This is a genomic window from Umezawaea beigongshangensis, from assembly GCF_016464305.1.
In the GTDB taxonomy this organism is placed as follows: domain Bacteria; phylum Actinomycetota; class Actinomycetes; order Mycobacteriales; family Pseudonocardiaceae; genus Umezawaea_A; species Umezawaea_A beigongshangensis.
On sequence record NZ_JAEIOJ010000001.1, the window covers coordinates 732,304 to 962,989 of the forward strand.

214 protein-coding genes and 1 riboswitch (2 of these 215 running past the window's edge) are annotated in these 230,686 nt (G+C 73.0%); of the genes, 106 read left to right on the forward strand and 108 right to left on the reverse strand.

What is annotated here, in order from left to right:
* On the reverse strand, positions 1-724 hold the 5' portion of the coding sequence (locus IMZ35_RS03425; protein ID WP_199439349.1) for a helix-turn-helix domain-containing protein. 158 nt of this gene lie to the left of the window's left edge; 724 of the gene's 882 nt are visible here — the first part of the coding sequence; it begins with the start codon at positions 722-724; its stop codon lies beyond the left edge, outside the window.
* A 139-nt stretch (positions 725-863) separates the two neighbouring features.
* On the opposite strand from IMZ35_RS03425, the gene IMZ35_RS03430 reads away from it, so the two are divergent.
* Both IMZ35_RS03430 and IMZ35_RS03435 read left to right on the forward strand, forming a co-directional pair.
* Positions 864-1,550, forward strand: coding sequence for an SDR family NAD(P)-dependent oxidoreductase (locus IMZ35_RS03430; protein ID WP_199439350.1), 687 nt, complete (start codon positions 864-866; stop codon positions 1,548-1,550).
* Positions 1,547-1,951 (forward strand): ester cyclase, encoded by a 405-nt coding sequence (locus tag IMZ35_RS03435; RefSeq protein WP_199439351.1) that lies wholly within the window; start codon positions 1,547-1,549, stop codon positions 1,949-1,951. Before IMZ35_RS03430 ends, IMZ35_RS03435 begins: the two co-directional genes overlap by 4 nt.
* Before the next feature lie 111 nt (positions 1,952-2,062).
* Here IMZ35_RS03435 and IMZ35_RS03440 read toward each other — a convergent pair whose 3' ends face one another.
* The 11 genes from IMZ35_RS03440 to IMZ35_RS03490 form a co-directional block, all read right to left on the reverse strand.
* Positions 2,063-3,295: an SAM-dependent methyltransferase gene (locus tag IMZ35_RS03440; protein ID WP_199439352.1), complete on the reverse strand. Its 1,233-nt coding sequence runs from the start codon at positions 3,293-3,295 to the stop codon at positions 2,063-2,065.
* A gap of 13 nt (positions 3,296-3,308) precedes the next feature.
* Positions 3,309-4,670 (reverse strand): FAD-binding oxidoreductase, encoded by a 1,362-nt coding sequence (locus tag IMZ35_RS03445; RefSeq protein WP_307867709.1) that lies wholly within the window; start codon positions 4,668-4,670, stop codon positions 3,309-3,311.
* 354 nt (positions 4,671-5,024) lie between these two features.
* A complete protein-coding gene (locus tag IMZ35_RS03450; RefSeq protein WP_307867710.1) occupies positions 5,025-5,918 on the reverse strand; it encodes an ATP-binding cassette domain-containing protein in 894 nt (297 codons plus the stop codon).
* Positions 5,915-6,328, reverse strand: coding sequence for a GntR family transcriptional regulator (locus IMZ35_RS03455; RefSeq protein ID WP_229369280.1), 414 nt, complete (start codon positions 6,326-6,328; stop codon positions 5,915-5,917). The genes IMZ35_RS03450 and IMZ35_RS03455 overlap by 4 nt, the downstream gene beginning before the upstream one ends.
* Positions 6,329-6,361: 33 nt before the next feature.
* Entirely contained in the window at positions 6,362-7,357 is a 996-nt protein-coding gene (locus tag IMZ35_RS03460) for an ABC-2 membrane transporter-related protein (RefSeq protein WP_199439354.1), read from the reverse strand.
* Entirely contained in the window at positions 7,354-8,103 is a 750-nt protein-coding gene (locus IMZ35_RS03465; RefSeq protein ID WP_199439355.1) for an ABC transporter ATP-binding protein, read from the reverse strand. Before IMZ35_RS03465 ends, IMZ35_RS03460 begins: the two co-directional genes overlap by 4 nt.
* A gap of 131 nt (positions 8,104-8,234) precedes the next feature.
* A complete protein-coding gene (locus tag IMZ35_RS03470; protein ID WP_199439356.1) occupies positions 8,235-8,732 on the reverse strand; it encodes a hypothetical protein in 498 nt (165 codons plus the stop codon).
* A gap of 111 nt (positions 8,733-8,843) precedes the next feature.
* Positions 8,844-9,995 (reverse strand): acyl-CoA dehydrogenase family protein, encoded by a 1,152-nt coding sequence (locus IMZ35_RS03475; RefSeq protein WP_199439357.1) that lies wholly within the window; start codon positions 9,993-9,995, stop codon positions 8,844-8,846.
* Positions 9,996-9,998: 3 nt separating this feature from the next.
* Positions 9,999-11,966 carry an ATP-binding protein gene (locus IMZ35_RS03480; RefSeq protein WP_199439358.1) on the reverse strand — a complete coding sequence of 656 codons (1,968 nt, stop codon included), beginning with the start codon at positions 11,964-11,966 and terminating at the stop codon, positions 9,999-10,001.
* A gap of 5 nt (positions 11,967-11,971) precedes the next feature.
* Complete coding sequence (locus IMZ35_RS03485; protein ID WP_199439359.1) at positions 11,972-13,576, reverse strand: carboxyl transferase domain-containing protein; 1,605 nt, start codon at positions 13,574-13,576, stop codon at positions 11,972-11,974.
* Between the two features lie 130 nt (positions 13,577-13,706).
* A complete protein-coding gene (locus tag IMZ35_RS03490) occupies positions 13,707-14,501 on the reverse strand; it encodes an SGNH/GDSL hydrolase family protein (protein ID WP_199439360.1) in 795 nt (264 codons plus the stop codon).
* 214 nt (positions 14,502-14,715) lie between these two features.
* On the opposite strand from IMZ35_RS03490, the gene IMZ35_RS03495 reads away from it, so the two are divergent.
* The 3 genes from IMZ35_RS03495 (at position 14,716) to IMZ35_RS03505 (ending at position 18,197) form a co-directional block, all read left to right on the forward strand.
* Positions 14,716-15,327, forward strand: coding sequence for an SACE_7040 family transcriptional regulator (locus IMZ35_RS03495; RefSeq protein ID WP_307867713.1), 612 nt, complete (start codon positions 14,716-14,718; stop codon positions 15,325-15,327).
* A gap of 167 nt (positions 15,328-15,494) precedes the next feature.
* Positions 15,495-17,576 carry a phospholipase A2 gene (locus IMZ35_RS03500; protein ID WP_307867715.1) on the forward strand — a complete coding sequence of 694 codons (2,082 nt, stop codon included), beginning with the start codon at positions 15,495-15,497 and terminating at the stop codon, positions 17,574-17,576.
* Positions 17,577-17,696: 120 nt separating this feature from the next.
* A complete protein-coding gene (locus IMZ35_RS03505; protein ID WP_199439637.1) occupies positions 17,697-18,197 on the forward strand; it encodes a hypothetical protein in 501 nt (166 codons plus the stop codon).
* Here the strand turns inward: IMZ35_RS03505 and metX are convergent.
* Positions 18,124-19,242, reverse strand: a complete 1,119-nt coding sequence (metX, locus tag IMZ35_RS03510) for a homoserine O-acetyltransferase MetX (RefSeq protein ID WP_307867716.1) — start codon at positions 19,240-19,242, stop codon at positions 18,124-18,126. The two genes, IMZ35_RS03505 and metX, sit on opposite strands and share 74 nt — an antisense overlap.
* Before the next feature lie 68 nt (positions 19,243-19,310).
* On the reverse strand, positions 19,311-20,621 hold the full coding sequence (locus IMZ35_RS03515) for a bifunctional o-acetylhomoserine/o-acetylserine sulfhydrylase (RefSeq protein WP_199439364.1): 1,311 nt from the start codon (positions 20,619-20,621) through the stop codon (positions 19,311-19,313).
* Between the two features lie 217 nt (positions 20,622-20,838).
* Between IMZ35_RS03515 and IMZ35_RS03520 the strand changes: the two genes are divergently transcribed.
* Positions 20,839-21,888: a Gfo/Idh/MocA family protein gene (locus IMZ35_RS03520; protein WP_199439365.1), complete on the forward strand. Its 1,050-nt coding sequence runs from the start codon at positions 20,839-20,841 to the stop codon at positions 21,886-21,888.
* On the opposite strand, the gene IMZ35_RS03525 is transcribed toward IMZ35_RS03520, so the two are convergent.
* Positions 21,867-22,589 (reverse strand): NUDIX hydrolase, encoded by a 723-nt coding sequence (locus IMZ35_RS03525; protein ID WP_199439366.1) that lies wholly within the window; start codon positions 22,587-22,589, stop codon positions 21,867-21,869. The two genes, IMZ35_RS03520 and IMZ35_RS03525, sit on opposite strands and share 22 nt — an antisense overlap.
* Before the next feature lie 85 nt (positions 22,590-22,674).
* On the opposite strand from IMZ35_RS03525, the gene IMZ35_RS03530 reads away from it, so the two are divergent.
* Entirely contained in the window at positions 22,675-23,682 is a 1,008-nt protein-coding gene (locus tag IMZ35_RS03530) for an SPFH domain-containing protein (RefSeq protein ID WP_199439367.1), read from the forward strand.
* A complete protein-coding gene (locus IMZ35_RS03535) occupies positions 23,679-24,569 on the forward strand; it encodes an NAD(+)/NADH kinase (protein WP_199439368.1) in 891 nt (296 codons plus the stop codon). The genes IMZ35_RS03530 and IMZ35_RS03535 overlap by 4 nt, the downstream gene beginning before the upstream one ends.
* Before the next feature lie 253 nt (positions 24,570-24,822).
* Here IMZ35_RS03535 and IMZ35_RS03540 read toward each other — a convergent pair whose 3' ends face one another.
* Entirely contained in the window at positions 24,823-26,121 is a 1,299-nt protein-coding gene (locus tag IMZ35_RS03540; protein ID WP_199439369.1) for an MFS transporter, read from the reverse strand.
* A gap of 138 nt (positions 26,122-26,259) precedes the next feature.
* Between IMZ35_RS03540 and IMZ35_RS03545 the strand changes: the two genes are divergently transcribed.
* Both IMZ35_RS03545 and IMZ35_RS03550 read left to right on the forward strand, forming a co-directional pair.
* Positions 26,260-26,670: an SSI family serine proteinase inhibitor gene (locus tag IMZ35_RS03545; RefSeq protein WP_199439370.1), complete on the forward strand. Its 411-nt coding sequence runs from the start codon at positions 26,260-26,262 to the stop codon at positions 26,668-26,670.
* Between the two features lie 167 nt (positions 26,671-26,837).
* Positions 26,838-27,023 carry a hypothetical protein gene (locus IMZ35_RS03550; protein ID WP_199439371.1) on the forward strand — a complete coding sequence of 62 codons (186 nt, stop codon included), beginning with the start codon at positions 26,838-26,840 and terminating at the stop codon, positions 27,021-27,023.
* 52 nt (positions 27,024-27,075) lie between these two features.
* On the opposite strand, the gene IMZ35_RS03555 is transcribed toward IMZ35_RS03550, so the two are convergent.
* Both IMZ35_RS03555 and gcvH read right to left on the reverse strand, forming a co-directional pair.
* Positions 27,076-28,449, reverse strand: a complete 1,374-nt coding sequence (locus tag IMZ35_RS03555; protein ID WP_199439372.1) for an L-serine ammonia-lyase — start codon at positions 28,447-28,449, stop codon at positions 27,076-27,078.
* 7 nt (positions 28,450-28,456) lie between these two features.
* Positions 28,457-28,837 (reverse strand): glycine cleavage system protein GcvH, encoded by a 381-nt coding sequence (gene gcvH / locus IMZ35_RS03560; protein WP_199439373.1) that lies wholly within the window; start codon positions 28,835-28,837, stop codon positions 28,457-28,459.
* A gap of 141 nt (positions 28,838-28,978) precedes the next feature.
* A riboswitch (glycine riboswitch) is annotated at positions 28,979-29,071 on the reverse strand.
* A 251-nt stretch (positions 29,072-29,322) separates the two neighbouring features.
* Between gcvH and ald the strand changes: the two genes are divergently transcribed.
* Positions 29,323-30,435, forward strand: a complete 1,113-nt coding sequence (ald, locus tag IMZ35_RS03565; protein ID WP_199439374.1) for an alanine dehydrogenase — start codon at positions 29,323-29,325, stop codon at positions 30,433-30,435.
* Between the two features lie 2 nt (positions 30,436-30,437).
* Here ald and IMZ35_RS03570 read toward each other — a convergent pair whose 3' ends face one another.
* Complete coding sequence (locus IMZ35_RS03570; protein ID WP_199439375.1) at positions 30,438-31,184, reverse strand: TetR/AcrR family transcriptional regulator; 747 nt, start codon at positions 31,182-31,184, stop codon at positions 30,438-30,440.
* A 363-nt stretch (positions 31,185-31,547) separates the two neighbouring features.
* Here IMZ35_RS03570 and IMZ35_RS03575 point away from each other — a divergent pair, with 363 nt between their 5' ends.
* The 7 genes from IMZ35_RS03575 (at position 31,548) to IMZ35_RS03605 (ending at position 42,629) form a co-directional block, all read left to right on the forward strand.
* Entirely contained in the window at positions 31,548-31,757 is a 210-nt protein-coding gene (locus IMZ35_RS03575; RefSeq protein WP_199439376.1) for a hypothetical protein, read from the forward strand.
* Positions 31,754-32,323 carry a hypothetical protein gene (locus IMZ35_RS03580; RefSeq protein WP_199439377.1) on the forward strand — a complete coding sequence of 190 codons (570 nt, stop codon included), beginning with the start codon at positions 31,754-31,756 and terminating at the stop codon, positions 32,321-32,323. The genes IMZ35_RS03575 and IMZ35_RS03580 overlap by 4 nt, the downstream gene beginning before the upstream one ends.
* A gap of 128 nt (positions 32,324-32,451) precedes the next feature.
* Positions 32,452-33,741: an ABC transporter ATP-binding protein gene (locus IMZ35_RS03585; protein ID WP_199439378.1), complete on the forward strand. Its 1,290-nt coding sequence runs from the start codon at positions 32,452-32,454 to the stop codon at positions 33,739-33,741.
* The gene (locus IMZ35_RS03590; protein WP_199439379.1) at positions 33,738-34,613 is read left to right on the forward strand and encodes an ABC-2 transporter permease; all 876 of its coding nucleotides are present in this window, start codon (positions 33,738-33,740) and stop codon (positions 34,611-34,613) included. The genes IMZ35_RS03585 and IMZ35_RS03590 overlap by 4 nt, the downstream gene beginning before the upstream one ends.
* Before the next feature lie 117 nt (positions 34,614-34,730).
* Positions 34,731-38,480: an ABC transporter ATP-binding protein gene (locus IMZ35_RS03595; RefSeq protein ID WP_199439380.1), complete on the forward strand. Its 3,750-nt coding sequence runs from the start codon at positions 34,731-34,733 to the stop codon at positions 38,478-38,480.
* 184 nt (positions 38,481-38,664) lie between these two features.
* Complete coding sequence (locus tag IMZ35_RS03600) at positions 38,665-42,378, forward strand: multifunctional oxoglutarate decarboxylase/oxoglutarate dehydrogenase thiamine pyrophosphate-binding subunit/dihydrolipoyllysine-residue succinyltransferase subunit (protein ID WP_199439381.1); 3,714 nt, start codon at positions 38,665-38,667, stop codon at positions 42,376-42,378.
* Between the two features lie 74 nt (positions 42,379-42,452).
* A complete protein-coding gene (locus IMZ35_RS03605; protein WP_199439382.1) occupies positions 42,453-42,629 on the forward strand; it encodes a DUF6104 family protein in 177 nt (58 codons plus the stop codon).
* 31 nt (positions 42,630-42,660) lie between these two features.
* On the opposite strand, the gene IMZ35_RS03610 is transcribed toward IMZ35_RS03605, so the two are convergent.
* The 6 genes from IMZ35_RS03610 to hutH are packed head-to-tail and all read right to left on the reverse strand — an operon-like array spanning position 42,661 to position 50,499.
* Positions 42,661-43,653 (reverse strand): aldo/keto reductase, encoded by a 993-nt coding sequence (locus IMZ35_RS03610; RefSeq protein WP_199439383.1) that lies wholly within the window; start codon positions 43,651-43,653, stop codon positions 42,661-42,663.
* A 53-nt stretch (positions 43,654-43,706) separates the two neighbouring features.
* Positions 43,707-44,846, reverse strand: coding sequence for an imidazolonepropionase (hutI, locus tag IMZ35_RS03615; RefSeq protein ID WP_199439384.1), 1,140 nt, complete (start codon positions 44,844-44,846; stop codon positions 43,707-43,709).
* Entirely contained in the window at positions 44,843-46,120 is a 1,278-nt protein-coding gene (locus tag IMZ35_RS03620; protein ID WP_199439385.1) for a formimidoylglutamate deiminase, read from the reverse strand. Before IMZ35_RS03620 ends, hutI begins: the two co-directional genes overlap by 4 nt.
* Positions 46,117-47,298, reverse strand: a complete 1,182-nt coding sequence (locus IMZ35_RS03625; protein WP_199439386.1) for an allantoate amidohydrolase — start codon at positions 47,296-47,298, stop codon at positions 46,117-46,119. The genes IMZ35_RS03620 and IMZ35_RS03625 overlap by 4 nt, the downstream gene beginning before the upstream one ends.
* Positions 47,291-48,982, reverse strand: a complete 1,692-nt coding sequence (gene hutU, locus IMZ35_RS03630) for a urocanate hydratase (protein ID WP_199439387.1) — start codon at positions 48,980-48,982, stop codon at positions 47,291-47,293. Before hutU ends, IMZ35_RS03625 begins: the two co-directional genes overlap by 8 nt.
* Complete coding sequence (gene hutH / locus IMZ35_RS03635) at positions 48,979-50,499, reverse strand: histidine ammonia-lyase (protein ID WP_199439388.1); 1,521 nt, start codon at positions 50,497-50,499, stop codon at positions 48,979-48,981. The genes hutU and hutH overlap by 4 nt, the downstream gene beginning before the upstream one ends.
* Before the next feature lie 437 nt (positions 50,500-50,936).
* Here hutH and IMZ35_RS03640 point away from each other — a divergent pair, with 437 nt between their 5' ends.
* Genes IMZ35_RS03640 through IMZ35_RS03730 form a run of 19 tightly spaced genes read left to right on the forward strand, consistent with a single transcriptional unit; the run spans position 50,937 to position 78,954 of the window.
* Entirely contained in the window at positions 50,937-52,832 is a 1,896-nt protein-coding gene (locus tag IMZ35_RS03640; protein WP_229369289.1) for a phage tail sheath family protein, read from the forward strand.
* Between the two features lie 7 nt (positions 52,833-52,839).
* Positions 52,840-53,364 (forward strand): phage tail protein, encoded by a 525-nt coding sequence (locus IMZ35_RS03645; protein ID WP_199439389.1) that lies wholly within the window; start codon positions 52,840-52,842, stop codon positions 53,362-53,364.
* Between the two features lie 2 nt (positions 53,365-53,366).
* The gene (locus tag IMZ35_RS03650) at positions 53,367-54,092 is read left to right on the forward strand and encodes a hypothetical protein (RefSeq protein ID WP_199439639.1); all 726 of its coding nucleotides are present in this window, start codon (positions 53,367-53,369) and stop codon (positions 54,090-54,092) included.
* Complete coding sequence (locus IMZ35_RS03655) at positions 54,085-54,780, forward strand: hypothetical protein (RefSeq protein WP_199439390.1); 696 nt, start codon at positions 54,085-54,087, stop codon at positions 54,778-54,780. The genes IMZ35_RS03650 and IMZ35_RS03655 overlap by 8 nt, the downstream gene beginning before the upstream one ends.
* The gene (locus tag IMZ35_RS03660) at positions 54,777-56,003 is read left to right on the forward strand and encodes a Pvc16 family protein (protein WP_199439391.1); all 1,227 of its coding nucleotides are present in this window, start codon (positions 54,777-54,779) and stop codon (positions 56,001-56,003) included. Before IMZ35_RS03655 ends, IMZ35_RS03660 begins: the two co-directional genes overlap by 4 nt.
* Before the next feature lie 24 nt (positions 56,004-56,027).
* The gene (locus IMZ35_RS03665; protein ID WP_307867719.1) at positions 56,028-57,923 is read left to right on the forward strand and encodes an ATP-binding protein; all 1,896 of its coding nucleotides are present in this window, start codon (positions 56,028-56,030) and stop codon (positions 57,921-57,923) included.
* Entirely contained in the window at positions 57,914-58,171 is a 258-nt protein-coding gene (locus IMZ35_RS03670; RefSeq protein ID WP_199439392.1) for a hypothetical protein, read from the forward strand. The genes IMZ35_RS03665 and IMZ35_RS03670 overlap by 10 nt, the downstream gene beginning before the upstream one ends.
* On the forward strand, positions 58,168-64,287 hold the full coding sequence (locus IMZ35_RS03675; RefSeq protein ID WP_199439393.1) for an eCIS core domain-containing protein: 6,120 nt from the start codon (positions 58,168-58,170) through the stop codon (positions 64,285-64,287). Before IMZ35_RS03670 ends, IMZ35_RS03675 begins: the two co-directional genes overlap by 4 nt.
* Complete coding sequence (locus tag IMZ35_RS03680) at positions 64,257-64,901, forward strand: hypothetical protein (protein ID WP_199439394.1); 645 nt, start codon at positions 64,257-64,259, stop codon at positions 64,899-64,901. The genes IMZ35_RS03675 and IMZ35_RS03680 overlap by 31 nt, the downstream gene beginning before the upstream one ends.
* Positions 64,898-65,536 carry a hypothetical protein gene (locus IMZ35_RS03685; RefSeq protein WP_199439395.1) on the forward strand — a complete coding sequence of 213 codons (639 nt, stop codon included), beginning with the start codon at positions 64,898-64,900 and terminating at the stop codon, positions 65,534-65,536. The genes IMZ35_RS03680 and IMZ35_RS03685 overlap by 4 nt, the downstream gene beginning before the upstream one ends.
* Positions 65,537-65,550: 14 nt before the next feature.
* A complete protein-coding gene (locus IMZ35_RS03690) occupies positions 65,551-65,892 on the forward strand; it encodes a LysM domain-containing protein (RefSeq protein WP_229369291.1) in 342 nt (113 codons plus the stop codon).
* Between the two features lie 3 nt (positions 65,893-65,895).
* The gene (locus tag IMZ35_RS03695) at positions 65,896-67,026 is read left to right on the forward strand and encodes a phage late control D family protein (RefSeq protein ID WP_199439396.1); all 1,131 of its coding nucleotides are present in this window, start codon (positions 65,896-65,898) and stop codon (positions 67,024-67,026) included.
* 10 nt (positions 67,027-67,036) lie between these two features.
* Positions 67,037-67,549 carry a phage baseplate assembly protein V gene (locus IMZ35_RS03700; protein ID WP_199439397.1) on the forward strand — a complete coding sequence of 171 codons (513 nt, stop codon included), beginning with the start codon at positions 67,037-67,039 and terminating at the stop codon, positions 67,547-67,549.
* Positions 67,550-67,563: 14 nt separating this feature from the next.
* Positions 67,564-67,896 (forward strand): hypothetical protein, encoded by a 333-nt coding sequence (locus IMZ35_RS03705; RefSeq protein ID WP_199439398.1) that lies wholly within the window; start codon positions 67,564-67,566, stop codon positions 67,894-67,896.
* Complete coding sequence (locus IMZ35_RS03710; RefSeq protein ID WP_307867720.1) at positions 67,893-68,267, forward strand: GPW/gp25 family protein; 375 nt, start codon at positions 67,893-67,895, stop codon at positions 68,265-68,267. Before IMZ35_RS03705 ends, IMZ35_RS03710 begins: the two co-directional genes overlap by 4 nt.
* Positions 68,264-71,491 carry a putative baseplate assembly protein gene (locus tag IMZ35_RS03715; RefSeq protein WP_199439399.1) on the forward strand — a complete coding sequence of 1,076 codons (3,228 nt, stop codon included), beginning with the start codon at positions 68,264-68,266 and terminating at the stop codon, positions 71,489-71,491. Before IMZ35_RS03710 ends, IMZ35_RS03715 begins: the two co-directional genes overlap by 4 nt.
* Entirely contained in the window at positions 71,488-75,324 is a 3,837-nt protein-coding gene (locus IMZ35_RS03720; RefSeq protein WP_199439400.1) for a putative baseplate assembly protein, read from the forward strand. Before IMZ35_RS03715 ends, IMZ35_RS03720 begins: the two co-directional genes overlap by 4 nt.
* Positions 75,321-77,549: a hypothetical protein gene (locus tag IMZ35_RS03725; RefSeq protein WP_199439401.1), complete on the forward strand. Its 2,229-nt coding sequence runs from the start codon at positions 75,321-75,323 to the stop codon at positions 77,547-77,549. The genes IMZ35_RS03720 and IMZ35_RS03725 overlap by 4 nt, the downstream gene beginning before the upstream one ends.
* 13 nt (positions 77,550-77,562) lie before the next feature.
* Positions 77,563-78,954, forward strand: a complete 1,392-nt coding sequence (locus tag IMZ35_RS03730; protein ID WP_199439402.1) for a DUF6519 domain-containing protein — start codon at positions 77,563-77,565, stop codon at positions 78,952-78,954.
* Between the two features lie 136 nt (positions 78,955-79,090).
* Here the strand turns inward: IMZ35_RS03730 and IMZ35_RS03735 are convergent, their stop codons facing one another.
* The 5 genes from IMZ35_RS03735 to IMZ35_RS03755 all read right to left on the reverse strand — a co-directional run bounded on the left by IMZ35_RS03735 (position 79,091) and on the right by IMZ35_RS03755 (position 83,492).
* Entirely contained in the window at positions 79,091-79,918 is an 828-nt protein-coding gene (locus IMZ35_RS03735) for an IclR family transcriptional regulator (protein WP_229370435.1), read from the reverse strand.
* A 163-nt stretch (positions 79,919-80,081) separates the two neighbouring features.
* Complete coding sequence (locus tag IMZ35_RS03740) at positions 80,082-80,975, reverse strand: glycine betaine ABC transporter substrate-binding protein (RefSeq protein ID WP_199439403.1); 894 nt, start codon at positions 80,973-80,975, stop codon at positions 80,082-80,084.
* Positions 80,972-81,736 carry an ABC transporter permease gene (locus tag IMZ35_RS03745; RefSeq protein WP_438816820.1) on the reverse strand — a complete coding sequence of 255 codons (765 nt, stop codon included), beginning with the start codon at positions 81,734-81,736 and terminating at the stop codon, positions 80,972-80,974. Before IMZ35_RS03745 ends, IMZ35_RS03740 begins: the two co-directional genes overlap by 4 nt.
* Complete coding sequence (locus IMZ35_RS03750) at positions 81,736-82,407, reverse strand: ABC transporter permease (RefSeq protein ID WP_199439405.1); 672 nt, start codon at positions 82,405-82,407, stop codon at positions 81,736-81,738. The genes IMZ35_RS03745 and IMZ35_RS03750 overlap by 1 nt, the downstream gene beginning before the upstream one ends.
* Positions 82,407-83,492, reverse strand: coding sequence for an ABC transporter ATP-binding protein (locus tag IMZ35_RS03755; RefSeq protein ID WP_199439406.1), 1,086 nt, complete (start codon positions 83,490-83,492; stop codon positions 82,407-82,409). Before IMZ35_RS03755 ends, IMZ35_RS03750 begins: the two co-directional genes overlap by 1 nt.
* 193 nt (positions 83,493-83,685) lie before the next feature.
* Between IMZ35_RS03755 and IMZ35_RS03760 the strand changes: the two genes are divergently transcribed.
* Positions 83,686-85,212, forward strand: a complete 1,527-nt coding sequence (locus IMZ35_RS03760; RefSeq protein ID WP_307867723.1) for a bis-aminopropyl spermidine synthase family protein — start codon at positions 83,686-83,688, stop codon at positions 85,210-85,212.
* On the opposite strand, the gene IMZ35_RS03765 is transcribed toward IMZ35_RS03760, so the two are convergent.
* The 3 genes from IMZ35_RS03765 to IMZ35_RS03775 form a co-directional block, all read right to left on the reverse strand.
* Complete coding sequence (locus tag IMZ35_RS03765; protein ID WP_199439408.1) at positions 85,202-85,744, reverse strand: SAM-dependent methyltransferase; 543 nt, start codon at positions 85,742-85,744, stop codon at positions 85,202-85,204. The two genes, IMZ35_RS03760 and IMZ35_RS03765, sit on opposite strands and share 11 nt — an antisense overlap.
* Before the next feature lie 14 nt (positions 85,745-85,758).
* Positions 85,759-88,935, reverse strand: coding sequence for a bifunctional diguanylate cyclase/phosphodiesterase (locus IMZ35_RS03770; protein WP_199439409.1), 3,177 nt, complete (start codon positions 88,933-88,935; stop codon positions 85,759-85,761).
* Between the two features lie 254 nt (positions 88,936-89,189).
* Positions 89,190-90,362, reverse strand: coding sequence for an NAD(P)-dependent malic enzyme (locus tag IMZ35_RS03775; protein ID WP_199439644.1), 1,173 nt, complete (start codon positions 90,360-90,362; stop codon positions 89,190-89,192).
* 375 nt (positions 90,363-90,737) lie between these two features.
* Between IMZ35_RS03775 and IMZ35_RS03780 the strand changes: the two genes are divergently transcribed.
* Positions 90,738-91,340: a dTDP-4-dehydrorhamnose 3,5-epimerase family protein gene (locus IMZ35_RS03780; RefSeq protein ID WP_199439410.1), complete on the forward strand. Its 603-nt coding sequence runs from the start codon at positions 90,738-90,740 to the stop codon at positions 91,338-91,340.
* 55 nt (positions 91,341-91,395) lie between these two features.
* Here the strand turns inward: IMZ35_RS03780 and IMZ35_RS03785 are convergent, their stop codons facing one another.
* The gene (locus IMZ35_RS03785) at positions 91,396-91,710 is read right to left on the reverse strand and encodes a S26 family signal peptidase (RefSeq protein ID WP_267876997.1); all 315 of its coding nucleotides are present in this window, start codon (positions 91,708-91,710) and stop codon (positions 91,396-91,398) included.
* Between the two features lie 79 nt (positions 91,711-91,789).
* On the opposite strand from IMZ35_RS03785, the gene sodN reads away from it, so the two are divergent.
* The 3 genes from sodN (at position 91,790) to IMZ35_RS03800 (ending at position 94,975) form a co-directional block, all read left to right on the forward strand.
* Positions 91,790-92,206: a superoxide dismutase, Ni gene (gene sodN / locus IMZ35_RS03790; RefSeq protein ID WP_199439411.1), complete on the forward strand. Its 417-nt coding sequence runs from the start codon at positions 91,790-91,792 to the stop codon at positions 92,204-92,206.
* A 489-nt stretch (positions 92,207-92,695) separates the two neighbouring features.
* The gene (locus tag IMZ35_RS03795) at positions 92,696-93,895 is read left to right on the forward strand and encodes a DNA cytosine methyltransferase (RefSeq protein WP_307867724.1); all 1,200 of its coding nucleotides are present in this window, start codon (positions 92,696-92,698) and stop codon (positions 93,893-93,895) included.
* A gap of 60 nt (positions 93,896-93,955) precedes the next feature.
* Positions 93,956-94,975: a hypothetical protein gene (locus tag IMZ35_RS03800; RefSeq protein ID WP_199439413.1), complete on the forward strand. Its 1,020-nt coding sequence runs from the start codon at positions 93,956-93,958 to the stop codon at positions 94,973-94,975.
* Between the two features lie 401 nt (positions 94,976-95,376).
* Here the strand turns inward: IMZ35_RS03800 and IMZ35_RS03805 are convergent, their stop codons facing one another.
* Positions 95,377-95,970 carry a YdcF family protein gene (locus IMZ35_RS03805; protein ID WP_199439646.1) on the reverse strand — a complete coding sequence of 198 codons (594 nt, stop codon included), beginning with the start codon at positions 95,968-95,970 and terminating at the stop codon, positions 95,377-95,379.
* A gap of 89 nt (positions 95,971-96,059) precedes the next feature.
* Positions 96,060-96,827 (reverse strand): GntR family transcriptional regulator, encoded by a 768-nt coding sequence (locus IMZ35_RS03810; protein ID WP_199439414.1) that lies wholly within the window; start codon positions 96,825-96,827, stop codon positions 96,060-96,062.
* Between the two features lie 145 nt (positions 96,828-96,972).
* Here IMZ35_RS03810 and IMZ35_RS03815 point away from each other — a divergent pair, with 145 nt between their 5' ends.
* The 13 genes from IMZ35_RS03815 to IMZ35_RS03875 all read left to right on the forward strand — a co-directional run bounded on the left by IMZ35_RS03815 (position 96,973) and on the right by IMZ35_RS03875 (position 105,688).
* Positions 96,973-97,350, forward strand: a complete 378-nt coding sequence (locus IMZ35_RS03815; protein WP_199439415.1) for a hypothetical protein — start codon at positions 96,973-96,975, stop codon at positions 97,348-97,350.
* A gap of 309 nt (positions 97,351-97,659) precedes the next feature.
* Complete coding sequence (locus tag IMZ35_RS03820; protein WP_199439416.1) at positions 97,660-97,926, forward strand: hypothetical protein; 267 nt, start codon at positions 97,660-97,662, stop codon at positions 97,924-97,926.
* A 5-nt stretch (positions 97,927-97,931) separates the two neighbouring features.
* On the forward strand, positions 97,932-98,153 hold the full coding sequence (locus tag IMZ35_RS03825) for a hypothetical protein (RefSeq protein WP_199439417.1): 222 nt from the start codon (positions 97,932-97,934) through the stop codon (positions 98,151-98,153).
* Positions 98,154-98,235: 82 nt separating this feature from the next.
* On the forward strand, positions 98,236-99,600 hold the full coding sequence (locus IMZ35_RS03830; RefSeq protein ID WP_199439418.1) for a cell division protein FtsK: 1,365 nt from the start codon (positions 98,236-98,238) through the stop codon (positions 99,598-99,600).
* 92 nt (positions 99,601-99,692) lie between these two features.
* The gene (locus IMZ35_RS03835; RefSeq protein ID WP_229369294.1) at positions 99,693-100,103 is read left to right on the forward strand and encodes a hypothetical protein; all 411 of its coding nucleotides are present in this window, start codon (positions 99,693-99,695) and stop codon (positions 100,101-100,103) included.
* Positions 100,100-100,423: a WhiB family transcriptional regulator gene (locus tag IMZ35_RS03840; RefSeq protein ID WP_438816812.1), complete on the forward strand. Its 324-nt coding sequence runs from the start codon at positions 100,100-100,102 to the stop codon at positions 100,421-100,423. The genes IMZ35_RS03835 and IMZ35_RS03840 overlap by 4 nt, the downstream gene beginning before the upstream one ends.
* Positions 100,423-100,608 (forward strand): hypothetical protein, encoded by a 186-nt coding sequence (locus tag IMZ35_RS03845; RefSeq protein WP_199439420.1) that lies wholly within the window; start codon positions 100,423-100,425, stop codon positions 100,606-100,608. Before IMZ35_RS03840 ends, IMZ35_RS03845 begins: the two co-directional genes overlap by 1 nt.
* A 28-nt stretch (positions 100,609-100,636) precedes the next feature.
* Complete coding sequence (locus tag IMZ35_RS03850; protein WP_199439421.1) at positions 100,637-101,461, forward strand: hypothetical protein; 825 nt, start codon at positions 100,637-100,639, stop codon at positions 101,459-101,461.
* A 75-nt stretch (positions 101,462-101,536) separates the two neighbouring features.
* Positions 101,537-102,886 carry a replication initiator gene (locus tag IMZ35_RS03855; RefSeq protein ID WP_199439422.1) on the forward strand — a complete coding sequence of 450 codons (1,350 nt, stop codon included), beginning with the start codon at positions 101,537-101,539 and terminating at the stop codon, positions 102,884-102,886.
* Positions 102,883-103,062 carry a helix-turn-helix transcriptional regulator gene (locus IMZ35_RS03860; RefSeq protein WP_199439423.1) on the forward strand — a complete coding sequence of 60 codons (180 nt, stop codon included), beginning with the start codon at positions 102,883-102,885 and terminating at the stop codon, positions 103,060-103,062. The genes IMZ35_RS03855 and IMZ35_RS03860 overlap by 4 nt, the downstream gene beginning before the upstream one ends.
* On the forward strand, positions 103,062-104,318 hold the full coding sequence (locus IMZ35_RS03865) for a tyrosine-type recombinase/integrase (RefSeq protein WP_199439424.1): 1,257 nt from the start codon (positions 103,062-103,064) through the stop codon (positions 104,316-104,318). Before IMZ35_RS03860 ends, IMZ35_RS03865 begins: the two co-directional genes overlap by 1 nt.
* 262 nt (positions 104,319-104,580) lie before the next feature.
* Positions 104,581-105,192, forward strand: coding sequence for a histidine phosphatase family protein (locus IMZ35_RS03870; RefSeq protein ID WP_307867725.1), 612 nt, complete (start codon positions 104,581-104,583; stop codon positions 105,190-105,192).
* A gap of 10 nt (positions 105,193-105,202) precedes the next feature.
* The gene (locus tag IMZ35_RS03875) at positions 105,203-105,688 is read left to right on the forward strand and encodes a GNAT family N-acetyltransferase (protein WP_199439425.1); all 486 of its coding nucleotides are present in this window, start codon (positions 105,203-105,205) and stop codon (positions 105,686-105,688) included.
* Between the two features lie 28 nt (positions 105,689-105,716).
* Here IMZ35_RS03875 and IMZ35_RS03880 read toward each other — a convergent pair whose 3' ends face one another.
* The 3 genes from IMZ35_RS03880 to IMZ35_RS03890 form a co-directional block, all read right to left on the reverse strand.
* Complete coding sequence (locus IMZ35_RS03880; RefSeq protein ID WP_307867727.1) at positions 105,717-106,526, reverse strand: SAM-dependent methyltransferase; 810 nt, start codon at positions 106,524-106,526, stop codon at positions 105,717-105,719.
* A 191-nt stretch (positions 106,527-106,717) separates the two neighbouring features.
* A complete protein-coding gene (locus IMZ35_RS03885; protein WP_199439427.1) occupies positions 106,718-107,464 on the reverse strand; it encodes a S1 family peptidase in 747 nt (248 codons plus the stop codon).
* 115 nt (positions 107,465-107,579) lie between these two features.
* Positions 107,580-107,993, reverse strand: coding sequence for a hypothetical protein (locus IMZ35_RS03890; protein WP_307867728.1), 414 nt, complete (start codon positions 107,991-107,993; stop codon positions 107,580-107,582).
* A gap of 258 nt (positions 107,994-108,251) precedes the next feature.
* Between IMZ35_RS03890 and IMZ35_RS03895 the strand changes: the two genes are divergently transcribed.
* Together IMZ35_RS03895 and IMZ35_RS03900 are read left to right on the forward strand one after the other, a co-directional pair.
* Positions 108,252-109,214, forward strand: coding sequence for a diacylglycerol/lipid kinase family protein (locus IMZ35_RS03895; RefSeq protein WP_199439428.1), 963 nt, complete (start codon positions 108,252-108,254; stop codon positions 109,212-109,214).
* A gap of 240 nt (positions 109,215-109,454) precedes the next feature.
* Positions 109,455-109,709 carry a WhiB family transcriptional regulator gene (locus IMZ35_RS03900; protein WP_199439429.1) on the forward strand — a complete coding sequence of 85 codons (255 nt, stop codon included), beginning with the start codon at positions 109,455-109,457 and terminating at the stop codon, positions 109,707-109,709.
* 137 nt (positions 109,710-109,846) lie between these two features.
* Here IMZ35_RS03900 and IMZ35_RS03905 read toward each other — a convergent pair whose 3' ends face one another.
* Positions 109,847-111,325 (reverse strand): PAS domain-containing sensor histidine kinase, encoded by a 1,479-nt coding sequence (locus tag IMZ35_RS03905; protein ID WP_199439430.1) that lies wholly within the window; start codon positions 111,323-111,325, stop codon positions 109,847-109,849.
* Positions 111,326-111,431: 106 nt separating this feature from the next.
* On the opposite strand from IMZ35_RS03905, the gene IMZ35_RS32225 reads away from it, so the two are divergent.
* Positions 111,432-111,506: a 50S ribosomal protein bL37 gene (locus IMZ35_RS32225; RefSeq protein ID WP_096498094.1), complete on the forward strand. Its 75-nt coding sequence runs from the start codon at positions 111,432-111,434 to the stop codon at positions 111,504-111,506.
* Positions 111,507-111,574: 68 nt separating this feature from the next.
* On the opposite strand, the gene rsrA is transcribed toward IMZ35_RS32225, so the two are convergent.
* Together rsrA and IMZ35_RS03915 are read right to left on the reverse strand one after the other, a co-directional pair.
* Positions 111,575-111,898: a mycothiol system anti-sigma-R factor gene (rsrA, locus tag IMZ35_RS03910; protein ID WP_199439431.1), complete on the reverse strand. Its 324-nt coding sequence runs from the start codon at positions 111,896-111,898 to the stop codon at positions 111,575-111,577.
* A complete protein-coding gene (locus tag IMZ35_RS03915; protein WP_438816813.1) occupies positions 111,895-112,683 on the reverse strand; it encodes a sigma-70 family RNA polymerase sigma factor in 789 nt (262 codons plus the stop codon). Before IMZ35_RS03915 ends, rsrA begins: the two co-directional genes overlap by 4 nt.
* A gap of 71 nt (positions 112,684-112,754) precedes the next feature.
* Here IMZ35_RS03915 and ybaK point away from each other — a divergent pair, with 71 nt between their 5' ends.
* Positions 112,755-113,231: a Cys-tRNA(Pro) deacylase gene (gene ybaK, locus IMZ35_RS03920; protein ID WP_199439433.1), complete on the forward strand. Its 477-nt coding sequence runs from the start codon at positions 112,755-112,757 to the stop codon at positions 113,229-113,231.
* A 9-nt stretch (positions 113,232-113,240) separates the two neighbouring features.
* On the opposite strand, the gene IMZ35_RS03925 is transcribed toward ybaK, so the two are convergent.
* Both IMZ35_RS03925 and IMZ35_RS03930 read right to left on the reverse strand, forming a co-directional pair.
* The gene (locus tag IMZ35_RS03925) at positions 113,241-113,852 is read right to left on the reverse strand and encodes an alpha/beta hydrolase family protein (RefSeq protein WP_199439434.1); all 612 of its coding nucleotides are present in this window, start codon (positions 113,850-113,852) and stop codon (positions 113,241-113,243) included.
* Positions 113,849-114,613: an SOS response-associated peptidase gene (locus IMZ35_RS03930; protein WP_199439650.1), complete on the reverse strand. Its 765-nt coding sequence runs from the start codon at positions 114,611-114,613 to the stop codon at positions 113,849-113,851. Before IMZ35_RS03930 ends, IMZ35_RS03925 begins: the two co-directional genes overlap by 4 nt.
* Before the next feature lie 93 nt (positions 114,614-114,706).
* On the opposite strand from IMZ35_RS03930, the gene aroA reads away from it, so the two are divergent.
* The 3 genes from aroA (at position 114,707) to IMZ35_RS03945 (ending at position 117,534) form a co-directional block, all read left to right on the forward strand.
* Positions 114,707-115,972 (forward strand): 3-phosphoshikimate 1-carboxyvinyltransferase, encoded by a 1,266-nt coding sequence (gene aroA, locus IMZ35_RS03935; protein ID WP_199439435.1) that lies wholly within the window; start codon positions 114,707-114,709, stop codon positions 115,970-115,972.
* Position 115,973: 1 nt separating this feature from the next.
* Complete coding sequence (gene rsgA, locus IMZ35_RS03940; protein WP_199439436.1) at positions 115,974-116,987, forward strand: ribosome small subunit-dependent GTPase A; 1,014 nt, start codon at positions 115,974-115,976, stop codon at positions 116,985-116,987.
* Between the two features lie 160 nt (positions 116,988-117,147).
* On the forward strand, positions 117,148-117,534 hold the full coding sequence (locus IMZ35_RS03945; RefSeq protein ID WP_199439437.1) for a VOC family protein: 387 nt from the start codon (positions 117,148-117,150) through the stop codon (positions 117,532-117,534).
* 10 nt (positions 117,535-117,544) lie between these two features.
* Here the strand turns inward: IMZ35_RS03945 and IMZ35_RS03950 are convergent, their stop codons facing one another.
* The 3 genes from IMZ35_RS03950 to IMZ35_RS03960 all read right to left on the reverse strand — a co-directional run bounded on the left by IMZ35_RS03950 (position 117,545) and on the right by IMZ35_RS03960 (position 120,202).
* Positions 117,545-118,036 (reverse strand): DUF6912 family protein, encoded by a 492-nt coding sequence (locus tag IMZ35_RS03950; RefSeq protein ID WP_199439438.1) that lies wholly within the window; start codon positions 118,034-118,036, stop codon positions 117,545-117,547.
* Positions 118,033-119,421, reverse strand: coding sequence for a WS/DGAT/MGAT family O-acyltransferase (locus tag IMZ35_RS03955; RefSeq protein ID WP_199439439.1), 1,389 nt, complete (start codon positions 119,419-119,421; stop codon positions 118,033-118,035). The genes IMZ35_RS03950 and IMZ35_RS03955 overlap by 4 nt, the downstream gene beginning before the upstream one ends.
* A gap of 109 nt (positions 119,422-119,530) precedes the next feature.
* Complete coding sequence (locus IMZ35_RS03960; protein ID WP_199439440.1) at positions 119,531-120,202, reverse strand: phosphotransferase; 672 nt, start codon at positions 120,200-120,202, stop codon at positions 119,531-119,533.
* A 74-nt stretch (positions 120,203-120,276) separates the two neighbouring features.
* On the opposite strand from IMZ35_RS03960, the gene IMZ35_RS03965 reads away from it, so the two are divergent.
* A complete protein-coding gene (locus IMZ35_RS03965) occupies positions 120,277-121,032 on the forward strand; it encodes a TrmH family RNA methyltransferase (RefSeq protein WP_199439441.1) in 756 nt (251 codons plus the stop codon).
* 1 nt (position 121,033) lies between these two features.
* Here the strand turns inward: IMZ35_RS03965 and IMZ35_RS03970 are convergent, their stop codons facing one another.
* Entirely contained in the window at positions 121,034-121,444 is a 411-nt protein-coding gene (locus IMZ35_RS03970) for an HAD-IA family hydrolase (protein WP_199439442.1), read from the reverse strand.
* 73 nt (positions 121,445-121,517) lie between these two features.
* Between IMZ35_RS03970 and IMZ35_RS03975 the strand changes: the two genes are divergently transcribed.
* Positions 121,518-121,949 (forward strand): Rv3235 family protein, encoded by a 432-nt coding sequence (locus IMZ35_RS03975; protein ID WP_199439443.1) that lies wholly within the window; start codon positions 121,518-121,520, stop codon positions 121,947-121,949.
* Between the two features lie 116 nt (positions 121,950-122,065).
* Here IMZ35_RS03975 and secA read toward each other — a convergent pair whose 3' ends face one another.
* The 8 genes from secA to IMZ35_RS04015 form a co-directional block, all read right to left on the reverse strand.
* On the reverse strand, positions 122,066-125,023 hold the full coding sequence (secA, locus tag IMZ35_RS03980) for a preprotein translocase subunit SecA (RefSeq protein WP_199439444.1): 2,958 nt from the start codon (positions 125,021-125,023) through the stop codon (positions 122,066-122,068).
* A gap of 240 nt (positions 125,024-125,263) precedes the next feature.
* Positions 125,264-125,938 (reverse strand): ribosome hibernation-promoting factor, HPF/YfiA family, encoded by a 675-nt coding sequence (gene hpf / locus IMZ35_RS03985; protein ID WP_199439445.1) that lies wholly within the window; start codon positions 125,936-125,938, stop codon positions 125,264-125,266.
* A 752-nt stretch (positions 125,939-126,690) separates the two neighbouring features.
* Entirely contained in the window at positions 126,691-127,440 is a 750-nt protein-coding gene (locus IMZ35_RS03990) for a ComF family protein (RefSeq protein WP_307867730.1), read from the reverse strand.
* A 40-nt stretch (positions 127,441-127,480) separates the two neighbouring features.
* A complete protein-coding gene (locus IMZ35_RS03995; protein WP_199439446.1) occupies positions 127,481-129,229 on the reverse strand; it encodes an LpqB family beta-propeller domain-containing protein in 1,749 nt (582 codons plus the stop codon).
* Entirely contained in the window at positions 129,226-130,971 is a 1,746-nt protein-coding gene (mtrB, locus tag IMZ35_RS04000; RefSeq protein ID WP_199439447.1) for an MtrAB system histidine kinase MtrB, read from the reverse strand. Before mtrB ends, IMZ35_RS03995 begins: the two co-directional genes overlap by 4 nt.
* A gap of 10 nt (positions 130,972-130,981) precedes the next feature.
* The gene (mtrA, locus tag IMZ35_RS04005) at positions 130,982-131,659 is read right to left on the reverse strand and encodes an MtrAB system response regulator MtrA (RefSeq protein ID WP_199439448.1); all 678 of its coding nucleotides are present in this window, start codon (positions 131,657-131,659) and stop codon (positions 130,982-130,984) included.
* Positions 131,660-131,887: 228 nt separating this feature from the next.
* Positions 131,888-132,724 (reverse strand): class I SAM-dependent methyltransferase, encoded by an 837-nt coding sequence (locus tag IMZ35_RS04010; protein WP_199439449.1) that lies wholly within the window; start codon positions 132,722-132,724, stop codon positions 131,888-131,890.
* On the reverse strand, positions 132,724-133,365 hold the full coding sequence (locus IMZ35_RS04015; RefSeq protein ID WP_307867731.1) for a dTMP kinase: 642 nt from the start codon (positions 133,363-133,365) through the stop codon (positions 132,724-132,726). Before IMZ35_RS04015 ends, IMZ35_RS04010 begins: the two co-directional genes overlap by 1 nt.
* A 156-nt stretch (positions 133,366-133,521) precedes the next feature.
* On the opposite strand from IMZ35_RS04015, the gene IMZ35_RS04020 reads away from it, so the two are divergent.
* Positions 133,522-134,436: a hypothetical protein gene (locus tag IMZ35_RS04020; protein WP_307867763.1), complete on the forward strand. Its 915-nt coding sequence runs from the start codon at positions 133,522-133,524 to the stop codon at positions 134,434-134,436.
* Between the two features lie 52 nt (positions 134,437-134,488).
* Here the strand turns inward: IMZ35_RS04020 and ahcY are convergent, their stop codons facing one another.
* The gene (gene ahcY, locus IMZ35_RS04025; protein ID WP_199439450.1) at positions 134,489-135,952 is read right to left on the reverse strand and encodes an adenosylhomocysteinase; all 1,464 of its coding nucleotides are present in this window, start codon (positions 135,950-135,952) and stop codon (positions 134,489-134,491) included.
* 170 nt (positions 135,953-136,122) lie between these two features.
* Here ahcY and IMZ35_RS04030 point away from each other — a divergent pair, with 170 nt between their 5' ends.
* On the forward strand, positions 136,123-138,543 hold the full coding sequence (locus IMZ35_RS04030) for a hypothetical protein (RefSeq protein ID WP_438816821.1): 2,421 nt from the start codon (positions 136,123-136,125) through the stop codon (positions 138,541-138,543).
* Here the strand turns inward: IMZ35_RS04030 and IMZ35_RS04035 are convergent.
* Positions 138,540-139,817: a glutamate mutase L gene (locus IMZ35_RS04035; RefSeq protein WP_307867734.1), complete on the reverse strand. Its 1,278-nt coding sequence runs from the start codon at positions 139,815-139,817 to the stop codon at positions 138,540-138,542. The two genes, IMZ35_RS04030 and IMZ35_RS04035, sit on opposite strands and share 4 nt — an antisense overlap.
* 111 nt (positions 139,818-139,928) lie before the next feature.
* Positions 139,929-141,434 (reverse strand): amino acid permease, encoded by a 1,506-nt coding sequence (locus IMZ35_RS04040; RefSeq protein WP_199439453.1) that lies wholly within the window; start codon positions 141,432-141,434, stop codon positions 139,929-139,931.
* A 162-nt stretch (positions 141,435-141,596) separates the two neighbouring features.
* On the opposite strand from IMZ35_RS04040, the gene IMZ35_RS04045 reads away from it, so the two are divergent.
* Positions 141,597-142,754: a chymotrypsin family serine protease gene (locus IMZ35_RS04045; RefSeq protein WP_199439454.1), complete on the forward strand. Its 1,158-nt coding sequence runs from the start codon at positions 141,597-141,599 to the stop codon at positions 142,752-142,754.
* A gap of 59 nt (positions 142,755-142,813) precedes the next feature.
* Here the strand turns inward: IMZ35_RS04045 and IMZ35_RS04050 are convergent, their stop codons facing one another.
* The 6 genes from IMZ35_RS04050 to IMZ35_RS04075 form a co-directional block, all read right to left on the reverse strand.
* A complete protein-coding gene (locus IMZ35_RS04050; protein ID WP_199439455.1) occupies positions 142,814-143,731 on the reverse strand; it encodes a cation diffusion facilitator family transporter in 918 nt (305 codons plus the stop codon).
* Between the two features lie 42 nt (positions 143,732-143,773).
* Positions 143,774-145,009, reverse strand: a complete 1,236-nt coding sequence (manA, locus tag IMZ35_RS04055; protein WP_199439456.1) for a mannose-6-phosphate isomerase, class I — start codon at positions 145,007-145,009, stop codon at positions 143,774-143,776.
* A gap of 24 nt (positions 145,010-145,033) precedes the next feature.
* A complete protein-coding gene (locus IMZ35_RS04060; protein WP_307867736.1) occupies positions 145,034-146,113 on the reverse strand; it encodes an SIS domain-containing protein in 1,080 nt (359 codons plus the stop codon).
* 3 nt (positions 146,114-146,116) lie between these two features.
* A complete protein-coding gene (locus IMZ35_RS04065) occupies positions 146,117-146,323 on the reverse strand; it encodes a Trm112 family protein (protein WP_199439654.1) in 207 nt (68 codons plus the stop codon).
* A 38-nt stretch (positions 146,324-146,361) separates the two neighbouring features.
* Positions 146,362-147,714, reverse strand: a complete 1,353-nt coding sequence (locus IMZ35_RS04070; protein WP_199439457.1) for a phosphomannomutase/phosphoglucomutase — start codon at positions 147,712-147,714, stop codon at positions 146,362-146,364.
* Between the two features lie 94 nt (positions 147,715-147,808).
* Positions 147,809-148,165 carry a DUF3499 domain-containing protein gene (locus tag IMZ35_RS04075; protein ID WP_199439458.1) on the reverse strand — a complete coding sequence of 119 codons (357 nt, stop codon included), beginning with the start codon at positions 148,163-148,165 and terminating at the stop codon, positions 147,809-147,811.
* An 87-nt stretch (positions 148,166-148,252) separates the two neighbouring features.
* Here IMZ35_RS04075 and IMZ35_RS04080 point away from each other — a divergent pair, with 87 nt between their 5' ends.
* Entirely contained in the window at positions 148,253-148,708 is a 456-nt protein-coding gene (locus IMZ35_RS04080; protein ID WP_199439655.1) for a metallopeptidase family protein, read from the forward strand.
* Positions 148,709-148,806: 98 nt separating this feature from the next.
* Here the strand turns inward: IMZ35_RS04080 and IMZ35_RS04085 are convergent, their stop codons facing one another.
* Together IMZ35_RS04085 and IMZ35_RS04090 are read right to left on the reverse strand one after the other, a co-directional pair.
* Positions 148,807-152,172 carry a glycosyltransferase gene (locus IMZ35_RS04085; RefSeq protein ID WP_199439459.1) on the reverse strand — a complete coding sequence of 1,122 codons (3,366 nt, stop codon included), beginning with the start codon at positions 152,170-152,172 and terminating at the stop codon, positions 148,807-148,809.
* Between the two features lie 132 nt (positions 152,173-152,304).
* Positions 152,305-152,616, reverse strand: coding sequence for a WhiB family transcriptional regulator (locus tag IMZ35_RS04090; RefSeq protein ID WP_229369298.1), 312 nt, complete (start codon positions 152,614-152,616; stop codon positions 152,305-152,307).
* Positions 152,617-152,873: 257 nt separating this feature from the next.
* Between IMZ35_RS04090 and IMZ35_RS04095 the strand changes: the two genes are divergently transcribed.
* The 4 genes from IMZ35_RS04095 to IMZ35_RS04110 are packed head-to-tail and all read left to right on the forward strand — an operon-like array spanning position 152,874 to position 156,524.
* Positions 152,874-153,623 carry a site-2 protease family protein gene (locus tag IMZ35_RS04095; protein ID WP_199439461.1) on the forward strand — a complete coding sequence of 250 codons (750 nt, stop codon included), beginning with the start codon at positions 152,874-152,876 and terminating at the stop codon, positions 153,621-153,623.
* Positions 153,624-153,662: 39 nt separating this feature from the next.
* Complete coding sequence (cofD, locus tag IMZ35_RS04100) at positions 153,663-154,655, forward strand: 2-phospho-L-lactate transferase (RefSeq protein WP_199439462.1); 993 nt, start codon at positions 153,663-153,665, stop codon at positions 154,653-154,655.
* Complete coding sequence (locus IMZ35_RS04105; RefSeq protein ID WP_199439463.1) at positions 154,648-155,988, forward strand: coenzyme F420-0:L-glutamate ligase; 1,341 nt, start codon at positions 154,648-154,650, stop codon at positions 155,986-155,988. Before cofD ends, IMZ35_RS04105 begins: the two co-directional genes overlap by 8 nt.
* Positions 155,985-156,524 carry an NUDIX hydrolase gene (locus IMZ35_RS04110; RefSeq protein ID WP_199439464.1) on the forward strand — a complete coding sequence of 180 codons (540 nt, stop codon included), beginning with the start codon at positions 155,985-155,987 and terminating at the stop codon, positions 156,522-156,524. Before IMZ35_RS04105 ends, IMZ35_RS04110 begins: the two co-directional genes overlap by 4 nt.
* A gap of 9 nt (positions 156,525-156,533) precedes the next feature.
* On the opposite strand, the gene IMZ35_RS04115 is transcribed toward IMZ35_RS04110, so the two are convergent.
* Positions 156,534-157,457: a DNA-3-methyladenine glycosylase family protein gene (locus tag IMZ35_RS04115; RefSeq protein ID WP_199439465.1), complete on the reverse strand. Its 924-nt coding sequence runs from the start codon at positions 157,455-157,457 to the stop codon at positions 156,534-156,536.
* Between the two features lie 88 nt (positions 157,458-157,545).
* Here IMZ35_RS04115 and IMZ35_RS04120 point away from each other — a divergent pair, with 88 nt between their 5' ends.
* The gene (locus IMZ35_RS04120; RefSeq protein WP_267876998.1) at positions 157,546-158,655 is read left to right on the forward strand and encodes a mannose-1-phosphate guanylyltransferase; all 1,110 of its coding nucleotides are present in this window, start codon (positions 157,546-157,548) and stop codon (positions 158,653-158,655) included.
* Positions 158,656-159,098: 443 nt separating this feature from the next.
* Positions 159,099-159,599 carry a hypothetical protein gene (locus IMZ35_RS04125; RefSeq protein ID WP_199439467.1) on the forward strand — a complete coding sequence of 167 codons (501 nt, stop codon included), beginning with the start codon at positions 159,099-159,101 and terminating at the stop codon, positions 159,597-159,599.
* Here the strand turns inward: IMZ35_RS04125 and IMZ35_RS04130 are convergent.
* From IMZ35_RS04130 to IMZ35_RS04140, 3 genes are all read right to left on the reverse strand, one after another.
* Positions 159,583-160,449, reverse strand: a complete 867-nt coding sequence (locus IMZ35_RS04130) for a glycosyltransferase family 2 protein (protein ID WP_199439468.1) — start codon at positions 160,447-160,449, stop codon at positions 159,583-159,585. The genes IMZ35_RS04125 and IMZ35_RS04130 overlap by 17 nt on opposite strands.
* 70 nt (positions 160,450-160,519) lie before the next feature.
* On the reverse strand, positions 160,520-161,650 hold the full coding sequence (locus tag IMZ35_RS04135; protein ID WP_199439656.1) for a glycosyltransferase family 4 protein: 1,131 nt from the start codon (positions 161,648-161,650) through the stop codon (positions 160,520-160,522).
* A gap of 80 nt (positions 161,651-161,730) precedes the next feature.
* Positions 161,731-162,810, reverse strand: a complete 1,080-nt coding sequence (locus tag IMZ35_RS04140) for a glycosyltransferase family 4 protein (protein WP_199439469.1) — start codon at positions 162,808-162,810, stop codon at positions 161,731-161,733.
* A gap of 20 nt (positions 162,811-162,830) precedes the next feature.
* On the opposite strand from IMZ35_RS04140, the gene IMZ35_RS04145 reads away from it, so the two are divergent.
* From IMZ35_RS04145 to IMZ35_RS04160, 4 genes are all read left to right on the forward strand, one after another.
* A complete protein-coding gene (locus IMZ35_RS04145; protein WP_307867739.1) occupies positions 162,831-163,766 on the forward strand; it encodes a glycosyltransferase family 2 protein in 936 nt (311 codons plus the stop codon).
* A gap of 165 nt (positions 163,767-163,931) precedes the next feature.
* Entirely contained in the window at positions 163,932-166,454 is a 2,523-nt protein-coding gene (locus tag IMZ35_RS04150; RefSeq protein WP_307867740.1) for a glycosyltransferase, read from the forward strand.
* A complete protein-coding gene (locus tag IMZ35_RS04155) occupies positions 166,441-167,532 on the forward strand; it encodes a glycosyltransferase family 4 protein (RefSeq protein WP_199439470.1) in 1,092 nt (363 codons plus the stop codon). Before IMZ35_RS04150 ends, IMZ35_RS04155 begins: the two co-directional genes overlap by 14 nt.
* A 361-nt stretch (positions 167,533-167,893) precedes the next feature.
* Complete coding sequence (locus tag IMZ35_RS04160) at positions 167,894-168,490, forward strand: LURP-one-related/scramblase family protein (protein ID WP_199439471.1); 597 nt, start codon at positions 167,894-167,896, stop codon at positions 168,488-168,490.
* Here the strand turns inward: IMZ35_RS04160 and rfbD are convergent.
* A complete protein-coding gene (rfbD, locus tag IMZ35_RS04165) occupies positions 168,477-169,391 on the reverse strand; it encodes a dTDP-4-dehydrorhamnose reductase (protein ID WP_438816814.1) in 915 nt (304 codons plus the stop codon). The two genes, IMZ35_RS04160 and rfbD, sit on opposite strands and share 14 nt — an antisense overlap.
* Positions 169,392-169,396: 5 nt before the next feature.
* Positions 169,397-170,389 carry a dTDP-glucose 4,6-dehydratase gene (rfbB, locus tag IMZ35_RS04170; RefSeq protein WP_199439472.1) on the reverse strand — a complete coding sequence of 331 codons (993 nt, stop codon included), beginning with the start codon at positions 170,387-170,389 and terminating at the stop codon, positions 169,397-169,399.
* Positions 170,390-170,646: 257 nt separating this feature from the next.
* On the opposite strand from rfbB, the gene IMZ35_RS04175 reads away from it, so the two are divergent.
* The 3 genes from IMZ35_RS04175 to IMZ35_RS04185 all read left to right on the forward strand — a co-directional run bounded on the left by IMZ35_RS04175 (position 170,647) and on the right by IMZ35_RS04185 (position 174,142).
* On the forward strand, positions 170,647-172,131 hold the full coding sequence (locus tag IMZ35_RS04175) for an LCP family protein (protein WP_307867742.1): 1,485 nt from the start codon (positions 170,647-170,649) through the stop codon (positions 172,129-172,131).
* 90 nt (positions 172,132-172,221) lie between these two features.
* Positions 172,222-173,412: an LCP family protein gene (locus tag IMZ35_RS04180; RefSeq protein WP_307867744.1), complete on the forward strand. Its 1,191-nt coding sequence runs from the start codon at positions 172,222-172,224 to the stop codon at positions 173,410-173,412.
* A 13-nt stretch (positions 173,413-173,425) separates the two neighbouring features.
* Positions 173,426-174,142: a TIGR03089 family protein gene (locus IMZ35_RS04185; protein ID WP_199439473.1), complete on the forward strand. Its 717-nt coding sequence runs from the start codon at positions 173,426-173,428 to the stop codon at positions 174,140-174,142.
* Positions 174,143-174,148: 6 nt separating this feature from the next.
* On the opposite strand, the gene IMZ35_RS04190 is transcribed toward IMZ35_RS04185, so the two are convergent.
* From IMZ35_RS04190 to IMZ35_RS04225, 8 genes are all read right to left on the reverse strand, one after another.
* Positions 174,149-174,574 (reverse strand): DoxX family protein, encoded by a 426-nt coding sequence (locus IMZ35_RS04190; protein ID WP_199439474.1) that lies wholly within the window; start codon positions 174,572-174,574, stop codon positions 174,149-174,151.
* 243 nt (positions 174,575-174,817) lie between these two features.
* Positions 174,818-175,981: an acyl-CoA dehydrogenase gene (locus tag IMZ35_RS04195; RefSeq protein ID WP_199439475.1), complete on the reverse strand. Its 1,164-nt coding sequence runs from the start codon at positions 175,979-175,981 to the stop codon at positions 174,818-174,820.
* A gap of 150 nt (positions 175,982-176,131) precedes the next feature.
* Entirely contained in the window at positions 176,132-176,620 is a 489-nt protein-coding gene (gene purE, locus IMZ35_RS04200; protein ID WP_307867745.1) for a 5-(carboxyamino)imidazole ribonucleotide mutase, read from the reverse strand.
* Entirely contained in the window at positions 176,617-177,843 is a 1,227-nt protein-coding gene (locus tag IMZ35_RS04205; RefSeq protein WP_199439476.1) for a 5-(carboxyamino)imidazole ribonucleotide synthase, read from the reverse strand. The genes purE and IMZ35_RS04205 overlap by 4 nt, the downstream gene beginning before the upstream one ends.
* A 53-nt stretch (positions 177,844-177,896) precedes the next feature.
* Positions 177,897-178,883 (reverse strand): ABC-2 membrane transporter-related protein, encoded by a 987-nt coding sequence (locus IMZ35_RS04210; protein ID WP_199439477.1) that lies wholly within the window; start codon positions 178,881-178,883, stop codon positions 177,897-177,899.
* The gene (locus tag IMZ35_RS04215) at positions 178,880-179,824 is read right to left on the reverse strand and encodes an ABC transporter ATP-binding protein (RefSeq protein ID WP_307867746.1); all 945 of its coding nucleotides are present in this window, start codon (positions 179,822-179,824) and stop codon (positions 178,880-178,882) included. Before IMZ35_RS04215 ends, IMZ35_RS04210 begins: the two co-directional genes overlap by 4 nt.
* Positions 179,821-180,213, reverse strand: a complete 393-nt coding sequence (locus tag IMZ35_RS04220; RefSeq protein WP_199439478.1) for a GntR family transcriptional regulator — start codon at positions 180,211-180,213, stop codon at positions 179,821-179,823. The genes IMZ35_RS04215 and IMZ35_RS04220 overlap by 4 nt, the downstream gene beginning before the upstream one ends.
* A 126-nt stretch (positions 180,214-180,339) precedes the next feature.
* Positions 180,340-181,107 (reverse strand): GGDEF domain-containing protein, encoded by a 768-nt coding sequence (locus tag IMZ35_RS04225; RefSeq protein ID WP_307867747.1) that lies wholly within the window; start codon positions 181,105-181,107, stop codon positions 180,340-180,342.
* A 144-nt stretch (positions 181,108-181,251) separates the two neighbouring features.
* On the opposite strand from IMZ35_RS04225, the gene IMZ35_RS04230 reads away from it, so the two are divergent.
* The 3 genes from IMZ35_RS04230 to IMZ35_RS04240 are packed head-to-tail and all read left to right on the forward strand — an operon-like array spanning position 181,252 to position 184,683.
* A complete protein-coding gene (locus tag IMZ35_RS04230) occupies positions 181,252-183,537 on the forward strand; it encodes a sigma-70 family RNA polymerase sigma factor (RefSeq protein WP_199439480.1) in 2,286 nt (761 codons plus the stop codon).
* A 45-nt stretch (positions 183,538-183,582) separates the two neighbouring features.
* Positions 183,583-184,134: a GtrA family protein gene (locus IMZ35_RS04235; protein WP_199439664.1), complete on the forward strand. Its 552-nt coding sequence runs from the start codon at positions 183,583-183,585 to the stop codon at positions 184,132-184,134.
* Positions 184,135-184,173: 39 nt separating this feature from the next.
* The gene (locus tag IMZ35_RS04240) at positions 184,174-184,683 is read left to right on the forward strand and encodes a GtrA family protein (RefSeq protein WP_199439481.1); all 510 of its coding nucleotides are present in this window, start codon (positions 184,174-184,176) and stop codon (positions 184,681-184,683) included.
* A gap of 10 nt (positions 184,684-184,693) precedes the next feature.
* Here IMZ35_RS04240 and IMZ35_RS04245 read toward each other — a convergent pair whose 3' ends face one another.
* Positions 184,694-185,971 (reverse strand): ATP-binding protein, encoded by a 1,278-nt coding sequence (locus tag IMZ35_RS04245; RefSeq protein WP_199439482.1) that lies wholly within the window; start codon positions 185,969-185,971, stop codon positions 184,694-184,696.
* Between the two features lie 2 nt (positions 185,972-185,973).
* Positions 185,974-186,648, reverse strand: coding sequence for a response regulator transcription factor (locus IMZ35_RS04250; protein ID WP_199439483.1), 675 nt, complete (start codon positions 186,646-186,648; stop codon positions 185,974-185,976).
* Positions 186,649-186,672: 24 nt separating this feature from the next.
* Between IMZ35_RS04250 and hisN the strand changes: the two genes are divergently transcribed.
* Positions 186,673-187,461 carry a histidinol-phosphatase gene (gene hisN, locus IMZ35_RS04255; protein ID WP_438816822.1) on the forward strand — a complete coding sequence of 263 codons (789 nt, stop codon included), beginning with the start codon at positions 186,673-186,675 and terminating at the stop codon, positions 187,459-187,461.
* Position 187,462: 1 nt separating this feature from the next.
* Here hisN and IMZ35_RS04260 read toward each other — a convergent pair whose 3' ends face one another.
* The 7 genes from IMZ35_RS04260 to IMZ35_RS04290 form a co-directional block, all read right to left on the reverse strand.
* Positions 187,463-187,747 (reverse strand): hypothetical protein, encoded by a 285-nt coding sequence (locus IMZ35_RS04260; RefSeq protein WP_199439485.1) that lies wholly within the window; start codon positions 187,745-187,747, stop codon positions 187,463-187,465.
* Positions 187,744-190,026, reverse strand: a complete 2,283-nt coding sequence (locus IMZ35_RS30375; protein ID WP_229369301.1) for a TNT domain-containing protein — start codon at positions 190,024-190,026, stop codon at positions 187,744-187,746. The genes IMZ35_RS04260 and IMZ35_RS30375 overlap by 4 nt, the downstream gene beginning before the upstream one ends.
* An 8-nt stretch (positions 190,027-190,034) precedes the next feature.
* Positions 190,035-190,373, reverse strand: a complete 339-nt coding sequence (locus IMZ35_RS04270; protein WP_199439486.1) for a WXG100 family type VII secretion target — start codon at positions 190,371-190,373, stop codon at positions 190,035-190,037.
* Positions 190,370-190,843, reverse strand: a complete 474-nt coding sequence (locus IMZ35_RS04275; protein WP_199439487.1) for a YbaB/EbfC family nucleoid-associated protein — start codon at positions 190,841-190,843, stop codon at positions 190,370-190,372. Before IMZ35_RS04275 ends, IMZ35_RS04270 begins: the two co-directional genes overlap by 4 nt.
* An 89-nt stretch (positions 190,844-190,932) precedes the next feature.
* Entirely contained in the window at positions 190,933-191,883 is a 951-nt protein-coding gene (locus tag IMZ35_RS04280) for a hydroxymethylglutaryl-CoA lyase (protein ID WP_199439488.1), read from the reverse strand.
* Between the two features lie 3 nt (positions 191,884-191,886).
* Positions 191,887-192,399 carry a PH domain-containing protein gene (locus IMZ35_RS04285; protein ID WP_199439666.1) on the reverse strand — a complete coding sequence of 171 codons (513 nt, stop codon included), beginning with the start codon at positions 192,397-192,399 and terminating at the stop codon, positions 191,887-191,889.
* Positions 192,400-192,498: 99 nt separating this feature from the next.
* Positions 192,499-193,308 carry a biotin--[acetyl-CoA-carboxylase] ligase gene (locus IMZ35_RS04290; protein ID WP_199439489.1) on the reverse strand — a complete coding sequence of 270 codons (810 nt, stop codon included), beginning with the start codon at positions 193,306-193,308 and terminating at the stop codon, positions 192,499-192,501.
* Between the two features lie 158 nt (positions 193,309-193,466).
* Here IMZ35_RS04290 and IMZ35_RS04295 point away from each other — a divergent pair, with 158 nt between their 5' ends.
* Together IMZ35_RS04295 and IMZ35_RS04300 are read left to right on the forward strand one after the other, a co-directional pair.
* The gene (locus tag IMZ35_RS04295) at positions 193,467-195,092 is read left to right on the forward strand and encodes an acyl-CoA carboxylase subunit beta (RefSeq protein WP_199439490.1); all 1,626 of its coding nucleotides are present in this window, start codon (positions 193,467-193,469) and stop codon (positions 195,090-195,092) included.
* Entirely contained in the window at positions 195,089-195,301 is a 213-nt protein-coding gene (locus tag IMZ35_RS04300) for an acyl-CoA carboxylase subunit epsilon (protein WP_199439491.1), read from the forward strand. The genes IMZ35_RS04295 and IMZ35_RS04300 overlap by 4 nt, the downstream gene beginning before the upstream one ends.
* A gap of 15 nt (positions 195,302-195,316) precedes the next feature.
* Here the strand turns inward: IMZ35_RS04300 and IMZ35_RS04305 are convergent, their stop codons facing one another.
* Positions 195,317-195,748 (reverse strand): hypothetical protein, encoded by a 432-nt coding sequence (locus IMZ35_RS04305; protein WP_199439492.1) that lies wholly within the window; start codon positions 195,746-195,748, stop codon positions 195,317-195,319.
* An 85-nt stretch (positions 195,749-195,833) separates the two neighbouring features.
* Between IMZ35_RS04305 and IMZ35_RS04310 the strand changes: the two genes are divergently transcribed.
* The 11 genes from IMZ35_RS04310 to IMZ35_RS04360 all read left to right on the forward strand — a co-directional run bounded on the left by IMZ35_RS04310 (position 195,834) and on the right by IMZ35_RS04360 (position 205,443).
* The gene (locus IMZ35_RS04310; protein ID WP_199439493.1) at positions 195,834-196,448 is read left to right on the forward strand and encodes a Maf family protein; all 615 of its coding nucleotides are present in this window, start codon (positions 195,834-195,836) and stop codon (positions 196,446-196,448) included.
* A 197-nt stretch (positions 196,449-196,645) separates the two neighbouring features.
* Complete coding sequence (locus IMZ35_RS04315; protein WP_199439494.1) at positions 196,646-197,992, forward strand: dicarboxylate/amino acid:cation symporter; 1,347 nt, start codon at positions 196,646-196,648, stop codon at positions 197,990-197,992.
* Between the two features lie 173 nt (positions 197,993-198,165).
* Entirely contained in the window at positions 198,166-199,935 is a 1,770-nt protein-coding gene (locus tag IMZ35_RS04320; protein WP_199439495.1) for an acetyl/propionyl/methylcrotonyl-CoA carboxylase subunit alpha, read from the forward strand.
* 21 nt (positions 199,936-199,956) lie between these two features.
* Complete coding sequence (locus IMZ35_RS04325) at positions 199,957-200,358, forward strand: DUF1707 SHOCT-like domain-containing protein (RefSeq protein WP_199439496.1); 402 nt, start codon at positions 199,957-199,959, stop codon at positions 200,356-200,358.
* Positions 200,355-200,609 carry a hypothetical protein gene (locus IMZ35_RS04330; protein ID WP_199439497.1) on the forward strand — a complete coding sequence of 85 codons (255 nt, stop codon included), beginning with the start codon at positions 200,355-200,357 and terminating at the stop codon, positions 200,607-200,609. The genes IMZ35_RS04325 and IMZ35_RS04330 overlap by 4 nt, the downstream gene beginning before the upstream one ends.
* A 77-nt stretch (positions 200,610-200,686) precedes the next feature.
* Complete coding sequence (locus IMZ35_RS04335) at positions 200,687-201,172, forward strand: GNAT family N-acetyltransferase (protein ID WP_199439498.1); 486 nt, start codon at positions 200,687-200,689, stop codon at positions 201,170-201,172.
* A gap of 6 nt (positions 201,173-201,178) precedes the next feature.
* Positions 201,179-201,766, forward strand: a complete 588-nt coding sequence (locus IMZ35_RS04340) for a DUF3558 domain-containing protein (protein ID WP_307867748.1) — start codon at positions 201,179-201,181, stop codon at positions 201,764-201,766.
* A gap of 93 nt (positions 201,767-201,859) precedes the next feature.
* A complete protein-coding gene (locus IMZ35_RS04345) occupies positions 201,860-202,243 on the forward strand; it encodes a transcriptional regulator (protein ID WP_199439499.1) in 384 nt (127 codons plus the stop codon).
* 34 nt (positions 202,244-202,277) lie between these two features.
* Complete coding sequence (locus IMZ35_RS04350; RefSeq protein WP_199439500.1) at positions 202,278-203,591, forward strand: PPE domain-containing protein; 1,314 nt, start codon at positions 202,278-202,280, stop codon at positions 203,589-203,591.
* Positions 203,591-204,406, forward strand: coding sequence for an ESX secretion-associated protein EspG (locus IMZ35_RS04355; RefSeq protein WP_199439501.1), 816 nt, complete (start codon positions 203,591-203,593; stop codon positions 204,404-204,406). The genes IMZ35_RS04350 and IMZ35_RS04355 overlap by 1 nt, the downstream gene beginning before the upstream one ends.
* Before the next feature lie 128 nt (positions 204,407-204,534).
* A complete protein-coding gene (locus IMZ35_RS04360; protein WP_199439502.1) occupies positions 204,535-205,443 on the forward strand; it encodes a DUF559 domain-containing protein in 909 nt (302 codons plus the stop codon).
* 40 nt (positions 205,444-205,483) lie between these two features.
* Here IMZ35_RS04360 and IMZ35_RS04365 read toward each other — a convergent pair whose 3' ends face one another.
* Positions 205,484-205,933 carry a gamma-glutamylcyclotransferase family protein gene (locus IMZ35_RS04365; RefSeq protein ID WP_199439503.1) on the reverse strand — a complete coding sequence of 150 codons (450 nt, stop codon included), beginning with the start codon at positions 205,931-205,933 and terminating at the stop codon, positions 205,484-205,486.
* A gap of 118 nt (positions 205,934-206,051) precedes the next feature.
* Here IMZ35_RS04365 and IMZ35_RS04370 point away from each other — a divergent pair, with 118 nt between their 5' ends.
* Positions 206,052-207,461, forward strand: a complete 1,410-nt coding sequence (locus IMZ35_RS04370) for an NAD(P)H-quinone dehydrogenase (protein WP_199439504.1) — start codon at positions 206,052-206,054, stop codon at positions 207,459-207,461.
* A gap of 52 nt (positions 207,462-207,513) precedes the next feature.
* Here the strand turns inward: IMZ35_RS04370 and IMZ35_RS04375 are convergent, their stop codons facing one another.
* The 4 genes from IMZ35_RS04375 to IMZ35_RS04390 all read right to left on the reverse strand — a co-directional run bounded on the left by IMZ35_RS04375 (position 207,514) and on the right by IMZ35_RS04390 (position 211,245).
* The gene (locus IMZ35_RS04375; protein WP_199439505.1) at positions 207,514-208,071 is read right to left on the reverse strand and encodes a hypothetical protein; all 558 of its coding nucleotides are present in this window, start codon (positions 208,069-208,071) and stop codon (positions 207,514-207,516) included.
* 15 nt (positions 208,072-208,086) lie between these two features.
* A complete protein-coding gene (locus IMZ35_RS04380) occupies positions 208,087-208,698 on the reverse strand; it encodes a class F sortase (protein ID WP_229370681.1) in 612 nt (203 codons plus the stop codon).
* Between the two features lie 260 nt (positions 208,699-208,958).
* On the reverse strand, positions 208,959-210,473 hold the full coding sequence (gene glpK / locus IMZ35_RS04385; protein ID WP_199439506.1) for a glycerol kinase GlpK: 1,515 nt from the start codon (positions 210,471-210,473) through the stop codon (positions 208,959-208,961).
* Positions 210,474-210,501: 28 nt separating this feature from the next.
* Complete coding sequence (locus tag IMZ35_RS04390; RefSeq protein WP_199439507.1) at positions 210,502-211,245, reverse strand: MIP/aquaporin family protein; 744 nt, start codon at positions 211,243-211,245, stop codon at positions 210,502-210,504.
* Between the two features lie 348 nt (positions 211,246-211,593).
* Between IMZ35_RS04390 and IMZ35_RS04395 the strand changes: the two genes are divergently transcribed.
* Positions 211,594-213,291 carry a glycerol-3-phosphate dehydrogenase/oxidase gene (locus IMZ35_RS04395; protein ID WP_199439669.1) on the forward strand — a complete coding sequence of 566 codons (1,698 nt, stop codon included), beginning with the start codon at positions 211,594-211,596 and terminating at the stop codon, positions 213,289-213,291.
* Between the two features lie 57 nt (positions 213,292-213,348).
* Here IMZ35_RS04395 and IMZ35_RS04400 read toward each other — a convergent pair whose 3' ends face one another.
* The 6 genes from IMZ35_RS04400 to IMZ35_RS04425 all read right to left on the reverse strand — a co-directional run bounded on the left by IMZ35_RS04400 (position 213,349) and on the right by IMZ35_RS04425 (position 221,428).
* On the reverse strand, positions 213,349-214,638 hold the full coding sequence (locus IMZ35_RS04400; RefSeq protein ID WP_199439508.1) for an amidohydrolase: 1,290 nt from the start codon (positions 214,636-214,638) through the stop codon (positions 213,349-213,351).
* A complete protein-coding gene (locus IMZ35_RS04405; protein WP_199439509.1) occupies positions 214,635-215,819 on the reverse strand; it encodes a M20 family metallopeptidase in 1,185 nt (394 codons plus the stop codon). The genes IMZ35_RS04400 and IMZ35_RS04405 overlap by 4 nt, the downstream gene beginning before the upstream one ends.
* Before the next feature lie 214 nt (positions 215,820-216,033).
* On the reverse strand, positions 216,034-216,342 hold the full coding sequence (locus IMZ35_RS04410) for a hypothetical protein (RefSeq protein WP_199439510.1): 309 nt from the start codon (positions 216,340-216,342) through the stop codon (positions 216,034-216,036).
* Between the two features lie 69 nt (positions 216,343-216,411).
* Complete coding sequence (meaB, locus tag IMZ35_RS04415) at positions 216,412-217,404, reverse strand: methylmalonyl Co-A mutase-associated GTPase MeaB (RefSeq protein ID WP_199439511.1); 993 nt, start codon at positions 217,402-217,404, stop codon at positions 216,412-216,414.
* 6 nt (positions 217,405-217,410) lie between these two features.
* On the reverse strand, positions 217,411-219,588 hold the full coding sequence (scpA, locus tag IMZ35_RS04420) for a methylmalonyl-CoA mutase (RefSeq protein ID WP_199439512.1): 2,178 nt from the start codon (positions 219,586-219,588) through the stop codon (positions 217,411-217,413).
* 1 nt (position 219,589) lies between these two features.
* Positions 219,590-221,428 (reverse strand): methylmalonyl-CoA mutase family protein, encoded by a 1,839-nt coding sequence (locus IMZ35_RS04425; protein ID WP_229369303.1) that lies wholly within the window; start codon positions 221,426-221,428, stop codon positions 219,590-219,592.
* Positions 221,429-221,586: 158 nt separating this feature from the next.
* Between IMZ35_RS04425 and IMZ35_RS04430 the strand changes: the two genes are divergently transcribed.
* Genes IMZ35_RS04430 through IMZ35_RS04440 form a run of 3 tightly spaced genes read left to right on the forward strand, consistent with a single transcriptional unit; the run spans position 221,587 to position 225,987 of the window.
* A complete protein-coding gene (locus tag IMZ35_RS04430) occupies positions 221,587-223,500 on the forward strand; it encodes a serine/threonine-protein kinase (RefSeq protein WP_307867750.1) in 1,914 nt (637 codons plus the stop codon).
* Between the two features lie 16 nt (positions 223,501-223,516).
* Positions 223,517-224,338 carry a purine-nucleoside phosphorylase gene (locus tag IMZ35_RS04435; RefSeq protein ID WP_438816815.1) on the forward strand — a complete coding sequence of 274 codons (822 nt, stop codon included), beginning with the start codon at positions 223,517-223,519 and terminating at the stop codon, positions 224,336-224,338.
* Positions 224,335-225,987: a phospho-sugar mutase gene (locus IMZ35_RS04440; protein ID WP_199439513.1), complete on the forward strand. Its 1,653-nt coding sequence runs from the start codon at positions 224,335-224,337 to the stop codon at positions 225,985-225,987. The genes IMZ35_RS04435 and IMZ35_RS04440 overlap by 4 nt, the downstream gene beginning before the upstream one ends.
* Before the next feature lie 6 nt (positions 225,988-225,993).
* On the opposite strand, the gene IMZ35_RS04445 is transcribed toward IMZ35_RS04440, so the two are convergent.
* The 5 genes from IMZ35_RS04445 to IMZ35_RS04465 all read right to left on the reverse strand — a co-directional run bounded on the left by IMZ35_RS04445 (position 225,994) and on the right by IMZ35_RS04465 (position 228,487).
* The gene (locus IMZ35_RS04445) at positions 225,994-226,335 is read right to left on the reverse strand and encodes a hypothetical protein (protein ID WP_199439514.1); all 342 of its coding nucleotides are present in this window, start codon (positions 226,333-226,335) and stop codon (positions 225,994-225,996) included.
* A 121-nt stretch (positions 226,336-226,456) separates the two neighbouring features.
* Positions 226,457-227,440, reverse strand: a complete 984-nt coding sequence (locus IMZ35_RS04450) for an aldo/keto reductase (RefSeq protein WP_199439515.1) — start codon at positions 227,438-227,440, stop codon at positions 226,457-226,459.
* Positions 227,437-227,826 (reverse strand): MerR family transcriptional regulator, encoded by a 390-nt coding sequence (locus tag IMZ35_RS04455; protein WP_199439516.1) that lies wholly within the window; start codon positions 227,824-227,826, stop codon positions 227,437-227,439. The genes IMZ35_RS04450 and IMZ35_RS04455 overlap by 4 nt, the downstream gene beginning before the upstream one ends.
* A gap of 47 nt (positions 227,827-227,873) precedes the next feature.
* Entirely contained in the window at positions 227,874-228,254 is a 381-nt protein-coding gene (locus IMZ35_RS04460) for a type II toxin-antitoxin system death-on-curing family toxin (RefSeq protein ID WP_199439517.1), read from the reverse strand.
* Positions 228,255-228,286: 32 nt separating this feature from the next.
* Entirely contained in the window at positions 228,287-228,487 is a 201-nt protein-coding gene (locus IMZ35_RS04465; protein WP_229370699.1) for a ribbon-helix-helix domain-containing protein, read from the reverse strand.
* A 79-nt stretch (positions 228,488-228,566) separates the two neighbouring features.
* On the opposite strand from IMZ35_RS04465, the gene IMZ35_RS04470 reads away from it, so the two are divergent.
* Positions 228,567-229,154 (forward strand): TetR/AcrR family transcriptional regulator, encoded by a 588-nt coding sequence (locus IMZ35_RS04470; protein WP_199439519.1) that lies wholly within the window; start codon positions 228,567-228,569, stop codon positions 229,152-229,154.
* Between the two features lie 43 nt (positions 229,155-229,197).
* On the opposite strand, the gene upp is transcribed toward IMZ35_RS04470, so the two are convergent.
* Complete coding sequence (gene upp / locus IMZ35_RS04475; RefSeq protein WP_199439520.1) at positions 229,198-229,821, reverse strand: uracil phosphoribosyltransferase; 624 nt, start codon at positions 229,819-229,821, stop codon at positions 229,198-229,200.
* 59 nt (positions 229,822-229,880) lie between these two features.
* Between upp and IMZ35_RS04480 the strand changes: the two genes are divergently transcribed.
* On the forward strand, positions 229,881-230,507 hold the full coding sequence (locus tag IMZ35_RS04480) for a DUF1707 SHOCT-like domain-containing protein (RefSeq protein ID WP_307867751.1): 627 nt from the start codon (positions 229,881-229,883) through the stop codon (positions 230,505-230,507).
* A 41-nt stretch (positions 230,508-230,548) separates the two neighbouring features.
* A protein-coding gene (gene deoC, locus IMZ35_RS04485) for a deoxyribose-phosphate aldolase (RefSeq protein ID WP_199439521.1) crosses the window boundary here: on the forward strand, positions 230,549-230,686 show its 5' portion. 861 nt of this gene lie beyond the right edge of the window; only the first 138 of its 999 coding nucleotides appear in the window; it begins with the start codon at positions 230,549-230,551; its stop codon lies off the right edge, out of view.

The following is a 230,686-nucleotide window of genomic DNA, read 5'->3' on the forward strand; positions in this document are numbered from 1 at the left end:
CGATGGCGAGCCGTTCCCGGTTGAGGGTCAGTTCGCCGACCTGCGGGTGGTTCATCCGGATCGGCGTCCCGCTCTGCCCGCGGACCTCGTGGCGGGCCCAGAGCTGGCGGAAGTGAGCACTCGCCAGTGAGAGCTCGCCGGTGAGCTCGATGAAGCGGGGGTCGTCGATGTCGTTGCCCATCGACTGCCGCAGGTTCGCGATGAAGCACTCCGAGACGCTCTTCCACGTCGGGTGCAGGGCCTGCTCGGCCGGGTCCAGGAACATGTCCTTGAGCTGGTTCCCACCAGGGGCGAGGCGCGGGGAGAGCGCTCTGGCGAGACCGTTCGAGGCCAGGACGTCGAAGTACCGCCCCTCGATGAAGGCGGGCTGGACGAGGGAGTCGAGGAGCTTGAGCGCGCCGGGCGGCGGGACCTCCTTGCGCGGTCGGCGCTTGCGCTGCCGGGGTGCCTGCGAGGCCAGGGCCAGCAGGTGGGCGAGGTGCGCGTCGTCGAGGTGCAGCACGCGAGCGATCGATTCGAGCACCTGCGGGGACGGGTGGCGGTCGCGCCCCCGCTCCAGCCGCAGGTAGTAGTCGGCGCTGATGCCCGCGAGCATGGCGACCTCCTCGCGCCGCAGTCCGGGCACGCGGCGCACGCCGATGTCGGGGATGCCCGCCTGCGCGGGCGTCACCAGTTCTCGCCGAGCACGCAGGTACGCACCGAGGGCGTTCGTCGTCTGGCTCACGAGACCAGCCTAGGACGCCGCGGGGCGAACAGAGGGGGTCCTGCCGCCCCCCGGGCTGAAGAGGGCTCTGGGTGAGGTGCGCGGTCGCGCATAGCGTGATCGGCGGTCCGCTCGGACCGCGTATCTCACGAGGAGAGGCATGACCGTCACACTGATCACCGGTGCCAACAAGGGCATCGGTCGCGAAACGGCCCGGCAGCTCCTGGAACTGGGGCACGTCGTCTACGTGGGTGCGCGCGACGTCGAACGCGGCGAGAAGGCCGCGGCCGCGCTCGGCGCACGGTTCGTGCAGCTCGACGTGACCGACGACGACTCGGTGAACAGCGCGCTGGCGACGATCGACGCGGCCGAGGGCAAGCTCGACGTCCTGGTGCACAACGCGGGCGTCCTCGGGAACGAGGGCCTCGACGGTCCCTCGGCGCTGCGGGTGTTCGACGTCAACGCGGTGGGGATCGTGCGCGTCAACGAGGCGGCGCTCCCCCTGCTGCGCAGGTCCGCGAACCCCACCGTGGTCACGGTGTCCAGCAGCATGGGGTCGTTCTGGGCGGTGACCAACCCCGACCGGCCGGAGTTCTCCATGCCGCTCGCGCTCTACGCCGCGTCCAAGGCGGCGGCGACCATGCTCACGGTCCAGTACGCCAAGGCCCACCCCGACATCAGGTTCAACGCGATCGAGCCCGGAACCACCGCCACCGACATGACCGCGGCCTTCGGGATCGGCAGGCCGGTGGAGGAGAGCGCCGGGGTCGTCGTGAAGCTGGCGACCCTCGACGCGGACGGCCCCACCGGGACGTTGCGGGACGAGTCCGGGGAGCTGGGCTGGTGAGCACGCCGGACCGATCGGACGATCTGCGCGAGTTCTACCTGCGCTACATCGCGGCGCTCAACGCCCACGAGTTCGACGGCATGGACGAGTTCATCGCCGACCGGACCACGCTGAACGGCGAACCGGCCACCCGCGACGACCTCCTCGCGGTGCAGAGGGCCGACGTGGACGCGGTCCCGGACCTCCACTGGGAGATCCAGGAGATGCTCTTCCACGGCGACCGGCTGGCTGTGCGCCTGATCAACACGGGCACCCCGGTGGAGGAGTGGCTCGGCGAGGCTCCCACCGGCGCCTCGTTCGAGATCGTCGAGCACGCGATCTACCAGGTCCGCGACGGGCGGTTCGTGCACATGACGGCCCTGCACGACGCCGCGGAACTGCGTCGGCAGCTGGCCGGTTGACGTCCGCGCGCGACGGACCGGGGATCGGCGGACCGGGGATCGGCCGCTGTTCGAGGGCCTCGCCGAACCGCGGGTGGTCGCGGTCCCCACCACGACCACCCGCGGCGGGCCTCACGCCCAGTCGGGTCTCAGCGGCACGTGCGCGTCGGTGCCGTCGAGCTTCACGCCGAGCACCTGGTGCAGCTGGATGCTGTTGCGGTCGAAGCCCAGCCGCGACGCGGCCAGGTACAGCCGCCACACCCTGGCCCTGCCCTCCCCGACCTCGCGGACCGCCTCGTCCCAGTGCTCGTCGAGGTTGCGGCACCAGGCGGCGAGCGTCATCGCGTAGTGCTCGCGCAGGTTCTCCTCGTGCCGGATCTCGAACCCGCTGTCGTTCATCACCGACACGAGGTGGCCGGGACCGACCAGCTCGCCGTCGGGGAAGACGTAGCGGTTGATGAAGCTGCCGCTGCGGGCGGGCTGCCGGTTGTCGGGACGGGTGATGCAGTGGTTCAGCATCCGCCCGCCCGGCTTGAGCTTGCGCTGCACGAAGCCGAAGTACCCCGGCAGCTTCGCCTTGCCGATGTGCTCGGCCAGGCCGATGGCGCTGACGGCGTCGAACCCGGTCTCCCGGACGTCGCGGTAGTCCAGGTGCCGCACCTCCGCGAGCTCGGACAGCCCGGCCTCCACGATCGCCTTCTGCGCCCACTCGGCCTGGTTGCGCGACAGCGTCACGCCGATCGCGCGCACGCCGTAGTGCTTCGCGGCGTGCATCACCATCCCGCCCCAGCCGCAGCCGAGGTCGAGCAGTCTCATGCCCTCCTTCAGGCCGAGTTTGCGCGCCACCAGGTCGTGCTTGGTGAACTGCGCCTCCTCCAGCGAGGACGTCGCCTCCGGGTAGACCGCGCAGGTGTAGGCCATCGACGGGCCGAGCACCCGTTCGTAGAAGGCGTTGGACACGTCGTAGTGGTGGGCGATGGCCTCGGAGTCGCGGGTCTTCGAGTGCCGGATGCCGCGCAGCCGCCGCTCCTGCGGCGGCGGTTCCACCCGGTTGTTCAGGAACGTGCGCCCGAGCGTGGCGAGGAGTTCGAGCCTCGGCACGAGCGGGATCGAGCGCAGGCTCAGCTCGGAGAGCCTGCTCAGCGCCTTGTGCACGTCGCCGGTGATCTCCAGGTTCCCCGTCACGTAGGCGCGGGCGAGGCCGAGCTCGCCCGGCGCGGAGGCGAGGTACGACAACGCCTCCGGAGTGCGGATCTCGATGCTCACCTCGGCCTCGGCCGGACCCGCCTTGCTGCCGTCGTAGGCGCGGAACCGCACGTCGGGACTCGCTCCGACCGCTCGTTGGAACACGGTGGCCAAACGCATGACACGTCTCCCCTCAACGGCCCCGTACGCACTTCGCGTACAGGTCCGGAAGCCTGTTCCCCTGATCGAACTCCTGCTTGAGCGCCCGGTATCCGGCGCCGTTGTAGTGCTGCCAGAACTCGGTCTCCTCGTAGTAGGAGTCCGAGTAGAGGGACTTGTGCCCGCCGAGAGCGGCGACCTCGTTCTCGATCAGGCGGTTGCGGTCGCCCATCCGCTCCCCCGGCCTCAGCGACACGGTGGACCAGAAGCCGACGTTGACGTACAGCTCGTCCGGGTCCATCGGGTACAGCGGCCAGCCGGCGGGATCGCGCAACCGCACCGGGCAGAGCCAGATCGGCGCGATGCCGACCTCGCGGTGGAAGAAGTCGAGGAACCGCGGCAGGGCGGCCACCGGGATCTCGACGTCCTGGATCACCGGTTCCTGCACGGCCTTCGACAGCCTGGCGCTGACGCCGAAGCGCCGGTCCAGCGCCACGATGCGCCGGTAGACGTCCGAGCGCAGGTAGCGCTTGGGCCACAGCCTGCGCGCCACCGGGTGCTGCGCGCCGAAGGCCCGCGAGCACCAGAACCAGTCGGTGTCCCAGCGCCACAGGTAGTCCCGCACGCTCAGGAAGTCGGTGCGCGACCGCTGGATCGAGCGGTAGAAGACCCGGTTGCCGGTGTAGTCCGACCGCCAGGGCGCGACGTCGGTGAAGCTGCCGAGCGTCAGGTAGCTCTCGTCGCGCGAGAACACCGTGCCGTCGACGAAGTCCACCGGTGTGCCGCGGTGCGCGCGCTCGGCGCACACCGCGGCGATCGTCTCGGCGCACTCGGCGGCGTCGCGGAACGGCACGTGCCGGAGCTGCACGTACGGGCGCACGGGCTCCAGCTCGATCTCCAGCCGCAGCGCGTAGCCCAGGGTGCCGTAGGAGTTGGGGAACCCGCGGAACAGCGGGTCCCGCGGTCGCGCGGTGACGACCTCGCCGTCGCCGGTGAGGACGTCCAGCTCGTTCACCGACTCGTGCGGCAGGCCGTTGCGGAAGGAACTGGACTCGATGCCCAGGCCGGCGACGGCGCCGCCCAGCGTGATCGTCTTGAGCTGCGGCACGACCAGCGGCATCAACCCGTGCGGGAGGGTCGCGTCGACGAGGTCCTCGTAGGTGGTCATGCCCTGCACCTGCGCGGTGCGCGCGTCCCGGTCGACCGAGAGGACCCGGTTGAAGCGGCCCACGTCGAGGCCGCCGGGCTGGTCGCCGCGGAATCGGAAGAGGTTGGAGGTGGCCTTCTTGAGCCGCACCGGCTGGCCCGCCGGTATCGCGGCGTACTGCTTGCTCAGCTCGCTGACCGCTGCGGAGTGCGCACCGGTCGGAGCTGCCGGACGAGGGTGGCTGCTCACTCCCCGACGCTATTCCTCGCCCATCGGCTTGGCACCCGGAATTCGGGGTTGCTTTCGGACCCGTACGGACGATCCGGTCGTGACGCCGAAGATTGTTACCCGCCAGTAGATGCGGCGTCGCGCCGGTCGGCGAGCGCGGCCCGGCGCACCGCCGAAGCGCTGGAGCGCCCTGGCGGCAACGGTTGCGCGGAGGACTCCGGGATGTCCCGGTCGTGCCGGGAGGCACTCCGTCGCACGGGCTGGACCTGCGGGCGATCGTGGGAGCGCGGCCTGCCGACCCCGACGAGCGCGGGGTCGCGGAGGTGGACGACGGGGTTCGAGACCGACGAACACCGGCAGGCCCCGCGTCGGCCGCTACGCGGACTTCGCTCCTCGTCCCGCGTGCCCGCGCTGGGCCGACGACCGCCGTTCGCGCGACGCGCGCAGGTATCCCACGACCAGCGACTCCAGGTCGGGTTCGGTGCTGACCCAGCCCGCCGGTGCCGGTCCGGCTCCGCGCAGCAGCAGGGTCGACTGGCGTCCGGAGCGGGTCGCGCCGATCAGCTTCCCCTCCACGCCGGCCTCGTCCGCGGCCGGGCCGACCAGCACGCGGTGCTCCGCGAGGACTCCCTCGACGTCGCCGTCGACCTGGACCCGGCCCTCGTCGATCAACAGGACGTGGTCGCACACCTCACGCAGGTCGCTGAGCAGGTGCGAGGACATCACCACCGTGGTCCCGCGGTCGGCGACCTCGGTCATGACGATCCGCAGCACCTCGTCGCGGGCCAGCGGGTCGAGGTCGGACAGCGGTTCGTCCAGCAGCAGCAGCCGGGGGAGCCGTCCCAGCGCCACCGCGATGGCCACCTGGGTCAGGGCGCCCGCGGACAGGGCGCCGATCTTCGCGTCGTGGTCCACGCCCGCCAGCAGACCGAGCACCTCGTGCACCCGGTCGGTGGACCAGCGGTCGTTCATGGCCGCGCAGGCGCGCACCAGTTCGCGCACCGTGAGGTCGCGGTAGAGCGAACGGTTCTGCGCCAGGAACGAGACGTCCGGGTGGGTGCGGCCCCGCAGCGGGGTGCCGAAGGCGCTCAGCTCACCGGTCGTCGGGCGGACGAGGCCAGCGGCCATGCGCAGCAGCGTGCTCTTGCCCGCGCCGTTCGGGCCGACCAGGGCGACGACCTTCCCCTCGGGGATGGTGAAGCTGCAGTCGCGGACCGCCCAGCGGGTGCGGTACCGCTTGCCGACGGCGGTCGCGGTCAGAGGTGTCACGATCGTTCCTCCGGTGGGGGGTAGTGCTCGTCGCGGACCGCGAAGTACAGGGCGTCGACGTCTTCGACGACGAGGCCCCTCTCCCTGGCGCGGCCCAGCCAGCCCGCCAGTTCCCGCCGCAGCGGCGCGTCGCCGCCGGTGGTGGCCTCGGAGGACAGCGACCTGGTCACGAAGGTGCCCAGCCCGCGACGGGCCTCCACCAGTCCTGCCCGTTCCAGTTCGCGGTACGCCTTGAGCACGGTGTTGGGGTTGACGGCGATCGCCTCCACCACCTCCCGCGCCGAGGGCAGCCGGTCGCCGGCGGTCAGCAGTCCCAGACGCATGGCCTGTTCGACCTGCTGGACGATCTGCACGTAGGTGGAGACCCCGGACCGCCGGTCGATCCGGAACTCGATCACACCGGTCAGCATAGGTGCTCCCGCAGCTCGGGGGCTCCACGACGCTCAGCTCTGACGTCGCAGCACCAGGGCGGTGCCCACCAGCAGCAGGACGGCGAGCCCGCCGAAGATCGCCGCGTCGACCAGGTGCACCTGCCAGGCCAGGCTCTCCGGGACGAAGTCCGCGTACGTCGTGGCGAGACCGGACTCCGGCAAGCACGCCAGGTACTCCTCCTGCGACTTCGCCGTCCCCGCCTCGGTCACCGACCGCTTGCAGGCCAGGTTCAGGGCGTCGGCGCGGTCGTCGGGAACCACTCGTCCGGAGGTGTCGAGCCAGCCCCTCCCGGTCACCAGGCTGCCGTCCTGGTACACCTTCAGGTCCTCGCCGAGCGCGGCCTCCACGCGCTGGGGGGGAACCAGGTGGCCCACCAGGTCGGACAGGGCGAAGCGCGCGACGGTGAACACGCCGAGCCCCGCGGTCATCGCCACCAGGGTGCGGCGGGACACCGCGCCGACGAAGGTGCCGAGCGCGAAGGCGAACACCGCGTAGGCGACGGGCGAGACGTGCTCGACGCCGAAGTTGAGGAAGTGGAACGAACCGCTGTTGCGCGGCCCCAGCACCCCGGCGGCGGACAACCACCAGGAGACCAGGTGCTGCAGCGCGATCAGCACGACCACCGCGGGCACCAGCGCGACGACCAGCTTGCTGACCATCCACCGGGTACGGCTCACCGACTGGGTGAAGGCCAGCACGTGGGTGCCCTGCTCCAGTTCCCTGGCGAACAGGGGTGCGCCGAGGAAGACGCCGATCAGGGCGGGCAGGAGGAGGATCGCGGCCTGCCCCAGGTGGAGCGGGTTCGTCCACGCCGCCCGGAAGCGGTCCGCCGCATCGGCGTCCGCGCACTCCGGGCCCGTCTGCGCCACGCATCCGGTGAGCTGCAACGACTCGATGGCACCGATCATGTTCGACCGCAGGAGGACGACGGCGGCCGCACCGACGAGCAGCACGCCGAGCAGGGTGATCAGTTGCGCGCGCTGGCGCCGCCAGGAGACCCAGATCATGCCGCTTCCTCCTGTGCCGCTGCTTCGCGCATCCGGTTCAGGGCCAGTTGCCCCAGCGAGGTGCCGCGGGCGCTGAGCTGGTCCACGTCCCCGGCCAGCAGGACCCGTCCGCCGTGGAGCAGGACCAGGTGGTCGCACACGCCTTCCAGCTCCGCCAGCACGTGCGAGGACAGCAGCACGGTGATGCCCTGCTCCCTCGCCTCGGCGAGCAGCGTGCGCAGCACGGTCTCGCGGGCCAGCGGGTCCAGGTCGGCCAACGGCTCGTCGAGCAGCAGAAGGCTCGGGCGCTTGCCCAGTGCCAGCGCCAGCGCGACGCGGGTGCGCTGCCCGCCGGACAGGGTGCCCACCTTCGCGCTCAGCGGCACCGCCGCCTGCTCGACCAGGTGCTCGGCGTAGCCCTGGTCCCAGGTCGGGTTGGTCCGCGCCCCGAGCATCAGCGTCTCGGTCACGGTGAACTGCGGGTACAGCGGCTTCTGCTGGGCCAGGTAGGCCACCTCGGGGTGCAGCCCCTTGCCCGTCGGGCGGTCGCCGAAGACGGTGATCCCACCGGTCGTCGGACGCAGCAACCCGGTGATCAGCCCCATCAGCGTGCTCTTGCCCGCGCCGTTCGGGCCGACGAGGGCCACGATCCGGCGCTGCGGGATCACCAGGGACGTCTCCCGCAACGCCCATCCCCTGCGGTACCTCTTGCCCACACCGTCAGCGATGACCGGAAGTGCCTGGTGGGGTTGCCTTCGCGAGTTCATGGCCGTCTCCTCTCAGTCGTCGGCGGCCACGAAGGTAACACCTTTCACTAGTGAAATAGTGGACTGGGTGATTCGCGCCTCGCGGAGGCAACCCGTCGACGAGATGCGCACACGGCCGCGCCGGCGCTCGCTCAGGAGGTCGGGACGTGCGACCACCGCACCTCGGTGATCCGGCCCGAGCCGTCGAAGGTGAGGTCGAAGCCCTCCTCGCGGTCGGAGGCCGAGCGGTCGGCCACGGCCTCGACGAACTCCCGCGGCGTGCTCGACCCGCCCGCGACGGTGAGCACGCGCGCGTCCCCCGTCATCTGCGCGCTGCACCGGGGAACGTCCAGCGGTTCGGTCTCGAAGCCCTCACCGAGCGGCCTCTTCTCCGCGGCCTGGAGGACCAGCGTCACCGTCGTGCCGTTCTCGAGGCCCGTCACCTGCGCGAACCGCTTCTCCGACCTCCAGTCGCACTCCCGCGTCTCGGAGGTCGTCGACTTCGTCGTGGTCTTCGGGGCGCCCTTCTTCGCGTCCCCGGTGACCGCCGGACCCGACCCGGACGAGCGCTTCGCCGAGCCGCACCCGACGGTGACGAGGGCGACCGCGCTCAGGACGACGGCCAGGACGGTGCGAGCGGAGCGGTTCATCAACGGACGTCTCCTCGTCGAGCATCGGTGCTGTCTCGGAGGAGGACGCCCGGCGAGGCCTCCGGTGGCCGGGTCTGCCCCGGATCACCCGGATCTCTGCCCGTCAGCGCCTCACAGCCCCAGGTCGCGGGCGATCAGCATCCGCTGGACCTCCGACGTGCCCTCGCCGATCTCCAGGATCTTGGCGTCCCGGTAGAAGCGCCCGACCGGGAACTCGTTCATGAACCCGTAGCCGCCGAAGACCTGCGTGGCGTCCCGCGCGTTGTCCATCGCCGCCTCCGAGGACACGAGCTTGGCGATGGCGGCCTCGCGCTTGAACGGCTCGCCGCGCAGCATCTTCGCGGCGGCGGCGTAGTAGGCCAGGCGCGCGGTGTGCGTGCGGACCTCCATGTCGGCGATCTTGAACTGGATCGCCTGGTAGGAGCCGATCGGGTGCCCGAACGCCTCGCGCTCGCCGGCGTAGCGCAGGCACTCGTCCACGCACCCCTGCGCGAGCCCGACCGACAGCGCGGCGATGGCGACGCGGCCCTCGTCCAGCGTCTGGAGGAACTGCGCGTACCCGCGTCCGCGCTCGCCGAGCAGGTTCTCCTCCGGCACCCGGCAGTCGTCGAGGGACAGCTCGTGCGTGTCGGAGCAGTTCCAGCCGACCTTCGAGTACTTCGGCGACACCGAGAAGCCTGGGGTGCCGGACGGCACGAGGATCGTGGAGATCTCCTTCTTGCCGTTCTCCCGCGTGCCGGTGACGGCGGCGACCGTCACGAACCGGGTGATCGAGGTCCCGGAGTTGGTGATGAACGCCTTGGTGCCGTTGAGCACCCACTGCCCGTCCTCCAGCCGCGCGGTGGTGCGCAGGGCTCCCGCGTCCGTGCCGCCGCCGGGTTCGGTCAGGCCGAACGCGCCGAGCGCCTCACCCGCGCACAGCGACGGCAGCCAGCGCTCCCGCTGCTCCCGCGTGCCGAACCGGAACAGGGGCATCGCGCCGAGGGAGACCGCGGCCTCCAGCGTGATGGCCACGGACGAGTCGACCCTGGCCAGCTCCTCCAGGGCGAGGCAGAGGGCGAAGTACGTGCCGCCCATGCCGCCGTGCTCCTCGGGGAACGGGAGCCCGAACAGACCCGTGCGGCCCATCTTGGCGACGATCTCGTACGGGAACTCCTCGCGCTGGTAGAGGTCGCCGATGACGGGCGCGACCTCGTCGCGGGCGAACTCCCGCACGGTCTTGCGCAGTGCTTCGTGGTCCTCGTCGAGGCGGAAGTCCAACATCGGTCACTCCTGGTGGGGGACGACGACGGCGAGCGGCTGGCCGAGTGCGACCTGCTGCCCGGGGTGCGCGTGCAGTTCGGTGAGCACTCCGTCGATGGGGGCGACGACCGAGTGCTCCATCTTCATGGCCTCGACCACGAGCAGCGGCTGCCCCGCGGTGACGGTGTCGCCGCGGGCGGCGCGCACGAGCAGGACGGTGCCGGGCATGGGGCTGACCAGCGGGCCGCCGGTGGCTCCGGCGCCGGCCGATCCGGCCGAGGCGAGCAGCGGGCTCTCCACGAGCGGCCACGAGCGGCCGTCCGCGCCGAGCCACAGGACGTCGCCGTCGCGGGCGACGGCGTAGCGCCGGCCGCCCACGACCAGTTGCCCGTCGACGGTGGAGACCCGCGTGCGGACCGGGGTCGCCGCGCCCACGGCCACCTCGGCGTTCTCGGCACGCCCGCGCACCCTGACCTCGACGGCCCCGCGACCGGGGGCGTCGATGCGCCAGACCGTCCAGGCGTGCTCGCCGAGCCGCCACCCGCCGGGCGCGTCCCACGGATCGCTCCCGGCGACACCCTCCTGCGCCAGCAACCGCTCCAGCCCGGCGGCGGCGAGCACCTCGTCGGGCACGTCGACCTCGACGAGCGAGTCCAGCTTCCGCTCCACCAGCCCGGTGTCGAGGTTCCCGGCCCGCACGTCCGGGTCGGCCAGCAGCGCGCGCAGGAAGGGGATGTTGGTGGGAACGCCGAGGACGACCGCGCGGCCGAGCGCGGCGTTCAGCTTCCGCAGCGCGTCGGCGCGGGTGCGGCCGTGCGCGACGTACTTGGCGAGCATCGGGTCGTAGTCGCTGCCGACCCGCGTGCCGGTGAGCAGCGACGAGTCGATCCGGACGAGGTCGTCGGGCTCGTGCAGGGCGAGCACGCGCCCGCCCGTGGGCAGGAACCCGCGCGCCGGGTCCTCGGCGTAGACGCGGGCCTCGACGGCGTGCCCGGTGATCCGCACGTCCTCCTGCGCGAGGTCCAGCGGCTCGCCAGCGGCGACGCGCAGCTGCCACTCCACCAGGTCGATCCCGGTGACGAGCTCGGTCACCGGGTGCTCGACCTGGAGCCGGGTGTTCATCTCCAGGAAGAAGAACTCGTCGGGCGCGTCGGCGGAGACGATGAACTCGACCGTTCCCGCGCCCCGGTAGTCGACGGCCCGCGCCGCCTCGACGGCCGCGCGGCCCATCCGCTCGCGGGCGGCGGCGTCCAGCAGCGGCGACGGCGACTCCTCCACGATCTTCTGGTGGCGGCGCTGGAGACTGCACTCGCGCTCGCCCAGGTGCAGGACGTGGCCGTGCGCGTCGGCGAGGACCTGGATCTCGACGTGCCGGGGCCGGGAGACGAACCGCTCCACGAGCAGGGTGTCGTCGCCGAACGACCCGCGCGCCTCGCGCCGGGCCGAGGCGATGGCCTCGCGCAGCCCCTCCGGCCCGGACACCGTCCTCATGCCCTTGCCGCCGCCACCGGCGGAGGGCTTCAGCAGCACCGGGTAGCCGATCTCCGCCACGGCCGCGACGAGGTCGTCGTCGGACATGCCCGGCTCGGTGCGGCCCGGCACCACCGGCACACCGGCCGCCGCGACGGCGAGCTTGGCGCGGATCTTGTCGCCCATCGCGTCGATGGCGTCGGGGGTGGGGCCGACGAACACCAGCCCTGCCTTCTCGCACGCCCGCGCGAAGTCGGCGTTCTCGGCGAGGAAGCCGTAGCCGGGGTGCACGGCCTGCGCGCCGGTGGCCAGGGCGGCCTCGACGATCCGCTCGGCGCTCAGGTAGCTCTCGCGCGCGGCCGCGGGACCGATGCGCACGGCGACGTCGGCCTCCCGCACGTGCCGCGCGTCGGCGTCGGCGTCGCTGTGCACGGCGACGGAGCGGACGCCCAGCGAGCGCAGTGCCCGCACGACGCGGACCGCGATCTCACCGCGGTTGGCCACGAGAACGCTGTCGAACATGCCGCTCACATCCGGAAGACGCCGAAACCGGCTGGTTGCAGCGGCGCGTTGGCCGCGGTGGACAGGGCCAGCCCGAGGACGGTGCGGGTGTCGAGGGGGTCGATCACACCGTCGTCCCACAGCCGGGCGGTCGAGTAGTAGGGGTTGCCCTGCTCCTCGTACTGCTGGCGGACGGGCGCCTTGAACGCCTCCTCGTCCTCGGCCGACCACTCGTCGCCGAGCTGGTCGCGCCGCACGGTGGCCAGCACGGACGCCGCCTGCTCACCGCCCATGACGGAGATGCGGGCGTTCGGCCACATCCACAGGAAGCGGGGCGAGTAGGCCCGGCCGCACATCGAGTAGTTGCCCGCGCCGAAGGAACCGCCGATCACGACGGTGAACTTGGGCACGCGGGCGCACGCCACTGCGGTGACCATCTTCGCGCCGTGCTTGGCGATGCCCGCCGCCTCGTACTCGCGGCCGACCATGAAACCGCTGATGTTCTGCAGGAACAGCAGCGGGATGCCGCGCTGGTCGCAGAGCTGGACGAAGTGCGCGCCCTTCAGGGCTGACTCGCCGAACAGGACGCCGTTGTTGGCGACGATCCCGACCGGGTGACCGTGGACGCGGGCGAACCCGGTGACCAGCGTCGTCCCGTACTCGCTCTTGAACTCGGCGAACCGGCTGCCGTCGACGAGGCGGGCGATCACCTCGCGCACGTCGTAGGGGGTGCGGCTGTCGGTGGGGACGACGCCGTACAGCTCGGCGGGGTCGGCCACCGGCTCCTCGGGCGGCTCGACCGCCCAGGGCCGCTGCGCGCGCGGACCGAGGGTGCTGACGATGCTGCGCACGATGCGCAGGGCGTGCGGGTCGTCGTCCGCGAGGTGGTCGGTGACGCCGGAGGTGCGCGAGTGCAGCAGTCCGCCGCCCAGCTCCTCGGCGGTGACGACCTCGCCGGTCGCGGCCTTCACCAGCGGCGGGCCGCCCAGGAAGATCGTGCCCTGGTCGCGGACGATCACGGCCTCGTCGCTCATCGCGGGCACGTAGGCGCCGCCCGCCGTGCACGAGCCGAGGACGGCGGCGATCTGCGGAACGCCCCGCGCGGACATCGTGGCCTGGTTGAAGAAGATCCGGCCGAAGTGGTCGCGGTCGGGGAACACCTCGTCCTGGCGGGGCAGGAACGCGCCGCCGGAGTCGACCAGGTAGACGCACGGGAGGTGGTTGTGCAGCGCGACCTCCTGGGCGCGCAGGTGCTTCTTGACCGTCATCGGGTAGTAGGTGCCGCCCTTGACGGTGGCGTCGTTGGCGACGACCACGCACTCGCGGCCGGAGATCCGGCCGACACCGGTGATGACGCCGGCGGCGGGCGCCTGGCCGCCGTAGAGGCCGTCGGCGGCCAGCGGGGACAGCTCCAGGAACGGCGAGCCGGGGTCCACGAGCGAGTCGACGCGGTCGCGGGGCAGCAGCTTGCCCCGGTCCACGTGCCGCTGCCTGGCCCTCTCGGGTCCGCCTCGCGCGGCGGTGGCGAGCTTCGCGCGCAGCTCGTCGGCCAGCGCGGCGTGCTCCTCGCTGTAGCGCTGGAACGCCTCGCTCGACGGGTCGGCGGCGCTGCGCAGGACTGGCGCGTCCATGTGCTCCTCGCGGGTGAAGTTAGCGTTCGTTAACTCCGTTGCCGTGATGTTAGTCGACGTTAACACATCCGTCCACGACGAGGGCCGGGCCGGACGCGCGGTCCGGCCCGGCCCTCACCCGTTCGAGCGATCAGCCCGCCGCGGCCGCGAACAGCGGGAGGTATCCGTTCGCCTGACCCGCCCTGTTCGGGTGGTAGGACTCCTCCACCGGCCAGCTCAGGCTGTTGAGCCACCAGCTCGGCGAGCAGATCTCGTGGCCGGTGAACGCGGTGCGCACGTCCTGGAACGTGAACGACCGCGCGGCCGCCCGCTGGGCGACGACCTGCGCCAGCACGTCGGCGGAGGAGTTGATGGCCGACCGCTTGGTGTTGCTCATCCCCACGGCGCACGAACCGGGCACCTGGTACATCCGCGGATAGCCGAGCACGACGACCTTCGCCGAGGGGGCACGGCCCCTGATGGTCGAGTAGACGTCGTCCAGCAGCGCCGGGAGCGTGTTCTGCGCGTAGGACTTGGCGGTGTTCGTCCGGTTGACGCAGTCCTGGTCCGTGCCCAGGGTGCAGGTGGTGATGACGTCGACGAAGCCGGCGTCGTTCCCGCCGATCGAGATGCTGACGAGCGTGGTCGAGGCGGACAGGGCGCCCACCTGGTTGGCGAGCACGTCACCGGTCCGCGCGCCGGAGCAGGCGACGAAGGCGAACGAGGCCGGGGCGCGGGACGCCGCCCAGAGGGCGGGATAGGCGTGGGAGCTGCGCTTGCAGTTCCCGCTCGACGGGTCGTAGCTGCCGGTGCCGACTCCCGAGGAGTAGGAATCGCCCAGGGCGACGTAGTGGGTCGCGGCGGGTGCCGCCGCGGCGGCGGGCGCTGACGCGAAGACCGCCGCCACGGCCAGGACCGCGGCGGCGAGAGGAGGAACGAGGCGCATCGAGGGCTCCCGAGGGGGTGACGCGGGGGGTGTGACGCAGGGCACTTCCCGTGTTACCAGGCGGTGAGCCCTTTCCGGAACAGATGCGTGAAGAGTTAACGACTTGGCGTAGAAAACCGACGAGAACTGCCGTCCACCAGCGGATCAACGCTCGTCGACGCACGGGTGAACGAAAGTTAGTGGGCGCTAACACGACGCGTCTACGATGGGCGCCGTGCCCCCACCAGGAGACGCCAGACCGACCCGTCGCGACCAGATCCTGACCGCGGCAGCCGAACTCTTCGCCAGGCACGGCTTCCACGGCGTCGGGATCGACGACATCGGCGCGGCCGTCGGGATCTCCGGCCCCGCGCTGTACCGGCACTTCCGCAGCAAGGACGCCATGCTCGGCGAGATGCTGACCTCGATCAGCGAACGCCTGCTCGACGGCGGCCAGAGCCGCGTGGAGGCGTCGCCCGACCCGGCGCAGGCGCTGCGCGCCCTCGTGCACTGGCACGTCGAGTTCGCCCTCGACGATCCCGCGCTGATCACCGTGCAGGCCCGCAACCTGGCGAACCTGACCGACCCGGACCGCAGGCGCGTGCGCGCGCTGCAACGCCGCTACGTCGAGGTCTGGGTCGAGACGATCCGCAAGACCGTGTCCGGCGTGGACGAGCCGACCGCGCGCGCCGCCGCGCACGCCGTGTTCGGGCTCATCAACTCCACCCCGCACAGCTCGCACCTCGACCGCGCCCAGATGGCCGAACTGCTGGGCCGGATGGCGCTGGCCGCCCTCACGACCGCCGGCGTGCTGGAGGACGAGCTGACGCCGGTGTCCGGCCGCTGACCCACCCGCCCCACCAGCGGGACTGGCGGGCTGCCGACACCCTTCCGTAACCTGGCTCACCAATGAGCCAAGCGCGAGTGAATACCCGCGTCATCGTCCGGTCACACCCGATGTGGCCGGGAACACGTCTGCTCCACCGGCTGCCGACCTGGTCGAGGGTCGTCCTGGTGGCTCTCGCGGTGTTCGTGTGCGGTGTCGTCGCATCCCGTCCGGCCGGCGCGACCGACGAGCAGGTGCTCGGCGGCGACGTCGCCGCCGCGTCCCGCGCGGTGGACGCCCTCGCCCTGCCGAGCGCCGACCACGACCCGCGTGCGGAGTTCCCGCACGACTTCGCGGCCGTGCAGAACACGACACCGGAACCGGTCGTGGCGCCGGACGGGACGCTGCGCGCCGTGCACGTGGGGGGCGGCTGCTCCGGACCCGCCGGGGACACCGAGTGGGACTTCGGCACGGCCTGCCGCGCGCACGACCTCGGCTACGACCTGCTGCGCTACGCGGAGAGCAAGGGCCAGCCGCTCGGTCCCGACGCGCGCCGCAAGCTCGACGCGCGGCTGTCCACCGACATGCACGCGCAGTGCGAGGCCAACCCGCGGGGCTCCGGCGTGCGCTGCCACGCCGTCGCGCAGCTCTACTCCGCCGGACTCGGCTTCAACTCGTGGCGGCAGCGCTGGGGCCCGCCGGGGCACGAACCGGTGCTCGCCTGGGGCTTCGGCATCGCCGTCGTGGTGTTCCTGCTGGTGGCGCGGCTGCCCGGCGCGCGCCGCCGCGAGCCCGATCCGGCCCCGGCGCAGAGCGCGGCCTTCACGCCGCGGCCCGCGGTGCAGGACCGCTTCGCCACGTTCCTGCGGCTGGGCAGCCTCGCGCTCGTCGTGCTCGGCCAGTCGCTGCTGACCGTCCTGTACTGGGGCGGGATCAGCGCGAACTGGCTGTGGCTGCTGACCTGGGTGCTCCAGGCGGTGCCGGTGTTCTTCTTCGCGGGCGGGCACGCGAACCTGCTGGCCTGGCAGGCCGTGCGGGACGACCAGGGCGGCTACGGCCGGTACCTCGCCGGCCGCATCTCCTGGCTGATGCGTCCGATGCTCGCGTTCGTGCTGGCCTGGCTCGTTCTGCCGCTGCCGCTGCAACTGCTCGACGCGCCGCAGGTGCGGGTGGACGCGTTCAGCCGCATGATCGCCTACCCGCTGTGGTTCCTGTCGCTCTACCTCGTCGGGGTCGCCCTCACCCCGCTCGCGGCGTGGCTGCACGGACGGGTGCGGCTGGTCACGCCCCTGGCGCTGCTCGCGGCGATGGTCGTCGCCGACACGGCGCGGGCGTGGCTGCACTGGCGCACGGGCGGTTACCTGAACCTCCTGCTGGGCGCGCTGTTCCTCCAGCAGATCGGGTTCTTCTACGCCGACGGCAGCCTGCTGCGGGTGTCCCGGCGCGCGCTGGTCGCGCTCGCCGCGCTGACCCCGCCCGCGCTGGGCGTGCTGATCGCGTTCGGCGGCTACCCGCGCACGATGATGACCACCCCCGGCGAGGCGCTGTCCAACGTCAGCCCGCCCACGATCTGCCTGCTCGTGCTGGGTCTCGGCCAGATCTGCCTGGTGGTCGCGCAGCGCGACCGCGTGTCGGCGTGGCTGCACGGGCACCGGCCGTGGAGCGTCGTCGCGTTCACCCGCTCCGCGCCGATGACCGTCTACCTCGGCTACCTCACGGTCCTGGCGGCCGTCGTGGGGCTGCTCGGGGTGCTCGACGGGCCCGCCCCCGCCGCGCTGACCGTCGCCGAGTGGCTGTCCCGGCCGCGCTGGATCACCGGCCTCGTCGTGCTGCTCGTGCCGCTGCTGCTGTTCTTCCACCGCTTCGAGCGGCACGCCCACCACTTCCCCGGCACGCGCTCCCGCGTGGAGGAGTCCCACCGCGGCAGGCTGGCCGCCGTCCTGGGCGTGCTGTTCGGCGCGCTGGGGCTGCTGGGGTTCGTCACGACGGGCTTCTCCGGGGGCAGCGGGACGCTCGTGGTGCTGCCGGTGGACACCCTCCAGAACCTGATCCACCTGCTGCTCGGCTGGTACCTCGTGCACAGCGCCCGCGCGGGCACCTGCCACGCGCGACTGCCGTGGATGCTCACCGCGGTCGCCTGCGTGCCGCCGCTGCTGTCGCCGGAGTCGAACGCGGCCTGCCTGCTGCTGCACGGCGCCGTGATCGTGGTGGCGCTGGCGGCCGCCGTCCCGCGCGGGGCGACCGGGATGAGCAGCGTCACGCCTTCGTGATGATCCACGAGGTCACGCGTCCGTGATCGCGACGCGCCCCCCGCTCGGCGTTGCGACGTGCGAGAGTCAACCGGTAGGCAGAGTTCTGTACGCCCGGACCTCCTGGTGGAAGATGAGCTGATGCACCCGCAGCAAGATCCAGACCGCTGGTCGCGCCTGACGGCGGTGGCCGGCGAGGCGCTGGCCGCGGCCAGCGCCGGCGAGGACGCTGTCGCGGTCGATCTCGTGACGGGGTACCTCAGCGGCTCCCCCGAGGGCGACGAGGAGATCAGCGAGCTGGTGCTCCTGCTGTTCGCGGAGTGCAGCGGCATGGTGTCCGAGCTCGGCTCCGGCGGGGCCACACCGGTGAAGATGCAGGTGTTCGACGAGGACGGCCAGGAGGTGCCGATCGACGACGCCGACCCGCCGGTGCGGACCGCGATCCGCACCCTGCTGGCCGAGGTGCACGGCGATCAGGAGGCCGCAGCCGAGCAGATCGAGATCGCCCTGGCCAACGGCGCTCCGCAGGAGCTGGCCACGGTGGTGCTCCAGGCGCTGCGCTGGACGCTCAAGCTGGCGGTGGAGTGCCGCACGAGGGACCTGCCGGTGCCGCCCTGGATCGCGACGTCGCTGGAGGAGTGACCTCCGCTCGGCCCAGCAGCTCCCGCACCAGCGCGCCCACCTGGCCGGTCTCGATCAGGAACGCGTCGTGCCCGTACGGCGAGGTGACCACCCGCAGGTCGTCGGCGCCCGGCACGCCCGCCGCCAGTTCGGCCTGCTGGGCGAGCGGGTACAGGCGGTCGGTGTCCACCCCGGCCACGACGGTCCGCGCGGTGACCCGGCGCAGTGCCGCAGCCACGCCGCCCCGCCCGCGGCCCACGTCGTGGCCGTTCATCGCCTCGGTGAGCACGACGTAGCTGCCCGCGTCGAAGCGCCGCACGAGCTTCTCGGCGTGGTGGTCCAGGTAGGACTCGACGGCGTACCGGCCGTCCCCCTGCGGCGCCCGGCCGAAGCGGGACGCCAGCTCCGCCTCGGTGCGGTAGCTGATGTGCGCGATGCGGCGGGCGATGCCGAGTCCGGCGATGGGCGCCTCGCCGGTGTCGTGGTAGTCGCCGCCGTGCCAGTGCGGGTCGGCGCGGATCGCGTGCAGCTGCGGTGACGCCAGGGCGATCTGCTCGGCGGACGACGCGGCCGGTGCGGCGAGCAGCAGCAGCGACGCCACCCGTTCGGGGCTGCTCACGGCCCACTCGACGGCTCTCATGCCGCCCATCGAGCCGCCCAGGACCGCGGCCCACCGCTCGACGCCGAGCACGTCGGCGAGCAGCACCTCGGCCGCGACCTGGTCGCGCACGGTCAGCGCGGGGAAGCGCGAGCCCCACGGACGCCCGTCCGGCGCGACCGAGGACGGCCCGGTGCTGCCCCGGCAACCGCCCAGGACGTTCGGCGCGACGAGGAACCACCGCCGCGTGTCGAGCGGGCGGCCGGGCCCGGTGAGGGCGTCCCACCAGCCCGCCGTGGGGTGACCGGGCCCGGCGGGCCCCGCCACGTGGCTGTCCCCGGTGAGGGCGTGCTCGACCAGCACGGCGTTGTCCCGCGCCGCGTTCAGCTCGCCCCACGTCTCGTAGGCCAGCGCCGCGCCGGGCAGTTCGGCGCCGCTCTCCAGCCGCAGCGGGGCGGCGTGCCGCACCCACTTCCTCCGGCCGGCGGGGTCACCCGCACGCCACCCGCGGGTGACGTGCGGGACGGCCTCGGCCACTACAGCGCGGACTTGGCCGCGCGGAAACCCGCCTCCAGGTCGGCGAGGAGGTCGTCGACGCCCTCCAGCCCCACCGACAGCCGCACGAGACCGGGCGCGACGCCGGAGGTGAGCTGCTGTTCGGGGTCGAGCTGGCTGTGCGTGGTGCTGGCCGGGTGCACGATCAGGCTGCGCACGTCGCCGATGTTCACGAGCTGGCTGAACAGCTCGGTGCCGTCGACGAACGCGCGGCCCGCCTCGACACCGCCGCGCAGCTCGAACGACACGATGGACCCGGCGCCCTTCGGCAGGTACTTCTGCGCGTTGGCGTACCAGGGGCTCGACGGCAGACCCGCGTAGTGCACGCGCTCCACCTCGTCGCGCCGCTCCAGCCACTCGGCGATCGCCTGCGCGTTGGCGACGTGCCGCTCGATGCGCAGCGACAGCGTCTCGACGCCCTGGATGATCAGGAAGCTGTTCAGCGGGGCGATGGCCGCGCCGGTGTCGCGCAGCAGCTGCACCCGCAGCTTCGCCGCGAACGCGCCGTGGCCGAGCGCCGGCCAGTACCGCAGGCCGTTGTAGCTCGGGTCGGGCTCGGTGAAGTCGGGGAACTTCCCGTTGCCGAAGTCGAACGTGCCGCCGTCGACCACGACACCGGCGATCGTCGTGCCGTGGCCGCCGAGGTACTTGGTGGCCGAGTGGATCACCACGTCGGCGCCGTGCTCGATCGGTCGCAGCAGGTAGGGCGTGGGCACGGTGTTGTCGACCACCAGCGGCACACCGGCCTCGTGGGCGATCTCCGCGACGGCGGCCAGGTCCAGCACGTGGCTGCGCGGGTTGGCCAGCGTCTCGCCGAACAGCAGCTTGGTGTTCGGGCGGATCGCGGCGCGCCAGGCCTCCAGGTCGTCGGGGTCGTCGACGAACGTCACCTCGATGCCGAGCTTGGGCAGCGTGTGGTGGAACAGGTTGTAGGTGCCGCCGTAGAGGGACGCGCTGGAGACGAAGTGGTCACCCGATCGGACGAGATTCAGCACGGCCGCGGTCGTGGCCGCCGAGCCCGAGGCGAACGCGACGGCGGCGACACCGCCCTCCAGCGCGGCGACGCGCTGCTCCAGGACGTCCTGCGTCGGGTTGTTGATGCGGGTGTAGATGTTGCCCGGCTCGGCGAGGCTGAACAGGTCGGCGCCGTGCTGGGTGTCCCGGAAGACGTAGGACGTCGTCTGGTAGATCGGGGTGGCGCGGGCCCCGGACGCGGTGTCCGGGCTGGCGCCCGCGTGGATCTGCTTGGTGTCGAAGGACCAGGCCGAGGTGTCGGCGACGTCGTCGGGCACGGGTGAACTCCTGTCGGATCGAGACCGTGCGGGCACCGCGTCTCAGCGGCGGGCCCGCGGGAGGTGGGATCGGCCGAGACCCGGACGGGCCGTCGTCGTCACGAGCCCGTGATCGACGTGTCGGCGCACCACCAGCGCAATCACGTGTCCGAAAGTAGCCGCGAGCACCCGGTGCGCAACAGCACGTCCATCGGGTGAGACGCATATCGTGGCGGGCATGAGCACTGCACGAACCGCGCTGGTCGGCTACGGCCTCGGCGGAGCCGCCTTCCACGCCCCCTTCCTCGACGCGACCCCCGGCTTGACCCTCGGCGCCGTGGTGACGAGCGATCCCGAGCGGCGTGCCGCGGTGCTCCAGCGCTATCCCGGCGCGGAGGTGCTGTCCTCCGCCGACGAGGTGTGGCGGCGCGCGGACGAGTTCGACCTCGTGGTGATCACGACCCCGAACAGGTTCCACGGCGAGCACGCCCGCACGGCGCTGGAGCACGGCCTGCCCGCCGTCGTGGACAAGCCGTTCGCGAGCACGGCGGCGCAGGCGCGCGAGCTGGCCGCGCTGGCGGCCGAGCGGGAGCTGCCGCTGATCCCGTTCCACAACCGGCGCTGGGACGGGGACTTCCGCACGGTGCAGCGGCTGATCACCGACGGCGCGCTGGGTCTGGTGCACCGGTTCGAGTCGCGGTTCGAGCGGTGGCGGCCGGAGACGAAGCAGGGCTGGAAGGAGTCCGGCGACCCCGCCGACCTGGGCAGCATCGTCTACGACCTGGGCGCGCACCTGGTCGACCAGGCCGTCGCGCTGTTCGGGCGGCCGACGTCGGTGTACGCGGAGATCGCGACGCTGCGGGACGGCGCGGTGGCGCCCGACGACGCGTTCCTCTCCCTCACCCACGCCGGCGGCGAGCACTCGCAGCTGTGGATGAGCGCGCTGGCCGCCGACCTCGGCCCGCGCTTCCGGGTGCTGGGCAACCGCGGGTCGTACGTGAAGCACGGCATGGACCCGCAGGAGGAGGCGCTGAAGGCCGGGGCGACGCCGGGCGGCGCGGGGTGGGGCGTGGAGCCCGAGTCGGCGTGGGGCGTGCTGGGCTCGCCCGGCGCCACGGCGCGGGAGAGCACCGATCCGGGTGCCTACCAGGACTTCTACGCCGGGGTCGTCGAGGCGCTGGCCGGGGGGACGCCGCCGGTGGACGTCCTGGACGCGGCGGCGGGGCTCGACGTGATCGAGGCGGCGGCGCGGTCGGCGCAGACCCGTCAGGTCGTCGCGCTGACCTGACCGCCGCGCAGCATCGGCGGGTGGAGCTGCGCCGCGGAGCCGCGGCGGTAGAGCTGAGCGGGCCTGCCGCCGTCGCGCGTCGTCGTCTCCCCCGTCGGCTCCAGCAGGCCGGGCACCCCGGTGACCTTGCGGTGGAAGTTCCGCGGGTCCAGCGACACGTCCCAGACGACCTCGTAGACGTGGCGCAGGTCGGAGACGGTGAACACGGTGTCGCAGAACGCCGTGGCGGCCGGGGTGTGCTCCAGCTTCGCGCGGGCGCGCTCCACCGCGTCGCTCAGGACGCGGTGGTGGTCGAAGGCCAGCTCGGCGGGTGAGCGCAGCAGCGCGTCCACCGGCGCCCACCCGGCTTCGGCGGCGTCCGTGCCCGCCCTCGGCACCGGCAGGTCCGGCGCGAGCGCGAGGTAGGCGACGGTGACGACCCGCATCCGCGGGTCGCGGTCCGGGTCGCCGTAGGTGGCGAGCTGCTCCAGGTGGACCTGCTCCGCGCTCAGCCCCGTCTCCTCGCGCAGCTCCCGCGCGGCGGCGGCGTCGAGGCTCTCGTCGGCGTGCACGAAACCACCCGGCAGCGCCCTGGCCCCCCGGTGGGGTTCTTCGCCGCGCCGCACCACGAGCACGGTGAGCCGCTCCTCCCGCACGGTCAGGACGGCGAGGTCGACCGTCACGGCGAACGGCGGGAAGTCCTCTGGCCGGTAGTCGTTCACGGCTCCACCGTACCCCTTAATCGTCGTCTTGACGAGAACCCGTCCCGGTGCTTATCGTCATCGCGACGACAACGAGGAGGACATCATGGCCGACATCGGCGGCTACCCCGGTCTGCGGCACCTGCGCGGCGCTCCGACGGTCCACGTGCGGCACGTGCGCGGCGGCCGGGTGGTGCACGACGGGACGGGCCTGTCGTTCTGGTTCCGGCCGCGCACCGCGGTCCTGTCGGAGATCCCGGTCGACGACCGCGAGCTGCCGATGCTCTTCCACGCCCGCACGGCCGACTTCCAGGACGTGACGGTGCAGATGACCGTCACCCACCGGGTGACCGACCCCGGCGTGGCGGCTCAGCGCCTCGACTTCTCGATCGACCCCGACCGGGGCACGTGGCGCGGCGACCCGCTCTCGCAGGTCGCCGGGCTGCTCACCGAGAGCACCCAGCAGCACGCGCTGGAGGTGCTGGCCCGCTCGACGCTGTCGGCCGCGCTGGTCGACGGCGTGGGCGCGGTGCGCGACGCGGTGACCAGCGGTCTGCGCGGCGACGCGCGCCTCGCGGAGACCGGGCTCGCGGTGGTGGACGTGCGCGTCGTGGCGATCCGGCCGGAGCCCGACGTGGAGAAGGCGCTGCGCACGACCGCGCGGGAGCAGGTGCAGCAGGAGGCGGACCGGGCGACCTACGAGCGCAGGGCGCGGGCCGTGCAGCGGGAGCGCGCCATCGGCGAGAACGAGTTGCAGAACCAGATCGAGCTGGCCAAGCAGGAGGAGCAGCTCGTCGTGCAGCGCGGCGCGAACGCGCGGCGCAAGGCGGAGGAGGCCGCCGCGGCCGACCGGATCGAGGCGCAGGCGCAGGCCGACCGCGAGCAGCGGATGAACGCGGTGCGAGCGGAGGGCGTGCGCACGCTCGGCGAGGCCGAGGCCGCCGCGGAGGCCGCCCGCGTCCTCGCGTACCGCGACCTGCCCGAGGGGGTGCTGCTGGGCCTCGCGGCCAAGGAGCTGGCCGCGAACGTGCCGCAGATCAACAGCCTGGTGCTCTCCCCCGACCTGCTGACCCCGCTGCTCGCGAAGCTGGGCGCCACCGGGGAGCGGGCGTGACGTCGTCACCGCGGGTCGTGCTGGTGCACCGCCGCACCGAGCTGGAGGAGCTGCTGGCCCGCCACGGCACGCGCGGGCAGGTCGAGTTCTTCCTGCGCACCCGCGGCCTGGACCTCGCGGAGATCGTCCGCCGCGACGAGCTGGCGCGCGCCGCGCTCGCCGCGGTGTCCCGCGCGCTGCCGCTGGACTGGCGGCGGGGCAGCGTCGAGCGCGGCGACCTGGCGCGGTTCCTGTTCGCGCCGGAGGACGTGGTGGTCGTCGTGGGCCAGGACGGCCTGGTGGCCAACGCGGCCAAGTACCTCGACGGCCAGCCCGTCGTCGGCGTGAACCCGGAGCCCGCGCGGAACTCCGGCGTGCTCGTCCACCACTCCCCGCAGCGGGCCGGGAAGCTCGTGCTCGCGGCGGTCGAGGGGTCCGCCGCGGTCGAGGAGCGGACGATGGTCGAGGCGGTCGCCGACGACGGCCAGCGCCTGCTGGCGCTGAACGAGGTCTACGTCGGCCACGCGAGCCACCAGACCGCGCGCTACCGGATCACCGCGCAGGACGGCGAGACCGAGCGGCAGGCGTCGTCGGGGGTGCTGGTCGGCACGGGCACCGGCGCCACCGGCTGGTGCCGGTCGGTGTGGCGGGACCGGGGCAGCGCTCTCGCGCTGCCCGCGCCGGGCGAGGCACGCCTGGTGTGGTTCGTCCGCGAGGCGTGGCCCTCGCCGACCACCGGGGTGAGCCGCACGCAGGGCGAGCTGACGACGTCGACGCTCGGCCTGGAGATCGAGTCGGACGGGCTGGTCGTGTTCGGCGACGGGGTGGAGGCGGACGCCCTGCGGCTCGACTGGGGTCAGCGCGTGACGGTCGGTCTGGCCGGCCGCACGCTTCGACTGGTCCGTTGAGGTTCTCGTCGCCCGGCTCTCCCGTCGTCCGAGATGCCTTCACCAGAGTCGAGGAGCGCGCGCAGGTCCGGGTGGCCGGGGCGTGGCCGTCGAGCGGCACCCGAGCACCTCGGTCCACCCGAGAGCCACCGGTCAGACCCTCCTCACGACGGAGCTGCTGCGCCGGGCACGGGAGCTCGGCCCGCTCGCGCACCACGTGGGCACGATCTCCGGGGCCGGCCCGGCCGGACCGGCGGCGGGGCTGGACCCGGTGTCAGCTCGGTGCCGGCTCGTCCACCTCGCCGTCGACCCGCGTGCGCCGCAGCGTCTCGCCGATCACCAGCAGGCAGACCCCGCTGATCGCGGCGGTTCCGACGAGGTAGGCCGAGATCGGCCAGGTGGCGCGGTCGGCGGTGGCGCCCAGCAGCGCGGCGGCGGCCACGGGCGACAGGCCTCCGCCGAGCACGGCCCCGAGCTGGTAGCTCAGCGACACCCCGCTGTAGCGCACGCGCGCGGAGAACAGCTCGGCGTAGTACGCGGGCATGGGGCCGAAGATCGCCGCCGACCCGCCGTAGCCGAGCAGCATCGCGAGCACGACGAGTGCGGGTGAGCCCGAGCGCAGGAGCCAGAACAGCGGGAACGCGAACACCGCGAGGAACGCGGCGCCGCCGAGCATGACGGGCAGCCGCCCGATCCGGTCGGACAGCCGCGCGAAGACCAGGATCGTGAGGACCTGGACGAACGCTCCGAGCAGCACGGAGGTCAGCAGCAGCGACTGCGGCAGCCCCAGCTCCCGGCGGCCGTAGGACACCGCGAACGTGGCGAGCACGAAGATGAACGCGGTGAAGCCGAGGTTCACGCCCGCGCCCAGCAGCACGGTGCGCCACGACCGCCGCAGCACCTCCGCGACGGGCAGGCGCACCGTGGCGCCGTGCTCGCGGGTCCGCCGGAACTCCGGGCTCTCCTCCACCGACAGCCGCACGTACAGCCCGATGCCGACGAGGACGAGGCTGAACAGGAACGGCAGCCGCCAGCCCCAGTCGAGGAACGCGTCGCCGGAGATGCCGGTGGCCGCGGCCATCGCGGCGTTGGCCAGCAGCAGTCCCAGCGGCGAGCCGAGGAACGTCCAGCTCCCGTACCAGCCCGCGCGGCCGGGCGGTGCGTGCTCGACGGCCATCAGCGTCGCGCCGCCCTGCTCACCGCCGAGGAAGAAGCCCTGCACGACGCGCAGCGTCACGAGCAGCACGGGAGCGAGGACTCCGGCGGTGGAGTACGTGGGCAGCACCCCGATCAGCGCGGTGCACACGCCGGTCACCGACAGCGTGAGCACGAGCATCGAGCGGCGCCCCACGCGGTCGCCGAAGTGACCGATCACGACGCCGCCCAGCGGCCTGGCGAGGAACCCCGCGCCGAAGGTGGCCAGCGAGAGCAGCACGGCCACCCGCGGATCGGCGGACGGGAAGAACAGCTCGTCGAACACCAGCGCGGCGGCCGTGCCGTAGAGCAGGAAGTCGTACAACTCCACCGCGTTGCCGGCCGAACTCGCCAGTGCCACCCGCCGCACGGAACTCATCGCCCCAGACTGCGCGGACGATCTCCACCAGAACAGGGCCGACCCGGTGAACCCCTCCACCGACCGCTCCGTCACACGATCCGGTGTTACCGCCGAGTTGACGGTTGAGACGGCTCCAGGTGCGTCCACTGTGGGCGCATGGCACGAACTCGGCTCCTCGCCACATCAGTCCTCACCTGTCTCGCCGTGGTGGCACCGCTCCCCGCCGCGGCGGCGGCGTCGTCGGCGTCGGCGCCGCCCCTCTTCCTCTCCGCTCTGGTGCTGTCGGCGCAGGACGAGGTCGGCGGCCTGCGCACGACGGAACTGCGCTGCGAGCCCACCGGGGGCAGGCACCCGCACGCCGAGCTGGCGTGCGCCGACCTGGTCACCGCCCGCGGGGACTTCGCCGCCCTGCCCGGTGATCCGGCGCTGGAGTTCTGCACGATGGAGCTCCGTCCGGTGACGGTGTCCGCGCACGGCACCTGGCGGGGCGTGCCGGTCACCCACTCGAAGACCTACTCGAACCCCTGCCTCTCCCGGCGCGCGACGGGCCCGGTCTTCACCTTCTGACCCCCGGCTGTCGACACCACCGGGTTCGTGGTGCGAACCCGGTGGTGTCGCAAGCAGGTCGAGGGCACCGATGACGACCGCGTCATCGCTCTGCAGGACGCGGGGTTCACGCTCCAGCGGATCGGTGAGGTGCTCGACGACGAGTTCGGCGTCGAGGACTGCGCGGCATGCTGCGACCGCGTCGAGCGGAGCTGGCGGCGTCGGACGCGGACCGCCTCACCCGCGTCGAGGCGAGACTCCACACGATCGGGAGCGAGGGTCTCGTGTCCACGGACGACGTGGTCCTCACGCGTGTCCCCGCGGTCCGCGTGGCCGAGCTGACGGGTGTCGCCGCCGGTTTCGAGTGGACCTGACCGGGTGACGGGTGGCTGCCGGTGGCGCACCACCGGCAGCCACCCGGGGCGCTCAGCACTCGATGACGTTCACGGCCAGGCCGCCGCGCGCCGTCTCCTTGTACTTCACCTTCATGTCCTTGCCGGTCTCGCGCATCGTCTTGATGACCTTGTCCAGGGACACGAAGTGCGAACCGTCGCCGCGCAGCGCCATGCGGGCCGCCGTGATCGCCTTGATCGACGCCAGGGCGTTGCGCTCGATGCACGGGATCTGCACCAGGCCGCCGATCGGGTCGCAGGTCAGGCCCAGGTTGTGCTCCATCGCGATCTCGGCGGCGTTCTCCACCTGCTCCGGCGTGCCGCCCATGACCTCGGCCAGGCCGCCCGCCGCCATGCTGCACGCCGAGCCCACCTCGCCCTGGCAGCCCACCTCGGCGCCGGAGATCGACGCGTTCTCCTTGAACAGCACGCCGATCGCGCCCGCCGTGAGGAGGAACCGCACGACGCCGTCGTCCGACGCGCCCGGCACGAACCTCGTGTAGTAGTGCAGGACCGCCGGGACGATGCCCGCCGCGCCGTTGGTGGGAGCCGTCACGACCCGGCCGCCCGCGGCGTTCTCCTCGTTCACCGCCAGGGCGAACAGGGTCACCCAGTCCATCACGCGCAGCGGGTCGGTGGCGTAGTGCTCACCCGCCAGCCCGGCGCGCATCTCGGCGGCACGGCGGCGCACCTTCAGGCCGCCGGGCAGGACGCCCTGCTCGGTGCAGCCGCGCTCCACGCAGTCCTGCATGACCCGCCAGACGTGCAGCAGGCCCGAGCGGATCTCCTGCTCCGAGCGCCACGCGCTCTCGTTGGCGAGCATCAGGCCGCTGATCGGCAGGCCCGTCTCGCGGGTGCGGGCGAGGAGCTCGTCACCGGTGCGGAACGGGTGCGCGAGCGGGGTCGAGTCCGGCTTGATGCGGTCCGACCCGCTGGCGTTCTCGTCCACGACGAAACCACCGCCCACCGAGTAGTACACGGCGTGGTCGAGCTGCTCGTCCGACGGGGAGAACGCGGCGAAGCTCATGCCGTTGGGGTGCAGCGGCAGGGACTTGCGCCGGTGCATCACGAGGTGCCGGTCGGCGTCGAACACGATCTCGTGCGTGCCGCCCAGCCGCAGCCTGCGACCGGCCCTGATCTGCTCGACGCGGTCCGCGCAGGCCACCGGGTCGACCAGCTCGGGCAGCTCGCCCTCCAGCCCGAGCAGCACGGCCTTGGGGCTGCCGTGCCCGTGTCCGGTCGCGCCCAGCGAGCCGAACAGCTCGACGTGCACGCGGGCCGCGGAGTCGAGCAGCCCGCGCTCGCGGAGCCGGTCGACGAACATGGCCGCGGCGCGCATGGGACCGACGGTGTGCGAACTGGACGGTCCGATGCCGACGGAGAACAGGTCGAAGACGCTGATCGCCACGACGTCCTCAGTCCGTGATCAGTTCCGCGTACTTGGCGGCGGTCAGCAGCCCGTCCGCGTTCTGCACGGCGACCTTGAACAGCCACCCCGCGGCGTACGGGTCGGTGTTGACGAGGGCCGGGTCGTCGGCGGCGGCCTGGTTGACCTCGACGACCTCGCCGCTGACCGGCGCGTACAGGTCGCTCACCGACTTGGTCGACTCCAGCTCGCCGCACACCTGGCCGGAGGTCACCCGCTCGCCCACCTCGGGCAGCTGCACGAAGACGATGTCGCCCAGGGACTCGGCGGCGTAGGCGGTGATGCCGACGGAGACCGGCTCCTGCGTGCCCGGCGTCCAGTCGACCCACTCGTGTTCCGGGGTGTAGAGGAGGTTCTCGGGAAGGTCCACGGCAGCACTCCACGGGGGTCTGGGCCGGCACGCGCCGACCGCTCGGTGGGACTCCCCCTCTGTCCTGGGACCTGAGAGCTTCACCGCGCGAACGCGGCTTGCACCGTGGGTGCACGCGTGGAGCGCGCTTTCCAGAGTCGCCTCGCCCGAGCGGTTCCTGCTGCCTGAGAGTGTGCGGGGTACTTGCTCCTTCGGCGCCCTGGAAACGCCCAGGGTCTCTCCCGCTCGGGTTGTGGCGTCGCACGCGACGCCTCGGCCGGTCTTCAGTTGGGCGAACGAGGTGAAAGCTATGTGCCGCTCCCACCCCTGTCAACGCGGTGCGCGACGGCGCGGCCCGGACGCGCGTGATCCGCGTCTCCCGCTGTTCGGGCAGCACTACGCGACCGGGGTCCCCTAGTGGCGTCCGCACGATGACACCGGGTCCGCGATGGCGCACCTTGGTGATCAGTACCACCGCTGACCTCGCAGTTCGTAAGGAGCCGACCGTGCGGATCGCCGTACCCCGCGAGATCAAGAACCACGAGTACCGCGTCGCGCTCACGCCCGCCGGCGCTCACGAACTGACGAGTCGCGGCCACCAGGTGTTCGTCGAGGCCGGGGCCGGTGTCGGCTCGGCGGTCACCGACGACGAGTACACCGCGGCCGGGGCCAAGGTGCTGCCCTCGGCCGACGACGTGTGGGCCGAGGGCGAACTGGTCCTCAAGGTGAAGGAGCCCGTCGCCGAGGAGTACCCGCGACTGCGCTCCGGGCAGGTGCTGTTCACCTACCTGCACCTCGCCGCCGACACGCCCCTGACCAGCGCGCTGGTGTCCGCGGGCACCACGGCCATCGCCTACGAGACGGTGCAGACCGCGAACGGCGCGCTGCCGCTGCTCGCGCCGATGTCCGAGGTGGCCGGCCGGCTCGCCCCGCAGGTCGGCGCGTTCGCCCTGATGAAGCCCTCCGGCGGGCGCGGTGTGCTGCCCGGCGGCGTGCCCGGCGTGCACCCGGCGCGGGTCGTCGTGATCGGCGGCGGTGTCGCGGGGATGAACGCGGCCACCATGGCGCTCGGCACGGGCGCCGACGTGGAGATCCTCGACACCAACGTCGACCGGCTGCGTCAGCTCGACGCCCAGTTCGGCGGCCGGCTGCGCACGCTCGCCTCCAGCCGCTTCGCCGTCGAGCAGGCCGTGCGCGAGGCCGACCTCGTCATCGGCGCGGTGCTGGTGCCCGGCGCGAAGGCCCCGAAGCTCGTCAGCAACGAACTGGTGGCGCAGATGAAGCCGGGCGCCGTGCTCGTCGACATCGCGATCGACCAGGGCGGCTGCTTCGCGGACTCCCGCCCCACGACGCACGACGACCCGACCTACCGGGTCCACGACGCGGTGTTCTACTGCGTGGCCAACATGCCGGGCGCCGTGCCGCGCACGTCGACCTACGCGCTGACCAACGTGACGCTGCCCCACGCGGTGGCGCTGGCCGACCGGGGCTGGGAGGCGGCGCTGCGGGCCGACCGCGCGCTCGCGCTGGGCCTGAACACCCACGACGGCCAGCTGACGAACCTGCCCGTCGCCGAGGCGACCGGCCTGGCGCACACGCCGCTGGAGCAGGTGCTCTGAGGTCAGGGGGTCGCGGCGGGGCCGGGCACGCGCCCGGTCCCGCTGGCGATCCCGGCCACGACGCACGCCACGCCGTAGTCGAACTGCGTGTCGGTCGACCACAGGGTCGCGTCGCGCAGCTGGTCGGCGAAGTGCGGGAAGGACTCCTCCACCAGGCCCACGACGCGCGGCACCCACTCCTGCTTCAGCTCCTGCGCGTGGGTCTCCAGCACGGCGACGCGCTCGAACCACTTCAGCTCGGCGACGACGAACCCGACGGCGTAGCTGGTCAGGGTGCTGGCCGCGCGGCCGGCCTCGGCGACCGACATGCCGTCGGCGCGCAGCGCGGCGAGCAGGGACTCCGTCAGCGCGAGCGCCCTCGGCCCGATGTTGGGGTACCGGCCCTGGAGCGCGGCCAGCCAGGGGTGCCGCCGGAACAGCGCACGCGTCCCGGCCAGCAGCGCGGGCACCGTTTCCCGCCACGGCACGCCGGCCGGCACGGGGGCCACCTCGCCGTGGACGGCGTCGAGCGCCAGCTCCAGCAGCGCGTCCTTCGTCGGCACGTGCCAGTACAGCGACATCGGGGCCACGCCGAGCTGCGCGGCGAGCTTGCGCATCGACAGCGCGCCCAGGCCGTGACCGTCGAGGACCTCGACGGCGGCGCTCACCACGAGGTCGCGGCTGAGCCCGGCCGGCTGGTTCCCCGCGCCCGACCGCGGCGGGGCGAGCCACACGCTGCGCAGCAGGGGGTCGTGCCGTGCCTCGGCCACACCGCCTCCGGATCAGCGTGCCAGGAGACGGTCCTGGGGGGTTGCGGAAGATGTAGAAGGGCGACCCGCTCAACCAGCCTGGGGGTCACTGGGAGCGGGCCGCCACCACAAGCTTAGACAACATCGGCCCCGGATGCCCACAGGGCCCGCCGATTGGGACCGGAAAATTCTGTGCGCATCAGACCACTCCTCGTGTTCGAGCCTCAGGCGAACGAGTGAATTCCGCACCCGACCGGTACGCCGGGGAGGCCCGGTGGCCGATGACTCCTGTGCAAGTGGCGTCCCCGAGCAGCGAAAAGATCATCGGTGGTGGATGGACAGCCGCGTGCCGCGCCGCGGACACGCAGGAGGAACGGAGATCACATGGCTGAACCACAGGGCTGGATCGACTGCCACGACCCGTTCGGCAGGGACCGGTCGATGACGGTTCTGGTGGAGCAGGACCGCGTTCTGCTGGTGTCCCCGCCCGGTCAGGCGGCGGTGATGTCGCCCACCCAGACCCGGCGGCTGCACAGCCTGCTGGACCGGGCGGCGGCGAACTCCGGGCAGGACCAGCGACCGGCGACGACGTGACGACCGTGGACGAGACCCTGCGCAACGCCGTGCTGGAGCGGCTCACCGACCTCGACGAAGCCGCGGAGAAGGGCGAGGCGGCGACACTCGTCCCGCTGGCCCGCGCGGAGATCCACCGGCTCGCCGACGGCTGGCGCCTGCTGCTCACCGTGCACCAGCCCGACGACGACGGCCGGTGCAGGGCGTGCCCCGGCTGGCTGCGCCGCAGGCGCTGGCCCTGCCAGGTGTGGGGCATGGCCCACCAGCACCTCGTCGGCGACGGCACCCCGCACCGCGAGCGCCGCCGTCCGCTGCGCGACGCCCTGCGCAGGGACCGGTCGCCCGCCGGGGAGGTCGTGCCGGAACTCGTCGCCCCGCCGGAGGTCCCCGTCGTGCCGGACGAGGTCGACACACCCCCGCTGGGCACGCCGGTGATCGCCGCCCCCGAGGTCGAACCGCCCCCCGACGTCCCGGAGGAGTCCCCCGCCGAGGTCACCGTGGAGATCCCCGTCGTGCCCGCCGAGCAGGCGGCGGGAGCGCACCGGGCGCCGGTGCGGAGCCGTCCCCGTCACGCACTGCCGGACTGATCGAGTGCGCGGAACGCCGTAGGGCAGGATGGCGTCACGAGGCGATCTCGAACGCGCGAAGCGGTCCTTCACCCGACGGGCCCGGGCGAGAATCGCCCGGATCACAGCCCGCAACGGGGGAGGGACGCGTGCACGACGGCAGTGGCCGCATCGTGGTGGAGCAGCTGACCAAGCAGTTCGGTCAGATCACCGCGGTGCAGAACCTGAGCTTCACCGTGGAACCGGGATCTGTCACCGGCTTCCTCGGTCCCAACGGCGCGGGCAAGACGACGACGCTGCGCATGCTGCTCGGCCTGGTGACGCCCACCTCGGGCCGGGGCCTGATCAACGGCACCACGTTCCAGCAGCTCGGCAACCCCGGCAGGGTCGTGGGCGCGGTGCTGGAGGCGCAGGGCTTCCACCCCAAGCGCACCGCCCGCAACCACCTGCGGGTCTACGCGTCGGCGATCGGCGTCCCGGACCAGCGGGCGGACCAGGTCCTGGACCTGGTCGGCCTCGGCGCGGCCGGTGACCGCAGGGCCGGCGGCTTCTCGCTGGGCATGAAGCAGCGCCTGGCGCTCGCGACGGCCCTGCTGGGCGATCCGCAGATCCTGGTGCTCGACGAGCCCGCGAACGGCCTGGACCCGGAGGGCATCGCCTGGCTGCGGACGTTCCTGCAGTCCTTCGCCCGCAGCGGCCGCACGGTGCTGATCTCCAGTCACCTGCTGGCCGAGGTCGAGCAGACCGTGGACCAGGTGGTGATCGTCAGCCGCGGGCAGACGATGTACTACGGCGCGTTGGACCAGCTCCGCAAGTCGCAGCAGAGCCGCGTGCTGGTGCAGCCGTCGGACGGCGCCGCGCTGGTCGCGGCGCTGCGCGAGGACGGCGTCACGGCCGTGGAGCAGTTGCAGGACGGCAGGCTCGCGGTCACCGGCGTGGACTCCAAGCAGGTCGCGGACGTGGCGCTCAAGGCGAGCGTGTCGATCTACGGCATCCAGGAGGAGAAGGTCGACCTGGAGCGGCTGTTCTTCCAGCTCACCAGCGGTCAGTACGCGGCACCGGGCGTGCAGCAGTACGGCCAGCAGCCGCCGCCGCAGCCGTACCAGCAGCAGTACGCGCCACCGCAGCAGACCGGCTACCACGTTCCGCCGCCGCAGCAGAGCGGCTACTACGCTCCGCCCAGCGGCGGGGTGCCGCAGCCGTACCAGCAGCAGCCGCAGCAGCCGTACCAGCAGCAGCAGCCGCCGCAGCCGTACCAGCAGCCGTCGCCCTACCAGCAGCACCAGGGCTACCAGCAGCAGCCGTACCAGCAGAGCGGGTACCAGCCGCCGCAGACGCCTCCGGCGGGTCAGGACCCGTACCAGGGGCAGCAGGACCAGGGCTACCAGCAGCCGGGGCAGGACCAGCGGGGACAGTCGGGACAGGGGGACAACGCGTGATCGGCCAGCTGCTGAAGTCGGAGTTCCGCAAGACGACGACCACCGGTCTCTGGTGGGGTCTGCTGATCCCGACCGTGCTGCTCGCCCTCGGCTGGGGCCTCGCCACCGGCGCCATCGGCAGCAGCTTCATCGAACTGGTGAGCCAGTCCGACGTGCAGGACTTCAGCGACCTGCTCGGCGTCTCCCCCGACCAGTGGCAGGTGTCGCTGTTCGGGATCGCCCGCAGCATCAACGTCGCCACGATCTTCCCGATGATCTTCGGCGGCCTGGCGATCTCCAACGAGATCAACCGCAGGACGATCACGACGACGTTCCTCACCGCGCCCAACCGCGTGATGTCGATGACGGCCAAGATGCTCGTCTACATCGCCTGGGGCGCGCTGTACGGCCTCGCGATCGTGGTGTCCGTGGCCATCGGCGTCGTCCTGACCTCGGACTCCGGCCAGCTCCCCGACGCGGCCGGCTGGTTCGCGCTCGCCGGGGCCGGGGTCCTGTCGTCGATCCTGATGACGATGTTCGGCGTCGGCGTCGGCGCGCTGATGGGCAGCGTCGTGGGCACGACCGTGGTGCTGCTCCTCTACATGCTGCTCGTCGAGAACGGGCTCAGCCTGGTGCTCGCCTCGAACGACCTGTCGAGCCTGATCGGCTTCCTGCCCAACGGGTCGGTGAACGGCATCGCCGGGTCGATCGCCGTCGACCTGTTCGTGGACACCGCGGGTGTCGTGCCGGACGAGCTGCTCGCCGCGCTGCGCATCGTGGCGGGCGCGGGCGGCGCGTTCGACTGGTACCTGAGCGCGCTGATCTTCCTGGTGTGGACGGCGCTGTTCTTCCTGGGCGGCTGGGCCGTGACCCAGCGCAAGGACGTCACCTGATCCGTCTGAACCGCTCTCGCGAGGGCCGCCGCCGGACGTCCGGCGGCGGCCCTCGCGTCGTCCGGGGCGTCGCACGACCGAGCTGAGAACGTCGGTGGTCCGGCGTAATTTGAGCTGGTGAGCACAGCACCCGTCACGGAGTCCGACGCGCCCGGCTGGATCCGTCGCCTCTCCGCCGCCTGCTGGCGGCACCGTTCGCTCGTGGTGCTGTCGGTGGTGGCCGCGGTCCTCGGCGTGGGCCTCCAGGCGGTCGCCCCGCTGCTGGTCAAGGTCGCGGTCGACGACGCGGTGGCCGGGGAGACGTCGCGGCTGATCGCGCTCGCGGCCGGTCTGGCGGCGCTGGAGCTGCTGTCCTTCGGCGCGGGCTTCCTGCGCCGCTACCTCGGCGGCAGGCTCGCCCTCGACGTGCAGCACGACCTGCGGCGCGGTGTGTTCGCCGCCGTGCAGCGGCTGGACGGCCCCAAGCAGGACGTGCTGCGCACCGGCCAGGTCGTGTCGCGGTCGATCACCGACCTCCAGCTCGTGCAGAGCCTGCTGTCCATGACGCCGCTCGCGATCGGCACCGTCGTGTTCGCGGTGGCCTCGATCGCCGCGATGGTGTGGCTGTCGCCGCTGCTCACGGTCGTCGCGCTGGTCGTCGCGCCCGCCGTGGGCGTGATCGCCGCGCGCAGCCGCCTCACCCTGTTCCCCGCCGCGTGGTCGGCCCAGCAGCGCGCCGCCGACCTCGCCCAGCACGTCGAGGAGAACGTCACCGGCGTCCGGGTCGTCAAGGGCTTCGGCCAGGAGGGCCGCGAGGTCACCCGGCTGGAGGACGAGGCGCGCAGCCTGTTCGCCGAGCGGATGCGCGCCGCGCGGCTCACCGCCAGGCCGACCGCGACGCTCACCGCGCTGCCCGCGATCGGCCAGGTCGCCGTGCTCGCGCTCGGCGGCTGGATGGCGCTGCGCGGGCAGGTCAGCCTCGGCACGTTCCTCGCGTTCGCGACCTACGTGGCCGGCCTGGTGGGTCCGGCCCGGCTGCTGTCCAGCCTGATGGTGAGCGCGCAGCTCGCGCGGGCCGGGGTGGAGCGGGTGCACGAGCTGATCGACTCCCAGCCCGACGTGGCCGACGCGCCGGACGCGGTGGACGTCCCCGCCGGTCCGGTGAGCGTCGAGCTGTCCGGGGTGAGCTTCGGCTACACCCGCAGCGACCCGGTCCTGCGCGACGTGACGCTGCGGGTGGACCCCGGCGAGACCCTGGCCCTGGTCGGCACGGCCGGGTCGGGCAAGTCGACGGTGTCGCTGCTGCTCCCCCGGTTCTACGACGTGCACTCCGGCGCGCTGCGCGTCGGCGGCGTCGACGTGCGCGAGCTGCGCCTGGCGTCGCTGCGCGGCGCGGTCGGCGTGGTGTTCGAGGAGGCGTTCCTGTTCTCCGACACCGTCCGCGCCAACATCGCCTACGGCAGGCCCGACGCCACCGACGAGGAGGTCCGCGCCGCCGCGCGGGCCGCGGAGGCGCACGAGTTCGTCGAGGCGCTGCCGGCGGGCTACGACACCCTCGTGGGCGAGCGCGGGCTGACCCTGTCCGGTGGGCAGCGGCAGCGCGTGGCGCTGGCCAGGGCGCTGCTGTCCGACCCGCGCGTGCTGGTGCTGGACGACGCGACCTCGGCCGTGGACAACACCACCGAGGCGGCGATCCACCGCACCCTGGCCTCGGTCACGGCCGGGCGGACCACGCTGATGATCGCCCACCGCCGCTCGTCGCTGGCACTGGCCGACCGGATCGCCGTGCTCGACGCGGGCCGGGTCGTGGACGTCGGCACGCACGCCGAGCTGCAGGCCCGCTGCGCCCTGTTCCGGGAGCTGCTGGCCGGGCCGGGCGAGGCCATCGAGGAGCCGCGTCCCGCGGAGGCGGAGGACCCGGCACGGCTGTGGCCCGACCTCGACCCCGAGCAGGAGCTGATCGAGCGCGCCGCGAACCGGTCGGCGAGCGCGGGCGGGCGGGCGTCCCGCGCCGGCGGTCGGGTGCAGGGCGGTGGCGGCAGCGCGGCGCTGACGGGCGGGCCGCCGACGCCCGAGCTGCTCGCGCAGGTCCGCGCGCTGCCCGAGGCGCACGAGGTGCCCGACACCGGCGGGGAGGACCCCACCGCGCCCGACCCCGGCTTCCGGCTGCGGCGGCTGCTGCGGCCCGTGCTCGGCGCGATGCTGCTGGTGGGCCTGCTCGTGGTGCTCGACTCGGCCGTGACGATCGCGCTGCCGTCGCTGATCCGCAGCGGTGTCGACGACGGCGTGGTGGGCGGCTCGGCGGACGCGCTGTGGCGGGTGGCGGCGCTCGGCGCGGTGCTGGTGGCGCTGGGCTGGCTGGTCACCGGCACGACGACGCTGCTCACCGCGCGCGTCGGCGAGCGGTCGCTCTACCTGCTGCGGGTCCGCAGCTTCGCCCACCTCCAGCGGCTCGGGCTCGACTACTACGAGCGCGAGATGGCCGGCCGGATCATGACCAGGATGACGACGGACGTGGACGCCCTGTCGACGTTCCTCCAGACGGGCCTGGTCACGGCCGCGGTGAGCCTGCTGACCGTCGTGGGCATCGCGCTGGCGCTGATCGTCACCGACCCGTCGCTGGCGCTGGTGGCGCTCGCCGTGCTGCCCGTGCTGCTGGTGGCCACGGTGATCTTCCAGCGCCTGTCGTCGCGGGCGTACGCCGAGGCGCGGGAGCGGGTCAGCGCCGTCAACGCCGACCTCCAGGAGAACGTGTCGGGGCTGCGGGTGGCGCAGGCCCACACCAGGGAGGGGCACTCGGCGCAGGCGTTCGCCGAGCGCAGCGACGCCTACCGGCGGTCGCGGATGCGGGCGCAGCGCTACATCGCCACCTACTTCCCGTTCGTCACCATGCTCTCCGGGCTCGCGCAGGTCGCGGTGCTGGCCGTGGGCGCGCACCGGGTCGCGACGGGCGACCTCACGCCGGGCGTGCTGCTCGCGTTCCTGCTGTACCTGGGACTGTTCTTCTCGCCCATCCAGCAGCTCTCCGGCGTGTTCGACGGCTACCAGCAGGCGCGGGTGGGGCTGCGGCGGATCGGCGACCTGCTGCGCACCCCCTCGTCGGTGCCCCCGGCGCCGGACCCGGTGCCCCTGACGGGCCGGCTGCGCGGCGAGGTGGAGCTGCGCGACGTCACGTTCCGCTATCCCGGCACCGATCGGCCCGCCCTCGACCGGGTGTCGTTGCGCGTGGCGCCCGGCGAGACGGTGGCACTCGTCGGAGCGACCGGCGCGGGCAAGTCGACCCTCGTGAAGCTCGTCGCCCGCTTCTACGACGTGACCGGCGGGCAGGTGCTCGTCGACGGTGTGGACGTCCGCTCCTACGACCTCCCCACCTACCGGCAGCGCCTCGGCGTCGTGCCGCAGGAGGCGCACCTGTTCGGCGGCGACGTCGCGGAGAACGTCGCCTACGGCCGCCCGGACGCGAGCCGCGCGGAGATCGAGGCGGCCGTGCGGGCGGTGGGCGCCATGCCCGTGGTCGCCGCGCTGCCGGCGGGGTTCCGCCAGCAGGTCGGCGAGCGCGGCCAGGGCCTCTCCGCAGGTCAGCGTCAGCTCGTGGCGCTGGCGCGGGCGGAGCTGGTCGACCCGGACGTGCTGCTGCTGGACGAGGCGACGGCCGCGCTGGACCCCGCCACCGAGTCCGCCGTGCTCGCCGCGAGCGATCACCTGGCGGGCAGCCGCACGACGTTCGTGGTCGCGCACCGGCTCGCCACGGCGGCCCGCGCGGACCGCGTCGTGGTCGTGGAGGACGGTCGGATCGTCGAGCAGGGACCGCACGCCGAGCTGCTGCGCGCGGGCGGCGCGTACGCCCGGCTGTGGAAGCACGGGACGCTCGGGGAGGCCGCCGCCTGACGCGTTCGCGACGTCGAACGTCAAGCAATGCTCAACTGGTCCTGACACGACGTGTCATCGTGATCGATCCTGTGACGGAGCACTCGTTGCCGTGCGACTCCTCCGTGTGAAGTGCTGCTCCGAGGGGACTAGCCTTGCAGCGAGCCAACACAACTAGCGAGATGGATAGAGGCGAGCGCCAGCCGTGTCCAGCAGCAGTCCTGCGTCACAGTTCGGCCCCAACGAGTGGCTGGTCGAGGAGATGTACGAGCAGTTCCTCGCCGACCCGTCGTCCGTAGACCCGGCGTGGCACGACTTCTTCGCCGACTACAAGCCGGCGCAGCGATCGTCCGGGAACGGGGCTTCCGCCCCGGCCGCGACCGCCGCCGCCGCGACGACCTCCGCGGGCCAGTCATCGGACGACAACGGTTCGGCGACCTCCACGAAGACCACGACGGCCGAGAAGCCGCCCGCACCGAAGCAGGCGCCCGCGCCGGCACCGGTCGCGAAGCCCGCCGCGAAGCCCGCCGCGAAGCCCGCTCCCCAGCAGGCCGCCAAGGCAGCGCCCGTCAAGCCGGCCGCCGGTGCGGAGCGCAAGCAGCTCCGGGGCGCGGCCGCGGCCATCGCGAAGAACATGGAGCTCTCGCTCACGGTCCCGACCGCGACGAGCGTGCGCGCCGTGCCCGCGAAGCTGCTCGCCGACAACCGGATCGTGATCAACAACCACCTGAAGCGGACCAGGGGCGGGAAGGTCTCCTTCACCCACCTGATCGGCTACGCGGTGGTGCGCGCGCTCCAGGCGTACCCGAACATGAACCGGCACTACGCCGAGATCGACGGGAAGCCGCACGTCGTCACGCCCGAGCACGTCAACTTCGGCCTGGCGATCGACCTGCCCGGCAAGGACGGCTCGCGCTCGCTCGTCGTGGCGTCGGTCAAGGGCTGCGAGAACATGACGTTCACGCAGTTCTGGCAGGCCTACGAGGACCTGATCCGCAAGGCCCGCAGCGGCGCGCTGACCGCGGAGGACTTCTCCGGCACCACGATCTCGCTGACCAACCCCGGCACGATCGGCACGAACCACTCCGTGCCGAGGCTGACCGCGGGTCAGGGCACGATCGTGGGCGTCGGCGCGATGGAGTACCCCGCGCACTTCCAGGGGACCAGCGAGCAGGCCCTCACCGACATGGGCGTCAGCAAGATCATCACGCTGACCTCGACGTACGACCACCGCATCATCCAGGGTGCGGAGTCGGGCGAGTTCCTCAAGCGCGTCCACCAGCTCATGCTGGGCGAGGACGGCTTCTACGACGACATCTTCACGTCGCTGCGGCTGCCCTACGAGCCCATCCGCTGGGTCGCCGACATCGCCGAGGGCGCCGTCGACAAGGCCGCGCGCGTCATCGAGCTGATCGACGCCTACCGCACCCGCGGCCACCTGATGGCCGACACGGACCCGCTGAACTACCGCCAGCGCAAGCACCAGGACCTCGACGTCCTCTCGCACGGCCTGACGCTGTGGGACCTGGACCGGGAGTTCCCCGTCGGCGGCTTCGCCGCCGAGGACAAGATGACGCTGCGCGACATCCTCGGGGTGCTGCGCAACTCCTACTGCCGCACGGTCGGCGTCGAGTACATGCACATCCTGGAGCCGGAGGAGCGCCTCTGGATCCAGGAGCGCGTCGAGGTGCCGCACGAGAAGCCCCCGGCCACCGTGCAGAAGTACATCCTCTCCAAGCTCAACGCGGCCGAGGCGTTCGAGACGTTCCTGCAGACCAAGTACGTCGGGCAGAAGCGGTTCTCGCTGGAGGGCGGCGAGACCGTCATCCCGCTGCTGGACGCGGTGCTGGACAAGGCGGCCGAGCACGAGCTGGACGAGGTCGTCATCGGCATGCCGCACCGCGGCCGGCTGAACGTGCTCGCCAACATCGTCGGCAAGCCCATCTCGCAGATCTTCCGCGAGTTCGAGGGCAACCTCGACCCCGGTCAGGCGCACGGCTCCGGCGACGTGAAGTACCACCTCGGCGCCGAGGGCAAGTACTTCCGCATGTTCGGCGACGGTGAGACCAAGGTGTCGCTGACCGCGAACCCGTCCCACCTCGAAGCCGTCGACCCGGTCCTCGAGGGCATCGTCCGCGCCAAGCAGGACATCCTCGACAAGGGCGGCGAGGGCTTCTCCGTGCTGCCCGTCGCGATGCACGGCGACGCCGCGTTCGCCGGTCAGGGCGTGGTCGCCGAGACGCTGAACCTGGCGCTCGTCCGCGGCTACCGCACCGGCGGCACCGTGCACGTCGTGGTCAACAACCAGGTCGGCTTCACCACCGCCCCGGAGAACTCGCGCTCGTCGAAGTACTCCACCGACGTCGCGAAGATGATCGGTGCGCCGGTGTTCCACGTGAACGGCGACGACCCCGAGGCGTGCTACTGGGTCGCGAAGCTGGCCGTGGACTACCGGCAGGCGTTCAACAAGGACGTCGTGATCGACATGGTCTGCTACCGCCGCCGCGGTCACAACGAGGGCGACGACCCCTCGATGACGCAGCCCGCGATGTACGACGTGATCGACACCAAGCGCAGCGTCCGCAAGACCTACACCGAGTCGCTGATCGGCCGCGGCGACATCTCCGTCGAAGAGGCGGAGAAGGCTCTGCAGGACTTCTCCAGCCAGCTGGAGCACGTCTTCAACGAGGTGCGCGAGCTGGAGAAGCACCCCGCGAAGGCGAGCCCCTCGGTGGAGGCCGAGCAGCAGGTGCCCGCCAAGCTGCCGACCGGCGTGAGCCGCGAGGTGCTGGAGCGCATCGCCGACGCGCACGTCAACCTGCCGGAGGGCTTCACGCCGCACCCGCGCGTCAAGCCGGTGCTGGAGCGGCGCGCGAAGATGGCGCGCGAGGGCGGCATCGACTGGGCGTTCGCCGAGCTGCTCGCGTTCGGCTCGCTCACCGACGAGGGCCGGCTGGTCCGCCTGGCCGGTCAGGACTCGCGGCGCGGCACGTTCACGCAGCGCCACGCCGTGCTGATCGACCGCAAGACCGGTGCCGAGTACACGCCGATCCAGAACCTGTCCGACGACCAGGGCAAGTTCATGGTCTACGACTCGGTGCTGTCGGAGTTCGCGGCGCTGGGCTTCGAGTACGGCTACTCCGTGGCGAACCCGGACGCGCTCGTCCTCTGGGAGGCGCAGTTCGGCGACTTCGTCAACGGCGCGCAGCCCGTCATCGACGAGTTCATCTCGTCCGGCGAGGCGAAGTGGGGCCAGGTCTCCGACGTCGTGCTGCTGCTGCCGCACGGCCACGAGGGCCAGGGCCCGGACCACACGTCGGGTCGCATCGAGCGGTTCCTCCAGCTGTGCGCGGAGGGCTCGATGACGATCGCCGTGCCGTCGACCCCGGCGAACTACTTCCACCTGCTGCGCCGCCACGCCCTCGACGGCGTGAACCGGCCGCTGGTGGTCTTCACGCCGAAGTCGATGCTGCGCCTCAAGGCCGCCACCAGCCCGGTGGAGGACTTCACCGAGGAGCGGTTCAAGTCGGTCATCGACGACCCGAGCGGTGTCGACAAGTCGGCCGTGGAGAAGATCCTGCTGTGCAGCGGCAAGATCTACTACGAGCTGGCGGCCGAGCAGGCCAAGCGCGGCAAGAGCGACACGGCGGTCGTGCGCGTCGAGCAGCTCTACCCGGTGCCGAAGCGCAAGCTGCGCGAGGCCGTGGAGAGCTACCCGAACGCGACCGAGATCCGCTGGGTCCAGGAGGAGCCCGCCAACCAGGGCGCGTGGCCGTTCTACGGTCTGCACCTGAACGAGCTCCTGCCCGGCTACTCGATCCGCCGCGTGTCGCGCCGTCCGATGGCCGCGCCGTCGGCCGGGTCGTCGAAGGTGCACGAGGTCGAGCAGCGCGAGATCATCACCACCGCGTTCGAGTAGGTCCTCAGCAGCAGCACGAGCCGCCGGACCTCCCCGAGGTCCGGCGGCTCGTCCGTTTCTCCCGAGAGGTCAGCATGTACTTCACCGATCGCGGCATCGAGGAGCTGGAGCAGCGCCGGGGCGAGGAGGAGGTCACCCTCGCCTGGCTGGCCGACAAGCTCCGCTCGTTCGTCGACGCCAACCCCGAGTTCGAGACCCCGGTCGAACGGCTGGCCACCTACCTGGCTCGCGACGACGAGGACGACGAGTAGTCCCCGTCGTCGCGAGCGGCCCGCACCCGGACTACCAGGCGTAGGCCTCGGGGGCGGGCTTGCTGCCGTTCGGGCCGGGGGCCGGGAACAGCTCGTCCAGCCTCGCCAGCACCTCGGCGTCGAGCGTCAGCTCCGCCGCGCGCAGCGAGCCGTCGAGCTGGGCCGCGGTGCGCGGGCCGATGATCGGGGCGGTCACGCCGTCCTGGTGCAGCAGCCACGCCAGGCCGACGTTCGCCGGGTCCTCGCCGAGGTCGGCGCACAGCTTCTCGTACGCCTCGATCGCGTCGCGGTGCTTCTCCAGCAGGGCCGCCGAGCGCTCGTTCGCGCTGCGCGACGCGCCGCCCTCCCGCTGCTTGCGCAGCACGCCGCCGAGCAGGCCGCCCTGCAACGGCGACCACGGGATGACGCCCAGGCCGTAGTGCTTCGCGGCGGGCAGCACCTCCAGCTCGACCCAGCGCGTCATCAGGTTGTAGATCGACTGCTCGCTGACGAGGCCGACGAAGTGCCGGTTCCGCGCCGCCTCCTGGGCCTGCGCGATGTGCCAGCCTGCGAAGTTCGACGAGCCGAAGTAGATCACCTTGCCCTGCTGCCGCAGGACGCTGAACGCCTCCCAGATCTCGTCCCACGGCGTGTCCCGGTCGACGTGGTGCATCTGGTAGAGGTCGATGTGGTCGGTCTGCAGCCGCGTGAGGGACGCCTCGGCCGCGCGGCGGATGTTCAGCGCGGACAGCTTCTCGTCGTTGGGCCAGTCGCCCATGCTGCCGTACAGCTTGGTCGCGACGACCGTCTTCTCCCGGCGGCCCCCGCCGGAGGCGAACCATCGGCCGATGATCTGCTCGGTGACCCCCTCCCCCTTCTGCCAGCCGTAGACGTTCGCGGTGTCGAAGAAGTTGATGCCGTGCTCGTGGGCGCGGTCCATGATCGCGTGGCTGTCGGCCTCCGACGTCTCGGGACCGAAGTTCATCGTGCCGAGGCACAGGCTGGAGACGGACAACCCCGTCCGTCCGAGATTCGTGTACTCCATGCCCTCCAGCCTGCCCCCGTCGGCCCGAACCCACCACGTGAAGCTGCTCCAGGTCAGTGGACGCGGACGCCGCGGCGGAAGACCGCGCGGGTCAGGGGCACGCCGGGGCGGTAGGCCAGGTGGGTGGCCGAGGGCGCGTCCAGGACGTGCAGGTCCGCGCGGGCGCCGGGCCGGATCACGCCCACGTCGTCGCGGCGCAGCGCGAGCGCGCCGCCCAGCGTGGCCGCGCGCACGGCCTCCGGCACGGACATCCCCATCTGGAGCACGGCGGTGGCCACGACGAACGCCATCGACGACGTGTAGGACGAGCCGGGGTTGCAGTTGCTGGCCAGGGCGACGGTGACGCCCGCGTCGAGCAGGCGGCGGGCGTCCGGCAGCGGCTGGCGGGTCGACAGGTCGCACGCCGGGAGCAGGGTGGCCACGGTCCGCGAACCGGCCAGGGCGTCCACGTCGGCGGACGTGAGGTGGGTGCAGTGGTCGACGCTCGCCGCGCCCTCGGCGACCGCCAGCCGCACACCAGGGCCGGGGCCGAGCTGGTTTCCGTGCACGCGCAGGCCCAGGCCCTTCGCGGCGGCGGCGCGCAGCACCGCCCGCGACTGCTCCTCGTCGAAGGCGCCGGTCTCGCAGAACACGTCGGCCCAGCGCACGTGAGGTGCGACCGCGTCGAGCATCTCCCCGCGGACCAGGTCGACGTAGGCGTCCGGGTCGGTGCCGGGCGGCACGAGGTGGGCGCCGAGGAACGTCACCTCGTCGGCGACCCGAGCGGCGATGCGCGCCGAGCGGACCTCGTCGGCGGTGGTGAGGCCGTAGCCGGTCTTCGTCTCCAGGCACGTGGTGCCCTGCCGCGCGGCCTCGTCGGCGTGCCGGCGCAGCCCGGCGGCCAGCTCGTCGTCGGTGGCGGCCCTGGTCGCTTCGACGGTCACGGCGATGCCGCCCGCCTCGTACGGCCGTCCGGCCGTCCTGGCGGTGAACTCGGCCGTGCGGTCACCGGCGAACACCAGGTGGGTGTGGCTGTCGACCCAGCCGGGCAGCACGGCGCGGCCCTCGACGTCGACGCGGGTGTCGGCGGGCGGGGCGGCGGACGCGGGGCCCGCCCAGGCGACGTGCTCGCCGTCCAGCACCACGGCCGCGTCGGCCAGCGCGGGTCCGCTGTTGGTGGTCAGCTCGGCGATGCCGGTGATCAGCGTGCTCACGTCCACAGCTCCTCGATCGCGCGGGCCAGCAGGGGTCCGGGGTCGCCCAGCGTCGCGTGCGCGCCGCCGGACGCGATCACCCGGCCGCCGGTGACCACGGTGTCCACGTCGGCGGCCGTCGCGGTGAGGACCACCTGCTCGGGCAGCGACCCGGCGGTGCGGGCGGTGTCCAGGCGGACCGACACGAGGTCGCACGGGACGCCGGGGGCGATGCGGCCCGCGTCCCAGCCGAGGCAGGCGTGCCGGGTGAGCGCGGCCACCAGCTCCGCCGGGGCGAACCGGCCGCGACGCCCGGTGCGGAGGCGTTCGCCGTGCTCCAGGGCGCGGGCCTCCAGCAGGGGATCGGCCACCGCGTGCTGGTCGCTGCCCAGCGACAGCGGGCTGCCCGCGTCGGCGAGTTCGCGTGCCGGGCCGATGCCGTCGGCGAGGTCGGCCTCCGTGGTGGGGCAGAAGCAGACTCCGGTGCGGGTGGAGCCGAGCAGCGCGACGTCCCGCGCGGTCAGGTGGGTGGCGTGCACGGCGGTCGTGCGCGGGCCGAGCGCGCCCGCGGACTCCAGCAGTTCGGTGGGCGTGCGGCCGTACGCGGCACGGCAGGCCTCGTTCTCCGCGGGCTGCTCGGACAGGTGGACGTGCAGCGGACGCGCCGGGAACGCCGCCGCGACCTCCGCGAGCGCCGGGCGCGGCACGGCCCGCACCGAGTGGATCGCGGCGCCGACGCGGAAGCCGGGGCCGTCGCGGAGTTCGGCGACGCGCTGCGCCCACGCCTGCGCCGTGCCGTCGGAGAAGCGCTCCTGCACCGGCGACAGCGGTTCGTCGACGCCCCCGGCGAGGTAGCAGGTGTCGAGCAGGGTCAGCCGGACGCCCGCCTCGGCCGCCGCCTCGCGCAGGGCCTCGCCCATCTCGTTGGAGCGGTCGTGCAGGTAGTGGAACTCGCCGACGCAGGACACCCCGGCGACGGCCATCTCGGCGTACGCGGCCCGCGCGAGCCGCAGGTACGACTCGGGCGTCAGCCGGTCGGCCAGCGCGTACATCGCGGTGCGCCACGTCCAGAACGTGCCGCCGTCGCCGTGGGTGCGACCGCGCAGCGCCCGGTGGAAGGCGTGCGAGTGGGCGTTGGCGAACCCGGGCAGCACCAGGCCCGGCAGTCGCACGGCGTCCGGCGGGCGGACCCCGGCGCGCTCCACCGCCGTGATCACCCCGTCCGCCGCGCGCACCAGGACGCCGGACGCGACGCCGTCCGGCAGCCAGGCCCGCTCGCACCAGTACGCCGTCATCCCGCCAGGTGCTCCAGCGCGGTGGCGAGCGCCGCCACCCCGGCCTCGCAGTCGTCGGGCTCGGCGAACTCGGCCGGGGCGTGGCTGATCCCGGTGGGGTTGCGGACGAACAGCATCGCCGCGGGCACGTGCGCGGCGAGCACGCCCGCGTCGTGCCCGGCTCCGGTGGGCAGCGCGGGCACGCCGCCCAGCACCGCCGCCAGCTCGTCGCGCAGGCCGGGGTCGAAGTGGACGGTGTCGCCGTAGGACTCCTCGGTCACCGCGACCTCGCAGCCCTCGTCGGCCGCCGCGGCCCGCGCAGCGGCGGTGATCTCGTCCACGACGGCGCGGGTGCGCGGCGTGTCGGCCGCGCGGGCGTCGAGCCACACGTCCACCGACGAGGCGATGACGTTGGTGCCGCCGGGCGTGGGCACGATGCGGCCCACGGTGGCGCGGGCGCCGTCGCGGGCGGCCCGGCGCGCGGCCAGGACCAGCGCGGACGCCGGGACCATCGGGTCGCGCCGGTCCTCGACGGGGGTCGCGCCCGCGTGGTTGCCCTCGCCGGTGAACGTGAAGCGCCACCGGCCGTGGGCCAGGATCGAGCTGGCCACGCCCACCGGCACGGTCAGGCCGCGGCCCTGCTCCACGTGCAGCTCGACGAAGACGCCGACGGACGACAGGTCGGCCGGGCCGAGCCGCGCGGGGTCCAGCCCGGCCGCCGCGACGGCCTCGGCGAGGCTCGTGCCGCCGGGGTCGCGCAGGGCGCGGGCCGCGTCCGGGCTCAGCGAGCCGGTCGACAGCCGCGAGCCGAGGCAGGGCACGCCGAACCGGCCGCCCTCCTCCTCGGCGAACACGGCGATCGCGAACGGCCTGCGGGGCGTGAACCCCCGGTCGCGCAGCAGGTCGACGGCCCCGAGGGCGGACACCACGCCGAGCGGGCCGTCGAACGCGCCGCCACCGGGCACGGAGTCCAGGTGGCTGCCGGTGACCACGGCGTCCCGGCCGGGCGAACCCCACCAGGCCCACAGGGTGCCGTTGTGGTCGGTGGTCACGTCGAGCCCGCGCCGGGCGGCCTCCGCGCCGAACCACTCGCGCAGCTCCAGCTCGGCGGGGTCGAAGCCGTGCCGGGAGTAGCCGCCGCGCCGCCGGTCCGCGCCCACGGAGGCGATGTCGGCGAGCAGCCCCGTCGCGCTACTCACCGGAGGCCATCGGAACGTGCACGCCGCGCTCGTCCGCGACCTCGCGCGCCCGCCGGTAGCCCGCGTCGACGTGCCGCAGGACGCCCGTGCCGGGGTCGTTGGTGAGAACGCGCTCGATCTTGCGCGCCGCCAGTTCGGTGCCGTCGGCGACGGTCACCTGACCGGCGTGGATCGAACGGCCGATGCCGACGCCGCCGCCGTGGTGGATCGACACCCACGTGGCGCCGGACGCCGTGTTGACCAGTGCGTTGAGCAGCGGCCAGTCCGCGACGGCGTCCGAGCCGTCCGCCATCGCCTCGGTCTCGCGGTAGGGCGAGGCCACGGAGCCGCAGTCGAGGTGGTCGCGGCCGATGACGATCGGCGCGGACAGCTCGCCCGAGGCGACCATCTCGTTGAACCTCAGGCCCGCGAGGTGCCGCTCGCCGTAGCCGAGCCAGCAGATCCGCGCGGGCAGGCCCTGGAACTCCACCCGCTCGCGGGCCATCGTGATCCAGCGGCGCAGCCGCTCGTCGTCCGGGAACAGCTCCAGGACCGCCCGGTCGGTCGCGGCGATGTCGGCGGGGTCGCCGGACAGCGCGGCCCAGCGGAACGGCCCCCTGCCCTCGCAGAACAGCGGCCGGATGTAGGCGGGGACGAAGCCGGGGAAGTCGAACGCGCGGGCGTACCCGCCGAGCTGGGCCTCGCCGCGGATCGAGTTGCCGTAGTCGAACACCTCGGCGCCCCGGTCACCGAAACCGACCATCGCCTCCACGTGCCGCGCCATCGACTCGCGGGCGCGCTCGGTGAACTCCTCCGGCTTGCTCGCCGCGTAGTCGGCCCAGTCCTCCAGCGCCACGCCGACCGGCAGGTAGGCCAGCGGGTCGTGGGCGGAGGTCTGGTCGGTCACCACGTCCACCGCGACACCGCGCGCCAGCAGTTCCGGCAGCACCTCGGCGGCGTTGCCGACCACGCCGACCGACAGCGCCCGGCCCTCCGCCCTCGCTGCCTCCACGCGGCGGACCGCGTCGTCCAGGTCGTCGGCGACCTCGTCGAGGTAGCGGGTCTCCACGCGGCGGCGGGCACGCTCCGGGTCGGCCTCGACCACGAGGGCCACCCCCTCGTTCATGGTGACCGCGAGCGGTTGCGCGCCGCCCATGCCGCCGAGTCCGGCGGTCACGGTGAGCGTGCCGCGCAGGGTGCCGCCGAAGCGCTTGTCCGCCACGGCCGCGAACGTCTCGTAGGTGCCCTGGAGGATGCCCTGGGTGCCGATGTAGATCCACGACCCGGCGGTCATCTGGCCGTACATGGTGAGCCCGGCGGCCTCCAGGCGGCGGAACTCCGGCCAGTTCGCCCAGTCCGGCACGAGGTTGGAGTTCGCGATCAGCACGCGCGGCGCCCACTCGTGGGTCCGCAGCACGCCCACGGGACGCCCGGACTGCACGAGCAGCGTCTCGTCGTCGGCGAGGTCCGTCAGCTCGCGGCTGATGGCGTGGAAGCTCGGCCAGTCGCGGGCCGCCCTGCCGGTGCCGCCGTAGACGACGAGGTCCTCCGGGCGCTCGGCCACGTCGGGGTCGAGGTTGTTGTGCAGCATCCGCAGCGCGGCCTCGGTGGACCAGCTCCTGGCGGTGAGCGTCGCGCCGCGCGCCGCCCGGACCGGGGTGGCGCGGACCGGGGTGTCGCGGGCGGGGGTGTCGCTGCCTGTCATCGGGTGGCCTCCAGGATCGCTCCGGTGCGGACGAGTTTCTCGGCCGCCGCGATCTCCGGCGCGAGGTGGCGGTCTGGGCCCGGTCCGGCGACGTGCTCGCGCAGCAGCGCGACGACGGCCGCCGTGGCGGGGGCGGGCTTCAGCGGCGCGCGCAGGTCGAGCGCGCGGGCCGCGGTGAGCAGCTCGATCGACAGCACGGTCCGCAGGCCGTCGACGGACCTGCGCAGCTTGCGCGCGGCCGACCAGCCCATCGACACGTGGTCCTCCTGCATGGCCGAGCTGGGGATCGAGTCCACCGACGCGGGCACGGCCAGCCGCTTCAGCTCGGAGACGATCGCGGCCTGCGTGTACTGGGCGATCATGTGGCCGGAGTCCACGCCGGGGTCGTGCGCGAGGAACGGCGGCAGCCCGTGCGACCGCGCCACGTCGAGCATCCGGTCGGTGCGCCGCTCGGCCATGCTCGCCACGTCGGCGACCGGGATCGCCAGGAAGTCCAGCACGTGGGCCAGCGGCGCGCCGTGGAAGTTGCCGTTGGACTCCACGCGGCCGTCCGCCAGCACCACCGGGTTGTCCACGGCGGACGCCAGCTCGCGGTCCGCGACGGTCTCGGCGTGGGCGACGGTGTCGCGGGCCGCGCCGTGCACCTGCGGCGAGCAGCGCAGCGAGTAGGCGTCCTGCACGCGCGTGCAGTCGGGGCCGCGGTGGCTGGCCACGATCTCCGAGCCGGCCAGCAGCGCCGTCATGCGGGCCGCCGACACGGCCTGGCCGGGGTGCGGGCGCAGTGCCTGGAGATCGGCCGCGAACACCCGGTCGGTGCCGAGCAGCGCCTCCACGCTCATCGCCGCGGTGAGGTCGGCGAGGTCGAGCAGCTCCCGCAGGTCGGTGATGGCCAGCAGCAGCATCCCGAGCATGCCGTCGGTGCCGTTGATCAGCGCCAGCCCCTCCTTCTCGGCGAGCTGGACCGGTTCGATCCCCGCCGCGGCCAGCGCCTCGGCCGCGGGGAGGAGATCGCCGCCGGCGTCGCGCACCATCCCCTCGCCGATCAGCGCGAGGGCGGCGGCGGACAGCGGCGCGAGGTCGCCGGAGCAGCCCAGCGACCCGTGCTCGTGGACGACGGGCGTGATGCCCGCGTTGAGCACCGCCGCCATCGTCTCCACCGTGGACGGGCGGACCCCGGTGTGGCCGGTGGCGAGGGTGCGCAGGCGCAGCAGCACCAGGGCGCGCACGACCTCGCGCTCCACCTCGGGACCGGCGCCGGCGGCGTGCGAGCGGACGAGGGAGCGCTGGAGCGCGGCCCTGCGGTCCGGCGGGATGTGCCGCACCGCGAGCGCGCCGAACCCGGTCGACACGCCGTAGGTGGGCCGCTCCTCGGTGGCGAGCCGCTCGACGTGGGCGCGGGCCGCGGCGACCGCCTCGCGCGCGGCGGCGGTGATCTCGACCTTCGCGCCGTGGCGGGCGACGGCGTGCACGTCCTCGCGGGTCAGGGGCTTCTGGCCCAGTTCCACCGGTTGTCGCATGGGCCCATCTCAACGCCTGCGCGGCCTCCCGGCGACCCCGCGGAGGGCGACACCGTCTGGTATCCCAGACGGGCCGCGCCGGCGGCGGAGCGGTCCGGCGATCGGCCGGTGGCGGAGAAATTCCGCGTCGCGCAGATTTGTCGATGTTCGTCGAAGAACATGAACTGATCTCGCAACGGACATCTCGCTAACCCGTTCGGGTAAACATCACGACCGCCGTCGGACCAGATTCACCGGTTCGCTTGACGCGACAGCGCAGGAGCGCAAACATCAACACGGTCCACCGATTCGACCTCTTCGAACTCTTTGGCCGCGGTGGACACGGGGGAACGGCTCGCAAATCGGCTACCGCACCGTTCTGGCGCTGGGTACCGGTGTTCTTGGGTGACGCTCGCCCATTTCCAGCAGTGCACCGCGTCGAGGAACGTGGAGACGGAATGCCAGTGACACCCAGTTATCCGGGCGTGTACGTAGAAGAATTGCCCAGCAGTGTTCGCACCATCACCACCGTCTCGACCTCGGTCACCGCCTTCGTCGGACACACGGCGAAGGGGCCGGTGGACCAGGCCGTCACGATCACCAGCTTCGCCGACTTCGAGCGGCGGTTCGGCGGCCTCTCCGCCGGGAGCCCGCTCGGCCACTCGGTCCAGCAGTTCTTCCTCAACGGCGGCACGATCGCCGTCGTCGTGCGCGTCGTGGCGGGAGCGGTCGCCGCCTCGGTGCAGCTGAAGAACTCCTCCTCCGACCAGCAGAACCCGCCGGCGGCCGTGCTCGCGGTCAGCGCCAGGGAGCCCGGCGCCTGGGGCAACGGGCTGCGGGTCGCGGTCGACCACGCGACACCGACGCCCGACCGCACGTTCGCCCTGGAGGTCTTCGCCACCGGCGGACAGCCCCGCGAGCGCTTCACCGACCTGTCGATGGACCCCGCCGACCCGCGCTACGTCGTCGACGTCGTGAACTCCGGGTCGTCGCTGGTGAGCGTGGTCCACGTGGACCCGTCGAAGAAGAACCGGCCAGAGCCCACCGGCACCCTCTCCTCCGCGTTCGACGCCGACCTCCCGGAGGTCGAGGGCGTGCTGAAGGTGGGGTTCGCCGGGGACGACGCCGAGCACGAGATCGACGTGCCCGCGACGAAGGCGGGCTCGCTGGCGCAGCTCGCGCTGCTGGTGGAGAACGCGGTGCGGGCCGTGCCCGACCCGCCGGGCTCCCGCGCGTTCAGCTCCACGCGCGTCCGGGTCGCCGGGAAGCGCCTGCAGGTGGTCTCCGGCGCGGAGGACCCCGGCCGCGTCCTCGTGCTGGGCGGTCCGGTGGGCACCGCCCTGGGCTTCGGCGCCTCCTCCAACGTCACGGCCTACGCCCTCGGCGCGACCGAGGACTCCGGGTCGCAGGGCGCTGGCCAGGCCGGGGCGGACGGCACCGCGCCGGGCCCCGTCGACCTCATCGGCAACGAGGTCCGCAAGACCGGGCTGAACGCGCTGCGCGCCGTCGAGGACGTCAACCTGCTGGTCCTGCCCGAGGTCTGCGCCTTCCCCGACGACGAGAACCTGGACAAGGCGGTCGCGGTGCTGGCCGCCGCGACCAGGCTGTGCCAGGACAAGCGGATGTTCCTGATCGTGGACAGCCCCGCCTCCTGGACCACGATCGACGACGCCAGGGGCGAGCTGGCGAAGCTGGAGTCGATCCGCAGCAGCCACTCCGCGCTGTACTTCCCGCACCAGGAGCTGTTCGACCCGGTCAGCGGCCGGTTGCGGGCGTTCCCGCCGTCCGGCGCGGTCGCCGGGATCATGGCGCGCACCGACAGCGAGCGCGGGGTGTGGAAGGCGCCGGCCGGCACCGAGTCCCGGCTGAGCGGCACGCGGGCGCTGACCGTGCCGATGACCGACCCGGAGAACGGCCTGCTCAACCCGCTCGGCGTGAACTGCCTGCGCTCGTTCCCGGTGATCGGCCCGGTCGTGTGGGGCGCGCGCACGCTGGAGGGCGCCGACGCGCTGGCCTCGCAGTGGAAGTACGTGCCGGTGCGCCGGCTGGCCCTGATGATCGAGGAGAGCCTGTACCGCGGGACGAAGTGGGTGGTCTTCGAGCCCAACGACGAGCCGCTGTGGGCGCAGATCCGGCTCAACGTGGGCGCGTTCATGCACTCGTTGTTCGAGCGAGGCGCATTCCAGGGCGTCTCGTCGCGCGACGCCTACTTCGTGAAGTGCGACAAGGACACCACCACGCAGAACGACGTCAACAGCGGCGTCGTGAACGTTCTCGTGGGATTCGCTCCGCTGAAACCCGCAGAATTCGTGATCATCAAGATCGAACAACTCGCCGGGCAGATCGAGGTGTGAGGAATTCATGGCCGAGTTCACCGTGAACCCGCAGCGGTTCGATCCGTACAAGAACTTCAAGTTCCTGGTCCTGTGGGACGGCCGGACCGTCGCGGGGGTGTCCAAGATAAGTCCGCTGAAGCGGACGACCGAGGTCGTGAAGCACCGCGACGGCGGCGCGGCCAGTTCTCCGCGCAAGTCGGCGGGCCGCACCGAGTTCGAGGCGATCACCCTGGAGCGGGGCGTCACGCACGACCCGGAGTTCGACCGGTGGGCCAACAAGGTCTGGACGGTCGGGCAGGGCAGGGGCTCCGAGTCGTCGCTGCGCGACTTCCGCAAGGACGTCGTGATCCAGGTCCTCAACGAGGCCGGGCAGGTCGCCGTCGCCTACAAGGTCTACCGGGCGTGGGTCGCCGAGTACCAGATCCTCGGCGAGCTGGACGCGAACGCCAACGCCGTCGCGATCCAGAGCCTGAAGCTGGAGAACGAGGGCTGGGAGCGGGACTACGAGGTCGCCGAGCCCGAAGAGCCGTCCATCCAGTACCCGGCGTGACGATGCGGTCGGCGACCGAGTTGCTGGCCACCTGGGAGTCGGGCCTCGCGGCCGGAGCCGTGCACCGCGCCGTGCTGCTGCACGCCCTCGTCCGCGGCGGCACGACCGGTGAACTGCTCGACGTCCCCGTGGGCCGGCGCGACCGGGACCTGTTCGCGCTGCGCCGGGCGCTGTTCGGCGAGCGGCTCACCGGCCGGGTGACGTGCCCGCACTGCGAGACCGAGCAGGAGTTCGACTTCGACGTGACCGCCGTGCTGCGCGGCGGTGAGGACGGCGGGAGCGGGGAGGTGGCCGTGGACGTGCGGGGGTGGAGCGTCCGACTGCGCCTGCCGACCTCCGCCGACCTGCTCGCGGTCGCGTCGGCGGGACCGGAGGGGGCCAAGCGGGCGCTGCTCGCGCGGTGCGTGGTCTCCGCGCGGCGGCGGGGCGTGGACGTGCCCGGCGACCGGCTGCCGCCGGAGGTGCTGGCGGGGGTCGCGCGGAGCGCGGCCGACGCGGACCCGGCCTCGGACGTCTGCCTGACGATGCCGTGCGTGGAGTGCGGGCGTCCCACCAGGGCGGTCGTGGACATCCCCTCGTTCCTGTGGGCGGAACTGGACGCGTGGGCACGCCGGACGCTGCTCGACGTGCACCTGCTGGCGTCCTCCTACGGCTGGAGCGAGCCGGACGTGCTCGCGCTGAGCCCCACGCGCCGCCGGCACTACCTGGAACTGGTGGGGCATGGCTGACTTCGGCACGGCTGACTTCTTCGACCGGTTGCTGGCGCGGAGCGTGCCCGGCTGCCCCGCGCCCGCCGGTGAGTCGGCCGTCGTGCCGCGGCTGCCGCAGCTGTTCGAGCACCACCGGGCGGACGCCGAGCAGGACGAGCTCACCACCGTCGAGACCGGTCCCGCGGCGCGGCCGTCGCCGGTGCCCGTCCCCGACCACCGGGCTCCGGCCACCCCGGTGACCGGCGAGGCACCGGACGTCGCCGACCCCGGTCCCCCCGGGGTCACGAGGCACGAGGTGCACACGGTCGAGCGGGACGCGGCCCCGGCCCTCGCACCCCGCGCGACGCCGCCCGCCCCGACCGCCCCGCGCGCGCCGGACCGGCCCGCGCGACCGGGTGAGCGGTCCACCACGAGGGTCGAGGTGCACGAGCGGGAGCGGGTGGCCGAACTGGTGCCGCACGACAGCGCACCCGCGCGCGTTCCCGGCGCCTCCCCCGCTCCCGCCGAACCGCGCCGCGCCTCCGCGGCCACCGCGCGCCGCGCGGCGCAGGCCCCGCCGGAGCACGTCGTGCAGGTCACCATCGGCCGCGTCGAGGTCGTGGCGCAGCGGCCGGAGCGCGACCCCTCCCCCCGGCCGAGGCCGTCGCGACCCGAACCGGCGCTCGACCTGGAGCGCTACCTGGCCCGCGAGGACGGTCGCCGATGAGCAACTTCCTCGCCGTGGCCACGGTCACCGAAGCGCTGCGCGCGGTCGTCGGCCGTGCGGTCGCCGACGTCCAGCTCGGCACGAACGTCGTGACCGGCAAGCCTCCGTCGGACCCGCCGCAGCAGGACCCCACCGTCACGATCTTCCTGTACCAGGTGGTGCCCAACGCGGCGCTGCGCAACCGGGACGCGGTCACCAGGGGCCCGGACGGCACCGTGCTCAAGACGCCGCAGCTCGCCCTCGACCTGCACTACCTGATCAGCTTCTACGGCAACGAGACCGAGCTGGTGCCGCAGCGGCTGCTCGGCGCGACCACCAGGACCCTGCACGAGGAGCCGACGCTGTCGCGGGCGGACGTCGAGGCCGCCGCCGCGCGGCAGCACCTGCTCGGCTCCGACCTGGCGGCCTCGCCGCAGGCCGTGCGGTTCACCCCGCTGTCGCTGGACCTCGACGACCTGTCGAAGCTGTGGTCGACGATGGTGCAGACCCCCTACGCGCTGTCGGTGGTCTACCAGGCGACGGCCGTGCTGCTCGACGGCAAGTCCGTTCCCGCGACCGGCACACCGGTGCTGCGGCGCCGGATCGCGGTCGAGGCGTCCACCCGGCCCGTCGTCGAGTCGGTGCTCTCGCTCGCGGCGGACGCCGAGCCCGGCACCGCGCCCGACGACGGCCCGATCACCTCCGACCGGCGGCTCGCGGTGCTCGGTTCCGACCTGGGACGGCGAGGGCTCAGCGCGGTCGTCGGCGGCGTCCCGGCCGACGTGCTGCGCGCGCGGGACGACCTGGTCGTGCTCGCGCAGCCGCCGGGCCTGCCGCCGGGCACGCACCCGGTGCAGCTGCGCTACGACGTGCGGTTCGGCGATCCCGCCGCGGACCGGCCGTGGCTGGAGTCCAACACCGCGCCGTACGTGCGGCGGCCGGGGGTGGTGGCCGCGACCCGGACCGGTTCCGACGTGCTGGTCCGGCTGGACGTCCCCGCCGGGGTGGACCAGCGGGTGGAGCTGCTGCTCGACGAGCGCGCACCGGCCGGCACGCCGCGCGGCTTCCGGTTCACCGCGCCGTTCCCGCTCGCGGCGGGACCGGAGCCGGTGGAGGAGTTCACCGTGCCGACGGCCGGGGTGCTGGCCGGGACCTACCTGGTGCGGGTGCGGGTCGACGGTGCCGAGAGCCCGCTGCACGTCGAGGACGGCGCGTTCAGCGGTCCGGCGATCGACTTCGACTGAGAGCTGATCGGGGGGAGGGAAGCGGTGGGACGACGGGGGTTGTCCGACGTGGACGTGCACCAGCGCGCCCTCGCCTCGGCGACGCGTGCCGTGCTGGCGCGGCTCGACGCCCACGCGGGCGTCGTGGACGCTCCCGTCGTGCCGGAGGAGCGCGGCGACGAGGTGTCGGCGCTCGACGCGCTGTGCGCGTGCTTCGGCCTGACCCCGTTCGAGCGGTCGGTGCTCGTGCTGACCGCGGCGGCCGAGACCGACGCGAGCACCGCCGCGCGCTGCGCCGCCGCCAGCGGTGACCCGCACCGCGACCACCCCACGTTCTCGCTGGCGCTGGCCGCACTGGAGAACCCGCACTGGAGCGCGCTGACACCCGTGGCGCCGCTGCGCCGCTGGCAGCTGATCGAGGTCGAGCGGGGAGCCGCGCTCACCACCTCGCCGCTGCGCATCGACGAGCGCGTGCTGCACTACCTCGCCGGGGTGCCGCACCTGGACGTCCGGCTGCGCGGGATGCTCACCGGTCTCGACGCGCCCACCGGCCTGCCCGCCTCCCAGCGCGACGCCGCGCGGGAGATCAGCGCGGTGTGGGAGGAGCGGGAGCAGGCGTGCGTGCAGCTCTGCGGAGCCGACCAGCAGACCCGCTGGGAGGTGGCCGCGGAAGCCGCCCGGCTGGCGGACGCGTCGCTGCACGCGGTGACGGCGGAGGACCTGCCGTCCGCCCCGGTGGAGCGCGAGGCGCTGGCGCGGCTGTGGGAGCGCGAAGCGCTGCTGCTGCCCGGCGCGCTGCTGCTGGAGGTCGGGGAGCCGACGCCGCAGCGGCTCGCCGCCGTGCGGTCGTTCGTCGGTGATCTGGGCGTTCCCGTCGTGGTGTCCTCGGCCGACCCGGTGGAGACGGGGATCGGGGCCTGGCCGCGCGTGACGCTGTCCCGGCCGACGCAGGCCGAGCAGCGCGCGCTGTGGACGACCGTGCTCGGCGACGACGCCGACGACCGCGAACTGGCCGACGTGGTCGAGCAGTTCTCCCTGCCCGCGCACGTGATCCGCCGGGCTGGCGCGTCGGCCCGCGCGCAGGGTGCGGGTGGCGCGTGGCGGGCGGGGCTCGCACACGCGCGGATCGCGCTCGACGAGCTGGGTCACCGCGTCGAGCCGCGCGCCACCGAGCGGGACCTGGTGCTGCCGAGCGCGCAGCACACCGTGCTGGACGAGATCGTCGCGCACGTCCGGCAGCGCGCGGTGGTCTACCAGGACTGGGGCTTCGACTCCGTGCTGCGGCGCGGCCTGGGCGTGACGGCGCTGTTCGCCGGCGGCAGCGGCACGGGGAAGACGCTGGCCGCCGAGGTGCTGGCCGGTCGGCTCGGCCTGGACCTGTTCGTGATCGACCTGTCCCAGGTGATCAGCAAGTACATCGGCGAGACGGAGAAGAACCTCCGGCGGGTGTTCGACGCGGCGGAGGGCGGCGGCGCGCTGCTGCTGTTCGACGAGGCCGACGCGCTGTTCGGCAAGCGCAGCGAGATCAAGGACAGCCACGACCGCTACGCCAACATCGAGGTCAGCTACCTGCTGATGCGGATGGAGGCCTACCGGGGCCTCGCGATCCTCACCACCAACATGAAGAAGGCCCTGGACACGGCGTTCCTGCGACGCATCCGGTTCGTCGTGGACTTCCCGTTCCCCGGTCCGGCCGAGCGCGCCGAGATCTGGCGGCGGGTGATCCCCGCGCGAACCCCCGTCGACGACCTGGACCCCGAGCGGCTGGCGCAGCTCACCGTGGCGGGCGGCAGCATCCGCAACGTGGCGCTGTCGGCCGCGTTCCTCGCCGCGGAGGAGGGCGTGCCGCTGGCGATGCGGCACGTGCTGGCGTCCTCGCGCACCGAGTACCTGAAGCTGGAGCGCTCCCTCACCTCGTCGGAGGTGGCGGGATGGGTGTGAACCGCGTCGAGGTGCACGTCGACGAGCTGGTCCTCACCGGCTTCGGCCGGGTGGACGGGGACCTGGTGGTGCGGGCGTTCCAGCGGGAGCTGACCCGCCTGCTGGACGGCGACGAGACCTCCGTCGCCCGCGTCTGCGCCGATGTCGTGGACGACCTGCCCGCTCTGCCCCGCACGGGATCGGCGCGGCAGCTGGGGCGCGCGCTCGCCCGGTCCGTCCACACCGGACTGAAGCGGGGCACGCGGTGACGCGGGCGCTGTCGCGGGCGAAGGCGCAGAAGCCCTCCGGCGAGCAGAAGACGCCGGAGCGACCACGTCCGGCCGCCCGTGCGCCCCGCGAGCTGCGGGAGGTCCTGGCGTCCCCCGGCCACCCCGTCGACCCGGGTGTGCGGCGCGAGCTGGAGAGCAGGCTGGGCCACGACTTCAGCCGCGTGCGGGTGCACCACGACCAGGACTCGGCCGCGATGACCGCCCTGCTCGGCGCGGACGCCGTGACGGTGGGGCAGGACATCTTCTTCGCCCGCGACACCTTCCGCCCGGAGACCACCGACGGGCGGCGGCTGCTGGTGCACGAGCTGCTGCACACCGTGCAGGCCCCGGTCGCGTTCGGCGCGCTGCGAGCGGGACGCGACAGCGGCGCGGTGAGCCTGCCGCAGGAGCCCGTGGAGCAGGAGGCGGAGCGGATCGCTCGCTCCGAACGGCCCGAGCAGCCCGTCGAGCGGGCCCGGGCGGGCGCGTCGTGGCTGCGCTACGCCACCGTCGACGCCGACCGGATGCGCACCGAGCAGCTCGACCCGGCGGCGCTGGTCGACCGGCTGGTGGCCGGTGTGCTGCGCAGCCTGCGCGGTGACCCGGAGGACGTGTCCGGGCGGGTGCGGGGGCAGCTGAGCCGGTTCACGCCGGAGCTGCGCGAGACGGTGCTGATCCGGCTGGAGACGCGGCTGCCGTCGTCGGAGTACGCGCGCGTGCTGGAGATCCTGGTGGAGGCCGACCGCGAGGCGGCCGGCGGCCCGGTGGACACGCCGGGCGTTCCGGAGCCCGTCGGCGAGGAGGAACCCGCGCCGGAGCAGGAGCCCGGCGAGCAGGAGCCGCCGTCGGAGCAGGAGCCGGACGAGGAACCCGCCGAGCAGGAACCCGGCACAGAGGAACCCGGCACCGAGGAACCCGGTGCCGGGGAGACGCCGGAGGAGGAGCCCCAGCAGGAGCCGTCTCCGGAGGAGGCCGAGGAGAAGCCGGAGGAGGCCGAGGCCGAAGAACCGGAGGAGGACGAGAAGGAGAAGGAGGACGGCGAGGAGAAGGGCGAGGAGGACGAGGCCGCGGAGGAGGCCGGGGCAGAAGCCGCTCAGCAGCCGCTCGCGCGGGCGCCGGGAGCGCCGGGAGCACCGCCTGCCGCCGGTGGGGCTCCGGCCGCGGGTGCCACGCCCGCCACCGGCGGCGCGGGGGTCGCGGAGCCGACACCCGCCGGTCCCGAGCAGGTGGAACAGGCCGAACGCGCGCCGGAGAGCCCACTGGCCCAGCACGGTCTGCTCGACCGGGACGACCGCGAGGACACCGAGCCGGAGCAGGAGCAGCCGATCGGTCTGGAGCCCGGCGCCGACGCCGAGGTGGACGTTCCCGAACCCGAGGAACGCGCCCCGGAGGAGGAGGGGCGGCCGGAACGCCCGCCGCTGACGCCCGCGGACTTCCTGCCCAGCACCGACCTGGACGTGTCGAACGTTCCCACGGCCGATCAGCTGACGCTGCCCAGCAGCGGTGCGCCGCCGAGCCCGCCGAGCGCGCCGAGCTTCCCCGCTCCCCCGCCGACCAGGGCCGAGCAGGAGGAGACGGAGGAGGCCGAGCCCGCCGACGCCGCCCCCGAACCCGTCGCTCCCGCCACCCCGGTGGAGGAGGAGGTGCCCGCCGAGCAGCCGCTGGCCGCCGAGGTCGGCCCGGAGCCGGGGGCCGAGTCCGCGGCACCCGTCGCGGAGCCCGTCGGCGCGGACCCCGTCGACACCCGCGCGCCCGGTGCCGTCACCGCTCCGGAGCCGGTGTCGCCGGAGACGGCGTCCCCCGGACCGACGACCGGGGGGCTGATGCCCGCGGGCGGACTCCCCGGTGCCGGCGCGCCCGCCGGTGATCCGGCCGGCGCTGGGCCGGAGGCCGCGCCCGAGCAGGTGGAGAACGGTCCGGCCCCCGCTCCGGAGGCGTCGCTGGAACCCGGCGGTGGCGGCTGCGGCGGCCCGCCCGCCCCGACCGCCGGTGAGGGCGCCGGTGGCGCCGGGTGCGGTGCTGGTGGCGGCGGTGGCGCCGGTGCTCCGGCCGCGGCGGCCGAACCGCAGGTCGCGCCGCCCGACGTGTCGTCCCAGCCGCCCGAGGCCGCGCTGGCCACCGTGTCGACGTTGCCGCCGGACCGGATGCAGACCTCGCTGGCGGGCGTGGACGCCGCGGTGAGCCGCGACGTCGGTGAGCAGCAGTCGGCCCTGGCCGCCGCGCCGCCCACGACGGAGCGTCCGTCGGGCGCCCCGCAGACGCTGTCCGGTCCCCCGCGGGCCGCGCCACCCGGTGACGCGCAGAAGATCACCCTGGAGAGGACCGCCGCCGAGAGCGCCGAGCGGCAGGAGCGGGCCCAGGCGGAGCGGATCGAGGGCCAGAACCGGGCCAACGCCGCGCCGCGCCCCCACGTCGCCGGAGACGCGCAGGGCAACCTCTCCCCCGACGAGATCGAGAACGTGCAGCAGGCCGTGGCGAACGTGCCGACCACGGACCCCGCGCTGAACACGACGGTCGGCCCCGCGCCCGAGGTGGAACTGGCCGGGGAGACCGATCCCGTGCGCACCGACCAGCAGGCCGGTGAGTTGCAGCAGGCCACCGGCACGATGCACGAGACCGGCGTGCAGGAGGCGGCCAAGCCGCTCGGCGAGGACCAGATCTTCCCGGACGTGCCCGCCGAGACGCTGACCGCGCAGGTGCCGGGAGGCGAGGGCGGTGGCGGCGCGACCGCCGGTCCGCTGCCCGGCGCGGGAGGCCCCGGCGGGGCCGACGCCGGGGTGGCGGTCGTGGCGCAGCAGGAGCGCGGCCCGCAGATCCAGGCGGGCGTCGAGCAGGGCGGCACGCAGATGGGCGTCGAGCGGCAGACGCAGCAGCAGGGCGCCGAACAGGCCAACGCGCAGCACGACGCCGAGGTCGCGGCGACCGTCCAGGAGAACGCCGCCGCGCAGACCGCCGAGCGCGGCAAGGTCGCCGCCGACGTCGCCGCGAAGCGCGAGGAGTGGCGGACCGAGCAGAACACGAAGGTCGAGGAGAGCAACGCCGAGGCCGGGGCGGAGCACGAGAAGGCACGGACCGGCATCAGCGACGAGAAGACCGAGACCGACCGCGAGGTCGAGCAGCAGAAGCAGGAGGACGACGACAGGATCGTCCGCGAGCGCCGAGCCGCGGAGGAGAAGGCGCGCGAGGAGAAGGAGGCCAAGCAGCGCGAGTCCGAGAGCGGTGGCTTCTTCAGCTGGATCGCCTCGAAGGTCACCAGCTTCTTCAACGCCCTGCTGGACGCGATCACCGACATCTTCAACGCCGCCGTGGCGCTGGTGAACGACATCGTCCGGGGCTTCGCGTCGATCGTCACGGGCCTGATCGACCTGGCGCGCGACGCGATCGTCGGCCTGATCGACGCGCTGGCGAACGTGCTGCTGGCGCTGTGCGACGTCCTCGCGGTGTTCTTCCCCGAACTGGCCGCGCGGATGCGCGAGGCCATCGAGACCACCCGCGACGCGGCCATCGCCGCCGTGAACGAGCTGGCAGACGAGCTCAAGGCGGGCGTCGAGTTCCTGCTCAACAAGCTGGCCGAGGCGCTGACCGGGCTGCTGCGCCTGCTGGAGGCCGGGCTCAAGGCCGCCGTCGAGGTGGTGCGCGGCGCCGTCAACGCGGCGATCGAGTTCGCGAAGGCCGCGATCCAGATGCTCGGCGAGTTCGCGGCGATCGTCGCCGACATCGCCTCGATGGGCGTCGGAGCGTGGCTGGGCAGGCTGGGCAGCTCGGCGAAGGAGGGCATCCAGAACCACCTGTGGGGCGCGATCAAGACCGCGGTGAGGCAGTGGTTCGACGAGAAGGTGGAGGCCGTCGTCGGGCTCGGCAAGACCGTGATCGACGTGCTGGTCAAGGGCTGCATCTCGATGGCCCAGATCGGCAAGATGGTGTGGGACTCCGTCGTCGCCGCCCTGCCGACGATCATCGTGGCGGTCGTCGTCGAGCGGGTCGTGTCGCTGATCGTCCCGGCGGCGGGCGCGGTCCTGGCGGTCGTGCAGGGTCTGATGGCCGCGTGGGGCTCGGTCAGCAAGATCCTCGGCGCGATCAGCGCGTTCATCGCGTTCGCCAGGGCCGTGAAGGCGGGTCCGGCCGCGTGCCTGTTCGCCGCCGCCGTGGCGGCCGGGGTCGTGGCGCTGCTGGAGTTCATCACGAACTTCCTGATGGCGAAGCTGGCGATGGCGGCCAAGGGCGTCGGCAGGGCGCTGAAGGGCATGGCCGCGAAGATCAAGAACGGCCTGGCGCGAGCGGGCAGGGGCGTGCGCCGGGGCGCGGGCAACGCCGTGAACGCCGCTCGCCGGGGCCTGCGCGGAGCGAGCCGGGCCCTGCGCCCACCGGGAGGCCGCCCCGGTCCGCGCCGCCGCCCCGGTGGCCCGGTGGCCGGAACGAGGGGCCGTCCCAGCACCCCCGACCGCCGCGCTCCCGACCGCCGCACCCCGTCGCAGCGCGCCGCCGACCGCCGCACGGCTCCGCGCGGGCCGGATCGCCCGTCCCCCCTGAACCGAGCCCGCACCGCCGTCCGCGACGGGGTGCGACGCGTGGCGACGACCCTGCGCAGGGTCGGCAAGCGGATCGCGAACAGCGGGCTGGGCAGGTCGCTGCGCAACACGGCGAAGAAGCTGCGCGACAGGTACCAGCGCGCCCGCGACCGCTGGAGGGCCAAGCAGCGGCAACGGGCGGAGAACCGCCGCCGCCGGGACGAGGAGCGCAACTCCCCGGAGTCGAAGCAGCGCCGCCTGGACCTGATCGTGGCGAAGATCAAGCCGAAGGTTCAGCGGCTGCTCTCCCGCGGTACCGGAAGCCGGATCCACACCGCAGCGCTCGCTGCTTGGCGGCTGTTCTACCGACTCTCCCGGCTGGTGCGGACAAGCGGCACGAGCTTCGGCGACCGCGCGCAACTCAATCCCGAGAAGCTCGTCGTCAACGGCGTCTCGCTGGACTCCGAACCGCTGCTGAAGTTCATCCGGGACGTGGAGAAGGACATTCTCGCTCAGCGCGACGCCAGGATTCAGGGACAGCAGCTCGCCACCACTCAGACGGCCACCGGTGCCACACAGACCACGATTCCCGCGAACGAGGACATCGCGACAGCGGGAGGTCTGCTCACACCACAGCTCGGAAAGCCGTTCCAGCGCAACGTCATCAACCTGGAAGGTGCGGGCGGCGGCCAGGTCTCGTCCCGGATGCTCAGCTCCTACGGCCAGCCGGGTGGCTTCTTCCTGGAGAAGATGAACAACGCGGGCCTCACCGGCGAAGGAGGCCGCTACTCGGACTCGGAACGGAGGATCCTGGGATCAGGCACCATGACGCAGACGTCCAGGGCTCTCGCGGTCTTCCAGCAGTCCAGAGCGACCAACTTCGGCGCGGACCCCGGCGAGATCGCGCTCCTCGGCATGCTGGCCCACGACACGGAGCCGCGACGCAATCCAGGAACCAGGGTCTTCTCGATACTGATCTCCGACCTCTACGCGGAGGTGCCCGGTCAGGGGAACCGGAAGCTTCAGACGCAGAAGTTCCTCCGAGCGTTCCGGATGCACCCCATGGCACCCGAGGGCTCGTCGAGCGCCGCCACCGTGCTGAACAAGTTCCTGGCGAAGCGACCGGGGGCGCTGGACGCGGCGGTCGAGAGACGGGTGCAGGCCCTGCGCCGGAACGGCGCTCCCCCGGAACTGCTCGTCGGAAACCTGCGGGACCTGCCCCAGTGGCAGAGGCGCGTTCACATGGTCCGGAGCGCGAACAAGGACGTCGAGCAGGCCACGAAGAGGATCGAACGCGCCCGCGGCAGCGCCGACCCGACCGTGCAGCGGGCCGCGCAGGCACAGCTCCGCGCGGCGCAGTCCCGACTGGCCAAGTGGAACACCCGCGAGTTTCGGTCGCTCCAGCTGTTGCAGAAGCAGCAGGACGCGCAGAACCTCGCCAATCGAGAGGTCAGAACGCTGCAAGCGTGGTTCAACACAGTCACCCCCATCGACAGCGACTCACAAGGAAATGCCGAGAAAACGCTGAACGAACTCAAGAGAAGAATAGTGGAACGCATGCAATCAGAATTCCCCTGGTGGACGCCGAACGTAAGGTTCAAATCGTGAAAGCGATCCAAAGAAAAGACGGTCATCGCTCGCGGCGCTACCTCTTCCGGAACTGGACCTCCCTGTCCGAGGTTCGCTCCATCGCACGAGCGAGCGCCTGGGACGAGGTGGGCGTCACGCCGGACGTGCCCGGAGATTCGGCCGAGGACCTCGTCGCGGTGTGGGAGCTGCTGCCCGGACTGCGTGCGACCTACACCAGAGAATCCGCGTTGAGCGCCGCTCACGTCGTCATCACCAGCAAGGTGGCACCGGAGGAGATCGACAGCGCGGTCGCTCTGTTCGAGGCGCATCCAGGAGTTCTGACGTTCGAAGATCTCATCCAGCAGGCCACCAGCACCCGCGATCCGGAATCGGAGGCGGAGGCGGTGGCGAGAGCAGGACTCGGCGCTCCCCTGGTCGCTGACGCTCGTTTCACCGACACCATTCAGAACGCCAGCGCCTCACCGCACACGAGAGTGCGGGAGGGTGCGCTGTGGGCCATGGCGTACACGGAGTGGATCGACTTCAGCGGCACCCTCGAACAGATCGCCCGATCGGATCCCGACGAGTTCCTCCGCGACTTCGCCACACGGGTGCTCCGCGTCTTCGAACACCTCGGTCTGGAGTCGACGTGACCCGGCTCACCGACGTACCTCGCCCCGTGCGGTCCGGGCTCGTCGTCGTCGACCCCGAGCGGGGGACGCCGCAGCGGATCATCGTCATGCAGTTCAACCCCGACTCGCTGGAGCGCAGCCTCGCTCCGCTCGCCTCGGGGGCCGAGCAGGGTGACCGGACCGAGGCGTTGCGGCTCAAGGGACCGGCGATCGAGACGTGGAAGTTCGCGGCCGAGCTCGACGCCACCGACCAGCCCGACGTGCCCTCGCCGTTCGGCGTCCACCCGCAGCTCGCGACGCTGGAGATGCTGGTGCACCCCTCCAGCGGGCAGTTGCGGGCCAACGAGCGGCTCGCCGCGCTGGGCACGCTGGAGATCACGCCGATCGAGACCCCGCTGACGCTGTTCGTCTGGGGCGCCAAGCGGGTCATGCCCGTGCGGCTGACCGAGCTGTCGATCGTCGAGGAGGCGTTCGACGCCGACCTCAACCCCTACCGGGCGACGGTGAACCTCGGGCTGCGCGTGCTGTCCGTCAACGACCTGCCCGCGGGCCACCGGGGCGCCGAGCTGTACCTGGCGCACCTGGCGCAGAAGGAGCGGTTCGCCGGCTCCGTCGCGGTGTCCCGGCTGGAAGCGCTCGGGCTGCGTTCCCTCTGACCACAGGAGATCCGATGACGACCCCCGAACTGCCCGCACCCGCCTCCTACCCGCGCACGAGCCGGTACCACGGCGTGGAGACGGCGGTGCACGTGACGCCGGACGGTCGCCGGATCCCCCACCTGCGCCGCCGCCCGCTGCCCCCGCCCGAGTCCTTCACGGCCATCGGCGAGCACGTGGTCAGCGAGGGCGACCGGGTCGACCTGCTCGCGGACCGCTACCTCGGCGACGCGGGGGCGTGGTGGCGCGTCGCCGACGCGAACCCGGTGCTCGACCCGGCCGAGCTGACCGCCACGCCCGGCCGCGTCGTGCGGATCACGCTGCCCGCCGGCGTTCCCGGACCGGCGCGGGGGTAGCCGGTGGCCGACATCGCACCCGTCCACCTGACGCTGCTCATGGGGCCCCGCATCCCGGTGCCCGTGCCGCGGCAGGTCACCGACGCCCTGCTGTCCGCCCAGGTGACGATCACGGCGGGCCAGCGCAGCGGGTTCCAGCTCTCCTTCGACCTGTCGAAGAAGGGACTGATCCACAACACGCTGCTGCCCGCGGGGTTCTTCGACCCGGAGATCCGGGTGGTCCTGTCGGTCACGGTGCGCGGCACGCCGACGGTGCTGATGGACGGCGTCTGCATCCGGCAGGAGGTGGGCATCAGCAACGAGCCCGGCCAGTCGACGCTGACGGTCACCGGCGAGGACCTGACGGTCCTCATGGACCTGGAGGAGAAGCCGGAGATCCCGTTCCCGGCGATGTCGCCGGCGGCGCGGGTGGCCGCGATCGTCGCCCAGTACGCGACGTGGGGCATCACGCCGCTGGTGATCCCGGAGCTGTTCCCGCAGACGCCGATGCCGACGCAGCGCGTCGACTTCCAGCAGGGCACCGACCTGGCCTACGTCACGGAGCTGGCGAAGGCCAACGGTTACGTGTTCTACCTCGATCCCGGCCCGGTGCCGGGGATCAGCCGCGCCTACTTCGGCCCCGAGGTGCGGCTCGGCGTGCCGCAGCCGGCGCTGACGGTCAACTCCGACGCGGCGTCGAACGTGGACCAGATGACGTTCAGCTTCGACGGGACGGCGCGCGAGCAGCCCGTGGCGGTGGTGCAGATCCCCGCGACGAAGGTCTCGACGGTGCTGCCGGTGCCCGAGGTGAGCGTGCTGCGACCGCCGCTGGCGGCGCGACCGGCGCCCGCGCTGAAGAAGAAGGTCGTCGCGGGCACGGCGAAGAAGGACGCGCCGCAGGCGCTCGCCGAGACGCTGGCGAAGGCGGCGGAGTCGGCGGACGCCGTGTCGGGCTCCGGTCAGCTCGACGTCGTCCGCTACGGGCACGTGCTGCGCGCGCGCGAGCTGGTGGGCGTGCGAGGGGCCGGGATCACCTACGACGGCCTGTACTTCGTCAAGAGCGTCACCCACAACCTCCAGCGGGGCGGCTACACGCAGAACTTCACCCTCGCCAGGGAGGGCCTGATCGCCCTGCAACCGAACGTCGTCCCGTGAGGTGGCCACGATGAGCTCCGAAGCAGACCGCTACCTCGGCAAGTACCGCGGGACGGTCGTGACCAACGTCGACCCGATGGGCATCGGACGCATCCAGGCGCAGGTGCCGGACGTGTTCGGCAGCACGCCGTCCACGTGGGCGATGCCGTGCCTGCCGGTCGCGGGACCGCAGATGGGCCAGTACGTCGTGCCGCCGGTCGGCGCGGGCGTGTGGGTGGAGTTCGAGCAGGGGGACAAGAACTTCCCGATCTGGAGCGGCTGCTGGTACGGCTCGCGCGCCGAGGTGCCGCCCGCCGCGTTCACCGGCCCTCCCGCCTCGCCGAACATCGTCGTGCAGACCACCGGGCAGCACTCGATCGTGCTGTCGGACCTGCCGGGCGCGGGCATCGTCCTGCGGGCCGCGGGCGGCGCGACGATCACGATCGGCGACGCCGGAATCGTCATCAGCAACGGCCAGGGGGCGTCGATCGCGCTGACCGGGGCGACCGTCCAGATCAACCAGAACGCGCTGACCATCACCTGAAGGGGGAACGCACGATGGCTGGATTCCTGTTGCACGTCAACGCGACCGTGTCCTGTCCGCACGGGGGCCGGGCCACGGCGTCGCCCTCGCAGCAGCGGGCGCTGGGAAGCGGTCAGCCCGTCTCGGTGCTCCCGGACGTCTGGACGGTCACCGGCTGCGCCTTCACCGTCGGCGGGAAGCCGCAGCCGTGCGTGACGGTGCGCTGGACGTCGGCGGCGGCGCGGGTGCGGGCCGGTGGGCAGCCGGTGCTGACGCAGGGCTCCACGGGGCTGTGCCAGAGCGCCGAGCAGGCCCCGCAGGGCCCCGCGCTGGTGGTCGTGCTCCAGGAGAGGGCGGCGGGGTCGTGACCGGGCGCACGGACATCGCGTTCCCCTTCCGGGTGGACGGGCGCGGGCGCACCGCGGACACCGGCTACGACGAGCACGTCCGCGACATGATCGAGCAGCTCCTGTTCACCAGTCCGGGCGAGCGGGTGATGCGGCCGGACTTCGGCTGCGGCCTGCTGGACCTCGTCTTCTCGCCCAACAGCCCCGAGTTCGCCGCCGCGCTCCAGCTGTCGATCCAGGCGAGCCTGCAGCGCTGGCTCAGCGACGTGATCGACGTGGAGGCGCTGGAGGTCGTCAGCGAGGACAGCGAGCTGCGCGTGCGCCTCGTCTACGTGGTCCGGCCCACCGGGACCCGGCGGACCGACGTGTTCGAGAGGGGGGCCGGAGCATGACCAGCAGCACCGGCAGCACCGGCAGCGCCGCCGTGTCGTGCCGCGCCGACGGGCGCAGGGCGAAGGTGCGGGAGCGGCGCCGCAACGGCGTCGACGGCGTGGAGGTGTCCGACGACGGCCTGACGCTGACCGTGACGTTCCTCGGCCGGGCGCCCGCCGACCTCGCGCCGGAGAACGTGCGGATCGACGGCGGGCGCAGGATTCGCGACGTCCGGGCGGTGGAGGTGCGGGTCGAGTCGTCGGAGGACGCCGAGCTGGACGACCGCGCGCACGTCGTCCTGAACAGGGTCGGCGACCACTCGGCCTACTCGCTGTCGGTGGTGCGGCCCGATGCGCGCGGCCGTCCGGGCACCGAGCCGTACGCGGACTTCGACCCGCGCTACGCGAGCGCGGAGTTCGCCTTCCACCAGTCGTGCCCGAGCGAGGTCGACTGCGCGCGGCACGACGAGTGCCCGCCGCGGCGGGAACCGCCGCCGGTGATCGACTACCTGGCGCGGGACGACCTCTCCCTGCGCCGCCTGCTGCTGGACCGCCTGACGCTGACGACCCCCCGGTGGGTGGAGCGGCACGTGCCGGACCTCGGCGTCACGCTGGTGGAACTGCTCGCGCACGCCGGCGACCAGCTCGGGTACCAGCAGGACGCGGTGGCCGCCGAGGCGTACCTGGACACCGCGCGCCGCCGGGTGTCGGTGCGCCGGCACGCGCGGCTGGTCGACTACGCGATGCACGACGGCTGCAACGCCCGCGCGGTCGTCGTGCTGGACGTGGACCGGCCGGTGGAGCTGGAACCGGGCGAGCACCGCTTCGCCGCGATCGACCTGCACCGGGTCGACCCGCTGCGCCGCCCCGCGCTCGGCCCGGTGATCACCGAGGAGGAGCTGGACGACCTGCCGCCGGAGACGGCGTGCGAGGTGTTCGAGCCGCTGGGGACCGCGGGAGCGACGCTGCACCCGGCGCACGGCGAGATCCGCTTCTGGACGTGGGGCGACCGGGAGTGCTGCCTGCCGCTGGGCGCGACGGCCGCGACCCTGCGCGACGAGTGGCTCTGGCACGGTGACGAGCAGGGCGGTGACGAGCACGGCGGCGACGAGCACGGCGGCGACGAGCACGGCGGCGAGCAGGGCGGCGAGCAGGGCGAGGAGCGCGGCGGCAACCACGGGCCGCGCGAGCGGGCGCTGCACCTGCGTCCGGGCGACCTGCTGGTGATCGAGGAGGTCGTCGGCCCGAGGACGGGCGCGGCGGCCGACGCCGATCCCGCGCACCGGGCGGTGGTGCGGCTGCTGACGGTGACGCCCGACGTCGACGACCTCTACGACCAGCCGGTCGTCGGGGTGACGTGGGCGGTGGAGGACGCGCTGGAGTTCAGCGCGTGCCTGTCCTCGCGCGGCGGCCAGGACTGCTGCCCGCTGGAGGACGTCACCGTCGCCAGGGGCAACGCGGTCCTGGTCGACCACGGCCGCGGCGGCTTCTCCGAGCTGATCCGGGTCCCCCCGGCGGGTGTCGTCCCGGCCGACTGCGCGCCGCCGGAGTTCGGCTGCTCCGGCGGGGGCGCGGACGATCCGGGGGCCGCGCTGATCGGCGCGCTGCTGACCCGCACCGGGGACCGGGCACCGCTCGGCGTGGCCGACGTGCGCGCGCTGTCCGACGTGCTGGGCGAGGCCGCGACGACCCGTGCGGGCATCGTCGTCGACCTCGACGCGGGCGAGGAGCGCGTGCTCCCCGACACCGCGGGCGAGCAGCACGCCGCGCTGCGGACCCTGCTGGCGCGGGTGAGCTACCCGTCGGCGCCGCGGCGGTTCCGGCCGCTGCTGCAGGGGGTCCCGGTGACCCAGCGGGCGCCGTTCCCGGCGCCGCGGGTGGTCGCGGCCGGACAGGCCGGTGTCCTCGCGACGATCCCCGGCCGGGTCGAGGCCCGGCTGACGGAGCTGTGGCGGCGCGTGCGCGGCGGCGGACGGCTGACCAGAGCCCACCTGGACGAGCTGGAGGTGCTGTTCGGCGAGCGGGTGCTGACGGCCCTGCACGTCACCGAGCGGTCCGCGCGGGCGCTGCGGGAGCTGCTGTCGCGGCACGACGAACTGCTCGCCGGGAAGACGCGCCGCCTGGACGTGCTGCGCGAGCGCGCGCTGGCCGGCGGGGTGCTCGACGAGGGCGTCGTCTGGGAGCTGGCGCAGACCTGGGGCGGCGGCTACGCCGAGGGGCTCGCGCCGGACGACCCCGCGCTCACCGGCTCGGCGCGCTCGGCGCTCACCTCCGACCCCCGCGCGGCCCTGCCGTCGGTCGTGCTGTCCGAGCGGGGCACCGACGGCCCGGTGTGGACGCCGCGCCGGGACCTGCTGGACAGCGGGCCGCGCGACCTCCACGTGGTCGGGGAGCTGGACGACGACGCGGTCGCCGCCGGTCGGCTGGCGCTGCGCTTCGGCGACGGCGAGCGCGGCGCCGCCCCGCCGGCCGGCCGGGTGCTGGTGGCGTCCTACCGGGTGGGCGGCGGGACGGCGGGCAACGTCGGCGCGGAGGCCGTCGGCCACCTCGTCGTGCGCGGCGGCGACCTCGCCGGGGTGCTCGGGCTGCGCAACCCGCTCGCCGCCGTCGGCGGCACCGACCCGGAGCCGGTGAGCGAGGTCCGCTCGCTCGCCCCGCTGGCGCTGCGCCGGACGCTGCTGCGCGCGGTCACCGCCGCGGACTACGCCGAGCTCGCGAGCGCCGTGCCGGGCGTGCAGCGGGCCGCGGCGGAGCTGCGGTGGACGGGCGCCGGCCGCGAGGTCCGGGTCGTGGTCGACCCGGTCGGCCGCGGCGAGGCGGGGACGGAGCTGCTCGACGCGGTCGCCGCCGCGCTGCGGCCGGTGCGCCGCATCGGCCACCAGGTGGTCGTCGGCCCGGCCGTGCTGGTCCCGCTGGACGTGGAGATCGCGGTCCGCGTGGCGGCCGGCCACCAGCGCGGGCACGTGCTGACGGCGCTGTCCCGCGCGCTGCGCGCGGTCTTCGACCCGGACGCGCTGAGCTTCGGCGAACCGGTGCGGACGAGCCGCCTGGTCGCCGTCGCGGCGGCCGTCCCCGGCGTGGTGACCGCGCACGTCGTGCGGTTGCGGCGCCTGTTCGGCCAGGACCGCGGCGAACTGGCCGCGGGTCTGCTCACCACCGGCCCGCTGGAGATCGCGCAGCTGGACGACGACCCGGACCTGCCGGAGAACGGCCGGTTGACCCTCACCGCAGGAGGTGGACGTTGAGCACCTGCGACCGCTCGGACTGCTGCACCGGCATCTCGGTGCGCACGCCGGTGACCGCGACCAACCCGCCCGGCCTGGACGCGGTGGCGCACCGGGTGGGCGAGCACGCGGACTTCTTCGCCACGATGCTGGCGAGGCTGTCCAGCCCGGCGCACCCCGCGCTCGCCGGACTGACCGCGCGCACCACCGACGACCCGGCGATCGGACTGCTGGACGCCGCCGCGGTGCTGGCCGACCTGCTCACCTTCTACACCGAGCGGATCGCGGCCGAGGGCTACCTGCGGACCGCGACCGAGGAGCGGTCGCTGGTGCTGCTCGGACGGCTCGTGGGGCACCAGCCGCGACCGGGGGTGTCGGCGGGCACCTTCCTCTCCTACCTGCTGGACGAGGCCGCGCAGCGGGAGGGCGAGCCCCCGGTGGTGGTCCCGCGCGGCGCGCGGGCGCAGAGCGTGCCGGGGCCCGGTGAGGACCCGCAGTCGTTCGAGACCTCCGAGGACCTGGTGGCGCGCTCGTCGTGGAACGACCTGGCGGTGCGCACCAGGCGCCCCTACCAGCTCACGATCGACGACCTCGACGAGCGGGAGTCCGTCGTGGTCGCCGGGGTCACCACGAACCTGAAGCCGGGCGACCGGCTGCTGTACGTGTTCGGGACCGAGCGGGACAGGCAGCGGTTGCAGATCGTGTCCTCGGTGGAGCTGGACCGGCCGGCCGACGTGACGGTGATCGGCAAGCCCCCGGCCGCGCTGCCCGACCTGGAGGAGCTGCGCCAGGAGCTGCGCGACCTGCTGGACCCGATCCTCGCCGACGATCCGGCCGACGAGGACGACGCCGTGATCGGGCGCAGCGTCATCCTGCGCCGGTTCGTCGCCGACGTGCTCGTGCCGCTGCGCGCGGACGTCGGCGACGACACCCCGGAGAACCCCGGCACGCTGCTCACGCCCACGGCCTGCGCGGCGCGGCTGACCGAGGTGCTGGAGCGGCTGGCCGAGGTGCTGGAGCTGGCCACGCGCTACGCGAACGTGCGCGCCTGGCTGGAACGGCTGCGGTCCGCGCTGGCGGCGCTGCGGCAGCAGGCGGGCAAGCTCGAACCGCCTCAGCCGCAGGAGGAGAGCGCCGGGCTGTTCCACTCCCTCGGCCTGGACGTGGTGAGCCCGCCCGGCGAACAGCCCCGGCCGCCGAACCCGGCCGTGCTGGGGCTCGGGGTGCTGCTGGGCGCGCTGCGCACGCCCCCGGCCCGTCAGCCGTCGAGCGCGCGGCAGCTGCGGCGCGATCCGGCCGCGCTGTTCGCCTCCGGGTCCGACCTGGGGGTGCAGGTGCTGGCCGCGCTCGATCCGCGCGTGCGCGACGCGCTCTACCCGGCGTGGCGGCGGATCGACCTCACTGCGCCGCTGGCGGTGCAGGAGCTGCTGGCGATGCGCGCGGTGGCCACCCCGTTCGGGGCCACTGCCCCGCTGCGGGCGGTCCCGACGACCGGTGGCGGCGTGCGGCAGGAGGAGTGGCAGCTGGAGGCGCCGCAACTGCTCGGCCTGAAGGTGTTCTACGACGTGGCCACCCCCGATCCGGACCCGGACCCCGACCCGGACGTGGAGGCCGAACCGGCCGTGCGCGGCACCCCCTCCTCGGCCGAGCTGGTGTTCGAGCTGGACGCGAACGCGTGGCGCGAGACCCTGGACCTGTCCGAGGACGACCGGATCGACTTCGGGCCCGGCGCGGTGCGGCACACCACCGCCGAGTCCGGCACGGTGACCTTCGCCTTCGAGGAGCACCTGCCGGTGCACTCGGTCTCGCTGTCCGCGGTCGCCACGGCCGACGCGGCGGTGACGGTCGCCTTCCCCGGCGGGTGGTCCCCGCCGATCGCCGGGATCTCGCTGCCGCCGAACACGGTCAGGGTGACCGGCGCGACCGACCCGGTGACCGGCCGCAGCACGCAGATCGTGGCGCGGCGGGTCGTCCCGGTCACCCCGGACGACCTGCCGTTCGTGGAGGTCGTCTACACCTCCAGCGCGCGCATCCCGGCCAACGTGCTCACCCTCGACGCGGTGTACGACGGCGTGGGCGTGGGCGGCTGGGTCGTCGTGGAGCGTCCCCGCAAGCGGCAGTCGCTGCCGGGGGACGACGGGCTGGCGCTGGTCACCGCGCGGGTCGGCGGCGTGCGCACGGTGGCCAAGCAGGCGTTCGGGATCAGCGGGAAGGTCACCGAGCTGGTGCTGGACCGCCCGTGGCTCGACGGCGGCGACACCAGGCTCTCGCAGATCAGGGACACGACGATCTACCTGCGCGGCGATCCGCTGCGGCTGGCCGACGAGCCGGTGCTCGACGACGTGGCCGGCGGCGAGATCGAGCTGGCCGAGCTGCACGACGGGCTCGCGCCGGGGCGCTGGATCGTCGTGTCGGGCGAGCGCACCGACCTGCCCGGCAGCCCGGCCGGAGTCCTCGGCACGGAGCTGGCCATGATCGCCGGGGTCGAGCAGGACCTGGACGCGAGGACACCGGGCGACACCGTGCACACCACGATCGCGCTCGCCGCGCCGCTGGCCCACCGCTACCGGCGCGACACCGTGCGGATCAGGGGCAACGTCGTGCGGGCCACGCACGGCGCGAGCCGCGACGAGCCGATCGGCAGCGGCGACGCGAGCGTGCCGAACCAGCGGTTCTCGCTGCGCCAGGGCCCGCTGACCTGGCTGGCGGCCGACAACCCGCTGGGTGCGGAGAGCACCCTGGAGATCCGGGTGGACGGTGTGCGCTGGCACGAGGTGGACAGCTTCGCCGGGCGCGGCCCGGACGAGCGGGTGCACGTCGTGGAGACCGACGAGCGGGGTGTCGTGTCGGTCCGCTTCGGCGACGGCGTGCGGGGCGCGCGGCTGCCCACGGGCGTGGAGAACGTGCGCGCCCGCTACCGGGTCGGACTGGGCGCGGTGGGCAACGTCGGCGCGGGCCGGATCACCCAGCTCACCACCCGTCCGCTCGGCGTGTCCGGCGTGGACAACCCGCTGCGGGCGACGGGCGGCGCGGACCCGGACGACGCGGGGCAGCTGCGGCGCAACATCCCGCTCCGCGTCACGGCGTTCGACCGGCTGGTCTCGGTGTCCGACCACGAGGACTTCGCCCGCGCCAGGGCCGGGATCGGGCGGGCGAGCGCGCGGCGGCTGTTCGACGGTTCGCGGGAGATCGTGCACGTCACCCTCGCCGGTGTGGACGACGTCCCGCTGGAGGACGACTCGGACGTGGTGACCGCGCTGCGCGCCGCCCTCGCCGCGCACGGCGACACCGGGCTGCCGGTCGTCGTCGCCGTGCGGGAGCCGGTGCTGCTGGTGGTGTCGGCGAACGTCCGGGTGCTCCCCGACCACACCTGGGAGGTCGTGGAACCGGCGGTGCGGGCCGCGCTGCTGGCCCGGCTCGGCTTCCGCAACAGGGAGCTGGGGCAGCCCGCCCACCTGTCGGAGGTGCTGGCCACCGCCCAGGCCGTGCCGGGCGTCGACCACGTCGACGTGGACGTCTTCGCCGGGGTGCCCGGCGGCATCACCCCCGTCGAACTGGACCGGCTCGCCGACCGGCTGGCCGCGCCGAACCCGGTCGTGCCGGCCCGCCCGGCGGTGTTCGAGGTGCGGGAGCACGTCGTCACGGGGGCCGGGGGGCAGACGCTCACGGCGGTGGCCGCCGAGAACGGCATCACCGTCGCGCAGCTCCTGCGGCTCAACCCGGACATCACCGACGCGAGCCGGTTGCCGAGCGGCCGGCGGGTCGTCGTGTTCCGCGGTGTGCGGCCCGCCCAGCTGGCGATGCTCTTCCCGGCGGTGCCGGACACGTTGATCCTCAGGGAGGTCAGGCCGTGAGCGGACGACCGGACAGGCTGTTCGAACTGCTGCCGCAGTTCCACCGCAGGCGCGACGCCGAGACCTCGGGAGCGCTGCGGGCGCTGCTCGCGCTGATCGACGAGCAGCTGGAACTCGTGCGCTCCGACGTGGACCAGCTCTACGACGACTGGTTCGTCGAGACCTGCGCGCCGTGGGCGGTGCCCTACATCGGCGACCTGGTCGGCTACCGGGCGCTGCGCGGTCACGAGGAGGCCGTGGCGCGCGGCGGGCGGGCGGCGGCCGCGCTGGCCGAACGGCTCGCGCCCAGGGCGGACGTCGCGGCGACCGTCACCAACCGGCGGCGCAAGGGCACGCTGCCGCTGCTGGAGAACATCGCGCGCACCGTCGCCGACTGGCCGGCGCGCGCGGTGGAGTTCGGGCCGCTGCTGGCGGCGCACCAGCCCGTGCGGCTGTACCCCGCGGACGCCGCCACCGCGGCCCGGCGGGTCGCGGGCGCGGCGGCGCGGACGGTGGACGTGCGGCGCGGCGCGGAACTGGACCTGCTGGGCACACCGTTCGACGGGGTCGCACACCTGCCCTCCGCACCCCGGATCAGCTCGGCGCGCACCCGCGGCAGGCACTCGCTCCCGGCGGCGGGAGTGTTCGTGTGGCGGCTGAAGCCGTACTCGATCACCCGCGCGCCCGCCTACTGCATCGACCGGGCCCGCAACCTGTTCACCTTCTCCATCCTGGGCAACGACGTGCCCCTGGTGACGAGGCCGGTCGCCGAGCCGTCGCCCGACCACCTCGCGACCCCGGCGAACGTGCCGGGGTTCATCGGGCGCCGCGAGCTCGCCGGTCAGCTCGCCGACCACTACGGCCCCGGCAAGAGCTTCGAGATCTGGCGGGACGGCGAGGACCGGCCGGTTCCGCTCTCCGACCTCGTCGTGGCCGACCTGTCGCAGTGGTCCTACCGGCCGCAGCGCAGGCAGGTCGCCGTGGACCCGGTGCTGGGACGGCTGGCGTTCGGAGCGCGCTCCGCGCCCAGGCGGGGCGTGTGGGTGAGCTACCACCACGCGTTCGGCGACGACACCGGCGGGGGCGAGTACCCGCGCGTCGACCGGGACGCGCCCGGAAGGCGGGTGTACCGGGTGGGGCCGGGGCAGCCGTTCAGCGGGATCGTCGAGGCGTACCAGCGGTGGCGCGCGGACAAGGACGCGGGCGAGGCGGGACCGGACGCCGTCGTGGAGATCACGCACAGCGGCGCGTACCAGGAGCAGATCGAGTTCGTCCTCGACCACGGCGACCGGCTGGAGGTGCGGGCGGCGGAGGGCGCCAGGCCGGTGATCCGGCTGCTCGACTACTACAGCAACCGTCCCGACGCGCTGATCGTGCGGGGCTGCCCGCCGGAGGACGACGAGCCGGGGTGCGGTGGGCCGCGGCCGCCCCGGCTGGTGCTGGACGGCCTGCTGATCACCGGGCGGGGCGTGCACGTGAGCGGACCCGTCGGCGAGGTCGTCGTCCGGCACTGCACCCTCGTGCCCGGCTGGACGCTCGAACCCGACTGCCGCCCGGCGCAGCCGGAGGAGCCCAGCCTGACGCTGGAGAACACCGGGGTGTGCCTCCAGGTCGAGCGCAGCGTCCTCGGCACGATCCTGGTGATCGCCGACGAGGTGAGCGCCGATCCGCTGTCGATCCACGTCTCCGACAGCGTGCTCGACGCCACCGGCAACGACCTGGAAGCGCTGTCGGCTCCCGAGTGCCGGCACGCGCACGCCGTGCTGTCGATCAGGCGCAGCACGGTGTTCGGCGAGGTGCACGCGCACGCCGTGCGCCTCGGCGAGAACAGCGTCTTCACCGGCCGGATGCACGTGGCCAGGCGCGGCACCGGGTGCCTGCGCTTCTGCTCCGTGCCACCCGGTTCCCGCACGCCGCGCCGCTACCGGTGCCAGCCGGACGGGGTGTTCGCCGCGCTGCGCGACCTCGCGGAGAGCGGCGACCTCGACCCGGCCGACCTGCCCGCCCTGCGCGACGCCGAGGAGCGGAGGGTGCGCCCGCGGTTCACCAGCACCCGCTACGGCACGCCGGGGTACGCGCAGCTGTCCGAGCGCTGCGCGCCCGAGATCGGCCGCGGCGCCGAGGACGGCTCGGAGCTCGGCGCGTTCCACGACCTGTTCGGGCCCCAGCGGGAGGACAACCTGCGGGCCCGGCTGGAGGAGTTCCTACCCGCCGGCACGGATGCCGGAATCGTCTACGTCACGTGAGGAGTGAGGACGAATGCAGGCCGATCTCTCGCGCCTGGTCTTCCGGCCGGAGAACAGGTTCTCGGCGGTGCTGGCCCAGCAGGGCCGGGTGCAGCTGGACGCCGACGCCAACGAGCAGGTGCTCATCGCGCTGCACCGGGACCGCACCACCGTCGTCGACCTCGTCGGCGGGCACGGCGGTCCCGCCGGCGCTACGGGTTTCGGCATCGCCCACACGCCCAAGGGCAGGGCGCCCGCCGACCTGACCATCTCGCCGGGCCGGTACTACGTCGACGGCATCCTCGTCGACGCCGGTGTGCCGCGACCGGGCACACCGGTCCCGGAGGAGACCGACGCCGACGAGCCCGCGGCCGAGCCGTCCGGCTGGACCTACTGGAACCAGCCGGACGCGCACCGCGACCCCGAGTTCGGCGACGAGGAGCACCACCTGCCCGACGTGCCGTTCCTGGTCCGCCTCGCGGTGACCGAGCGGCTGGTCACGCACGTGCAGGACCCGTCGATCAGGGAGACGGCGCTCGGCTCGTCCCTGCCGGACACCACGGCCCGCGTCAAGGTCACCTGGCAGGTGCTGCCCCTGGTCCTGGAGGTCGGACCGCGCGCCGGGCGCGACGCCGTGCTGGCGGCGTTCGACGAGTGGGTCGCCGCCTCGGCGTCCACGGCGCGGATGGCGGCGCGCACCGAGCGGCCGTCCAGGGTGGAGGACGACCCGTGCGTCACCGCGCCGGACTCCCGCTACCGGGGGCCGGAGAACCAGCTCTACCGGGTGGAGGTGCACCGCGGGGGCACGGTGGGCGACCGGGCCGACAGGCCCACCCTCAAGTGGTCCAGGGAGAACGCCTCGGTGGTGTTCGGCGTGGCGTCGGTCGAGGGAGCCGTGGTGACGCTCGCCGACCGGGGGCGCGACGGCAAGCTGGACCTCGACGTGGGCGACTGGGTCGAGGTGCTCGACGACGCGGCGCTGGCGCGCGGGAGCACGGCGCCGCTGGTGCAGGTCGTCGACGTCGACAGCGGCGGCCTGCTGGTGGAGCTGTCCGCCGAGCCGGAGAACGGCGGCGGCCCGCACCCGTTCCTGCGGCGCTGGGACCACCGGGCGCCCACCGGACGCGGGGCGCGCAAGCTCGTCGGGGGCGCGCTCCAGCTCACCGAGGGCGGCTGGCTGGACCTGGAGGACGGCGTGCAGGTGTGGTTCGCGGAGGGCGGTGACTACCGCGCGGGCGACCACTGGCTGCTGCCCGCGCGCACGCTCACCGGTGACGTGGAGTGGCCGCGCGACGCACGGGGACGGCCGCTGCTGCGGTCGCCGCACGGCGTCGTGCACCACCACGCGCCGCTGGCGTGGGTGACGGCGTCGGGCGTGCAGGACCTGCGCAACGCGTTCGCACCGCTGGCGACACCGCTGACGTGACGCGGTCGCGGGTCCGGGCCGTGTCGCCCGGACCCGCGACCAGGGCCAGCGGGACGTCCACCGAGCTGATTCCGCTCACCCTGCTCGAACGCCCACCTCACCCTGCCCGAACGCTCAACTCGCTGTGCTCGAACGCTCAACTCGCCGTGCGGCCGCCTATGCGGGCCGTCAGTTCGGCCGCTTCGCTGCGGACCTGCTCGGCCAGGTCGGGCCAGGTCTGGCCGCACTCCTCGTCGCACACGTGCCGGAAGGTCACGGTGACGGCGGCGGTGGGCCTGCCGCCGTGGTCGAAGACCGGGGCGGCCACGGAGGCGAACCCGGCCGTGACGTGACCGTCCTCCACGGCCCAGCCGCGCCGCCGCTCGGCGGCCAGCACCCGGCGCAGGGCCGGCAGGTCCCGCGGGCCGCGTCCGGTGCGGTTCACGAACGCGGCGGCCGACGGCAGCAGCGCCCGCACCTGGGCCGCCGGGAGCCGGGCGAGCACGGCGCGGCCCGACGCGGTGAGGTGCGCCGGGAGCCGCACCCCCACGTCCGACACGAGCGACTGCGGCTGCCGCGGCTGCTCCCGCACCAGGTAGAGCGCCTCCGGGCCGTGCAGCACGCCGAGGTGCGCGGTGTGCCCGACCCGGTCCACGAGACGGCGCAGCAGCGGCCGGGCGAGCCGTTCGAGCGGGTCGTGCCGCAGGTAGGCCGATCCCAGCTCGAACGCCGCCACCCCGAGCCCGTAGCGGCGCTCCTCGGGGTAGCGGGTGGCGAACCCGGCGTCCGCCAGCTCCGTCAGCAGGTGGTACGTCGTGGAGCGCGGGAGGTCGAGCTCGCGCGCCACCGTCGCCGCCGACACCGGCCCCGGCCTGCTGGCCAGCAACCGCAGCACGGCGAGCCCCCGCCGCAGGGCGGGGATGCGCGAGCTGTGCCGGATCGCCGCTCCTTCGTCGCGGCGGTTCGGGCGCTCCGCGCCGGTCATCTCCACCTGCTCGCGCACCGGCCGCACGGGCTCCGCCCGCGCTCACCGGCCGCTGCGCGAGTCGCCCCCTCCAGCACCACGAGATCGCCTTTCAGGCACCGCGAGTCGAGCGTTCGAGCACCGCGAGTTGAGCTTTCCGGCACGGCCGTCGAGCGTCCGCCGGTCAGATGCCGTTCTGCTGCAGGAAGTTCGCGGCCACGTCCGCCGGGGTCTCCTTGTCCACGTCCACCCGCTTCACCAGCTCGGCCAGGTTCTCCGTCGTCAGCGCGGCGGAGACCTCGTTCAGCGCCGCCCTGCCCCGGTCGTTCACGGCGGCGTCGCGCACCAGCGGCACGACGTTCTGCGCCGGGTACATGTTCTTCGGGTCCGCCAGCTGGACGAAGTCGTTCGCGGCGATGTCGGCCGACGTGGTGAACAGGTTCGCCACCTGCGACTCACCGTTCTTCAGCGCGTCCACGGTGATCGGGCCACCGGCGTCGGTCGCCTTGAACTCCTTGAACGTGCAGCCGTAGAGCTCGGCGAGCTCGTCCTTCCAGCGGGTCTCCCACTCGCCCGCCGCGCCGATGACGAACTCGCCGCACCTCGGGGCGAGGTCCTCGATGGACGCGATGCCCGTCGCCGCGGTCTCCCGCGTCACGACCAGCACGTCCTTGTCCTCCGCCTCGGCCTTGTCCAGCACGGTCAGGCCGTCCGGGGTCTTCTCCCCCAGCGCCGCGTACACCTCCTCGGAGGTGGTCAGCTCGTTCGCCTTGTCGAAGAACGTCAGCAGGTTGCCGCTGTACTCCGGCACGACGCCCAGCGAGCCGTCCTGCAACGCCGTGACGACCACCTCGCGGGCACCGATGTTCTGCTTCGTCGTCGCGTCGAGCCCGGCGTTGCGCAGGGCTCCCGCGTAGATCTCCGCGAGGATCTTGTTCTCGGAGAAGTCGGCCGAGCCGACGACGATCTGCCCACCGCCCGACCCCGAGTCCTCACCGCCGCCCAGGCTGTCGCTGGAACCACATGCGGACAACAGCAGTGCCGCCGCCGAGACGACCACGGCCAACGTGCGCTTCATGCCCTGCTTCCTCCTGAGTCGGGCTGGCCGGCCGTGGCCACCAGCTTCTGCGGGGAGGAGTCGTCCACCCCGCGTCGAACCCTCCTGCGCGCCGCGGACGCCGGCGCGAGCCGCAGACCGCGCGGCACCACCAGGCGCTGCACCACGGACAGCAGCAGGTCCAGCAGCACCGCGAGCAGCGCCACGAACAGCGCGCCGCCGACGAGCTGGCCGTAGTCGAGCACCCGCAGCCCGTCGAGCAGCGGCCTGCCCAGGCCGCCGAGGCCCACGTAGGCCGCGACCGACGCCGTGGCGACGACCTGGAGCATCGCGTTGCGCACGCCGCCCATGAGCAGCGGCAGCGCGTTGGGCAGTTCGACCTGCCACAGCCGCTGCGCGTCGGTCATGCCCATGCCGCTGGCCGCGTCGACCACACCGCGGTCGACGTCCTGCACACCCGCGTAGGTGCCGGCGAGGATCGGCGGGACCGCCAGCACCACCAGGCCGATCAGCACGGGCACCGTGCCGCCACCGGCCACCAGGTACAGCACGGTCACCAGCCCCAGCGTCGGCAGCGCGCGGATCGCGTTGCCACCGCCGACGAGCACGACGCCGCCGCGTCCCGTGTGCCCCACGTACAGGCCCAGCGGCACGGCGATCAGCGCCGCGAACGCGGTCGCGGCCAGGCAGTACAGCAGGTGCTGCCCGACCCGCGCGGGGATGCCGCCCGCGCCGCTCCAGTTCTCGGGGTCGGACAACCAGACCCAGACGTCGACGAAGATCACGCGACCGACACCCCCTGCGCGCGCGTCCACGGGGTGAGCGCCCGGCGCAGGGCGACCAGCAGCAGGTCGACGACCAGCGCGAGCGCGAGCGTCAGCACGATGCCCACCAGGATCGGGGCGAGGTAGCGGCGGGAGAAGCCGTCGGTGAACAGCACGCCCAGACCGCCGCTGCCGATGATGGCGCCCACGCTGACCAGGCTGATGTTGCTGACCGAGCCGACCCGCACGCCCGCCGCGAGCACGGGCACCGCCAGCGGCAGCTCCACGGTCAGGAAGCGCGGCAGCGGGCGGTAGCCCATCGCGGTCGCGGCGGCCACCACGTGGTCGGGCACGGCGTCCAGCGCCTCGGCCACCGGCCGGATCAGCAGCGCCGTCGTGTAGACCGTCAACGCGATGATCACGTTGCCCGGCCAGAGGATCTGCGTGCCCGCGACCGCGGGGATGATCACGAACAGCGCCAGCGACGGCACCGTGTAGACGACGTTCGCCACGCCGATCAGGGCGCCGCGCAGCGGCCGGTAGCGGTGGCAGGCCCAGCCCAGCGGGACGGCCAGCAGCACCGCGAACACGATGGGCAGCAGCGACAGGTACACGTGCTCCACCAGGTGGTCCGCGATCTGCGCCCTGGTGCCCGCGTTGCCGAGGTACTTGCCGAGATCGGCGAACATCAGCCGCGCTCCGCTCGCTCGCGGTCGATCACGTCGAGCACCTGCGCGCCGCGCAGCACACCCGCGTAGCGGCCGGTGGGCTCCACGACGACGCCCAGCCCCGACGGCGACGACAGCGCCGAGTCGAGCGCGCCGCGCACCGCCGTGCCGCGCTCGTACAGGGAACCGCCCGGCACGAGGAGGTCCTCGGTCAGCGGTCCGTCCGCGGAGGTCCCCGGCGGCAGCCAGCCGCGCGGACGCTCGTCGGCGTCCAGCGCGAGCAACCACTCCCGCGACGGCGACACGGGCTCGCCCAGCCGCGTCGTCGCGCCGCCGCGCACCTCGATGCCCGCCGGGTCCACGAAGGACAGACCGCGGTACCCCCGGTCCTTGCCCACGAAGCTCGCCACGAAGTCGTCCGCCGGTCGCGCCAGCAGCTCGGCGGGCCGGTCGTACTGGGCGAGGACGCCGCCCTGGCGGAACACGGCGACCTTCTCGCCGATGCGCACGGCCTCGTCGATGTCGTGGGTGACGAACACGACGGTCTTGCCCAGCTCGGCGTGCAGCCGCAGCAGCTCGTCCTGGAGGCCCTCGCGCACCACCGGGTCCACGGCGCTGAACGGCTCGTCCATCAGCAGCACCGGCGGGTCGGCGGCCAGCGCCCGCGCCACGCCCACCCGCTGCTGCTGCCCGCCCGAGAGCTGCACGGGGTAGCGGCGGCCCATGTCGCCGTCGAGGCCCACCAGTTCCAGCAGCTCCGCGGCGCGGGCGCGCGCGTCCCGCTTGGACCAGCCCGACAGCAGCGGCACCGTGGCGACGTTGTCCAGCACCGTGCGGTGCGGGAACAGCCCGGCCTGCTGGATGACGTAGCCGATGCCCCGGCGCAGGCGCGGCGGGTCGACCTGGAGCACGTCGCGCCCGTCGACCAGCACCGTGCCCGACGTCGGGTCGAGCATCCGGTTGATCATCCGCAGCGACGTGGTCTTGCCGCACCCCGACGGGCCGACGAACACCGTGATGGTGCCCGCTTCCACCACGAGGTCGAGGTCGTCGACGGCCACCGTGCCGTCGTCGAACCGCTTGGACACGGCCCGGAACTCGATCACCCTGCACTCCCCCCGGTCACGGCGTCGCCCGGAAGCGCTGGTCGGACGACGTGGAAAGACCCGGATCACGACCCTAGTCCGTTCGACTGACGACGGCACGGCGTTCCACCGGGTGGGCACGCCGTACGCTGCTCCGCTTGTGGCAGGGATTGAGCCGATCGACCGGGTACGCGCACTGCTGGACGAGCGCGGGGTGCACGCGCGCAAGCTGCGCGGTGTCCTGACGCTCCTGAGGGACGACTGGCACACGCTCGCCGAGCTGGTGAGACTGCCCGCGGTGCCGCGCCGGACCGTGCAGGAGCTGCTCGCCGCGGCCGAGGACGACCTGGAGCTGCGCGACGGGCGCTACCGCGTCAGGCCGGAGCGGGTCGACGCCTGGTCGCGGGCGTTCCCCGCCGGTCACGACGTCGCCGACCCGCTCGACGCGCTGGTGTCGCGGCACACCGACCAGCTGCGGTCGATCCTCGCCGACATCGACGCCGTGCCGTCGCCGGTGGCCGCGCTGGACCACGTGCAGGCCACGGCGGAGACGGCGCTCAAGCGCGCCCTGTGGCTCGACAGCACCTACGACCTGACCGGGCGGCGGCTGCTGTGCCTGGGCGACCACGACCTGACCTCGCTGGCGGTCTGCGCGGTGAACGACGACGTCGAGGTGACGGTCGTCGACGTGGACGAGCGGCTGCTGGAGTTCGTCGACACCAGGGCGCGGGCCCGCGGCTGGAAGGTCCGCTGCCTGCACGCCGACTTCCGCTTCGGGCTGCCGCCGACGCTGCTGGAGTCCGCCGACCTGGTGTTCAGCGACCCGCCCTACACGCCGGAGGGCATGGCGCTGTTCGCCGCGCGGGCGATCGAGACGCTCGCCGACCCCGCGCGCGGACGCGTCCTGCTGGCGTACGGGTTCAGCGACCGCACACCCGCGCTGGGGCTGAAGGTGCAGCAGGAGCTGCAACGGCTCGGCCTGGTGTTCGAGGCGGTCCTGCCCGCGTTCCACCGCTTCGACGGCGCGCAGGCCATCGGCAGCGCCGCCGACCTCTACGTGTGCCGCCCCACGACGCGCAGGCCGCCCGCCGTGCCGAGGACCGCGATCTACACCCACGGTCCCCAGTCGGTCGAGTCGTCCGGGCCGTCGGCCGAGGTGCTGGACCGGCTGTCGCAGCTGGCGCCGCGCCCCGAGTCCTCCCCTCCGCCGAAGCCGCGCGCGCCCGGCTGGGCCGAGCCGGTGGGCCGGGGTGCCGCGTCGCTCGCGATGGAGCTGAGCGCCGACCCCGGCCCGTGGCTGCTGCGCTCGGTGCTGGCGTGCGTGCCGGGCCGGATGGCGGCGCTGGTGCCGAACAACCACCCCGCCGTGTCCAGCCAGCGCGGGCAGCAGGAGCTGGCCTCCCTGGTGGACAGCCGCTTCCGGCTGCGGTTCCTGCGCAGCACCCCGGACGACAAGCACGCCGTGGTCGTCGCGGACCAGGTGCCGGCCGGTGACCTCGACGCGGGCGGGCTCGTCGTGCGGGAGGTGCTGCTGCGGGCGCACGGCAAGCTCGGCAACACGTGGCGCGAGGCGCTGATCACGGCGTCGCGCGGGGCGCTGACCAAGCGGGAGGCGCGGGAGCGCGTGGAGCGGTTCGCGCCCGACGAGGACGACCTGGCGGTGCGCCTGATCGACCTGCCGCGGCACCGGATCGCGGCGCTGCTGCCCGCCGTGGCGGCCAGCGCGGGGGTCAGCGCGTGACGGCCACCAGGGCCAGGTTCACCGACGAACCGTGGACGAAGCCAGGGGCGGTCGGCTGATCGGGCCGCCACTGCGAGGTGAACACCACACCGGGCTCGACGACGTCCAGGCCGTCCACGAACGCGGTCACCTCCTCGCGGCTGCGGACGGTGCCCGCCGTGGTCATCCTGCGGCTGATCTCGACCGCGGCGCGGACGTCCCCCGGCACCTCGGGGTCGAGCGTGGCGTGCGAGATCACGACGACGCTGCCCGGCGCGAGCGCGGCGACGTAGCGGCGGACCACACCGGCGGGGTCCAGCTCGTCGGGCACGAAGTGCAGCGCCGCTGCGAACAGCACGGCCCGCCGCAGGAACGACCGGTTGAGCCGCGCGGCGTCGCGCACCCACGGCATCGTGACGAGCATCTGCTCGACCAGCTCGCGGTCGGCGGCGAAGTTGCACGCCCCGTCGAGCAGGTAGTCGTACACCCTCGCCGGGCTCGGCCTGGTCAGGTCGATCTCGCGGGGCACCCAGCGCGCGTCCGACACCGGCACCACCCCTTCTCCGATCACCCCGCTCGGGGGACGTGCAGCGGTCCCAGTGCCAGGACCGCGCGGAACTCCTTGGCCGGCACGGGCCGGGAGAACAACCAGCCCTGGTAGGCGTCGACACCGACACCGCGCAGGACGTGGAACTGCGTCGCGGTCTCCACGCCCTCCGCGACGCACTTGCGGCCCATCGCCCGCGCGAGGTCCACCACGGCCCGCGCCACGGCGAAGTCCGACGAGTCGGTGCCGACACCGGCGACGAACCGGCGGTCGACCTTGATGATCTGCGCCGGGAGGTCCTTGAGCCTGGCCAGCGACGAGTAGCCGGTGCCGAAGTCGTCCACGGCGAACCGCACGCCCCGGTCCACCAGCTCCTTCATCGCCTGCCGGGTCCGCGACGGCAGTTCCGCGAACGCCGTCTCCACCAGCTCCAGCACCACGCGGTCCCACGGGATGCCGGCCTCCGCGACGGCGTCGGCGACGATGTCGCCGAACTCCGGGTCGCCCGGCACCAGGCCGGACAGGTTCACCGCGACCGACACCGAGCGCCCGTCGGGCGCGGGCCACGTCGCGGCCTCCTTCAGCGCCGTGCGCAGCACCCAGCGGTCCAGGTCCCGCATCAGGTCGCCCTGCTCGGCCACCGGCAGGAACACGTCCGGCGGCAGCAGCCCGCGGTCCGGGTGCGGCCAGCGCACGAGCGCCTCCGCCGTGAGGACGGCACCGTCCACCCCCACCACGGGCTGGTAGTGCAGCGTGAGGCCGTCGCCCGCCAGCGCGTCGCGCAGCTGGCCCTCCAGGTGCACCTGGCGGTCGGCCGAGGCGATCAGCGCCGCGCTGGCCAGCGACACCCGGCCCGCTCCGGCGCGCTTGGCCTCGAACATCGCGGCGTCGGCGAAGCGCAGCAGGTCGGGCCCCGTGGGCCGCGACCCGTTGGGCACGGCCGCGCCGATCGAGGCGGACACCCGCACGAGCTGACCGTGCACGGGCACGGCGGTGCGCAGCAGACCCGCGACCCGCGTGGCCAGCGCGTTGACGCCGCCGACCTCCTCGATGTCGCGGCAGATGATCACGTACTCGTCACCGGACAGCCGCGCCGCCGTGCAGCCGGCGGGCAGACCGCCCTCCAACCGCCGCGCCAGCGCCACCAGCAGCTCGTCACCGGCGTCGTGGCCCAGCGAGTCGTTGACCCGCTTGAAGTTGTCGATGTCGCAGAACAGTACGGCGACCCTGCTCGCGTCCGGCCCGGCGAGCAGCTCGCTCAGCAGCTCCTTGACCAGCGCGCGGTTGGGCAGCCCGGTCAGCTCGTCGTGCGTGGCCTGGTGCCGCAGCGCCTCCGCGGTGCGCCGCCGCTCGGTGATGTCGGAGAACACGACCAGCCAGAACCGGCGGCCGTCGTCCTGCACGGACAGCGCGATGTGCAGCTCGCAGTACACCCGCTCGCCGTCGGCGCGGTGCAGGACGCGTTGCGACACCTTGTAGGAGCGCTCGGCCTCGAAGTCCATCCCCGCGACGGACCGCAGCCGCTCCTCGGTGTCGTCCGGGTGCGTCATCTCCGCCGCCGTCGTGCCGCGCAGCTGCTCCAGCTCCGTGCCGAGCAGGTCGCAGAGCGCGTCGTTGGCGTCGACGAGTCGCTCGCTCTCGTCGAACAGGCCGATGCCCACCGGCGTGATCGACACCAGGTCGGCGAACCGCTGGCTGGAGCGCTGCATCCGCGTCTCGGCGGTGCGCTGCTCGGTGACGTCCTGGGCCGTGCCGACCGCGCAGGGCAGGCCGTCGACCCCCTCCATCAGCATCCCGTGGCAGCGGAACACCCGCACCTGGCCGCCCCGGCCCACCATCCGGTGCTCCAGCTGCACGGGGCCGTTGCCCGCCACGAGCTGCTGCCACAGGTCGTCGACCCACCCGCGGTCCTCGGGGTGCACCAGGTCCAGGTACGTCTCGTAGCGGGTGGCGCTGCCGAGCGGCACGCCGAACAGGTCGTGCAGCATGTCCGACCACACCGTGGTGCCGGTCTGCAGGTTCCACTCCCAGGTGCCGAGCTTCGCCGCGCGCTGCGCGTCGGCGAGCCTGCGCCGGTCCTCGCGGAGCTGCCGCTCCAGCGCCCTGGCCTCGGTCACGTCCTGGATGGTGCCGTGCAGCCGCTGGAGGTTCCCGGAGCCGTCGAGCTCGGCGCGCGCCCTGGAGACGTAGACGTGGTCGCCGGCCTCGTTGCGGATCTCGACCTCGATCGGCCCCTCGTCCCGCGCGTGCAGCAGCCTGCGCCGCATGTCCTCCAGGAGCGGCCGGTCCTGCGGGTGCACGCCGAAGAGCAGGTTGTCGTCGGGTTCGCAGCCGATCTCGGCGTACATCTCCAGCAGCACCTCGCTGCGGTGCACCACCCGCGTGGAGAACTCGTAGGCCCAGCTGCCGATGCGGGCTATGCGCTGCGCCTCCAGCAACCGCCGCCGCTCCACGGCCAGGTCGCGGTCCGCCCGCCACTGGTCGGTGTTGTCCCTGATGTAGCCGGTGATCAGCTCGGCGCGGCCGTCCGGCGCGAGCTTCGCCTCCGCCACGCCCCGGATCCAGCGCAGCTCGCCGTCCGGCCGGACGATCCGGTACTCGATGTCGATGGGGTCGCCGGACGGCTGGTGCTTCGACCAGTACTCGGCGACCACGTCGTAGTCGTCGGGGTGCACGACGTCGAGGACGGCCTGCGCGCCCGGCACGACCGACCCCGGCTCCAGCCCGAGCAGCCGGTAGTGCGACTCGGACCAGACCGTGACCCCGGTGTCGGGGTCGAACTCCCACGACCCGATGCCCGCGACGCGCTGGACGGCGCGCAGCCTGCGCTGCTCGTCGCGCAGCGCGTCGGCGGAGGCGGCGAGGTCGGAGACGTCGACGAGGAGCACGGCGTGCAGGTCGGTGCCCGGCACGGGTTGGCGCACGACCCGCACGGGCAGGTCGGCGCCGACCCGTCTGCGCAGCCGCAGGTCGGCCGGGTCGCCGACGAGCAGCTCTCCGAGCGGACGGCCGACCAGGTCGGAGGGCGAGGAGGCACCGGCGAGCTCGGCGGCCGGGGCGCTGGCCCGCACCACGACCCCCGTGCCGTCGCACACCAGGGAGGGCGGCTCGGACAGCGGAAGACCGTCGAGGGTGACGGGAGGCCGCGGCACCGGTCGGCGCAGCACACCGGGAGCGCGGTCCACCCGTTCGGTCACGCCTCCACCCCTCCCGGCAGCAGCGGCGCAGGGGCGACGGGCTCGGCAGCCCTGGCGGTGCACCCGATTGCGGCAAACACGCGACCTCTTCGCGGGTGTGTCACCCACGGAGAGGGACGGTAGCGCTTCGGAGCGTCATCGCCCACCCCTGCACGGCTTAACGAACTACCACGAACGTGAGCACTAATCCATGCACGCCGTGGATGCCGCCGAACTTGTGCACCTGTGGTCGGAGTCTCCCCACCCCGATGGGGTCAGGCTACTCCGTCGGCCCTGGCAGCGGCCGCGACGGCCGCCGCCACCTCCGGCCCCACCCTCGGGTCGAGCGCGCTGGGCACGATCCGGTCGGCGGCCAGGTCGTCGGAGGCGACCGCGGCGATGGCCCCGGCCGCCGCGAGCTTCATGTTCTCGGTGATCCGCGTGGCGCCCGCGTCGAGCGCGCCGCGGAAGATGCCGGGGAACGCGAGCACGTTGTTGATCTGGTTGGGGAAGTCGCTGCGGCCCGTGGCCACGACCGCCGCGTGCCTGGCCGCCACCTCCGGGTGCACCTCGGGGTCGGGGTTGGACAGGGCGAAGACCACCGATCCGGGCGCCATCGAGGCGATCAGCTCCTCCGGGACCGTGGAGGAGGAGACGCCCACGAACACGTCGGCGCCGCGCAGGGCCTCCGCGATGCCCCCGCGCAGCCCGCTGGCGTTGGTGATCGCCGCCAGTTCGGCCTTCACCGGGTTCAGGCCGTCGCGCCCGGCGTGCACGACGCCGCGCGAGTCGACCAGCGTCACCTCGCCGATCCCGGCCGCGACGAGGATCTTCGCGCAGGCCACGCCCGCCGCACCCGCGCCGGAGACGACGACCCGCTGGTCGGCGACGTCCTTGCCGAGCACGGCGTTCGCGCCGCGCAGCGCGGCGAGCACCACGACGGCGGTGCCGTGCTGGTCGTCGTGCATGACCGGGCAGTCCAGGGCCTCGATCAGCCGGGCCTCCAGCTCGAAGCAGCGCGGCGCGGAGACGTCCTCCAGGTTCACCGCCCCGAAGGACGGCCGCAGCCGCACCAGCGTCTCGACGATCTCGTCCACGTCGGTGGTGTCGAGCACCAGCGGGATCGAGTCGAGGCCGCCGAAGGTCTTGAACAGCGCGGCCTTGCCCTCCATGACCGGAAGCGACGCGCGCGGGCCGATGTCGCCGAGGCCGAGCACCGCGGTGCCGTCGCTGACCACGGCGACCAGCCGGTGCGCCCACGTGTACCTGGCCGCCAGCGACGCGTCGTCGGCGATGGCCCTGCTCACCCTGGCCACGCCCGGCGTGTAGGCGATGGACAGCGCCCTGGGGTCGGCGAGCGACGCGGTCGCGCCGATGGCGAGCTTGCCGCCCTCGTGCGCGGAGAAGATCTCCTCGTCGGTGAGCCGGGCGGGTGCGGTGTTGCTCAATGCGGTGTTGCCCGGTGTCGTACCACTCGGTGTTGTGTCGCTCGGTGTGGTCACGGCGTCCCTCCTGCGGGTGTCGTGCGGTGCGGAAGCGGCCTTTCGGCACACCGCCCCCGACGTGGTCACGCGGGATCGACGGGGCCTGGAAACGGGAGCGCCGCCCTGCCGGGTTTCGGCTGGAGCGGCGTTCCGGCGCTGCGATGTCCCCGAGTGTGGCACTCCGTCCCGGACGTGTCTGCGGCGGGGATCACAGTTCTTCCGCAGGTCAGAGGCGGTTTCGCAAGACGTCCGTCCGGTTTGGTCGAACCGGCCGGTCGGTTTTCCCAGGCAGGCGGACACACGATCGTTCAAGATCGGAGGCCCACTACGCTTCCCGCCATGCAGGCACGCGAGATGAAAGTTCCCGGCGTCTTCGAGTTCGTCCCGCGCACCTTCCCGGACGACCGGGGGATGTTCGCGGCGCCGTTCCAGGAGGCCGTGTTCGTCGAGGCCGTCGGACATCCGCTCCACGTCGCCCAGACGAACCACAGCGTGTCCCGCCGGGGCACGATCCGCGGCCTGCACTTCGCCGACGTGCCTCCCGGCCAGGCGAAGTACGTGCACGTGGCGCGCGGCCTGCTCCTCGACGTGGTCGTGGACCTCCGGGTGGGCTCGCCGACCTTCGGCCGGTGGGACGCCGTGATCGTCGACGCGAAGCTCGGCAACGCGATCTACGTGCCCGAGGGCGTCGGTCACGCGGCGATGGCCCTGGAGGACGACACGACGATGCACTACCTGTGCTCGAAGGGCTTCAACCCGAAGGCGGAGCACGGCATCACCCCGACGGACCCGGCACTGGGCCTGCCGTGGCCGGACGACATCGCGCCGGTGCTGTCGGAGAAGGACGCGACGGCCCCCACCCTGGCCGAGGCGCTGGAGGCGGGCCTGCTGCCCCGGTACGACGCCTGCACCGCCTGGTACGCGCAACTGCGGGGCGAGTGACGCTCACCGGGGCAGCCCCGCAGAGCCCGCCACCCGCCCACGACGAGGTGGAGCATCAGCGGAGCCGGCGCGGACGCGGCCAGACCCGCCAGCGGACGACGCCGAGCACCTCGGCGGGCCCCAGCTCGCGGGAGTCCGTGGAACCGAACGGGTTGTCCCCCTCCACGTGCCACCCGTCCCCGTCGGGCCGGACCGCGCGCTTGACCGACAGCTGTCCGGGTCGCGCGGCCCACCGCACCAGCACCACGTCGCCCCCGCCGACCGGCGCGTCCCAGCGCACCAGCACGACGTCCCCGGACCGCAGCGCGGGCACCATGGACGGTCCGACGACCCTCACCAGCCGCAGCGCGTCGCCCTCCACCGGTGCCAACGATCACCTCCGACTGCCTGGTACACGGGTCGGGAGTAGGGTTTCACGACGTCGGAGCATCCACTGTCAGGGAGGCAAGATGCGACTTCTGTCGCGCATCCGAGGACTCCACCGCCCGCTTCTGGAGGCGACCGCGCACTGCGATCTCCCGTGCGGCGTCTACGACCCGGCTCAGGCCCGGATCGAGGCGGAGTCGGTGAAGGCGATCCAGGAGAAGTACCAGGGCAACGAGGACCCGGAGTTCCGGACCCGCGCCATCCTGATCAAGGAGCAGCGCAGCGAGCTGGTCAAGCACCACCTGTGGGTGCTGTGGACCGACTACTTCAAGCCCCCGCACTTCGAGAAGTACCCGGAGCTGCACGACCTGTTCAACCGGGCCACGAAGGCCGCGGGCGCCAGCGGCGCCAAGGGCTCCATGGACCCGGCCAAGGGCCAGGAGCTCCTCGACCTGATCGCCCAGATCGACAAGATCTTCTGGGAGACCAAGTCGGCCTGACGTAGGGCCACCAAAACGACGCTGACCGGCGAGAACACCTCTCGTGGGTCAGCGTCGTTTTGTGTCTTCTGGTGACCTCTCACGGCCCACAGGCGGCCCAGATTGGAGGGCAAGCCTGTGGGCTGGTCGATGCCGGCACGGCGTCGAGCTGTCCACAGGCGCGGCAGCCGAGCGCCATGACCAGCTCGATCAAGTTGACCACGCTCGCGCTCGTAGCAATCTGACCACCAGCTGAAATATGCACTAAAAATTACCCACATTCAAATAAACAATACAGCGGTTAACCAAGGTGGAGGTTGACCTATGTCGAAAATAAAAATTTTCCCGACGCTCGACAAGAAGTGAGCGTCAAAATTTAGACGATATCCGACAAAATATCGTGATTTATATAAACAATTTTAACATATTAAGCAAGGGTGAGTCTTCACCCTGCAGAGATGGCGATGAGATATCATGTCACTTATGTCTGGCCCTGAAAACACTTGGACCGTGGTTGACCTGTTCTCCGGAGCAGGTGGAGCCAGTGCCGGTTTCCACGATCATCCACGGTTTTCTGTGGTGGCTGCAGCTGACGCTCAGATGGGCAAACCCAGCAGCCAACCAGGCGCATTGGGATGCAACGAAACCTACACCCGCAACATCGGAATTCGCCCACTGGAAGTTGACCTAGGATCAGTCGCAGGACCTGAACTAAAAGATATTCTTCAGCTTCCAGAAAATCCGTCTGTTCTGATTGCATGCCCTCCGTGTACAGGATTTTCTAGAATGCACTCCGGCAACCACCTCGTAGATGATCCACGTAATAGCCTTGTAAGCCACGTGGCCGATTTTGTAGCAGCCCTATCACCTTCTATTCTTTTTATGGAAAACGCCCGAGAGCTGATTATGGGACGTTTTTCTAACCACTTCAGCGCCCTCAGAGAGCAGCTTGAAGAACAAGGCTATGAAGTGTACGGCGATATTCACTTCCTCACACGCTTTGGGCTCCCCCAGATGCGGGAGCGCGCCCTGGTTCTAGCAGTTAAAAAGCCACTAAAGCTACGAACATTGGGTGACCTATGGCAGGGTTACGGTATCGATGAAAAGTCGACCTACGTTAGACGTGCAATTTGGTCGCTACCAACAATTCCTGCAGGCAAAGTACATGAGAGTGACGCTATGCATGTATCGCCAAGCTTTTCACAACCGACTTCATTGCGTCGTTTGCAGGCTACACCTCACGACGGAGGCTCATGGAGAGACTTGGTTCGATCCCCTGAAGGATCGGCACTCATGACACCAGTCATGCGACAGTCTGCTGCTAAGGGAAAGTTCGGCAGTTTTCCAGATGTATACGGTCGAATGTGGTGGGATCGCCCCGCTCCAACTATTAAACGCGAATGCAGTCACGTCGGAAATGGGCGGTATTCCCACCCGGAACAAGATCGACTCTGTACCGTTCGAGAAATGGGGCTACTCCAAGGCTTTCCTTCCTCCTATCAGTTTCTTGGCACGTTGAGTAACAAGTACCGCCATATTGGCGATGCAGTACCACCGTTGATTTCTCGCCAGATCGCGAGTGTCTGTGAATGGATTCTTACGGGCACCCGCCCCGACCTTGCAGAGGCAGTACTCCCGGAAACCAGCTTGAGCCCAAGCGATATTGTTCGCTCAGATTTCCCAGTGCTGAATCCCGACACGTTGTTCTAAGTAATGGTTACAGACTGAGCAGCTTTCCACTACGGAGTGTAGCCATGGCAAGCTGGCTCGATGCATCTAGATCTAGGTACACCCAATTGGCCTAATCTGACGAACGAAAGCGCAGAGGCAGATTGGCTCGCTGACCGCGATCGAAAAGCGAGCTATGTTTTACAACTTTCAACCAAAGTGCTTCACACAGCGCAGACTTTGCACGAATCTAACGCGCTTTTTTCCCCAAACGGAAAAATTCTTTCAACGCATCCATTTTCAATCGATTGGTACATCAGTCTAGCTGGTATTTCACTCAAGACGCTCAGTAACCTTAAGGAAGGGCCAGAAAACTACGGATTGACAAGAAGAATTCGAGGCATTCGAGACAAACTGGTCGACGCAAAGCCAGTATCTGATGCGAATCTTCAAGGCGCAGTCCACTGGCTTACCGATCAAATTAACTCTGTTTGGCCTTCCGAAGATCGGCAACAAAGCAAAGCAATTGTCATGGTTAGCGCCATCCTGGGCGGGCGCGCAATTGGACACGGACAAAATGTTGGAGGAAATGAAGCGGTTGATGTACTCAAGGCGGCAATTATTGACTTTGGTCAACGTCATTCAATCCTCGTTGAGAGCTTAAGCAATGGACAATGGGAGCGGCATTCCGCGGAAAACCCCGCTCTACTCTCACAGTCAATTAGCTTGAAGAATAATCTCGTATGTGAATTTTTCATCGGCGGAGATACTCCTGATGTAAAATTTACAAATAGGCACACAGGTCGCGTTTTGGCCGTTGGTGAAGTCAAAGGCAGGAAGGACAAGTCAAACATCTGGGAAAGTTGGATGCCGCAAGTTGCGGATCACATGAATACTTGGTCCACTGAATACCAGCAGAGTGCACGCCTTTTTTTTGGCACTCTGATTACCCCTCAAATGATCAATGGCGAATCGGCGCGCGGATCCGGACGTAGAGGGTTTCAATATCTCCATGAAGATGGCCAGCTAAATGGAGTATACAATCTAACGAAGATTACAGGAGGAGACGGCGATTCAATAGCGAATTTCGACGCGCTTATTACCCGACTTATAAGCCAGTAATAATCCATACATAGCTAGAGCTGCCGCAAAATACAGCTACAGCAACGTGGACTGCAGTTTTAATTAACACTGCATCGGCAATAGATTCATAAAATGGTAACGATTTAGATATGATCATTAGTAGAAGCAGTGGAAATCCTTTGTGGGCGCGCCATTAAGATAGGAGCATCCGATTGCCATGGCCCGCTTCGGGGGACGTTGGCCGTTCCTCGCCGACGACGGGTCGATGCCCTTCCTCACGCGGTACGCCTGCGGGCCGCTAGGCCCGCTTAGGCGTACCGCACTACAGGGGCATCGGTCCTTCGGCGTCGGCTTGGATACCAACGGCCAGCGGCCCCCGGAGGGGGCCGCCTTGATGAAGAAAAGAAACTCTGAACACCGCAGCTACCACGCTACCCCAGTTACGAGATCAACCGGCTGGTGTACCCGGCCTCCACGAGGCGTGCATACGCGGCCTGGACGTCGGCAGGAACTTCTTGCGGGATCGCGTAGCCGTACTCTGCGAACAGCCCCATGCGCTGCGTGTCGCCCACCATCATGCTGATCACAAAGTCGACGTCACCGATCCCAGCCACGTACTCTTCGATCGGCGGGCGGTGCGAGGTGCAGGTGATGTCCAGCTCTGGCCACATCTTCTTGCACGTCGCATAGGCCCGGCGCTCCTGGTACGGCCGAGACACCAACACCGCTGACTCCAGCCGCAAGCCCTTGTCGCGCAACAGCTTCATTGTGAACTCGAAGTTCTGTGCGGTGTTGGTCGCCTCGGTCTCGACGAGGATCGCCTCGTCGGGCACGCCGTGCTCCAGGGCGTGTTCGCGGTAGTGCACCGCCTCGCCCCTCGGGAAGCGCTCCACGGTCGTGGGGGCGTTGGCTCCGGTGAACACCAGCAGCGGAACCGTCTCAGCTTCGTACAGCTCCACCGCCCGCACGGCCACGCCCAGGTCGTGACTGCCGAGACCGATCGCGGCGTCGGCGGGCCGGACCTGGTGCTTCATGTCGTGGTAGTCCCAGAGGGTCAGCACGTCGGTTCGGTGCTGCTCGGGGATGACGGTGGGGGTCACGGCGGCCGGCCTTTCTTCGGCGGTCAGTCGGGGATCGGGAAGCTGTAGGACCACTCGAAGCGGCTGGCCGCGTGGATGCCCCGCGCCAGCTCGATCGGCACGTCGTCCTTGGTGAAGGTGCGTCGGGTCAGGACCATGACCGGTTCGCCCGCGGGGAGGTTCAGCGTCTCGATCTCGTCGGGGGTCGGCATCCGGGCGTGGACGCTCTCGGTCATGTGGTCGGGCTCGAAGCCCTGCAACGTCAGCACGGCGAATCCGCCACCGCGCGTGGCCGGTCCCGGTTTCGGGTCGACCAGCGGGGTGCCCTCGACGTGCTCGGGGTTGTAGTAGCTCGTCAGGGTGTGGGTCGGGGTGTCGCCGTCCTTGACCAGCCTGGCGCGCTCGTAGACCTTGGCGCCCTCCTCCAGGCCCAGCGCCTCCGCGATGGACTTGTCGGCCTGGATCGTGCGGACGGTGTTGGTCTGGTCGGTCGGCTTCCACTCGCGTCCCGATGCCTCGCGGTCCGCGGCGAACGCGACCAGACCGCCGAACTTCCACTTGCTCTTGGCGTACCGCTCGACACCCAACCGCTTCATGCTCGGCCTCGGCCGCACCACCGTTCCACGTCGGCGCACCGGGTCCACAAGCCCCTCGGCCTCCAGGACGGCGATGGCCTTGCGCACAGTGTTGATGTTGACCCCGTGGGTGGCCGCGATCTCGTCCTGCTTGGGCAGCGTGGTCCCAGGCGGGTAGTCGCCGCGCTCGATGCCCTCGCGCAGCAGGGTCGCCAGCTCGCGGTATCCGGTGGTCACATCAGCTCCTCAGCCAGAGGGATAACCCTAGCTCTACCTCGTCGGACCTGAACCAAATGATCGATAGAGCTAGCTCTATTGACAGTCGACCGGCAGGCGTGTTCTATAGAGATAGCTCTAACGGACACCACTCCAGGAGGACCCCGTGGCTCTGAACAACCTGCCGATCCTGTTCGACGGCTTCCGCCTCATGGTCACCGAGCCGGTCGCGGTGAAGATGCGCGAGGACAACGGCCAGCTCGTCCCGGTCACCAACCGCGCCGGTGAGGAGCAGTTCTCCATCGTGCTGTTCGCCAAGCCCAAGGCTCGCCCCGGTGAGCGCGCCGGCAAGGGCGAAGAGATCAAGGTGACGCTCCCGTTCGCCCCGGCGGAGGAGTTCGAGGAGGGCGAGTACGTCGAGCTGATCAATCCGACCGTGTCCTACTACGAGATCGAGGACCGGTCCACGGGCCGCAAGAACTCCGGTCTGGCGTTCAAGGCCGAGACGGTCAAGCGCTTCGTGCGCGAACAGCGCGCCGCCTGACCCCGCACCAGCTCGGTTGCCCTGCCCGGTAGGCCGGTCGCCCGTTTCGAGTCGGGCCAGAGGCACAGCGATCCCGTTCCGTCCGAGGTTGGTCGGCTGCCCGTTCACGACGGGCCGGAACGTGCGGTCTCGCTCTTTGACGAATTCCACAGTGGATAGACCCATGCCTGAATCCGGCGCGTTCACCTCGCGCCGAGACGTTCGGCGGCACCAGGTCTCACCTGGTCGTGGCCCTGGTGCCCGCCGTGCGTCTCGCACCACGGAGACCGCAGCACCCCGTCCAGCACCATCACGGAGAGGACGTGACCTGTGCAGGTACAGGCACTCAACAAACGCGCTCAAGAGCGCTACGACAACTTCGTCTCAGCGATGGACCTCGTGGCCGAGCAGTTCGACCCGCTGTCCGCGCTGATCAAGAAGATGCAGGAGGGAAAGGCACCGCCCGGTGCGTTTCGCATCACGTCGCCCGAGCAGCTCCGCAAGCTGCACACCGACGCGCTCAAGGCGCTGACCGAGCTTCGTGAGCAGGCCAAGAAGTACGAGGCCGAGTTGAAGTCCCGCGACTGGAGGGTCTGACGACCATGTCTCACCAGCTCAGCAACGCCCTGGACGACCTCGACAAGGCCATGACGCAGCTCCGGCACGCCGTCAAGGGCATCCCGGTTCGTCGTGAGGGCTTCAAGGACCACCACGACACCTTCGCCCGTGCTGCTGCCCGACTGCGCACGGAGATGAACTACTCGCGCTCCCAGCTCGACCCCGACGCCGCACGACGGCGGAAGAAGCGCGACCGCAACCACTGACCGCACCTGCACGGCAACGGCCGACCGTTCCCCCGCACGGGAGTGGTCGGCCGTTGCCGTACCCGGCGAGAGGAACCACCCGATGTTCTCCCACGCTCACGGCAAGTCCCGACGCTCCCCCGGCGCGGAGTTCCGCGCGGTGGCCTGGCTGGTGCGTCACCCCGGCTCCGTGGCCGCACCGGCGGCTGTGGCGGCCTCGATCACCGAACTCGGTCTGACCGGCACCGGCTCGGTCCTCGGTGGCGCGGCGCTGGGCGTCGGAGCGTGGTACCGGGCGCACCCCGACACCTTCGACACCGTGGCCGCTCCCGTGCTGCGGGCCTGGCGTCGGCGCTGGGCCGGTGCCTACACCGGTCGCCGCTGGGCCGACCTCATGGCGGCGTGCGAGCTGACCAGGGTCCACCACCGCACCGGTCGCACGCTGGTCCCCCGCGTCGTCCGGGTCCGCTCCTGGTCGCCGTCGATCGACACCGTGCGGGTCAAGCTCGTCCCCGGTCAGTCACCGCGGGCCTTCATCGCCGAAGCGGAGGAGATCGCCTCGACGCTCAAGGCCGAGCGGGTCGCGGTCGAGCGGGGCAAGCCCGGTGAGGTCGTGCTGATCGTCCAGCGCGACGAGCCCTTCACCTACCTCGTCCCCGCCCCGGAGCTGCCTGCCGACGTCGCCGACGTCGACCTCACCTCGCTTTACATGGGTGAGGACGAGTTCGGCCGGGAGTTCCGCGAGCCGCTGATCGGGTCGCACTACCTGCGAGCCGGAGCGACCGGCTCGGGCAAGAACTCCCTCCCCGCGATCAAGCTGCGCGAGGTCGCCCCGTTGATCCGCGCGGGTCTCGTCCGGCCGTGGGTGTGCGACCCGAAGATGCTGGAGTGGATTGCGCTCAAGCCCATGCTCGACGGCCGGTACGCCGCGACTCCGGAGGACTGCGCCGAGCTGGTCGACGCCTACGTGGCGAACATGGAGCGCAAGCAGAAGCGGATGCAGCGCGCCGGGCTGCGGTCGGTCCCGGTCTCCGAGGACTATCCGCTGGACTGGCTGATCTGTGACGAGATCGGCTCGCTGCTGGCCTACCGGAGCGACTACGCCAACCACCTCACCGGCCAGCTCTCGCTGATCACCTCGCTGGGGCGCTCCACCCACGACGTCGTGGAAGCCCTGGTGCAAGAGCCGTCCAAGGACGTCGTGCCGATCCGGGACCTCATTCCCCGGCGGCTGTGCCTGCGCGTCACCAGCGAGCGCCACCCGGACATGGTCCTGGGTGACGGTGCCCGCGAGAAGGGCGCGATCGCCGATGAGATCCCCGACTCCGAGGACACCGCCGGTATCGGCTTCTCCGTCTCCCCGCGCACCCGTGCGCCTCGCCGCATCCGCGCGGCCTTCACCCCCGACGGCGGCCTCACCGAGCTGGTCGAGTTCGTCACTGGACGCGGCCTGCGCGCCGTGAGCTGACCGTCCCCTTCCACATCACACAGGAGGGCTTTCCCATGCCTGCCAACGAATTTCGTTCGCTCGACCGCATCCTTCGCACCGTGCGAGGGCACATGCGCACCCGCTCCCTGCCCCGCCCGGATCGTCTGGTCGTCTCCACGCGGTCCCGGTCGCTGCACGCCGAGTTCACCTCCGGCACCGCGCCCGACCGGCTCGCCGCCGTACTGCTGTGGTCGGCCACCCTCGACGGGCTGTCGCTGGCCTGGACCCACCGATCCGGCGGTGTGCTCGCCCTGGCCGCCACCGGACGCACCGCCTCCGGCCTGTCCCTGGGCCTGGCCGCGTCCGGCCCCGTGGTCGAACTGGCCGGGCGTGTGCTCGACCTCTGGCCGCACCGCCTGGCCGAACTCGCCGGTGTGTTCGCGCTGGCCGAGCACCACACCGAGATCGTCACCTACGACGAGGTCGCCCACGTCGTCACCGCCGCCCGCGCCACCGCCTCGGCGCTGGAGGTGGCGGCATGAGCAACCCGTCCGAACCGGGCTACCGGGTGCTCATGGCGCTGCTGTTCGGGCTGTCCGGGCAGCCTCCGGCCTGGCGTGCTGACGCCGCGTGCGCCGACACCGATCCGGAACTGTTCTTCGACTCCCAGCACACCGCCGACGCGCTCGCGGTGTGCGCCGGATGCCCGGTGCTCGACCTGTGCCGGGCCGACCACACCACCTGGGAGTCGGCGACCCGATCGCGGCGCTTCTACGCCTCCGGCGTCGTCGGCGGCACCACAGCCAGCTCCCGCAACCAGACCTACTACCCCCGCAAGCAGTCCCGAGAGGACGTGGCCTGATGAAGACGATCGTGACCCTGCCCGTCAACCGTCGCAGCATCTCCACCGCCGTCAAGGCCGTCCCCGTCACCCTCGCTGGGATCGCGGTGATGTGGTTCGCCTTCGGCATCGCCGGGGCCGTGGTGCTGACCCTGGTCCTGTTCTTCCTCGGCCGCCTGCTGCTGCGCGCCGCCCGTTCCGAGTAGTCCCTTCCCGACAGAAAGGAGGTGCCCGGTGTTCGGCAAAGCCAAGCGGCACAACGACTCCAGCACCGCAGAGACGCGGCGGGTGCGTGGACTGCGCGCCCAGCTCCACGAAGCACACGACGTGCACCGCCTGGCCGCCGATCCCCTCCTCGGCGCGGTGCGGGCCGACCGGTTCCGCGTCTCGGTCACCCGCTCCATGTGGTTCTTCCTCGCCATCGGGCTCGGGTTCACCACCACCGGCGTTCACGACTTCCTCGCCGGGCACCTCACCGCGGCTGACCCGATGTGGTGGGGTGCCTGGCTGGTCGAACCGGCCTTGGCGGGCATCCTGATCACGCTGCTGCGCTGGGAAGCCGAGATGCTGTCCAAGGGCCTGGCCGTCGACCACCAGGCCGTCACCCGGCTCAAGCGCGTGCTCCTCGGCGCGACCCTGGTGACCAACGTGTGGTCCTCCCTGCGCCCGGCCTCCGGGTCGGTCGACGCCGGGATGGTGTTCCTCCACGTCGTCATCCCCGTCGTGGTCTACCTGCTGGCGGAGGTCATGCCGGTGATCCAGCAGCGGTGCAACACCGCCCGCGAACTCGCCCTGGCCTCCACGCCTCACCCGGCCGTCGAGCCGGTGCCCGACGAGCCAGCTCCAGCCGTTGAGCCGGTATCGGCCGTACCTGCTCCGGCTCCCGCTGACGTGGTGCCCATACCCCGGCCCGGTCCGCGGCTGCCTCGGCACCTGCTCGCCCAGCTCGACGCCAAGACCGCCGAGACCGGACGGCCGCTGACCGCCGAGGAGGTGCGCGACGTGCTCAACGTCCCCGCCGACTACGCCGCCCGCATCGCCACCCAGCTCGCCGCCTGACACCCACTCACCACGCGGGGCGCGACCCACCACCGGGTCGCGCCCCGCCGTCATGCTCGGAAGGAGACCGCAACCGTGGTGCTCACCCTCGAAGACCGCATCTCGGACCGGCTGCGCGCCCCCGACTACCACGACTGGCGGGACAAGGTCGTCGCCACCAACGGCTGTGCCGTCCCGATCCGCCTGGAAGGCGCGTGGCAGGTGCAGGAGGCCACCAGCGGCCGTGTGCTCGCCCACCACGGCGGCGAGATCATGGTTCCGTGCGGCAACCGCCGGGCCACCGTGTGTCCGTCCTGCTCCGACCGCTACGCCGCCGACGCCTTCCACCTCATGCAGGCCGGGCTCGCCGGGGGCACCAAGGGCGTCCCCGAGAGCGTCGCCGAGAAGCCCCGCGGCTTCGCCACCCTCACCGCCCCGTCCTTCGGACCCGTCCACAACCGGCCCACCACCAGGGCGGGCAAGCCCCGGCCGTGCACCGGGTGCGGGGAGCGGCACCACCCCGACGACCCCCGCATCGGCGGCGCGGTCGACCCCGACGCCTACGACTACACCGGCTCGGTCCTATGGCAGGCCCACGCCGGAGCGCTGTGGCACCGCTTCGTCACCACCCTCAAGCGGCTGCTCGCCCAAGCCGGTGGCCTCAACCAGCGGGAGTTCAAGGACGCCGCCCGGCTGTCCTACGCCAAGGTCGCCGAGTACCAGCGACGCGGCATGGTCCACTTCCACGCCGTCATCCGCGTCGACGGCCCCGGTGGCCCCGGTGACCCCACCCCGGCGTGGGTGACCACCGACCTGCTCGACCACTGCATCACCACCGCCGCTCGGGCGGTCAAGGTCGGCACCCACCGGCCCGACGGCACCCCGCTGGAACTGCGGTGGGGCGCACAGGTCGACTTCCGGCCCATCCGCCCCACACAGGCCCACGACGTCGAGGACGACGACGGCGCGATCAGCGAACACCGTCTGGCCGCCTACGTCGCCAAGTACGCCACCAAGACCACCGGCAAGACGGACGGCGCCGACCGCCCGATCCGCTCTCAGCTCTGCATCGACCACGCACCGGTCTCCGACCACCACCGCCGCATGATCCAAACAGCCTGGGACCTCGGTGATCTGGCCGAGTACGACGACCTGAACCTCAAGAAGTGGGCGCACATGCTCGGCTTCCGCGGCCACTTCCTCACCAAGTCCAAGCACTACTCGACCACCTTCGGAGCCATCCGCGGCGACCGGCGCGAGTACCGCGCGGCCGAGACCTTCGACCGTCTCGGCATCGACCCCGAATCCGTCCTGGTCGTCAACGACTGGCGCTACACCGGCACCGGCTACGCCAGCGACGCCGAACGCGAGCTGGCCGGTGCGATCGCTGAACGGGTCCGCGACAGCCGACGCCGCAAGTACGAGCAGGAGAGGCAGGCGGCATGAGCAAGCTCTGGAGCATCGAGGACCTGGCCGACTACCTCGGCGTGCCCGTTCCGACCATCTACGGGTGGCGGACCAAGAAGTACGGTCCCCCGGCCCGGCGCGTCGGCAAGCACCTCCGCTGGGTGCCCGAGGACGTCAAGAACTGGCTCGACTCGCTCGGTCCGGAGGCGGCCTGATGGGGCACGTCCAGGACCGCTGGTTCACGTCCGTTCCGGACCCGGACCAGCCCTCCAAGCGCAAGCGGGTGCCCACCGCCCGGCACGGCGTCGGAAAGCGGTACAAGGCGCGGATCACCGGCCCGGACGGCAACGAGGTGTCCGAGAGCTTCGCGGACGGCCAGTACAAGGCGGCGAAGCAGTGGGTAGCTGACCGCGAGGTCAAGCTCGCGCTCGGGACCTACGTCGACACCAAGGCCGGCCGCGTCCGGCTGGAGACCTTCGGCACGCGCTGGATCGCCGACCTCGACGTGGACGAGCTGTCACGCGAGAACCTGGAGCGGCGGTTCCGCAGGCGGATCTTCCCCGCGCTCGGCCGGATGGAGCTGGGGGCGGTGAAGCCCTCCACGATCCGCGCGTGGGACGCCGAGCTGCGGCGCGAGGGCCTGTCGGACCGGTACCGGCACACCCTGTTCGGGAACCTCTCCGCGCTGTTCACCGCTGCCGTGGACGACGGGCTGATCGTCAAGAACCCGCTCGGCGGGAAGTCGGTGAAGAAACCCAAACCGGTGAAGAAGAAGATCGTCCCCTGGCCGGAGGAACGGGTCTGGGCGGTTCAAGCGGCGCTGGTCGAGCGCTTCCGGGTGCTCGTCGACCTGGGCGCTGGTCTCGGCCTGCGTCAGGGTGAGTGCTTCGCCCTGGCCGTCGACGACGTCGACTTCGAGAAGGGCACGGTGCGGGTGTGCCGTCAGGTCAAGACCGTGCGCAGTCGACCGGTGTTCGCCCTGCCGAAGTACGACAAGGTCCGTGAGGTGCCGCTCTCGGCCCCCGTGACGCGGGCTCTGCGGGTACACATGGCCCGGTTCCCACCGGTCAAGATCACTCTCCCGTGGAACGTGCCGAGCGGGACGCCGACCACGGCCGTGCTCATCGTCACGTCGGTGCGCGGGCTGGCGATCGCGGCGAACGATTTCAACCGGAACTACTGGAAGAAGGCGCTCGAAGCCGCGGGCGTGCCGCACGACCGGTACGAGAACGGGATGCACGACCTCCGGCACTTCTTCGCCTCGCTGCTGCTCGACCAGGGCGAGTCGATCAAGGCGGTGGCCGAGTGGCTGGGGCACACCGACCCCTCGTTCACGCTCTCGACGTACACACACCTGATGCCCAGCAGCGACGAGCGCACCAAGAGCGTGATCGACGGTGTGTACGCCCGACGGCCCGGATCGGGAGCGGACGGCCCGGCAACGGCCCGCGACACGTCCGAGAGCGAGTGAGCGCAGGTCAGCGCTGCGTTCGGGCGAGATCGACAAGATCTTCTGGGAGACCAAGCAGGGCTGAGCACGACGCCCCTGTAACGGCGCCGACCGGCGAGATCACCTCTCGCGGGTCGGCGTCGTCGTGCGTCGCCACCGGGGGTGCGCGGTGCTCCCGCCTCCCTCGGACGGTCCACTCGCGGTGCTCGAACGGTCGACCCGGCGGGGCGAAGGTGACGTTCGACGCGCTTCGGAAACCGAGCGGTCCAACTACGCTGTCGTCGTGGACGCAACCCCCAAGCCCGCGGTGTACCTCCTGCGACACGGGCAGACCGCGTGGTCGGAGAGCGGCAAGCACACGAGCACGTCCGACATCCCGCTGACCGCGGCGGGTGAGCAGCAGGCCCGGCGTGCCGGAGCGGTGCTCGCCCGGTTGCGCGGCACGGACGCGCATCCGGCGCTCGTGCTCACGAGCCCCCGCAAGCGCGCACTGCGCACGGCGGAGCTGGCCGGGCTGCTCGTCGACGAGACGACCGAGGCCCTGGCCGAGTGGAACTACGGCGACTACGAGGGCATCACGACCCCCGAGATCCGCGAGACGGTGCCGGGCTGGACCGTGTGGTCCCACCCGACGCCGGGCGGCGAGACCTCCGAGGACATCACCGAGCGGGCCGAGAAGGTCCTGGCCCGCGTCCGCGGTCTGCTGCCCGGTGGTGACGTGGTGCTCGTGGGCCACGGTCACTTCAGCCGCGTGCTGACGGCGAGCTGGCTCGGCCTGCCGGTGAACGACGGCATCCACTTCGGACTCGACCCGGCCGGGATCACCGTGCTGGGCGAGGAGCACGGCAACCCGCAGATCCGGCGGCTCAACGTGCCGCCGTGGGAATTCGACTAGGAGAACCGCGTTGCCGGACATCCGCGTTCGCCGCGTCCGCGAGTCCGATGTGGACTCCGTGGTCGGCCTAGCGCACGAACTCGCCCTCTACGAGAAGGCGCCCGACGAGTGCCACCTCACGTCCGAGCAGCTGCACCGAGCGCTGTTCGGGCCGTCACCCGCGCTGTTCGGCCACGTGGCCGAGGTGGACGGGGTGGTCGTCGGCTCCGCTCTGTGGTTCCTGAGCTTCTCCACGTGGCGCGGTGAGCACGGCGTCTACCTGGAGGACCTGTACGTCCAGCCGTCCCAGCGGGGCACCGGCCTGGGCCGCGCGCTGCTCGCGGCGCTCGCGCGGGAGTGCGTGGAGCGGGGCTACCAGCGGCTGGAGTGGTCGGTGCTGAACTGGAACACCCCGGCCATCGGCTTCTACGAGGCGCTCGGCGCGCGGCGGCAGGACGAGTGGTCGGTCTTCCGCCTCACCGACGACGGGCTGGCGGAGCTGGGCGAGCGCGGCTGAGGTCGGCCGCCGGGGCGGCGGAGCGGTGCTACTCGTGCGGGACGCGGCCCACGGCGCCCCAGCTCACGGACTCGGCGGCCGGACTGCCCGACACCTCGCCGTCGCCGCGCCACTGCGAGACGACGACGAGACCGGGTTCGAGGAGTTCGAGCCCGTCGAACAGGCTCGCCACCTGGTCCTTGGACCGGACGGTGATGGGCGTGCCGCGCTGCGCGGCCAGCTCGACCATCGCGCTCGCCAGTGCCGGTTCGGCGTCGGCGGTGAAGTGCGAGACGGCGATCAGGCTGCCGGGGGCGACGGCCTCGCGGTAGCCGGCGACGACGGCGGCGGCCTCGTCGGCGCCGGTGAGGAACGGCAGGATGCCGAACATCAGGAGCGCGACGGGCTCGTCGAGGTCGATCAGGGAGCGGACCTCGGGCGAGCCGAGGACCGCCGCGTGGTCGCGCACGTCGGCGTGGACGATGGCGGCGCGGGGGTTGCCCTTGAGCATGGCCCGGCTGTGCGCCACGGTCACCGCCTCGTCGTCGACGTAGACGACGCGGGCCGCCGGTTCGGCGAGCTGGGCGACCTCGTGGACGTTCCCCGCGGTGGGGATGCCGGAGCCGAGGTCGAGGAACTGGCGGACTCCGGAGGCGACGCAGAGGCGGACGACGCGGCGCAGGAAGGAACGGCTGCTGCGGCAGATCTCGTCAGCGGGGAGCACCTTGATGTGCTCCTCGGCGAGTGCGCGGTCCACCGCGAAGTTGTGCGCGCCACCGAGCAGGTAGTCGTAGAGGCGAGCGCTGTTGGGGCGCTCGACGTCACCGTTCTTCGGCACCCGCGTGGGCCGGTCCTGCACTGCGCACCTCACCCTGCCGCGGCTCTCGGAGCGGCGCGAACGCACCTGAACGGTAGCTAACTACTCCGTTCGTGTCTATCTCCGAAATTACATTACGCAGGGTCACATGCAGTGGGAACCCGATCGAGAGAACGGGTCACGTTCCCTCGATCGGGTGGTCTGTTGCAGGTCGGCTCAGGGAGAGCTTCGGCTCACACGCCGGCGAGCGAGCTGATCCAGCTGCGGTAGCGGGTGACGTTCGTGTAGTACGAGCGCGTCGAGCGGTCGCTCGTGGAGGCCACGCCGACCTGGTAGTAGCGGCCGTCGACCGGGCTCGTCGCGAACATCGGGCCACCGGAGTCGCCACCGGCGGCGATGCCGTTGACGCGCTGGACGCCGATCGCGGCCCCACCGCGGTAGTCGGTGGCGTTGACCGAGGTGACCCTCGTGTCCGCGACCTTCAGGTAGCGCGACTGGCAGTTGATCTCGGGCTGGTTGGTGCAGGTGGCGCCCCAGCCGTAGAGCTGCACGATCTGCTGCGTGGCGACGGCCGAGCCGACGCCGAGCGGCGCGTAGGTCGTCGACACCGCGCGGTCGATCCGCGCGAGCGCGAGGTCGGCCGTCGGGTGCTGGGTGATGCTGGTCGCGGTGACCAGCGTGCCCGCCGTCTGGTCCAGGCTGCCGACCCGGAACGTGTAGGTGCCCGCGCTCGCCACGCAGTGCTGGGCGGTGAGGATCCACTGCGGGGCGATGATCGTCGCCGTGCAGTTCTGCTGGCCGTTGCGGAACAGGCGCGCGGCCCAGGGGGCGTTGGAGGCGTTGCCGCCGCCGATGATGAACGGCGCCACCTCGGCGTCGTTCGACGGAGGGGCGGCGGCGGCCGCCGGAGCGAGGGCGAGGGTTGTCAGCGCCGCGAGAGCGGCACCGGCGATCGCGGTCAGGGCGCGATGGAGTCGCATGAACGGTCACCTCGTACGAGTGCAGGGAGTGGTGGTTCCACCACCCACAGCTTCACCCCGCGGAGTGAGGACGACCACCCGCCGTTCGTAGGCGATCGGTCGGACGCCGAACGCCCTACCCGAGCGCGCCGGTGTCCTCGTCGTCGTCCGGGCCCAGCGCCCACTCCCGCGCGGGAGCCGTGAACAGCAGCGCGACCACGACCGCGCAGTAGACGCCGAGCAGCGAACCGGCGAGCTGCTGCCCCGACGGCCCGTAGGCGTACCAGGCGACACCGAGCAGGAGCAGCTGCACGACGATCGCCGGGGTCCTGGCCCACGTCCGGCCGATCACGAGCGCGACGCCCGCCGCGGCCACGCCTCCGCACAGGACCGTGAAGTACCCGGCCTCACCGAGGACCCGGCCCGGTGACTCGACGCCGAACGCCCGCACGACGAGCGCCACGGCGAAGCCGAGACCGGCCAGGCCCTGGAGCGCGGTCATCACCCCGGCGAGCCGGACGGCGGACGGAACCCCGCTGTGCTGTGCCACCTCGAAAACCGGCCTCTCCCCGCTCACCGTGAGTACCCGTCACGGATCGTAGGCCACCCGGACGGCCGTTCCCTCCCGCGTCGGGAGGAGAGAGGATCAAGGAGTCTTCGGCGAGCCGGCGGTCGTGCTGGGGTGCACTTGCAGGAGACGCCCGAGGTCCGGACGGAAGGAGACGTGCCCCACTTCCGAGGTGTGCTCGGCCACCAATCGGGTGAACGCCGATCCGTGCGTTGTCACGGGCTGTCCTACCCTGCAGGAGTGCGTGCCCTTCTGGTGGTGAACCCGCAGGCGACGACGACCACACCCGCCGGTCGTGACGTGCTCGCGCACGCCCTGGCCAGCGAGGTGAAGCTGGACGTCGTCGAGACCGACTACCGGGGACACGCGGCGGACGCCGCGGCGCTGGCGGCCGTCGAGGGCTACGACATGGTCGTGGCGCACGGCGGCGACGGCACCGTGAACGAGGTCGTCAACGGCCTGCTCCGCCACGGCACCGGCCCGGACGTGCCGATGCTGGGCGTCGTGCCCGGCGGTTCGGCGAACGTCTTCGCCGGCGCGCTGGGCCTGCCGCGCGACCCGGTCGAGGCGACCGGGCGGCTCCTGAAGGCGATCGAGCGCGGCACCAGCCGCCGGGTGGGCCTGGGCCGCGTCTCCTCGGCGCTGAGCCCCGAACCGCCCAGGGTCCCGCCGAACTCCGACCGCTGGTTCACGTTCAACTCCGGCGTGGGCTGGGACGCCGACGTCGTCGCCTCCGTCGAGCGGCAGCGGGCACGGGGGCGCGAGGCGAGTCCCGCGCTCTACACCAGGACCGCCGTGGCCAGCTACGTCGCCCAGTTGCGCCGCTGTCCCGACCTGACCGTGCAGATCCCCGGTGAGGACCCCGTCGAGGGCGTGCGACTGGCCTTCGTGTCCAACACGGACCCGTGGACGTACCTCGGGAACAAGGCGATCCGGCTCAATCCGAGCAGCGGTTTCGACGGCGGACTCGGGTTGTTTGCCCTCCAGGACCTCGGGGTACCCACGGTGCTCCGGTACGTGGCGCACCTGCTCCTGCGCGACGGGAACCCGAAGGGCGGGAACCTGTTGCGCCGGGACGACGTCGACTACGTCAGGGTGACCAGCGCGGAACCGGTGAACCTGCAGGTCGACGGGGACCTGCTGGGTGAGCGCACCGAGGTCGAGTTCACCTCGGTGCCGGGTGCGATGACCGTCGTGGTGTGACCACGACCGTGTGACCGGGGCGTGACCGCTCCGCTACCGATCTGCGATCCGCGCAGGTCCGGCGGTGTCGCGGGGTGGTTGCGCGGGTGAACGCTGTCGATCTTTCGGGTGAGTTCACTCACCGGGTCAGTGCTAAGCCCTTGACATCCCCGTAGTTCGTGAAAGCATTCACAAGCACCCCAAAACAACCGCTGACGATCGGCGTGCTCATGAGCGCGCCTAGCTGAGGAGTTCTGAACAATGGACTGGCGCCACCGCGCGATCTGCCGCGACGAGGACCCCGAGCTGTTCTTCCCCGTGGGAAACAGCGGTCCGGCGATCCTGCAGATCACCGAGGCGAAGACCGTCTGCCGTCGCTGCCCGGTCGTCTCCGACTGCCTCGCGTGGGCACTGGAGAGCGGCCAGGACGCTGGCGTGTGGGGCGGCATGAGCGAGGACGAGCGCCGCGCTCTGAAGCGCCGCAACGCCCGCACGCGGGCCCGGAGCAACGCCTGAGCCGACGGCCAGGCACCACCGCTGGACGAACGAAGAGCCCGACACCGTGCCAGGTGTCGGGCTCTTCGATTTGCACACCCTCCCGCATGACCACGCGACGCCGCTGAGGCGGGCCGTCACGTGTGCACCACACCAGTTTAACGCCGACCCCTCAGCGGCACGCGCAGGACCGCCTCTGTACCGGTTCGCTCCCTCCTCCGCAAGCTCAGCGAGCCGCGGAGTTCGGACTCCACCAGGGTCCTGACGATCTGCAGACCCAGCCGGTCGGTGCGCTCCAGCGAGAACCCCGGCGGCAGGCCGCGCCCGTCGTCGGAGATCACCACGTCGAGCCACTTGGCCGACCGCTCCGCCTGCACCACGACCTCTCCGCGCTGGCCCGGCGCGTACGCGTGCTCGTAGGCGTTCTGCACCAGTTCCGTCAGCACCATCACCAGCGGGGTGGCCAGTTCCGCGGGCACCACGCCGAACAGGCCCTCGCGGCGGACCACGACCTGCGTCTCCGTGGTGGCGACGTCGCTCATCATCGGGATGACCCGGTCCACCACGTCGTCCAGGTCGACGCGCTCGTCCACCGACATCGACAGCGTCTCGTGCACCAGCGCGATCGAGGTGACCCGGCGGACCGACTCGGTCAGCGCCTCGCGCGCCTCCTCGCTGCTGGTGCGGCGCGACTGCAACCGCAGCAGCGCGGCCACGGTCTGCAGGTTGTTCTTCACCCGGTGGTGGATCTCGCGGATCGTGGCGTCCTTCGACATCAGCGCCCGGTCCCGGCGGCGGACCTCGGTGACGTCGCGGCACAGCACGATCGCGCCGGCCGCACTCCCCCTCGGCCGCAGCGGCAGCGCGCGGAACAGCACGGACGCCCCGCGCCGCGACTCCGCCTCCATCCGCATGCTCGGCCTGCCGTCGAGCGCGGACCGGATGCGCTGGGCCACCTCCGTGGCGTCGAACGGGTCGCCGATCAGCGACCGGGTCAGCGGCGCCAGGTGCACGCCCACCAGGTCGGACGCGTGGCCCATGCGGTGGTAGGCGGACAGGGCGTTCGGGCTGGCGAAGACCACGGCTCCCGCGGCGTCGAGCCGGATCAGGCCGTCACCGACGCGGGGACTCGTGTGCACGTCCGGGGACGGCTCCGCGGTCGGGAACGTGCCGTCGGCGATCATCTGGCACAGGTCGGCCGCACTGCCCAGGTAGGAGATCTCCAGCGGGCTCGGCACGCGCGGCACGGCCAGGTTCGTGTCCCGGCTGAGCACCGCGACGACCTGACCGCTCAGCCGCACCGGGATGGTCTCCCGCCGGACCGGCACGCCGAGGTGCCACAGCGGGTCCTCCTCGCGGCAGATCCGCGAGTCGATCGCGGCGCGGCGCAGCTGCGGGTGCTCGTCCACGGCGACGGTGCTGCCGACGACGTCCTCCGGGTGGGCGGTCGGCGCCGTGGTCGGCCTGGCCTGCGCGACGCACAGGAACGTCCCGTCCTCCAGCGGCACCCACAGGAGGAAGTCCGCGAACGACAGGTCCGACAGCAGCTGCCACTCGGCGACCACCAGTTGCAGGTGGTCGACGACGGCGCCGGACAGTCCGGTGTGCTCGGCGAGGAGGTCGGTGAGGGTGGACACGCGTCCGATCCAACCACGCGCCACCCCCGCACCGCCCCCTCGGCGACCGGGAACGACCTCGTGGGAAACTGGTGCGAAGCACTCTGTCAAGTACGAGGAGACACCCATGTCGAAGCGTGCCCGCAAGCGCCGCGACCGCAAGAAGGGCGGCGCCAACCACGGGAAGCGCCCCAACGCCTGATTCGTGGTTCGCGGAAGGGCCCCGGTGACGTGTTCGTCACCGGGGCCCTTCTCGTGCGGTGCTCGTGCTCAGCGCTCGCTGATCTCGACCGTCGTGCTGCGGACCTCGACGGTCGCGCCGCCGCTCTGCTGGTCGACCTCGACGAGGGTCTCCTGGATGCACGCCCGGAGGCGCTCCTTGAGGGTGTCCGGAGCCTGCTCGCCACCGCACTTGCGGGCCAGCAGCGCCTTGAGGTGCTCTTCGAGCCCGTACTCCTCCAGGCAGGGGTGGCACTCCTCCAGGTGGGTCTTGAGGAGGGCGCGGCGTTCGGAGTCGCACTCGCGGTCCAGGTAGAGCCAGACCTCGGCGAGGACCTCGGTGCAGTCCGTGTCGTGGTGGTCGCCGCAGCTCATCGTCCCGTCACCGCCGCCCGCTCGGTCCCGCCGGTCGTGACGTTCTTGGCCGCGGAGCCGCGCAGGAAGCCGCGCTCGCGCGCCGTGTCCGAGAGCTGGTCGCGCAGCTGACGCCGTCCGCGGTGCAGCCTGGACATCACGGTGCCGATCGGAGTGCCCATGATGTCAGCGATCTCCTTGTAGGCGAAGCCCTCGACGTCCGCGAGGTAGACCGCGATGCGGAACTCCTCGGGCAGGCGCTGGAGCGCCTCCTTGACGTCGTTGTCCGGAAGCCGGTCCATCGCCTCGACCTCGGCGGAGCGCAGGCCCCTGGAGGTGTGGCTCTCCGCCTGGGCGAGCTGCCAGTCGGTGATCTCCTCGGTGGGCTGCTGGAGCGGCTGGCGCTGCTTCTTCCGGTAGCCGTTGATGTAGGTGTTCGTGAGGATGCGGTACAGCCACGCCTTGAGGTTCGTGCCCGCGGAGAAGGAGTTGAACGCCGCGTACGCCTTGAGGTAGGTCTCCTGGACCAGGTCCTCCGCGTCGGCGGGGTTGCGGGTCATCCGCAGGGCGGCCGAGTAGAGCTGGTCGAGCATCGGCATGGCGTCGCGCTCGAACCGGGCGGCGCGCTCGGCCGGTGTCTCGTCCGTGGGGCTCTCCTGCGTTCGCGTGGCGGGCACCGCGCTCCCTTCCCGCCTGCGCGATGGCACGACGGATGCGTTCCTGAACGCGTCCGAGGATACGCGGCGGACGCGGGCGCGGCCCGATGCCGGGTCGCGCACAGGTCGCGCGCCTGCCTGCTGCTCCATCAACTCAGTCACCACGTCTGTTCAGAACACCACCGCACCCGGCGGAATTCCCCCCGCTATCGTGCGTGATCATGGCTGGACGTGGAACTCCCGCGACGGCGCTGCTGGAGAAGCAGCGCGTGCCGCACACCCTCCACTCGTACGACCACGACCCCCGGCACGAGTCCTACGGGCTCGAGGCGGCGCAGGCGCTGGGCGTCGAACCGGGCCGCGTGTTCAAGACACTGGTGACCGAAGTGGACGGCGCGCTGGTCGTCGGCGTGGTGCCGGTCACCGGCCAGCTCGACCTGAAGGCGCTCGCCGCGGCGGCGGGCGGCAAGAAGGCGAAGCTGGCCGAGGTGGCCGCCGCGGAGCGCGCGACGGGGTACGTGGCGGGCGGCATCTCCCCGCTGGGGCAGCGCAAGCGGTTGCCGGTCGTGCTCGACGCGTCCGCGCGGGACTTCGCCACCGTGTTCTGCAGCGCGGGACGCCGCGGCCTGGAGGTGGAGCTGGCGCCGTCCGACCTGGCCCGGCTGACCGGCGCGGTGGTGGCCCCGATCAGCGCGTGAGCGTCCCGCTCAGTCCAGGGGGCGCAGGACGCGGTCGAGCCACTCGCCGACGGCGCGGCCCACCGCGTCCACGTCGGCCTTGAGGCCGTGGTCACCCGGCACCAGCACGACCTCGCGGTGGTGTGCCGCGCCGGGTCGGCCGAACGGGTCGCGCTCGCCCTGCACGACCAGCACCGGGACCTCGACGCCGGCCAGCTCGCCGGTCCTGGTCTTCTCCGGCTTGCCCGGCGGGTGCACCGGGAACGCCAGGCACAGCACCGCCACCGCCTGCCCCGTGCCGGCCGTGCGGCAGGCCACCCGCGCGCCGGAGGATCGTCCGCCGAACACCAGCGGCAGGTTGTCGAACCAGCGCTGCCCCAGGTCGTCGGCCACGGCGAGCCACGCCGCGTCGAGCTGCGCCGCCGGAGCGGGCGCCCGCCGCCCCGCCACGCGGTAGGGCTGCTCGACCAGCGCCACGTGCACCCCGACTGCGGTGGCGGCGCGGCACGCGGCCACCAGGTCGGGCGAGGAGACGCCGCCGCCCGCGCCGTGGCCGAGCAGCAGCGCGGCGCGCGGTTCCGTCGAGCAGTGCAGCTCGGCGCGCGCCGGGCCGTGCGGCGTCTCGACCGCGATGCTCGTCACGTCAGCTCGAAGAGGGTGGGCTCGGGCTGCTGGGCGGGGGTCAGGTCGATCCGGCGCATCAGCTCGGGTCCGTTGTTGCGCACGCTGTTCACGGCCGTCGACACCGGCCGCAGCTCCAGCCCGTCCACCAGGTCCGGGTCGGGCGCGAGGAGCGCCCGCGGGTCGGTGTCGTCCGGGTCGAGCCAGGAGCCCCAGCGCTCGCGGGGCAGCAGCAGCGGCATCCGGTGGTGCACCTGCGTCATCTCGCCGACGGCGTCGGTCGTGAGGACCGCGCAGGTGATGAGCGGGACGCGGCCCAGCTCCTCGTCGTCGCGCCACCACACCGACCAGATCCCGGCCATCGCCAGCACCGAGCCGTCCTGCGGGGTGATGAAGTACGGCTGCTTGCGGCCCGCGCCCGGCTGCCACTCGTACCAGCCGTCCGCCGGGACGATGCAGCGGCGGTGCGCGGCGGAGTCGCGGTAGGAGGGCTTGTCCAGCACGGTCTCCGACCTGGCGTTGATCATCTTCGCGCCGCCGGAGGCGTCCGCGGACCAGTGCGGGACGAGTCCCCACCGCATCACCCGGACGCTGCGCTCCGTCGTGGCCGCGTCGACGCCGCCGTCGGCGTCGCGCGGGTGCCGTGCCACGACGGCGGCGACCGCCTTCGTGGGCGCGACGTTGTGGTCCGGGCCAGGGGCGTCCTCACCCGTGGCGTCCACCGCGTCGAACTCCGCCGCGAGCAGAGCCGGGTCCCTGGTGGAGGCGTACCTGCCGCACAACCCGATCACCTCCGAGCTGGTTCTCCAGGTCATCGTCACACGTCGGCACGGGCGGTGCGAGCCCGTGTCGGCGAGGTGCGGGATCATCGACGCATGAGCGAGCAGTGGCCTGCGCCCGTGTCGACCGGTCCCGTCCACGCGACGGTACCCGTGCCCGGATCGAAGTCGATCACCAACCGCGCCCTGGTGCTGGCCGCGCTGGCCGACGGGCGGTCCGTGCTGCACGCGCCGCTGCGCAGCCGCGACACCCTGCTGATGGCACGGGCGCTGCGCTCGCTGGGCGCGGACGTCGTGGACGGCGACGACGGCTCGTGGCTGGTGCGGCCGAGCGCGCTGCGCGGCCCGGCCCGGATCGACTGCGGTCTGGCCGGGACGGTGATGCGGTTCCTGCCGCCCGCCGCGGCACTCGCGACGGGCGAGATCGAGTTCGACGGCGACCCGCACGCGCGGCTGCGTCCGATGAGCACCGTCCTGAACGCCCTGCGCGCGCTCGGCGCGGACGTCACCGGTGACGCGCTGCCGTTCGTCGTGCGCGGCAACGGCGGGCTGCGCGGCGGGGAGGTCGTCGTCGACGCCTCCGGCTCGTCGCAGTTCGTCTCCGGGCTGCTGCTGTCCGGCGCGCACTTCGAGGACGGCGTGACCGTGCTGCACGACGGGAAGCCCGTGCCGTCGCTGCCGCACATCGACATGACCGTCGAGGTGCTGCGCTCCGCCGGGGTCGTCGTGGACGACTCCGAGCCGAACCGCTGGCGGGTGGAGCCCGGTCCGATCCGCGGCCGCGAGTGGTACGTCGAGCCGGACCTGTCCAACGCGACGGTGTTCCTCGCGGCCGCCGCGGTGACCGGTGGCGAGGTGGTCGTGCCCGGCTGGCCGGAGCGGACCACGCAGGCCGGTGACGCGGTGCGCGACGTGCTGTCCCGGATGGGCTGCGGGGTCGAGCTGACTGCGGAGGGCCTGCGCGTGCGCGGCCCGGAGGAGCTGTCCGGGCTGGACGTGGACCTGCACGACGAGAGCGAGCTGACGCCGACCGTCGCCGCACTGGCCGCACTGGCCGCCGGGCCGACGCGCATCCGCGGCGTCGCGCACATCCGCGGGCACGAGACGGACCGGATCGCCGCCCTCGTCACGGAGATCAACCGGCTGGGCGGCGCGGCGACGGAGACCGAGGACGGCCTGGTCGTCGAACCGAGGCCGATGCACGGCGGGGTCTGGCGCTCCTACGCCGATCACCGCATGGCGACGGCGGGGGCGATCGTGGGTCTGGTCGTGCCGGAGGTCGAGGTGGACGACATCGGAAGCACCGCCAAGACGATGCCGGACTTCCCGGCCATGTGGACGCGCATGCTCGGGGCGAGGTGACGTGAGCAAGCGGGACTGGCGCAAGCTGGACGAGTCCGACGTGCGGGTGCGCCCCGGCAAGGGCACCCGGCCGCGCAGCAAGCGGCGACCCGAGCACGCCGACGCCGAGGTGGCCATGGTCGTGGGGGTGGACCGCGGCCGGTGGCGGTGCGCGATGGGCGGCGACCCGAACCGCGTCGTGACGGCCATGCGCGCCAGGGAGCTGGGGCGCACACCGATCGTCGTGGGCGACCAGGTCGGCCTGGTGGGCGACACCTCCGAGCAGCCGGACGCGCTGGCGCGGATCGTCCGGGTCGGCGACCGGGCGAGCGTGCTGCGCCGCACGGCCGACGACACCGACCCGTTCGAGCGGGTCGTGGTCGCCAACGCGCAGCAGCTGATCATCGTCACGGCGCTGGCCGAGCCGGAGCCGCGCACCGGCTTCATCGACCGCTGCCTGGTCGCCGCCTACGCGGGCGGCCTGGTTCCGGTGCTCTGCCTGACCAAGTCGGACCTCGCCAGCCCGGACGAGCTGCTCGCCGCGTACGCCGAGCTGGACCTGCCGGTCGTGGTGACGCGCTCCGACGAGGACCCCGAGGCGCTGCGCGAGCGGATGGCGGGACGGCTGTCGGCGCTGATCGGCCACTCCGGAGTCGGCAAGTCGACACTGGTGAACAAGCTCGTGCCCCACGCCAACCGCGCGGTCGGCGTCGTCAGCGGCGTCGGCAAGGGGCGGCACACGTCCACCCAGACCGTCGCGCTGCCGCTGCCCGAGGGCGGCTGGGCCGTCGACACCCCCGGCATCCGCTCCTTCGGCCTCGCCCACATCACCCCGGACGACATCGTCGCCGCGTTCCCGGACATGAAGGAGGCCGTCGAGGAGTGCCCGCCGGGCTGCGGCCACCTGGGCGCACCCGAGGACCCCGACTGCGTGCTCGACGACCTCGTGTCCTCCGGCGCGGCCACCACCGGGCGGCTGGAGTCCCTGCGACGCCTGCTGTCCTCGCGCAGCGGCCTGGAGGAGCACTCCGACTGACCTACCGCACCCGCACCCGCACCGCGAGTTGAGCGTTCGGGCATCCCGAGTTGAGCGTCCGGGCACGCCGAGTTGAGCGTCCGGGCGTCCAGGTTCTGACTCCCGTCGGCGGGTGCGGGAGTTCGACCACGCCCCGGAAGCGGTAGTAGGGTCCGGCCCCATGGCGCAGGTGACCGGCATCGGCGGTGTCTTCCTCCGCTCCAGGGACCCCGCCAGGCTCGCCGGGTGGTACCGGGACAACCTCGGTGTTCCCATGAACGACCACGGGACCGTGACGTTCCACTGGGACGAGCACTCCACGGTCGACAACCCCGGCACCACCACGCTCGCGCTGTTCGCCGACAACACCGAGTACTTCGGCGAGCCCGGTCAGCGCACGATGATCAACTTCAGGGTCGACGACCTGCACGTGCTGCTGGCGAAGCTCAGGGCCCGCAACGTCGAGGTGCTCCCGCAGACCGAGGACTCCGAGTTCGGCCGGTTCGGCTGGTGCGTCGACCCCGAGGGCAACCGCGTCGAGCTGTGGGAACCGGCCGACGGCATGTGACCGCCCGGCGCTACATCAGCTCCAGCAGGAACGGCAGCTCCTGCGCCGCGTACCAGGCCAGCTCGTGGTCCTCGGCGCTGCCGATGACGAACTCCGCGTCCGGGTCGCCCAGGTCGGCGGCGTCCACCACGTCCACCGCCTCGCGCACGGCGGACTCGGCGTCGGCCGTGTCCAGGTGCACCGCGGCCACCTGCTTGATCGTGATCGGGCCCGGCACCTTCACCACCGCGAAGTCCAGGTCCGGCCGCAGCTTCACCTCGTCCACGTCGGCCGAGATCACGGCACGGCGCGGCGGCGCCTTCTCGTCGGCCCCGATCAGCCGCAGCGACGCGCGCGACGCCTCGATCATCGCCGCGTACTCCAGCTCCTCGGCGTCCCCCGCGGCGTACGACTCGCGCAGCGCGGGCGTCAGCGCGAACGCCGTGCCCCCCACGGGGCGCAGCTCGCCGGTGTCGTTGAGCTCGCCCAGCATGGCCACGGTCGCCGGAACGTAGATCCTCACTCCGACACCGTCCCCATCAGTTCTTCCACCGATTCCTCCACCATCGCCGCGAGGACGTCCACATCGGACATCGCGTCGCGGTCGGCGTTGAGCCCGAAGTACACGCCGCCGTCGTAGGACGTCACACCGATCGACAGCGCCTGGTTCTTGGCCAGCGGTACCACGGGAAAGATCTCCGTCATCTTCGCGCCCGCCGCGTACAGCGGGATCTGCGGTCCCGGCACGTTCGTCACGACCACGTTGAACAACCGCCGCGAGAACGAACTGGCCGCGCGAGCGCCCAGCGCGTGCAGCGTCGGCGGGGCGAAGCCCGACACCCTCAGCAGCGCGTCGGCGGCCACGGACTGCCCCGACTCCTGGTGCGCGCGCATCGCGTGGCCCACGTGCTGCAACCGCACCACCGGGTTCGGCTCGCCCACCGGCAGGTCGACCAGGTGGGCGGACACCCGGTTGCCGGTCGAGGAGCCGTCGCCGCGGACCGACAGGGGAGCCATCGCCCGCATCGTCGTCTGCGCGGTCACCACCTCCCCGCGCGACAGGAGCCAGTTCCGCAGGGCGCCGGAGAGCGCCGCCAGGACCACGTCGTTGACGGTACCCCCGTGCACGCGCCTGATGGCGCGGAAGTCGTCCAGCCTGGTCCTGGCCACCGCGAACCGCCGCTGCGGCGAGATCCGCACGTTCAGGGGACTGCCCGGCGCGGGAGTCGCGGCCGTGCGGACCGCCGCCAGCAGACCGCCGAACGCGCCCGCGACCTTCTGCACCGTGGCCATCGTGTCCAGCGCCGCCGAACGCACGTTCTCCACCAGTTCGCCGGGCCGCTGCACGACCTCGGCCACCGCCTCGGCGACCAGTTGCAGCCCGCTCGGCTGCGGCTGCGGCATCCACAGGTTGTCCAGCCGCTCCGCGGGCGTCGGCGACACGTCCAGCATCACCTGGCCGATCTCGATCGCGCCGACGCCGTCGACCACCGCCTGGTGCGTCTTGGTGATCACCGCCGTGCGGTTCCGCGCCAGCCCCTCGACCAGGTAGATCTCCCACAGCGGCCGCGAGTGGTCGAGCGGACGCGACATCAGCCGCGCCGTCAGCTCGTGCAGCTGCTCGTCCGTGCCCGGCCTGGGCAGCGCGGAGCGGCGCACGTGGTAGGTGACGTCGAAGTCCGGGTCGTCCACCCACACCGGGCGGGCCAGCCTGCCCGGCACGTTCACGACCTTCTGCCGGTAGCGCGGCACCAGCGACAGCCGCTGCTCGATCAGCTCGACCAGCCGGTCGTAGTCGAAGCCCGTCCGCGGCCGTCGGAACACCGCCACCCCGCCGACGTGCATCGGGGTCGTGGAGTCCTCCAGGTACAGGAACGAGGCGTCCAGCGCTGACAGGCGGTCGGGCATGGGGTTGATAGTAGGTCCGCGCCGAACTGCCGCGCCGTCGGTGCGACGATTCGGCCCCGTCCCGCACCGGACGCGCGAGTCGCCCGTTCGAGCACCGCGAGCGGGACGTTCAGGACGTGTAGCGGCTCACCAGGGTCAGCACCGCCTCCCGCTCCTCCTCCGTCCTCGCGTGGCGGGACAGGCGGATCTCGGCGGCCTCGGCCACCGCCTCCCGCACCGAGTGGTCCGCCTCCCGCAGGAACGACCCCACCAGGCGCCAGCGCGCGGCGCTGCGGACCGGGCGCAGCCGGGACACGGCCATCGCCAGCCAGCTCAGCGCCACGTCCACGCGCCGGTCACCGCGCACCGCGAACGCCCAGTCGATCACCACCGGGCCGTCCGGACCCATCACGACGTTGCCGGGGTGCAGGTCCAGGTGCAGCAGCCCGTCGCCCGCCGCGCCCGGCAGGAAGTCCGGCACCGGAACCTCGTCGAGCCAGCGGTGCACCCGCGCCAGCTCGCGCCCCAGCGCGGCGGCCCGCCAGGGACGGGCGTCCAGCTCCTCGGACATCCGCGGGCCGGGCACGTACTCCATGACCAGTTCGGGGCCGTCGACCTCGGCCACCCGCGGCACGGGCACCCGGTGGTGGCGCAGGTAGCTCATCAGCCGCGCCTCCTTCTCCAGGCTCCGGCCCGCTCGATCACGCTTGACCAGCAGCCCGTCGGGCCGGAGGAAGACGTCGGCCTCCTGTCCCGCGGCCAGCAGCTCACGGCGCGCAACGCTGCGCTCACCCGAGGTCATGTGACGATCATCATGATTGACAGCAGAAGCGCAAGCCCCCATTCGGGCTGATCGTGTCGTGGGACGCTTGCACCGTGGACATCTCGCCCAAGGACAAGTTCGTGACCGTCTACGGCCGCAAGCCGGTGCTCGAAGCGCTCGACGACCCCCGGCTCGACGTGGACAAGGTCCTGCTCGCGGAGGGTGCGCGCGGAGCGGCGGCACGGGAGATCCTCGACGCGGCTGCGCGGCGCGGCGTGCGGGTGCAGCGGGCCTCGGCGCAGCGCGTGAAGGTGCTCGCCGGCAACGGCCGACACGACCAGGGCGTGCTCGCCGACGTCGTGGCGCCGGGAATGCTGCCGCTGAACGCCGCCCTGACCGGCCCGACACCGCCGCGCGGGGTGCTGCTGCTCGACGGCATCACGACACCGGCCAACGTCGGCATGATCCTGCGGACGGCCACCGCCGCCGGGATGGAGGGCATCATCGTGCCCCGCAAGGGCGTCGCGTCGATCGACCCGCTCGTGGTCAAGGCGTCGGCCGGTGTCGCCTTCCGGGCGCCCGTGCTGCGCTGCCACACCGCCGGTGAGGCGGCGGCCGAGCTGCGCGCCGCCGGGTACCCGCTGTTCGCGCTCGACGCGAGCGCCCGGCAGTCGATCTACACGGCCGACCTGCCGGAGCGGGCCGCGTTCGTGCTCGGCAGCGAGACCGGGGGCATCACCGATCCGGTGCGCGAGCACGTCAGCGACTGGCTGTCGATCCCCATGTCGGCGGGCGTGGAGTCGCTCAACGTCGCCAGCGCCGCCGCCGTCCTGTGCTTCGAGGTGGTCCGGCGGCGCACGACCGGGTGAACTAGCCCGTCAGCGGGATCTCCAGCAGGGCCTCCAGCTCCCCGAGGGTGTCGCGGACCGACGTGTGGTGCACTCCGACCATGCCGCACGCGGCCGCGCCCCGGACGTTGATCGCCAGGTCGTCGACGAAGACGCACTCCCCCGGCTCCAGGCCGAGCTTCTCCGCGGTGAGCAGGTAGATCCGCTCGTCCGGCTTGCCGAAGCCCGTCTCCCCCGAGGTGACGACGACGTCGAACAGGTCGTCCCACTCCGTCGGCGGAGTCCACAGCCCGTCGGCGTTGGACAGCAGGGCCGTGCGCAGTCCGTGCCGCCTCGCCTCCCGCAGCACGCCGACGAGAGGCGGCTCGGACACCGCCTCGTCACCGTGATCGGTGAGCACACCGCCGAAGTCGACCACCAGCCCTCGAAGCACAGCAGCAACCTACGGCAGTCACCTGATCAGGTGGTCCGTGTCCGGATTCAGCACGCCGGTCCCTCGTTCTTCCATGCCATCCGAACTCGTCCGGCTGCGGCCGCTCGCCCACTACGAGCCGCCGACGGGCACCGTGCCCCGGCAGGTGCCGTCCGGTGTCCGCGAGCCCGTCCGGACCGGTCTTCCGGCCGACGACCCGCTGCCGCGGCCGGACGTCGACCCCGCGCGGCTGGTGGCGGTGGTGCTGGAGGCGCTCGACGGCCGCAGACCGGTGGCCCAGCTCCGCGGACTGCTCAGCGACGACGTCCTGCTGTGGGTGCGGGCGCGGGCGCGGCGGAGCGACGTGCCGTCGCGGCTGCGCACGGTGCGCGTCGGCAGGCCGGGACCGGACGCCGTGGAGCTGTGCGGCACCGCGAGCTGCGGGGACCGCGTGCGGGCGCTGGTGGCCCGGCTGGAGCGCCGGGACGACCGCTGGCGGTGCACGGTGTTCGCGTTGCTGCCGTGAGCCGGGGTCGGCCCCGGACGCGGCCGGGCCCGCCGCACGTGGTGCGGCGGGCCCGGTTGCTCAACTCGCGGTGGCTGAACGCTCAACTCGTAGTGCCTGAACGCTCAACTCGTGGGTCAGCGGCGGGGCTGCTTCTTCTGCTGGGCCCGCTGCTGGGCGCGGCGCTCCTTGCGGGTGCCGCTCTGGTCGTCGGTGGCCTCCGCGCGGGTCTCCTGGCCGCCGTCCTCGGCCGGGCCGCTGTAGGTCAGGCGGGACCTGCCCTGCTCGCCGAGGCCCTTGCCGCGCAGCGCGGGCGGGATCGCCGCGCCCGACGCGAGCTGCGCCAGCGCCGGACCCGCCGGTGCCGCGGGCTTCTGCTGACCGGCCTGGGCCGCCTGCGCCGCGGCACGTGCCCGCGCCCGGCTGCCCGCACCCGCCGCGGCAGCGGGTTGCTGCTGCTGGGGCTGCTGCTGACGCTGGGGCTGCGGCTGCTGCGGACCGCGACCGCCGAGCGCCTGGGGCGCGACGGGCCGCTGGGCCACGCCGTTGCCACCGGTGGTCGTGACCGACACGGGCACGTCCGGCTGCTGCGCCTCCGGCTGAGCCGCCTCGACCTGGACGTTGAACAGGAAGCCGACCGTCTCCTCCCGGAGCGCGTCGAGCATCGCGTTGAACATCTCGAAGCCCTCGCGCTGGTACTCGATCAGCGGGTCGCGCTGGGCCATCGCGCGCAGGCCGATGCCCTCCTTGAGGTAGTCCATCTCGTAGAGGTGCTCGCGCCACTTGCGGTCCAGCACGGACAGCAGCACGCGGCGCTCCAGCTCGCGCATCGCGCCCGGCCCCACGCGCGAGTCGATGTCCGCCTCGCGGGCCTCGTAGGCGTTGCGCGCGTCCTCCAGGAGCATCTCCTTGAGCGACTCGCGGGACAGGTCCTCGTCGCCGTCGACGAGCTCCTTCCAGTCCAGCGACACCGGGTAGAGGGTCTTGAGCGCGGTCCAGAGCTGCTCGAAGTCCCAGTCCTCGGCGTAGCCGTCGGCGGTCGCGCCGTCGACGTAGGCGCCCACGACGCTGGTGAGCATGTGCTCGACCTGCTCGCGCAGGTCCTCACCCGCGAGCACGCGGTGGCGCTCCAGGTAGATGACCTTGCGCTGCTCGTTCATGACCTCGTCGTACTTGAGGACGTTCTTGCGGATCTCGAAGTTCTGCTGCTCGACCTGCGTCTGCGCGCTGCGGATGGCGCGGGTGACCATCTTGTGCTCGATCGGCACGTCGTCCGGCACCTTGAGCCGCGTCATGACCGACTCGACCATCGTCGCGTTGAACCGTCGCATCAGCTCGTCCTTGAGCGACAGGTAGAACCGCGTCTGGCCGGGGTCGCCCTGACGGCCGGAACGGCCGCGCAGCTGGTTGTCGATGCGGCGGGACTCGTGCCGCTCGGTGCCCAGCACGTAGAGGCCGCCGGCCTCGCGGACCGCCTCGGCCTCGCCCTTGACCGCCGCGCTGACCTCCTGGATCTTGCTCGTCCACGCGGCCTCGTACTCCTCCGGCGTCTCCACCGGGTCGAGGCCCTGCTCGCGCAGCTCGTGGTCGGCGATGATGTCGGGGTTGCCGCCCAGCACGATGTCGGTACCGCGACCGGCCATGTTCGTCGCGACGGTGACCGCGCCCGCGCGGCCCGCCTTCGCGATGATCAGCGCCTCGCGGTCGTGGTGCTTGGCGTTCAGCACCTCGTGCGGGATGCCCTTGCGCACCAGCAGCTTCGACAGGTACTCGGAGCGCTCGACCGACGTCGTGCCGATCAGGACCGGCTGGCCGTTCTCGTGGCGCTCGGCGATGTCCTCGGCGACCGCCTCGAACTTGGCCTCCTCGGTCTTGTAGACCAGGTCGGCCTCGTCCTTGCGCTGCGCCGGGCGGTTCGTCGGGATGGGCACCACGCCCAGCTTGTAGGTCTGGTGGAACTCGGCCGCCTCGGTCTCGGCGGTACCGGTCATGCCGCCGAGCTTCTCGTAGAGCCGGAAGTAGTTCTGGAGGGTGATCGTGGCGAGGGTCTGGTTCTCCGCCTTGATCTCCACACCCTCCTTGGCCTCGATGGCCTGGTGCATGCCCTCGTTGTAGCGACGCCCGGCCAGCACGCGACCGGTGAACTCGTCGACGATCATCACCTCACCGTTGCGGACGATGTAGTCCTTGTCCTTGGTGAAGAGCTCCTTGGCCTTCAGGGCGTTGTTGAGGTAGCCCACGAGCGGCGTGTTGGCCGCCTCGTACAGGTTGTCGATGCCGAGCTGGTCCTCGATGAAGGCGACACCGGACTCCGAGACGCCGACGGTGCGCTTGCGCTCGTCGACCTCGTAGTGGACGTCCTTCTTCAGCAGCGGCGACATGCGCGCGAACTCGAGGTACCAGCGCGAGGACTGGTCGGCCGGGCCGGAGATGATCAGCGGCGTGCGGGCCTCGTCGATCAGGATGGAGTCGACCTCGTCGACGATCGCGAAGAAGTGGCCGCGCTGGACGCACTCCTCCAGGCTCCAGGCCATGTTGTCGCGCAGGTAGTCGAAGCCGAACTCGTTGTTCGTGCCGTAGGTGATGTCGGCGTTGTAGGCCTTGCGGCGCTGGTCCGGCGTCATCTCCGACAGGATCGCGCCGACCTCCAGCCCCAGGAAGCGGTGGATGCGGCCCATCCACTCCGAGTCGCGCTTGGCCAGGTAGTCGTTGGTCGTGACGATGTGGACGCCCTTGCCCGCGATGGCGTTGAGGTACGCGGGCAGGGTCGACGTCAGGGTCTTGCCCTCACCGGTGCGCATCTCGGAGATCTGCCCGAGGTGCAGGGCGGCACCACCCATCAGCTGCACGTCGAAGGGCCGCTGGCCCAGCGTGCGCTTCGCGCCCTCGCGCGCGACGGCGAACGCCTCCGGCAGCAGCTCGTCGAGGCTCTCGCCGTCGGCGTGCCGCTTGCGGAACTCGTCCGTCTTCGCGCGGAGTTCCGCGTCCGACAGGTCGACCACCTCGTCTTCGAGGTCGTTGATGTGCGCTGCGATGTTGCGCAGGCGCTTGAGCATCTTGCCCTCGCCAGCGCGGAGCAGTCGGGACAGCACCATCCGGGTCGACCTCATCACCTAATAGCGGAGCGTCCCCTGCGGGACGCCTTACAACCGGCCCGGAACCTCGTCGGCTCCGGGCCCGCTCCGTCATCGTAGAGAAATGACGGAACTGTGTGTACGGACACAGGCACTAACGCGTGACCGGTGTTCGCAGTTCCCCCCACCGGGTGCGGCACGCGCGCGCGACCCCCGCACGGGTCAGGTGCGGGGGCCGTGGGAGCGCACTCGGGCGACGGGTCAGGCGAGCCTGATCACGCCGTAGTCGAATCCCTTCCGGCGGTACACGACGCTGGGACGTCCGGAGTCCGCGTCTGCGAAGAGGTAGAAGTCGTGGCCGACCAGCTCCATCTCGTAGAGGGCCTGGTCGACGGTCATGGGCTTGGCCGTGTGCTCCTTGTCACGGACGATGCGGCCGGGGAGATCGTCCTCGACCTCCCAGCGCTGTTCCGGCAGGTCTCCGGAGCCGCGGGAGTCCGCTTCCTCCAGTCCGACCGCCTCCAGCACCGCGACCCGCTGGCCTCCGGCCGAACCGTTCGACGCCGACGTGTCGACGACGTCCGCGAGGCCGCTGGTCGCCTCGGCGACCGACGCCGGGGCACGGCGTCCGTGGTGCACGCGCCGCCGGTCGTGCGACCGGCGGAGTCTGCTCTCCAACTTGGCGACCGCCACGTCGAGCGCGGCGTAGAAGTCTCCTGCGCAGGCTTCGGATCGGACCACGGGTCCACGTCCGACGCCGGTGATCTCGACCTTCTGGCAGCTCTTGGACTGCCTGGGGTTCGGTTCGTGGAAGAGCTCCACGTCGAACCGCACGATCTTGCGGTCGTACCGCTCGAGCCTGGCCAGCTTCTCGGCGACGTGAACCCTGTAGTGCTCGGGCACTTCGACGTTGCGGCCCTTGACGACGATGTCCATACACGACCTCCCTCGCGTTGCTGCGAGCTGTGGCTTGGATCGCTGGTGCACCGGAAGCGCGATCTCGCTGTCGCGGTCTGTCGCCGAGGATCGTTCCTCAGCGATCTTCCGGCGCCAGAGGCATGGGCTGTTCGCCTCCTCCCCGCGGACCGGGAACGCTGGTAGCGGTGCACGTTAGCTCGGTATTCGTCCCGGCGACAGCCCCCGAGCCGGGGGATCTGGGGAAAATTCCGACGGCTACGGAGAGCGATCGAAGGACGTGCGTGGCCGAGCACGGAACGTGATTCCCGGTCCCGCACCCGCAGAGCGCCTCACCCGGAGGGTTCAGCGCCGCGGGTCCGTCCGCACGCAACCGAGCTGCGCCGATCGGCCTCCGATCACGCGTCATGCCCGACCAACGGGTGGGGCGTCCGCGTGGTTCCCGGCCCCGTCGGTCCAGCACGACCCGGACGCGAGGAGGGTGCCCGCTCTCGGCCGAGTCGAACTTCTGCCGGCCGAACTCGTCCGTCTCGTCGGCCGCGCGCGGGTCCGGTCGAGAACACCCGCCCCAGCTCACTCCCCCGGGACGTCGACCGCGGTGCCGTACCGGACGAAGGTGCCGAACACCGGGTCGAGGACCACGATTTCACCCCTTCGTGACTCGGCCCCCGCGAAACCGGGACGAGCCCACCAGGAGAAGACCGACCAGACCGACGGCCGCAGCCGGGCCGAAGCCCACCAGCCGGACGCACAACGCGGGCCAACGACTCGCTTCAGCCCTCCCGCCGTGGAGGACGAGGCCGCGCCCGAGCCCGGCCCCGCGCCTGCGGGTGATCACTTGCCGAGAGGGGTGACGGGCCGCCGCGCACGGGGGAACCGGCCGCCGTGAGGGTGAGAACGCCGTCGACCCGCAGGCCGGCGGCGCGCAGCGCCCGCGCGCACTCCCCCGCGGTCGCCCCGGTGGTGACGACGTCGTCGAGCAGCACGACGGGCGTGCCGGGCGGTGGCAGGCGCTCGCCGCGCACCAGGACGCGCCCGGCCAGGTTCTCCCGGCGCGCGGTGGCGTCCAGGCCCACGGAGTCGGCGACGCCGGGCGCGAGCCGCAGCGCGGGCACGACGACGGCGCGGGCGGGCCCCAGCGCCCGCGCGGCGTGCCGGGCGAGCCGCAGCACGTGCTCCCCGCCCCGCCTGCGGGCCGCGGCACGGCGCGAGGGGACCGGGACGAGCCACCACCGGCCGTCCGGCGCGGGGTCGGCCACGAGCGGCAGGGCGCGGCCCAGCGCGGCGCCCAGCGGCGGCCCGAGGTCGCGGCGGCCCCGCTCCTTGAACGCGATCACCAGATCGCGCGCGACGCCGCGGTGCGCGCTCAGCGCGTGCACCGCCGCGTCCGCGGACGCTCTCCCCGCGGCCACCGGCAGGCCGAACACGGCCAGGCAGCGGTCGCACACCGCCGCTCCGGCGGTGCCGCACGCCGCGCAGCGCGCGGGGAGGAGCAGATCGGTCAGCGCACCCAGGACACCCACGGGACCACCGTGCCGGTGACCACCGACAGAACCGGGGTGCTCAGCCGGGGTAGAACACGATCGAGCGAGGCTCGGGGTTGAACGCCACACCCCGCCAGACCTCGCCGACGTCGCTGGCCGTCCACAGCCCGCTCTGGTCGGACACCACGACCGGGCGGTTCTGCTCCGCCGCCACCGAGACGACCGGCAGGGTCAGGTTCGACGTGCCGTAGCGCTCCATCTTCAGCCCGTCGACGTACACCTTGGAGATCGCCTGCGACCCCTGCGTGGTCGTCGCGACCAGCACGTCCTGCGACAGCCAGTCCGCGGACTGCACGTTGTTGCCGAGCGCGGCGGGCTGGAGCTGCATGGCCACCCGGATCGTCACCGAGTCCGCGTCGCGCACCACGGCGCCGACGAACAGCTTGTTCGCGACGACCGCGGCCACCCGCGTGCCGTCCCGCGACAGCCGCAGCTCGCTGATCGAGCCGAGCTGGGTGAGCGCGGAGGCGTTGACCGCACCCGCGCGCCAGCCGTTCGTCCCGCGCACGACCCGCACGACGTTGGTCCCGTCCGCGACGGTCCACACCTCGTCGCTGGGCTGGTCCTGCGCGCCGCTGAGCAGCCACGTCGGCCTGGTCAGGGCCTTCGCGGGCAGCTCGACCAGCGGCAGCTCCTGGCCCAGCTCGCCGACCCGCAGCCGCGCCGCGCCGTCGTCCGGCTCGCTCACCACGGCGATGCCCCTGCCGTCGAGGGACTGCGCCGCGCTCTGCACGTCGTACGCTCCGGTGCCGGCCGAACCGCCGACGGGCGCCCCGTCGGAGAGCGACACGAGCCGCCCGTCGGTCACGACCATGCCGTGCAGGTCGGCGTCGGGCCTGGCCAGCGACTCGCCGGTCTGCACGTCCGACTGCCGCCAGTCCACCTGCTCGGACAGGATCGGCACGCCCTCCACCAGCACGCGCACCCGGCTGCTGGACACACCGGCGAACGACTTCACCAGCTGCGCCACGATGTGCTTGCGGGCCTGCGGTGTCAGGTCGCCGACCTCGGCGAGGTCGACCTCCAGGGCGCCGTCGTCGGCCTCCTGCACGTTCTTGCGCAGCACCGCGCTCGGGCTGAGCGCGCTGGAGACCGCGCCCCGCATGCTGTCCGACGGCCCCCGCACCAGCAGGTCCATCACCCGCTGCGGGATCTCCGTGACGAGGGTGCTCTCCACGTAGCGCGCGTCGGGCACCAGGACGGTGAAGTCCGGGTTGTAGAAGTGCAGCGTGACGCGCTGGTAGAACTTGTTGAAGCCCGCCGTCGTCATGTAGACGCCGTTGGGCGGCTCCGAGATGCGCCACTGGCCGTCGGGCTGCTTCTCCACCCGCACGCTCGTGTTCAGGTCGTTGACCTCGGTCACGAACGCCTTGTCCGGCCTGGTCAGCCGACCCACCCTGCGGCCCTGGAGCTGGATCGTCTGCGCCGATCCCGCGTCCGCCCCGGTCGACTGCGGCGTCGGCACGGTGCTGAAGACCTGCTCGATGATCGTCGGCGGGACCTTCACGTCCCAGCGCCTCTGCGCGTCCTCGGTGAGGTACGCCTTGGCCTCGGCGAAGTCCCCGTTGGGGTTGGCCGAGGCGTCGACGAAGTCGCGGACGAGCATCAGCGGGTCGTCGTCGTTGTCCGGCGCGGGCGCGGTGACCGCTCCCTGCCTGGGCGACGAGGCGTTGATCGGCTTCGGCTGGGTCTGCGTGGGGATCGCCGCGCACCCGGCGATCGGCAGCAGCGCCACGACCAGCGCCAGCAGGCGCGCACGGGTCGTCATCGGACCTCCTCGCGCTCTCCCTCGACGGGTTCGGCCGGCTGCCAGGTGATCTCCTCCGGCCGCAGCTCCACCTCGTCGGGCTCCGGTTCCCCGGCCGCGGCGTCCGCCCCGGCCTCCGCCGGCCGCTGGAGGTCGGGCGGCTCCAGCGGCAGCGGGCTGCCGGTCAGCTCGTGGCCGTGCTTGCAGGGCAGCGTCAGGCGGAACGCCGCGCCCCGGCCGCGCTCGCCCCACGCCTCCAGCCACCCGCCGTGCAGCCGCGCGTCCTCCAGGCTGATCGACAGGCCGAGACCGGTGCCGCCGGTGCGGCGGTTGCGCGACGGGTCGGCGCGCCAGAAGCGGTTGAACACCAGGTCGGCCTCACCGGGCCGCATGCCGACGCCGTGGTCGCGCACGACGACGGCGACCGCGTGGTGGTCGCTGCGCAGGGTCAGCTCGACGGGCAGGCCCTCGCCGTGGTCGATGGCGTTGGCCAGCAGGTTGCGCAGGACGCGCTCGACCCGCCGCGCGTCGACCTCGGCCAGCACCTCGTGGTCGGGCAGGCCCATCACGACGGTCGTGCCGGTGCCGTTGGCGATGGCCCGCACGGAGTCGTGCGCCCGCCGGGCCAGCACCCGCACGTCCACGGTCTCCGCGGCCAGCTCCTCCACGCCCGCGTCGAGCCTGCTGATCTCCAGCAGGTCGCCGAGCAGCGACTCGAACCGGTCGAGCTCGTCGACCAGGAGCTCGGTGGAGCGGGCGAGACCGCTGGGGAACTGCTCGCGGGAGGCGTGCAGCACGTCGGCCGCCATGCGCACGGTGGTCAGGGGTGTGCGCAGCTCGTGGGAGACGTCGGAGGTGAAGCGCCGCTGGAGCTGGCCGAACTCCTCCAGCTGGTGGATCTGCTCCTGGATGCTCTCGGCCATCTCGTTGTAGGACTCGGCCAGTCGCGCCACGTCGTCCTCGCCGACCACCGGCATCCGCTCGTCGAGGCTGCCGTCGGCGAAGCGCTCGGCGACCTCGGCGGCCTGGCGCACCGGGCGCACGACCTGCCGGGTGACCAGGTTCGCGATCATGGCCAGCAGCACGAGCAGCACGACGCCGCCGACGACGAGGGTGCTCTGCACGACCTCGGAGGTGCGCTGCTCGCTGGTGAGCGGGAACAGCAGGTAGAGCTGCATCGCGCGGGCCGAGGTGTTCACCGGTGCGCCGTAGACGAGCAGGGTCGTGGTGCCCGTCTCGCGCTGCACGGTGTGGATCTGGGTGGCCGAGCCGCCGGACTCGACGAGCTGGCGCAGTTCGGCGGGCACGTCGGGGAAGGGGCCGACCGCGGGGACCAGGCCGCCGGACTCGACGCCGCCGCCGTCCGCCAGCACGGGCTCGAACGCGCCCGCGCCCGCCGTCGTGGCGTCCTGGCCCGATCCGGCGCTGGTCAGCTTGTTGACGGCGCTGACGAACCGGGTCTTCACGCTGTCCGGTCCGGGGTTCAGACCGGACAGGTCCGGCTGCACGGCGAGCGCGCTGGTGTTGCCCTGGCGGATCACCGCCGCGGTCTTCGTCTCCAGCAGCTGGTCGGTGATCTGCACCTGGAGCACCATCCCCAGCACGAACACCACGGCCGAGGAGAGCGCGAGCGTGCTGACCACGACGCGGAGCTGCAGCGAGCGGCGCCAGAGTCCGCCGAAGGCCAGCCAGTGCCCGTGCGCCTGATCGGCCGCGCGCTGCGCGAGGCGCAGAGCGCGACGGCCGATCCGGGTGGTCCTCATCGCCCGCCTGTCACGGCGGACCCGCCTTGTAGCCGACGCCGCGGACGGTCAGCACGACCTCGGGGTGCTCCGGGTCGCGCTCGACCTTGGAGCGCAGGCGCTGGACGTGCACGTTCACCAGCCTGGTGTCGGCGGCGTGCCGGTAGCCCCACACCTGTTCGAGCAGCACCTCCCTGGTGAACACCTGGCGCGGCTTGCGCGCCAGGGCGACGAGGAGGTCGAACTCCAGCGGGGTGAGCTGGATGGGCTTGCCCTCGCGCAGCACCTCGTGACCGGGGACGTCGATCGTCAGGTCGCCGATGGCGAGCACCTCGGCGGGCTCGGCCTCGGTGCGCCGCAGACGGGCCCGGATGCGGGCCACCAGCTCCTTCGGCTTGAACGGCTTGACCACGTAGTCGTCGGCGCCGGACTCCAGCCCGAGCACGATGTCCACCGTGTCGCTCTTCGCCGTGAGCATCACGATCGGCACCCCGGACTCGGAGCGGATCGCCTTGCAGACGTCGATGCCGTTCATGCCGGGCAGCATGAGGTCCAGCAGGACCAGGTCGGGCTTCAGCTCCCGCAGGGCGGGCAGGGCACGGGCACCGTCGGCGACCACCGCGGTGTCGAAGCCCTCACCCCGCAGCACGATGGTCAGCATCTCCGCCAGAGCGGGGTCGTCGTCCACCACCAGCACACGTGCCTTCATGCCCGACATCGTCGCACTGCCCGCCGCGCGCACCTGCACCGCCCGGTGATCATCGCTGCTGGTCGTCGCACGGGTCCGGTCAGTAACCGGCCACTGCCGCCGTTCCACCTGGGCACACCTCGCACCGTTCGCACCAACGCCGAAGTCCTGTTCTGCGACTATTACGCAACAAAGTCACAGTTCGTTACGGACAGTCGCCCACTCGGAGACAAAACCCACCCGAACGGACTAATCGGACCGTGACATCTGGGCGTCGACCAACCAGATGCGCGCGTCGCCCACCCTGCGCGGGTCGGTGATGCCGGGCGCCGGGCGGCCGGACGCCGCGGCCAGCGCGCTCTCGTCCGCGACCTCGGGCACCCAGCCGTGCCCGGTGAGCCAGGTGTCCGGGTCGTCGACGTGCGAGTACCACTCGGCGTCGAGCTTCGAGAACTGCCGGTGCACCTCCCGCATCTGCGGCAGCCGCCGGAACGCACCGTTGACGTGCTCGACGGCGAGGCGGCTGCCGGGCGCGGACAGCAGGCCGATCCGGTCGAGCAGCCCGGCGGCCTCGTCCGGGCGCAGGAACATCAGCACGCCCTCCACCAGCCACGCCGTGCTGCGGCGGGGGTCGAACCCGGCGGCGAGCAGCGCGTCCGGCCAGCGTCCGCGCAGATCGGCCGGCACCACGACGCGGTGGCACGCCGGGACCGCGCTCGCCAGCACCGCGTCCTTGAAGTCGATGAGCTCGGGCAGGTCGACCTCGAAGACGGTGGTGCCTCCCGGCCAGGGCAACCGGTGCGCCCTGGCGTCCAGGCCGACCGCCACGAGCACCACCTGCGCGCAGCCGAGGGCGGTGGCGCGCAGCAGCACGTCGTCGAAGAAGCGGGTGCGCAGCACGAAGTGCTCCCCGGCCAGGCCGCAGACGCCGGACAGGTCGGCGACGCCGCCCGCGGCCTCCACCAGCTCGCCGGCGAACGGGTCGGCGAACAGCCGGTCGGGCCGCTCGTGCTCGGCGGCCCTGGCCGCGGCGGTCAGCACGGCGGTGCGCGACACGCCCCGCGGCGCGCGGGTCCGCGTCGTCATCACGTGACCAGCGAGGCGGCGAGCGCGTCGAGGTCCACCGCGGAGGCGCCGTCGAGCACCCGCCAGGGCGCGAGCCACCCGGCCGCGGCGAGGTCGTCGTAGACGAAGGCGCACCGCTGCTGGAGCCCCGCGTCGGACTCGTAGGCGTCCCGGTCGCGGCCGGCGTCGACCTCCTCGCGCCTGGCTGCGCGGTCGGCCGCGACCTCGGTGGGAACCCTGAGCAGCAGGTGCAGGTCGGGGACGGGCAGCCCGAAGCGCTCGATCTCCAGCTCGCGCACCCACGCCACGAACTCGCCGCTCGCGCTCTGGTGCAGCCGCGCGGCGCCGTAGGCGGCGTTGGAGGCCACGTACCGGTCCAACAGCACGACGTCGAACTTCTCCAGGTCGGTGCGGATCTGCTCCGCCGCGTCGCGCCGGTCCAGCGCGTAGAGGACGGACATGCCGTGCACCGAGTCGGTCAGGTCGCCGAGCCGTCCGTGCAGCGCCTCGCGGACGAGGTCGGCGTGCACGTCCCGCCCGTAGCGGGGGAACGCCCCGCTCACCACCTCGGCACCGCGCGCCACGAGCGCGTCGGTCAGCGCCGCCGCGAGCGTGCGCTTGCCCGCACCGTCCAGTCCCTCGACCACCACCAGCTTTCCCACGGGAACAACACTAGGCGGAGGCCCTGAGTGGCCGCCGGACACCCGACCGGGCGCATCACCTGACCCACACGGGTGACGGGACATCTTCCGGACGGTGATATGAGTGACTACTGTGAATCTTCACTCGGGGGTGTGAACGCCGATGCTCGGAAGGTGGTGCCGCGGTTGAGCGGTGATCTGCCGGCTCCACTCGCGGAGACGCTGCGCTACGGCCCCTTCCACCGCGCCCTGCGCGACGCCATCGCCCACCGCGGCGTGTCGCTGGCCCGGCTGCGCGCCGAGCTGGAGCGCCGGGGCGTTCAGGTCGGACAGTCCACGCTCAGCTACTGGCAGCGTGGACTGCGTCACCCGGAAGTGCCGCGCGCGATGGGCACCGTGCAGGCGCTGGAGGACGTGCTCGGGTTGCCGCAGGGATCGCTGGTCTCCCTGATCGGGCCGCGCCGGGCCCAGCCGGTGCCGGCCGTGTTCGCCGAGTTCACCCCGCTGCTCGCGGAGTTCGAGTCGATCGGCGAGAGCGGTCGCGCCAACGCCGACCTGGACGTGCTCGCCGTGCACGACACCGTGGTCGTCGGCGCGATGCGGGAGCGCCGGGTGATCACGACCCGGCTCGTCCTGCGGGCGCTGAGATCGGGGCCCGACCGGTACCTGGCGGTGCACCAGGGCGACGAGGGCAGTGCCATCGGCAACACCGTGGTGCGCCCGGCGGAGGGGTGCCGGCAGGGGCGGGTGCGCCGGGAGGGCGCGTCGCGCGGGCTGGCCGTGGAGCTGCTGTTCGACCGCAGGCTCGCGAGCGGCGAGGAGCACGTCCTGAGCTTCACCGTCGTGGACGACCCCGGCGGTCCCACGGCCGGTCACCTGCGGACCTTCCGCGAGCCGTGCCCCAGCTACCTGGCGCAGCTCGCCTTCCACCGGCGGGCGCTCCCGGCGAGGTGCACCAAGCAGTTCCTGACGGCTCCCGGCGCGACGCCGGTCGAGGTCGAGGAGCTGGTGTGCGGCCTCGGCGGTGTGGCCAGCGCCTACTTCACCGAGGTGGGACCGGGGTCGGCCGGCATCGGCGTCGAGTGGAGCTGAGCGCGGGGCGCGTCCGCCGGACCTCCTCCGGCGGACGCGCCCCGCGGCGATCTCAGTAGCGGTAGTGCTCGGGCTTGTACGGGCCCTCGACGTCGACGTCGATGTACTCGGCCTGCTCCTTGGTCAGCTTGGTGAGCTGACCGCCCAGCGCCTCCAGGTGGATGCGCGCGACCTTCTCGTCGAGCACCTTGGGCAGGCGGTAGACCTCGTTGTCGTACTCCTCGAACTTGGTGAACAGCTCGACCTGGGCGATCACCTGGTTGGAGAAGGAGTTCGACATCACGAAGCTCGGGTGACCGGTGGCGTTGCCCAGGTTCAGCAGGCGGCCCTCGGACAGCACGATGATCGAGTGGCCGTCGGGGAAGACCCACTCGTCGACCTGCGGCTTGATGTTGATCCTGTGGATGCCGGGGTAGCGGGCCAGCCCGGCCATGTCCAGCTCGTTGTCGAAGTGGCCGATGTTGCCCAGGATCGCCTGGTGCTTCATCTGCGCCATGTGCTGCGCGGTCACGACGTCCTTGTTGCCCGTCGTGGTGATGACCAGGTCGGCCCGGCCCAGCACGTCCTCCAGCCGCTGCACGTCGTAGCCGTCCATCGCCGCCTGGAGCGCGCAGATCGGGTCGATCTCGGTGATGATCACCCGAGCGCCCTGGCCGCGCAGCGACTCCGCCGCGCCCTTGCCGACGTCGCCGTAGCCGCACACCACGGCGACCTTGCCGCCGATCAGCACGTCGGTGCCGCGGTTGATGCCGTCGATCAGCGAGTGTCGGATGCCGTAGCGGTTGTCGAACTTCGACTTCGTCACCGCGTCGTTGACGTTGATCGCCGGGAACAGCAGGTCACCGGCGGCGGCGAGCTGGTACAGCCGCATGACGCCCGTGGTGGTCTCCTCGGTCACGCCGCGGATGCCCTCGGCGATCTTGGTCCACTTGCCGCTGTCCGCGGCCAGCGACTCCTTCAGCAGCCCCAGGAAGACCTTCCACTCGTCGGAGTCGTCCTCCTCCGCCGGAGGCACGACACCGGCCTGCTCGTACTGGCGGCCCCTGTGCACGAGCATGGTGGCGTCACCGCCGTCGTCCAGGATCATGTTCGGGCCCTGGCCGTCGGGCCAGGTCAGCATCTGCTCGGCGGTCCACCAGTACTCCTCCAGCGTCTCGCCCTTCCAGGCGAACACCGGAACGCCCTGCGGCTCCTCCTCGGTGCCGTGCGGGCCGAGGACCACGGCGGCGGCCGCGTGGTCCTGGGTGGAGAAGATGTTGCACGAGGCCCACCGGACCTCGGCGCCGAGCGAGACCAGCGTCTCGATGAGCACGGCCGTCTGCACGGTCATGTGCAGGGAGCCGGACACGCGGGCACCCCGCAGCGGGTAGACCTCGGCGTACTCCCGACGCAGAGCCATCAGGCCGGGCATCTCGTGCTCGGCGAGACGGATCTCCTTGCGGCCGAACTCGGCCAGGGAAAGGTCGGCCACAGCAAAGTCGATGCCGTTGCGGGATTGCAGCCTCTGGGCTGTCATCGCGAGTTCCTCCACGCGTTCGGTCTGGGTGCCGATCTGACAGTACCGCCCGCCACGCCGGTCTCCCGGATAGCGCGAAAGTACGCACAGATGAACCAAGATGGCCTCTCGACCTGGTACGACGGTCGAGACTCGACCGAGCAGTCGTGGTAGGGAGGCCCCCGGTGCTGATCCCCGGTCCGGACACCCGCGTCGTCGAACTGAGGGTGCACGGCGTGCAGGGCACGACCCCGGAATCGCTGGTGGACGCGGTCGCGGCAGTGGACGTGGCCGGAGACGGCACCGGCCGCGTCGTCCGACCGGCCGACCGGCTGCGTCGCCCCGCGCCGGGCCCGGTGCTCCAGGTGGAGGGACGGCCGGTGCCCCGCACGGTGGAGGGCTACCTGTGGGGCGGCATGACCTCCGGCGGACTGGCGAAGGCCACGTGGGCGCTGCTGTTCCCCTTCTGCGTCGCCAACGTCGCGCACTGGATGCTGCCGCCGGTCCGCGAGGGCAGCACGGCCGGTCGGCTGCTCGGCGTCGCGCTGCGGTCGCTGCTGCGGCTCGCCGCGCTGCTGCTGACGGTGCTGCTCGTCGTGCAGGTGGCGGTCGTGAGCCTGGACCTGCTGGCGGTGCAGTGCCTCGCGCCCGGCTCGGCCTGCCTGGACGAGGTGCCCGACCGGGTGCGCGACCTGCCGTGGTTCCGCTCGGCGACCGGGCTGCTGCCGGTGGCGCTCGCGGTGTTCGTGCTGTGGCGCGTGTCGATGGTCACGTGGCGCGTGGAGAGCGCGCACACCGCGGAGCAGGTGGAACGCGCGGAGGGCTCCGGGAGCGCACGGGCGGACCAGCCGGCGGGTGGGCTGTCCGGGCTGCCCGGCGCGCACGTGGCGACCGACCCGGACACCCCGGCGCTGCGCGCGCTGCACGCCGTGGCCGGGCTCGCGGCGGTGTCGCTGTTCGCCCTGGGCGGACCGCTCGGCCCGGCGGAGCCGGGAGTCGCGGCGACCGGCGCGTGGTTCGCCGCCCTCGCACTGGGAATCGCCTGCGCCCTGGGCGTGCTGCTGCTGGACGACCCCACGGGCGCGCGGTCCACCGGCGGCGGCCGGGTGCTGCGGGCCGTGCTGGCCCGCGCGCCGCGCCGGGTGCTGCTGGCGATCGGCGCTGCGCTGCTGCTGGTCACCACCGGCGTGCTGCGCCGCGTCCCCGACACCCTGCCCGGCGTGGACGCCGGGGTGCAGCTGATCGCCGCGCTGCTCGGTCTGGTCGTCGTGGCGCTGGCCGTGCTGCTGATCCCGGCCGCGCTGCTGGCCCGGCGCACGTGGACGTCCGTGCCGCGCGAGCTGCGGCCGTGGGCCGGGGGCTGGATGGCGGCGCCGGTGCTCGTGGTGGCCGTGCTGCTCGGCGGCGGGTTCGGCGCGGGAATCGGCCTGACCGCGCAGAAGTCGCTCGGGCACGACCTCGTCCTGCCGCGCGGCTACGACCGGGTGACGCTGCTGTGGGGCGCGGCCGGGGTGCTCGGTCTGCTGGCCGTCGTCGCGGTGGCCTCCACGACGGGGTTCGTGCGCTGGACGTCGCTGCGGCGCACGGAGTGGGCGCGCGAGGCCGCGCTGCTGCACACCGGCCGCCCGCGCGACCGGGCCCGCGCGACGCGCGCCTGGTGGTGGGCCAGGTGGGAGCGCAACCACACGCAGCACGTCCTGATCATCGTCGCCGCGGTCCTCGCGTCGGGCACGGCGCTGGCCGTCGTGCTGCGCACGAGTGACGTGGAACCGGCGTCGTGGACCCGTCCGCTGTCCGGGCTGGGCGTGCTCGTCCTCGGTCTGCTCGCCGTGGGCCTGGTGCGGCTGGTCCACCTCGCCGCGAAGCAGCCGGAGTCCGGCCGGCGGCTGGGGGTCCTCGCGGACATCGCGTCGTTCTGGCCGCGCGAGGCGCACCCGATCGTGCCGCCGTGCTACGCGTTGAAGGTCGTGCCGGAGCTGGTGGCGCGGGTGCGGGAGCACCTGCGCGACCCCGGCGTGCGGGTCGTGCTGACCGGGCACAGCCAGGGCAGCCTGCTCGCGGCGGTCGCGGTGGCCCGCCTGCTGGAGGAGCTTCCCGAGCAGGACCGGGCGCGCGTCGGCCTGCTGACGGCCGGGTCGCAGCTCCAGTGGGCCTACCCGCGCGCGTTCCCGGCCGTGGTCCCGCACGGCTCGCTGGCGGTCCTGTCCGGCGGGCTCGGCGGACGGTGGCGCGCGCTGTGCCGGGGCACGGACCCGCTGGGCGGCGCGGTGACCACGTGGGGCAGGCAGGTCTACGACGGGGCGCTGCTCGGCGTGGGCTTCCGCGCCGACGGCACCGAGGGCGCGCTGCCCGCAGCGCTGCCGGGGCCGACCGGCGCGCTGGTCCTCGGCGGTGACCACTGGTTGCCGGACCCGCAGCGCGGCCCGTTCCCCGGCCGCCGCTGGGCCTCCGGCGTGAACGCCCACACCGAGTACACCTCCGACCCCGAGTGGGACCGCGCCGTGGCGATGGCCGCCGGGCTGATCTCCGCGGAGCCGCCGCGCCCCGCGGTTCCGGGGCTGCCGCTCCTGCGCTCGCCGTTCTCCCGCTTCCCCGCTCCCGGCCCGACCTAGGTCAGCCCGCGCAGCAGGGCCGTCGCCGCGGCGGTGCGCCCCGCCTCCGCGAGCAGACCGGCCGGGGCCAGGACGTGGTCGCGGTCGACCAGGACCGACGCCGAGCGCAGGACCGGGCGCAGCACGGGATCGGCGCGCAGCACGCGCTCCACGGGCTCGGACGACGGCGCGTGCCGGAAGACGCCGCCCGACAGCACCAGCAGCCCCGCTCCCCGCGGTCCGAGGCGGCCGTCGACCAGGCGCAGGTGCCGCCGCACGGCCAGCACCGTCGCGAGACCGGCCAGCCGCAGGTCCACGGCGCGCTCCGCCTCGTCACCGGGCACCCGGTCCACCCGCGCCGCGCGGGCGAGGGCCGCCGCCTCCAGCCGCCGCGCCTCCTCCGGTTCCACGAGCCGCTCGGCGAGCGCCTCCGCGACCACGCCCGGCGCCGAGGCGCGCATCCCCAGGTCGCCCTCGACCGTGCGCCGGTCCGGGGGCAGCGCGACGGTGCGCTCCACGTCGTCGTCCACCCCGGACACCGCCGAGTACACGTCGGTGGTCGCGCCGCCGACGTCCACCACGAGCACCGCCTCCCCGCCGCCCAGCGCGGCGAACCGGGACACCCCGGCGAGCACGGCGTCCGGCGTCACCGCCCGCACGAGCCGGCGGAAGCGGGGGCCGCGCGAGAGGCCCTTGCCGCCGATGACGTGCCGCAGGAACGCCGAGCGGATCGCGGCCCTGGCCGGACCGGGCGCCAGCTCCCCCACGTCGGGCAGCACGTTGTCGCACGGCACCACCACGCGGCCGGTCGACCGCAGCAGCTCCAGCGCCTCCGCGCGCGCCGCGGTGTTGCCGGCCAGCACGACCGGGCACGCCAGCCGGTTCACGGCGAGCCGGCGCGCGTTGTGCAGCAGGACCGAGGCGTCACCGCCGTCCGTGCCGCCGACGAGCAGCACCAGGTCGGGCGCGCGGGCGCGCAGCTCGCGCAGCCCGGCGCCGGACAGCGGCCCGCTCGACACGTGGACGACCCGCGCCCCGGCCGACAGCGCGACCCGGTGCCCGGCCTCGGCGCTGACCAGCCGCTCCTGACCCACGACGGCCAGCCGCAGCCCGCCACCGGCGGAGGAGCAGAGGAGGACCTCGTCGCCCGCGTGCGTCACCGCGTCGATCCCGCGCAGCACCTCGGGCGGGGTGGTGGGGTGCTGCGCCGTGCCCAGCAGCTCGCCGTCGGGCGCGACGCGCACGGCCTTCGTCCACGTCGAGCCGACGTCGACGCACGTGATCACCCGGTCCACGCGTCCCCCAGCACGAAGGTCGTCACACGGGAAAGCCACCCGTGACACGGTCCCCGGAGATCCTCGTGGAGGGCACGCGACCGACCCGGCCCTCCCCCCGGGACGAGCACCTCAGCTCTCGCGATCGGCCGCGGTCCGCGCGCCGAGGACGGAGTGCCTGCGGCCGTAGACGAAGTACACGACCACACCGAGCGCCATCCACGCGAGGAAGCGGACCCAGGTGAGCGCGGTCAGGTTCAGCATCAGCCACAGGCAGGCCAGGATCGCGAGGACCGGCACGAACGGCACCCACGGCACGCGGAAGCCGCGCTCCAGGTCCGGCCGCGTCCGGCGCAGCACCAGCACACCGCCGGAGACCAGCACGAACGCGAACAGCGTGCCGACGTTGACCATCTCCTCCAGCTTGCCGGCCGGGAAGAAGCCCGCGGCGACGGCCACCAGGACGCCGATGACCAGCGTGACGCGCGTGGGCGTGCCGTGCGTGCCGGTCTTCGCCAGCGCGCGGGGCAGCAGGCCGTCGCGGGACATGGCGAACATGACGCGGGTCTGGCCCAGCATCAGGACCATCACGACGGTGGTCAGACCGGCGAGCGCGCCCACCGAGATGACCGCGGCGGCCCAGTCCACGCCGTTGGCGGCGAACGCGGTGGCCAGCGTGGCCTTCGTGCCGTCCCGCGTCGCCAGGGTCTCGTAGGGGACCATGCCGGTCAGCACCAGCGACACCGCGACGTACAGGACGGTGACGATCGCGAGCGATCCGAGGATGCCGCGCGGCACGGCCCGCTGCGGGTCGCGGGTCTCCTCCGCGGTGGTGGCGACGACGTCGAAGCCGATGAACGCGAAGAACACCAGCGACGCGGCGGCCAGCAGGCCGAGGACGCCGAACGAGCTGGACTCGGCCCCGGTCATCAGCGAGAACAGCGACTGCTCCAGGCCGCCGGACCCGACACCGGCCGAGCCGCCGTCCTGCGCGGGCGGGATGTAGGGGCTGTAGTTCTCGACCTTGACGTAGGTGATGCCCAGCACGATCACGAGCAGCACGACGCCGACCTTGATCCCGGTGATCACCGCGCTGACCCGCGACGACAGCTTGGTGCCCACGACGAGCAGCACCGTCAGCGCGGCGACCAGCAGCAGCGAGCCCCAGTCGACGTCGATCCCCGCCACGGACGCGGTGGTCCTGACGTCGACCCCGACGAGGCCGAGCACCTCGGCGAGGTAGAGCGACCAGCCCTTGGACACCGCCGCGGCGCCGACCGCGAACTCCAGCACCAGGTCCCAGCCGATGATCCACGCCGCGAACTCGCCGAAGGTGGCGTAGGAGAACGTGTAGGCGCTGCCCGCGACGGGCACGGTCGAGGCGAACTCCGCGTAGCACAGGGCCGCGAGGGCGCAGGCGAAGGCGGCGAGCACGAAGGCGAGCGACACCGAGGGCCCGGCGAGGTTGCCCGCGGTGCTGGCGGTGAGGGTGAAGATCCCCGCGCCGATCACGACCGCCACGCCGAAGACCGTGAGGTCCCAGGCCGTCAGGTCCTTGCGCAGCTTGGTGTCCGGCTCGTCGGTGTCCGCTATGGACTGCTCGATCGACTTCGTGCGCCACAGCCCGTTCCGCGCCACGGTGTTCCCTCCTCGTGCTGAGCTGGTGTCCGGCCCACCACCCTAGGGGGTCACCGCTGGTGAGACGTGTTCTTGTCCTGTTGTGTCGATGACACCGAAGAGGTCTGGACCATACGCTCGATCTCCGCCGCCGATCTCGTCCTCGACCCGAGGGAGACCGTCGTGACCCCTGCACGCGCCCGTCTCACCACCCTGCTCGGCACCGCCCTCCTCTCCGCCTCCCTGCTGTCCGCCACACCCGCCGCCGCCGACACCACGGGCTTCGACACCACCGCCTCCGACACCACCGCTTCGACCAGCGCCGGCCTGGCGCGGATGCTCGCCCAGCAACCCCTGGTCCGGGCGGCCGACGTGATCCAGGCCGAGGTCCTGCGCGGTGACGCGGCGGGCTTCGCCGGAATCGTCCTGCGGGACCACCACGTGCAGCTGTGGTGGAAGGGCGAGGTCCCGAAGGCGATCACCGCCGCGGTGGGCGACGCCACGCGCCACGCACCCGTGCGCGTCGAGGCGGCGGCGCACTCCAACACCGAACTGCGCGCCGCCGCGGCGGTGCTCGACGCGAAGCGGGGTCCCGGCTCACCCGTGCACGCCGTGAAGGTCCCCGCCGACGGCAGCGGCCTCGTCCTGGCCGCGCACCCCGGCCGGGACGCGCGCTCGTTCACGGCGGCGGCCGACGTCGACGTGCCGATCACGACCGTGCACGAGCAGCCGCTGACCGACGTGTCGCGGCAGAACGACGCCCCGCCGTGGAAGGGCGGGGCGACGATCGTGCTCGGCAACGCGGCGTGCACGTCCGGCGTCGCGGTGCGCAACGGCGCGGGCGCCCGCTTCCTGCTCACCGCCGGGCACTGCGGCAACCCCGGCACGCGGGTGACCGACCCCACCGGCGAGTTCATCGGCACCGCGGGCGCCAAGCACGCCGACCACGACATCATGCTGATCCCCACCGGGAACGTGGTGAACCAGCAGTACGTGGGCGGCGGCGACAGCAGCGCCACCGAGGTCGTGCGCGGCTGGGGCGACGTCTACACCGGCGAGTACCTGTGCCAGTCGGGCGTGACCAGCGCGCGGGAGACCGGCAACCCGGTCTGCGACATCAAGGTGCTGTTCTTCTACTCCGACCGGGAGGACCTGGTGGAGGGCGAGCAGATGGGCGGGCGGCCCGCGGCCAGGCCCGGTGACAGCGGCGGCCCGGTGTACGGCCCGTCGTCGGCGGGCGGCGTGATCGCGAAGGGCACCGTGACCCGCACGGCCGGCGCCCGCATCGGGTTCCAGGACTTCCGCACGGCGAACCGGGACTTCGGCGTCCACATCGCCTGACGAACGCGAGCGGGGCCGCCGCGGTCGAACCGCGGCGGCCCCGTGTGCGTCGTGCGGCGCTACTCCACCGTGCTGCGGTCCAGGTCCGGCTCCAGGTAGATCAGGCGCGCGGCCGGGACCTTGTTGCGCACCCGGTGCTCGGCGTCGTCGATCGCCTGCGCGACCTCCACCACCGGGAGGCCCGGAGCGAGGGCGATCTTGGCCGCGACGAGCAGCTCGTCGGGACCGATGTACTGCGTGCGGATGTGGATGACGCGCTGCACCTTGCCCGCGGCCAGCTCGTCGACGATCACGTCCAGCTCGGCCGGGCTCGCGCCCTCGCCGATGAGCAGGCTCTTCATCTCGATGATCAGCACGATCGCGATGACGCCCAGCAGCAAGCCGATGGAGATGGTGCCCAGCGCGTCGAACACCGGGTCGCCGGTGACCGTGGCCAGGCCGACGCCGATGAGCGCGAGGACCAGACCGATCAGCGCGCCCGCGTCCTCCAGCAGCACCACCGGCAGCTCCGGCGTCTTGGACTGCCGGATGAACTGCCACCAGGTGGCGTTGCCCTTGACCGCCTTCGACTCGACGATGGCGGTGCGGAAGCTGTAGGTCTCCAGGCCGATCGCGACGACGAGGATCACCACGGCGACCATCGGCGAGCTGAGCGCCTCCGGGTGCTGGAGCTTGTGGATGCCCTCGTAGAGCGCGAAGACCGAGCCGAGGCTGAACAGCATCAGCGCCACGACGAACGAGTAGAAGTAGCGGTCGCGGCCGAAGCCGAACGGGTGGTTCTGCGTGGCCTTGCGCTGCGACGTCTTCTGCCCGAGCAGCAGCAGGCCCTGGTTCGACGTGTCGGCCACCGAGTGCACCGACTCCGCGAGCATCGACGACGAGCCGGTGATGAGGAATCCGACGAACTTCGCCACCGCGATGCCCGCGTTGGCAAACAACGCGGCGATGATCGCCTTGGTACCGCCCCCTGCTGACACGTGTGCTCCTCGATCGAGACGTCCGGTATGCCGGGGTAGACCCTAGGCGCTGACCGGTCCGCCCGTACCCGCGGTGGCCCTGAACAGCTGCGCCGGGGTGTCGCCGGCCGCGGTGACGACCACGGCGGGGTCGGTCGCCGCCAGCCACACCGAGCCGCCGCGCCCCAGGTCGAGCCGGTCGCCCAGCTCGCCGGTCAGCCGGACCTCGCCGTGCGTGCAGAGCAGGATCTGCGGGCCGTCGTGCTCCACCCGCACCTCCGCTCCGGGCGCGAGGTCGATCCGGGAGAGCTCGAACTCGCGCGCGTCCGTGGGGTACACCGCCAGGCCGGGCGCGACCTCCTCGCCGCGCAGCACCGGCATGTCACCGGAGGAGAAGTCCAGCACCCGCATCAGCTCGGGCACGTCGACGTGCTTCGGGGTGAGCCCGCAGCGCAGCACGTTGTCGGAGTTGGCGAGGATCTCCACGCCGGTGCCCCGCAGGTAGGCGTGCAGGTTGCCCGCGGGCAGGTAGATCGCCTCGCCGGGCTGGAGCACGAGCCGGTTGAGCAGCAGCGCGGCCAGCACCCCCGCGTCACCGGGGTACGCCTCGCCCAGCTCCAGGACGGTGCGGCACTCCAGGTCGAACTCGCCGTGGTCCTTCACGTGCAGCACGCACGCGTCGAGCACCTGCGGCAGCAGCGCGTCCAGCGCCTGCTGCGGCAGCGTGATCAGCGTCGTGAACAGCGCGCGCAGTCCGGCGGAGTCCGGCTGCGCCGCCAGCAGTCCCGTGTAGGGGGCGAAGTCGGGGGCCTCCAGGGACTGGAGCAGCGCGACCGTGCGCCGCGGGTCGCGGAACCCGGCGAGCGCGTGGAACTCCGTCAGCGCGCAGAGCAGCTCGGGCTTGGGCGAGGCGTCCTTGTAGTTGCGCGTCCGCGCGTCCAGCGGAACCCCGGCCGCCTCCTCGGCGGCGAACCCCTCCGCGGCCTGCTGGGCGGACGGGTGCGCCTGCAGGCTCAGCGCCTCCTCAGCGGCCAGCACCTTCAGCAGGAACGGCAGGCGGTTGCCCCAGCGCTGAACAGCCGCGGCCCCGAGCTGACCGGCGGGATCGGCGACCAGCACGTCGAGCAGCGAGCGCTCCCGGCCGTCGGGACCGACGACGCGCGACGGGTCGCCCGGATGGGCTCCCATCCACAGCTCGGCCTGCGGGTGGGGTGCGGGCACCTCCTTCCCGAGCAGCTCGGCGATCGCCGTGCGCGAACCCCACGCGTACGACCGGACCGCGTTGTGCAGCAGTTCCACTTCGACGTCACTCCCTCATCGGCGTCAGACCGCCGGCGCGTAGAGCCCTGGACCGCCGACCGTGCCGGTGGCCAGTCCCAGGTACAGCGAGGCCAGCTCGAACCGCAGCGCCAGCAGCGCGGCGCCCACGGCGTCTCCTCCGACGGCCTCCTCCACGGGCTCCAGCAGATCGGCGCCGGACAGCGTCTCCTCGGCGACGCGGCGCAGCGCAGCCGTCTCCGGGGACTGCCGCACGGAGAGCAGGAACACCCTCAGCAGTCCGGCCCGCTGGTCCTCCGGGTCGGCGAAGATGTCGACCGCCGCGCTGCCCCCGACCGCGGTGCGGTGCAGCACCCGCCTGGTCAGCGCCTGCGGGTAGGACGCGACGTCGGAGACCACACCGGCGTGCGCGGCGAGGACGAACGCCCCGTGCGCGCCCACCGCCGTGGCGACGTCGTCCAGCCCCCACAGCAGGGGCGTGCGGTCCACCAGGCGCAGCGCCAGCGACTTCGCCGGGTTCACGAACGACTCGTGCTGCGGGTGGTCGCGCTCGGCCTCCCGGTCCAGCTCGTCGGCGACGGCGGCCACGTTCCCCCGCACCAGGCCGAGCGCGTTCAGCACGACCAGCCACGACGCGAACGCGCGGGCGAAGCCGAACCCGGTCGGCACCGGCACCCTGGCGGGCACGAGCACCGCGCGCCCGGCGGCGGACGCCGCCACGGGGCCCTCGCCCGGCGCGGACACCAGTACGCGGGCGCCGCGACGGCCCGCCAGGTCGATCGACTCGGCCAGCACGTCGTCGCCGGGGTCCTCCGTGTGCGCGAGCACCACGTCGAGCGCGCCCACCCAGGTGGGCACCGAGTCGGAGGTGACCACCGGGACCGGGCACGACGGGCCGAGCATGGCCGTCACGAGACCGGCGACCGAGCGCGCCACGCCGGGACGGGTGACGAGCACCAGCGCCCTGGGGCGTTCGGCGAAGACCCGCGGCACGTCGGCCTCGGTGGCCGCCTCAGTGGCGGCCCGCACCTGCGCGCCCGCCATCGCGGCGGCGCGCAGCCATCCCCCGGTGTCGGCGTCGGCGAGCCGGGACTGGTCGTCGAGCAGACTGTCGTCGAACTCCACGCGTCACCCCGCCGAATCCCCGGAGGGCGCGACCGCTTCGTCGAGCAGCAGCACCGGGATGCCGTCGCGGACCGGGAACGACCGGCCGCAGGAGGTGCAGGTCAGGAAGTCCGCTTCCGGGTCGTCGGGGGTGCCGACGCTCAGCGGAGCGTGCTCGGGGCACGGGCAGGCCAGGATGTCGAGCAGTTGCGCGTCGAGCTGCACGGCCACGGTCATCTCCTCGCTGGTGTCGGGTGGGTGGAGCGGGATCAGGCCCGGACCACGGCGAGCACCTCGTCGCGCAGCGCGGCGACGGCGTCGGCGTCGGCCGCTTCCACGTTGAGGCGCAGCAGCGGTTCGGTGTTGGAGGCGCGCAGGTTGAACCACGAGCCGTCGGGCAGCGACACGGTCAGGCCGTCCACCTCGTCCAGGGCGACGCCCTCGCGAGCGCCGTAGAGCGCCGTGATCTCGGCGACCTTCGCGGCCTGGTCGGTCACCGTCGAGTTGATCTCACCGGAGGCCGAGTAGCGCTCGTACGCGCTGGTCAGCTCGGACAGCGGGCCCTGCTGCTCGCCGAGCGCGGCCAGCACGTGCAGTGCGGCCAGCATCCCGGTGTCGGCACGCCAGAAGTCGCGGAAGTAGTAGTGCGCGGAGTGCTCGCCGCCGAAGATCGCGCCGGTGCGGGCCATCTCCTCCTTGATGAAGGAGTGGCCCACGCGGGTGCGCACCGCCGTGCCGCCGTGCTCCGCGACGATCTCGGGCACGGCGCGCGAGGTGATCAGGTTGTGGATGATCGTGCCGCCGGGGTTCTTCGCCAGCTCGCGCGCCGCCACGAGCGCGGTGATGGCGCTGGGCGAGACCGGCTCGCCGCGCTCGTCCACCACGAAGCAGCGGTCCGCGTCGCCGTCGAAGGCGAGGCCGACGTCCGCGCCGACCTCGCGCACCTTCGCCCGGAGGTCGACCAGGTTGGCCGGGTCCAGCGGGTTCGCCTCGTGGTTGGGGAAGTTCCCGTCCAGCTCGAAGTACATCGGGACGACCTCGAACGGCAGCCCGTCGAACACCTCGGGCACGGTGTGGCCGCCCATGCCGTTGCCCGCGTCGACGGCGACCGTCAGCGGCCTGCTGCCGGACAGGTCGACGAGCTGGCGGAGGTACGCGGCGTACTCGGCGAGCATGTCGCGGGTGGTCACCGAGCCCGGCTCCACGCCGGTGGCGTCGGGCACGCCCTCCTCGACGTCGCGGCGGATCTGGGCGAGGCCCGAGTCCTGCCCGACGGGGGCGGCGCCCGCGCGGCACAGCTTGATGCCGTTGTACTTCGCCGGGTTGTGGCTCGCGGTGAACATCGCGCCGGGCAGGTCGAGCCGGCCGGAGGCGAAGTAGAGCATGTCGGTGCTGGCCAGGCCGATGCTGATGACGTCGACGCCCTGGGCGGTGACGCCGCGCGCGAACGCGTCGGACAGCTCGGGGGACGAGTCGCGCATGTCGTGGCCGATCACCACGGCGGGGCCGCCGACGAGACGGGCGAACGCCGCACCCAGATCGCGCACGACGTCGACGTCGAGCTGCTCACCCACGACTCCGCGGATGTCGTATGCCTTGACGAAGCCGGACAGGTCGCGCACGCACTTCTCCCGGGGTCGGACCACGTTCTCGCTCTTGACGACGGTGCAGTCCAGAAGCCTACCGGCGCGCTCGCCGCGGCCGCGTGCGGTCGCCTCAGTCGTCGCGGGGGTCGGGCAGAACACGCAGGTGGCCCCGTCTGCCGCTGCCCGCGGGCAGTTCGGGCTCGATGGACCGGTCCGCCCGGCCCGCCTCCCGCACCGCCTCCGCCAGAGCGGTCAGGTCGTCCACGGTCGGCTCCGGCGCGACGAACTCGCCCTGGTGTCGGACGACCTCCCAGCCGCGGGGCGCGGTGAGCCGCATCGCGTGCTCCTCGCACAGGTCGTAGCTGTGCGGTTCGGAGTAGGTGGCGAGCGGCCCCACGACCGCGGTCGAGTCCGCGTAGGCGTAGGTGAGCGTCGCGACAGCCGGGTTGGCGCACCCGGTTCGCGAGCACCGTCTCACGCTCCGCACGGCGGGGACGATAGCGCGTCCGCCCACCTGCGTGTCGTAGGCACGCGGACGACACACGACCGAGCTATTAGGCTCATGCCCGTGGTGATGGCCAGAGGCTCGCGCAGAGAGGGACTTTCGCGACGGCGCAATCGCGACCGGCACGGTCGTGGCCTGCGAGGACCCCTGTACCCGGCTACCCTGCCGGCGGCGCGCAGCCGTGCCGAGAGGTTCGACGCGCTGGTGATCGAAGCGCTCGAACCGATCGAGGCGAGGTGGCGGACCGAGCTGACCCAGCTCGACGTGGCCGTCGACGACGTGCCCGACGTGCAGGGCACCGAGGAGGACGTCGTCGAGGACGGCAACGTGCCCCTCGCCCGGCTCGTCCCGGCGACGGTCGACCGCCAGGGCCTGCCCACGCGAGCGCGCATCGTGCTGTACCGCCGTCCCCTGGAAGCGCGCGCGAAGGACGGCGCCGACCTGTCGGACCTGGTCCACGACGTCCTGGTGGAACAGGTGGCGAACTACCTGGGCCTGGACCCGGACGTGGTGGACGGCGAGTAGGCCGTCCGAGCACCGCGAGTTGAGCGTTCAGGCACCGCGAGTTGAGCGTTCGAGCACCGCGAGGTGAGCGTTCGCGACACCCGCCCGTCCCCCGATGCTCAACTCGCGCTGCCTGAACGCTCACCTCGTGGTGCCTGAACGCTCAACTCGCGCGGGCGGCGGGTCGGGACCGCCGTCAGGACGGTGAACAGGGTCGCGGCGGCCTGGGCCAGCAGGAGCAGGTCGCGCAGGGTCGTCGAGTGCTCCACCCGCACGTCCGACGCGGTGGCGGGCAGCGGGACGCCGACCTGGTGGCCCCAGGCGCGGGCGATCGGCACGGGGCGGCCGTCGACGGTGGCGGTCCAGCCCGGCTCGTCCTCGGCCGCCAGCACCAGCAGCCTCCCGTCCGGGCCGTCGGAGACGCGCACGGCCAGCTCCGGCGGCGCGGCCTCCGCGGGCGCGATGCCGGGGGCGCCCAGCTCCCCCGCCGGTTCTCCTCCGCCGCGCGCCCGCCGCGCCATCTCCGGCGACAGCAGCACGACGGTGCCCGTCGCGAGCTGCACCCGCAGCACGGGCCGCCCGTCGGACGTCGGCGGCGTCTCCGCGACCAGCTCGCCGGCCGCGGTGGTCAGCCGGTCGGCGGCGGCGGCGTCGGGCAGCACCACGAACGCCACACCGGCCGCCGCGGCCCGCGCCAGCGCCATGCGGGCCCGCTCGGCCGAGTCGCCGGTGAGGGCGTCGGCCCAGTCCGCCAGCCGCGCGGGCGTCGACGGGGTCGGCACGAGGTCGTCGTCGGCGAAGGCGGGCATCCGGCCGGTCGTCTGCCGGGTCGGCTCGCCGTGCGCGCCGACGACCAGCACGGCGCGTCCGGTCTCGGCGACCTCGCGCTCCAGCGTCGCCGGCAGGCGCGGCCCGCCGCCCGCGCGCAGCGGGCCCTCCCGCAGCCCCAGCGCGCCCCCGACCGCCAGCGCGGTCACGGCGAGCACCCCGGCCACCGACACGGCCCGGCGCAGCGGCGGGTGCGCGGCGCGGCCGGGCGGGACGTCGCGGCGGCACGCCGCGAGCACCACCCACAGCAGGCCCCACCCGGCCACGACGAGCGGCGCTCCCGGCCAGCCGTGCTCGGCCGGGCCACCGGCGGCGGGCGTCACGGGCACGGCGAGCAGCAGCGCGAGGCCCGCCACGCCCAGCGCGACGACCGCCGCCCCGCCGAGCATCGCGCGGTCCGGCCGCAGCACCAGCGCGCCCAGCGCGGCCAGCACGACGAGCGCCCCGACCAGCGGCAGCGCTCCCGGCCCGCCGGGGCGCAGGGCGAGCAGGTCCGTCACGGCGACCGCCTGCCCCGGCACCCGCGCGCCCACGCCGTGCAGCACCACCGACGGGTCGGCCAGCACCGCCGCAGGCCACGGCAGCAGCAGGCCCAGCGGCAGCAGCACCACGGCGAACAGCGCGGCGACGCGGCGGCGGCCGTCGCCGCGGGCGCCCGGCACCGCGACGAACCCGGCCAGCGCCCCGAGCACCGCCAGGCCGTGCAGCAGGGGGGAGAACGCGCCCAGCAGGGCGACGCCGAGGGACGTGCCGGACGCGACGGGCAACCAGGACGCGCCGCGCGCCGGGCGCAGCACCGCGACGACACCGGCGAAGACGAGCGGGGTCAGGACGTGCGCGACGACCACGTCCGGCCTGCCCTGGCTCACGGCCGACGTGGCGGCGGGCAGCAGGCCGTAGGCGGCGGCCACGACGGCGCGCACCGAGCGGCGCACCCGCAGGCCGCGACTGGCCGCGTAGGCGGCCAGCGCCGCCAGGGGCGCGTCGCCGATCATCAGCAGCGCCACCGCGGCCTGCGGTCCGCCGAGCAGCGCGCCGAGCGCGCCCACGACGGCCAGCGCGGCGGGGGCCTGCGCCGCGGTGCCGCCGCCGACCGGGTGCCACGACGCGAGGTACTCCGACCAGGTCCCCGCGAGGTCTCGCACGGGCAGCAGCCGGCCGCCCGCGAGGTCGAGGCCGAGCCGCCCGCCGTTGGCAGCCAGCGCGAACGCCGTCAGTGCCAGCACCAGCAGCAGCGGCGGCGCGAGCAGCAGGGAGCGCAGCACGCGGGCCCGGTCCACCTCGACGAACACGATCGACCGGTCCGGCGCGGGCGGCCCGCCGCGCGGAACCGGCGAGGGCCGGGGCACGGGGCTGGGGCGCAGCGACGGCGCGAGCACGGCGTCGGCGGTCACCGGCACGACCGACGGCGGGCGGCGCAGCCCGGCCGTGGCCCGCACCCGTCCCGGCAGGGCGCCCGCGGGCAGCGCCTGCGGCCCGACCGCGCGGCGCCCGGAGGTGCGCGGGGGCAGCCATCCGCTCGGCCGGTGCTCCCGTTCGGGGAGCCGGCCGAGCGCGGCGTCGGCCTCGACGCGCCGGCGGATCAGGAACGACGCCACCGCCCGCACGGCGTTGCGCAGCCGGGTGAGCCTGCTGGTGAACAGGCCGCGCACCGGACCGGCGGCGGGGCGCTCGCGCCGCCCGGCCAGCAGGCGTGCCCGGCCGCTGAGCAGGTGGCGCAGGGCGCTCACCTCGGCTGCCGCGTCGGACGGCCTGCGCAGCAGCAGGAAGCCCAGCGCCCGCAGCAGCAGGAGCAGGGCGAGCCGGGGCAGGCCGATCAGGAACGAGGGGGTGGAGGTGTTCACCAGGAACGTGCGCGTCCCGTGGGCGCGGTCCACTCCCCGCCGCGCCGGTCCGGGCCGTGCGGCGACCGCGTCCGGTTCGCGCTCGCCGCGGGTGAGGGCGCGGGCGTGCCGCATCCGGGCGGCGGGCACGCACAGCACGACGTGACCGGCGCGGTTGACCCGCCAGCCGAGGTCGAGGTCGTCGTGCAGCAGCGGCAGGAGGCGGTCGTAGCCGCCGACCTCGTCCCACACCTCCCGCCGGATCAGCGTCCCGGCGGAGGACACGGCGAGCACCTCGGTGCTCTGCTCGAAGGAGCGGGCGGCCTCGGGGTCGCCCGCGGCGATGCCGGTCTGCCGGTGGCCGGACGCGTCCGCGGACACCCCGGCCTCCACGACCAGCCGCGGGTCGGCCCAGTCCAGGGACAGCGGTCCCAGCACGGCGGCCGACGGCGACACCTCGGCCGCCGTGAGCAGGCTCGCCAGGCAGTCCGGCTCGGGCGCGGCGTCGTCGTGCAGCACCCAGATCCACCTGCCGGGGTCGCCCCAGCGCCGCACCGCGTGCTCGACCGCGGCGTGCACCGCGGCGCCGAACCCGGTGTCGCGCGCCAGCGTCAGCACGCCGTCGAGGACCCGCTCGTCCCCGGTGGAGGCGTTCGCCAGCAGCGCGGCCGTGCGGTCGGCCGACCCGGTGTCGACCGCGATCACGTGCCGCGGTCGCGGGTGCTGGCGGCGCAGCGCGGACAGCGCCGTGCCGAGCCACCGGTCGCCGTCGTGGCAGACCAGGACCGCGAGCACCGGCGCCGTCGTCAGCCGCGGAGGGGCGCTGCCCGTCAAGTGCCGCTCCCAGAAATCGAGCCTTCGTCATGTCGAACGTGTTCGCCGACACGTTATGACGGATGAACGGCTCGTTTTGCGGTCGTCACTCGAACTTGATCAAATCCGTCTCCCACCGACGGGTCGATCTCGTCACACCGCGCGTTTCTTGAGCTTCCTCCGCTCGCGCTCGGACAGTCCGCCCCAGATGCCGAAGCGCTCGTCGTGCGCGAGGGCGTACTCCAGGCACTCGGAACGCACCTCGCAGCCCAGGCAGATGCGCTTGGCCTCCCTGGTCGACCCCCCCTTCTCGGGGAAGAACGCCTCGGGGTCGGTCTGCGCGCACAGGGCGCGCTCCTGCCAGTCCTGTTCGTCGGTCGCGTCGAACAGGTCGGAGAACAATCCCGACTCCCGGGTCGAACTCTCCCCCGGTTCCACAGCGCGACCCCCGTCGATTTCCTGCATCCGTCCGCCTCCTCGCCTTCCGCTCTCCCCGGTTGGCGGACACCACGCGCCGTTCCCACAACGACGAATGACACCGATGTGATTACACCTGCGTCACAGCAGGGGGTCAAGCGGAGTCCACACGTCGGGGGATATTCGCGCGAACGGCCGCGAACAGCTTGACCGACGGCACGGAGGGTGAGTACACGCGAGGGCGTCCGGGGCACGGGTTCCCGGACGGTCTACGGGCCGCTTTCCGGACACGCCACACTGGAGGGGTGAAGCGATCAGCGGTGCGACCCAGTCCACTGTTCCTCGGCCTGCTCGCGGTGACCGCGGCGGGCGCCGCCCTGACCCTGCTGGAGTCCGGGGCCGCCCGGATCGGCGGCACGGTCCTGTTCGTGCTGGGCGGCTGGGCGACGTCCCTGTGCCTGCACGAGTTCGGCCACGCCTACGTCGCGTTCCGCGGCGGTGATCACTCCGTCGTGCACAAGGGCTACCTCAGCCTGGACATCCGCCGCTACACCGATCCGGTGCTGAGCATCGTGCTGCCGCTGGTCCTGCTGGCCTTCGGCGGCATCCCGCTGCCCGGCGGCGCGGTGTGGATCAACCACCACGCGCTGCGCGACAAGCGGGTCGAGTCGATGGTCTCGCTCGCCGGGCCGCTGACCAACCTCGCGCTCGGCGGGCTGCTGATCGGCGCGGTCGTCCTGTTCTCGCCGACCGGCGCGCTCGCGCACGCGCTGTCCTACCTGGCGATGGTGCAGATCATCGCGTTCGTCCTGAACGTCCTGCCGGTGCCCGGCCTGGACGGGTGGGGCGCGATCGAGCCGTGGACCTCGCCACAGGCGCAGGCGTTCGGCGCGAAGGCCCGGCCGTGGGCGCCGCTCGTCCTGTTCGCCGTCCTGATCGGCCTGCCGTCGGTCGGCTCGCTGTTCTTCGACCTGGCGTTCTCGGTGTTCGAGCTGCTGGGCGGCGACCGGTACGCGGCGGCGCTCGGACAGAGCAACTTCCTGTTCTGGCGCTGACGACGTGAGCTTCACCCGCCCGTGCGAGGATCACGATCCGTGAAGGTCGTCGTACTGGTGGGTGGAGTCGGCGGGGCGCGGTTCCTGCTGGGTGTCAAGGCTGCGCTGGGGCTGCCCCCGGTGGGTGCCGGGGAGTCCGAGCACGAGGTCACCGCGGTGGTGAACACCGGTGACGACGTGTGGATGCACGGGTTGCGCATCTGCCCGGACCTGGACACCTGCACGTACACCCTGGGGGGTGGGATCGACTCCGAGCGCGGCTGGGGCCGCGCGGACGAGAGCTGGAAGGTCAAGGAGGAACTGGCCGCCTACGGCGCCGACCCGACGTGGTTCGGGCTGGGCGACCGGGACGTGGCCACGCACCTGGTGCGGACCAGGATGCTCAACGCCGGGTACCCGCTCTCGGCGGTCACCGAGGCCCTGTGCGCCCGCTGGAAGCCCGGCGTGCGGCTGCTGCCCATGTCGGACGACCGCGTGGAGACCCACGTCGTGATCGACGACCCGGAGACCGGCGAGCCGAGGGCGATCCACTTCCAGGAGTGGTGGGTGCGCCACCGCGCCGAGATCCCGGCCAGGTCGTTCGCCTCCGTCGGTGCCGACGAGGCGACGGCGGGACCCGGTGTGCTGGAGGCCGTCGCCGGGGCGGACGCCGTGCTCGTCGCGCCGTCCAACCCGGTCGTGAGCATCGGCACGATCCTCGCCGTGCCCGGCGTCGCCGACGCGCTGCGCAAGACCTCCGCCGGTGTCGTCGGCGTGTCCCCGATCATCGGCGGCAGGCCGCTGCGCGGGATGGCCGACGCCTGCCTGAGCGCCATCGGGGTGGAGAGCACCGCCGACGCCGTGGGCCGCCACTACGGCTCGCGGCAGTGCTCCGACGACGGCCTGCTCGACGGCTGGCTCGTGCACAGCGGCGAGACCGGTGACGTGCCCAACGTCGCCGTGCGCGCCGTGCCGCTGCTGATGACCGACGTGCCGGCCACCGCCGCGATGGCGCGCGCCGCGCTCGAACTCGCGGGAGCTCCCGTTGGCTGACCACGCCGCGCCGGGGCGGATCGAACTGCTGCCGGTCCGGGGACTGCCCGAGTTCCGGCCCGGTGACGACCTCGCGGGAGCCGTCGCGGCCGCGGCCCCGTGGCTGCGCGACGGCGACGTCCTCGTCGTGACCAGCAAGGTGCTCTCCAAGGTGGAGGGACGGCTCGTCGCCGTGCCCGACGACCCGGAGCAGCGCGACGCGATCCGCCGCCGGTGGGTCGAGGAGGAGGCCGTCCGCGTGCTGGCCCGCAGGGGCCGCACGCTCATCACGCAGAACGGGCTGGGCGTCGTGCAGGCCGCCTCCGGGGTGGACGCCTCCAACGTCGACCGCGGCGAGATCGCCCTGCTGCCCGAGCGGCCCGACGCCTCGGCCGCCGCGCTGCGCGACGCCCTGCGCGACCTGCTCGGCGTGACGGTGGCCGTGGTCGTCACCGACACGATGGGACGGGCGTGGCGGGTCGGCCAGACCGACGTGGCCATCGGCTCGGCCGGGCTGTCCGTGCTGCACCGCTACTCCGGTCAGGTCGACCGGCAGGGCAACGAACTGCTGGTGACCGAGGTCGCCGTCGCGGACGAGATCGCGGGCGCGGCCGACCTGGTGAAGGGCAAGCTCGGCGCGACGCCCGCTGCGGTGCTGCGCGGGCTGCCGGTGACCGACGACGGCTCCACCGCGCGCGACCTCGCCCGGCCCGTCGAGGAGGACCTGTTCAGCCTCGGCACGGCGGAGGCCACCGCGCGCGGTCGCGCGGAGGCCGTGCTGCTGCGCCGGTCGGTGCGGACGTTCACCGGTGAGCCGGTCGACGCGGACGCGCTGCGCCGCGCCGTCGGGGCCGCGCTGACCGCGCCCGCGCCGCACCACACCCGTCCCGTGCGCTTCGTCCACGTGCGCGACCGCGAGCGCCGCGCGCGGCTGCTGACGGCGATGCGCGAGGCGTGGCGGGCCGACCTGCGCGCCGACGGGCTGCCGGAGGAGCGCGTGGAGCGGCGGGTGCGCCGGGGCGACCTGCTGTGGGGTGCCACGGAGCTGGTGCTGCCGTTCCTCGTCCGCGAGGGCGCGCACAGCTACCCCGACGCGCGCCGCTCCGAGGCCGAGAAGACGATGTTCACCGTCGCCGGAGGGGCCGCCGTGCAGGGCCTGCTGGTGGCGCTCGCCGCCGAGGGCCTGGCCTCGTGCTGGGTGTCGTCGACGATCTTCTGCGCCGGCGTCGTGCGCGAGGTGCTCGACCTGCCGCAGGAGTGGGAGCCGCTCGGCGCCGTCGCCGTCGGCCACCCGGAGGAGCCGCTCGCGCCGCGACCGCCGCGCGATCCCGACGAAGGACTGGTCGAACTGTGAGCCTGCACGCCGACACCGTCTCGGTGCTGAGCGGCTGGAACCCCGGCGAGCCGGGGCAGGAGGCGCTGCGCCACGCGTACCTGGGGTTCCTGGCTGCGCGCGAGGACGGGTGCCTGCGCTCCTGCGAGCCCGGTCACGTCACGGCGTCCGCCGTGGTGCTGGACGCCGCGGCGGAGCACGTGCTGCTGACGCTGCACCCGCGCGTGGGCCGCTGGCTCCAGCTCGGCGGGCACTGCGAGCCGGACGACGAGACGCTGCTCGGCGCGGCGCTGCGGGAGGCCACCGAGGAGTCCGGGATCACCGGGCTGCGCATCGAGCCGCGGCCGATCCACCTGGAGGTGCACCCCATCACGTGCTCGCTGGGCAAGCCGACCAGGCACTTCGACGTGCGGTTCCTGGTGCGCGCCCCGGTGGGCGCGCGCCCCGTGCGCAGCGCCGAGTCCGACGACCTGCAGTGGTGGCCGCTCGACTCGCTGCCGTCGAACGTCGACGACCTCGTCCCGATGATCGAGGCGGCCCTCGCCCGGTTGCGCTGACCGTCGGGGTCAGACGGCCCGGTGGTCGCGGACGGCGGTCCGCGGGCCGAAGCGCGGACGGCGGAAGCCGGAGGCCCGCACGTAGCGCACGGCCCGGTGCCGCTGCGGGGCGTACGGGGCGAGGACCTCCAGCATCCCGTCGTCGTCCAGCGGACGGCCGGCCAGTGCCCAGCCCACCACGGTGGACAGGTGGAAGTCGCCGACGCTGACCGCGTCCGGGTCGCCCCAGGCCCGCTGCGCCACCTCGGCCGCCGTCCAGGCGCCGACACCGGGCACGAGCCGCAGCAGCCGCCGTCCCTCCTCGCCGCCCAGCACGGCGGCGCGCTCCAGCCGGTGCGCCACCCGCGCGCAGGCGACGAGCGTGCGGCGGCGCGTGGCGTCCACCCCGGCCAGGTGCCACTCCCAGTCGGTGACGCGCAGCAGCGCGTGCGGCGTGGGCGGCACGCGCATCCCCTCCGGGGCCGGTCCGGGGGCCGGAGCGCCGAAGCGGCGGCACAGCTCGCGCCACGACCGGTGCGCCTCCACGACGGTGACCCTCTGCTCCAGGACCGCGGGCACCAGCGCGTCCCACACCCGCCCGGTCGCGCCGAGCCGCAGTCCCGGCGCGCGCCGGTGGGTGGCGCGCACCAGCGGGTGGTGGTGGGGTTCGAAGTCGCCGAACGCCGTGTCGGACGCGCCCAGCAGCGCGGGCAGGCCGTCGAGCAACCAGTCCGCGCCGTCGCCCCACGCCCGCGCGCGCACGTCGCCGGAGCCGTCCCGGCGGACGTGCGCGGTGCCGCTCCCGGCGGGCGTGGTGGCGGTCAGCCAGAGCCCGCCGGAGTGGTCGGCGCGGAAGGTCGGATCGGCCGCGCCGCGGCACAGGGGGTCGAGCACGGCCGCCACGTCGAGCGCGTGCGGAGGGCGCCAGGAACGGCACGAGCGGCTTTCCGTCACCGGCAGACCGTACGACACCGCTCGGCTACAGTGGCCCGAATCCGGTTGCGGAAGAGTCGAGGGACGGTTCTCGTTGTCACACGAAAACTTGCACGTCGTTGTTCCCGCAGGCGGTAGCGGTACACGACTGTGGCCGTTGTCACGCGCCAGCAATCCGAAGTTCCTGCACCCGTTGACGGGCACGCGGAATTCACTTCTGGAAGCGACGTTCGCACGACTGGAACCGCTCGCGACCGCTGATCGGGTGTACGTCGTGACCGGTTCGGCGCACTCGGCGGGAGTGGCCCGCCAGCTTCCGTCCCTGCCGGTGGAGAACATTCTCGTCGAGCCGTCGGCGCGGGATTCCTGCCCGGCCATCGCGCTGGCCGCGGCCGTCATCGCCCAGCGGGACCCGGACGCGATCATGGCCTCCTTCGCGGCCGACCACCTGATCCGCGACACGGCGGTCTTCGACCGCGTGGTGGGCAAGGCCGTGGAGGGCGCCGAGCAGGGCTACCTGATGACGATCGGGATCACCCCGACCAGGCCGGAGACCGGCTACGGCTACCTGCGGTGCAGCGAGCCGGTGGAGAACGACCGGTTGCAGCGGGTCCTGGAGTTCAAGGAGAAGCCCTCCCTCGACGTCGCCACCAGGTACGTCGACTCCGGGAAGTACCTCTGGAACGCCAGCATGTTCGTGTGGCGGGTGAGCCGCTTCCTCGACGAGCTCACCGCCCGCCGCCCGGACGTCGCCGGGCCCGTGCTGGAGATCGCGGCGAGCTGGGACACCGAGGACCGCGACGAGGTCCTGCAGCGGCTGTGGCCGACCATCCCGAAGGTCGCCGTCGAGTACGCGGTCATGGAGCCCGCCGCGGAGGACGGCCTGGTCGCGACCGTGCCGGGCGACTTCGGCTGGAGCGACATCGGCGACTTCGAGACGCTGGCGGAGGTCCTCGGCACCGAGGTGACCGATTCGGTGATCTCCATCGCCGTGGCCGGTGGCACGGAGGCCGGGGACGACCGGCAGATCGTCTCGGTCGACAGCTCGGACGTCGTCGTGCTGCCCAGCCGGGGCAGGGCGGTGGCCCTCGTCGGCGTCAAGGACCTGATCGTCGTCGACACCGAGGACGCCGTGCTCGTGTGCAAGCGGGACCGGGTGCAGGACATCAAGAAGGTCATCAGCGGACTGCGCGAGAACAACGCCGAGCGGTTCATCTGACGGGTGATCCGCACGGCGGAACGACCACCGCCGAAATCGGGTGGAATCGCGAACGCGAATCGTCGTACCGATTCCTCGGCACCCGGCGGACGAACGCTCGGTCCACCGGTGGTGATCACGTGATCACCACCGCGCTCAGGGTGTCCGGCCCATTGCGCAGCGCGGTGGTCCAGTTCGTGAAAGCACCTCGCGAACTGCCGCGCGGAGCGGGCCGGGGCGGGTGCGGCCGGGCAACCGCGGCCGGGGCGTTCGGCCACCGCGCCGATGCCGGAGGGACACGAGATCACCCGGTCCTCTTACCGGAGGCTGCCGTGGGTAATACTCTTGCGGAGGAGCACCACGTCAGCAGGAGTCGACCGGCACGTCCGGTGTCGCGCCCGCTGGCGGGCGACGTAGCAACGCCGGCCCCTCAGCCGGCCTCAGGGAACGCAGGAGAGATCCGCATGGACCCCCGCGACCGGGCCGACGCAGTACTCGCCCGTGCCCGAGCACGCGGCCTGCACGTCGTCACGCCGGACAACATGACCTCGCCGATGGACTCGTCCGCGACGCAGCAGATCCCCAGGTCCGTCGTGGCCGCGGTGGACCCGCGCGGCCTCGACCCGGACTCCACGATGGTCCTGTCGGCGCGGACCGCGGCCGGGCAGCCCCCGCAGGCGGCCCCGGCCCCCCAGCAGCCGGGCCAGCAGCAGCCGGGCCAGCAGCAGGCCGGTCAGCAGCAGCCGGGTCAACCGCAGCCCGTCAGGGCGCAGGCGCCCCAGCAGCAGCCGGGTCAGCCGCAGAAGCCCGCCGCGCCCCAGCGCAAGGAGCAGCCGGTGCAGGGGCTCGTGCCGACCGTGCAGCAGACCGACACCGGCCGGCCGAGCCTGTCGCAGCGGTTGAACGGGAGCGCGGAGCCGAACCGGCAGAACACGCTGTCCCAGCGCCTCAGCGGCGACGTGTGAGCAGCTTCAGCCGCAGGCCGAGTCCGACGCGCAGTGCGAGCAGCAGCGGGGCCCACTGCGGCCCGCGGTGGCGGTCGGCGAGGTAGCGGTAGGCGCTGCTGTGGTGCGCGGCGAGCATCCTGGCCGACGAGCGGCCGGTGGAGTGACCGCCGATGTGCACGACCTCCGCGCCCGGCACGAACACGTTGAGCCAGCCCGCCCTGCCGAGCCGGTCGCCCAGGTCGACGTCCTCGAAGTACATGAAGTAGCGCGAGTCGAAGCCGTCGACCGAGTCGAACGCCTCGCGGCGCAGCAGCAGGCACGAGCCGGACAGCCAGCCGGCGGCGCGCTCGGCGACGACGGCCTTCTCCTGCCGGTACTCCCTGGTCCACGGGTTCGCGGGCCACACCTTCGCGAACACGCCGTGGCCGATGCCGCGGCCCAGCGACGGCAGCAGCCGCGCCGACGGGTACACCTCGCCGTTCGGCTCCCTGATCAGCGGCCCGAACGCGCCCCCGCGGGGCCAGCGCCCGGCGGCCTCCAGCAGGGCGTCCAGCGAGCCGGGTCCCCACTCCAGGTCCGGGTTGGCCACCACGACCCAGCCGACGTCCGGTGGCAGGTCGGCGACGCCGCGGTTCGCCGCGCCGCCGTAGCCGAGGTTCTCCCCGGTCGGCAGGAACACCACGTCCTCGCGCTCGGCCGCGGCCCTCTCCGGGACGCCGTCGGTGGAGCCGTTGTCCGCCAGCACCACCCGCACCGGCCTGCTCGTGGCCTTGGCCAGCGTCTCCAGGAAGAGGTCGAGCGTCTCACCGGGCGAGTAGGTCACGGTCACGACCGCGAGGTCGTCGCCGTAGCGCTTCGGTTCCGTCACGGTGGCACATTGTGCACGCTCGGGCGTGGCCGTGGTGCACGTGGTGATCGACCGCGACCGGCCGTCGCGCTCAGCGCCGGCGGGCCTGCCGGGTCACGGCGCGCGCGTAGGCCAGGCGGTGCTCCTGAGCGCTCGTCGCCCAGGAGAACTCCTTGGCGCGGGCCTCCGCGGCGGTGGCGAGGGCCGTCCGCCGGGCGGGGTCGTCCAGCAGGTCGGTCAGCGCCGCGGCGATGTCACCCGCGCCCACCCCGCAGTACGCCACGGCGTCCCCGCCGACCTCGGGCAGGCTCAGGCGGCGGGTGGTGAGCACGCTGGCGCCGCACGCCATCGCCTCCAGCACCGGCAGGCCGAAGCCCTCGCCGAGACTGGGGTAGGCCACCAGCTCGGCACCGCCGAGGAACCCCGCGAGCTGGTCGAACGGCACGTAACCGGCGCGCAGGACGCGGATGCGGTGCGGGACGGCGTCGAGCGCGTGCTCGACCTGACCGTCCCAGCCGGGCTGCCCGGCGAGGACGAGCGCGGGCGCGTCGGCCCTGCCGCGGCACGCCTGCGCGAAACCGCGGATCAGCGCGGGCACGTTCTTGCGGGGCTCCAGCGCGCCGAGGAACGCCACGTACGGCGTGCGGCCGAGCCCGAGCGTGCGGCGGACCTCGGCGACCTCCTCCGCCGTCGGCGGGTGGAAGCGGTCGGTGTCCACGCCGTGCTGGGCGATGTGCAGCGCGCGCGGGTCGGCCCGCGCGACGCGCGCGAGCTCGCCGGCGGTCGCGCGGCTGGGCACGACGCACAGCGCGGCCCTGGCCAGCGACGCGCGGGTCCACGCGCGGAAGAAGCGGGCCTTCACCGAGGAGTGCAGGACCGGGTCGGTGAAGAACGTGGCGTCGTGCAGGGTGACGACCGTCGGGACCGGCGAGGCCAGCGGCATCGTGTAGTGCGGCGAGTGCAGCACGTCCACGCCGAGCCTGCGCACGATGCGCGGCAGCGTCGTCTGCTCCCAGCTGAGCCGCGCGGTGCGGGTGGCGACCGAGTCCGAGGCGACGAGCACCCGCGAGTTCGGCGCGATCCTCGTGTAGAGGTCGGCGTCCCTGGACTGGCAGACGACCGCGATCCGGGCGCCGTCCGCGTCCAGCGCACCGACCAGGGAGTCGACGTACCTGCCGACCCCGCCACGATCGGTGGGTACCGCGGTGGCGTCGATCAGCACGCTCGGTTCGACGGAGGGCACGGGGACAGAGGGTACTGCGGCGGAGACGCGATCTGGCCCGGATCGGCGGACGCGGCTGTCTACCGGATCACACCCGCGTGCAGGTCCCACACCCGTGCCGCGGCATCCGCCCAGCTGAACTCCGCCGCCCTGCGCCGCCCCGCCGCGACCGCCCGCGCGGCCCGCTCGGGGTCCGCCAGCAGACCGCGCAGCCCGGCCGCCAGCGCGGCGGCGTCCCCGCGCGGCACGACCACCCCGGCGCCCCCGGCGACCTCGGTCAGCGCGGGAGCGTCGGAGTGCACGACCGGCACGCCCGCGGCCATCGCCTCCAGCACGGGCAGCCCGAAGCCCTCGGCGAGGCTGGGCGCGGCGAGCACCGTCGCGCGGTGCAGGACGGTCGCCAGCTCGGCGTCGTCCAGCCGCCCCAGCAGGCGCAGCCGCTCCGGGGGCAGTCCGTGCTCGGCGGCGACGGCCCGCAGGTCGACCCCGCCCCACCCGGCCGGGCCCACGACCACGAGCGGCTCGGTCAGCTCCGCCATCGCGCGCACCAGCACGTCCAGGCCCTTGCGGGGTTCGACGGTGCCGATCGCGAGCACGTACCGGTCGGGCAGGCCGGGCACGTCGGCGCGGTCCCCGGCCAGCGCGGCCGACGGCCCGTGCCCGACGACGTGCAGCCCGGCCGGGCCCGGCGCGTGCAGCAGCAGCTCCCGCGCGACGGCCGCGGTGGGCACGACGACCGCGTTCGCGGCGCGCACGGCCCGGCCGATCGCCCTGCGGTGCCAGGCGACGCCGCGCGGCGTGAGGGTCTCCGGGTGCGTCCACGGCACGGTGTCGTGGACCGTCACGACCAGGGTGCGCCCGCGCTTCGCCGGTGGGGCCAGCGGTGTCGGGGCGTGCACCGAGTCGCCGCCCGGCCACAGCGGCACCCCGTGGTCCCAGGCGGCGATCAGGGCGCGGCGCGGCAGCGGCAGCACGCGCGGTCCCTCGACACCGGGTATCCGCGCGGCGTCGAGGTCGGCGTGCCTGCTCACGACGCCGGTGACGGTCCAGCCCGGCGGCGCGCACCCGGCGAGCGCCGCCGCCAGCTCGGCCGTGTAGCGGCCCGTGCCTCCCGGCACGGGGGCGAGCAACTGCTCGGTCAGCACTGCGAGCTCCGGCACGTGCCGTACCGTCTCACGCCGTGTCGATCGTCAGCACGGTGGTGGTCGTGACGTGGCGCGGGCGCGAGCACGTGACGGCCTGCCTGGACGCCCTCGCCGCCCAGCGGCGACCGCACGAGGTGATCGTCCTGGACAACGCCTCGGACGACGGCACCGCCGAGCTGATCGCCGCGCACCCCGGCACGCCGCGCGTGCTGCGGCTGCCGCGCAACGCCGGGTACGCGGGCGGGCTGGCCGCGGCGCTGCCCCTGGTGCGCACCCCGTACGTGGCGTGGCTCAACGACGACGCGGTGCCGGAGCCGGACTGGCTCGGCGCGCTGGAGGACGCCCTCGACGGCGACCCCGGCGCGGCGGCGGCCACCTCGTCGGTGCTGCTGACCGACGGCTCGACGCAGTCCGTCGGCGTCGCGCTGACGGCGGACGGGCACGGCGTGGACCTGCTGGTCGCGGGCCGCGACGTCTTCGGCTTCTGCGGCGGGGCCGCGCTCGTGCGGACCGCGGAGCTGGCGGCGGCCGGCGGCGTGCCGTCGGGGTTCTTCTGCTACTACGAGGACACCGACACGGCGTGGCGGCTGCGGCTGGCCGGGCACCGGGTGATCTCGGTCGGCCCGGCGCGGGTGCGGCACCGGCACGGCGCCAGCACGCGGCCCGGTTCGGCGCCGTTCCACCTCTGGAACGAGCGGAACCGGCTGCTGATGCTGCTGCGCTGCGCGCCGGTGACCGTGACGCTGGCCCAGCTCGCGCGGTTCGCGCTGATCACCGCGGCGCTGCCGGTGCGGCGGCTGCGCGGCGCCGCGGTGCCCGACGCGGCCAACTTCCGGCTCGGCCTGCGGCTGCGGGTGCTCGCCGAGGTCGGGCTGCGCTCCCCCGCCGCGGTGGCGCAGCGCTGGGTGATCGGCCGCCGCTCGACCGTGTCACGCGGTGCGGTGTGGCGCGCGTGGGCCGGTCGCCGGTGACCGGGAGCGCGCCCCGGCCCGCACTGCTCCGACCGGCCCCGGCACGGCCGCCGGGTGGCGTTCACCACTCGATCCGTCCGCACGCCAGATCCGGTCCCCACAGCGGAGAGTGATGGTGCAGGGTTAACCCCAACCCTGTGATCGACGTCCGAGGAGAGATTCCGAGTGCGGGAACCCGCTGCGCAGCCCCTGGTGTCGGTCGTCGTGGTGAACTACCGCGGGGCCGAGGACACGGTGACGTGCCTGCGCTCCCTCACCGAGGAGCTGGCCTACCCGGCCGACCGCCTCCAGCTGATCTGCGTGGAGAACGGCTCCGGCGACGGCAGCGCCGAGCGGATCCGCCGCGCCGTTCCCGGTGTGCTCGTGGTCGAGTCCGCGGTCAACCTGGGCTTCGCCGGGGGCTGCAACCTGGGGGCCGAGCACGCGGACGGCACCGTGCTCGCGTTCCTCAACAACGACGCCCGCGCGCATCCCGACTGGGTCTCCTCCGCCGTGCGGGTGCTGCGCGAGGACCCCACGGTCGGCGCGGTGGCGAGCAAGGTCCTCGACTGGGACGGCGAGAACGTCGACTTCGTCGACGCGGGCCTGACCTGGTTCGGCATGGGCTACAAGCGGCACGCGGGGTCCCCCGACGACGGCAGCCACGAGGCGCCGCGCGACGTGCTGTTCGCCACCGGATCGGCGATGTTCGTGCGCGCCTCCCTGTACCGCGAGCTGGGCGGCTTCGACGAGCGCTTCTTCATGTTCTACGAGGACGTCGACCTGGGCTGGCGGCTGAACCTGCGCGGCTGGCGCGTCCGCTACGAGCCGACGTCGCTGACCCACCACCGCCACCACGCGTCGATGACGTCCGTGCACTCCAGCCGCGAGCTGTACCTGCTGGAGCGCAACGCCCTCGCCGCGCTCTACAAGAACCTCTCCGACGAGACGCTGGCGAAGGTGCTGCCCGCCGCGCTGGCGCTGGCCGTGCGCCGAGCCACCGCGCGCGGGGAGATCGACCCCACCCAGCTGGAGATCACCCGCCGGCCCGCCGACCCGGCGGAGGACGACGCTCCGGTGCCCGTGCCGCGCGACGCGCTCGCCGGGTTCCTCGCCATCGACCAGTTCGTCGAGCTGCTGCCCTCGCTGGCCGCGTCCCGCGCACGCGAGCAGGCCGCGCGGCTGCGCACCGACACCGACCTCGTCCCGCTGATGCGCAAGGCGATGGAGCCCGCCTACCCGCTCCCGCGCTACCTCGCGGCGCACGACGTGCTGGTGGACGTGTTCGGCCTCCAGGAGGCGTTCGGACGGCCGCGCCGCATCCTGGTCGTCACCGGCGACGCGATCTCCGAGCGCATGGCGGGCCCGGCGATCCGCGCGTGGCACACCGCCGAGGTGCTGTCGGTGGAGCACGACGTGCGGCTCGTCACGACGAACCCGCTGTGCGCGCCGCCCGCGTCGTCGTTCCCGGTGGAGCGCGCGAAGGCCCGCGACCTGACGCCGCACGTGGCCTGGGCCGACGTGGTCGTGCTCCAGGGCCACGGGCTGGAGCTGATGCCGGAGCTGAAGCAGCGCACGTCCACCAAGATCGTGGTCTGCGACGTGTACGACCCGATGCACCTGGAACTGCTGGAACAGGGCAAGGACGCCACCGACGAGCAGCGCGGGCTGGACCTGGAGGGCGTCACGCGCGTCCTCAACACCCAGCTGCGCCGCGGTGACTTCTTCCTGTGCGCCTCGGAGCGGCAGCGGCACTTCTGGCTCGGCCACCTCGCGTCGCTGGGCCGCCTCACCCCGGCCCTCTACGACGACGACCCGACGGTCCGCTCGCTGCTCGCCGTCGTGCCGTTCGGCCTGCCCGGCGCACCGGCGCAGCGCACCGCGCCCGCGATCAAGGACGTGGTGCCGGGCATCTCGGCGAGCGACAAGGTCGTGCTGTGGGCCGGTGGCGTCTACAGCTGGTTCGACCCGCTGACGCTGGTGCGCGCCGTGGGGAAGCTGGCCACGCGGCGGCCCGAGGTGAAGCTGTTCTTCCTGGGGATGAAGCACCCCAACCCCGAGGTGCCCGACATGGACGTCGCCGGGCGGACCAGGGTTCTCGCCGAGCAGCTCGACCTGGTCGGGCGCAACGTCTTCTTCAACGAGACGTGGGTGCCCTACCGGCAGCGGCAGAACTGGCTGCTGGACGCCGACTGCGGCGTCACCACGCACTTCGACCACGCCGAGACGACGTTCGCGTTCCGCACGCGGGTGCTGGACTACCTGTGGGCCGGGCTGCCGATCGTCACCACCGACGGCGACTCGTTCGCCGACCTGGTGGAGCGGGAGCGCCTCGGCGTCGTCGTGCCGCCGGAGGACCCCGACGCGCTGGCCGAGGCGATGGAGCGCGTGCTGTACGACGAGGAGTTCGCGCGCGGGTGCCGCGAGCGGATCGCGCGCGTCCGCGAGCGCTTCACCTGGGAGACGGTCCTCGCGCCGCTGGTGGAGTTCTGCCGCAACCCGCGCCCGGCGGCCGACCGGCTGCCCGGTTCCGCGCCGCTGGTGGGCAACGCGCCGCTGTCCTCGCGCGACAAGATCCAGCGCGACCTCAACCTGGTCAGGGAGTACCTGGACGCGGGCGGCCCGACCGAGCTGGCCAAGCGCGCCACGGGCCGGTTGCGCCGGATCGCGTCCACGACGCTGCGCGGAGGTGCGAATGGCCAGTCGTGACAAGCCGCTGCGGGTGCTGCTCGACGGCACCCCGCTGCTCGGGCACCGCACCGGCATCGGCCGGTACACCGCCGCGCTGGCCGAGGAGCTGGCGTCGATGCCCGACGCGGTCGAGGTGCGCGCGGTCGCGTTCACCCTGCGGGGCTGGCGCGCGCTGCGCACGGTGCTGCCGCACGACGTGCAGGCGCTGGGCCTGCCCGTGTCGGCGCGGCTGCTGCGGCAGTTCTGGCTGCGCGGCCCGTTCCCACCGGTCGAGCTGCTGGCCGGGTTCACCGACGTCATGCACGCCACGAACTTCGTCCTGCCGCCGTCGGTGCGCGCCGGTGGCGTGGTCACCATCCACGACCTGGACTTCCTGAACGCCCCGCACGAGCTGCCGCAGTCGGACCGCAGGCTCCCGGAGCTGGTCCGGCGCTCCGCGCAGCGAGCGGACGTCGTCTGCACGCCCACGCGGGCCGTGGCGGAGACCGTGCAGGAGCGCTTCGGCGTCCCGCGGGACCGGATCGTCGTGACACCGCTGGGCGTCGACCCGGCGTGGTTCGCGGCGCGGCCACCGCAGGAGGAGCTGCGCGCGCGACTGCACCTGCCGCAGGACTACCTGCTGTTCGTCGGCGCGATGGGCCCGCGCAAGGGCGTGGGGACGCTGCTGGCGGCGCACGAGCAGAACCCGGACCTGCCGCCGCTGGTCCTGGCCGGCCCCGGCACCCGGAGCACGGGCGACCGCGTGATCCGCACCGGCTACCTGTCGGAGCCGGACCTGCGCAGCGTGGTGGCGGGCGCGTCCGCCCTGGTGCTGCCGTCCCGCGACGAGGGCTTCGGCCTGCCCGTGCTGGAGGCGCTGGCCTGCAACGTGCCCGTGGTGTGCAGCGACGTGCCCGCCCTGCGCGAGGTGGCCGGTGGCCACGCCGAGCACGTCCCGGTGGGCGACGTGGAAGCGCTGGGCCGAGCTCTGACCCGGACGGTGGCCACGCCGCCGTCCCCGGTGGCCCAGGCGGCCCGCCGCACCCACGCGGCGGGCTTCACCTGGCGCCGCACGGCGGAGTTGACGGTGCAGGCGTACGAGAGGGCTCACGCCTGACCGCGCGTCGCGCGTCCGAGCACGGCGAGTCGGGCTCTCGGGTCAGCTTCTCCGCGTCGTCTCGTGGGAGGGACGCTTGATGACGCTCCAGGACACCTGCCTGGAACCGCTGATCACAGCGGCGCAGTGGAGGAACCGCCGACGCTCCCGGTCGGCGTTCGTCGCATCGGGGTTGCGCCCGTTGTCGGACATGACGTGCAGGTTCTCGCACCCGGCACCGCACCTGCCAGACTTCTCACCCCATCGGCCCAGTCGCGACCACGTCGTGTGACCACGCGCCTGCGCACCGAGTCCTCGCGAGACGATGCCGAGGACGCCTCGGCGACGTCGCGGTGCAGCGCATCGCCTACGCTGCGAACGCGTGGACCTCTTCACCGCCGGAACCCTCGTCGTCGATCAGCCCTGGTCCGCGGGAAACCTCCTCCTGCGGACGCGCTACCACGTCGACGTCTACGACACGCGTGACGGTCACCTGGCCTCGGTCGACGAGCGGAGCGCCCCCCGGCTCACCCGGCCGGTGCGGCTGACGCAGCTGTCCGGCAGCACCCCGTTCCGGCTGAGCGTGCGGCGGCCGGACGGCGCGACGCTGCTGACCGTCGACAAGGGCTTCTCGCTGCTGCACCCGCGCGTCCGGGTCACCGGCGCGGACGGCCGCGTGCTGGGCTCGGTCGAGCGGGCGAACCGCAAGCACTACCCGATCACCGACCACACCGGCGCACCGCTGGGCGCGTTCGACTTCCCCTCCGGCCGGTTCACGGCGGCCGACGGCACCGAGGCGGGCGTGCTGGAGCGCCGCGCCGTCGCTCATCGCGCCGGTGAGCGGGTGGGGCGCGACGTGCTGCACGTGCGCCCCGGCGTCGCGGGCCCCCTGCGCGCGCTGGTGCTCGCGACGGTGCTGGCGCTGGACGTGGTGCGCGGCAACGGGACCGCGCGCAACAGCGCGATCACCTGGAACTGACCCGGAACACCTCTCCGTGCGCGGCGAACGAGGCCGACAGCGCCTCGCGCCACGGCCGCAGCGGGGTGAGCCCCGCCTCCTCCCAGGACTTCCCGGACAGCACCGAGTACGCCGGGCGCGGCGCGGGACGCGGGAACGCGTCGGAGGAGCACGGGTCCACCCGCGCCGGGTCCGCGCCCAGCTCCTCGAACACCGCCCGCGCGAAGCCGTGCCACGTCGTCTCGCCGGAGCCCGTGGCGTGCAGGACCCGATGCAGCGGCTCGCGGCCCGACGTGACGAGGTCGGCGAGCTCCAGCAGTCCGGAGGCGAGGTCGCGCGACCACGTCGGAGCACCGCGCTGGTCGTCCACGACGGACAGCCTCGGGCGCTCGTTCTCCAGGCGTGCCACGGTCTTCACGAAGTTCTGCCCCGCCGCGCCGTACAGCCAGGCGGTGCGCACGACCCACGCGCGCTCCCACCCGGCCAGCACGCTCCGCTCCCCGGCGAGCTTGCTGCGGCCGTAGGCGGAGCGCGGACCGGTCTCGTCGGACGGCTCGTAGGGCCGCGTCGCGTCGCCGGGGAACACGTAGTCGGTGGAGACGTGGATCAGCGGCACGTCCTCGCGGGCGCACGCCGCGGCGAGCAGCGCCGGCCCCTCCGCGTTGATCTGGAACGCCCGCCGCTCCTCCGTCTCGGCCACGTCGACGGCGGTGTGCGCGGCGGCGTTGACCACCACCGGCCGCAGTCCCGCGTCGCGCGCGGCGGCGGCGAAGGCGGCGACGCCCTCGTCCACGCTCGTCCGGTCGGTGACGTCCAGCTCCGCCGAGGACCGCGCGTCGACCAGGCCGTCGCCGGGCGCGAGCGCCACGAGGTCGTGCCCGAGCTGACCGTGCCCGCCCGGCACCAGCACCGCGATCGGCACCGCGCTCAGCTCCCGGCCAGCGCGGCGCGCTGCTTCAGCGGCTCCCACCACGCCCGGTTGTCGCGGTACCACGCGACGGTCGACGCGAGCCCGTCCTCGAAGCTCACCCGCGGCGCGTACCCCAGCTCCGCGCCGATCTTGGTGATGTCGACGGAGTAGCGGCGGTCGTGACCCTTGCGGTCGGCGACCGGCTCGACCGACGACCAGTCGGCCCCCACGGCCTCCAGCAGCCGCTCGGTGAGCTCGCGGTTGGTCAGCTCGGTGCCACCGCCGATGTTGTAGACCTCGCCGGGACGGCCGCCCTCCACGACGAGCTGGATGCCGCGGCAGTGGTCGTCCACGTGCAACCAGTCGCGGACGTTGAGCCCGTCGCCGTAGAGCGGGACCTTCTTGCCGTCGAGCAGGTTCGTGATGAAGAGCGGGAAGACCTTCTCCGGGAACTGGTACGGACCGTAGTTGTTCGAGCACCGGGTGATGCAGGCGGGAAGTCCGTGCGTGCGGTGGAAGGCGCGGACCAGCAGGTCGGAGGACGCCTTGGACGCCGAGTACGGCGAGTTGGGCTCCAGCGGGTGGTCCTCGCGCCAGGAGCCCTCGTCGACGGAGCCGTAGACCTCGTCGGTGGAGACGTGCACGAACTTCGCCACGGACGCCTCCAGCGCGCCCTGCAGCAGGGTCTGCGTGCCCAGCACGTTCGTCAGCACGAAGTCCGCCGAGCCGCTGATCGACCGGTCCACGTGGGACTCCGCGGCGAAGTGGACGACCACGTCCGTACCGGCCATCAGCTCCGCGACCAGCGACGCGTCGCAGACGTCCCCCCGGACGAACCGCAGCCGCCGGCTGTCCGCGACGGGGGCGAGGTTGGCCTCGTTGCCCGCGTAGGTCAGCTTGTCGAGGACGACCACCTCGGCGTCGCCGAAGGCCGGATGCGCACCCGACAGCACCCCGCGCACGTAGTGCGAGCCGATGAATCCGGCCCCACCCGTCACCAGCACCCGCATTTCCGCTCCTCCCGTTGCCCGCCGAGGCAGTCTTTCACGGGTTGGTGCGCGCAACCCACGAAGTCGTTACAGCGTCTCCCGTATAAGAAGAAGTGTGAGCGCGCACGTCGGGTGCGATCCGCACACACCCCGCAGTCACGCGCGCACTGGGAGGAACCGGAGTGGACGGCAGTCCGCCATTCGCGGTAGGGGGGATCGACCACTCGGCCCCCGGACCGCGGCAGCGCTCGACGGCCCTGCGAGCACTCGTCGCCGCCGTGCGCACGTTCGTCGCGCTGCTGTCGGCCGCAGTGATCGGAGTCACCTGGTACGGGTGGGCGTTCCTCCGCGACCTCAACGAGGGCGTGACGACGACGGACGTGATCTCGTCGTCCATCGCGGCCGAAGCGGGCCGCAAGCCGCTCGACGGCGCCGTGGACATCCTCCTCGTCGGCATGGACAGCCGACTCGACGCGCAGGGCAACCCGCTGTCGCAGGAGGCCCTGGACATGCTCAAGGGCGGCATCCCCGACGGTGAGATGAACACCGACACGATGATCCTCGTCCACATCCCCGTGGACGGGACGCGCGCCGTCGCCATCTCCTTTCCGCGCGACTCCTACGTCGAGCTCGCGGACGACTTCGGGATGCAGCGGCTCAACGCGGCGTTCGCCTCGCAGCGCAACACCACGGCCGGGCAACTGGTCGAGCAGGGCGAGACCGACCAGAAGAAGATCGACGCGGAGGCGGCGGCGGCCGGCCGCAAGACGCTCATCAAGACCATCGAGAACCTCGCGGGCGGCTCGGTCTCCATCGACCGCTACGCGGAGGTGAACCTCGCGAGCTTCTACGAGGTCACCAAGGCCATCGGCGGCGTCGACGTGTGCCTGAACGCCGACACGCAGGACTCCGACTCGGGCGCCGACTTCCGGCAGGGCGTGCAGACCATCAGCGGCGCGCAGGCGCTGTCGTTCGTGCGGCAGCGCAAGAACCTGCCCAACGGCGACCTCGACCGGATCGTGCGGCAGCAGACGTTCATCGGCGCGCTCGCCCAGAAGGTCCTCTCCAGCGGCACGCTGACCGACACCGACAAGCTCTCCGACCTCGTGACCGCGGTCAAGAAGTCGGTGATCCTCAGCCAGGGCTGGGACGTCGCCACCTTCGCCGAGCAGATGTCCGGACTCGTCGGCGGCAACATCCAGTTCAGGACCATCCCGATCGTCGGCGACCTGTCGGTTCCGGGCGTGGGCGACGTGCTGGAGGTCGACCCCGCCGCGGTGAAGCAGTTCATCACCGACCTGGCGGGCGAGGAGAAGGAGGAAGAGGAGGAGGACGTCGTGCCGTCGAGCACGACCGCCGCGGACAACGCGAACGTGACGGTGTCGGTCGTGAACGCCTCCGACACCGGCGGACTCGCCGGGACCGTCCTCGGCGTGCTGGGGCAGAAGGGCTTCGCCGAGGGCGTCAAGGACAGCGGCGCGATCCAGCCGGCGACCGCCGTGCTGCACTCCCCCGGCGGCGAGGCCGACGCGAAGAAGGTCGTGCTGGCGCTGGGCGGCGGCGTGCTCACCGACGTCGACGGCTCGCTCAACCCCGGCGAGGTCGTCGTGCGGCTCGGCACCGACTACGCCGGTCCCGGCTCCGAGTCCTTCGAGGCCCCCGACCCCGGGGGCGCTCCGGCCGGCAGCGCCGGGGTGAGCACCTCGCCCTCCACCTCCTCGACCCCTCCGCTGACCGCGAGCGGTCCGGTCTGCGTGAACTGACCCACGTCCGGCCCTCCGGCTGCCGCGAACCCGCCGGGTACCGCTCACCAGCCGGTTAGCCTGGAGGAACGACGTCGGGGGGAGGACGCGGTGGCCGCGTCGCGCGCCAGGAGAGCAGCTCTGACCAGCGGCAGGGTGGTGGTGGCCCTGCTGTCCGCCGCGGTCCTCACCGGCACCGCGTACGGCTGGGCCACGCTCCAGCGCGTCGACCGGAGCGTGAACAAGACCGACGTGCTGGTGCAGCCCGGCGACCCGCTGGAGGAAGAGCTGCCCCCGGCGCCGCCCGCCGACGACGGCGCCACCGACGTCCTGCTCGTGGGCAGCGACAGCCGCACCGACGCGCAGGGCGCCGCGCTGCCGGACGAGGTGCTGCGCCAGCTGCGCACCGAGGCGGCGGAGGGCCTGAACACCGACACGATCGTCCTGGTGCGCATCCCGCACGACGGTGGCCGGGCGTACGCGGTCTCCGTCCCGCGCGACACCTACGTGCCCATCCCCGGCCTGCCCGACGACAAGATCAACGGCGCGTACGGGCTCACCAAGTCCGCGACGTGGCAGCAGCTGCGCGACGAGGGCGTCACCGACACCGCCGAGCGGGAGAGGCGGTCCGACCAGGCGGGCCGCCGGGTGCTCGTGCAGGTCGTGCAGGACCTCACCGGTGTGCGGGTGGACCACTACGCCGAGGTCAACCTCTACGGCTTCTACCTGCTGACGCAGGTCGTGGGCGGGGTCGAGGTGTGCCTGAACCGCGCCACCAGCGACCCCGACTCCGGCGCGAACTTCGCCGCGGGAGTGCAGCGCGTGTCCGGCGGCGACGCGCTGGCGTTCGTGCGGCAGCGCAAGAACCTGCCCGACGGCGACCTGTCGCGCATCGCCCGGCAGCAGGCGTTCATGTCGGCGGCCGTGTCGCAGCTGTTCTCGGCGGGCACCCTGGTGGACCAGGACAGGCTGAACGGTCTGCTGGAGGCCGTGAACAGGTCGGTCGTGGTCGACGAGACGCTGAACACGACCGTGCTGCTCCAGCAGGTCCAGGGTCTCGCCGGCGGGAACGTCGAGTTCGCGACGATCCCGGTCGTGAACGTCAACGCCACCAGCGAGCGCGGTCAGAGCATCGTCCAGGTCGACCGGGAGCAGGTCCGCGCGTTCGTGGCGCAACTGCTGCGAACGACCGCGCCCGCGACCCCCGGCCCGACTCAGCGCTTCGGAAGTGGCAAGGTGGTCGCACTGGACGGTGCTCGATCCGTGGCCGTCCAGCAGCAAGCTGTGCGTTGCGTCGACTAGGAGTGGGACTGCCGTGAGCGTCACCGAAACCCTGTTCCGGCCACTGCTGGCCGCCGGCCCCGGGCAGCCGCTGATCACGCACTACGACGACGCGGCCGGCACCAGGGTCGAGCTGTCGCGGGCGACGATCGCGAACTGGGCGGCGAAGACCGCCAACTGGCTGCGGGACGAGCACGACGTGGAGCCCGGCGACCGGGTCGCCGTGCTGATGCCCGCGCACTGGCAGACCGCCGGCGTGCTGCTCGGAGCGTGGTGGTGCGGCGCGACCGTCACCGACGACCCGGCGGGCGCGAAGGTCGCCGTGGTGGCGCCGGGCACCGCGGCCGCCGGTGCGGGCGCGGTGGCCGTGGCGTCGCTGCACGCGATGGGCCTCGGCCTGGGCGAGCGGCGTCCGGAGGGGACGGTCGACTACCTCGACGAGGTGCGTCTGCACGGCGACGACTTCACGCCGTACTCGCCGGTTCCCGGTGACGCCCCCGCGCTGGGCAGGTCCACCGTGGACGAACTGGTGGCCGAGGCGCGCAGCCGCGCCGAGATCCTGGAGATGGGACCGGACTCGCGAGTGCTGTCCACCGTGGAGTGGACGCTGCCGGACGGGCTGCTGAACGGCTGGCTCGCGGTCCTCGCGGCCGGTGCGTCGCTGGTGCAGTGCAGCAACGTGGACGCGGCCGCGCTGCCGGCCCGCCGGGAGAGCGAGAGGACCACGCTCGACCTCGGCGGACCGGCCTAGGCGTCGCTACGCGGCGACCGGCTCCCGCTCCGCCGTGCGACGGCCGAGCAGGAGTCGGTCGACCGAGTACGCGCCACCGTTGAAGCCCAGCGCCAGCGCCGCCACGGCGAGCACGAGCACGAACTCGTAGCCGCCCTGGCCGAGCAGGCCGTTGGGCAGGTGGACGAGCACGAGCGCCCCGACCATGTTGAGCGCGAGCAGGGAGCCGACGACGGGCAGCGCGACCCCGGCGATCAGCATCGCGCCGCCGACCAGCTCGACGATCGCCGCGAACCACGCCGAGAGGGTCGGCAGCGGCACGCCCATCTGCCCGAACGCCGCGACGGTTCCCCCCATCCCCCACTCGGTGAACTTCTGCCACCCGTGGGCGATGAAGACGACCCCGACGCCGATGCGCCCGACGAGCGCGGCCAGGTCTCGAACCCGCTGCATGTGAACTCCCCGATCGGTTGATTCAACTTTCAACATAACCGTATGAGAGTTCAAGCAGCTTCCGCTACCCGCCGCCCCGCCGAACAGCAGATCGACAGCAGATCGACAGCACCGCGAGCGGCGCGCCGGCCACGACAGGACGCGGCTGGCGATCAACGGCGTGTTCGGTTCTCAAGATCACGGCCCGGAGGCGGCCCGATCAGGGAGATCAGGGGCCTCCAGACCGTGGTGAAGATCGTTGATCTAGCCCTTGAGCAGGGCGCGGGACATCACGACGCGCTGGATCTGGTTGGTGCCCTCGTAGATCTGGGTGATCTTGGCGTCGCGCATCATGCGCTCCACCGGGAAGTCGCGGGTGTAGCCGGCGCCGCCGAACAGCTGGACCGCGTCCGTCGTCACCTCCATCGCCACGTCCGACGCGAAGCACTTCGCCGCCGCCGTGATGAAGCCGATGTTCGGCTCGCCGCGCTCCGCCTTCGCTGCCGCCACGTAGACCATCTGGCGCGCGGCCTCGATCTTCATCGCCATGTCGGCCAGCATGAACTGCACGCCCTGGAACTCGGCGATCGCCTTGCCGAACTGCTTGCGGTCCTTCACGTAGGCGGTCGCCGCCTCCAGCGCGCCCTGCGCGATGCCCACGGCCTGCGCGCCGATGGTCGGGCGCGTGTGGTCCAGGGTCTTCAGCGCCGTCTTCAGGCCGGTGCCGGGCTCGCCGATGACGCGGTCGGCCGGGATCGTGCAGTTCTCGAAGTGGATCTCGCGGGTGGGCGAGCCCTTGATGCCCAGCTTGCGCTCCTTGGGCCCGACCGAGAAGCCGGGGTCGTCGCGGTGCACGACGAACGCCGAGATGCCCTGGGACTTCTTCGGCGCGTCCGGATCGGTCACGGCCATCACGGTGTACCAGGTGGACTCACCGGCGTTGGTGATCCACGCCTTGGTGCCGTTGAGCACCCAGTGATCGCCGTCGAGCCGGGCGCGCGTGCGCATCGACGCGGTGTCCGAACCCGCCTCGCGCTCGGACAGCGCGTAGGACGCCATCGCCTCACCGGACGCGATGGACGGCAGGACGAGCTTCTTCAGCTCCTCCGACGCGGACAGGACGATCGGCATCGTGCCGAGCTTGTTCACGGCCGGGATCAGCGACGACGACGCGCAGACCCGCGCGACCTCCTCGATCACGATGCACGTGGCGATGGAGTCGGCGCCCTGGCCGTCGTAGGCGTCGGGGACGTGCACGGCGTTGAAACCCGACTTCACCAGGGCTGCCAGGGCCTCCGCGGGGAAGCGCTCCTGCTCGTCGACGTCGGCCGCGTGCGGCGCGATCTCCTTCTCGGCGAGTGCGCGGACGGCCTCGCGCAGCCCCTCGTGCTCCTCGGCGAGCTGGTAGACACCGAAGCTCGGGTTCACCGTGTTACCTCCCAGTAGCGCGTGTGCGACCGATGTTAGCCCGCGTTCACATCCTGCGCCGCTGTGCCCTTCGTCGCAGCCCCCGAACACGTGAAGACGCACGTGAGGGCCACCCCGAGCGGGGTGGCCCTCACGTGGACGAGCGGACGGTCAGAGGGAGCGCTGGAGCGCGGCGTCCTTCTCCAGCACCAGCTTCTCCAGGTCCTCCTGGAAGGTCGCCACGCGCTCCTGGAGGGCGGGGTCCGCCGCGGCGAGCATCCGCACGGCCAGCAGGCCCGCGTTGCGCGCGCCGCCGACGGACACCGTCGCGACCGGCACACCGGCGGGCATCTGCACGATCGACAGCAGCGAGTCCAGGCCGTCGAGGTACTTCAGCGGCACGGGGACGCCGATCACCGGCAGCACCGTGGCGGAGGCGACCATGCCGGGCAGGTGCGCGGCTCCGCCCGCCCCGGCGATGATCACGCGCAGTCCGCGGGACGCGGCCGTGCGCGCGTAGTCGATCATCCGCTGCGGTGTGCGGTGCGCCGACACCACGCTCACCTCGTGCTCCACGTCGAACTCGGCGAGCGCCTCGGCGGCGGCCTTCATCACCGGCCAGTCCGAGTCGCTTCCCATGATCACGCCGACCTGCGTCACTTCGCCGTTCCTCCGTGGATGTCGTACCCGTCGCGCCACCGTCCCGCGGAGAGCCAGTGCGCCGCGAGCTGCGCCCGCTGCCGCACCTCGTCCATCCGCTCTCCGAGGAAGGTGACGTGGCCGATCTTGCGTCCCGGCCGCTCCGCCTTGCCGTACAGGTGCACGTGGGCGTCGGGGAACCGGGCGTACAGGTGGTGCAGCCGCTCGTCGGGGCCCATCTCGGGCGCGTCGTCCGCGCCGAGCACGTTGGCCATCACGACGGCGGGGGCGACGGGCTCGGTCGTGCCGAGCGGGTAGTCGAGCACGGCCCGCAGGTGCTGCTCGAACTGCGAGGTGCCCGCGCCCTCGATCGTCCAGTGGCCGGAGTTGTGCGGGCGCATGGCCAGCTCGTTGACGACCAGGCCGCGGAACGGCCCCACGTCCGCCGACTCGTCGTCCACCTCGAACAGCTCCACGGCGAGCACGCCCACGACGCCGAGTTCGCGGGCGACGCGCAGCGCCAGTTCCTGGGCGGCCTCGGCGCGCTCGGCCGGCACGTCCGGCGCCGGGGCCAGCACCTCGACGCAGATGCCCTCGGCCTGCACGGTCTGCACCAGCGGCCACGCCGCGCCCTGCCCGAACGGCGAGCGGGCGACCAGCGCGGCCAGCTCGCGGCGCATCGGGACGCACTGCTCGACCATGAGCGGCGTGCCGGCGGCCAGCAGCTCGGGGACGACGCGCCGCGCGCTCTCCGGCGCGTCGAGCATCCAGACGCCGCGACCGTCGTAGCCGCCGCGCACCGCCTTGAGCACGCACGGCCAGCCGTGCTCGGCGCCGAAGGCGAGCACGTCGTCGACCTCGGTGACCTCGGTGAACGGCGGCACCGGCAGGCCCAGCTCGGCGAGCTTGCGGCGCATCACGAGCTTGTCCTGGGCGTGCAGCAGGGCGTCGGGGCCGGGGTGCACCGCGACGCCGTCGGCGACGAGCGCGCGCAGGTGCTCGTTCGGAACGTGCTCGTGGTCGAAGGTGACGACCTCGCAGCCCGCGGCGAAGGCGCGCAGCGCGTCGAGGTCGGTGTGCGCGCCGAGCACGACGTCGCGGGCGACGAGGGCGGCGGGGTCGGAGTCGGATGCGGCGAGCACGCGCAGCGACTGACCCAGCGGAACAGCAGCTTGGTGGGTCATGCGGGCGAGCTGGCCGCCGCCGATCATGCCGACGACGGGAAGGCCGGTACGGGGGTCCACGGTCCGGTCACTCTACCTGCAACAACAGCGGCTCCCGACACCGCGTGGCCCGTTCAGACCCGATCGCTGCGCCGCATCCACCACCAGGTGAGGGCGAACAGCGCGGCGGTCAGCGCGAGGAACAGCCCGAACTCGGCGAACTGGAACGCGGTGCGCCGCACGAGGGGCTGGTACTCGATCACGGTCCAGACGATGCCGTGGTCGTCGAGGCACCGCGCGTACCCGCCGGAGTCGGAGTAGGTCTCCGAGTAGCACACCCGCGGCACCTCGACGTCGACCTTCGCGGCGTCGGCGTGGCCGTAGCCCACCATCAGGTCGTTCGCGTTGGTCGCGTAGAAGCGGGAGTCCTCGTGGACCGGCTCGTACACGCGCAGCGGCGTCCACCAGGAGGGGCGGACGAAGAGCACCACGCCCACGCGGACGACGCCGTAGAGGACGAACGTGACGGCGACCGCCACCATCGAGCGGCGGGTCACGGCGCTGACCGCGAGGCCGAGCGCGAAGCCGAACACCGCGTAGACGGGTTGCAGCAGCGGCGAGTTCTCGAACCCGTCCGGGTCGAACAGCCCGACGGTCGAGGGGTAGGTGCTCAGTTCGTTGACGTGCGCCACCAGGGCCGAGGACACGCACCCCAGCGCGAGGCCGAGCGACGCGAGGACGACGCAGAGCAGGGCCGCCTTGCCGAAGACCCAGCGCCACATCGGCAGGTCCTGGCTCCAGACCAGCAGGTTGGTGCGCTGCTCGTACTCGCGCGCGAGCAGGGGCGCTCCCCAGAACACGCCGACGAGCAGGCCGAGCACCCAGGGCAGCGAGAGCAGCGCGTTGGGCCACAGCAGCACCGTCCACGGCTGTTGCAGCAGCTCCGGCGCGCGGCGCAGCAGCACGGCGGAGACGGCCATCGCGCCCATCAGCCCGGCCGCGCCGAACGCGGTCAGCGAGATGGTCCAGCGGTGCTGCCGCCAGGTCAGCCACAGCAGGTCGCTCCACGTCACGCGGGGCCGCACCGGTGCGTCGAGCCGGAAGTCGGTGGTCACGCTCATCCGAGCGCCCCCCTCCGCGTCGCGGCCAGGTTCGCGAGGACGAAGTCCTCCAGCATCACCGGCCTGGTGATCCACGGTGCGGTGAGCACCGGAGCCCCGGAGGCCCCCGCGGGCATCCGCAGCAGGAAGCTGGACTGGTGGGGCCGGTGCCTCGCCTCGACGACCGTGCCCTCGCACGGCGGCTTCTCCGCGCGCGGGCCGACGACGTGGACGTGCCCGGCAAGCAGGTCGTCGAGGTCGCCGCCGACGAGGAGCCTGCCGTGGGCGAGCAGCAGCAGGTGGTCGGCGACGCCGCTCAGCTCGGCGACGACGTGGGTGGACAGCAGCACCGTCATACCGCTCTCCCCGACCTCGACGAGCAGTTCGCTCATCACCTCGCGGCGGGCGAGCGGGTCGAGGTTCGCGAGCGGCTCGTCCAGCATCAGCACGTCCGGCCGGGAGCCGACGGCGAGCGCGAACGACACCTGCGCCTGCTGGCCGCCGGAGAGCTTGCCGCACGACCGGTCCAGCGGGATCTCGAAGCGCTCCAGCCAGCGGCGCGCGCGCTGCTGGTCCCAGCGACGGTTCAGGTGCTGGCCCAGGAGCAGCATCTCCGCGGGGGTGAAGTGCTTGTAGACGGGCTTCTCCTGCGGCACGAAGGCCACCCGGCCGCCGGGGTCGCCCGGCGCGACGTCCGCGCCGACCCCCACCGACCCCTCGGTGGGGGTGAGCAGTCCGGCGAGGACGCTGAGCAGGGTCGTCTTGCCGGCGCCGTTGGCGCCGACGAGCGCGGCGACCCGGCCGGCGGGCAGCTCGAAGGTGCAGTCCCGCAGTGCCCAGTTCCCGCCGCGCGAGAACGGTCTGCCGCGGTAGCGCTTGCCGAGGGCGGTCGCGCGCACCGCGATCTCCTCGGTCGTGCCGCGATCCGCGTCGAACTCCGCAGCGGTCGTGGAACGGATCACCTGACCGCCACCCCCTCACCCTCGGACAGCACCGAACTCACCAGCGCGTCGACGTCCTCGTCCTCCAGGCCGGCGGCGCGGGCCTCGGCGACCCACTCGGCCAGCCGTGCCCGCAGGCGGCCCATGACGACCGGATCGGCCGTGCCCAGCGCGCGCTTGACGAACGTACCCGCGCCCTGCCTGGCTTCCAGCAGCCCGGCAAGTTCCAGTTCCCGATATGCCTTGAGGACCGTGTTGGCGTTGACGCCGCTGGTCGCGACCACCTCGCGCACGGCGGGCAGCCGATCTCCCGGCAGGAGCCAGCCGAGCCGCAGCGCCTCCCTGACCTGCCGCACCAGCTGGAGGTAGGCCGGGAGACCGCTGGCCCTGTCGATCCGGAACTCGACCACGCCGCCTCCAATTGTGCTAGTCGACTAAGTCACTAGTTGACTAGCCAACAGCATCGGTGTCAAGTTGACGCCGCTCGTGGCGGGGGCAGCACGGGGGCCGTCCCCGCATCGCCGGTCCGGCCGGTCTCAGCGGACGTGCGCCGCCAGCAGTTCGCGCGCCTCGTCGTAGGTGCCGGGCAGCCGCTCCAGCCGCACGACGGGCCTGCCGACGAGCCGCAGGTGCGGGTCCACGGCCAGCCGCTGCCCCACGAGCCGCCCCAGCGCTCCCGCCCTGCGCTCCAGGGCGTCGTCGCGATCGGCCAGCACGACCGCCGTCGTCCGGCTCAGCGCCGCGATCGTCTCACCGCGGTCGAAGACCGACCGCAGCACGTCCGCGAGCAGCGTCAGCGCCACCACTCCGGACCAGCCGGTCGTGCGGGCCACGTCCAGCCGCACGATCACCAGCGCCCGGTCGGCCGCCTCCTCCGCCCGGTACACCTCGCCGAGCCTCGTGCGCAGGTAACCGGCGGTGGGCAGGCCGGTCAGCGGGTCCACCGACTCGACGGCCGAGGCGCGTCCCGCGACCACGTCGGCCCAGCCCAGGGCGATGGCCCGCAGCATCGGCGCCGGGGTCGCGTCCACGTCGGCCAGCACCGGTGCGGCCGATCCGACGGGCTCGCGGAGCACGGCGTGCAGCGCGGCCAGGTCCAGCAGCGTCTCGCCCAGGCCGCACCCGCAGCGGGCGCGCGCCCCGCCCAGCGCGGTCAGCGCGGCGCCCGCATCGCCCCGGCCGAGCACGGCGGCGCACACGGTGTCGACCTCGGGCAGCGCCCAGTCGTCCGCGAAGGCCCACCCGGCGGCGGTCGTGGCGCTGCGCCACCGCGCCCTCAGGGCGTGCACGTCGACTGCACCCACCGGTGTCCTCCTCACGGGTGAACTCACCTCAGCGTGACGACGAAGGTCCGGAAGCGTGACGTGACATCGGTGCAATCCGGTCGGGGGACTCGACGTGACCGGGGAAGTCGGGTGAGCGAGACTGGAATCGACGGAGGGAGAGCGTTGGCGACCGTTCCTGCTGACGTCCGGGGGCCGAGCGACGCGGAACTGATCAGATCGGTGCGCGCGGGCGCCGTCGAGGCGTACGGCCAGCTCTACGAGCGCCACGTCACGGCAGCGCACAACCTCGCCCGGCAGCTGGCCAGGTCGTCCGCGGAGGCCGACGACCTGGTGTCGGAGGCGTTCGCCAAGGTCCTGAACACCCTGCGCGCGGGACGCGGTCCCGACTCGGCGTTCCGCGCCTACCTCCTCACCGCGCTGCGGCACACCGCCTACGACAAGACCCGCAAGGACCGCAGGGTCGAGCTCGCCGACGACGTGAGCACCGTGAGCGGTGTCGCGGCCGAGGCCGTCAGCGTCCCGTTCCGCGACACGGCGGTGGCCGGCCTGGAGCGGTCGATGGCCGCCGAGGCGTTCAGCAGGTTGCCCGAGCGCTGGCAGACCGTGCTGTGGCACACCGAGATCGAGGGCCAGTCGCCCACCGAGGTCGGGCCGATCCTGGGACTGACCGCGAACGGCGTGTCTGCCCTGGCCTACCGCGCCCGCGAGGGCCTGCGCCAGGCCTACCTCCAGGTCCACCTCGCCGGGACGTCGGAGGACCGCTGCCGCGCGACCGTGGAGCGGCTCGGCGCGTGGACCAGGTCCGGACTGTCCACGCGGGAGACCGCGCAGGTCGAGTCGCACCTGGACGTGTGCGAGCGCTGCCGGGCGCTGGCCGCCGAACTGGCGGACGTGAACGGGTCGCTGCGCGCCGTCGTCGCCCCGCTCGTGCTGGGCTCCGTCGCCACGACCGGCTACCTGGCCGCGGCGGGCGGCGGGACGGCCGGAACCGCCACCGCGGCGGGAACGGGTGGCGCGGCCGGCGCCACCGGGGCCTCGAGTTCGCTGCCGCGCCACCTCACGGGGCTGATCGCCTCCGCGGCGGCCGTGGTCGTGGCCGTCGCCGTCGCGCTCACCTCGGGCGGCGGGCGGGAAGTTCCGGCCCTGCGGGTCGCGCCGTCGCAGGTGACGAGCCAGCAGCAGGAGCCGTCCGCGCTCCCGCCCGCACCGTCCTCGCCACCGCCCGCACCCCGGACCGAACCGCCACCACCAGAACAGCCGCCACCACCGCCACCAGAACCGGAGCCGCGATCGAACCCGGAGTCCGAACCGGAACCGCGGCCCGCACCGGCCCCCGCCCCGGAGCCCGTTGCCGAACCACCGGCCGAGCAGCCCGCTCCGGCCGCGCTGGTGCCCACCGTGCCCAGCGGGTTCGCCCTCACCCCCGGCGCGGAGCCCGAGGCGATGTCGATCACCGTCCGCAACAGCGGGGGCACGACCTCCGAGCCCCCGGTGGCGACGCTGGCCCTGCCGCCGGGCGTGCGCTCGGCCGGTCCGGCCGCGTCGTCCACCGGGCGGTGGCGCACGTCGCTCCCCGGTGCGGCCGAGTCGTCGGCCTGCCCCGCGGGCACCGGCACGGTCCGCTGCGAGACGAGCGCGGGGCTGCCGCCGGGCGGCACGGCGACGTTCGTGTTCCGGCTCGCGGCGGACGCCGGCGCCGGGCCCGGCGTGATCACCGGCACCGTGACGGCCGGGGTCTCGCTGAGCGTCGACGTCCGGGTGGACGTCGAGGTCAGGGCCGGACCGGACGACCTGTCGCTCACCGCGCGGCGCTGGGACCAGGTGTTCTGGAACCCGCGGGTGGACATCCGCGCGACCCACCTCGGCGGGCTGCCGCGCCGCCTGGACCTCGTCGTCGAGGCGAGCGGGGGCGTCGTCCTGCTGGCCCCGCACGCCCGGTGCGACTCGGACCACCACCGCACCGCGCGCTGCTCGGCCGACCTGGCCCCCGGCGACGAGTACCGGGTGTCGGTGTGGGCGCTGCGGCACCACCACCACGGCGACGCGTCGCTCACCGTGACCGCGACCCTCGGCACCGCGACCAGGAGCGTCGTGGTGCCGCTGTCGCCCGCGCCGGACGAGGCGCCGGGGCGACCGGACACCGGCGAGGTCGCGCCTCCCGGTCCGGAACCGGTGGACCCCCCGGTCACCGCGCCGCTCCCCCCGGCACCCACCGCACCCGCGCCTCCCACCAGCACGAACCCGCCGACGGCCGGACCGCCCGCCACCACCACACCGCCGCCACCACCACCGTCGCCGTCGCCGCTGCCGCCGCCGAGCACGGCACCGGAACCCCCGGCCACCACGGCGCCGCCGACCACCACGGCACCGGCCGCCGACCGGTCGTGCGCGCGGCTGCCCGGCCCGCTCGGGTGGCTGCTGCCGGGACCGTGCGGACCACCGTCCTGAACCTCGTGACAGCGGGTGGTCGATCATCCGTACACTGCCCCGGTGCTGCCTGCCGTACGACGCGCGCTCGCGAGGTTCCCCGAACCGGTCCGCTTCCTGCTGAACAAGCACCGCGAGCTGATCAGGTTCGCGGTCGTGGGCGGCACGACGTTCGTGATCGACAACGGCATCTGGTACGTCCTCAAGCTGACCGTCCTGGAGTCCAAGCCGGTCACGGCCAAGGCGGTCGCGGTGATCGTCGCCGTGATCGCCTCGTACGTGCTCAGCCGGGAGTGGTCCTTCCACACCCGCGGCGGGCGCGAGCGGCACCACGAGGCCGCGCTGTTCTTCGCGGTCAGCGGGATCTCCGTGGGCCTGAACCTGCTGCCGCTGTGGATCTCCCGCTACGCGCTGGGCCTGGAGCAGCCGAGCGTCACCGCGCTCACCGAGCACGTCGCCGACTTCGTCAGCGGCTCGATCGTCGGCATGCTCGTGGCCACGGCGTTCAAGTACTGGGCGATGCGCAGGTGGGTCTTCCCCGAGGCGGGTGCCCGGCCCGAGAGCGGGCCGCGCACCCTGCGCACCGCGACCGCGCGGGAGCGGCGCGACGTCGCCTGACCGACCGACCGCCGCGCGGCACTTCCGTAGACTGCGCTGGTGTCCGTACTCGAAACGTGGGCAGGCCGCTTTCCCGAGCCGTTCCGGTCTCTGGCGCTGAAGCACCGCGAGCTGCTCAAGTTCGCCGTCGTGGGCGGGATCTGCTTCGTCATCGACACCGCGATCTTCCTCGTGCTGAAGTCCACGGTCCTGGCCGAGAAGCCCGTCACCGCGAAGATCGTCGCGACGCTCGTCGCCACGATCGCCTCGTACGTGCTGAACCGCGAGTGGTCCTTCCGCACGCGCGGCGGCCGGGAGCGCCACCACGAGGCGGCGCTGTTCTTCCTGGTCAACGGCATCGGCATCGTGCTCAACTCGCTGCCGCTGTGGGCCTCGCGCTACGTCCTGGGCCTGGAGCAGCCGCGCGTCACGGCGCTCACCGAGCACGTCGCCGACTTCCTCAGCGCCCAGATCGTCGGCACGCTCGTCGCGATGGTCTTCCGCTGGTACGGCTACAAGAAGTGGGTGTTCCCGGACGCCGGCGCCAGGGTGCGCCGAGGCTCGGCCTGAGCGGCGCCCCTCACCTCGGCTTGCCGGCCGAGCGCCACGGGATGCCGACCACGTCCTCCGCCTTCGGGACCGGCAGGAACACCGCGAAGGTCGCCGGGCGGGCCGTGGACAGCTCCAGCCTGCCGCCGTCGGCGTCGACCAGGGCACGCGCCAGCGCCAGGCCGACACCGGTGGAGCCGCCGCCGGAGACCCCGCGCTCGAAGACGTGTCCGGCCAGCTCGTCCGGCACGCCCGCGCCGCTGTCGCTGACCTCCACGACGACCGTGCCCTCGTCGCTGCGCGCCGTCACGACCACCTGGCCCTCGCCGTGCCGCAGCGCGTTGTCCAGCAGCACCCCGATGGCCTCGCGCAGCCGTCCCGGCGTGGCCCGTGCCAGCAGTCCCTCCGGCACCCGCACCTTGAGCGCCCTGCCCTCGGCGCGGATCGGGTCGCGCCACTCGTCGGCGATCCGGGTCAGCTCGCCGCGCAGGTCCAGCGGTTCCGCGCTGTCGGCGCGGGCGGCGCGGGCCGCCGCGAGCAGCTCGTCCAGCACGCCCGCCAGCCGCTCGGCCTGCTCCAGCGCCGCACCGGCCTCGGCCGCCGTGTCGGGCTCGGGGTGCTCCGCGAGCGACTCCAGCCGCAGTTGCAGGGCCGTGAGCCTGCTGCGCAGCTGGTGGGACACGTCTCCGACGAGGTCGCGCTCGCGCTGCACCAGCAGGGCGAGCGCACCGGCCGAGGTGTCCAGCGCCTCGGACACCCGGTCCAGCTCCGGCACGCCGTGGCGGCGGTCGTCGGAGCGGAAGTCACCGGCGCCCAGCCGGGCCGCGCGGGCGGCCACGTGCCGCAGCGGTTTGGCGAGCTGCCTGGCCGTCACCGTGGCGACGACCGTGCCGATGCCGACCGACAGCACCACCAGCAGCACCACGAGTCCGGTGACCTGGGCCTGCGTGGTGCGCATGGGCGCCGCCGGGACCTCCAGCCGCACCGCGCCCTGCTGCGCCGTGGGCACCTCGGCCGCCAGCACCTCCTCCTTCAGCGCGGTGCCCAGCTCCAGCACACCGGCCGACTCCGTCCGCACCAGGAGGTGACCGCCGTCGGGCACGGCCACCGCCACGACGCTCAGGTCGACGGGACGGCCGTCGGCGATCTGGTCGTCCAGGGTCGCGGCGATGCCCTGCGCGCGGCTCGCGAGATCGCCCTGCGCGCCGTCCTCGACCAGCCGCAGCGCCGTGTAGCCGAGCGGGATGCCGAGGGCGAAGCCGGTCACCGCGACGGCCAGCAGGATCGCCCGGAGGATGCGTCGGCGCACGTCTACTCCGCGTTGAAGCGGAAGCCGACGCCCCGCACGGTGGCGATGCGCTTCTCGACCGAGCGCAGCGTGCCGTCGCCGAGCTTCCGGCGCAGCCACGACATGTGCATGTCGAGGGTCTTGCTGCTCTTCAGCTCGGGGTCGTTCCAGACCTCGGAGAGGATCTCGTCGCGGTTCACGACCTGGCCCGCCTTGGAGATCAGCACGCGCAGCAGCTCGAACTCCTTGTTCGCGAGCTGCACCTCGCGGCCGTCCACGGTCACCCGGCGGGCGGCGAGGTCCACGCGCACCCCGTTGACCTCCAGGGTGCCCGGCGCGCGGCGGCGCAGCAGCGCCCGGATGCGGGCCATCAGCTCGGCGAGCCGGAACGGCTTGGCCACGTAGTCGTCGGCGCCCGCGTCGAGCCCCACGACGAAGTCGACCTCGTCGGCGCGCGCGGTGAGCATCAGCACCGGGATGCCGCGCCCGCCCGCGCGGAGCCTGCGGCACACCTCCAGCCCGTCCATGCCGGGCAGACCGAGGTCCAGCACGAGGAGGTCGACGCCTCCCGCCACCGCGACGTCCAGCGCGCTGAGGCCGTCTCCCACGACGTGCACGGCGTAGCCCTCGCGCTGGAGCGCTCGGGAGAGGGGTTCGGCGATCGTCGGGTCGTCTTCGGCCAGCAGCACCACGCTCACGAAGTCCAGCGTAGGCGTGGGACCATCCGGACCGTGTCAACCCGTGCAGCAGACCTGGAACTCGCGATCAGGCTGGCCGACGCCGCCGACGCGATCACCACCGCGCGGTTCCGCGCGCGCGACCTCGTGGTGGAGCGCAAACCCGACCGCACACCGGTCACCGACGCGGACGTCGCCGTGGAGGACGCGGTGCGCGCCCTGCTGGCGAACGACCGGCCGGACGACGCCGTCGCCGGTGAGGAGCGCGGCGGTGCGGTCGGCGCGGGGCGGGCCTGGGTGCTCGACCCCATCGACGGCACCAAGAACTTCCTCCGGGGCTTGCCCGTGTGGGCGACGCTGATCGCTCTCGTGGAGGACGGCGTGCCGGTGGTGGGCGTCGTGAGCGCGCCCGCGCTGGGACGGCGCTGGTGGGCGTCGAGCGGCTCCGGCGCGTTCACCCTCGACGCGGCGGGCGAGCGGCGGATCTCCACGTCCGGCGTGACGGACCTGTCCGACGCCTACCTGTCGACCACGCACCTGAGCTCGTGGGTGGAGCACCACTCCCGCGAGGCGTACCTGCGGCTCGCGGACGCCGTGTGGGAGAACCGGGCGTTCGGCGACTTCTGGCAGCACTGCCTGGTCGCCGAGGGCGCGATCGACCTCGCGGCCGAGGCGGTCGTGAACCCGTGGGACGTGGCGCCGTTCCAGGTCCTCGTCACCGAGGCCGGGGGAACGTTCACCGACCTGACCGGCGTGGCCGCCTTCGACCGGGGAAGCGTGCTGACGTCCAACGGGCACCTGCACGCCGCCGCGCTGGAGCTGCTGGGGAGGTGACTCAGCCGGTGGCGACCGGCAGCACGCCCACCGCGCCCCGGACCACCTGGGCCCAGGTGAGACGGCCGAACAGGTAGTGGCACGCGACGTGCTCGCTGGTGAAGCGGGCCCAGTCGTAGCGGTTGCCCTGCTCGCGCCAGAACACCTCCCAGCCGATGGTCCCGTCCTCGGCGGCGTGGTCGTCGCGCAGCAGGCACCACGCGTTGTCGGCCTCGGCCCCCACGGACACCACCTGCGCGGGCACGCCCACGGCCGTCAGCCAGTCGAGGATGGTCTCGGCGTTCACGGGCGCTGCTCCCTGTCGATCGCGTTCGCCGTGCCGGTGACGTCGGCGAGGTGCCCCAGGGCCACCAGTTCGGCGACCGGGTGCGTCGTGCGGTACCGGACGCCGCCACCGGCCTGGCCGAACCACGCGGCGGACAGCGTGCGCCAGACCGGCAGCGGCCGCAGCACGCGGTAGCGGCGGTAGCCGGAGTCCAGCGCGGCGGGCGGCAGGGCGCGCAGCCCGAACGGCGTCCCCGCCTCCGACAGCACCCGGCCCTCCGGGGTGCCGAAGCGGTCCAGCTCGGCGCCCGGCGCCACGACCTCCGGCTCGCCCTCGTCGTACCCGCCCTCGGGGAACAGCTCCCCCGGCGGCCAGGCGTACTCGGGCGGCTCGGCGCGGACGAGGAACCGGCGGTCCCAGTCGCGCTCGTGCTCCCCGGCCTGCGGGTCGTAGCCCTCGGTCAGCGCCAGGACGACGGGGTGGTGGGCGGGCAGCCCCTCCCCCGGCACGACCGGGTCGCGCGGCCGCACCGGGGCCGCGACGAGGTCGGCGCGCGGGTGGTCCAGCGGGGCGAACCGCAGACCGGCTGCGAAGTCGAACTCCTCGCGCGGCGGCGGGAGCTGACGGGCCGGGCGGTGCGAGGGCACCGGCATCCGGCCGATGGGGAACAGGTGCACCAGGAACAGCGCGACCTCGCCGGTCAGCGGCGCGGCCGGGCGCACGGGCTGGGTGGTCGACGGCTCCGGCGCGGCGGCGCTCACCGGCGCGGCGAGCACCGACGACGCCTGCCCGGTCCGCTGCGGGCCGCGGTGGTCGGCGTCCGGCTGCGTCCGCATCCCGACGACCACCACGGCCGCCGCCGCGGCGGCGTCGGCCGCCTTCGACCTGGCGTCGCCCTTCCCGGCGGACTGCTGCTGGGCCGGAGCGCCCGGCTGCGCCCGCTCGCTCCGCTGCGACTCGGGGGTCCGCTGCGGTTCGACGCTCCGCTGCTGGGGCCCCTGGTGCTGCGCCACGCCTCCGGCGGCGGGTCCGCCGCTGGCCGCCCCCGCGAGCGGGACACCGGTCTGCGGAAGCCCCGGCGCGGGCGCCGGTGGCGCGGCGGGCGGCACCGCGGACGGCGGGACGACCGGCGGCTGCGCGGGGGCCTGGACGGGCGCGGCGGGCAGGTCGGCGGGACGGACTCCGGACACGAGCGACTGGTTGGTGGCCCCCTCGTGCCGCGGCGGCCCGGCGAACCCCTGGTCGGCGGGCGGCGGCAGGGGGGACGCGGGCGTCTGGACCGGGACGCCGGTCAGCGGCGTGACCGCGTCGTGCCCGGCGTCGAGCGCGGGACCCGCGACTCCCGGCACGACCTGGCCGGCGGTGCCGGCGGCGGGCTCCACGACGGACTCCACGACGGGCTCCACCACGGGAGCCACGACGGCGTCGACGGTGTGCTGGACCACCTCGCCGGTCGTTCCCACGACCGGGGCCACGACGGGCGCGACGGTGTCCACGACGGGCGCGGCGGTGTCCACAACGGTGTCCGAGGCGGTGCGCACGACCTCGTCGACCACCCCGCCGACCGTCCCGACGACGGGTGCAACGGTGCCCGCGGCGGTCTCCACGACGGTCTCCACGACCTCGCCGACCACCCCGACCACGGGCACGACGGTGTGCACGGCACCGGTCACGACGGGCGCGACCGCGTCGGCGGTGTTCGTCGCGGTGGTCAGGACGGGGTCCAGCAGGCCCGGCAGCAGCCCGCCGCCGTGCGCGCCGGGATCGGCGTCGACCGGCGGTCGCGCCGCGGCGACGTCCACCCCGCTGTCCAGGCGCACGGCTCCGGCGAGCGTGCCGGTCAGGTCGGCTACGGTGGCCGCCGCGCCGCGCACGGCCGTGTCCAGGCCGAGCAGCGCGGTCGGGTGCCCCGCGGCGGCGGCCGTCCCAGCGGCGTCGGCGTTCTTGGCGAGGTCGACCAGCTCGCGGACGATCCCGACCTTCGCCGCGCCGATCCGGTCGGCGGCGTGCTCCAGCCGGTCGGCGGCGGCGGCGCAGCCGCGCACGGCCTCCGCGAGGTCGCCGTCCGGGGCCACGACGGCGTTCCAGTTCCTCCTGGCCGCGTCACCGGCCTCGCCGGTGAACGACGCGAGGACCTCACCGGCCGAGCCGTCGGACTCCGCGGCGAGCCGCGAGATCCGGTTCCCGGCCTCGCGCCAGGCGGTCGCCGACGCGCGCATCCCGTCCTCGTCGGCCTCCGGCCACGCCACACCCGCTCGCGCCGCGACGTCGGCCAGCTCGACCGGCAGTTCGATGCCCATGCCGGTCCTCAGCTCTCGGTCGACGGGATCGCGGTGGCCCGCAGCTGCGCGGCCTCTCCGGAGTCCACCCCCCGGTAGCCCGCCGCGGCCTGCCCGAAGCGCGTGCCGACCCCGCCGAGCCGCCCCGGCAGCCCGCCGACGCGGTCGAGCGCGTCCGAGGCGTGCCGCACGTGGCTCTCCGCGAAGCTCGTGCCGACGGCGTCGGTGCCCCAGCAGGCGCCGTGCTCGTCGAGCGCCTGCCGCAGGTCGCTCGCGATCCGACCGGCCGCCTCGGCGAACCCGGAGAACGTGGTGGCTCCGCTGTCGAGCCGGTCGAGGTCCGCCTCGAAGCCCCTGCCGGTGCTCATCGACCCCTCCTCTGCGTGGTCTCGGAGTCGAGCCAGCTCTCCCGCTGCTCGTAGTCCTCGTCCTCCTCGCGCGGGACGGAGCCGTGCAGCGGCGCGGTGCCGAGCGGGGTGATCTCCTCCGGCCGCAGGTCGGCCGTGCCCCGCAGCAGCGCCTCCGGGTCCGTGCCGGATGGCAGGACGGGCGCCAGGACGCGGTGAGCGCTGTCGGCCGCGCGCGCCGCCGCGAGCTCCGCGGTGCGCAGCACGAGGTCGGCCAGCTGCTGCGGGCGGTGGCGCTGGTAGGCGTCGTCGCTCAGGACCAGCGCCGTCAGCGTGCCGTGCGACCCGACGGTCGCGGTGACCGCGCCGTCGGGGCTCGTCGCCGATCCGGACGCGGCGGCCAGGTCGCGCTGCACCGACGCGAGCTGCTCCCGGCTGCGGCGGTAGTCCGCGAGCAGCTCTTCCACCTGGTCGTGGTGATCGGTCGTCACGGTCACCTCCGGTCTCCCGTCGCCGGGCACGGTGTCGGTCGGGCGTTGGACGCCTCGGCGCACCGCCCGGTTCCCACGACTTCGCGGTGTCAGCCCGTCAGGGCCCGCACCACGCTGGACGAGCTGGGGCGGCCGAGCCGCTCGGCCATCCAGGCGCTCGTCCTGGCCAGCCGGTCGAGGTCGACGCCGTGCCGCACGCCCAGTCCGTCGAGCATCCACACGAGGTCCTCGGTGGCGAGGTTGCCGGTCGCGGACCCCGCGAACGGGCAGCCGCCGATCCCACCGGCCGACGAGTCGACCACGCGCACACCCGCCCGGAGCGCCGTGAGCGTGTTGGCCAGCGCCTGGCCGTAGGTGTCGTGGAAGTGCACCGCCACCTGGTCCGGGCTCACCCCCGCCGCCCACAGGTCGCGCAGCAGCAGCGTCACCTGGCCCGGCGTGGCCACGCCGATCGTGTCACCGAGGGAGATCTGCGAGCAGCCCATCTCCAGGAGCCTCGTCGCGGCGGCGATCACCTGCGGGCGCGGCACAGCGCCCTCCCACTGGTCGCCGAAGCACATGGAGAGGTAGCCGCGCACGGCCAGGCCCTCCGTGCGGGCCCTGGTCACGACGGGGTCGAACATGACGAACTGCTCGTCCAGCGAGCGGTTGAGGTTGCGCCGCGCGAACGTCTCCGTGGCGCTGGCGAAGATCGCCACGTGCTCGACGCCCGCGGCCAGCGCGCGGTCGAGGCCGCGCTCGTTCGGCACGAGCACCGGGTAGACCACGCCGGGACGCCGGGGCAGCCGGGCGAGCAGCTCGTCGGCGTCGGCGAGCTGCGGAACCCACTTCGGGTGCACGAAGCTGGTGGCCTCCAGGATCGTCAGCCCCGCGTCGGCGAGCCGGTCGAGGAGTTCGAGCTTGACCTCCACCGGCACGACGGACGACTCGTTCTGCAACCCGTCCCGCGCCCCCACCTCCCAGATCACGACGGACTCGGGCAGCCCCGACCCCGCGTCGTCCGGAACGACCTCGGGCAGTCCCGCCTCGCGCGCGCCCACCGGTCAGCGCCCCTGGAGGTGGAAGTCGTCGTCCGGGTTGTCGTTGACCTCCCGGTAGAGCAGCGAGTGCACGCGCTCCACCTGCGGGATGTCGTCGAACTCCAGCGGCTCGTCCGAGGCGGACTCGATGATCAGCGTGCCGCAGCCGACGACCCGGTCCACGATGCCGTGCTCGAAGCGGACGCTGTTGATCCGCGACAGCGGGATGTCCAGGCCGGTCCGCTTGATCACGCCCTCGCGGGCCATGACGCGGTCGCTGGTGACGATGAAGTGCGTGGTGCGCCAGCGGACCAGCGGCGCCAGGGTCAGCCAGCTCACCAGCAGGACGCCGACGACGGCGAGCGCGATCCAGGCGATCGGGGCCCAGGACTGGTCGCCGACGATCGAGGCCAGGAACACCCCGACCCCCACCACGACCAGGAAGGACACGATCGGCAGCAGCAGCATCTTCCAGTGCGGGTGCTTGTGGATCACCACGTGCTCGCTGGGACTGAGCAGGTCGTCGGGATAGGCCACGTGGTCCTCCGAGTCGCGCAGCACCGTGCTGGGGTCCGATCACCGTACCCGTGCGGGGCGCGCGAGAAGGCCAGGTCGCCGCGCCGCGCCGCGCACGTCTCAGGCGGAGCGCACGTGCACGACGTCGCCCGCCGACACCGGGTGGTGCGCGCCGTCGTCGGTCCGCACCACGAGCGTGCCGTCGATCCCCAGGTGCGCGCCGGTACCGACCAGCGGCGGACGCCCGGTCAGCTCGACGCGAACGCGGCTGCCGATCGTGGCGCAGCGGGTGAGGTACTCCTCGTGCAGGCCGGTGACGTGCGGGTCGCCGCCCGCGTCGCGCCAGGCGCGCTCGACGTCGGCGAGTTCGAGCAGCAGCCGCGCCGCCAGCTCGGTGCGGTCCAGCACGGTCGCGCCCGCGTCGGCCAGCGAGGTCGGCAGCAGGCCGCCCGGCGCCGGCTGCACGCCGTCCGGCAGCGGGGCGACGTTGAGGCCCGTCCCCAGGACGACGGCGTCGCCGACGACCTCGGCGAGGACACCGGCGCCCTTGCCCCGGCCGGGGCCGAGCAGGAGGTCGTTGGGCCACTTGAGCACGGCCTCGACGCCCACCGAGTCGGCCAGTCGGGCCAGGGCGATCCCGGCGAGCAGCGTCAGCCAGGACAGCCGGTCCGCCGGGACACCGGCCGGGCGGAGCAGCACGCTGACGTAGAGGCCGCTGCCGGGCGGTGAGACCCAGCCGCGCCCGCGCCGACCGCGGCCGGCGGTCTGCTCGTCGGCGACGAGGACCGTGCGGTCGGCGGCTCCCGCGGTCGCCGCGGCGGTCAGGTCGGCGTTGGTGGACGCCGTGCTCGCCACGACCTCCAGCGCGTCGTAGGGCCCGGCGGGGGCGACGAGCCTCTCCCGCAGCGCGGCCGCGTCGATCTCGCTCACCGCCCCAGGGTAGTGGTGGTACCCGCACCCCCGCGCGGTCGGAGCGGGACTCGAAGGGGTGCGGGTCCGCGGACCAGCCTGCAACCTCCAGCGCGGTGGAGGTCAACCCGGTCACAGTGACGTGTACCACCGGTGTCGGCTCGCTATGGTGCCCGGTCATGAGCAGTGCGACCGCGCCGACCGGCGACGAGCCCGACCTCCGCACCACGGCGGGCAAGCTCGCCGACCTGCACCGGCGCAACGACGAGGCCGTCCACGCCGGGTCGGCCCGGATGGTGGAGAAGCAGCACGCCAGGGGCAAGAGGACCGCGCGCGAGCGGATCGAGCTGCTGCTCGACCCCGGCTCCTTCGTGGAGCTGGACGAACTGGCGCGGCACCGCTCGACGAACTTCGGCCAGGAGCGCAACCGGCCCTACGGCGACGGCGTCGTGACCGGCTACGGCACCGTGGACGGTCGGCCGATCTGCGTGTTCAGCCAGGACGTGACGGTCTTCGGCGGCTCGCTCGGCGAGGTCTACGGCGAGAAGATCGTCAAGGTCATGGACCTGGCCATCAAGACGGGTCGCCCGATCGTGGGAATCAACGAGGGCGGTGGCGCCCGCATCCAGGAGGGCGTCGTCTCGCTCGGCCTGTACGGCGAGATCTTCCGCCGCAACGTGCGGGCGTCGGGCGTGATCCCGCAGATCTCGCTGATCATGGGCGCGAACGCGGGCGGCCACGTGTACTCGCCCGCGCTGACCGACTTCGTGGTGATGGTCGACCAGACCTCCCACATGTTCATCACCGGCCCGGACGTGATCAAGACCGTGACGGGCGAGGACGTCGGCTTCGAGGAGCTGGGCGGCGGTCGCACGCACAACACGAAGTCCGGCAACGCGCACTACCTCGGCAGCGACGAGGAGGACGCCGTCTCCTACGTGAAGGAGCTGCTGTCCCACCTCCCGGCCAACAACCTGTCCACGCCGCCGGTGTTCGACGCGCCGGAGCGGGGCGGGTCGGTCGAGGACTCGGTGACCGACCTCGACCGCGAGCTGGACACGCTGGTCCCCGACTCGGCGAACCAGCCGTACGACATGCACGAGGTGCTGACCCGCGTGCTCGACGACGGCGAGTTCCTGGAGGTCCAGGAGCTGTTCGCGCCGAACATCCTCGTCGGCTTCGGCCGGGTGGACGGGCACTCCGTGGGCGTCGTGGCGAACCAGCCGACGCAGTTCGCCGGGTGCCTCGACATCGACGCCAGCGAGAAGGCCGCCCGGTTCGTGCGGACCTGCGACGCGTTCAACCTGCCGGTGCTGACGTTCGTGGACGTGCCCGGCTTCCTGCCGGGCACCGACCAGGAGTGGAACGGCATCATCCGCCGCGGCGCGAAGCTGATCTACGCCTACGCCGAGGCGACCGTCCCGCTGGTCACGGTGATCACCCGCAAGGCGTACGGCGGCGCGTACGACGTGATGGGGTCCAAGCACCTCGGCGCGGACATCAACCTGGCGTGGCCGACGGCCCAGATCGCCGTCATGGGCGCGCAGGGCGCGGCGAACATCGTGCACCGCAAGACGCTGGCGACCGCGGCCGGTTCGGGCGAGGACGTGGACGCGCTGCGCTCCCGGCTCCAGCAGGAGTACGAGGAGGCGCTGTGCAACCCGTACGTGGCCGCCGAGCGCGGCTACGTCGACTCGGTGATCCCGCCGTCGTACACCAGGACGTACGTGGCGCGGTCGCTGGCGGTGCTGCGCGACAAGCGCGAGCAGCTGCCGCCCAAGAAGCACGGGAACATCCCGCTGTGAGCGCGGGTCCCCCGCTGCGGGTGGTGCGCGGCACGCCGGACGACGCGGAGCTGGCCGCGCTGACGGTCGTCGTGGCCGCGCTGGCGTCGGCGCCCCCGGAGAAGCCGGTCGACGCGCCGCGCTCGGCGTGGAGCGACCCCGGCCGCCGGATGCGCACGCCCCCGCGGCCCGGTCCCGGCGCCTGGCGGGCCTCCGCCCTGCCGTCGTGACGTCCGCTCGCCGCCTCAGCAGTCCACGCGACGGCTGCTGACCTCGGCGTTGCCGCGGACCATCACCTCGCGGCAGCGCTGCCCGTCCCCCTGCACGCGGAACCTGATCCGCATCAGGACGCTCCCGTCGGTGCTGCCCGCATCGCGCACGTCGGCCGACAGCACCTCGACCTCGCCGGTGACGCCCAGCGCCTCCGGCACCTCCGCGAGGCCGGCCGCCGTGCGCGCGGTCGACTCGACGGCGGCCATGAGCCGGTCCTCCGCCTCGTCGGCCGCGCTCGCGATCGGCCAGAACGCCAGGCCGTAGCCGACCGGGTCGGTGGCGGCCACCCGCGCCGTGACGAACGCGCAGCCCAGGACGGCGGCCGACGCCGCGAGGACGGCCGGCCAGCGCCGCCGCGCTCGCCCGCTCCGCGGTTCCGCGGTGATCAGTGCCCTGCGCTCCACGTCCTCGATGGTCGGTCGCGCGGCGCGCGCGGACATCGGTAGTTCTACGCGACCGGCGCTCCGACGGTCTGCCAGACTCGGCCGCGTGCGCCTCGTCCTCGCCTCCGCGTCCCCCGCCCGGCTGTCCGTCCTGCGTGCCGCGGGCGTCGAACCCGTCGTGCGGATCTCCGGCGTCGACGAGGACGCGGTAGCCGCCGCGCTGGTCGACCCGACGCCCGGCGACCTGGTGACGGCGCTGGCCGTGGCCAAGGCGGAGGCCGTGCTGGACGCCGTCGCCGCCGAGCACCCCGACTCGGTGATCGTCGGCTGCGACTCGATGCTCGCCATCGGCGGCGAGGTCGTGGGCAAGCCGCACACCCCGGAGGCGGCGCGGGAGCGCTGGCGGCGCATGGCGGGCCGCAGCGGCACCCTGCTCACCGGTCACGCCGTGCTGCGGCTGACCGGCGGCGAGGTCGTGGCGCGGGCCTCGGGCAGCGAGCCGACCACGGTCCGGTTCGGCAGCCCGACCGAGGAGGAGGTCGAGGCCTACGTCGCCACGGGTGAGCCGCTGGCCGTCGCCGGGGGCTTCACGCTGGACGGCCTGGGCGGCTGGTTCGTCGACGGAATCGACGGCGATCCCTCCAGCGTGATCGGCATCAGCCTGCCCCTGACGCGGAAGCTGCTGCAGGTCGTCGGCCTGGGAGTTCCCACCTTCTGGTAGCCGTTGTCACACTTCGCCCACCGGGGGAAGATTCACCTCCCGCGGGTCGTTCCCGCAGGAGATGAACACGACTTCGGGGGTGGGGGCGTTGCTGCTGACACGCCGTCTCCACATCGACCTGGGACGACGCACGAGTGCGAGCTGTCGGGGCTGAGGACGACCTCAGTCCCCGTTTCCGCTCACACGCAGGAGAAGTCGTGTCGTTCGTCCGCACCTACACCAAGCCGAAGGTCTTCGGCACCGCGGTGGTGGCCGCACTCGTCCTCGGCGCCCTGGCGGGCCACCTCGCCAAGCGGACCGAACAGCAGTGGCTCATCACCACCCTGGAGAAGCTCGGTGACGTCTTCACCAGCTTGCTCCAGTTCACCGTCATCCCGCTCGTGTTCACCGCGATCGTCGTGGGCATCACGAGCCTGCGCCACCTCGGCGGAGCCCGCACCGCGGCCCGGCTCGGCGGCAAGACCCTCCTGTGGTTCGCCACGACGTCGCTGATCGCCGTCCTCATCGGCATCGGCGTCGCCTCGATCGTGAAGCCCGGTGACGGCGTGCGCGTCACCCCGTCCGAGGCCGCCGTCGAGAAGCTCGCCGCGCGCGACCAGGGCTCGTGGCAGGCGCTGCTCGACGGCCTGATCCCGACCAACCTGTTCAGCGCGTTCAGCGAGGGCGAGATCCTCCAGGTCGTCTTCATCGCCCTGCTCATCGGCCTGGCCGCCTACGCCCTCGGCGAGAAGGCCACCCCGTTCGTCGCCCTCACCCGGTCGGCGTTCGACCTGATCCAGAAGGTCGTCAGCTGGATCGTGCTGCTCGCGCCGCTCGGCGTGTTCGGCCTGATCGGCACCGCGTTCGCCACCTACGGCAACGACTTCGTGCGCCCGCTGTTCTCGCTGATCGCGAGCGTCTACGCCGGTGCCCTGCTCGTGCTGTTCGTCGTCTACCCGGTGCTGCTGCGCTTCGTCGGCAAGGTCAGCCCGGTGGTGTTCTTCCGCAAGGCGTGGACGGCGATCCAGTTCGCGTTCGTGTCCCGCTCCTCCGGCGCGACGCTGCCGCTGAGCCGCCAGACCGCCGTGAACCTGGGCGTCGACCCCGGCTACGCGAGCTTCGCCGTGCCGCTGGGCACGACCACCAAGATGGACGGCTGCGCCGCGGTCTACCCCGCCGTCGCCACGATCTTCATCGCGAACCTCTTCGGCATCGACCTCGGCGTGTGGCAGTACGTGGGCATCGTCGCGGTCTCCGTGTTCGGCGCGCTCGCCACGGCGGGCACCACGGGCTGGTTCACGATGCTGACCCTCACGCTGTCCGTCGTCGGCCTCCCGCCCGAGGTCATCGCGACCGGCGTCGCCGTGGTCTACGCCATCGACCCGATCCTCGACATGGTGCGCACGGCCACCAACGTCGCGGGCCAGATCACCGTCCCGGTGCTCGTGGCGCGCGGTGAGGGCCTGCTGGACGACGAGGTGCTCAACACGCCGAGCGCCCCGCCGCTGCTGGAGGGCGACACCGACCGGCCCGTGACGCGGGACCGCGAGGTCGTCCCCGCCTGACCGAGCTGTGACGAGGGCCACCTCGGCGTCGTGATCGACGCCGAGGTGGCCCTCGTCGTACCGGCGTCGTGGAGTGAGCTTGCTCTCGATCCCCGACCAGCGGACTTGTCACTAAACTCGCTCCCCAAGCTCACCCCACAGCGTTGTCAGGGTCGCTCAGGAGGTAGGACGTCGTGTCGCTGCGCAAGGTCCTCGTCGCCAACCGCGGCGAGATCGCCGTCCGGATCGTCCGCGCCTGCCGAGACGCGGGGCTGGCCAGCGTCGCCGTCTACGCCGACCCGGACCGGGACGCGCCCTTCGTGCGGCTCGCCGACGAGGCGTTCGCCCTCGGGGGCTCCACGGCGGCCGAGAGCTACCTGTCGGTGGACAAGCTGCTCGACGTCGCGGACCGCTCCGGCGCCGACTCCGTGCACCCCGGCTACGGCTTCCTCTCCGAGAACGCCGAGTTCGCGCAGGCCGTGATCGACGCGGGGCTCACCTGGATCGGCCCGTCGCCGCAGGCCATCCGCGACCTCGGCGACAAGGTCACCGCCCGGCACATCGCGACGCGGGCGGGCGCTCCGCTGGTCCCCGGCACGAAGGACCCGGTGTCCGGGCCGGACGAGATCGTCGCGTTCGCCCGGGAGCACGGCCTGCCCGTGGCCATCAAGGCCGCGTTCGGCGGCGGTGGCCGCGGCCTCAAGGTCGCCCGCACGGAGGAGGAGATCCCCGAGCTGTTCGACAGCGCCGTCCGCGAGGCCGTCGCCGCCTTCGGCCGCGGCGAGTGCTTCGTCGAGCGCTACCTGGACAAGCCGCGGCACGTCGAGGCGCAGGTCCTCGCCGACCAGCACGGCAACGTGATCGTCGTCGGCACCCGCGACTGCTCGTTGCAGCGCCGCCACCAGAAGCTCGTCGAGGAGGCGCCGGCGCCGTTCCTGTCCGAGGAGCAGCGGGCCGCCGTCCACACCTCGGCCCGCGCCATCTGCCGCGAGGCCGGGTACCACGGCGCCGGGACCGTCGAGTACCTCGTCGCCGCCGACGGCACGATCTCGTTCCTGGAGGTCAACACGCGCCTGCAGGTCGAGCACCCGGTCAGCGAGGAGACCACCGGCCTCGACCTGGTGCGCGAGCAGTTCCGCATCGCCGCCGGGGAGGAGCTGCGCTTCGACGCCGACCCCGCGCCCCGCGCCCACTCCATCGAGTTCCGGATCAACGGCGAGGACGCGGGCCGCAACTTCCTGCCCGCCCCCGGCACCGTCACGACGTTCACCGCGCCCGCCGGTCCCGGCGTGCGGGTGGACGCGGGCGTCGAGTCCGGCAGCGTCGTCGGCGGCCAGTTCGACTCCCTGCTCGCCAAGCTGATCGTCACCGGCGAGGACCGCGCGCAGGCGCTGGAGCGGGCCCGCCGCGCCCTGGACGAGATGGTCGTCGAGGGCATGGCCACCGTGCTGCCGTTCCACCGCGCGATCGTGCGCGACCCCGCGTTCGTGGCCGAGAAGCCCGAGGGCTTCACCGTGCACACCCGGTGGATCGAGACCGAGTTCGACAACACGATCGAGCCGTTCACCGGCGGCGCGGAGACGCCGCCGGACGAGGAGCGGCAGACCGTCGTGGTCGAGGTCGGCGGACGCCGCCTGGAGGTGTCGCTGCCCGGTGACCTGGCCGTCACCGGTGGCGGCGGTGGTGCCGCGAGGGCCGCGGTGAAGCCCAAGCGCGCCAGGAGCGGCGGGGGTGGCGCCGCCGCCTCCGGCGACGCCGTGACCGCGCCCATGCAGGGCACCGTCGTCAAGGTCGTGGTCGAGGACGGCCAGACGGTCCGGGCGGGCGACCTCGTGGTCGTGCTGGAGGCCATGAAGATGGAGAACCCGGTGACCGCGCACAAGTCCGGCACGGTGACCGGCCTGACCGCCGCGCCCGGCACCTCGGTCACGCAGGGCTCGGTGCTGTGCGAGTTGAAGGACTGATCAGCGCCGTAGCATGGGGACGTGAACGAGCACCCGTCGCCGGACCTGCGGATCGGCGACACCGAGCGGCACGAGGCGATCGAGGCGCTGGGCGAGCACGTGGGCGCCGGGCGGCTCACCGTGGACGAGTACGGCGAGCGCTCCGCGATGGTGACCACCGCCAAGACGCGGCGCGACCTGATCGCCCTGTTCGTCGACCTGCCCGACCCGCGTCCGTCGTTCGCGGTCGCCGTGCCGCCGCCGCCGTCGTCCGCCGTCCCCGTGACGCGGCCGTCGCCGCGCGCGTGGCTGTCGCCCGCGCTCGTCCCGGTCGTCGGCGCGCTGGTCGTGGCCCTGTACCTGCTGGTCAAGAACCCGCTGGTGCTGCTGCTCGTCCCGGCGGCCGTCCTGCTGCTCTCCTCCGCGCGCGGCCGACGCCGATGAGCGCCACCGTGCTGCTGGTGCTGCCCGATCGCGGCGACGCCGAGCGCATCGCCGACGACCTGGCCGCGCAGGGCTGGCGACCGGCCCTCGTGCACCGCGACGTGCTCGCCGGCGAGGACGACCTGGAGGACGCCGACTGGGTGGTCGAGCTGACCACCGCGCCGGACGGGCGTCCCGCGAACAGCCGCCGCGACCTGCTGGACGACCTGGCCGAGCGGCACGACGGCTTCACCGGGGACCACGACCGCTGACCGTCGCGGACCGCCCGGGGAGACGCGCCTCACGTCGCCGGGTCGGGTGAGCCGCACCGCGTACTAGGGTTCGGCCCGTGGAGCCCGTCGAGATCAACGCCGGTGAGGTCTACCTGCGCGCTCTGCGCGACGACGACCGCGTCGACGACACCACGGCGCTGGTCGCTGCGGGAATCGCGCCGGACCGCGGCTCGGCTCGCGCGCACGTGCGCCGCCGCGCCGAGCAGTGGCTCGCCGGCCGGTGCTGCTCGTGGGCGGTGTGCGAGGTCCTGACGGGCGACGTCCTGGGCGAGGTCGCGCTGGACGACCTGAACCGCGACCGGGCCAGCGCCACCTACTGGACGTTCCCCGGCCTGCCGGACGGCGACGCGGTCGCCGTCGTGGCGCTCGGTGCCGCGGTCCGGTTCGGGTTCCACGGCCTCGGTCTCCAGCAGGTCGTCCTGCGGCACGCCGAGGACGACCCGTCGGCCGCGGTCGTGGCGGACAAGTCCGGGTTCACGCAGCGCGACCGCTACACGTGGGTCCGCTACGTCACCGACTCCGAGCCCGAGTCGCTACGGTAGGCGGCTGTGCGGAGCAACGGTCTGCTGATCGCGCTGCCGGCCCTGGCGCTGGTGGCGTGCACGTCGACGTCACCGCTGAGCGCGGCGGAGCAGGGCGAGAGCGACTCCCCCGCCGTCACGACCACGACCACCCCGTCCCTGCCGCCGCGGCCGGCCGAGGTGCTGCTGACCGACGTCGACCCGTGCGCGGTGCTGAGCGAGTCGCAGCGCGCGCAGCTGAGCCTGGACGGCACGCCGTCGCCGTACGTCGACGAGGGGCTGGGCAACGCGAGGGCGTGCACGATGCGCAGCAGGACCAGCGGCAACGTCGTGCGGCTCGCGCTGATCACCGTGCAGGGCGTCGAGGTGTGGCTCGACGAGAACGCCCAGGTCGAGGCGACGCCGACGACCGTGGCCGGCTACCCGGCGCTGACCGTGCGCACGCCGGGCCTGGACGACGTGTGCAACGTCGAGGTGGACGTCGCCGAGGGGCAGTTCCTGGACGTCATGTTCCGCGACGGCGGGAACGCCACGCCCGCCCAGCAGGACACGCTGTGCCTGGGAGCGCAGCGCAGCGCCGAGGCCGCGATGACCGGGCTGCTCGCCGTTCGCTGACCCACTCGGGGGATGTCACTCGATACCCTCCCGGTTGTCACACCCGGTGGTTAGAGTGTCTCCAGGTCGGACGACACACGCGGGAGGTCGATCATGCCGTTCGAGGACGCGCCCGGTGGCGCGCTCGGGGCGAATCCCGGTACGTCGCCCGGTGAGCAGGCCCTGAGCGTCTCCCCCGAGGCGATCCCGGACCTCCGCAGGGCGTTCTCCACCGCGCTGGGCAAGCTGGACGAGCAGATCGAGCTGGCCATCACGGGCGTGCGGATCAGGCCGTGGGCGGGCGATCCGGTGAGCGAGGAGGCCGCCGACAAGTTCAACGAGCGTTCGTTCGAGGAGGAGGACTCCGCCCTGAACGCGCTCCAGAGCTACCAGCAGCAGCTCAAGACCGCGATGGACAACCTCGACCGGGTCGAGCGGGAGTACCGGGCCATGGACGAGCACGGCTCCGTGTTGATGAACCAGCAAGGCGGCTGCTGAGCAGTCCGCGCGGCAACTGGCGAGGAGATGCGTGATGGCCGAGGGGCACCGCTGGAGCGGGTACAGCCACGAGGAGTTGTACACGAAGCTGCACTCCGGCCCGGGGCCGCGTGCCTCGCACACCTCCGTCGAGCGGTGGGAGGGTGTGGCGACCGCTCTGGAGGAGATCGACGCCGAGCTGCACAGGGGCGTGGGCGACTCGGGCGCGGTCTGGGAGGGCCGGGGTTCCGACCAGGCGCGGAGCCGCCTGACGCCGCTGGCCGCGTGGGCCGAGGACGCCAGGACCGGTGCGGACGTCATGCGGATCTCCGCCGAGCTCCAGGCCGACTTCGTCGGTCGTGCCCGCGCCGACATGCCGCCGCCGGTGAAGGTCACCGCCGAGGACCCCGGCACGCTGCTGACGGGCCTCACGCACCTCGTGGGCGGGCAGACCGACTACGAGGTGCAGGAGAAGGCGTCCAACGCCGCCGAGGAGCGGGCGCGCGAGGTCATGGCGACCTACGCGTCGAGCACCTCCACCAACACGGCCACGCTGGGGCAGTTCCACCAGCCGCCGCAGCTCGTGATCAACTCCAGCGGCCCGACGCGCTTCGACGGCGTGCCCGGTGGGGCCGTGATGCCGGGGTACGGCTGGGGTGGCGGCCCCGGCAGGCCCCCTGCCTCCGGTTCCGGGCGCCCGTCGACCAGGGGTCGCGGCGCGGCCGTCCCGCCTCCGCGCGGCACCCGGCCCGCGCCGCCGAGCACGACGACCACCGTCGGCGGCGGTAGCGGCGGTAGCGGCGGCAACGGCGGTGGCGGTGGCAACGGTGGCGGTGGCAACGGCGGCGGCGGCGCGGGTACGAACACGTCGTCGGCCGCGCCCACGAGGGCGGCGACCGGGGTGGGCACGCCCACCAGCACGGCGGTCGTCGCGGGCAGCAGCGGGACCAGCGGTCCGACCGGTGGCACCGCGACGGGCCTGATCGGCGCCGGTGGTGACCAGGAGCAGCGCAAGAAGAGCGAGAGCAGGCAGAGCGCGGGCGAGACGGCGGTGAGCTCGGCGCAGCCCGGTGCCGTCGCGCCGACGGCCGTGCCGACGGGGATGACCCACGGGCACGCCGCCGGCGCCGGCTCGTTCGCGGGCGGCGCCACGATCGGCGGCGGTGACGACGAGACCGTGCACCGTCCCAAGACGGTTCCGCAGCAGGGGCAGCAGTCGTTCGACCCGTTCGGCGCTCTCGGCCGGCGCGGGGAGGACGAGGAGGACGTCCTGCACGACGCGGCCGACTACCTGCGGGAGAGCGACGACGTCTACGGCGTGAGCGGGACGGTCGCGCCGGCCGTGATCGGGGAGAGCACGACCAGCTGATGACGGTGATCGGGCTGGACCTCGGTGAGAACGACGTGCGCGAGCCGCTGGTCGTCTCGGCGCTGGAGTTCGACGTGCTCTGGGAGCACCTGCGGCTGGAGTCGCTGCCGCTGGTGCTGAAGGTGCCGTCGCCGGGCAGGACGACGGACGAGCGGGCGCGGATCGTGCGGGGCGTCTGGGACGAGCTGGAACGTCGCGGGCTGGGCGGGCCGCGCTCGCTGGACCCGCAGCTGGAGGACCTGCTGACCCTGCTGAACCGCCCCGTGCACGAGGTGGACGGCCGGGTGTGGCTGGGCCGCCGGGTGCGCGTGCTGGCGGCCTCCACGACCTCCTCCGCCGCACTGGCGGTGCTGGACGGCGACCGCCTGACGCTGCGCCCGGCGTCGGTCGACGGGCTGCCGCGCGAGGCGTTGTCCGTGCTCCCGCAGGCCCCGGCGGGTCCCGGCCACTCGGTGACCCTGCCGAGCGCCGACCTGGACGCCGCGGCGCGGAGCGCGTCGTCGCCGCAGGGGCTGGAGGCCGCGCTGCGCGAGCGCGGGACGCGTGCGGAGGACGCGAAGGTCCTCACCGAGATGTTCACCGACGCCGGTCACCGCGGCCAGTTCGGCGCGGCCGCCCGCGACAGGTTCGGCAAGCGCTTGCGCCCGGACCGCGTGGTGAGCTTCTTCGACACCCCGCGAGGCCGCTACCTCCAGATGCGCCGAGCCGCGGAGGGCCAGCAGCCCTGGAGCACCGTCTCCCCGGTGGACCACCGCCGCCTGGTCCAGCACCTGACCGAACTCCTCCAGGACGCCAGGACGAGCGCAATCCGCTGACCGCGAGTTGAGCACTCAAGCACGACGAGTTGAGCACTCAGGCACAGCGAGTTGAGCTTTCGAGCATGGGACCTTCCACGTTCGGGTGAAGCACGTCCGGATCTGGCGAGTGCGCGCCTCGTGTTCACATGATCCGAATTCCAGCAGGACTGCACGGGGCCCACCACAGGGCCGATCTCGAAGCCCACCTCGGGCGCGGCCAGTTGCGCACCGCTGTCGCCGAGGGACGGCTCGTGCGGTGGTCGAGGTTCGTGCTCGTAGAACGGCACCACCTGCTCAACCCGCTCACTCGCGCGGCGGCCACGTTGCTGACGGCGGGCGACGAGGCCGTGCTCTCCGGTCACACCGCCGCGCACCTGCACGGCTGCACGGCGGCCGACACGACGACCGTGCACGTCACCCTGCCCCACCGGCAGAGACTGCGGATGCCGTCGGGCGTGACCGTGCGTCACGTCCACCTCGACGAGGCCGATGTCGTGCACCGTCAGGGTCTGCGCTGCCTCGCACTCGACACGACGATCGCGGAACTGCTCTGCCTGGCCGACCGGCGCACGGCCCTGGCGTGCGCGGATCAGGCGCTGGCGCTGCACGCTCCCGGCGAACGCGCGGCGTTCAAGGCGGACGTGGAGGTGCAGGTGCGGGAACGCCTCGACCCGCGCGGGCGTCGACGTGGGCTGTTCCTGCTGGACGTGACCACGGGTCTGCCGGAGTCACCGCCGGAGAGCTGGCTGCTGCTCCTGCTGGTGGACGAGGGCCTGCCGGTGCCCGAACCGCAGTACCCGGTGCGCGACATCACCGGCCGGGAGATCTACCGGCTGGACTTCGCGTGGCCCGAACTGCGAGTGGCGCTGGAGTACGACGGGTACGCCGCTCACGCCGAACGAGGGACCGCCGACGCGGCGCGTGACGTTGATCTCGCACGGCGCGGCTGGACCGTCATTCGAGCGGACGTGAGCGACCTTCGCAACCCTCAGCGGTTGCTGGCCCGCCTGAAGAAGGAACTCGGTGTGTCCGAACGCTCAACTCACCATGCCTGAACGCTCAACGCGGCGTGCTTGAACGCTCAACTCGGGGGATTCAGGAGCCTATGCCTCGGCAGGGGCGGGTGCGCAGGTCCGACACGTAGTCGTCGGGGGCGCCCGCCGCTTCCGCGGCGTCGGCGACCACGCCGATGTAGCGGGCGCTGGGCAGGCCGCCCTCGTAGGCGTCGAGGACGTACAGCCAGGCGACCACGGAGCCCTCCAGGGTCTGCACGCGCAGGCGGATCTTCTTGTAGAGGCCGAGCGCACCCTCCCAGCGGTCCAGGCGCGACTCGTCGCGCGGACTGACGTCGTAGAGCACGGCGAAGGTCTGGGCGTCGGGGTCCTCGACGATGGTGGCGAGCGCGCCCTCCCAGCCGAGGTCCTCGCCACCGAACGTCAGACGCCAACCGGCGAGCCAACCGGTCCCCGCCATGGGGGAGTACGGGGCTCGCTCCATCATCTGGTTCGGATCCATGTTCGACCCGTACGCGGCGTAGAGCGGCACGACGACAGAGTAGCGACCCCGCGATCACCTTCATGAACCGAAGACCGCTCGACACGGCACTACACCCGACCGCGTACCGTTGTCACCGGCTGAACACGCACGTCGAGGAGGACTGATCGTGACCCGCATCGTCATCATGGGCGGTGGACCCGCAGGTTACGAGGCAGCTCTGGTGGCCGCCCAGCACGGGGCCGACGTGACCGTCGTCGAGAGCGACGGCGTCGGCGGAGCCTGCGTCCTCTACGACTGCGTCCCCTCGAAGACCTTCATCGCCTCCGCCGGTGGTCGCTCCGCCTTCCGCAACGCCGGTGAGCTGGGCATCCAGACCGAGTCCGAGGCCGCTGTCGACCTGCCCGTGGTCCACGGCCGGGTCAAGGGCCTCGCGCTCGCGCAGTCCGCCGACATCCGCGCCCGCTTGCAGCGCGAGGGCGTCCGGATCATCACCGGCCGGGCGAAGTTCTGCGACGACACGCGCGGCCTCGCCCAGCACCGGGTGGTCGTCGAGCGCGGCAGCGGCTCCGCGGAGGACACCGAGGTGCTGACCGCCGACGTCGTGCTCATCGCGACCGGCGCCACGCCGCGCGTCCTGCCGGGCGCCGAGCCCGACGGCGAGCGCGTGCTGAACTGGCGGCAGCTCTACGACCTGCCCGAACTGCCCGAGCACCTGGCCGTCGTCGGCTCCGGTGTGACGGGCGTGGAGTTCGCCTCGGCGTACACCGAGATGGGCGTCAAGGTCACCATGGTCTCCAGCCGGGACCGCGTCCTGCCGCACGAGGACGCGGACGCCGCGGCCGTGCTGGAGGACGTGTTCGCCGAGAGCGGCACCGCCGTGGTCAAGCACGCCCGCGCGGACAAGGTGGAGAACGTCGGCCACGGCGTGCAGATCCACCTGGAGGACGGCAGGGTCATCGAGGCCAGCCACGCGCTGATGACCGTCGGCTCGGTGCCCAACACCGCCGACATCGGCCTGGAGAAGATCGGCATCGAACTGGGCCGCGGCGGCTACATCCCGGTGGACCGGGTGTCCCGCACGAACGTGTCCGGCGTCTACGCCGCGGGTGACTGCACGGGCGTGCTGCTGCTCGCGTCGGTGGCCGCCATGCAGGGCCGCATCGCGATGTGGCACGCGCTGGGCGAGGGCGTCAGCCCGATCAAGCTCAAGACGGTCGCCGCGAACGTCTTCACCAACCCCGAGATCGCGACCGTGGGCATCAGCCAGCAGGCGATCGACTCGGGGCAGGTCCCCGCGCGCACGATCATGCTGCCGCTGGCGACGAACCCGCGGGCCAAGATGGAGGGCCTGCGCCGCGGCTTCGTGAAGCTGTTCTGCCGTCCCGCCACGGGTGTCGTGATCGGCGGTGTCGTGGTGGCGCCGAACGCCAGCGAGCTGATCCTGCCGATCGCGCTGGCCGTGCAGAACCAGCTCACCGTCGAGGACCTGGCGACGACGTTCTCCGTCTACCCCTCGCTGTCGGGCTCGATCACGGAGTCCGGCCGCCAGCTCATGCGGCACGACGACCTGGACTGAGACCGCGAACGGCGGCACCACCCAACGGGTGGTGCCGCCGTCGTCCGGCGCGTCAGGCGGTCGCGCCGCCACCGGTCTCGGGTGCGCCCTTCGGCTTCACCGGGACCTGCGCCTTCACCGGAGCCGGGGCCGGGACCTGCGCGCTCGGCGCGGGATCCTCGCCGCTCGGGAGCACGGTGAGTCCCCCGATTCCGGTCCAGCCGGAGTCCGGGCACGACCCGATCACGTCGTACTGCCCCGGCGTGGTCGTCTGGCGGACCTCCCCGGCGAACTCGCCGTCAAAGGTGAGCTGGCGGAGCGGTACCAGAGCATCGCTCCGCGGCCACGACGCGGTGTCGTCCGCGTCCAGGGGGACCGCGCAGGTCACCTTGACGTGGATCTGCTCCCCCACCCGGCCGACGGCCGGGTAGACGGTGATCGTGTTGGCTCCCAGAGGCGCGGAGCTGGGCGTGGCCGAGCCGCTGGGCGTGGTGCCGCTGCTGGGCTCGGCGCTGCTGGGCTCGGCGCTGGTCGGCTGGGCGCCGGTCGGCTGGGCCGCCAGCGCCGCCGCCGGAGCGGCCACCAGGGCCGCGGCGGCCAACAGGGCTGCGAGCAGGTTCTTGCGGTTCACGACGGGTCTCCCCCCTCAGATCATCGTGCCGAACACGATGACGTTGTCCAGGTAGCTGCCCGCGGCGTGGTCGAACACCCCGCCGCAGGTGATGAGCCGGATCTCCGGCCCGGTGGTGTCGCCGTACACGTCCTCGGTGGGGAACTCGGCCTTGGGCACGCGGCGCACCTCGCGCACCGCGAACCCCACCGTCGTCCCGTTCACCGCGGACACCTCCACGCGATCCCCCTCGCGGAGTTCGTGCAGGCGGTGGAAGATCCCCGGCTGGTCGTTCCCGTCGACGTGACCGAGGACGATCGCCGGGCCGGTGGCGCCGGGAGCCGGAGCCCCGCGGAACCACCCGGCCTGCAGGGGCTGCTCGACCGGGGGAACCTGGACCGTCTGGTCCGGGTTCAGGCCGAGCGGGACGAGGGACGACCGCACGTCCAGGCTCGGGATGCGCAGCTCGGCCGGTTCAGCGGCGACGGACGTGGTTCCCGCCGCCGTGCCGGTGGACGCCGCGGGCGGCGCACCCCCGGTGGCCGAGCAGCCGGTGAGCACGACCGCCAGGAGCAGCAGCGCCACGAGCGCCACCCGCTTCCCGGTGGCCGCCGAAGCGGTGCCGATCGAAGGCAGCACGAAGTTCAGCACGGTCGTTCCCCCTGGTGAGACCGCGGTCCTCGACGGGAGCGCGGCAGTTCGGCCCGTCCCCCCGACGGGCCCGGTTCCTCACCGGTGCCGCTGAGCGGCGCGTCCGGCTCGGAACTCGTAGGAGAAGACGGCTGCGCGGGGTCCTGGTTGCGAGCACGCCGGGCGTTCACTCGAACGGGCCAAGAACTGTCCTGGAAACGCCGCACGGGCGGTCCGCGACGCGTGTCGCGGACCGCCCGTGCGGTGAGAGTTCGAACTCAGTCGTCGTCCTCGACCCAGTCGAAGGTCTTCGTGACGGCCTTCTTCCAGCTCCGGTACTGCTTGGCGCGGGTGTCCTCGTCCATCGACGGGTCCCACTGCTTGTCCTGCGCCCAGTTCTGCCGGATGTCGTCCTCGCTCTCCCAGAAGCCGACGGCGAGGCCGGCGGTGTAGGCGGCGCCGAGCGCGGTGGTCTCCGCGACCACCGGCCGGATCACCGACACGCCGAGGATGTCGGCCTGGAACTGCATCAGCAGCTCGTTGACGACCATGCCGCCGTCCACCTTGAGCGACTTCAGCGGCACGCCGGAGTCGGCGTTCATGGCCTCGATGACCTCGCGGGACTGGAAGGCCGTGGCCTCCAGCACCGCGCGGGCCAGGTGCCCCTTGTTCACGAAGCGGGTGAGGCCGACGATCGCGCCGCGCGCGTCGGAGCGCCAGTACGGCGCGAAGAGGCCGGAGAACGCGGGCACGAAGTACGCGCCGCCGTTGTCGTCGACCGTGCGCGCGTGCTGCTCGATCTCGGCGGCGGAGCCGATCATGCCGAGGTTGTCGCGCAGCCACTGCACGAGCGAGCCGGTCACGGCGACGGAGCCCTCCAGGGCGTACACCGTGTCGTTGTCGCCGATCTTGTAGCAGACGGTGGTGAGCAGGCCGTTCTCGCTCATCACCTTCTCCGTGCCCGTGTTGAGCAGCACGAAGTTGCCGGTGCCGTAGGTGTTCTTCGCCTCGCCGGGCGACAGGCACGCCTGGCCGAACGTGGCGGCCTGCTGGTCGCCGAGGATGCCCGCGATGGGCAGGCCGGCGAGCGCGCCGCGCTCCCTGACCTGGCCGTAGACCTCGGAGGACGACTTGATCTCGGGCAGCATCGACACCGGGATCTTCATGTCCGCCGCGATGCCCTCGTCCCACGACAGGGTGTCGAGGTCCATGAGCAGGGTGCGGGAGGCGTTGGTGGGGTCGGTCACGTGCAGACCGCCGTTCACCCCGCCGGTCATGTTCCACAGCACCCAGGTGTCCATGTTGCCGAACAGCAGGTCACCGGCCTCGGCCTTCTCCCGCGCGCCCTCGACGTTGTCGAGGATCCAGCGGACCTTCGGGCCGGAGAAGTAGGTGGCCAGCGGCAGACCGGTCTTGTCGCGGTAGCGCTCCTGCCCGCCGCCGAGCGCGGCCAGCTCGGTGCAGATCCGGTCGGTGCGGGTGTCCTGCCACACGATCGCGTTGTAGACGGGCCGCCCGGTGGTGCGGTCCCACACGACGGCCGTCTCGCGCTGGTTGGTGATGCCGACTGCCACGACGTCGGCGGTGGTCAGATCGGCCTTGGCGAGCGCGCCCGCCGCCACCTGCCGGGTGTTGGTCCAGATCTCCAGCGGGTCGTGCTCGACCCATCCCGCCCTGGGGAAGATCTGCTCGTGCTCCTTCTGGTCGACCGAGACGACGTGCCCCGAGTGGTCGAAGATCATGCAGCGCGTCGACGTCGTGCCCTGGTCGATGGCGGCCACGTACTGGGTCATGCGGAGTTCCCTTCGGATGTGGAGGCGATCAGACCGGGAGGACCAGGTAGAGCAGCGCGGCCAGGGTCGCGCCGACGAACGGGCCGACGACCGGGATCCAGGAGTAGCCCCAGTCGGCCCGGCCCTTGTTCCGGATGGGCATGAGGAACGCGTACGCGATGCGGGGCCCGAGGTCGCGGGCCGGGTTGATGGCGTAGCCGGTGGGGCCACCGAGCGAGGTGCCGATCACCAGCACGACGAACGCGACACCCGCGTAGCCGAGGGCGGAGTTGCCGAACTGCGGCACGCCGTCGTCGCCCACCTGCGCGGCCGGGCTGAGCAGGACCCACGTGACGAGGACGAACGTGCCGATGATCTCGGTCACCAGGTTCCACGGCACGCTGCGGATGTTGGGAGCGGTGGAGAAGATGCCGAGGGTGTTCTGCGGCTCGTCGTGCGCGTCGAACTGGAGCTTGTAGGTGGCCCAGGTCAGCATCGCGCCGATGATCGCGCCGAGCAGCTGACCGGCGACGTAGACCGGGACGTCGCCCCACGGGGTCTTGTCCGCGACGGCCAGGCCCACGGTGAGCGCCGGGTTGAGGTGCGCGCCGCTCTGGGCGGACACGCTGGCGCCGGTGAAGACCGCGAAGGCCCAGCCGATGTTGATGAACAGCGCCCCACCACCGTTGCCGTTGGTGTTGCGCAGCACGTGGTTCGCGACCACACCGGTGCCCAGCAGGATCAGCACCGCTGTCCCGATGGTCTCCCAGACGAAGATAGAGCCCGCGCTCATTCGCCACCTCCTCGCCTTGCGGCAGCAGAAGACAGAGGTGGCGCACTCGTCCGGGTTCGGCCGCGCTGCCCACCCCACAATTGCCCGGACGCTACTTCCACATCCGATCCGTTGTCTACGGTGGGTGCACATTTTTGACCCGATGTTGGTCCTTTCGCTGCTGGTCAAGACACGACTGGGCGTTGGAGCGCGTCAACGGGTGACGGCCAGTGCACAAGAGTCGGTACCTGCGGGTAACGTGGTCGGGGACCAGAGAAGACCAGCGCAGGGAGGCTCTCCGTGGCCACGCGCAAGCCCCGAGAAGCAGCGCAACTCGACTCCGAGCCGATCGTGGCTCCGACGGGCCGGATGGGCCCCGCCGAACGAGAGCAGGCGTGGCAGCGCCTGGGCTCCGAGACGTTCGACGTGCTCGTCGTCGGCGGTGGCGTCGTCGGTGTCGGCGCGGCGCTCGACGCGGCCACCCGCGGCCTGAAGGTCGCCCTCGTCGAGGCCCGCGACCTCGCCTCCGGCACGTCCAGCCGGTCCAGCAAGCTCTTCCACGGCGGTCTGCGCTACCTGGAGCAGCTGGAGTTCGGTCTCGTCCGCGAGGCCCTGCGGGAGCGCGAGCTGATGCTCAACCGCATCGCGCCGCACCTCGTGAAGCCCGTCAGCTTCCTGTACCCGCTGACCCACCGCGCGTGGGAGCGTCCGTACACCGCGGCAGGCCTGTTCCTCTACGACACCATGGGCGGGGCGCGGTCCGTGCCCGGCCAGAAGCACCTCACCCGCGCGGGCGCGCTGCGGCTCGTCCCCGCGCTCAAGCGCGACGCGCTGATCGGCGGCATCCGCTACTTCGACGCGCAGGCCGACGACGCCCGTCACACGATGATGGTCGGCCGCACCGCGGCCCACTACGGCGCCGTCGTCCGCACGTCCACGCAGGTCGTGGGCTTCCTGCGGGAGGCGGACCGGGTGTCGGGCGCGCGGGTGCGCGACGTCGAGGACGGCCGCGAGACCGACGTGCAGGCGCACGCCGTGATCAACGCCACCGGCGTGTGGACCGACGAGTTGCAGCGCCTGTCCGGCAGCCGCGGCCGGTTCCGCGTCCGGGCCAGCAAGGGCGTGCACATCGTCGTCGCGCGCGACCGCATCGTGTCCGAGTCCGGCATGATCCTGCGCACCGCGAAGTCCGTGCTGTTCGTCATCCCGTGGCGCAACCACTGGATCGTGGGCACGACCGACACGGACTGGAACCTCGACCTCGCGCACCCCGCCGCGACGAAGAAGGACATCGACTACATCCTCGAACAGGTCAACTCCGTGCTGGCGACTCCGCTGACGCACGACGACATCGAGGGCGTCTACGCCGGTCTGCGTCCGCTGCTCGCCGGTGAGAACGAGTCGACGTCGAAGCTGTCCCGCGAGCACGCCGTGGCCAGGGTGTCCCCCGGTCTGGTGGCCATCGCGGGCGGCAAGTACACGACCTACCGGGTGATGGGCGCGGACGCGGTGGACGCCGCCGCCGTGGACGTCCCCGGCCGCATCCAGCCGTCGATCACCGACAAGGTCCCGCTGGTCGGGGCCGACGGCTACCACGCGCTGGTGAACCAGGCCGACCAGCTCGCCGGCCAGCACGGCCTGCACCCCTACCGGGTGCGGCACCTGCTGGACCGCTACGGCTCGCTGGTGCACGAGGTGCTGGCGCTGGCCGCGGACGACGCCGAGCTGCTCAAGCCCATCCCCGGAGCGCCCGACTACCTCCAGGTGGAGGCCGTGTACGCGGCCAGCCACGAGGGCGCGCTGCACCTGGAGGACGTGCTCACCCGCCGCACCCGCATCTCCATCGAGTACCCGCACCGCGGGGTGGAGTGCGCCGAGGCCGTCGCGCGGCTGGTCGGCGACGTGCACGGGTGGGACGAGGAGCGGCGCAGGCACGAGGTCGAGGTCTACACGGCCCGCGTGGAGGCCGAGCGCGCCTCGCAGACGGAGCCGGACGACGAGGCCGCCGACGCGATCCGCGCCGCGGCCCCGGAGGCCCGCCCCGACCTGAGCGAGCCGGTGGTCTAGGACCCGCACGACGCGAACGGCCCCGCGGGACTTCCCGCGGGGCCGTTCGCGCACCGCTCAGGCCAGGGCGGCCAGCGCCGTGTGGACCATCACGCGGATGCCCACGGCCAGGGCGCGCTCGTCCAGGTCGAACGTGGGCTGGTGCAGGTCGCGCTGCTTCTCCACGCCGTCCCACACGCCCAGGCGCGCGAACGAGCCGGGCACCTGCTCCAGGTACCAGCCGAAGTCCTCACCGCCGGAGGACTGCTCGGTGCCCGCGAGGGCGTCCTCGCCCAGCGCGGCCTCGACGCCCGCGCGCAGCAGGAACGTCGAGTCGCGGTCGTTGACCACCGGCGGCACGCCGCGGCGGTGCAGCAGGTCGAAGCCGACGCCCGTGGGGGCGAGCAGCGCGGCGATCAGGTCCTTCACCAGCGGTTCCAGCTCGGCCCAGATCGACCGGTCGCCGGTGCGCAGCGTTCCGCGCAGCACGCCGTCCTGCGGCACCGCGTTCGGCGCCTCGCCCGCGTGCACCGCGCCCCACACCAGGACGGTGCCGGAGCGCGGGTCGACGCGGCGGGACAGCAGCGTCGGCAGGCCGGTGATGACCGTGCCGAGCGCGTGCACGAGGTCGGCGGTCAGGTGCGGGCGCGAGGTGTGGCCGCCCGGCGAGCTCAGCCGCAGCTCCAGCATGTCGCTGGCCGAGGTGATGGCCCCGATGCGGCTGCCGATCCGGCCGACCTCCAGGCGCGGGTCGCAGTGCAGGCCGAAGATCCGCTCCACGCCGTCGAGGCCACCGGCCGCGAGCACGTCGAGCGCACCGCCGGGCATGACCTCCTCGGCGTGCTGGAACACCAGCCGCACGCGGCCCGGCAGCGCCGTCGCCGACGCCAGGGCCAGCGCGGCGCCCAGCAGCACGGTGGTGTGGGCGTCGTGCCCGCAGGCGTGCGAGGCGCCCTCCACCGTGGAGGAGAACGGCAGGCCGGTGTTCTCGGTGAGCGGCAGCGCGTCCATGTCGGCGCGCAGCGCCACGCAGCGCGGGCCGCTGCCCACGTCGCACACGAGGCCGGTCCCGCCGGGCAGGACGCGGGGCTTCAACCCGGCCGACCGCAGCAGGTTGCCGATCAGCTCGGTCGTCTTGTGCTCGTCGCGGGACAGCTCCGGGTTGGCGTGCAGGTGCCGCCGCCAGGCGACGACCTCGGACGCGTTGGCGGACAGCCAGCCGTCGAGCCACTGGGGTCCGCGCCCGGCGCCGATGTCGTCCACGGGGGACATGCTGACCCCGCGATCGGTCAACAGCACGTCCGATGCCCCCTTCGCTGACGTCACCCGCCCGTCGGGAAGATCCCGTCGAGAGTCGACCACGGTCACGCCGCACCCCCGCGGGTGGCGGCGGCGGTCAGCAACCTGCCGCGCTGCTCGTCGTCGGTGGCGGCGCTGATCGTCGTCCAGGCCATCGCGAGCGCTCCTTCGAGCACCGCGCGGTCTGCCGACGCCGACGCACAGGCTGTCGCGAACTCGATTTGGTGGTTCACCGCGTCTCCGCAGTCGATTGCGATTGTCGGGTGGATTGCGGGCAGCACGCGGGTGACGTTGCCCATGTCGGTGCTGCCGATCTTCTCGCCGCGCTCTGCGGCGCGGCTGAGCGGAGCCCTGCCCAGGTCGGTGACCGCGCGCCGGTAGGCGTCGGCGAGCCACTCGTCGGGGGTCAGCTCCGCGTAGACCGGCGAGACCTGCACGACCTCGTGGGTGCAGCCGGTGGCGAGGGCTCCGGCGGTGAAGCAGTTCTGGACGCGGGCTTCCAGCCGGCGCAGGGAGTCCGCGTCGTCGGCCCTCAGGTCGAACATCGCCGACGTGCGGGCCGGGACCACGTTGGGCACCGTCCCGCCCCTGGTGACGATGCCGCTGACCATCTGGCCGGGTTCGAGGTGCTGGCGCAGCAGACCGATCGCGACCTGGGCGACGGTGATCGCGTCACCCGCGTTGACGCCCAGGTGGGGCGCCGCGGCGGCGTGCGAGGGCTTGCCCGTGTAGTGCACCTCGACGTCGGTGATGGCCAGCGACCGCGCGGCGCACGCCTCGTACGGAGCGGGGTGGACCATCATCGCCAGGGCGACGTCGTCGAACACGCCGCGCTCCAGCAGGAGGACCTTGCCGCCGCCGACCTCCTCGGCCGGGGTGCCGATGACCCGGACGGTGATGCCGAGCGCGTCGGCCACGTCGCGCAGCGCCAGCGCCGCTCCCGCCGAGGCCGCCGCGATGACGTTGTGGCCGCAGGCGTGCCCCACCTCGGGCAGGGCGTCGTACTCGGCGCACAGCCCGAGCACGAGGTCGCCGGAGCCGTAGGTCGCGGTGAACGCCGTGTCCAGGTCCGCCACGCCGCGCTCGACCTCGAAGCCCTCGCCCTCCAGCAGACCGGCCACCTTCTCGGCGCTGCGGTGCTCCTGGAAGGCCAGTTCGGGCTCGGCGTGGATGCTGCGGGAGAGGGACACCAGCGCATCGGCGTACCGCTCGACGGCCGAGCGAGTACTGGTGGTGAAGTCGGTGCCCATGTGAATCCATCCTGCATCACGCCCCGGTGCTGCCCGGCGCGGTTCGGCGAACAACCGGCCACCGGTCGCGGCGCTGCGCCGAACGGTGGGGAGATGTTCGGCCGAACCGATCATCCCCGCGGAGGTCGGTTCGATTATCGGATGCCGGACGTCAATTCCCAAATCGTGGACCGTGCACGTGTCCTCGCACGTCACGGCCACGTGACGATCGCGGTCAGCCCTTCTTCGCAGCGCGCCACTTCGTGTAGCGGCGGCGGTTGCGCAGGTAGACCAGGCCGAACAGGACCACGGCGATGGCCGCGATCCACACCTTGTTCTTGGTCTCCTGGCTCATCGGGGCACCGGGCTGCTCGGAGTCGATCCGGGGCCCCTCGCCCGCGGGGGCGGTCGTGTCGGTCGGCTGCGCGACCACCGCGGTGATCGCCGCGCGCGCGGGGGCGGCGTCAGCTGGGCCGATCACCACGAACGCGCTCACCAGCACGAACAGGCCAGCCACGAACATCCCGGACACCCATCGCCGCATGGGCCCCAGGGTAGCCACAGCGCAGGCCGAGTACCACCGTCGACGGACGCTCGGTGCGGGGAGCGCCGGCTACCGGTCGGGAGACCGGAAGGTGTCGATGATGCGTTCGGCGGCGAGCGTCGCGGTCAGCTCGCCCTCGCGCACCGCGCGCTCCAGGCCGGGCGCGACCGCCCGCACGCCGGGGTGCTCGCGCAGGCTCGCCACGAGCTGCTCGCGCACGGTCGCCCAGGTCCAGTCGACCTGCTGGCGGCGGCGGCGCTCCTGGAACTGTCCGGCGGCCTCCAGCGCCGCGCGGTGCTCCAGCACGCGCTGCCACAGCTCGGGCAGGCCGTCGCCGGACAGCCCGCTGCACGTCAGGACGGGCGGGTGCCACGCGGCGTCGGGCTGGCGCAGCAGCCGCAGCGCCCCGGCCAGCTCGCGGGCCGCCGCGCGGGCGTCCTGCTCGTGCGGGCCGTCCGCCTTGTTCACGGCGATCACGTCGGCGAGCTCCAGCACGCCCCGCTTGATGCCCTGGAGGGCGTCGCCGGTGCGGGCGAGGGTGAGGAACAGCGAGCAGTCGGTCATGTTCGCCACGGCCACCTCGGACTGGCCGACGCCGACCGTCTCGACCAGCACCACGTCGTAGCCCGCCGCCTCGACCAGCACGATCGTCTCGCGGGTCGCCCGCGCCACGCCGCCGAGCGTTCCCGAGGTGGGCGAGGGGCGGATGAACGCGGCCGGGTCGACCGCGAGCCGCGCCATGCGGGTCTTGTCGCCGAGGATGCTGCCGCCGGTCCGGGTGGACGACGGGTCCACGGCCAGCACGGCCACCCGGTGCCCGTCCGCGGTCAGCGTCGTGCCGAGCGCGTCGACGAACGTCGACTTGCCCACGCCCGGCACTCCGGTGACGCCCACCCGGTGCGCGCCGCCGGAGTGCGGCAGCAGCTCCACGAGCAGCTCCTGCGCCAGCGCGCGGTGGTCGGCGCGGGTGGACTCCACGAGGGTGATGGCGCGCGCGAGCACGCCCCGGTCACCGGCGAGCACGCCCCGCGCGTACTCGCCGACGTCGATCGGCTTCGCCACGGGCCGCTACCTGGCGTGCCCGAGTTGAGCGGACAACCTGTCCAGCAGGTCCCCCGCCGCGTCGGCGACGACGGTGCCCGGCGGGAAGATCGCCGCGGCCCCGGCCTCGCGCAGCGCCTCGAAGTCCTGCGGCGGCACGACGCCGCCGACCACGATCATGATGTCGTCGCGGCCCAGCTCGGCCAGCTCGTCGCGCAGCGCGGGCACCAGCGTGAGGTGCCCGGCGGCCAGCGAGGACACGCCGACGACGTGCACGTCGGCCTCCACCGCCTGCCGGGCGACCTCGCCGGGCGTGGAGAACAGCGGGCCCACGTCGACGTCGAAGCCGAGGTCGGCGAACGCGGTCGCGATGACCTTCTGCCCGCGGTCGTGGCCGTCCTGGCCCATCTTGGCGACGAGGATGCGCGGGCGGCGCCCCTCGGCCTCGGTGAAGGTCTCGACCACCTGACGGGTGCGGTCGACGTTCGCCACGGTTCCGGCCTCCTCGCGGTACACGCCCGAGATGGTGCGGATCTGCGCGGAGTGGCGGCCCCACACCCGGCCCAGCGCCTCGGAGATCTCCCCGACGGTGGCCTTGTGGCGCGCGGCGTCGACCGCCAGCTCCAGGAGGTTGCCGCCGGAGTCGGCGGCGCGGGTCAGGGCGTGCAGCGCGGCCTCCACGGCCGGCTGGTCGCGCTCGGCGCGCAGCCTCCGCAGCTTGTCGAGCTGCTGCGCCCGCACACCGGCGTTGTCGACCTTGAGCACGTCGATCTGCTCGTCGGTGTCGACCCGGTACTTGTTCACGCCGATCACGGGCTGGCGGCCGGAGTCGATGCGCGCCTGGGTGCGCGCGGCGGCCCCCTCGATGCGCAGCTTGGGGAGACCGGCGTCGATGGCCGCCGCCATGCCGCCGGCCGCCTCGACCTCGGTGATGTGTCCCCACGCGGTGCGCGCGAGGTCGTGGGTGAGCCGCTCCACGAACGCCGAGCCGCCCCACGGGTCGATGACGCGGGTCGTGCCGGACTCCTGCTGGAGCAGCAGCTGGGTGTTGCGGGCGATGCGGGCGGAGAAGTCCGTCGGCAGCGCGAGCGCCTCGTCCAGCGCGTTGGTGTGCAGCGACTGGGTGTGGCCCTGGGTCGCGGCCATCGCCTCGACGCACGTCCGGGGGACGTTGGTGAACACGTCCTGCGCGGTGAGCGACCAGCCCGAGGTCTGGCAGTGCGTGCGCAGGCTGAGGGACTTGGGGTCGCGCGGCCCGAAGCCCTTCACGAGCTTGGCCCACAGCAGGCGGGCGGCCCGCAGCTTCGCGACCTCCGTGAAGAAGTTCATGCCCACGGCCCAGAAGAACGACAGCCGCGGCGCGAACGCGTCCACGTCCAGCCCGGCCTCGCGGCCCGCGCGCAGGTACTCCACGCCGTCGGCGAGGGTGTAGGCGAGCTCCAGGTCGGCCGTGGCCCCGGCCTCCTGCATGTGGTAGCCGGAGATCGAGATGGAGTTGAACTTCGGCATCCGCCGCGAGGTGAAGGCGAAGATGTCGGAGATGATCCGCATCGACGGCTTCGGGGGGTAGATGTAGGTGTTGCGGACCATGAACTCCTTGAGGATGTCGTTCTGGATGGTCCCGGCGAGCTTCTCCGGCGCGACGCCCTGCTCCTCGGCGGCCACGACGTAGAGCGCCAGCACCGGCAGGACGGCACCGTTCATGGTCATCGACACGCTCATCCGGTCCAGCGGGATGCCGTCGAAGAGCTGCCGCATGTCGTAGATCGAGTCGATCGCGACGCCCGCCATGCCGACGTCACCGGCGACGCGCGGGTGGTCGGAGTCGTAGCCGCGGTGCGTGGCGAGGTCGAACGCGACCGACAGGCCCTTCTGCCCCGCCGCGAGGTTGCGGCGGTAGAAGGCGTTGGACTCCTCCGCCGTGGAGAACCCGGCGTACTGGCGGATCGTCCACGGCTGGTTGACGTACATCGTCGGGTAGGGGCCGCGCAGGAACGGCGCGATGCCGGGGTAGGTGTCGAGGAAGTCCAGCCCCGCGGTGTCCTCGGGCCCGTAGACGGGCTTGAGGACGATGCCCTCCGGCGTCTCCCGGCTCAGCGCGTCGGCGTCCTCGCCGGTGGCCTCGCGCAGCGCGGCCCGCCACGCCCGCGCGTCGCCCGGCTCCAGCTCCCCGATGCCGATGTCGGCGAAGTTCGGGATCGTCACGTCACCCAACCCCCAGTGCGTCGTAGGTGTGGCCGAGGACCTCCAGCGCGGGGCACCCGGTGAAGACGAACTCGTCGACGCCCGTCCGCTCCGGCGACGGCTTCCCGGCGAGCAGCACCCGCCGCGCCCCGGCCTCGCGCAGCGCGGCGGCGACCGGCGCGGCCAGCTCGGCGTAGCTCGACTCGCTGCCGCACAGGCAGGCCACCGTCGTCCCGGAGGCGCGGAAGCGCTCGACGACGGCGTTCACCGAGTCGGTGGGGCCCGCGTCGGGCGTGGCGATGCCGCCGGCCTGGAAGAGGTTCGCGGCGAACGAGGCGCGGGCGGTGTGCGCGGCGACCGGGCCGAGCGTCGCGAGGAACACCGCCGGACGGCTGCCGGTGGCGGCGAGCACCGCGTCGGAGCGGTCCCGCAGGGCCTCGTAGGGCGCGGCGTGGCGGACGCGCGGCAGGCCGCCGCCGGGTTCCACGGGGGCCGGGGGCCGCACGACCGGCTTCTCCTCCAGGTGGGGGAACTCGCTGACGCCGGTGATCGCGTCGGTGCGGTCGGCCAGGTTCGCGGCCCGCGCCTCGCGCGTGACGGCGAGCCGGTCGGCGACGAGCCCGGAGGCCAGCGCGTCGGGCAGGCCGCCGGCGGCCTCGATCTCCTGGAACCACGCCCACGCGGCGCGCGCGAGGTCCTCGGTGAGCCGCTCCACGTACCAGGAGCCGCCCGCCGGGTCGATCACCCCGGCGAGGTGCGACTCCTCCAGCAGCACGGACTGGGTGTTGCGGGCGACGCGCCGGGAGAAGGCGTCGGGCAGGCCGATGGCCGCGTCGAACGGCTGCACGGTGACGGCGTCGGCGCCGCCCAGACCGGCGCCGAAGCAGGCGATGGTGGTGCGCAGGACGTTCACCCACGGATCGCGCCTGGTCATCATCGCCGAGGAGGTCACGGCGTGCTGCGCCTGCGCGCGGGCCGGGACCGGCGCGCCGCAGACCTCGGCGACCCGCGCCCACAGGCGGCGGGCCGCGCGGAACTTGGCGATCGTGAGGAACTGGTCGGCGGTCGCGGCGAGGCGGAACTCCAGCACGCCGCACGCCCGGTCCACGGACAGGCCCGCGTCGGTCAGCGCCCGCAGGTAGGTGACGCCCGCGGCGAGCGACGCGCCCAGCTCCTGCGCGTCGGAACCGCCCGCGTCGTGGTGCGGCAGCGCGTCCACCACGATCGTGCGCAGGTGCGGGAAGCGGCGCAGCGCCCGCACGGTCAGGTCGGCCGCCTCGGCGACGTCCGGCGCGCTCCCGGTGCGGGCCAGCACGCCGAGCGGGTCGGCGCCGAGGTTGCCGCGCACCTCGCCCGGCAGCAGCGGCCGGTCGTCGAACACGGCCAGCAGCGCGTCCGCCGCCGAGGAGAACTCCGCGCCCGCGTCGAGGACGACCGGAGCCAGGTCGAGGTGGACGCCGGCGAGCACGTCGTCCAGGGCCGCCGCGGGGAGCGCGCCCGTGCCGACGCGCAGCCACAGCGAGCTGCCCCCGTTCTCCAGGTCGTCCAGCACCGCCCGCCCCGCGGCGGCCGGGTCGGGGTCGGCGTGCCGCTGCCGGACGTCCCAGCCGCCGGCGGCCGAGCCCTGCGGGCGGCTGCCGCGCAGGAACGGCGGGAGACCGGGGAAACCGGCGGGGACGTCGGGCGCGTCCTGCGCGGTGTAGAGCGGCTGGACGGTGATGCCGTCGTAGGTCGTGCTGACCAGCGAGCCGGGATCGGCTCCCGACCTGCTGAGCACGCCCTCGACCAGCTCGCGCCACCGCTCTCGTGACGGGGTCGGGAATTCGGCTGCCAGCGCCAGCTCGCCAGACGGCTCCATCATGCTCCGCAGTGTTACCCACTAGTAGTAGAACGGCCATGTGAGTTCCGCCGCCGTGATCGGTGCAGAAAGTCTTCCACGGCCGTCACCGGTCGAGCGGCCGCGCGGCCGAACCTCGCGGAAGTGCGGATGCCGGATCTCGCGCGGTGCAGAATGTCACCGTGAGCAGCGAGCAGCACGAGCGCCTGATCGCGGAGCGGTACCGCCTGCGGCACGTGCTCGGCCGCGGCGCCATGGGCACCGTGTGGTCGGCCTTCGACGAGGAGCTGCGCCGTCCCGTCGCGGTCAAGGAGATCCTGCGGCCGGTGGGCATGGGGGACGCCGAGGCCACCACGCTGCGCGAACGCACCCTGCGGGAGGCGCGCGCGGTCGCCGCGCTGTCGCACCAGAACCTCGTCACGGTCTACGACGTCGTGCGCATGGACGGCGAGCCGTACCTCGTGATGGAGCTCGTGCCGTCGGAGAGCCTGAGCGAGTACACGAAGAAGCGGGGACCGCTGACCGTCGCGCAGACCGCCGCGGTGGCCGACGCGGTGGCGGCGGCGCTCCAGGCCGCGCACCGGGCCGGGATCACGCACCGCGACGTGAAGCCGGGCAACGTGCTCATCGGCGAGGACGGACAGATCAAGCTCACCGACTTCGGCATCGCCCGCAACGTCTCGGAGAGCACCCTCACCAGCCGCGGCATCATGCTCGGCACCCCGGCCTACATCGCCCCGGAGGTCGCCACCGGGGCCGAGCTCACCACCGCCGTCGACCTGTGGGGTCTCGGCGCGACGCTGTTCGACGCCGTCGAGGGCCACCCCCCGTTCGACGGGGAGAACGTGCTGCGCACGCTCAACCAGGTGGTGAACGACGAGGTGCCCGAGCCGCAGAGCGCCGGTGACCTGGCGCCGGTCATCTCCGGCCTGATGGTCAGGGACGTCGAGCGGCGGATGTCGCTGGGCGAGGTGCGGCGGCGGGTCCACCCGCTGCTGCCCGGACCGGGCACCGTCGCCTTCGGGGTGCAGAGCGACGCGCGGACCGTCACCTCACCCGTGGTGGCGCGCTCGAAGCCGTCGACGCCGATCCTGCCGCCCAAGCCCGTGATCGCTCCGGAGACCCCGCTGGCGGCCGATCCCGGACCGCTGCCGTTCTTCCTGTCGTCCACCCCGGCCGAGGAGCCCGACGCGCCGGGGCCGGGCGAGGGCGAGGACGAGGAGGAGACCGGGGCCGAGCCGGAGGAGCGGCCCTCGTCCGTCCCGTCGGCGCCCTGGCCGCCGTCCGGGCGGTCCTCCTCCGGTTCCGCCGCGGTCGCGCCGCCCCCCGCGCCGCCGCCGAGGTGGGCCGTTCCGATGGGGCCGCTCCCGGTCGGCACCGGACCGGTGCGCCGCGCGCTTCCCCGGTTGCGCGACCGGGTCACCGCGGGCACGGTGCTGCTGCTGGTCTCCTCGGTGCTGCTGTTCGTGATCTTCAGCGGTGTCGGGTTCGTGCTCACCGTGGCCGCAGCGGGCCGCCCGATCCTGCCGCCGGGCCCGGAGACGACCGTGGTCCAGCAGAGCGAGGACGTCGTGGCGGAACTGGAGAGGCGCAAGGCCGACGCGAGCACCGGGGAGAACCCCGGCGCGGGCGCGTTCTCGCTGGAGGTCGGCCGGAGCTGGACGATGTTCGTGGAGCAGCGCGTCGAGACCCCGCGGAGCACCGTGGTGCGCTTCGTCTCCCCCACCGGCAAGCTGGAGGTGAGCGTCGAGCGCTTCCCCGACCACTACCCGAAGCGCACGATCGGCGACTACCGGGACCTCGTGCTCCAGCGCTGGCCGGAGGACCAGATCATCGTGACGCCCGCGTACGGGGAGCCGGTCAGGACCGACCCCGCCGCGCCGGAGGGCATGGTGCGGTTCGACTACCGGACCACCGAGTACGGCGGGGCGGAGCAGTCGCCCGCGAGCGACCTGCGGCGGACGCGCTTCTCCCAGCTCGTGCCCACGAGCGACAACGCGCTGTGGGTCATGGAGCTGACCGCCCCGATGGAGCAGCACGACGACGCCGACGAGCTGTTCAACCGGATCGCGCCGACGTTCGTCGTCGGGGGTTAGCGGTTACGCTCCCGCGGTGACCGGTATCCAGGACGCAACCACCACCGCCACTCCCGAGCAGCTCGCCCAGCGGGCGGCCGGGGAGATCAGTGCCCGCACGGGTGTCGCTCAGCACGACGTCGCCGTCGTCCTCGGCTCCGGCTGGCGTCCGGCTGCCGACCTGATCGGCACGCCGGTCGCCGAGGTGCCGATGGCCGACCTGACCGGGTTCACCCCGCCGAGCGCCGTCGGGCACGGCGGCACCATCCGCTCGGTGCCGGTGGGCGACAAGAACGTGCTCGTGCTGCTCGGCCGCACCCACGGCTACGAGGGCCACGGCATCGAGAACGTCGTGCACAACGTGCGCACCGCCGCCGCGGCCGGCGTCCGCACGGTCGTGCTGACCAACGCCGCCGGCGGGCTGCGCGAGGGCATGACCGTCGGCCAGCCCGTGCTGATCAGCGACCACCTGAACCTGACGGCGAGGTCCCCGCTGGTGGGGGCGCGGTTCGTGGACCTGACCGACCTGTACTCGCCGCGGCTGCGCGCCGTCGCGCGGGAGATCGACCCGTCGCTGGAGGAGGGCGTGTACGCCGGCCTGCCCGGCCCGCACTTCGAGACCCCGGCGGAGATCAGGATGCTGCGCACCCTGGGCGCCGACCTGGTGGGCATGTCGACGGTCGCCGAGGCCATCGCGGCGCGGGCCGAGGGCGTGGAGGTGTTCGGCCTGTCCCTGGTGACGAACCTCGCCGCGGGCATCACCGGCGAGCCGCTGAACCACCACGAGGTGCTGGAGGCCGGCGCCGCCGCGGCGAGCCGCATGGGCGCGCTGCTGCGCGAGCTGGTGACCAGGGCATGAGTCTCACCCCCGCGCTGCGCGACGCCGCGTTCCGCTGGATCGCCGACGACCCCGACACCGACTCCCGCGCCGAGCTCCAGGGCGTGCTGGCGCGGGCGATGGGCGGCGACGCCGCGGCGGCCGACGACCTGGCCGACCGGATGGCGGGTCCGCTGACCTTCGGCACGGCCGGGTTGCGCGGTCCCGTGCGGGCCGGTTCCAACGGCGTGAACGTCGCGGTCGTCGTGCGCACCACGGCCGGGCTGGCCGGGTGGCTGCGCGCGCGGGGGCACACCGGTCTCGTGTTCGTGGGCCGCGACGCCCGGCACGGCTCGGAGGCGTTCTGCTCCGCCGCGGCCGGGGTGCTGGCGGCGGCCGGGTTCGAGGTGCGCGTGCTGCCGGAGCCGCTGCCCACGCCGGTGCTGGCGTTCCTGGTCCGCGCGCACGGCGCGGTGGCGGGCGTGCAGATCACCGCGTCGCACAACCCGCCGGCCGACAACGGCTACAAGCTGTACCTCGCGGGCGGCTCGCAGATCGTGCCGCCCGACGACCGGGAGATCGAGGCCGCCGTCGCCGCCGTCACCTCCGCGGTGTCCGTGCCGCGCTCGCGGGACTGGGCGACGGTGGACCCGGCGGACGTCGACGCCTACTCGGCGCACGTGTCGGCGCTGCCCCGCGGCACCGCGCGCGATCTGCGGGTGGCGCTCACGCCGATGCACGGCGTGGGCGGGCGGACGGCGGTGGAGGTGCTGCGCCGCGCCGGGTTCACCGACGTGCGGGTGGTGCGCTCGCAGGCCGTGCCCGACCCGGACTTCCCGACGGTGGTGTTCCCGAACCCCGAGGAGCCCGGCGCGGCGGACGCGCTGCTGGCGCTGGCCGCCGAGAGCGACGCCGACCTGGCGGTCGCGCTGGACCCCGACGCCGACCGGTGCGCGCTGGGCGTGCGGGAGCGCGACGGGTCGTGGCGGATGCTGCGCGGCGACGAGACGGGCGTGCTGCTCGGCTCGCTCGTGCTCTCCACGCTCGACCGGACGGCGCACCCCGACCCGCTGGTGGCCACGACGATCGTGTCGTCGTCGCTGCTCGGCTCGATCGCGAAGGCGCACGACGTGCGCTGCGCCGAGACGCTGACCGGCTTCAAGTGGCTGGTGCGCGCGGGCGACGGGGAGGGCACCGGCCTGGTCTACGCCTACGAGGAGGCGCTCGGGCACTGCGTCGACCCCGATTCGGTGCGCGACAAGGACGGCATCTCGGCCGCCGTCGTGGCCTGCGACCTGGCGGCGACGCTGAAGGCGGCCGGGGAGACGCTGCTCGACGCGCTGGACCGGCTGGCCGCGGAGCACGGTGTGCACCTGACCGATCAGGTGGCGCTGCGGTTCGACGACCTGAGCCGCATCGGCGCGCTGATGGCGCGGTTGCGGGCCGACCCGCCGCCCGAGCTGGCCGGGATCGCCGTGACGGCGGAGGACCTGCTGCCGGAGGCCGACGTGCTGCGGCTGACCGGCGCCGGGGTGCGGGTGGTCGTGCGGCCGTCCGGCACCGAGCCGAAGCTCAAGGCGTACCTGGAGGTCGTGGAACCCGCTGGAACCGACCTCGCGGCGGCCCGCGAGGGGGCCGCCGCGAGACTGGCGGACGTGCGCACGGCCGTCGAGGCCCTGCTCACCGACTAGGCCGGCTCAGGCGGCGCTGCTGACGGCGATGACGAGGCAGAGGATCGCCACCACCAGCGCCCCACCGGCCACCATCCACGGCCGGGACGACGGCGGCTCCACGGGGGTGCGACTCTCCTCGGTGATCGCGGCGACGGCTCCCCGGCCGAACGCCCAGCTGATCGCGCTGAGCCCCACCCCCGCGGCGAGCACCATCGTGTTGACGTCCCAGGGGCTGTGGTCGAAGGTCGGCCACACCGCCACGACGACGAGCGGCAGGCCGATCAGGCCGAGGCCGGTGGACACGGCGGCGCCGACGGTGATGCGCCTGCGTCGACTGCCGGACAGCACGCTGGATGTGATGTTCATGGCTCCCGCCATAGTGCCGATGACCCTCTTTCGATGAAGAAGACGCGCGGGAGCCGGACCGGTTCCCGCGTCGACGCTCCTCATCGTCCCCCACGCGCCGTCGGCGGTGACGCGAGCGTGCTCAGCGGCCGAGGAGCTTCATCGCCTCCTCGGGGTACCGCTCGCCCGCCACCGCGTCGGCCGGGACGGCGGCCTCGATCGCGGCCAGGTCGTCCTCACCGAGCACGAGCGACTCGGCGGCGACGTTCTCCTCCAGGTACTTGCGCCGCTTCGTGCCGGGGATCGGCACGACGTCCTCGCCGCGGTGCTGCACCCACGCCAGGGCGATCTGGCCGGGCGTCACGTCGTGCCGGGCCGCCACGGCGCGCAGCGCCTCGACCACCGCGAGGTTGCGCTCCAGGTTGCCCTCGGCGAAGCGGGGGTTGCCCGCCGCGCGGAAGTCGCCGCTGCCGAAGTCGTCGCGGGAGGTGAACCGGCCGGTGAGGAAGCCCCGGCCGAGCGGCGAGTACGCCACGACGCCGATGCCCAGCTCGCGGCACACCGGCACCGTCGCGTCCTCGATGTCGCGCGACCACAGCGACCACTCCGTCTGCACGGCCGCGATCGGGTGCACGGCGTGCGCGCGCCGGATCGTGTCCGCACCGGCCTCGGACAGGCCCAGGTGGCGGACCTTGCCCTGCCGCACCAGCTCGGCCATCGCGCCGATGGTCTCCTCGATCGGCACGTCCGGGTCGACCCGGTGCTGGTAGTAGAGGTCGACGTGATCGACGCCGAGCCGCCGCAGCGACGCGTCGGCGGCCTGCCGCACGTACTCGGCGTCGCCCCGCACGCCCCTCGTCCGCGGGTCGTCCGAGCGGACCACGCCGAACTTCGTGGCCAGCACCACGGCGTCGCGCCGGTCGGCGATCGCCCGGCCGACCAGCTCCTCGTTGGCGCCGCGCCCGTACATGTCGGCGGTGTCCAGCAGCGTCACGCCCAGTTCCAGGGCGCGGTGGACCACGGCGATCGACTCGGCGTCGTCGGCCTGGCCGTAGAACTCGCTCATGCCCATGCAGCCGAGTCCCTGAGCGCTGACCTCCAGAGCTCCCAGCGTGCGCGTCTTCATGCGGTTCTCCCCTCCGCGGCAGAGGCGTCGCGTTCGATCTGCGAGTAGTTGTCGATCTTGTGGTCGAGGACGTCGAGGCTCGACCGCAGCTCCGCGATGCGGGCCCGCACGGATGCGCGGTGCTCGACGAGGATCTGCTTGCACAGCGCGGGCCCGGCCACGCCGGAGCGCCGCGCCCTCGCGTACTGGCGCATCATGCGGATCGGCATGCCGGTGGTGCGCAGCTTCGTGAGGAAGCCCAGCCGGGCCAGGTCCTCGTCGGAGTACGTGCGCCGCCCGCCGGAGTCGCGCGCCGGCGGGTCGACCAGCCCGATCCGTTCGTAGTAGCGCAGGGTGTCGATCGACAACCCGCTGCGCTCCGCTGCCTGGGCGATCGAATGTGTCACCCCACGACCGTAGGAGCTGGAGTGCGCTCCAGGTCAACCGCCGGGAGTCAATCCTTCGGAATCGCCCACGCCTCCAGGCGCCCGGCCGTGTCATGGACGTCGACCTGCTCGCGGCCGAGCGCGCGGACCAGCTCCAGCGCGGCGTCCTCGTCCGCTTCCACCCACCAGCCGTTGATGTCGCACAGCGTCACCGCCGCGACCCAGCCCAGCCGCCAGTTTCCCTCGAAGAGGGGCCGCGTCCGCACGATGGAGTCCAGCAGCGCCGCGGCCTTCAGCCACAGCGTGTCGTAGGCCTCGACGCCGAGGACGGTGGCGCGCGGCCGGTGCGCCGCCGAGTCGAGCAGGCCCGCGTCGCGCACGACGAGATCTCCGCCGGTCACCGCTGTGGCCAGCACGAGCAGGTCACCGGCGTCCAGGTAGTTGATCACCGTTCAAGTGGAGCACAGAGGTCTGACACGTCTCAGGCCGAGCCCATGCGGTCCAGCAGGCTCCGGTACCTGGGCATGACGCGGGTCAGGGCCTCGCCGAGCTGCTCTTCCTTCTGCAACCTGGCCCACCGTTCGGCGAGCGCGAGCCGGACGACCTCCTGCTTCGAGCGTCCTTCCGCCGCGGCCAGTTCGGCCAGCCGTTCGTTCTCCTCGTCGTTCAACCGGAGAGTCATCGCCACCGGAGGACGGTACCAAGCTGGTACCAGCGTCGCCAGACCTCTTGTCAGAACACCGTTTCGATATGCTGCGGAGGTGCCCCGCCCCAAGGTCCACGACGACGCGCTGCGCGCGCGGCTGCTCGACCGAGCGGGAGAGATCCTCTCCACGACGGGGCCGGACGGCCTGAGCCTGCGCGCGCTCGCGGCCGACGTGCGGACGTCGACGACCGCGGTGTACTCGCTGTTCGGCGGCAAGCCCGGCCTGCTCCGGGCGGTGTACGACGAGGCGTTCCGCCGCTTCGGCGAGCGCCTGTCGACCGCGGGCACGAGCGACGACCCGGCCGAGGACCTCGTGCGGCTCGGTCTGCGCTACCGGGACAGCGCGCTCGCCGACCCGCAGTTCTACCGGGTGATGTTCAGCGGGGCGTCGGGCGTCGAGCCCGGCGAGGAGAGCAGGCGGGCGTCCGCGCGGACGTTCTCCCCGGCGCTGGACATCGCCCGCCGCGGCGTCGAGACCGGGGTGTTCGGGAACGACTCGCCGGAGCAGATCGCGCTGGCCTCGTGGGGGATCGCGCACGGGCTGGTCGCCCTGGAGCTGCGGGGCGACCTGCCGGTCGACGTGCCGGTGGCGCAGGTGTACGAGCGGTCGCTGCGCGCCCTGGTCGACGGCTGGCGCCGCTGAGCCGCGCGGCGGGGTCCGGGGTGCGGACCCCGCCCGCGTGCGGTCAGACGGCTCCGTACTGGCGGTCGCCCGCGTCGCCCAGGCCGGGCACGATGAAGCCCGAGTCGTTCAGGCGCTCGTCGACGCTGGCCGTGACCAGGCGCACGGGCAGGCCCGTCGCCTCCAGGTGCGCGATGCCCTCCGGCGCGGCGAGCGCGCACACCGCCGTCACGTCGGTCGCGCCGCGGCCGGTGAGCAGCTTGATCGTGAACTCCATCGAGCCGCCGGTGGCGAGCATCGGGTCGAGCACGAGCACCGGGCGGTCGGACAGGTCGTCGGGCAGCGACTCCATGTACGGCGTCGGCCGGAGCGTCTCCTCGTCGCGCGCCAGGCCTACGAAGCCCATCTGCGCGTCGGGGATGAGCCGGTGCGCCTGGTCGGCCATGCCGAGTCCGGCGCGCAGCACGGGCACCAGCAGCGGCGGCTTGGCCAGCCGGAACCCGTCGGTGCGGGCGACGGGGGTGTGCACGCGCTCGACGGCCACCGGGGCGTCGCGCATCGCCTCGTACACGAGCATCACGGTCAGCTCGTGCAGAGCGGCGCGGAAGGCGGCGCTGTCGGTGCGGGCGTCGCGCATGGTGGTGAGCCGCGCCCTGGCGAGCGGGTGATCGACAACGAGCACGTCCATGGCCGAACAGTATCCCCATTCGCCCCCGCGACCTGGACGGAGTTCCTAGACTCGACGGGGTGAACGACGACGTGGTCCCCGCCGATCCGAACCGGATGCGCGCCTCCGACGCCGACCGCGAGGTGGTCGCCGCGGTGCTGCACCGGGCCGCGGCCGAGGGCCGGCTGGACCTCAACGAGCTGGACGAGCGGCTGGCGGTCCTCTACGCGGCGAAGACCTACGGCGAACTGGTTCCGATCACCTCCGACCTGGTGCTCCCGGCGACGGCGGGCGTCCCGGCGGCGGCTCCGGCGAGCGACCGGATCGGCGGCGTGCCGGGGCCGAGCGTGTCGCTGGCGTTCATGTCGGGCGTCGACCGCAAGAACAACTGGGTCGTGCCCGCCCAGCACACGGCCGTCGCCGTCATGGGCGGCGTGAAGCTGGACCTGACGAAGGCGCGGTTCGCCGAGGCCGAGACGACCATCACGGTGTTCACCTTCTGGGGCGGCATCGAGATCCTGGTTCCCGACGACATCACCGTCCAGGTGAGCGGTCTCGGGCTGCTGGGCGGTTTCGAGGACCGGACCAGCGGAAACGCCCTGCCCGGAGCGCCGGTCGTGAAGATCACCGGTCTCGCGATCATGGCGGGCGTCGAGGTGAGGCACCCGAAGCGCAAGAAGCTGAAGCGGGCCGACGCCGACGACTGATCGTCTAGGAGTCGCCGGGCCGCGCGCCTAGACTCCGGAGCATGGTTGCTCCGTCGACACCGTCGTCGGCCGAGGCGCCGGGTACGCCCGCGCCCGGCCCACCGCCTCCGGCGCTCGCCGACGCCGTCCGGGACGACGCGTCGCTCCGCCGGTTCCTGCACGGCCTGCCCGGCGTCGAC

Bases quoted from the DNA above. Each gene is read 5' to 3' on its own strand.
- IMZ35_RS03430 (WP_199439350.1), top strand. From the start codon at position 864: ATGACCGTCACACTGATCACCGGTGCCAACAAGGGCATCGGTCGCGAA.
- IMZ35_RS03440 (WP_199439352.1), bottom strand. From the start codon at position 3,295: ATGCGTTTGGCCACCGTGTTCCAACGAGCGGTCGGAGCGAGTCCCGAC.
- IMZ35_RS03455 (WP_229369280.1), bottom strand. From the start codon at position 6,328: ATGCTGACCGGTGTGATCGAGTTCCGGATCGACCGGCGGTCCGGGGTC.
- IMZ35_RS03460 (WP_199439354.1), bottom strand. From the start codon at position 7,357: ATGATCTGGGTCTCCTGGCGGCGCCAGCGCGCGCAACTGATCACCCTG.
- IMZ35_RS03465 (WP_199439355.1), bottom strand. From the start codon at position 8,103: ATGAACTCGCGAAGGCAACCCCACCAGGCACTTCCGGTCATCGCTGAC.
- IMZ35_RS03470 (WP_199439356.1), bottom strand. From the start codon at position 8,732: ATGAACCGCTCCGCTCGCACCGTCCTGGCCGTCGTCCTGAGCGCGGTC.
- IMZ35_RS03475 (WP_199439357.1), bottom strand. From the start codon at position 9,995: ATGTTGGACTTCCGCCTCGACGAGGACCACGAAGCACTGCGCAAGACC.
- IMZ35_RS03480 (WP_199439358.1), bottom strand. From the start codon at position 11,966: ATGTTCGACAGCGTTCTCGTGGCCAACCGCGGTGAGATCGCGGTCCGC.
- IMZ35_RS03485 (WP_199439359.1), bottom strand. From the start codon at position 13,576: ATGGACGCGCCAGTCCTGCGCAGCGCCGCCGACCCGTCGAGCGAGGCG.
- IMZ35_RS03490 (WP_199439360.1), bottom strand. From the start codon at position 14,501: ATGCGCCTCGTTCCTCCTCTCGCCGCCGCGGTCCTGGCCGTGGCGGCG.
- IMZ35_RS03505 (WP_199439637.1), top strand. From the start codon at position 17,697: ATGCACCCGCAGCAAGATCCAGACCGCTGGTCGCGCCTGACGGCGGTG.
- IMZ35_RS03520 (WP_199439365.1), top strand. From the start codon at position 20,839: ATGAGCACTGCACGAACCGCGCTGGTCGGCTACGGCCTCGGCGGAGCC.
- IMZ35_RS03530 (WP_199439367.1), top strand. From the start codon at position 22,675: ATGGCCGACATCGGCGGCTACCCCGGTCTGCGGCACCTGCGCGGCGCT.
- IMZ35_RS03540 (WP_199439369.1), bottom strand. From the start codon at position 26,121: ATGAGTTCCGTGCGGCGGGTGGCACTGGCGAGTTCGGCCGGCAACGCG.
- IMZ35_RS03545 (WP_199439370.1), top strand. From the start codon at position 26,260: ATGGCACGAACTCGGCTCCTCGCCACATCAGTCCTCACCTGTCTCGCC.
- IMZ35_RS03550 (WP_199439371.1), top strand. From the start codon at position 26,838: ATGCTGCGACCGCGTCGAGCGGAGCTGGCGGCGTCGGACGCGGACCGC.
- IMZ35_RS03575 (WP_199439376.1), top strand. From the start codon at position 31,548: ATGGCTGAACCACAGGGCTGGATCGACTGCCACGACCCGTTCGGCAGG.
- IMZ35_RS03605 (WP_199439382.1), top strand. From the start codon at position 42,453: ATGTACTTCACCGATCGCGGCATCGAGGAGCTGGAGCAGCGCCGGGGC.
- IMZ35_RS03610 (WP_199439383.1), bottom strand. From the start codon at position 43,653: ATGGAGTACACGAATCTCGGACGGACGGGGTTGTCCGTCTCCAGCCTG.
- IMZ35_RS03620 (WP_199439385.1), bottom strand. From the start codon at position 46,120: ATGACGGCGTACTGGTGCGAGCGGGCCTGGCTGCCGGACGGCGTCGCG.
- hutU (WP_199439387.1), bottom strand. From the start codon at position 48,982: ATGACAGGCAGCGACACCCCCGCCCGCGACACCCCGGTCCGCGCCACC.
- hutH (WP_199439388.1), bottom strand. From the start codon at position 50,499: ATGCGACAACCGGTGGAACTGGGCCAGAAGCCCCTGACCCGCGAGGAC.
- IMZ35_RS03640 (WP_229369289.1), top strand. From the start codon at position 50,937: ATGCCAGTGACACCCAGTTATCCGGGCGTGTACGTAGAAGAATTGCCC.
- IMZ35_RS03645 (WP_199439389.1), top strand. From the start codon at position 52,840: ATGGCCGAGTTCACCGTGAACCCGCAGCGGTTCGATCCGTACAAGAAC.
- IMZ35_RS03650 (WP_199439639.1), top strand. From the start codon at position 53,367: ATGCGGTCGGCGACCGAGTTGCTGGCCACCTGGGAGTCGGGCCTCGCG.
- IMZ35_RS03655 (WP_199439390.1), top strand. From the start codon at position 54,085: ATGGCTGACTTCGGCACGGCTGACTTCTTCGACCGGTTGCTGGCGCGG.
- IMZ35_RS03660 (WP_199439391.1), top strand. From the start codon at position 54,777: ATGAGCAACTTCCTCGCCGTGGCCACGGTCACCGAAGCGCTGCGCGCG.
- IMZ35_RS03670 (WP_199439392.1), top strand. From the start codon at position 57,914: ATGGGTGTGAACCGCGTCGAGGTGCACGTCGACGAGCTGGTCCTCACC.
- IMZ35_RS03690 (WP_229369291.1), top strand. From the start codon at position 65,551: ATGACGACCCCCGAACTGCCCGCACCCGCCTCCTACCCGCGCACGAGC.
- IMZ35_RS03700 (WP_199439397.1), top strand. From the start codon at position 67,037: ATGAGCTCCGAAGCAGACCGCTACCTCGGCAAGTACCGCGGGACGGTC.
- IMZ35_RS03705 (WP_199439398.1), top strand. From the start codon at position 67,564: ATGGCTGGATTCCTGTTGCACGTCAACGCGACCGTGTCCTGTCCGCAC.
- IMZ35_RS03715 (WP_199439399.1), top strand. From the start codon at position 68,264: ATGACCAGCAGCACCGGCAGCACCGGCAGCGCCGCCGTGTCGTGCCGC.
- IMZ35_RS03730 (WP_199439402.1), top strand. From the start codon at position 77,563: ATGCAGGCCGATCTCTCGCGCCTGGTCTTCCGGCCGGAGAACAGGTTC.
- IMZ35_RS03735 (WP_229370435.1), bottom strand. From the start codon at position 79,918: ATGACCGGCGCGGAGCGCCCGAACCGCCGCGACGAAGGAGCGGCGATC.
- IMZ35_RS03740 (WP_199439403.1), bottom strand. From the start codon at position 80,975: ATGAAGCGCACGTTGGCCGTGGTCGTCTCGGCGGCGGCACTGCTGTTG.
- IMZ35_RS03750 (WP_199439405.1), bottom strand. From the start codon at position 82,407: ATGTTCGCCGATCTCGGCAAGTACCTCGGCAACGCGGGCACCAGGGCG.
- IMZ35_RS03780 (WP_199439410.1), top strand. From the start codon at position 90,738: ATGCAGGCACGCGAGATGAAAGTTCCCGGCGTCTTCGAGTTCGTCCCG.
- sodN (WP_199439411.1), top strand. From the start codon at position 91,790: ATGCGACTTCTGTCGCGCATCCGAGGACTCCACCGCCCGCTTCTGGAG.
- IMZ35_RS03800 (WP_199439413.1), top strand. From the start codon at position 93,956: ATGCATCTAGATCTAGGTACACCCAATTGGCCTAATCTGACGAACGAA.
- IMZ35_RS03805 (WP_199439646.1), bottom strand. From the start codon at position 95,970: ATGAAGCACCAGGTCCGGCCCGCCGACGCCGCGATCGGTCTCGGCAGT.
- IMZ35_RS03825 (WP_199439417.1), top strand. From the start codon at position 97,932: ATGTCTCACCAGCTCAGCAACGCCCTGGACGACCTCGACAAGGCCATG.
- IMZ35_RS03830 (WP_199439418.1), top strand. From the start codon at position 98,236: ATGTTCTCCCACGCTCACGGCAAGTCCCGACGCTCCCCCGGCGCGGAG.
- IMZ35_RS03835 (WP_229369294.1), top strand. From the start codon at position 99,693: ATGCGCACCCGCTCCCTGCCCCGCCCGGATCGTCTGGTCGTCTCCACG.
- IMZ35_RS03840 (WP_438816812.1), top strand. From the start codon at position 100,100: ATGAGCAACCCGTCCGAACCGGGCTACCGGGTGCTCATGGCGCTGCTG.
- IMZ35_RS03845 (WP_199439420.1), top strand. From the start codon at position 100,423: ATGAAGACGATCGTGACCCTGCCCGTCAACCGTCGCAGCATCTCCACC.
- IMZ35_RS03860 (WP_199439423.1), top strand. From the start codon at position 102,883: ATGAGCAAGCTCTGGAGCATCGAGGACCTGGCCGACTACCTCGGCGTG.
- IMZ35_RS03865 (WP_199439424.1), top strand. From the start codon at position 103,062: ATGGGGCACGTCCAGGACCGCTGGTTCACGTCCGTTCCGGACCCGGAC.
- IMZ35_RS03885 (WP_199439427.1), bottom strand. From the start codon at position 107,464: ATGCGACTCCATCGCGCCCTGACCGCGATCGCCGGTGCCGCTCTCGCG.
- IMZ35_RS03900 (WP_199439429.1), top strand. From the start codon at position 109,455: ATGGACTGGCGCCACCGCGCGATCTGCCGCGACGAGGACCCCGAGCTG.
- rsrA (WP_199439431.1), bottom strand. From the start codon at position 111,898: ATGAGCTGCGGCGACCACCACGACACGGACTGCACCGAGGTCCTCGCC.
- IMZ35_RS03915 (WP_438816813.1), bottom strand. From the start codon at position 112,683: ATGGAGCAGCAGGCAGGCGCGCGACCTGTGCGCGACCCGGCATCGGGC.
- ybaK (WP_199439433.1), top strand. From the start codon at position 112,755: ATGGCTGGACGTGGAACTCCCGCGACGGCGCTGCTGGAGAAGCAGCGC.
- aroA (WP_199439435.1), top strand. From the start codon at position 114,707: ATGAGCGAGCAGTGGCCTGCGCCCGTGTCGACCGGTCCCGTCCACGCG.
- IMZ35_RS03945 (WP_199439437.1), top strand. From the start codon at position 117,148: ATGGCGCAGGTGACCGGCATCGGCGGTGTCTTCCTCCGCTCCAGGGAC.
- IMZ35_RS03955 (WP_199439439.1), bottom strand. From the start codon at position 119,421: ATGCCCGACCGCCTGTCAGCGCTGGACGCCTCGTTCCTGTACCTGGAG.
- IMZ35_RS03960 (WP_199439440.1), bottom strand. From the start codon at position 120,202: ATGACCTCGGGTGAGCGCAGCGTTGCGCGCCGTGAGCTGCTGGCCGCG.
- IMZ35_RS03975 (WP_199439443.1), top strand. From the start codon at position 121,518: ATGCCATCCGAACTCGTCCGGCTGCGGCCGCTCGCCCACTACGAGCCG.
- secA (WP_199439444.1), bottom strand. From the start codon at position 125,023: ATGGTGCTGTCCCGACTGCTCCGCGCTGGCGAGGGCAAGATGCTCAAG.
- hpf (WP_199439445.1), bottom strand. From the start codon at position 125,938: ATGGACATCGTCGTCAAGGGCCGCAACGTCGAAGTGCCCGAGCACTAC.
- IMZ35_RS03995 (WP_199439446.1), bottom strand. From the start codon at position 129,229: ATGACGACCCGTGCGCGCCTGCTGGCGCTGGTCGTGGCGCTGCTGCCG.
- mtrB (WP_199439447.1), bottom strand. From the start codon at position 130,971: ATGAGGACCACCCGGATCGGCCGTCGCGCTCTGCGCCTCGCGCAGCGC.
- mtrA (WP_199439448.1), bottom strand. From the start codon at position 131,659: ATGAAGGCACGTGTGCTGGTGGTGGACGACGACCCCGCTCTGGCGGAG.
- IMZ35_RS04010 (WP_199439449.1), bottom strand. From the start codon at position 132,724: ATGACGACGCGGACCCGCGCGCCGCGGGGCGTGTCGCGCACCGCCGTG.
- ahcY (WP_199439450.1), bottom strand. From the start codon at position 135,952: ATGACAGCCCAGAGGCTGCAATCCCGCAACGGCATCGACTTTGCTGTG.
- IMZ35_RS04080 (WP_199439655.1), top strand. From the start codon at position 148,253: ATGGCCAGAGGCTCGCGCAGAGAGGGACTTTCGCGACGGCGCAATCGC.
- IMZ35_RS04090 (WP_229369298.1), bottom strand. From the start codon at position 152,616: ATGCAGGAAATCGACGGGGGTCGCGCTGTGGAACCGGGGGAGAGTTCG.
- IMZ35_RS04125 (WP_199439467.1), top strand. From the start codon at position 159,099: ATGGACCCCCGCGACCGGGCCGACGCAGTACTCGCCCGTGCCCGAGCA.
- IMZ35_RS04155 (WP_199439470.1), top strand. From the start codon at position 166,441: ATGGCCAGTCGTGACAAGCCGCTGCGGGTGCTGCTCGACGGCACCCCG.
- rfbB (WP_199439472.1), bottom strand. From the start codon at position 170,389: ATGCGGGTGCTGGTGACGGGTGGGGCCGGATTCATCGGCTCGCACTAC.
- IMZ35_RS04190 (WP_199439474.1), bottom strand. From the start codon at position 174,574: ATGCAGCGGGTTCGAGACCTGGCCGCGCTCGTCGGGCGCATCGGCGTC.
- IMZ35_RS04210 (WP_199439477.1), bottom strand. From the start codon at position 178,883: ATGAGCGTGACCACCGACTTCCGGCTCGACGCACCGGTGCGGCCCCGC.
- IMZ35_RS30375 (WP_229369301.1), bottom strand. From the start codon at position 190,026: ATGGGCATCGAACTGCCGGTCGAGCTGGCCGACGTCGCGGCGCGAGCG.
- IMZ35_RS04270 (WP_199439486.1), bottom strand. From the start codon at position 190,373: ATGAGCACCGGCAGGGGCTTCGAGGCGGACCTCGACCGGCTCGACAGC.
- IMZ35_RS04295 (WP_199439490.1), top strand. From the start codon at position 193,467: ATGAGCAGTGCGACCGCGCCGACCGGCGACGAGCCCGACCTCCGCACC.
- IMZ35_RS04330 (WP_199439497.1), top strand. From the start codon at position 200,355: ATGAGCGCCACCGTGCTGCTGGTGCTGCCCGATCGCGGCGACGCCGAG.
- IMZ35_RS04345 (WP_199439499.1), top strand. From the start codon at position 201,860: ATGCCGTTCGAGGACGCGCCCGGTGGCGCGCTCGGGGCGAATCCCGGT.
- IMZ35_RS04350 (WP_199439500.1), top strand. From the start codon at position 202,278: ATGGCCGAGGGGCACCGCTGGAGCGGGTACAGCCACGAGGAGTTGTAC.
- IMZ35_RS04355 (WP_199439501.1), top strand. From the start codon at position 203,591: ATGACGGTGATCGGGCTGGACCTCGGTGAGAACGACGTGCGCGAGCCG.
- IMZ35_RS04360 (WP_199439502.1), top strand. From the start codon at position 204,535: ATGATCCGAATTCCAGCAGGACTGCACGGGGCCCACCACAGGGCCGAT.
- glpK (WP_199439506.1), bottom strand. From the start codon at position 210,473: ATGACCCAGTACGTGGCCGCCATCGACCAGGGCACGACGTCGACGCGC.
- IMZ35_RS04390 (WP_199439507.1), bottom strand. From the start codon at position 211,245: ATGAGCGCGGGCTCTATCTTCGTCTGGGAGACCATCGGGACAGCGGTG.
- IMZ35_RS04395 (WP_199439669.1), top strand. From the start codon at position 211,594: ATGGGCCCCGCCGAACGAGAGCAGGCGTGGCAGCGCCTGGGCTCCGAG.
- IMZ35_RS04405 (WP_199439509.1), bottom strand. From the start codon at position 215,819: ATGGGCACCGACTTCACCACCAGTACTCGCTCGGCCGTCGAGCGGTAC.
- IMZ35_RS04410 (WP_199439510.1), bottom strand. From the start codon at position 216,342: ATGCGGCGATGGGTGTCCGGGATGTTCGTGGCTGGCCTGTTCGTGCTG.
- IMZ35_RS04425 (WP_229369303.1), bottom strand. From the start codon at position 221,428: ATGATGGAGCCGTCTGGCGAGCTGGCGCTGGCAGCCGAATTCCCGACC.
- IMZ35_RS04440 (WP_199439513.1), top strand. From the start codon at position 224,335: ATGAGTCTCACCCCCGCGCTGCGCGACGCCGCGTTCCGCTGGATCGCC.
- IMZ35_RS04445 (WP_199439514.1), bottom strand. From the start codon at position 226,335: ATGAACATCACATCCAGCGTGCTGTCCGGCAGTCGACGCAGGCGCATC.
- IMZ35_RS04450 (WP_199439515.1), bottom strand. From the start codon at position 227,440: ATGAAGACGCGCACGCTGGGAGCTCTGGAGGTCAGCGCTCAGGGACTC.
- IMZ35_RS04465 (WP_229370699.1), bottom strand. From the start codon at position 228,487: ATGACTCTCCGGTTGAACGACGAGGAGAACGAACGGCTGGCCGAACTG.
- upp (WP_199439520.1), bottom strand. From the start codon at position 229,821: ATGGACGTGCTCGTTGTCGATCACCCGCTCGCCAGGGCGCGGCTCACC.